This is a genomic window from Methylococcus mesophilus (genome assembly GCF_026247885.1).
Taxonomy (GTDB): Bacteria; Pseudomonadota; Gammaproteobacteria; order Methylococcales; family Methylococcaceae; genus Methylococcus; species Methylococcus mesophilus.
On record NZ_CP110921.1, the window covers coordinates 4,016,064 to 4,246,749 of the forward strand.

The following is a 230,686-nucleotide window of genomic DNA, read 5'->3' on the forward strand; positions in this document are numbered from 1 at the left end:
CGGCTTTTCCGGCCACGAGGGGACGGGCCTGTTCGCGGTGGGACTGGCTGCGGTCGCGATGGCTTCGCTGGGCGGCGTCATGGTCGCCATCGACGGTTACGGCATCGCCGCGGAGGCCGCGCACGGGATTGCCGAAACCGCCGGTTTGCCGGATGAGGTGCGCCAGGCCACCGCCTCCCTGGACGCAGCCGGCCAGGCCACTCGTCCTGTGGTACAGGGGTATGCCGTGGGGGCAGGCGGCTTGGCGATGCTCGCCCTGTTCGCCGAGTATTCGAAGTGCTTCAGCGTACCCCTGGCACTCAATCTGTCCGATCCGATCGTGCTGACCGGACTGTTCGCCGGCGGCCTGATGCCGTATCTCCTGGGTTCGGTGTCGCTCGGGGCAGTCGGGAGCGTTGCCGGTGAAACGGGCCGGCAGGGAAATGCCGCCGTGCGCGCGACGTTCAAGCGGGCGCTGATCCTGGTGCTGGTGCCTTTGGCGGTTCCGCTGCTGGTCGGGCTCGGCGGCGGCCGGGAGGCGCTAGGAGGCATGCTGGTCGGCGCCATCGTCACCGGTCTGTTCCAGGCATTCGCCATGAGCAGCGGCGGCGGCGCCTGGGACAGCGCGAAGCGTTACATCGAGGACGGCATGTACGGCGGCGCCGATTCGGATGCGCACCGCGCGGCCTTGACCGGCGACCGGGTCGGTACCGCCTGCAAGGAAGCCGCGGGATCGGCGCTCAATCCGCTGATCAAGCTGATGGGCCTGGTGTCCGTGCTGATCGCGCCGCTCCTGGCCTGAGCGGGTTTGGCGTTCATCGAGGGAGATGCGCATGCTTTCGACACGCAGCATTTTTCTAGAGATACGGCGCGATCCCCGGGCTTTCCAACTCTTGATGAGCATCGCCGCCAAGGGCGAGACACAGGGAGGCTGGGAGAACGAGCGGATTGCGGCCCTGACGCCGGACCCGGCGCTGGCGCGCAAGGTTCTGCGGCACGGGGCCGACGAAACCAAGCATGGCCTGATGTTTTCCAAGCTGCTGCGTAAGGCCGGGCTGGACGAAGTGCCCGTGCCGGCGGATGCCGACTACTGCATGATGCTGGAGAGCCGCGGCATCGGCCTGCCGCATGGCCGGCTCGGCCGCGACGAGCCGCTCGGGCTGGAGGAAATCCTGCAGTACCTGGTGCACAGCAAGGTGACCGAGGAACGCGCGTTCGACGAGGTCAACCGTCTGCTCCGGGTATTCGGGTGCGATGCGGAACTGGCGCCGAGTTTGCGGGTCATCGCAGAGGATGAAATCAACCATCTCTCCTACGCCCACGAGGAGCTGCTTCGGCTCAGCGGCCAGGGCCACGGAGACCGCATCGCAGGAATGCTGAAGGCTTATGCGCTGGCCGAGATCCGTGTTTACCGGGACGTCGGTCTTGCGTTCGTCCGCCACATGGCGGCGCTCCTGGGCTGGAACAGGCCCAAGCAATGGCTGCTGAAGCTGGGCGTTTCGGCAGCCTACATCCTGGAACGGACGCTCGCCTGGCGACGCCTCGCGGCGCTCCGGCCACCCCTGCGCAGCAACGCCATGGGGAGCTGAGACGATGGCGGGAGGGAAACTTAAGGCGGGTTCGGAGGAGCACCGGCAACTGTTCTGCCGGAGCTTCATCGACAGCCATCTGCGGTTCGAGCCGGAACGGCTCGCGTGGCCGGAGTTGGAGCCGGCCATGCTGCAGCGGCTCAGGGAAGTGCCGTTCTGGCAGGAAGTCCTGTATACCGAGATGCGGGCGATCCGCATCATCGAGGCGTTCGCGCCGGCCCTGCCGGACGCTTTGGTGCGCGAGGCCATGGAGTTGATGGCCGAGGAGGAACGGCGCCACGAGCGTCTGGTCCGCCACCTGATCGCCCGCTATGGGATCGCGATCGAAGCCAGGGAGATTCCGCCGTTGCCGTCGGACATCGAACGGACGTTCATCGATTTCGGCTACGGCGAATGCGTGGATTCCTTCCTGGGGTTCGGCTTCTTCCGGCTGGCGCGGGAGAGTGGGTTTCTGCCGCAGGAGATGTTCGCCATCCTGGAAATCCTCATGGGAGAGGAAGTCCGCCACGTGCTGTTCTTCGTCAACTGGATGGCTTGGCACCAAGCGCGGCACGGCCGCCGCGCGGCTCCCTTGCGCAGCCTGACCTCGGCATGGTATTACGCCCGCGCGATCGCAGCGTTGGCGGGAGTCGCCTTGCGCAACGCCCGCCATCAGGGCAACGGCCGGGAATTTTCGGCGACCCAGGCCGCCGAGCTGATGCAGGGCTTCACGGTGGTCAGGCTCCTCGAGGCTTGTCTGGAGGAAAACCGGCGGCGGCTGGACGCATACGATCGGGGATTGATGCGTCCGCGGCTTTTACAGGCGCTGGCGCGCATCGCACTGGGGTTTACCGGCAGAGGCGGGCGGCAAGCACGTGAGGAAAACAGGCGGGCATTTGGAAGAGACGGGTAGGGAGGCCGGCCGAAGCCGCCCGACGAGATCGAAGGGAATCCCCATCCGCAACGGCGTCATCCGGATCGCCGCGATCGCAATGATTGCGGCGGTGGCCCTGCCCCTGGGCATCCTGGCATGGCGGGAACAGGCGGAACGCTCCCGAACGCTGGTATCCGGCACGCTGCTGCCCCAGCCGCGGCCTGTCGCCGAGTTCGCGCTGACCGGCGACGACGGCAAGCCATTCACGCGGGCGGGCCTGCTCGGCCGCTGGACGGTCGTCTTCGTCGGCTACACCCATTGCCCCGATGTCTGTCCAACCACGCTGTCGCAGCTCAAGGCCGCCAAGGCCGGGCTCGGCCCCGATGCGGCGCGGCTGGCCGTGCTCTTCATGTCGGTCGATCCCGAACGCGACGCGCCGGACCATCTGGGGCGCTACGTGCGTTATTTCGACAAGGACTTCCGGGCGGTCACCGGCCCGGCCGATGCGCTGACGGCGCTGGGGCGCCAGCTCGGCTTCGTGTTCGTCAAGAATCCCGCCGCGGAAGGCGAAGGTTACGGTATCGATCATTCCGCCGAGCTGATATTGGTCGATCCGAAGGCGCGCCTGGCCGGCTATCTGACTCCGCCGTTCCGGGCCGAGGCGCTGGCTGCCGATTTCGAGACGATACTCAGGAAACAGGTTGCTCCATGAAGTGTATTCGTATCCTCGGCGGGGCCTTGGCTTTGGCCTCCATGCCGGGCCACGCCTGCGAAGGGCTGGAGGTTTCAGATGCCCGAGTGATGGAATCCCCGCCCGGTGCGAGCGTTCTCGCAGGGTTTGCGACGCTGCACAATTCCGGGAATGTACCGCTCATTATCCGCCGCGCCGACAGCCCGGATTTCTCGGCGGTGGAATTCCATTCGCTGGTGCGGCGGGACGGCCTGATCCGGATGACGGTGGACAGTTCGCTGACCGTGCCGCCGCACGGAACGCTCGCCATCAAATCGGGTGAGCGCCATCTGATGCTGTTCAAGCCCGCGAAGGACTTTCGGGAAGGGGACCGGGTGAGGATCCGCCTCTTCTGCTCTCCCGGTACGCTGGAGCTGACGATGCCGGTCGAGAAGAGCGGCTAAGGACGGGGCTGCGCCGCCGCGCGTGAGCGGAAGGCCTGGATACGCGCGTCGAGGCCGTCCATCAATGCCAGCTGTGCTTCGAGCCGCTGAAGCTGCGGGTCCGCCTCGCCCGAGGCCCGCGAGCGTTCCGACGCGGCCCGCGCCAACGCCTGCTCCAGGCCGTCCGCCACGCCTTCCAAGCGCCGGCGCAAGGAGGCCGAGAGTTCGTCCCTGGTTGCTTCCAGCCGCCGCCGGAAGCCGCTGCGGGTGCGTCCGGCCAGCATTTCCACCGCTTCGGCCAACTGGCGCCTGCGCCGCCGGACGATGCCGTGCCTGGCCCAGCGTTCGGCCAGGCCCTTGAACTTCCGGAAGCGCGGCGCCACCAGACCCGGCGCCCGTTTCAGCGCCTGTTCGGCGAGCAGCTCCAGCCCCACGGGTTCGTCGGCAGTACGGAGGCCGGTGGGCGATCTCTCCGGCCAGATTGGCTCCGGGTCGGCGGTCGGCGCGGAAAGCAGGAAAAGACCGCTGGCGAAGCCCTGCAGGTCGGCAATCGTTTCGTCGATGCCCCGATTGAATTCTTCGGCGATGTCCGCGACCGCGGCGCCGCCTTTCCGTTCCACGGCATCCCGCCAGCCGGAGAACGCCTCCGCAACTTCCTCCCGGATGAAGGCTTCCAGGCGCTCGTCGAAATCCTTCGGGGTCTGATGGTCCTGGCCGAGGACCAGTCCGTCGAATCTTCTGCCCAGGCTTGAGTTCAGATCTTCGAGCCGGTGTTCGAGATCGCCCGTGAAAAGCCCGTCGGACAGCAGGCGGAATTCCTGCCGCAGACGCCCCTCGAGCCGCTGTAGTTCACGCTCCGCCTGCGTCCGGCGGGCCGCGAACCGGGCGATCTTTTGGTCCAACTCCGCTATCGGCAGGGTCAAGGCATTCCGTTCCAGCTCGGTTTGCAGGCGCGTCCGGGCGATCACACGTGCGAGCCCGGAAGCCGCGGCATCGAGCAGCAGGGCGCCTTTTTCCTCCATCAGAAAACGCTCGAGCGCCTCGGCGAACACCGGGAGCCGACTCGCCTCCAGGCGCGCGGGATCATCGGCGGCTTTACCCGCCAGCGCCTGTGCCGCGGAGACGGGAAAGAGGCGGACGTCCGCGCCTACCGCCTCGGCCAGCGCGCGGCGGGAGAAGCGTTCGATCTCGGCGGTGTCGGTTTCCCGCAGGATGTCGATCTTGTTCAGCAGGAAAAAGATGCGGCCGGCGTACTTCCGGACCTCGTGCAGGAATTCCAGTTCGGCTTCGCTCGCCGGCTGGTCGGCGGATAGGACGAACAGAGCCGCATCGCACTGCGGCAGCCGCGCATAGGCGGTGTCGGTGTTGTGGCGGAAAACCGAGCCGACCCCTGGGGTGTCCACGATGCGCACGCCGTTCCTCAGGAGGGGCGAGGGCGTCTGGATCAGCACCTCCCTCACGCCTTTCGCGTTGCCGGGATTGCCCGGTTCGGTGACGTAGTCCGCAAGCGCTTCCGGAGGAATGTCGAAGCGGCCGCCGTCCAGCGGATGGACGGTGATCCGGTGGGTCTCCCCGTACGCGAGGATGGTTACCACCGAGGTCAGCGGCACCGCCGCCGCGGGTAGCAGGCTTTCGCCCAGCAACGCGTTGATCAGGCTGGTCTTGCCTCGCTTGAACTGCCCGACCGTCAGGACGTCGAAATGGCCGGCCTGCAGCTTGTCACGCAGGGCGAGGGCAGGGCGCAGAGCACTGGGGAGGCTCTCCGCCAACTCGTCGATCAGGCTCAGCAGTTCCGCTTTGAGTTCCGCATAGCCGGGCGCCGGCGGGGTGTCGCCAGTCAGGCCGGAACAGGGAATTGCGTTCATTCCGCCGTGGTGGGATCGATGACGGTGCGGACTTCGTTGATCGCATCGGCGGGAAAGCCGCCTTCCAGCGCGTGCTGTACCAGCGTGGCCGCATCCGGGGCGATGTAGATGCAGTACACCTTGTCGTCGGTGACGTAGCTGTGAAGCCATTGAACCAGCGGTCCCATGGCGTTGAGTATGGAACAGGACTTTCGGGAAATCTGCTGCAACTCTTCGCGCGACAGATTTCCGGCGCCGGGAATCGTACGCTCTATGACGTATTTTGGCATGGTTATTCGTCTGGTGACTATCTTATATGAAATATCGGCTCGGATCGTGCTTGTCTATCAGCAAATATCCTGTTGGCCCATTTTTTCATAGATAGTAATTTTGTTGAATGCGGCGAAATGTCTCATGGGCGAGTAGGGATGGATGCCGTCTTTGCTGGTGTCGGTCGAATAATTATGTCCGATAACTGTCCGGAGATCGGACAGGTGTCGCATTATCGGACAGTTCATCGATTCAACGCAGCTGCTGTGGGATATTCCACTGGTGGCTTCAAGATATTGATATCACTGTATCTCTAGCCAAAATTAAAAGTTGGCACGATCTCTGTAATTAGTTTGTCACGACCTCGCCGGAGGTCGTATGTCCGAGGGCTCGTAACCGCCGCCGGACATTCATCATTCATAGAATGTGTTACGGAGGAAACAACTAATGGCACTTAGCACCGCAACCAAGGCCGCGACAGACGCACTGGCTGCCAATCGGGCACCCACCAGCGTCAATGCACAGGAAGTGCACCGTTGGCTCCAGAGTTTCAACTGGGACTTCAAGAACAACCGGACCAAGTACGCCACCAAGTACAAGATGGCGAACGAGACCAAGGAACAGTTCAAGCTCATCGCCAAGGAATATGCGCGCATGGAGTCCGTCAAGGACGAGCGCCAGTTCGGCAGCCTGCAGGATGCGCTGACCCGGTTGAACGCAGGCCACCGCGTACACCCGAAATGGAACGAGACCATGAAAGTGGTCTCGAACTTCCTGGAAGTGGGCGAATACAACGCCATCGCCGCCACCGGAATGCTGTGGGATTCCGCCCAGGCCGCGGAACAGAAGAACGGCTATCTGGCCCAGGTGCTGGACGAAATCCGCCACACCCACCAGTGCGCCTACGTGAACTACTACTTCGCCAAGAACGGCCAGGACCCGGCCGGCCATAACGACGCCCGCCGCACCCGCACGATCGGGCCGCTGTGGAAGGGCATGAAGCGCGTGTTCTCCGACGGCTTCATCTCCGGCGACGCGGTGGAGTGCTCCGTCAACCTGCAGCTGGTGGGCGAAGCCTGCTTCACCAACCCGCTGATCGTCGCAGTGACCGAATGGGCCGCCGCCAACGGTGACGAAATCACCCCGACGGTGTTCCTGTCGATCGAAACCGACGAGCTGCGCCACATGGCCAACGGCTACCAGACCGTGGTGTCCATCGCCAACGATCCGGCTTCCGCCAAATACCTCAACACGGACCTGAACAACGCCTTCTGGACCCAGCAGAAGTACTTCACGCCGGCGCTGGGCATGCTGTTCGAGTACGGCTCCAAGTTCAAGGTCGAGCCCTGGGTGAAGACCTGGAACCGCTGGGTGTACGAGGACTGGGGCGGCATCTGGATCGGCCGTCTGGGCAAATACGGCGTGGAGTCGCCGCGCAGCCTGAAGGACGCCAAGCAGGACGCTTACTGGGCGCACCACGACCTGTTCCTGCTGGCCTACGCGCTGTGGCCGACCGGCTTCTTCCGCCTGGCCCTGCCGGATCAGGAGGAAATGGCCTGGTTCGAGGCGAACTACCCGGGCTGGTACGACCACTACGGCAAGATCTACGAGGAATGGCGCGCCCGCGGCTGCGAGGATCCGTCTTCGGGCTTCATTCCGCTGATGTGGTTCATCGAAAACAACCATCCGATCTACATCGACCGCGTGTCGCAGGTGCCGTTCTGCCCGAGCCTGTGCAAAGGCGCCAGCACCCTGCGCGTCCACGAGTACAACGGCCAGATGCACACCTTCAGTGACCAGTGGGGTGAACGCATGTGGCTGGCCGAACCGGAACGCTACGAATGCCAGAACATCTTCGAGCAGTACGAAGGCATGGAGCTGTCCGAGGTGATTGCCCAGCTGCACGGCCTGCGCAGCGACGGCAAGACCCTGATCGCACAGCCCCACGTTCGCGGCGACAAGCTGTGGACGCTCGACGACATCAAGCGGCTGAACTGTGTGTTCAAGAACCCGGTGAAGGCATTCCAGTGATCGCACATCGGGCTCCGTCACGTTACGGAGTCCGGTCCCGCATCACTTGAACAACATCTGACTAAAGGAACATTGATATGAGTATGTTAGGAGAAAGACGCCGCGGATTGACCGATCCGGAAATGGCAGCCGTCATCCTGAAGGCGCTTCCGGAAGCTCCGCTGGATAGCAACAACAAGATGGGCTATTTCGTCACCCCGCGCTGGAAGCGCCTGACGGAATACGAAGCCCTGACCGTGTACGCGCAGCCCAACGCCGACTGGATCTCCGGCGGCCTGGACTGGGGCGACTGGACCCAGAAGTTCCACGGTGGCCGCCCGTCCTGGGGCAACGAGACCACCGAACTGCGCACCACGGACTGGTTCAAGCACCGCGATCCGCTGCGCCGCTGGCACGCGCCCTACGTCAAGGACAAGGCCGAGGAATGGCGCTACACCGACCGCTTCCTGCAGGGCTATTCCGCCGACGGTCAGATCCGGACGATGGACCCGACCTGGCGCGACGAGTTCATCAACAAGTACTGGGGTGCCTTCCTGCACAGCGAATATGGGCTGTTCAACGCTCATTCCCAAGGTGCTCGCGAAGCGCTGTCGGACGTGACCCGAGTCAGCCTGACCTTCTGGGGCTTCGACAAGATCGACCTGGCCCAGATGATCCAGCTGGAGCGGGGTTTCCTCGCCAAGATCGTTCCGGGATTCGACGAATCCACCGCGGTGCCGAAGGCGGAATGGACCACCGGCAGCGTCTACAAGGGCGCTCGCCTGGCCGTGGAGGCCTTGTGGCAGGACGTGTTCGACTGGAACGAGAGTGCGTTCTCGGTCCACACCGTCTATGACGCCCTGTTCGGCCAGTTCGTCCGCCGCGAGTTCTTCCAGCGGCTGGCGCCGAAGTTCGGCGACAACCTGACGCCGTTCTTCATCAACCAGGCCCAGACCTATTTCCAGATCGCCAAGCAAGGCGTGCAGGACCAATACCACACCACGCTGGGTAACGATCCGGAGTTCGGGGACTACAACCGTACGGTAATGCGCAACTGGACCAACAAGTGGCTGGAGCCCACCGTCGCCGCATTGCGCGATTTCATGGGCTTGTTCGCGAAGCTGCCTGCCGGCGCCACCGACAAGGAGGAAATCACCGCATCGCTGTACCGGGTCGTCGACGACTGGATCGAAGATTACGCCAGCAAGATCGACTTCAAGGCGGACCGGGACCAGATCGTCAACGCCGTTTTGGCAGGACTGAAATAGGAAATATCACGATGAGCGTAAACAGCAACGCATATGACGCCGGCATCATGGCGCTGAGCGGCAAGGATTTTGCCGATCAATTCTTCGCCGAAGAAAACCAGGTGGTCCACGAGAGCGACACGGTCGTTCTGGTGCTCAAGAAGTCGGATGAGATCAACACCTTCATCGATGAAATTCTTCTTACGGATTACAAGAAGAACGTCAATCCGACGGTGAACGTGGAAGACCGGGCCGGCTATTGGTGGATCAAGGCCAACGGCAAGATCGAGGTCGATTGCGACGAGATTTCCGAGCTGCTGGGCCGGAACTTCAACGTCTACGACTTCCTGGTCGACGTTTCCTCCACCATCGGCCGGGCTTACACCCTGGGCAACAAGTTCACCATCACCAGTGAACTGATGGGCCTGGACCGGAAGCTCGAAGACTACCACGCATAAGGAGATCATCATGGCCAAACTCGGCATACACAGCAACGACACCCGCGATGCGTGGGTGAGTAAGATCGCTCAGCTCAACAGTCTCGACAAAGCGGCCGAGATGCTGAAGCAGTTCCGTTTGGATCACACCACGCCGTTCCGCACCACCTACGAGCTGGACAACGATTACCTCTGGATCGAAGCCAAGCTCGAGGAGAAGGTCGCCGTGCTCAAGGCCCGCGCCTTCAGCGAAGCGGATTTCCGCCACAAGACGGCTTTCGGTGAGGACGCCAAGGCCGTGTTGGACGGCACCGTCGCCAAGATGCAGGGGGCGAAGGACAAGTGGGAAGCGGAAAAGATCCACATCGGCTTCCGCCAGGCCTACAAGCCGCCGATCATGCCGGTGAACTACTTCCTGGATGGCGAGCGCCTGCTGGGAACCCGGCTGATGGAACTGCGCAATCTGAACTACTACGACACGTCGCTGGAAGAGCTGCGCAAGCAGCGCGGCGTGCGGGTGGTGCATCTGCAGGCGCCGCACTGACGGGAGGAAGTCTCCGGCCGGCCTTTACGGCAGTGACGTAAAGGCCGGCCGGGCAGGGATGCCGCTTCGGGCCGGCCCCTCCGGCCCGGAGCTTCTGGTTTTCAAGGAACGCGCCGGTTCGCCGCGCGCTTCTCCATCTTTCGTAAGGAAATCACCATGGTCGAATCGGCATTTCAGCCATTTTCGGGCGAAGCAGACGAATGGTTCGAGGAACCAAGGCCCCCGGCCGGTTTCTTCCCTTCCCCGGATTGGCATCTGCTCAAGCGGGACGAGACCTATGCGGCCTATGCCAAGGATCTCGATTTCATGTGGCGGTGGATCATCGTCCGGGAGGAAAGGATCGTTCAGGAAGGCTGCTCGATCAGCCTGGAATCGTCGATCCGCGCCGTGACGCACGTACTGAATTATTTTGGCATGACCGAACAACGCACTCCGGAAGAGGGCCGGACCGGCGGGGTTCAACATTGAACAGGTAAGTTTATGCAGAGAGTTCACACTATCACGGCGGTCACGGAGGATGGCGAATCGCTCCGCTTCGAATGCCGTTCGGATGAGGACGTCATCACCGCTGCCCTGCGCCAGGACATCTTCCTGATGTCTTCCTGCCGGGAAGGCGGCTGCGCGACCTGCAAGGCCTTCTGCGCGGAAGGCGATTACGATCTCAGGGGGTGCAGTGTTCAGGCCCTGCCCCCCGAAGAGGAGGAGGATGGGCTGGTCCTGCTGTGCCGGACCTACCCGAAGACGGATCTGGAAGTCGAACTGCCCTATACCCATTGCCGCATCAGCTACGGCGAGGTCGGCAGCTTCGAAGCGGAAGTGGTTGCGGTCAATTGGGTTTCTTCCAACACCGTCCAGTTCCTGCTGCAGAGGCGGCCGGATGAATGCGGCAACCGAGGCGTGAAATTCGAACCCGGCCAGTTCATGGATCTGACCATTCCCGGTACCGACGTTTCCCGCTCCTATTCGCCGGCGAACATTCCTAACCCGGAAGGCCTCCTGGAGTTCCTGATCCGCGTGCTGCCGGAGGGGCGGTTTTCGGACTACCTGCGCAACGAGGCGCGCGTCGGCCAGGTGCTTGGCGTCAAGGGGCCGCTGGGGGTGTTCGGGCTCAAGGAGCGGGGCATGGCGCCGCGCTATTTCGTGGCCGGCGGAACGGGACTTGCGCCGGTGGTGTCGATGGTCCGGCAGATGCGGGAGTGGACCGCGCCGAACGAAACCCGCATCTATTTCGGCGTGAACACCGAGCCGGAATTGTTCTACATCGACGAACTGAAATCCCTGGAACAATCGATGCGCAACCTCACCGTCAAGGCTTGTGTCTGGAAGCCTGGCGTGGACTGGGACGGTGTGCAGGGCTCGCCCATCGACATGCTGCGGGAGGACCTGGATGCAAGCGCCGCCCGGCCGGACATCTACCTGTGCGGCCCACCGGGCATGATCGACGCCGCCTGCGAGGTGGCGCGCAGCCACGGCATTCCAGGCGATCAGGTTTTCTTCGAAAAGTTTCTGCCGTCCGGCGCGGCCTGAACCCGGGAAGCGCCGTGAGCACCGAGCAGTTCCCGCCCCAATTCCTGCGTGAAATGATCGAGCAGCTGGATGCCAGCATCCAGGAACTCGCGCGCAAGGAAAAGGGGCTCGCGGCATCCCTGGGCACGTGCCGGGTTGCCGAGCTCAAGGAGTACTGGGACCACGTCCTCACTCCCGAGGAAGAATGGGAGCTCAAGCGGACCATGGACTTCCGCGACCGCGAACTGGTGTGGATCTGGTCCCGCCTCAAGCGTGCCCGTACCAGCCGCGCCAACGCCGGAGAGGCCTACATGCGCCATCTCTCCCCCGCGGCGCGGACAAACAATCAATCCTGACTGGAGTCGACTCAACATGGCAAAGGAAGTGGTTTACAAAGGGAACGCGCGGCAGCGCATGATGCAGGGGATCGAGATTCTCTCCCGTGCGGCGCTGCCGACGCTGGGCGCAACCGGCCCCAGCGTCATGATCCAGCACCGGGCCGACGGGCTGCCCCCGGTTTCGACCCGGGACGGCGTCACGGTGGCGAATTCGATCGTGCTCAAGGACCGCGTCGCCAATCTCGGGGCCCGGCTGCTGCGGGACGTCGCCGGCACCATGTCCCGCGAAGCGGGGGACGGCACTACCACCGCCATCGTGCTGGCCCGCCATATCGCCAGGGAGATGTTCAAGAGCCTTGCCGCCGGGGCCGATCCCATTGCGCTCAAGCGCGGCATCGACCGGGCCGTCGCCTGCGTGACCGAGGACATCCGTGCCCGCGCCTGGCGCGGCGAACAGGAGTCGCTCATTCTGGGCGTGGCCGCGGTGGCGACCAAGAGCGAGCCCGGCGTCGGCCGGCTGCTGCTGGAAGCGCTGGGCGCGGTCGGCATCCACGGCGCCGTGTCGGTCGAACTGGGGCAGCGGCGCGAGGACGTGCTCGACGTCGTCGACGGGTATCGCTGGGAGAAAGGCTACCTGTCGCCCTATTTCGTGACCGACCGGACCCGCGAGCTGGCCGAACTCGACGACGTCTACGTGCTCATGACCGACCTGGAAGTGACCGACTTCATCGATCTGGTACCGCTGCTGGAGGAGGTCACCGAGGCCCGCGGCAGTCTCTTGATCGCCGCCGACCGCGTGCACGAGAACGCCCTGGCCGGCATACTGCTCAATCATGTGCGCGGGGTGTTCAAGGCGGTCGCCGTCACCGCTCCGGGGTTCGGCGACAAGCGGCCGAATCGCTTGCTGGATCTGGCCGCGTTGACCGGCGGAAGGGCGATCCTGGAGGCCAAGGGCGACCGGCTGGATCGGGTCACGCTGGCAGACCTCGGGCGCGTGCGCCGGGCGGTGGTCAGCGCCGACGAAACGGCGCTGCTCGGTACGCCGGGCACGGAAGCCTCCCGGGCCCGCCTGGAAGGCCTGCGCCTGGAGGCAGAGCAGTACCGTGCCCTCAAGCCCGGCCAGGGATCGGCGACCGGACGCCTGCATGAACTCGAGGAAGTCGAGGCCCGCATCATCGGCCTGAGCGGCAAGTCCGCGGTTTACCGCGTGGGCGGCGTGACCGACGTGGAGATGAAGGAGCGGATGGTGCGGATCGAAAACGCCTACCGCTCGGTGGTTTCCGCCCTCGAGGAGGGCGTGCTGCCGGGCGGCGGCGTCGGGTTCCTCGGCAGCCTTCCCGCATTGGCCGAACTCGGGGCGCGCAGCGCGGACGAAGCGCGCGGCATCGGCATCGTCCGCTCCGCGCTGGCGGAGCCGCTGCGGGTCATCGGGGAAAACTCGGGGCTGTCGGGGGAGGCCGTCGTCGCCAAGGTCATGGACCACCCGAATCCCGGCTGGGGCTACGACCAGGAAAGCGGAAGTTTCGGCGACCTGCACGCCAAGGGCATCTGGGATGCCGCCAAGGTGCTCAGGCTGGCCCTGGAGAAAGCCGCATCGGTCGCCGGCACCTTCCTCACCACCGAAGCGGTGGTGCTGGAAGTCCCCGACGCGGATGCGTTCGCCGGCTTCAGTGCGGAATGGGCCGCCGCGACCCGGGAAGATCCGAGGGTCTGAATCCGCTTACCGGACCGGTGCCGGCGGCCTGCAGGCCTTTCGAGCTGGCACCGCGTCGCCGATCCGGCGAGCGGTGCGAGGCGACGGCCTCCACCCTTGTCATCAAGGCACGATCTCGCGGGAAAGCCTGGAAGACCACGGACACCAAAAGCCTCCGGGCAGTAGGCTGCCGCCGACCTCGCTGAGATGCTCTTCCACGTAGACGGCATTGGCGTCACAGACTTCCGCCTGCATCTGGAAAAAGCTCACCGAGTCCGGGGCGAGGTGGTACGACCATCCGGGGTTGTACCCTGCCGGCTTCGGGACGATCTTGCCGGACACGCGATTCCCGCGCGAAGCCGGGTCGGCCAAAAGGGCTCGGGCCTGGGCGATCCGGATTTCGTCGTAAAGCCCGAAGACGATTTCGAGCGGCCGTCCGCTCGGACTCGTCTGCTCGAAGGCGAAGTACGCGGCCATCGGCTCGTTTTTGGGAATCTGCATCCGGGCACGCTTCCAGTATCCGATGAGGCTGAAGGGCAACGGCGAGGTGTCTTGCGGGAGCTGCATCCCCAGGGTCCAGTGATGAGGTTTTGTCGCCAGGGCTGACAGCGTCGGCCGTACGGCATCCACAGCCACGTTTCCATTCACCCAGGCTTTGACGTAGCCTCGTCCGCCTTCGGCTTGTGGACGTTCGTCCAGGAAGGCGTCGATGACCACCTTGATGTCTTTGTTCGGCGTGAGCCCCGGTGCGATGCCGAGGCTGGCGGCGGTAGCGCCGGGGCCCGTATTCGCATCGAAATGGAGAGCCAACTTGTGCGGGCGGTCAGGATCCGTGTCGACCACCATGGCGAGGGCAGGGGGCATGCCGTCCGCCCGAAGTTCCCACACTAACCCCGGATGGGTTCCGCGCGGTGTGAATGGCCAGGCGCTATTGAAATTTTCTCCACCGAAGCGGACTACGAAGTCCCACACGAAGCGGCGCCGGGAGGGCACCGGATAGGTGTCGAGCCGTGTGCCTAGTGTCCCGTCTACGGCGCCGTCGTCCGCCGTATAGCCGATGGCCGTATAAGACCGGGATCCCTTTTTCACCTTGAAGATACGGCCAGGTATGCCGTCGGGCGCTTCCTTCGCCGCTGCCCGGTTGTCGAGCGTCACGGCCTCGCCGCGATGGGCGTCCCAAAAGCGAAGAGCGCCGAAGTTGCCCACGGCGGTAGCGGGGTCGATAAAGGGCGCCGGTCCGCCGAAATCGAAGGTGATCGGGACGCCGCCGATAGCCACGGCTTGCGGTTCGCCGTTGACCAGGACCGAGTAAGGATCGCGGGCGACGAATACGCTGCCCTTTGCCGCTTGAGATGGCGTGGAGCAAGCGCAGACGCAGGAACCTATCAGGATGACTGTCCGCCATATCGGCGGCACTGGTTGTAGTCTTCGCATCGGAAACCTCCTGAAGCAGGCGGCCACAATGGGCGGGCCGTAGCGAGGGTGCGGTATGAAAAGCTGCCGATAGGATGAGAATTATTTGCCATCGGCCGTGCTGAAAAGCTTCGGATTGGAAGATTAAGGCATCTCAAGCCCATTTTGCCAGGATCGCCCGGGCGATCCGGGAATCTTTCCGTACTGACGAAGTGAGCCTGAGGCCGGGAGGGTCACGACATCAGGCTCATCTTCTCCAATATTCCCATGACCCCGCCGTTTTAGTGCTTCCAGGCCTGCTAGCCGCACCTTGGGCATGCCCCTCGATTGCCGTTCCGCCGGAAGTGCGACGTCCTAAAAATGATCCTCGACAATCCCCCCTGGGCAGGGGGAGAGCGTGAACGGAGATGGACCTATCATCCCTTTTCAATCCGCGCCGAACGGCGGGTTAGTGGGAATGTACTATGGCTATTTGTGGCGCCGCCTGGTGGCGTAAAGATAAAACAGGAGGATATGTGAAAATAATATGTTACATCTCCGCAGCCGCATTGCTGTTCAGCGGCTGCGCTACCCAGACATTCAATCTCACCGGCGGTGGCTCCGCGATGCCAACGCAGGATGTGAGGCAGCCATTTTTCTTGAGTGGTATCGGCCAGACAAGGACGTTGGATGCGGCTGGAGTATGCGGCGATGCTGGAAAAGTTGCGAAAGTGGAAACCATAACCACGGGCATGGACGGACTGTTGGGTGCTGTTACCTTTGGTATCTATACCCCAAGACACGCGCGCGTCTACTGCAAATAGGCAAACGGGATTGCTGTCGGGCCGGTTACATTTTTGCCGGCCGTCAGCGCGAAATTCGCGGTGGTTGTATAGGTCTTTATTACTTGTTTAACGGTGGCTTTCTGGTTATGGGTATGTTGTTCATAGTCGCATTGATCGCAATGATGAGCGCAGCTGTGATAGGGCTGATGGCGATCGGTTGATCGCCGGATTTTGTCATAAAATTGTCCTGCTGCCTGAGTCCATGCAAGCAAGCAGTTCTGCACGGCTATGAACGTTAAGCTTGGCATATATTTCGCGAACGTAATCTATCGCAGTGCTGAGCCTCACACTCATCCGTTCCGCGATCTGGGGTTGCGTCGCTCCCTCCGCTAGTAATAGTGCAGCCTCTTTTTGTTTGGCGGAAAGAGGGAGCGCTGAAATTTGATTCCACCTTTTCAATTTGACTGGAATCTGGTGCTCCACGGTCACGCCGATCAGAGCGCGGCCGGCGTTGTCCGGGGCGCCATCGAGGAAATAGGCGCGGAAGACGAATTGTCCTCTGAGGGTGCGCACGTGAAAAACCGGAGGGCGCATGTCCTGATTGCTGAAGATGCCGCGTAGCCGACGGCGTAGCCCCACGAGTTCGGGAGGTACCGTGTGGCTGCGCAGGCGGGAGGTCAGACTGCCGCTGGTGCGCCCCTCGCCTGCCAGAAACAACAAATGACGAGCCTGGCTGGAGGAGTGCAACAGCCTGCCGTGTTCATCAAGGATGAGAAGCCCGCTGGCGCCCGCAGGGGTGAATTCTTGCTCGTCGTTCATGGCGGGCTGGTGCATGGCATGGGCGAGGAACGGGAGGATCCGTGTGAGGCGCTCGTGGTCACGGACGGAAAATCCAGGCTCCCGCTCGCTTCGGAACAGATACAGCATTCCGTAAGTCTCATCCCGCTGATAGACGGGCGCACGAATGCCGTGGTAGGCGTCCATGGGGCGAAATACTTCCTCGTCCATCCCGGTGCGCTGGCGCGCTTTGATGTCGTGACGAGCCATGTCGTCGACCACGCGGGAACGGAGGACTTCGGAAAACGACAATGCGCTCTCGCGTTCGAGAGCCGTGTCGCAGTACTTTCCCAGATATTGGGGAGCCACGATTTCCCAGCAGACGGGCAGATCGGTGTAAAGGCCGCTCGGCTTGAATTTGCCCTGTGGTGTCCGGGGCGGCTCGACCCACAGGAAGCTGCTGCTATTGGACCCGACCAGAGAGCGCAATCGGTTCAGGAAGGCGGGCATTATGACCGCGCCGCCCAGACCGAGGCAGCAAAGCTGGCGCACATCCGCATAGACATCCTGCGCTTTCATGCGAGACCAACGCGCCCAGCGGTCGGAATATCGCCAAGGAGACGGTCGACAAGGGTGCCTCGGTCCGCTTCGATCCCCAGTCTTCGGTAGAGGGTTTCGATGTGGTCGACCGCGGTGTGGCGGCTGATTCCCATCTTTCCGGCGACTTCCGACAGCGACAGCCCATCCGTGAACAGCAACGCGGCTTCCGTCTGGCGGGGCGGAAGTCCCAGATCGGCCAGCGACCGCCAGAGCTTGAGGCGCCGCGGCAGGTGATGCGATATGACGCAGGCGATACGTCCGCCGTCGCCGCAGCTTTCCAGCCAGCTGCCGCGGAAGGTGAAGTAGCCCCACGGCGTCCAGTGCCCGAATTCCGGCAGGCTGGCCCGGCGGCCGGAAAAAATGGCTCCCAAATTCCGGCAAAGTGCAGCAAGCCGTTCCGGAAGTCCGAGACCTTCGATGTAGCGCACGGTTCCCGCGCGTACGCTGGGATGGCTGGCCAGGAACAGCAGGCGCCGCGCTTCCTCATCCAGATGCTGGATTTCGCCGCGGCCGTTCAGTATCGCTACGCCCTGCGCGTCCAGGCGATGCGGCAGATTCTGGTAACCGTCGGTGTCGTCCGCCGCCAGGGCGAACGCGAGATAACGCGAGGCTTCGGCGAGCCGGGCGAGTTCGTTCCCGCCGTAAGCCGGGCCGCGCTCGCCGCGCAGGGTGCTCAGGATACCGAAGCTGCGGTGGCGGTGCCGGATCACGCGGGCCGCTATGTATCTGCCGCCGACATGCCGCATCAGCTCATTGTAATAGGCCGAGCTTAGATAAGTTTCGGCATCGACGTCTCCCAAATAGTAGAGATCTCCCCCCGCCAACGACATGGCCTGCTTGAAGCTTGGCAATGAACTGTGCCCGGAGTTCCGGGCGAATTCCTGCATGTAAAGCTGAAGATAATTCTCGAGCCCCGGTGTTTCTCCATAGTAATTGCAAGGTTCGCCGGCATCGTCCGACCAGAAAAAATGATTGGTGTCAGTCGGCAACCAGTCGTGCAGGGCTTCGAGAAATTTGGGGACTATGATCGGGCCGGGCAGTCCCAGGCAACAGAGTTGGCGAATCCCGGCAAGGGCGCGGTTGGGCGGAGTTTTTGCGGCGCTCGACATCGTGCTCGGGTATTCAACAAAGGGGATGGGGCTCGTCGGGCGCCTGCTGCGAAGCGCGCAATATTGGCAGCGAAACCGGCGCGGGTCAATCCTTTTGGTAGTTTCCCCCTACTTATAGGGGGTGTTCGAATATAGGCTGCAGGTGCCGAACCGTTCATTCTTCCGTCGCTTTCATTCCCCCCCCCAGTAAGGGGGGGTGTATCACGCATCACCCGCCTACCATTCGGATGGAGACGAAATTTATGGGGTGGATGCGGGAAGACATGGCCTCATGATCAGCCGTGTCTTACTGCCACTTTGGGGAAGATAGATAGCCAAGTTTCGTCTCGGCAAATATCGATTAAACCATTATCAAAAGGTTGCGCCGTGGTTGGGCGCGAGGAAATAACGCATTATCTTACAGGTGAGACACATGACGACACGAAATAGGGTAGCTCGTGTTTCGAAGAGCGGGCAGTGGAGGTTGCTGCCCGCGATATCGCTGAGTGCGATGATATCGGGGCCGGCGCTGGCCGCTTGTCCGGACGGGCAGTGGGTGGCCGAGTACTTCGCCAATACCAGCCTGGCGGGCGCGCCAGTTCTGGTTCGGTGCGAAGACGGTCCGCCGAACTACTTCTGGGATCAGGAGGCGCCGGTGCCGGGCTTGTCGCCCGATGCGTTCTCCGTTCGCTGGACCGGCTCGCCGGCCTTTTCGGAAGGAACCGCTACGTTCACGACCTACTCCGATGACGGCGTCAGGGTCACGGTGGATGGTGCACGGGTCATCGACAACTGGACTTATCATGCCTTCACGCAGAATACCGGCACGGCGCAGCTGACGGCCGGCAATCATTCGGTGGCCATGGAATTCTTCGAAGGCGGCGGCGGGGCGGTGGCCCAGTTGGTCTGGCAGGAGGGAGGCGAGCCGTCTCCCACGCCGCCGCCTCCGCCGCCATCCTGCTCCGATGGGGAATGGCGGGCGGAATATTTCAACAGCACGGACTTGTCCGGAACTCCCGTGCTGGTGCAGTGCGAGAACGGACCCCCGAATCATAGTTGGGATGGAGCGCCCGCGCCGGGCTTGTCTCCGGACGCATTTTCGGTGCGCTGGACCGGAACTCCGAGTTTCGCCGGCGGAGACGTCAAGTTCGATACCTATTCCGACGACGGCATTCGCGTTCTGGTGGATGGCGCGCCGGTCATCGACAACTGGACCTATCATGCTCCGGCCGCCGATACCGCGGTGGTGCCGCTTACGGCGGGCACGCATTCGGTGGTCTTGGAGTTTTTCGAAGGCGGTGGCGGGGCGTTGGCCCAGTTGGTCTGGCAGGATGGCGGCAGTCCTCCTCCTCCTCCCGCCCCGCAGATCGTTTCGTTCACGGCCACCCCGTCGAGCATCGCGGCAGGCGCTTCGTCCACGCTGGCTTGGCAAGCGGAGAACGCCGACGCCTGCTCGGCCTCGGGCGGCTGGACCGGCTACCGGGCGACTGCCGGTACGGAGAGCGTGCAGCCCGCGGTCACGACGATCTACACCTTGACCTGCACCAACGCCGGCGCCCGCAGCGCGACGGCTTCGATCAGCGTGACGGTGACGGGCCCGGCCCCCTTGCCGGCGGTGACCGGCCTGTCCGCGACGGTGGCGGGTTCGACCCTGGCCAACCTCTCCTGGAATCCGGCCACCCCCAACGGCTCCGGCAAATGGGTGACGGGATATTACGCCGGCTATTTTTGGGACTGGAACGGAGGCGATCCTGCGGCGGCCGTCGCGGCTGTGGATATGTCGACCATGACGCATTTCGTCTTCGGACGCTATGCGCCGGGCGGAGGAGTCATGGCGGGAAGTCCCGGGCAAGTGGTTCCGGCCGCCGGGACCGGCAATGATCCGGCCGTCGAGGATGCGTTGATCGCCAAGGCGCATGCCAACGGCGTCAAGGCTCTCATGATGCTGGGCGGGGCAACCGATGGTGACGGATTTATCGCATCGACCCAAACGTCCTCGGTGCGAGCGGTCTTCATCCGGAACATACTCGATCAACTGGCCGCCAAGCATTACGACGGGGTCGACATCGACTGGGAAGAGTATCTGGGTCCAGAAGTGCCAAACCAGCCCAACGGGAGAGCGCCGTTGCTGGCACTGCTGAGCGAACTGCGCGCTGCCGCCGCCGCTCACCCGTATTTTCAGGCGCCGCATAACCCTCTCGTCATTACCTTCCCTGGCTTCTGGGTCAACAACAACTTCGCCGATGCGGTCGAGCCCTGGCATGTACAGGTCGCGGCGCTGGTGGACCAGTACAACCTGATGACCTACGGCATGGCAGGCCCCTGGGGCTGGGATTCCTGGCATTTCTCGCCCCTGGCCGGCGCGGCGCCCTACCATCCGACGTCGATCGAGTCCAGTGTCCAGAAATACGTCGCGGCGGGCGTGCCCAGAACCAAGCTGGGCATCGGCATCGGCCTGTACGGCCTGTACTACGACTCGCCGGTGAGCGGCCCTCGCCAGCCCCATCCCGAAGACAGGGACTGGAGCATGAACTTCGCCGACACGGAGAACCACTATGCCCGGCTGGTCGAGGAGGGGGCGTTCAACCAGCCCGGCGGCGTCTACCACTGGGATGAGGAGGCAAAGCAGAGCTACTACACCTACGAACCGGCCTGGGACCGTGGCAGGGATCGGGTCGGTTTCCTGAGCTATGAGGATGAACGGTCCATCGCGGCGAAAGGGCGGTGGGTCAGGGATAACGGCGTGGGTGGCACCATCGTCTGGACGATCAACTACGGCTATCTGCCGTCCACCGGCAATAATCCGATGATGGATGCGATCAAGGCTGCGTTCCTCGGCGGGGCTCCGTCCGACGTGGTGGGCTATCACGTGTATCGGGACGGCGTCCTGGTGGCGTCGGTCACGGGAACGGACTTCCAGGACAGTGGTCTGACGCCGGGGACTCAGTACAGCTACGCCGTGGCTGCTTATGACAGCACCGGACGAGAAGGGCCTCCTTCCGCTCCCGTCATCGTAACCACGCCCTCGGCTCAATAGGGAAGATCAGAGCTCTCTGGCGCCGTTTGGCACACGGATGTGCCGGGCGGCGTGAGTGTCCTTTCCTCTCTGAAATAACATCTGAGTCACTTCACCCCCCTGTAGTCCCGGTGGACGCGTTCGTTCCCATAAATTCAGGGGCCCGGCCTCCTTAGAGCTCCTGCGGGTCAGGCGGAAGCGTGTCGTACGCCGTTACGTCCGCCCTGCTTGATCTGGTAGAGGGCATTGTCGGCCTTCAGCAGCAGGTCTTTCAGACTGGCGGCGGATGCGGAGTCGGCCACGCCGATGCTGGCCGTCAGTGGGCGGGACAACTCGAGTTCCGCGGGCTGCTGCCGCTCGATCGCGCTGCGGATGCGCTCGGCGGTCTGGGCGGCGGCGGCTCCGCCCGTGTCCGGGGTTATGACCAGGAATTCCTCGCCCCCCATCCGGCATACGATATCGCTGGTGCGCACGGTTTCCCGCATGACGCGGGCGGCATGAACGAGTGCCTGGTCGCCGGCGTCGTGGCCCAGGGTGTCGTTGATGGATTTGAACCAGTCGAGGTCGAGCATCATGATGCTCAGCGGCCGGCCGAACATCCGCGCCTCCGCCCATTCCTGTTCCAGTCTGTCCATCGCGTAGCGGCGGTTGGGCAGGCCGGTGAGTTGGTCGGTATGGGCCATGAGTTCCAGGCGGCGGTTCGCGGCGGCCAGTTCCGAGGAGTAGCGTTCGATTTCCTTGCGTTCCCGCGCGAGCTTCTTGTGCAGGGTGATGATGCGCTGGCCGGCGCGTATGCGGGCCTTTAGGACCCTGACGCTGGGCGGTTTGATGACATAATCGTCGATGCCCGCGCCGAAGGCTTCGACCAGCGCATCCTCGCTCTCGCTCGCCGTGAGCATGACGATGTAGACGTTGCCGCCCAGCGCGGACGCCCGCAGCGCCTTGCACAGCTCCAGGCCGTTCACGGGCTTCATGTGCCAGTCCGTGATCACCATTTCCGGTTCGTGCTCGAGCGCGTATTCGAGCGCCGCTTCGCCGTCCCGCCGTGACGCGACGTGGTGCCCGTCCGCTTCGAGCTGGCGGGAGAGCCGCGTCAGCATGATGGGGTCGTCGTCCGCGAGCAGCACGTGCAGCTTTTCGTCCGCTTGCGGCATCTGGCCGGAAGGCTCTGCGCCACCGGCTTGATCGTCGTCGGCGATGCCGATCATCCGGGTCCAGTCGAGCCATTCCGTCTGCGGGCCGCCGAGCAGGTGCGCCAGATCCTCGTCGTCCAGCGCGCATTTCTTCGCCTCTGCCTGCAGCATCGGCGACAACGTGATGCGCCGGGATTCGTCGGCGAGACGGTAGTCAGCGATCCGCCGCGCCAAGACCAGCTGCCGGGCGAAACGGCCGATGCGGCTGTCGTCCTGGATTTCGTCCTGTTGGCTCAGTTCCAGCGCGTCGATAAAAACCTGCGGAAATCCCCAGTCCGTCAGCAGCATCCGGGTCAGGTCGTCATGATCGGTGGCAAAGCGCTCACGTTCCAGGGCGATCAGCCTTTCGCCGTCCGCCTGCCGCAGGCATTCACTGTATTCCTGCGGCCAGGCGGTGGCCAGGGCGAGGCGGCCCACGTCGGCCAGGAGGCCCAGCGTGAAAGCTTCTTTCGGAGCTACGGTGGGGACCTGGGCCGTGATCGATTGGAGCGCGACGGCGCAGGCCAGGGACTTCTGCCAGTAGGCCGGGTAGTCGAATGCCTCGCATTGGCCTTCGCGATGGGCGTCGATGAGCGAGAGGCTCAGTGCGAACTGGCGGATAGCCTGGAGGCCGAGGAGGCTCATGGCGTCGATGACGCTGGCGATCGGCCGGCGCGTGCCCTGTGCGGGGGCGTTGGCGAAGCGCAGGATCCGCCCGGTGAGCGCCGGGTCGGTCTGGATCAGCTGGGCCAGCGCTTCCGCCGTGACGTCTTCGCGCTGGGCCAGACTCAGGATCGCTGCGGCCGTACGCGACGGCGTGGGCAGCGAGTCGCACAGCTTTTGCTTATGCATCTTCCATAGATCCGGGCCGAGACACAACGCGGGTTTCCGACGCTCCGGCGCCGGGGCTGGGGAGCTTACCGCGGCTCATGGTCGTCACCCTTTTCCAGACAGCCCCGTGAGGAGTCGCTCCGCATATCCTCCAGCAACCTGGCGGCGGAGGTTTCCAGCGCACGGATCAGCGCCGGATCTACGGCCGATCCTGCAGTACGGGCCCGGTCCTCCAGCCTTGCGGCCAGTTCCCGGACCGCTCCGGCGCAGAAATGGCCCGCCATGCCCTTGATGGCATGCGCCGCATCGGCCAGCGCGGCCAAGTCCGCACTCGCTCCCGCTTCACGCACGGCCGCGAGGTGCTTGGGGATCTCCTCGATACAGAGACCGATCATTTCGGCCAGGAGTTCCTCGTCGTGGTCCAGGCGCGCCAACGCTTGTTCCCTGCTCCAGGAAGGACCGCCGGACCCGCCACCGTCGCCGGCAGGACCGGGCACGGCTTCCCGGGAGTCCATGGATGCGGAGGTGCCCAGCCAGCGTTCGAGCGCCTCGGCCAAGCGGTCCCTGGAAACCGGTTTGCTGAGATAGTCGTCCATGCCGGCCGCCAGGCATTTTTCCCGCTCGCCCGTCGCGGCATGGGCGGTCAGCGCGATGACCGGCGTGCGTCCCGACTCCGCGGAGAATTCCCTTGCGCGCAGTTCCTCCGTGGCTTCGTAGCCCCCCAGTACCGGCATCTGGCAATCCATGAGAATCAGGTCGTAAGGCGCGCGGGCCAGCAGATCCAGGGCGGCCTGGCCGTTGTCTGCGACGTCGGGAGCGATTCCAAACTTGCCGAGCATGGCGACGATCACTTTCTGGTTGACCCGGTTGTCCTCCACCACCAGGACCCTGCGGCCTTCGTAAGTCGGCAGTACGGCCTCCGACTTGTCGGGCATCCGGGGCTTGTCCTTGGCCTTGGTGGCGAGGACTTCCGCGATGGCGTTGAACAGCAGCGACTGCCGCACCGGTTTCAGCAGACTGCGCGCGATTCCGAGGGCCCGAAGCTCGGCTTCGCCGGCCAGGCCTCCGGAGGAAAGCAGCAGGCGCGGAGTGTCCCTGAGACGCGGGCTGGCATTCATGGCCCGGGCGAGCCCATAGCCGTCCATATGCGGCATGTGGAGATCGAGCAAGACGAGGTCGTAGGGTCTCGATTCGCGCTGGGCGGCCTCCAGTTCGGCCAGCGCCGTGTCGCCGCGGTCGGCTTCGCCGACCTCCAGGCCCCAATGGGTCAGATAGTGGGTAAGGATGACGCGGTTGGTGGCGTTGTCGTCCACTACCAGGACCCGCCGATGGGAGAAGTCCGGCAGGGCGGGTGCAGCCGCACCTGCGACGTGTTCCAGGGGAAGCGTGAACCAGAAACGGCTGCCTTGGCCGGGCACGCTTTCCAGGCCGATGCTTCCACCCATGAGCTCGACCAGGTCCCGGCAGATGGACAGGCCGAGGCCGGTGCCGCCGAAGCGCCGGGAGGTGGAATCGTCGGCCTGGGTGAACGGCTGGAACAGCCGCGCCTGGACCTCCGGCGCGATGCCGATGCCGGTGTCACGAATCTCGAAGCTCAGGTTCGTCCGGCCGTCGCCCGCGTCCTCCTGCATCACCTTGACCGAAACCTCGCCATTTTCGGTGAACTTGACGGAGTTGCCCAACAGATTGGTGAGCACTTGGCGGATCCGTGTCGGATCGCCGGTCCACATCCTGGGTATGTCCGCGGGCAGGAAGCAGTTCAGCTCCAGGCCCTTGTCGTGGGCGCGGCCGGCCAGCAGGGCGCAGACTTCCTCGACCAGGTCGGGCAGGTTGAATTCGGTCCGCTCGATCTCGACCTTCCCCGCTTCGAGCTTGGAGAAGTCGAGAATCGAGTTGATGATTTCGAGCAGGGATTCGGCGGAATTCGATGCGGTTTCCACCAGATCCCATTGCTCGCGGGACATGTCGGTATCCTTCAGCAGTTCCAGCATGCCGAGCACGCCGTTCATCGGGGTGCGTATCTCGTGGCTCATGTTGGCCAGGAACGCGCTCTTGGCCTGGGTGGCCTCCACGGCGGCGTCGTGGGCGGCTTTCAGGGAGGCCTTGGCGCGGTCCTCGAGTATCGCCAGCGCCAGCATTTCGCCGACCTGCCGGAGCATCGCCATCCGCGCCTCGTTGCGTGCGGGGTTGGGGTCGGTGTAGAGAAACATCACGCCCAGGACTTCGCCGCCGGATGCGATCGGCACGATGTAATGGCCGTGGGTTTCCATGCCCTCGAAGCGGTGTTCGTGCAGGGCGTCCTTGAAGCAGTCGTCGGATACGAGGATTTCGCCTGAAACAGCGGTTCGGCCGCATAGGCAGGCGCCCATCGGAATGGTCTGTTCGCGCCGGATGAATTCGTCGCAGAATTTTCCTTCCAGGACGAACAAATTCAGGTGGTCCTCGTTCTCCGCCTTCAGGAATATCCCGCCCTTGCGTTGCAGGTTGAAAGTACTGAGCCCGAACAGAATGCCAAGCACCTGCCGGCAGCGTTCTCTCAGCGGGCCGTTTTGCTGGAGGGTTTCGGTGATGCGCAGGCGGGCGGCGGTATCCTCCTGCTCCATCGCGAGTGCACGTTCGCTTTCGACCTTGACGCTCACGTCATGCTGGATCTGGACATAGCCCACCAGGCCGTTTCCTTCGGTATGGATCGGGGTGGTGCTGATCTCCGCCCAGTAATCCTGTTCGGCCCGTGTGTCCGGTCCAGTCCGGCGCCGGTTCAGGAGCCGACCGGACCAGGGCTGACCGGTCCGCAGTGCCGTCTGCATGGCGGCCAGGGTCTGTGGATCGGCGAGCGGGCTGTCCAGGACACTGGGGCTCTGGCCGAGCAGTTCCGGTTCGGCTATTCCGCTGAAACGGCACAGCGCTGGGTTCGCATAGATGATGCGCCCGGCACGGTCGGTGATCAGGATCATCTCGCTGTTCGCGTCCATTGCCTGCTTGAGGCGGGCGAGCTGGGCCTCGGCCTCCTTTTGCGCCGTGACGTCGCGGCGGATGGATATGTACTGCCGCGGCTTGCCCACATCGTCCATCAGCGGAACGATGGTGCTGTCGACCCAGTAGCGGGTTCCGTCCTTACGGCGGTTGCAGAATTCGCCCTGCCAGATCTTTCCCCGGGCGATGGTGCGCCACATGTCGCGGATGTAGGCCTTGCCGTGGTAGCCGGAATTGACGATGCGGTGGTCCTGGCCGATGAGTTCGTCGCGGCCATAACGCGAAACCGCGCAGAAATTGTCGTTCACGTACAGTATCTTGCCCTGCAGATCCGTGATGCTGACCAGTGCATGCGCGTCCAGCGCTTCCAGAAGCTCCTTGTTGCGCTGGCTTTCCTGCGCGATCTGCCGCGACAGGGGCCGCAGCGCCATCATCCACAGTAAGGGGGCGCTGAAAAGGGCAAGCAGGACCCCATCCAGTGCGCTTTCCTGCCACGGCAGCAGTTCCAGCCCGGTGCGCCGGATCGCCTCCAAGAGCGCCATGACGACCCCTTCGGTCAGGATGACGATGAGGCAGATGCTGCCCAGTGAGCGCAGGAAGCGCTGCCGCATGGCAGGGGGGGAAGTGAGGTCTTCGGACATGGTTTCCATACTCGTTATGGGCAGGGATGGGGTCCGCGGCGCGAACGATAGATGAGGCGGCGGCCACCCTTGCTCGGACTGCGGCGCAGTCTAATGTGAAATCGTTTACGGCTTCAACAGGGTTCCGCAGTCGAAAAAGTCAGGCCAGGGGCGCATCCCGCCGGCGTCGGGCTGGGTCATACCGTTGATTCTCTGCGACAATCAGCCGCATTGAAGGCTCGTGACCGAGTTGCTACCGTGTCACCCATACGCCCCGTTGCCGATGAAAAGAAATCGGTCCCGCGCAGGGGCGGCATTCGGACCCAGCAACGTCTGCCTTTGGAAGGTCCGGCAAAATTAGAAATCAAGAACGTGGTTATGCATGGCCGGCCGCGCCTGGACAAGGTGGCCGCCTTACGAATGGTCGATCGTAGCTTCATGCCAAGGAGATAGCCACAGATGTTGAGCGAACAGTACCTCTCTTCCGTTTCCAGACCCGTCGAATTTCCCGATTGGAACCGTTTCAGCAGTTTGTACGTGGACCGGCCCGATCAGGCGTGGGAATGGATGCGCCAGACGGGGGTTCTGCCGGCCGCCCTGGATTGGGTCCGCCCGGAAGTCGCGGACGCTTGGTGCCGTTGCTTCGAGGATTACCGGCTTCCGCCTGGCACCGATGACTGGCCGCGCAAGCTTGATGGCCCCGCCGATCTTGGCCCCTCCGCTTCTTTGGAACTTGCATCCGTCTGGGAAAGGGTACGCTGTGTTTTCGAATTTCTGAAGGGGGCCCAGGCCGCTTTGATCGTCGCGGACGCTCATTGCCGGATTTTTCGGGTGCTGGATGACGGACTGCGGATGGCGCCCGTCGCCCGGGAAGTGCTCAAAGTCGGTGCCGACTGGCGGGAAGAGGTGCTCGGCAACAATGGCATCGGCAGCGCGGCGGCACTGGGGACGGCCATCGCCTTCGAAGGCAAGGAGCACTATGGCGCGAGATTGCACGCCCTGGTTACCGCCGGCTGTCCGCTCCAGAACGCGGCTGGAGAAACGACCGCCCTGGTCGGCCTGGTAAGCGACCGGCGCGGCTCCGCGGGCGCGCTGCTCGCCTTCCTGCGCATGGTTTGCGACGGGCTGGCCGCGCCGCGATCGGGCCGGGAGGGTCAGGCGGCTGGGCCTTGTCTTGAGCTAAGCCGAAGGGCTGATTACACGCCCGAAGTGCCGCCGGCTTCCCCGCCCGGCGAACAGCGCTTGATCAGTGATGCGGCGGTCGAGGGCCTGCTCGACAAAGCTTTGCGGCTGCAGGAGCGCGGCATTCCCCTTCTCGTCAGCGGAGAATCCGGGACAGGAAAGGAATACCTGGTGCGCTTCGCCCATCGCCTCGGGCCGCGGCGGAAGGGACCGTTGGTAGCCGTCAACTGTGCTTCGATTCCCAAGGATCTCATCGAAAGTGAGCTGTTCGGCTATGAAGCCGGCAGTTTCACCGGAGCCCGCAGCCGCGGGAAGCCGGGAAAATTTCTCCTGGCCGATGGCGGCGTGCTGTTTCTCGATGAAATCGGCGACATGAGCTTCGATCTCCAGGCGACGCTGCTGCGCGTCCTGGAGACCGGCGAGTTCGTGCCGGTCGGCGGCGCCAAGCCCTTGCGTGTCGACGTCCAGGTCGTGGCGGCAACCAATGTCGACTTGCAGGAAGCGATCCGCCAGGGGCGTTTCCGGCGCGATCTGTATTACCGGCTCAATGGGGCGCGCCTGCATCTGCCGCCGCTGCGGCAGCGGCCCGACCGATCCCGGATCGTGCAGGCGGTTTTCGAGCAGGAAGCTGCGGCGGCGGGAGTCCGGCACATCCGTTTGGGCGGAGAGGTCGCGGCTTTGTTCGAGCGCCACCCCTGGCCGGGAAACTTGCGGGAACTGCGCAACGTAATCAGGAATGCCCTGTTCGCTTGCTCCGGCGGCGTGCTGGCGGTGGACGATCTGCCGGCGGATTTTCTCGAAGAGGCGGGGCAGGGCGGCGCTTCATCCGGCCTGGAGGGCCGGGAAATTTCCCAATTCGGTGACGGGCTCAGTCTGTCGAAAGTCGAATCGGAAAGCATCGCCGCGGCCATCTGCAGGTGCCGCGGCAACATGAGCCAAGCCGCCCGCGTGCTCGGGATCGCGCGCTCGACGCTGTACAAGAAGGTGTCCCGTTACGGCTTGAGCTGACAGGAGTCGGAACGGCATAGGATGTGAGGGAAATGCCGCAGATTCATCGCGATATCACGCAGTTCCGCTGTCGGCAAAGCTGCCGCACCCGGTTCAGCCCGTCTTCCCGTCGTGGCCCAAGATTTGCAATATTGAAAGGCAGTGGTCGTCCGGGGTGCATGCGTAGAAGGCCCTCTCCATTCCCCGGTCGGCCGCGTCTCTCTTTAGTCTTCGCACTCCTCGCAGCTGCCGGCGACATCGTGTTGCTGGGAGCCCAGCACGAACTCCCGCCCTTTTTCCGTAAATCCGGTGGTGGTCGCGAGGATTTCCCTCCGGTACTTGTGCACCAGGTAGCCGGCGGCGATGCCCAGACCGAATACCACCAAGGGATGCCTGAACAGGTATTTCATCGATTCGTTCCTCAAATCAGGTTGCTTGACGTCCGTTGCGCGCTCCGCAGGGAGTGCCGCATACGGTTCCGCCGTGATGATATCACCGGTGCCGGAGCGGGATGATGCCTCGGGGAATCACGGCGCATAGACCGCGGCGCCGACCCGGAACAGGTAGAAGAGCAATTCGAGCGCGGCAATGCCGAGGGCGATCTCGATCAGCTTGCGCAGATAAGGGGCGTTCTGTTTCATCCCGCCCTTCACGTTCCCCTTGTGCTGCCGAAGCTTCATCCGAAGTGGCACACGTAATGGAGCGTATCGCTCACCTCGATCCGGAAGCTGCTGTTCCCCGGAACGCTGAACGAATCGCCGGCCTGATAGCTTTGCCACTCGGGTTGGCCGGCGAGCTGCACGCGGCATCCGCCGGCGATGATCTCCATGATCTCCGGGGCGCCGGTTTCGAAATGCAGAGCGGAGGGCAGGATCACCCCCAAGGTCTTGCGGCTGCCGTCCGGGAACAGTACGGTGTGGCTGACGCATTTGCCGTCGAAATAGACATTGGCTTTCTTGACGACGCTGACGTTGTCGAACTGGCTCATGAGTGAATTCCTGGTCTGCAAAAAGGCCGGGCATTATAGACCGGGCGGCGGCGTACGCCAGCGCCTACTCCCCGCCGATCACCCGCCGGTACCAGCCCGGATGATGCTTGCGCGCCCAGGCCCGGCTCACGGTGCCGCGGACCATCGCGCCGAGGGTGCCCTTGATCCACAGGGCGGCGTAGATGTGGACGATGATGCCCGCGATCATGACGAAGGCGCAGACCGCGTGGAGCAGCAGCGCTAGGCGGACTACGTCGATGCCGAAATAGGGCGCGAACCAGGGCCGCCAGATCGCGATGCCGGTGAGGAGCAGGGTCGGAATGGTGGCGATCATGGTCCAGAACAGCATCTTCTGGCCGGCGTTGTAGCGGTCCACCTCCGGCAGCCGGTCTTCGCGGTTCCTCACCACGTCGGCGATCCGGCGGAGCCAGACGATGTCGTTCCGGGTCAGCAGGTTGTGATGCCAGAATTTGAGCGCCAGGCCGGAGAACGAGAGGAACAGCAAGACGCCGATGTATGGATGCAGGATGCGGGTCCAGGTGGGCCCGCCGAAGAACTGGGTGAACCAGAACATGGAGGGGTGGAACAGCGCCAGGCCGGAGAAGCTCAGCAGCAGGAAGGTGAGGGCGGTGACCCAGTGGTTGAAGCGTTCCGCCGGGCTGTAGCGCTCGACGGGCGGCGGATTGCGGTCGGTGCTCATGCCTTTTCCTCCTCTTCGTCTTCCTCGGTCTCATTGGGGCCGACCGTGACATAGTGGAAAAACCCGGCCAGCGCCGTGAACGCCAGGGCGGCCGTGGCCAGGGGTTTGAAAATCCCTTTCCACAGACCGACCGTGGGGGAGATGGCCGGGTCTTTCGGCAGGTCGTTGTAGAGCTGCGGCTTGTCGGCATGATGCAGCACGTACATGACATGGGTGCCGCCCACGCCGGCCGGGTCGTAGAGCCCGGCGTTCCCGAAGCCACGCTCCTTGAGGTCGGCGATGCGGTCATTGGCGTGCTCGATCATGTCCTCCTTGCTGCCGAACACCAGCGCCTGAGTCGGGCAGGCCTTGATGCAGGCCGGTTCCAGCCCCACCGACACGCGGTCCGAGCACAGGGTGCACTTGTAGACCTTGCTGTCCTTGTTGGACAGGCGGGGGATGTCGAACGGGCAGCCGGCGATGCAGTAGCCGCAGCCGATGCAGTTCTCCTCGTGGAAATCGACGATGCCGTTGCTGTACTGGATGATCGCGCCCGGCGAGGGGCAGGCCTTGAGGCAGCCGGGGTCGGCGCAGTGCATGCAGCCGTCCTTGCGGATCAGCCACTCGAGGGTGCCGTTTTCCTCGGTCTCGGCGAACCGCATCAAGGTCCAGCTGTTGGCGGTCAGGTCGTGCGGATTCTGGTAGGAACCCTCGTTGATGCCGACCTCTTCGCGCAGATCGTTCCATTCCTGGCAGGCCGACTGGCAGGCCTTGCAGCCGATGCACTTGGTGACGTCGATGAGCTTGGCCACCTCCGTCGTCTGCCGCTGCTGCGGGCTGGGCGTGGTGGTAGCGGAACGTTGGACGATGTCCAGGGATTGCAGTGCCATGGTTAAACCTCCGTCCGGCCTTTGAGGACGCGCGCCAGCCAGGATGACTTCTCTGTCGCACCCGCAGTTCCGTTTCCGCCAGGCCGCCTGCGTTCCTCATGCCCCTCGCCCGGCTTGTGGGTGTGCGGCATGAGTTCGGACAGGTCCTTCTCCACATTGACCAGGAAGGCCTTGAATTCGGGCGTCTGGGTATTGGCATCGCCTAGGAACGGCGTCAGGGTGTTGGCGATATAGCCCTTCCTGGTCGCGCCGGTGAAGCCCCAGTGGATCGGGATGCCGATCTGGTGCACGGTCTGGCCCGCGACCTTCAGCGCCTTGATGCGTTTGGTCACCAACGCCACCGCCTTGATGCGGCCGCGCCTGGAGCGCACGACCACCTTCTCGCCGTTGGCGATGCCGAGTTCCGCCGCCAGCGCCTCGCCGATTTCGACGAACTGCTCCGGCTGGAGCGAGGCGTTGATCCGGGCATGCTTGGTCCAGAAGTGGAAGTGCTCGGTGAGGCGGTAGGTGGTCGCGACGTAAGGGAATTCCTCACGTCTGCCGAGCATGGCCTTGTCGCCCGCGAACACGCGCGCCGCCGGGTTGCTGATCACCTTGCTGTGCAGCGGGTTGGCCGCCAGCGGCGTTTCGAACGGCTCGTAATGCTCCGGGAAGGGGCCTTCGGCCATCAGGTGCCGCGCGAACAGCCGGCCCACCCCTTCGTCGGTCATGATGAAGGGCGACACGCCGCTGTCGGGGCCGGCGTCAGCCTTGAAGTCCGGCACGTCCAGCCCGCTCCACTTGCTGCCGTCCCATTCGATCAGCTTGCGCTTTCCGTCCCAGGGCTTGCCGGCGGGATCGCAGGAGGCGCGGTTGTACAGGATCCGCCGGTTCAGCGGCCAGGCCCAGGCCCAGTTGGGCGCGATGCCGAGCCCGGTGGGGTCCGAGGTGTCGCGCCGGGCCATTTGGTTGCCGGCCTCGGTCCAGGCGCCGCAGAAGATCCAGGTACCGCTGGCGGTGCTGCCGTCGTCGCGGAGCTGGGCGAAACTGGACAACTGTTGCCCGGCCTTGACCAGCACTTTCGTCGGGTCTTTGGGATCGGTGAGGTCGGCCAGGGCTTGGCCGTTGAACTCCTTCGCCAGTTCGTCCGGTGCCGGCGCTGCCGGAATCCGGTAAGGCCAGTGCAGACCGAGGATCGGATCGGGGAAGGCACCACCTTCCTGCCGGTACAGTTCACGGATTTGGATGAACAGCTCGGCCATGATGTCGATGTCGGTGCGGCATTCGCCCGGCGGCTCGGCGCCTTTCCAGTGCCACTGCAGCCAGCGAGAACTGTTGACCAACGAGCCGTCCTCCTCGGCGAAGCAGGTGGTGGGCAGGCGGAACACCTCGGTCTGGATGGCTTCCGGCTTCACCTCGTGGTATTCGCCGTGGTCCTGCCAGAACTCCGAAGTCTCCGTCGCCAGCGGGTCCATCACCACCAGGAACTTCAGCTTGGACAGCGCGGAGGTGATCTTGGCCTTGTTGGGGAAGGAAGCCAGCGGATTGAAGCCCTGGCAGAAATGGCCGGTCAGCTTCCCCTGTTCCATCTGGTCGAACACCCGCAGGCCGTCGTAGACCTGGTCGAGCTTGGGCAGCCAGTCATAGCAGAAGTCGTTGTCCGCGGTCGCCGCCTTGCCGTACCAAGCCTTCATCAGGCTGGTATGGAACTTGGGATAGTTCGACCAGTAGTTGACCTGCCCCGGCCTCAGGGGCTTAGGTGTCCGCTTGTCCAGGTAGGCGGCGCGGGTCGTCTCCTCGTCGCGGCCAAGGTTCATGTAGCCCGGCAGCTGGTCGGACAGCAGTCCCAGGTCGGTCAGGCCCTGGATGTTGGAATGGCCGCGCAGGGCATTGACGCCTCCCCCCGGCATCCCGATGTTGCCCAGCAGCAGCTGCAGGATCGCCAGCGTCCGGATGTTCTGGGCGCCGATGCTGTGCTGGGTCCAGCCGAGGGCGTACAGGCTGGTCAGGGTGCGGGTCGGGACCGCAGTGGAGGCGATCGTCTCGCAGACCTTCAGGTACAGCTCCCTGGGCGTGCCGGAAATGTCGCAGACCGTGTCCACGGTGTAGCGGGAGACATGCTGCTTCAACAGGTTCAGCACGCAGCGGGGATGCTGCAGGGTCTCGTCGACCTGGGCATAGCCCTGGCCATCCAGCTCGTACTGCCAGCTCGCCTTGTCGTATTTGCGGGCGCTCTCGTCGTAGCCGGAGAACAGCCCGTCGTCGAAGCCGAAATCCTCGCGCACGATGAAGCTGGCGTTGGTGTACGCCTTCACGTACTCGTGCTGGATCGCATCGTGCTCGAACAGGTAGCGGATCACGCCGCTCAGGAAGGCGATGTCGGTGCCCACCCGGATCGGCGCGTACAAATCCGCCACCGAAGCCGTGCGATTGAAGCGCGGATCGACCACGATCAGCCTGGCCTTGTTGTGCGCCTTGGCTTCCACTACCCATTTGAAGCCGACCGGATGCGCTTCGGCGGCATTGCCGCCCATCACCAGAATGACGTTCGCATTCTTGATGTCCATCCAGGTATTGGTCATGGCGCCGCGACCGAATGTCGGAGCAAGACTTGCCACCGTCGGTGCGTGTCAGACCCGTGCCTGGTTGTCGAGTGCGACCACTCCTAAGCTGCGGAGAACCTTGTGGGTGAGGTAACCGGCCTCGTTGGACGAAGCGGAAGCGGCCAGGAAGCCGACCGTGGGCCAGCGGTTGACCGTCTGGCCCTGGCCATTGCGGGCGACGAAATTCCGGTCGCGGTCTGCCTTGACCAGTTTCGCGATGCGCTCCAGCGCGAAGTCCCAGCCGACGCGGGTCCACGTCTTGGCGCCCGGCGCCCGGTATTCCGGAAACTTGGTGCGGGTCGGGCTGTGGACGAAGTCGAGCAGGCCGGCGCCCTTGGGGCAGAGGCTGCCGCGGCTGACCGGATGGTCCGGGTCGCCCTCGATGTGGATGATCTCGGCCTTGGCGTTCTTGGCGCCGTCACCGAGGCTGTACAGGATGAGGCCGCAAGCTACCGAGCAATACGGGCAGGTATTGCGGGTTTCCGTCGTGCGCGCCAGCTTGAACTGTCGCACTTCCGCCAGCGCCTCGCGGGGCGAAAACCCCATGACGGCCAGCGAGGAACCCCCGAGCGATGCGGCACTCAGTCTGAAAAACTGGCGCCGGGTGACTTGCATGACGTCCTCCTGCGGGAAAAGTCTGACAACGGAGCAAGGTAATCGTACGGCGATTGTAAGCCTTCGGCGACCCTTCAGCCATCGTACCCCAAAGCTATGAGCTCGACACCGGCATAGCCGGATGGGTTGACTGCCGCCGTTTGTCCGACGGAATTCAGGCGTTCCGAGTTTATTCGCCGTTCGGCGCGTCATCCCGTCAGGCTCCTACTGTCACATTTTCCGTCTATAAGTTGATACGTGCAGGACGAATGCTGATGCGACGTCGGTGTCCTGCCCGTGCGCTAGTGGGGCTGGCGGAGGATATTTCAGAGCAAATTGTTAATGGTGTGCGCTGTTTCATTTCAAGGAGGTAACGCGTTTGCCGAAGGCTAATGGCCTTCCAGGAAGCTTGCGGCGGAGCGGCGCGGATCTGGATGCTTTTACGATGGCATGAAATTCGGGAGCACAAGCATGGCAAAGCAATGGTTTCCTTCAGATTTTGCGCAGGATATGAGCCGGAAAAGAATATTTCTTTTGTTGGTTGTGGCGCTCGGGCTATCTGGTTGTTCACCGGGCGGCGGTGGAAATGGCGCGCCATCGGCAAGCGTAGTGGTCAATTTGCTGCCGGCCGATAGCGGAAGAGTCACCGAGAACAGCGGGGCCTCCGGCATGGCGTGCGCAGCCAATAGCTGTTCTGGCAAATATAAATTGGGGAACGACATCCGATTGTCCGGAATTGCCAACGAGGGGTATGAGTTTTCGCAATGGAGCGGTTGCGACCGGATTGCAACAGAAACCAATGAGTGCCTCGTAACGATGACCGGCGACAGAACCATTGATCTCTATTTCTCGCCGATGGAGACTCCCGTTCCGAGCCCGAGCCCGAGCCCGAGCCCGAGCCCGAGCCCTTTCGAACATCCAGGCGTGACGAGTGACTGCAAAAGTTGCCACGACGGCATTTCGGCGGCAGGCAAGCCGGTTTCACATGTCCCTACAGCAGAACAGTGCAACGTCTGCCATTCCATAACCGCGTGGCTACCCGCAACCTTCAGCCATACGGGTATCACCAGCGGTTGTACCACTTGCCACAACGGAACACAGGCGACCGGCAAGCCCGCCACGACGCACACTCCGTTTACCGCGGGGTGCGAGGTTTGTCATACGACAACCGCATGGGTACCCGCCGATTTTGCCCACACGGGTGACGTCGATGACTGCAAGAGCTGCCACGATGGCATTTCGGCGGCCGGCAAGCCGGTTTCACATGTCCCTACAACAGAACAGTGCAAGGTCTGCCATACCACGACTGCATGGTTACCCGTAGGCACCTATACCTTGAGCATGTCTGACAATACTCAACTTTTGAGTGGGCATTTCCGCATCGTCGCTCCTTCCGGACTGGAACCTACCTGCACGGAATTCAGTTGCACAATTCTGGTAAAGGGGGGCACGGCCATTACCGTTCGATATGAACCGGCCGAGGGCTTCGCTCTGGAGAATTGGGAGGGCTGCGACCACGTCGATCAGACACCTGACGGTCTAACTTGCTCCGTAGTTATGACCACGGACAGGACCATCAAGGCCTACGCTTATGGCCAGTACCCAAGCTAATAACTCACATTATTGATCGAGTGGGTGGGTTTTCCTGATTCAGGCATTTCTCATGATTAACGATAGGGGGTTAGCCGTGAACCGGATATTTTCGTGTCTGATGTGGCGCGTTCCATTGATCGTGTTAATTGGTGCTGGGTTATGGGTATATGGGAGTGCCGTACGGGCTGATATCCCAGCGAATATTCCGCAAGAGCTGAAAGCTGCGGTTGGCCAGTCCATGCGCAGCGTCGAGGCGACAGGTCTCCACCGTTACGTGTCGCAGAATCCCTCGAACGGATTGGCTTTGGGCTTTGATCCCGAGGGGATGCGGCTGGCACCGGCAGAGGGGGCGCCGGGCTGGCAGTTGGGGCTCAAGCTGAAGGCCTATGGCCTGCCCGGAGCGACGCGCCCGGTGCAGGAGGCCGAACTGGCCGCCATAGGACAAAGGATCGAATACCGCCGCGGGCCGATCACCGAATGGTATGAAAACAGGCCGGAAGGCCTGGAACAGGGCTTTACCCTGGCTCAGCCCCCCGTTGGCGGTGCCGGCACTATTGAACTGGTGCTCGGAATGAGCGGCGAGTTGCGGGCCGAGTTGGATGGTGATGCGCATGGCGTCCGGCTCAGCGATAAGGACGGCCACGCCGTGCTCGCCTACCGGAATCTTGACGTAGTCGATGCGCAAGGCCGGCACCTGCCGGCATGGCTGGCACTGGCCGGGGAAAGCCTGGCAATCCGTGTGGACACCCGAGGTGCGGTCTGGCCGGTCGTAGTGGATCCCGAGATCTACAGCCTTGGGGCGAAGCTGACGGCGCAGAATCCGGATGGAAGCAGTGATTCCCAGGCCAGCGGCCACTCCGGCTGGGCGATCGCTTTGTCCCAGGACGGCAACACTGCCCTGGTGGGAGCGAACGGAGCCTCGATGGCCGGTCTGGAAAAGGCCGGCGCGGTGTATGTGTACAAGCGCAACGGTCAGACCTGGGCGATCCAGCAGAAGTTGACGGCTAAAAACCCTGACGGAAGCGACGATGGGACCGGCGGGGGCTTTTTCGGCTATTCGGTTGCTCTTTCCGCGGACGGCAATACGGCCCTCGTGGGCGCCTATGGCGGTCGGGTGTCCGGCAACGCCCAGGCCGGCGCGGTATATGTCTACGCTTACGACAGCGGTGCCTGGGCGGTTCAGCAGAAGCTTACGGCCCAAACGAACGCGGGCGACGATGTTCAAGCCGCTGCCTCTTTCGGCTACTCGGTCGCGCTGTCCGCGGACGGCAAGACCGCCCTGGTGGGTGCCACCGGGTACAAGGAGGCCGGTCTGGCTCTCGCAGGCTCGGCCTACCTTTACGGGCGTACCGGCGCTCACTGGAGCTTCCGGCAAAAGCTGACGGCGACAAACAAAGACGGCAGCGAGGACGCCCAGCTGTTCGCCGCCTTTGGCGCATCGACCGCGTTATCCGAAGATGGCGGCACCGCTCTGGTCGGCGCGCCGGGCTATACCGTCGCCGGCGGGCAATATGCGGGCGCGGCGTATTTGTTCGGTCGGACAGGTTCCAGCTGGACGTTGCAGGACAAGCTGATCGCACAAACGAGCGATGGAGAGGATACCGAGGCGAACTCCGGCTTTGGTGCCAAGGTCGTTCTCTCGTCGGATGGTATGACGGCCTTGGTGGGCGCCCCTGGGCGCAACGTGGGCACGGACATGTACGCGGGAGCGGCCTATGTTTATGGTCGCACGGGCGGGAGTTGGAGCGTTCGCCAAAAGTTGACGGCACAGGCCGACGGTAACGTCGATGATTCGCAGGCCGGTGCCCTGTTCGGCAGTTCCATCGCGCTGTCGCCCCACGGCGATGCCGCCGTCATCGGCGGGCCGGGTGCCGCAGTGAGTGGTCAGGAGTCGGCAGGAGCCCTGTACTCCTATCGCCTCTCGGAAGAGGGGTGGTCGATCCGGCAGAAGCTGACGGCTCGGACCAGCGCGGGGAGCGATATCACGGCAAACGCCTATTTCGGTTATCCGGTTGCCTTGTCGTCGGACGGTGCGATCCTCATGGTCGGGGCCAATCGGACGGCGGTCTCGGGTTTGGCTGAAGCGGGCGCAGTGTATGCGACGGCCAAGGCGGCCACCACTGTGGCGCTGACGGCATCGAATGTCCGTCCACGCTACGGCGACGTCGTCAGCTTGACCTCAGAAGTATCCGGCAGTTCGCCCACGGGTCCGGTCAGCTTCCACGACAGCGGCAAGGAGCTTGGCAGCGCCAATTTGAGCAACGGTCGAGCGGTATTGGCGATAAATACGCTCGGTCTCGGCAGCCACAGCATCACCGCTCATTACGGTGGCGATGCGGGCAACGTGGCCAATGACAGCAGCCCGGTCAGCGTGGAGGTCGTTGACGACACCCCACCCCTTATTACGCTGAACAGCCCGGCTGACGGCCAGAGCTATCTGCAGAACAGCAGCGTCATCGCCGACTATGTGTGCGCCGACGCTGTTTCCGGAGTTGCCGGCTGCGCCGGTCCCGTGGCCTCGGGGGCGCCGGTCGATACCTCCAAGCGCGGTGCTGCCTCCTTCACCGTCGTCGCAAAGGATGGTGCCGGCAACACCGCCTCCGTGACCCACAGCTATAAGGTCACTCCTCTCTTTTCCATTTTGACCGTCGTGCGATCCGGTTCGGGAGCCGTGACCAGTTCTCCTCCGGGTATTGCTTGCGGCAAGCAATGCGGTGCCGTATTTGCAAAGGGTGCCTACGTCACGCTGACCGCGACGCCGGCCGGCGGTTTTCAATTCGGTGGTTGGAAGGGACCCTGCGTAGGAACAGGACCTTGCATAGTGACCGTGAATGGTCTCAAGCAGGTCAAGGCATACTTCAAGCCGATTCCACGCCCGCCCAAAACGGCTGGGACAGACGCTGGGGAGAGCGAGCCCGACGATTAGACCAGCGCCTGCCGGATCGGAACGCATCGCCAACGGACCTATGCAACCGGCCCTATTTTTCCGTACGCATGAGCAACGTCATGCATTGATGTTTAATTGCACGCGCGTTCGAAATTGCATGGCCGGGTTGATGAGTTGCGACGGTTGTTCGGGTTCCATAGCTGTGGGGTCAGCCTCCGATCCGCGGATTTTCGGATAGGGATAGACTCGCTTGCGTTTTCGATCCGGTTTGACGCCTCGGGCGCCGGCTGATGATGGCTCAAGGCGGCCCCGTCGTTGGCCGGGGTTTCAAACAGGCCTCCGACCGCCCAGTCAGAGCGAAAAGGGTATATTGTCCAGACTTGTTCCCGCCTGATGCGAGGTATGGGCGATGAGTCTGTCCCAGATGATGCGAGACCTCGAGGCAGAGGTCTCGCTGACGCGCCATCTCACCGGCCGCAGCGTGCTGTCGCCCGGCGTGATGAAAGCCATGCGCAAGGTTCCGCGGAATCGCTTCGTGCCTGCCGACCGGGTGCCGTTCGCTTTCGACAACGGTCCGGTTCCCATCGGCTGCGGCCAGACCATCTCCCAGCCCTTCATCGTCGCGCTGATGACCGATTTGCTGAATCCGAGGGAAGACTCGGTCATCCTCGAAATCGGCGCCGGTTCCGGTTATCAGGCGGCGGTCCTGTCGCGGCTGGTGAAGCGGGTCTATACGGTCGAGATCATTCCGGAACTGGGCGAACTGGCGGCTGACAGGCTGAAAAAGCTCGGCTACCGCAATGTGGAAGTCCGCATCGGCGACGGGTATTTCGGCTGGTCCGAGCACGCGCCCTACGACGGCATCATCGTCACCGCGGCGGCGCCGTACTTTCCCGAGCTTTTGATCGAACAGCTCAAACCGGGGGGGCGCATGGTGATTCCGGTCGGCCTGCCTTACCACCACCAGGAGTTGATGACGGTCGACAAGAACGTCCAGGGCGAAATCGAGACCTGCAGCGTGCTGCCCGTGGCTTTCGTGCCGCTGACCGGCGAAGGCGAGTACCGGCCGGGGCCGGAACGGGAATGACGTGGCATTGCTCCGCATCGACGGTTCTCACGGCGAAGGCGGCGGGCAGATTCTTCGCAGCGCCTTGAGCCTGGCGGCATTGACCGGCAGGGCGGTGCGCCTGGAGAAGATCCGTGCCCGCCGCCGGAAGCCAGGGCTGGCGGCGCAGCATCTCACCGCCGTGAGGGCGGCGGCCATGCTCTGCGACGCCCGGATCGAGGGCGCCGAGCTCGGCTCGCAGACACTGGAGTTCGTCCCGTGCAGGCCCGTCCGGGCGGGGGATTATGCGCTGGACGTAGGTGAGGCCCGCGAGGGCGGCAGCGCGGGCGCAGTGATGCTGGTGCTGCAGACGGTTCTGCCGCCGCTGGCCCTGGCCGAGGGCATCTCGACGGTCAGCCTGAGCGGCGGCACCCACGTGCCGATGAGCCCGCCTTTCGACTACGTCCGCGACGTCTGGCTGCCGACTCTGGCCCGCATGGGCCTGCAGGCCGCGCTGTCGCTGATCCGGTCCGGCTGGTATCCCGTCGGCAAGGGGGAGGTAGCGCTGACGGTGAAAGGTGCCCTGCGAACTCTGGGAGCCTTGCGCGTGGAGGACCGCGGCGTCCTGCAATCGGTCACGGGGCGCGCCCTGGCGGCGAACCTGCCGGCCCACATTCCGGAACGCATGGCCGCCCGAGCCCAGGCGTTCCTGGCCGAAGCGGGCATTGCCGCCGCCATTGAACCGGCCGTGCTGCCAGCGGCCTGTGCCGGTGCAGGCCTGTTCCTGACCGCCCGCTACGATCATTGCCTGGCCGGCTTCACTGCGCTGGGACAAAGAGGCAAGCCTGCCGAACGGGTCGCCGAGGAAGCCTGTGTAGCGCTGCTGGCCCACTATCGTTCCGGCGCGGCCCTGGAGCAGCATCTGGCCGACCAGATCGTCCTGCCCGCCGCCTTGTGCCCGGAGGAGTCTTTGTTCAGCGTCGAGCGCATCAGTCCGCACCTGACCACCCATGCCTGGGTCGTGGAGCGCTTCGGGCTGGCGCGGGTGGATGTCCGGTCGGCGGAGAACGGGACCGGCCTCGTCAGAATCCGTGGAATGCCAGCGGGAGCGTGCCATGCCCATCCATAATGCCGATATTGCCGCGATCTTCGAAGAAATCGCCGACCTGCTGGAGATCGAGGGCGCCAACGTGTTCCGGGTGCGGGCCTACCGCAACGCCGCGCGCACCCTGCAGGAGCTGGGTCGGGACGTGCGGACCATGCTGCACAAGGGCGAGGATCTGACCGAGCTGCCCGGCATCGGCGACGACCTCGCCGGCAAAATACGGGAGATCGCCGAGACCGGCCGGTGCGCGGCGCTGGACAAGCTCCACAGGAAGCTGCCGCCGGCCATCACCGAACTGCTCAAGATCCCCGGATTGGGGCCGAAACGGGTGAAGGCGCTTTACCATGAACTCGACATCCATACCGTCGAGCAGCTGCAGCGCGCGGTCCGCGATCACCGCGTCCGGTCCCTGGCCGGCTTCGGCGACAAGACGGAAAGCCGCATCGCCGAAGCCCTGGCCGCTCGGGCCGGCGGGCCGGGACGTTTCAAGCTGGCCACCGCCGCCCAGTACGCCGAGCCGCTGGCCGCCTGGCTGCGCGCCGTGCCCGGCGTGCACCGGGCGGTGGTGGCGGGCAGCTACCGCCGGGCGCGGGAGACCGTGGGCGATATCGACATCCTGGTCACCGCCGGGCCGGACAGCCCGGTGATGGAGCGCTTCACCGCCTACGACGAGGTGGCGGAGGTGCTCTCGCACGGCCCGACCCGGGGCAGCGTCGTGCTCGGCTGCAAGCTGCAGGTCGATCTCCGGGTGGTCGCGCCGGAAAGTTACGGCGCGGCGCTGCACTACTTCACCGGCAGCAAGGCGCACAACATCGCCATCCGCCGGCTGGGGCAGGAGCGGGGGCTGAAGATCAACGAATATGGGGTGTTCGAGGGGAAGAAGCGCATCGGCGGCGAGACCGAGGAATCGGTGTTCCGGGCGGTGGGGCTGCCCTTCATCCCGGCGGAGCTGAGGGAGGACCGGGGCGAGATCGAGGCGGCCAGGGCAGGGCGCTTGCCGCAACTGGTGGAATTGGGCGACCTGAGAGGCGATCTCCACGTCCACACACGGGCCACGGATGGCCACAACAGCTCGCGGGAAATGGCCGAAGCCGCCCGGCAGCGGGGCTTCGAATACCTGGCCATCACCGAGCATTCGCGCCGGCTGACCGTTGCCCACGGTCTCGACCCGCTGCGACTGACACAGCAGATCGACGAGATCGACCGGCTCAACGGCGAGCTGCGGGGCATCACCCTGCTCAAGGGCATCGAAGTCGACATACTGGAAGACGGCCGGCTGGACCTGCCCGACGAGTTGCTGGGGCGGCTGGATCTGGTGGTCGGGGCGGTCCACAGCCGCTTCGAGCTGTCGCGCGCCAGGCAGACCGAGCGCATCCTGAAGGCCATGGATCACCCGCATTTCACCCTGCTGGCCCATCCCAGCGGCAGGCTCATCGAGCGGCGCGAGCCTTACGACGTGGACATGCCGCGCATCATCCGCAAGGCGAAGGAACGGGGCTGCTACCTGGAGCTGAACGCTCACCCCGAGCGGCTCGATCTGCTCGACACCTATTGCCAGGCGGCCAAGGCCGAAGGGGTGCTGGTCAGCATCAACTCCGATGCCCACAGCGTGCTGGATTTCGACCACCTCCGCTTCGGTGTCGGCCAGGCGCGGCGCGGCTGGCTGGAGCAGGGCGACGTGCTGAATACCCGTTCGCTCGACGCGCTGAGGCCGCTGCTGAAAAAGACGATGTAGGCCGCGGCTCCTGCTCGTCGCCGCTCGGGTCCGGGGGAACCGGTCGAGCCGGCGGTGGTCCGATGCACTAGCTGTCCCCAAGCGCACCGTTGCAGCCGGAAATGATGGGATCGCCGTTCATCCCCGGCTCTTGGGGGCGGGATTCTCCAGTGCCCGGCGCGCCAGCTTGCGGACGTCGGCATCCGGGTCGTCCAGCGCCTGCCGCAGGAAAACCGAGGCAGTGTCCGGGGCGAGTGTCCCCAGCGCCGCCGCGGCTTCCTTGCGCACGTTGCTTTCCGGGTGTTCGAGCAGCAGTCTACCTAAAGCCGGAACGGCGCGAACGTCTCCGATCCGGCCGAGGCTCCGGACGGCTTCTTGGACGACCTGCCAGTAGCCGTCGTCCAAGGCGGCCAACAGGGCTTTGGCGTTGTCGAAGTCCTTGGTTCGTCCGACGGCTTCGGCGGCGTCCCGCCTGACCTGCCATTCGGGATCGGCGAGCGCGTCCGGGATCGCAATCCCTCGGATCGCCAGGGCATCGACTGCGGCCCGCCGCACTTCGTGGCTTTCGTCGCGAGTCGCCGTCATCAATGGGGGCACTGCGGAATCGCCGGGCAATTGGCCGAGTACGCCGATGGCCGCAAGCCGCACCATAGCGTCTCCATCGCCCAATGCCGCGAGCGCCGGAGTTAGCGCCGTCGTCGAGCACAATGGCGTGACCGCCCGGAGGATGGCGCTGCGAACGAAGGCATCGGAGGTCTCCAGCCCCTCCAAGAAGCGGGGCAGCGACGCTGCGTCAGCTTTCCCCTCCAGCGCTCCGGCCGCTTCGGCTTTGACCGACGGATCGGCATCGGCCAGGGCCGCGAGCAAGGCATCGACGACCTCGGCGCCCTCGAATTCTTCCAGGGCCCTTGCGGTTTCCAGCCGCACCTCCGGGTCCGGGTCGCGCAGCATCTCCGCCAGCCTGGGCACGAGGGTAACTTCCCCCGATTCCGCCAGGGCCAGGATGGCCAGACGCCGTACTGCGGCGTCGGGGTGGCTCAGCCGGTTGAAGTATTCGTCGAATGTGCTCATCCCGGATATTCCGCCAGATTCGGGCGATGATGGCGCCAAGGCCGTGCGGCTTCGAAGGCGGCCGAGGCGCGCAGAACCGTAGCGTCGTCGAAGCGCTGCCCGACGATTTGCAGCCCTACCGGCAGGCCGTCGGAGGTGAAGCCGCAGGGTACGGAGGCGGCGGGCTGGCCGGTCAGGTTGAAGGGCAGGGTGAACGGAGAGAAGCCGCCGGGGCCGAGCGGGCGCCCGCCGATTTCGGTGGGCGCCTCGCTGTCTGCGGGAAAGGCGGCCAGAGGCAGGGTGGGAGTGAGCAGCAGGTCGTAGCGGGCGAAGAAGGCGTGCGCCCGCTCGGCGACTTCGGTTTTACGCTTCAGCGCCCGAGCGTATTCGATGCCGGTAATGGTTCCACGGTGTTCGATACGGCGTGCCAGATCCGGGTCGAGCAGGTCTTCCTGCTCAGGCAAGGCGTTTTCCAGGTAGGCGCCGATGCCGCAGAGCCAAAAGATGCGGCTCAAGTCGGGAGAAATGCCCAACTCCAATTCGACCGGTTCGACCCGGGCACCGAGTTCGTCGGCGAAGACCCGCGCCGCGGCTTCGGCCAGGCGCGCCACTTCGGGGTCTACCGGTGCGCCGTCGATGGTCCGGCTCCAGGCGACGCGCAGCCCTCTGGCGCCGCCGGCGCAGGCATCGAGGAAATCGGTCCAGGAGGCGGGCAGGGTGTTGAGGTCGCGGTGATCGGGACCTGCGATGACGTTCAGCATCAGGGCGGCGTCCCGGACGCTGCGGCTCATTGGTCCGACGTGCAGCAGGGACGGAACCGGCGCCGGCGGCCAGGAGGGCACCCGCCCAAACGAAGGTTTCAGTCCGAATATTCCGCAGAACGCGGCCGGGGCCCGGATCGAGCCGCCGCCGTCGGTGCCCAGGGCCAGGGGGCCGAGGCCCGCTGCCACTGCGGCCGCGGCGCCGCCGGAGGAACCTCCGGGCGTCCGTTCGACATTCCAGGGGTTGCGGCTAATGCCGCTCACCGGCGATTCGGTCACGCCCTTGAATCCCAGTTCCGGCGTCGCGGTCTTGCCCAGCAGGATGGCGCCGGCGCGTTTCAGGCGCTCCACCGCGGGGGCATCGCAGTCGGGCACGAAGCCCTCGAACAGCCGAGAGCCGCGCATCGTCCGCACGCCGCGGGTGAGGACCAAATCCTTGACGGAAAACGGCACGCCGTGCAGCGGTCCCAGGGCCGCGTCGTTCCGGACCAAAACGCGCTCGGCTTCCTTCGCCTGGGCCAGCGCCTGTTCCTCGTCGAGGGTGCAATAGGCATTGATCGCCGGATTGACGGCATGGATGCGGGCGAAAACGGCGGAGACGACCTCCACCGGCGAGATGACTTTGCGGCGGATTCTGTCCGACAGTTCGGTCGCCGACAGGTAAGTGAGGTCTGTCCAGTTCATTCAGAGACCCGATGACAGGTGCGCCGTCAGCCGATCAATTCCAGCGCGTTCCCGTCCGGGTCGCGGCAAAACAGGGCCTTCCGGCCGGAACGGCTTCGGGTATAGGGGATGCGCGCGTGTTCCAGCCGTCTTTGCAGCACGTCCCATTCGGCCACCGCCAGCGCCAGGTGGCGGTCCAGTCCGCCGTGCGGGGGGCGTTCCGCGTCGAGATCGGGATTCGGCAGCACCATCAAATGGATTTGCTGCCGGCCGACGTCGTACCAGATGCCGTCGTAGTCGAACTCGGGACGGTCGTTCTTGGGCGTCAATTCCAGTACGCCTTCATAGAAACGGCGGCTTGCCTCCAGGTCGGAAACCAGGAGCGAGATGTGATGCAGATGGCTGATGATGGACATGTTTCCGTAGGCGTTCCGAGGTGTGCGCAGTAAAACGGCGTAAATCGACGAGGAGGCGTTATCTCAGCAGATAGGGAATGGCCACCCGGACCGCGCCCGTTGGGCAGTCCGTCTCGCAGGGCAGGCAATACCAGCATTCGTCGTATTGCATGTGCGCCTTGCCGGTGGCCGGATCGAGCCGCAGTACGTCGAGCGGACACACGTCGATGCAGACGGTGCAGCCCTTGTCGGCGATGCAGCGGGCGGGGTCGATGGAAACGGGGAGCTGGACGGGGGTCGCGGCGGTCGGCATGGTTTCAGGCTGTGGGTTCGGTTTCGATGCGCAGGCCGTCGAAGGCGTGCCGCGTCCGGGAATCCTGCTCGAACAGATAGGGTTCGACCGGCCGTTTGAAGCAGGTCATCTCGCCATTTGCGTCCTTGTGCAGCTGGACGTGGACGAACCAGTCGTCGTTGTCGGTCTGGGGATGATCCACCCGCCAGTGGTACAGTCCCCAACGGCTTTCGGCCCGGTACAGCGAGGCGCGCGCCGCCATCTCCGCGCAGTCCAGGATGAAGTGGACCTCCAGCGCGCGCATCAGTTCATGGGGATCACGGGCGTACAGAAGTTCCAGGTCTTCGCGGATTTCGCCGAAGCGCTGCAGGCCGATTTCCATTTTCCGGGTGACCTTGGGCGGCTGCAGGTAGTCGTTCACCATCCGCCTCAGCTTGTATTCCATCTGGTTCGGCGGAATGCCGTCGCCGCGAGACAAAGGCGCCAAGGCGCGAGTTCGTTCCGCATCGACCTGGGCCTGGTCAGGCTCGGCCAGCGTCACCGAGCCGCAGTATTCGGCGGCGTTTTCCCCTGCGATGGCGCCGTAGACGAAGGCACCCAGCATGTAGTTGTGTGGGACGCAGGCCAGGTCGCCGGCGGCGTAGAGTCCGGGAACGGTGGTTCGGGCGCGTTCGTCCACCCAAACCCCGGAGGCGCTGTGGCCGCTGCACAAGCCGATCTCGGAGATATGCATCTCCACCATGCGCTCCCGGTAGTCGTTGCCGCGCCGCACGTGGAAACGCCCGCGGCTGGGGCGTTCGTTGCCGTGCAGGACCCGTTCGATTTCCTGGACGGTTTCCTCCGCCAAGTGGTTCAGCTTGAGGAAAACCGGGCCGTTGCCGCTCTGCAATTCCTGGTAGAACTCCAGCATCATCTGGCCGCTCCAGTAGTCGCTGTTGATGAAGCGGTGTCCCAGTGCATTCGCTGTATAGCCGCCCAGCGGACCCGTCACGTAGGCGCAGGCCGGGCCGTTATAGTCCTTGATCAGCGGATTGATCTGGAAACACTCGATCCCGCTCAGCTCCGCTCCGGCGTGGTAGGCCATGCTGTAGCCGTCGCCGGCGTTGGTGGGATTCTCGTAGGTGCCGAACAGGTAGCCCGATGCCGGCAGGCCCAAGCGTCCCGCTGCGCCGGTGCAGAGGATCACCGCCTTGGCGCGGATGACCGTGAATTCACCGCTGCGGGTATTCAATGCGGCGGCTCCGGCGATGCGGCCGTCCTCGGTGAGCAGTCGCGTCGCCATGTAGCGATTCGTGGTGTCCACGCCGTGCCGTTTGAGCTGCCGATACAAGATCTTCTTGACGTTGTGCCCCTCCGGCATGGGCAGCACGTAGGTTCCCACGGGATGGACCTTCTTCACGTCATAGCCGCCGGCCGCGGTCTTCTTGAATTTGACGCCCCAGCGGTCCAGTTCCTCGATCATGCCGAAGCTGCGTTCGGCATAAGCCAGCAGGGTCTTCTGGTTGACGATGCCGTCATTGGCAATGGTGATTTCCCGGACATACTGCTCCGGCGTCGCGAAGCCGGGGACTACCGCATTGTTGAGCCCGTCCATGCCCATGCTGATCGCGCCGCTACGCTTGACGTGCGCCTTTTCCAGCAACAGGACCCTTAGCGCAGGATTGGCCTGCCTGGCCTTGATCGCGGCCAGAGGGCCGGCAGTGCCGCCGCCGATGACGAGGAGGTCGGTCTCAACCGTGGTGGCGTTCGTCATTCCCGTAGCCTTTCAATGGGGTCTTGCCCCATGGCCGTCAGGCTCGGTTTTAGCGCATTCACCGCCATGGCTCCCTCTTGTGTGCATGCGAAGGTACACAGCAGGGATCATGCCATTGGGGGCGTTAGAGCAACCCGAGATAAACTGTCGCGGAGGCTGACCTCCCTGGTGTTCCGGCAACAGCTCAAAAGCACCTTTGCTGCTGGCGCGGCAGCTCTGGGAGGTGAGCGCGGGCCGAGACGCATTGAACCCTTACCTGCCGAATGGGACACTAATTCCCTGCCCTCAATCCGAGAGCCCCACCGTTTTTCGCCTTGCAGAATTCCCATGCCGAAATCCCGAGCCAAATCGCAGGCCCCGACTCCCTCGGATGCCCTCATTCAGGAGGACGCGTTGCGCGTCGCTCGCAGTATCCAGAGACCCGGCCAGACCAAGGAGCAGACCAAGCTTATAGCTCAGGGAGTCGCCCAGGGCATTGCGCTCTACAAGAAACAGCAGAGTGAGAAGGCCCGTGCGCTCGACAAGGCCCGTAAACGGGCGTCGAAGCGTTCCACGGCCGAGGCGGGTGCTGGTGGGCCGCAGGACTTGGAAGCAACAGTGGGAGACCGCTCCGAGGGAGAGCGGGGTAGAGCGCCCTTGATCACGGGGGCCGTCCTGTTTGCACTTGTGTCCGGGCTGCACCTGTTTCGCGCGCTCGCCGGCTGGGAACTGGTGATTGGTGCCTGGTCCGTGCCCGTCTGGTGCTCTTGGGTGGCGGTTCCGATATCGGCCGGTCTTTCAGGCTGGTTTTTCCTCTCGGCTCGCAGGTAACGCCCGGCACGAAATTCCGGTTGCTCGGCGGCCCCCGGTCGTGAAGCCGCCGGGGGATGGCCCAAATTCTGCGGGAGCTCAATCCAACCCGCTTCAGCCGTTCCCGAATACCTTTTCTCGAGAAAACTCCTTTGCTACGCGTCTTCGAAAAGTTGCTCCGCCCCTTTCCCGATGCCGTCCCGCCGCATCCGCCCCAAGGTCTGTTTGCCTTCATCTGGGCTTGTACGGCGGGGCTGCGCGGGTTCATCGCTGGCATGATGCTGCTGACGGCCGGCATCGGCGTGTTCGAAGCGATGTTGTTCAGCATGCTGGGGAACATCGTCGACTGGCTCAGCCAAATTCCGCCGGACCGGTTCTGGACCGACGAAAGGGACCGCTTGGCTCTGCTGGCGGGCGTGCTGTTGGCCAGTCCCCTGGTCATCGCGCTGCAGACGATGATCAAGCACCAGACGCTGGCCGGGAACTTCCCGATGCGGCTGCGCTGGAATTTCCACCGGCTGATGCTGGGCCAGAGCATGAGCTTCTACCAGGACGAGTTTGCCGGCCGGGTGGCCGCCAAGGTGATGCAGACTGCGCTCGCCGTACGCGACACCGTGCTCATCGTCACCGACATGCTGGTCTTCGTCGTCATCTATTTCACGACCATGAGCCTGGTGGCCGCCGGGTTCGACCGTCTGCTGCTCCTCCCGTTCCTGGGCTGGGTGCTGCTGTATCTCGCGATGCTCCGGTTCTTCGTGCCTCGGCTGGGGCGGGTGGCGGCCCGGCAGGCGGATGCGCGCTCGCTGATGACAGGGCGCATCACCGACGCCTATACCAACATCGCCACGGTCAAGCTGTTCTCTCATGCACGGCGCGAGGCCGAGTATGCCCGCGGCGCGATGAACGAGTTCCTCGCCACGGTGTATCGGCAGAGCCGCCTGATCAGCGCTTTCGAGATCGTCAACCATGCCCTCAGCATGCTGCTGATCGCCAGCACGGCTGGCGCGGCGCTGTGGCTGTGGACTCAGGGCATGGTGGGAATCGGGGCGGTCGCTGCGGCCACGGCGATGGCCTTGCGCCTCAATGGCATTTCCCATTGGGTGATGTGGGAGATGGCCGCCCTGTTCGAGCACGTCGGCACCGTGCAGGATGGCATGAACACCTTGTCGAAAGGCCACACGGTGACCGACCGCCCCGGTGCGGGGCCGCTCCGGGTGAGCCGGGGCGATATCCGCTTCGAATCCGCCGATTTCGCTTATGGCGGCGGCGCGCCGGTGTTCCGGGACTTCTCGCTGCACATACGCCCCGGCGAAAAGATCGGCCTGGTCGGCCGCTCCGGAGCGGGGAAGTCCACCCTGGTCAACCTGTTGCTGCGGTTCTACGATGCCGAGGGTGGCCGCATCCTGATCGACGGGCAGGACATCGCGCAGGTCACGCAGGACAGCCTGCGGGCGCAGATTGGCATGGTGACCCAGGACACCTCGCTGCTGCACCGGTCGGTGCGAGACAACCTCGCCTACGGCAGGCCGGACGCCGACGATGCCGCCATGGTTGCCGCCGCGGAAAAGGCCGAAGCCCACGGCTTCATCCTCGGCCTTGCCGATCCCCAAGGGCGCAGGGGCTATGACGCCCACGTCGGCGAACGCGGGGTCAAGCTCTCCGGCGGCCAACGCCAGCGTATCGCCATCGCCCGGGTGATGCTCAAGGACGCGCCGATCCTGATCCTGGACGAAGCCACCAGTGCGCTCGATTCGGAAGTGGAGGTCGCCATCCAATCGAGCCTGTACCGCCTGATGCAAGGCAAGACCGTCGTGGCGATCGCGCACCGCCTCTCCACGCTTGCCGCCATGGACCGGATCGTCGTCCTGGATCAGGGAAGGATCGTGGAAGAGGGCAGTCACCGGCATCTGCTGGCCGAGGGCGGTCTGTACGCCCGCCTTTGGGCACACCAGAGCGGCGGATTTCTGGGGGAGGACGTTTGACGGGGGACCCGCCGGCGTGAATTCAAACCCGGGTCAGCAGGCTCGATTTGTAACGAAGCTGCCTTTTGGCCTGGACTTCCCGATCGAGTTCCTCGAGCCGCCGATCGATGGTCCCGATGACATAGCGCGAATAGGGGCCGAGGTGGAGGTACATTGCCATGAGCATGACGACGTAGCGTAACGCCGACGGGTTCGCTTTTGCGCAGTTCAGGAATGTCGGCCAGAACACATCGCGCAGTTCCGGTACTTCCCCGAACGTCTTCCGCACGGTTTCTACACTGGCCGCTTTTCGCCGGCTGTCGCCTTCGGGCAAATCCGGCGGACGGCCGGACCTGTCCAGCATGGCGACCAGCCGGTTGATCCTGTTGGCATAGGCTGCGGGATCGTAAATCCTGAGCAGAATGCGCCGGTAATCGCCCAGGACGTCACGCAAAGGCCGCAGGGTGTCGAAGTTCAACCCCCCGCTGCACTGATCGCCGGTCGACATGATGTCATGGCCCGGATGAAGGCGCCCTTCGCGTTCCAGCCGGCGGGTGAGTTGGGTGTTCGGCAGGGCGTACAAGAGGCCGACCATGCATACGGGAATCGCGGCGGCTTCTATGAAATCCGCCATGGCATCGGCGACCGAACTCTTTTCGCTGTCGAATCCGACGATGAAACCGGCGGTAACCGCCATGCCATAGGAATAGATCGTCCGGATGCTGTCGACCATGTTCCGGCGGGTGTTCTGCCTTTTCTTGGTCGCAATGAGGGTGTCCGGGTCCGGGCTCTCGATGCCGATGAAAATAAGGAAAAAATTCGCCTGCTTCAGCAAGGCGAGAAGCTCGGTATCTTCGGCGAGGTTGATCGAGGCTTCCGTCGAAAACTCAAAGGGAAAGCCATGGGACTCCTGCCAGCCCCTGAGTTCCGCGAGGAAGGCTTTCACCAGTTTCTTGTTGCCGATGAGGTTGTCGTCGACGAAATCCACGTGACCGCGGTAGCCGAGCGCATAGAGCGCTTCGAGTTCCGCCAGTACCTGGGCGGTTGTTTTGGCACGCGGTACTCGGCCGTACAGCTCGATGATGTCGCAGAACTCGCAGGTGAAAGGGCAGCCACGGGAAAACTGCAGGCCCACGTACAGATAATTCTCGCGCTTAAGCAAATCGAAGCGAGGGACCGGCGTCTTGGTCACGTCGATCTGGAACTTGGGAGCAGTGAACACGCCCGAACGCCGCCCACTGGTCCAGGCCTCGACGAACTCCCCCATGACCCCCTCGGCTTCCCCGAGCACCTTGAAATCCGCCGAGTCGTAAACGTGCGGACTTGAAGTCGGATCGGGGCCGCCGACGGCTACCGGTTTGTCCATGCCATGAGCGCGCCGAATCAGATCGAGGGTGTCGGGCTGCTGGGTGATCATGCCTCCGGTCATGACGAGGTCCGCCCAGGCAAAGTCCTCGTCCTGCAACTCCTCGGTGTTGCGGTCGACCAGACGGATCGCCCACTCCGCAGGCAGCAGAGCGGCGACGGTGATCAGCCCGAGCGGGGCGGCCGGATAGCGCGCACCCACGAGTTCGCAGGCTTCCGGGTAATTCCAGAACGATTCCGCATTGAACCGCGGATAGATCATCAGGATATTATAGGGAGCCGATCCATTACTCACGGCATTCTCCCAGGATATACGGATTGGCGATCGGGTGAGGATGCACAGTGCGCTGCCTCCGAGTTATTGTCAAGCTCGGCTTTGTGGAGTGGGGTATGTCCTGCCTTGACTTCCTGGCCAACAAAGTCAATAACCATACCGATCAATGATATGGCCCCACTGCTGCCTGATTTTATCGCGCGAGGCCGGCGCAATTTCATAACTGTTCGTCTTGTAGTCCGCCGATTCCGACAGATATCGTTCTAAATTGGGGACGACGCGTTCCATATCGCCCAACTGCAGTTGCCCATAGAGCGCCCGCATTTGCGCTACGGGATCGCGCACCAGATCCTCATAACGCAGCTCATGGAACTGGGAGGCGCCGAGCAGGGGGCGGGCTTCGTCGAGCCGTTCATGCATTTGAATGAAATTCCGGAATACGTAAGGCTCAAGATCGTCCGTATCCCCCGCTTTTTGCAGTCCGGTGGTCTCGTACAAGGATGTCCACATGCGCAAGGTGGAATAAAAGGTGACATAAGGGTCACGCACGATATGGACAAACTTTGCGCCTGGAAACAGATTGAGCAACGTTTTGATCCGGAAGGTATGAGTGGGCGATTTCAGGACGATGCGTCTGGGATCTCGAAGCGTAAGCTGCCTGAGGAACCGGACGAAAGCGTCTTCCCATTTCCGGAGTTGCTCGGGCTCGAGCCGGCTCAGGTCGAAATACTCGGGGTAGGGGTCCCGTCTCGGGAAAGCGATTTTTTGATAAGGGGAGGGTATTCCCAGGTTGCACAATGCAAACTCGTCCTCCTGGGGCCGTGTCCATCCGACTTCGACATTGTCGAAAGGCCGCTTTTTCGGCAGCATGGCGTCGAAGATAGATCTGAGGCTATGGGTATGGAAATGCTCGGAAAGAAGAAAGCGGCTAGGCAGAAAACATTGGTAGGTATTCGGATAGGTATGGAAGTCATCGAGCGTGAGGAGTTCATGCAGCCATGTCGTCCCCGACCGCCAATGTCCGATGACGAACAAGGGCGAATGTTCGATTTCGGTGCGGCGTATTCGCCCCCCCCAGCGTAAGTCGTGCAGGATGTTGATCGGAACGCCCAAGAGTGCGGTCAGCGTAACCAATACCGCCCATGGAATATGGCGAGAGTCTACCGAGAAGCGATTATAGGCCAGCATTCGGGCCCAACCCGAGAGGGTCATACCCAGCCATATGGGGGGCGTATACCAGGCTACCGTATTTTTCGGGCTCTCAGGGGGTTCCGACTTGGATCTCATAAGTGCGGTGCCTGAAGATGAGATGTCCCGGTCATATCTTTCTCAACCTGGACAGGCCGGGGATTCGTATAGTCGGAGCCGTTCGCGGCTCATAGTTCACTAGGATCTGGCTTGATGGCGGTGGAATGAAGCCCTCGTCGATGGCGTAATCCAGGTAGGTCTTGATTAATTCAAAATTCGCTTGTGGACATTGAATTCCTTTCCGACTAAGGACCGACCGCGTATAAGTGGTATCGAAGGTTCCGCAAAGCGACTTTCCGTCGAAAAGACTGGAAAAATATTCGGTGAGAGATGTGAACTTCGACGTGTATTTCTTGCCGTTGTTCGTGAAGATGCCTTTCTTGATTAGCCCCAGATATTCTGAAAAATGGACGAACCGGATTCTATAGCCGTATTCTACGAGATAATTTATTATCTGGTAATATTTCTTGCGGTCTGGGTTGGTGAGGTGGAATGTTTTTCCATAGCATTCTGGATCTAGCATCAATGCAACGATGGCCTGTGCGACATAGTTGACAGGCGTGAGATCGAAGTGGTCATCGTTAAAAGGTGCAACGCCTAGATCTATTGCTGTCTTGAATATGTCGTAGAAGACATCCGCATCCCGCCTAGCCCGCAATGGATAAGCACCGGATTGGCTGTCGCCAAAAATATCTCCGGGGCGAACGATGATCGTTGGCAGCCCCGCGTCAGCATAGCTTTTTACGATTTTCTCGGCGTCGAATTTGGACTTCGCATAATAGAAAAACCGGAATTCCTGGCCGATGTCGAGGTCGGTTTCCTTGAATACGGCATCGCGCTCAAACGCTTTCGTTCCAAAGATCCCATGGGTAGAGACATGAATGACCGGGGCCTGTAGCTGCGCGCTGAACTTCGCTACATTCTCGGTTGCCACTACGTTTGGCTTTCGAAGGGAGTGGTATAGCGCAATCAGGTTGACCGAGGCCGCGGAGTGTATGACACGGTCCACCGACAGCATGCGGGACGGGGCGGGATCTATGCCTAATCCAGGCTGCTGCACGTCGCCAGGAACCGCGGTAACGCGGCCCTGCATGCGCTCATCTAAACACTCTTCTCCATATATACCGATTGCGGTGCGTATCCTTGCCATGCCTTCATGTTCCGAGGCGGCGCGGACCAGGCAATATATCTTGCAGTTGGTCTTGTCCAGCAGTTCTTTTACGATTCTGGCACCAAGGATTCCAGTTGCTCCTGTGACCAATATTGAATTGGCGGTCTTCAATTGGTGGCACTCCACTAGGTGTAGACAGTGAACCGGCCTTTTGCGTGCATGTATGTCACGGAAAAGCGGTATTGTCGCAAGTCAGGTTAACTATGGCGGTTTTGGCGTAGGGATCGCTGCTGGTGTCTTACATATTCAGTGGTTGCCGGGATCATCAAGTTTCAATTAGTAGTTATTGGACGCGATTGCATGTGTTCGGTCAAAAGCCGCCGTGCTCACCGTGGTCGGTGAGCACGGCATCCCAATGAGACGAATCGACCTCAGGGCTTTGTCAGCTCGATGAGCTCCCATCCGCCGGGCGGGTTCGTCGATAGGTTGGAGTTGTTGGCAGTTCCGACGATGGGGCCGGTATTGCCGGGCTGCATGTTTCTGAAGAGATTGTTCCGATTGCCCAGGCCGGTTCGGCTTTCGGCCTTGGCTGCGCTGGTATCGTTGTCGAAACGCATGAGGTCGCCACCGTCAGGGCAGTTGGCGTAGTTGAAGTTGGCCCAGGCGTTGCCTTGGCCGGGGAGGCTGTCGGTGAACAGAAAGGCCGAACTGAGCCCCGCAGTGCCAAAAAACAGGGTATTCCCCATCGTAAGGGCGCTCCACATATAGAAAGTGCCCAGGCAATCGAAACCGGCCTTGCCCCACTTCGACGCGGCGCGCATCTTGTTGCTGTGCGCGGTGTCGCCGTTTGCCGGCGGCGCGGTGTAGGTGCGCGAGTCCCGGTTGTAAACGGGGAGGTAACGGTTGCCGTAAAGAACTTCTACTTTCTGCGATCTGGCACCGAGGTTCTGGGCCCGGAACAGCGCTGGCGGCCGGGAGGCGCCACGGCGCAGGGCCGTCATGTCGTCTTCGTCAAGCGTGCCGTCATTGTCGGCATCGAGGTTGAGGTATCCGCGGGAATGCAGTATCTGGCCCACTTGGTCAACCGTGCCGGGCTGCATCATCAGGCCAAAATATAGCCAGCCCTTATAGACGGCCATCGCGCCGATCAGATCTGCCATGCCTGCGATGGTATCGGGCTCCCAGTTCGTCGAGATATTCCACACCTTCTTCCAGCCACTCTGATTGATCGCGGTTAAACCGTTCATAGGAATGATCGGACTCACATACAGTCCGGTGGTCGGTGGTAACTGGAAAGTCGGAATGCTGCTCGTCGTATTGGGAGCAAAATTGATCCAGGTGCCGACGACGAGCTGGTTTCCGAGCTGGAGGATTTCCGAGCCCATGTTGTCCAGGTTGCCCACTTGCGAAAACTGGCAGAGATTCGACTGGGAAGGGTTCCACCTCACCACCGCTCCCTTGCCGCCGCCGCTGCCGTTGGCCGCCGGTGCGGTCCGCACGGTGAAATAGAATTGGTTGTCGGCGCCGTTTTTCTGGACGGCGACGCCTCGCCGGATGTCGTTGTATTGTGGCAGATTGCAGGATCCCAGGAACGAGCGGCTGGTGGCGTCGAATATGAACAGGTTGATTCCCTGCTTGCCCACCGAGCCCGCTATGGTCGGGCCACCCAAGGCCACGCGATTGCCAAATTTTCCGGCAAAGCGTATTCCCAAGGTATTCTCCAGACGGTCCGCGTGCACGCCGGCCGGAATCACAGGCTCGATCAGCGCGCCGTTCGCATTGTCCCATACCCGTATATGCGGCATCCGCCAGTCCGCCATGTGCTCGTATCCCGGCGGCATGTTGCCCGCATTCCAACTCTGGTTGTATTCGCAAACCTGGTTGATAAGCAGATAGGACAGGCCGGGGGGAGTCGGATCGGGAGATGTGGGGACGAGAACTTTCGTTCCGCCTTGAATGACGCATCCTGTGTTCGACATGGTGCCGAACCAGACGTCGTTTCCGGCTCTGACCTCTCCCCAGGCATAGGCTTCGTTGAACTTTGGTTTTCCCTGGCTGCAGGTTTCGGCGTAGGTATGTCCGTTCAAGGGAATACCCGTGTCGGCATCGAGGGGATTCAGGTTCAGCGCGAGGGGATGGGTGGCAGGGATATAAGGATTTGCATTCGGATTGCCGTCGTAGCACTCGTCCGGCTTTGAGCGAGTTCTCAGGTGTGCCGTCCATAATGGCGCCTCAGGGGCCGGTGTGGTGTTCAGGTATTCGTTTTCCCACCAGTTCTTCAGCGCAGCGGCGGCAGCCTGGGCCTGCGGACCCGCGGCCGCGGGTCCGGTGCCCAGCATGCTCAGACTGCCAGCGAGCAGGGCTGCCCGCGATATGTCGTTTGCCCATTTCATATACTTACTCCTCACGTCGAGCTTCGCCAAATAAGCCGGAGTCGTTCTCCGGTGGTCACTTCAGGTGGGTGGCTCGCCATGGGCGAGGTCATCCGACCGTGTGTCTATCGTTGTCTATCCGGTTGGCCCGGCGTTACAGGAATCGACATTCAGTCTTGACGGTCATGCGACCCTTTTGCGCGGTGAAGTCCGCAATTGCTGAGCGCAAGGGCGGCGGTTCCAGTGCCGGGATACCGGCATGCCTGGATTCCGGTCGATCAAGGCTGATCATTCCGGGAGGAGGATGCCGGGCCACGGCTCAGAAACGTGGCCCGGCATCTACCCCAGCCGCCGGGTTAGGGCTTCGTGAGCTCGATGAGCTCCCAGCCACCGGGCGGATCAGCCGGATCGAAGAGAACATTCGACGCATTGGCCGTTCCGACGATCGGACCGCTGGTTCCGGGTTGCATGTTGCGGAAGTTGTTATTGGGGTTGCCCAGTCCTGTCCGGCTTTCTGCTTTGGCTGCGCTTGAGGCGTTGTCGAAGCGCATCAGGTCTCCCCCCTCTTGGCAGTTGGCCTCGTTGAAATCGGCCCACGCGCTATCACCGGGATTGCTGTTGGTGAATTGGAAGGCATTAGCAGAGGAGGCGGTGCCGAAAAACAGGGTATTTGCCGACACCGTTGCGCTCCATATGTAGAAGGTGCCCAGACAGTCGAAGCCAGCTTTGCCCCATTTAGACGCGGCGTTTATCTTGTTGCTATGCGCGGTATCTCCGCCCGTTGGAGGGGCGGTGTAAGTGCGCGACTGCCGATTGTAAACGGGCAGGTACCGGTTGCCGTACAGGACTTCGACCTTTTGGGTCCTGAGGCCGAGACCTTGGGCGCGGAACAGCGCCGCCGGCCGTGAAGCTCCCCGGCGCACAGCCAGCATGTCGCTTTGATCGTAAGCACCGTCGTTGTCGGCATCGAAGTTGTAGAGACCGGTCGAATGAAGCTGTCCGGCGACGATTTCCACGATGTTCGGCTGCATCATGAGGCCGAAATAGAGCCAGTTCTGGTATACCGCCATGGCGCCCAGCGTTTCCGAGAGTCCGGCAACGTAATCGGGTTCCCAGTTGGTGGTTATCGTCCAGGCTTTTTTCCATCCGTTCTGATTGAAGGAAGAGAGTCCGCCGGTAGGAAGCGTGGGGCTTACATACAGCCCTGCCGCCACAGGGAGCTGGAATGACTGGCTCCCTGGGCCGCGCGAAAAATTGATCCAGGTGCCGACGACCAGCTGGTTGCCGAACTGGAGGATTTCTCCCCCCATGTTGTCGAGATTGCCCACCTGACTGAACTGGCAGAGATTGGATGCAGTCGGGTTCCAGCGTACCACCGCACCTTTCCCGCCCCCGCTTCCGTTGACCGGGGCGGTGCGGACGGTGAAGTAGAACTGATTGTCCGTCCCGTTCCTCGGTACGGTCACTCCTCGACGGACGTCGTTGTATTGCGGCAGATTGCAGGACTTGAGGAATTGCCGATTCGTGCTGTCGAAGATGAACAGGTTGATTCCGGCCTGTCCGACAGAGCCCGCGATGGTCGGTCCTCCAAGGATGACGCGGTTGCCGAACTTCCCGGCAAAACGGATTCCCAACGTATCCTCCAGGCGGTCCATGTCCGCACCGGCAGGAATCGCCGGTTCGATCAGTTCGCCGGTGCCGTTTCTCCAAACCCGGATGTGCGGGACGCGCCAGTCCGCGATGTATTGGAAACCGGGCCCCATGTTTGCGGCGTTCCAGCTCTGGTCGAATTCGCACAGAGGATTCAGGCGCCCCGGGGGAACCGGCGCGGGTGAAGTCGGAACGATGATCTTTGTCCCGCCGGTAATGACGCACTGGGTATTGGCCATGGTGCCGAACCAGACGTCATTGCCGGTCCTGACCTCACCCCAAACGTAGTTTTCGTTGAATTTTGGCTTGCTGCTGTTGCAGGTGTCCTCAAATCCGAAGCCCCCGCCCGGAAGGCCGGTGTCGGCGTCGAGAACGCTCAAATCCGGCGAGATGCCGTTGCTCGAGGCTGTGAAAGGGCTGGGCGTTCCGTCGTAGCATTCGTCCGGCTTGGCCCGCGTGCGCAGATTGACGGTCCACAATGGTGTTTCCGCGGCGGGCGTCGTGTTCAAATATTCGTTTTCCCACCACGCCTTGAGTGAATTCGCCGCTGCCTGGGCAAGCGGTCCGGCCATTGCCGTTCCGGAGCCGAACATACCGAGGCTGCTAACGAGCAGGGTCGCCCGCACTTTATTGCTTATTTTGATCATAAACTTACACCCCACATCGAACTGACTTGAATAACCGGGCTTTTTGCTTGCCCCGGCGCCCCTCCCGGCTGGCGGCTGTTCGCTGCAGGCGCAGCCTGCCTGGCCATGGTGTTCGAGAGGCAGTCATCAGTGCGAATAGCATCACCCTGGGACGGGGATTGCACTGGCTGCTTGTGTCGTTCTAATGCGACATGAGTACCATAAGTTATTTACTTAGGCAAACTATTCATAGAAATTTTGCCGAGCACTTGTAAAATCCTATATATATAGGATTGTTAAGGCTATGCTTCCTATGCTGGTCGGTCCCGGATAAGGTTTTTGCGCGTATTTGATTGTATATTTATATATATTACAATCCTTGCGATGATGGTAAAAGTGATCTCCTCGGCCGGCAGGTGGCGGCTCTCAGTATCTGTCCGTCATGGGGTCGACAGGCCGAATCCGGCACCTAGAACGTGTATCCGGCACCGACGAACAGGGAGTAGTTGAGCAGGCTTCCGAACTCGCTTTTCGAGCCGCCCGTATAGCCGTTTGCTATTACGTATAGCAGCGTGTTTCTGTTTGCCTCATATTCGAATATTCCAATAATCTGATTTGACTGGTCGTTGATGTCGTGGATCCAACGGAGATTCAGGTTCAAGTCGCCGATTATCTTGTTGTCCGTGAATTGTCCCATCATGTAATCCTGTCTGTAATAAACGTCTCGATAGGTGATCTGGCGCGTAGTGAAGCAGTCACGGATGTTATCGAGCAGACAGCCATTTTCGTTATGATAATATTCTATATTTATAGTCTCGCCCTCCTCGAAGGTATACGAGGTGCCGGCTTGTACCTCGAAATCCCTTTGCTCGCCTGCTGAACCTTCGGAATAAAGAAGGAGCGCGTCCGACACATTCCAGCCCCCGAAGAATCCGACTTGATACCCGTTTTGGTTCCGGTAGGTCGGAATTATCGAAAAATATTTTCCATCTCCCGTAAAGTCCGCCTTGAGGGCATAGCTCTGTTCGAAGCGCCTGCCTTCGACGTTGGTTGCAGGGCCGATGAACGAGGTCTGATCGAGACCGAAGACGTTTGCGCTGAAGAGCCGTCCCGGACTGGTGTTGGCGATAAACGAGACCGACCAGTTCGAGTCCGGTACCCACACCGTGCGGGCATAGTCGAGGCCGGGGACTTCCACGCGCGGATTGTTTCGCCCGTTCTGGGGGTTGAATGGATTGGACGAGGAGAGGAGCACCGAAGGTCCCCACTGGAGGTTTTCCCGGCCGAAGGAAACGAACAGGTCATCGAGTAGCCGATAACGCGCAAACCCTTCGTTGAGGTAGAACTGCGCCGTACTGTCTTCCCGGCCCGAAGGAAGGCCATCTTCCCAGCGCTGCCAAACATAAAGGAACCGCTCCTTTACGGATACCTCCAACCGCCGGAAATCGAGATTGAGGTCGATGCGCGGGTTGAGCACCGCCTGATAACGGGAAATGCCGAGGACGTTGTCCGGATTCAGGGCGGAAGGGTTGGCGGGCTGCTGCGTGATGCCGAAGGCCAGCACGTTAATCCGGGAGTAGAATCCGCGCTCGATTTCTTCGTAAAAAGACTCCCGTTCGGGAAGGCTGGAAGCCGAAACCGGCTCGTCACTCGCATTGGCCGCGCCGAGCGAAATTGCGGCAGCGCACGAAAAGACAGTCCAGCAATGGTGTTTCATTTCATGAAAAGGTTAAGGTTGAATATGTAATCCGGTAGCGCTTCCAGCTGCGGTTTGTTCATGCTCATATAGGTTACGTTTTCATTTATGAGCGTGTCGTGCATGGTGATTTTTGAAATGAACGGCCGTGTCGCCGCGTCGACTTTAACCGTATTTTTGAATTCCATGTCGGCGGTTTTGAACTTCTTGCCGGAAACCGTGTAATAGTCTGCCTTGATGCCGACGAGGCGTTTCTTGGACACCCAGTACATGATTCTGTCATAGGTGGTTTTATCGTTCTTGCTCTTGAGGTCGAAGACGTGGCAGTCCTCACCCTCGATGGTTTCGTCGGGCAAGACGGTGGGTTCGTAGTCCTCGGCATAATTGGTGGAGGCGATGTCGCCGTACGCTGCGTTACCGAGAAGCTTTTGTCTTTGGGCAATGGGTATGGGCTTGCTCAACCCCGGCTTATAGAACCACATGTTGTTGTTTGTCATGAGGACTTTGTTGCCTTTATATTTTGGCGGCTCCAGGCTCAGGCCGGATATATCGAATCCGCGGGCCTTGATGTTATACACCATCGTGTCCGTAGTGCGCTGGGCTTCCACCGATTCAATGACCACTTCCCAGGAAATGCCCACGACGTTGCCCCGTGATTCATCGGCCCTCTTGAGAATGTCGTGGACGCTCTGGGCCGCATAGACGTCCGTGGCGAATAATAGAGAGGCGATACTCAGAATGGATATGTAGAGGTTATGCATTTTGTTGGCCTTTCAGGTATGCCCGAGCGCGCTGACAATTTCCATCCGCGCCGCTTTCCTGGCCGGAAGCGTCGCTGCCATGAGAGACAGGACACCGAGCAGGACGATGCTGAGCGCCATGTATTCAGGCACCAGGTAGATTTCGAGAGGTACCCGCCCGGTAATCATGGGAGGGACCCAGGTCGGTTTGAACAGGGCAATGCCCGACCAGGTCAACAGGGTGAGGACCGTGCCCAGGGCGGAGCCGAAAAGGCCGAGCATCAGGCTCTCTGCGGCAAATAATATGACGATGCCGCCGCGCCTGAGCCCCAGCGCGCGCAGTGTGCCGATTTCCCGGGTCCGTTCCATGATCGCCATGCTCACGGTATTGATGACGCTCATCACCACGATCGTGAATACGATCAAAAATGTGAACAGGAATATGATGTCGAACATTTGCTTCACCTTCACGTAAAAGGTGGAAAGCTCGTTCCATGTCTTGATTTCCAGATTCAGGCCGCGAGCCTCGAAGTCTCTTACCAGCCGTTTTCTCACGGGTTCCGTCTGTGCGGTGTTTTGCAGCAGCACGATGAGACGGTCGACGCTGTCCGTGTCGTAAAGACTTTGGGCGAACTTGAGCGGGACCAGCATGAGCTTGTCGTCCAGCGCTTCGATTGGCGCCGAGAACAGCTGGAATACCTGGGCATCGAGTGCGTTGACCTGTCCCGATACCGTCGGTGCCATGGCTACGGCGGTGACGTCCAGGTCCAGGTTGAGCTGTTCCGCCAGGCCTCGACTCAATCCGACGCCGTAGATCACGTCGTCTTCGAGGGGTTTGCCGGTGAATTGTCTGAATTTGCTCGCCAGCCCGCGGCTGTGGCTGTTGATGACGCGGATATCGGAAGGAACGCGCCCCGACGCCAGGAATATGGTGGAAACCTTGCCGTTGCTGAGCAGGCCGGAAATATGCAGTTGGGGGGTCACTACCAGAACCTCGGGGTAATCACGCAGGATTGCCTGGACGCTCCGGGTGGACTCTTCGTCCAACAAGTAACGGGTCGGGTCGAGTTTTCCTTCTTTCAGGAATCCGGGCTTGAATATCGTGAGGTGGCCATTGGCCTGAACGTGGATGTACGAATTTTCGAGATTACTGAAGATGTAGTCGGTGAACCCTCCCAGCACGTTGACCGCGGCAAAGCCGAGGGCGATGGCGAGGATGGTGAAGAGCGACCTGCGCTGGTTGCGGAAAAGATTCCTGATCGCTAGCTTGAGCCATGTCATCACGGCGCCACCTGGATTCGTTGGAGGAATTCCGCCTGTCCCGAGAGCCGGTCGTCGATGATTTTTCCGTCGCACATCTGCAGTTGGCGTTCCACGCGTTCGAGCAGGCGGTGGTCGTGGGTGGAAAAGACGAAAGTGGTGCCGTTCCGGCGGCTGAGTTCCCGCATCGTTTCGATGATCTTGATGGCGTTTTCGGAGTCCAGATTGGCGGTGGGCTCGTCCGCGATCACCAGGGACGGGTTTGCGACTAGCGCCCGTGCGATGGCGACCCGCTGCTGCTGTCCACCGGACAGCTTGGCCGGCCGCTGCGACTCGTGGTCGGACAAACCCACTTCGGCGAGACGTTCCCTGGCGAGCCTTTTCGCTTGGGCCGCGGGGACTTTGGCGATCTGCAACGGCAGCATGACGTTCTCCAGGGCCGACAGGACCGGAATCAGGTTGAAGCTCTGGAATACGAATCCCATGGTCTTGTTACGGATGTCGCTGCGTTTTCCGTCGGGAAGCGTGGTCACGTCCTGCCCCAGAATCTGCACCGTGCCGGAGGAGGGGACGTCGAGCATCCCGATGAGGTTGCACAGTGTCGATTTGCCCGACCCGGACGGTCCCCAGACGGCGACGAATTCGCCGGGATAGATGTGGAGGCTGACGGCTTGAAGCGCGGTGATAGTCCTTTCGCCGAGGCTGTAGATCTTCCCGACCTCGTCGAGCTCTACCAAGGGCACGGTGTGCTGCTGCTTCATTGGAAGGGCTTCCTATGGGGGGATGCGTGCCGGCTGGGCGAGGAGGCATGTTGGGACTCGGCGGTCGAGTAGGCGACGACGCAGTTCTCGAGTCTGAGGGTGCGCACCCCGATGAGCTGGCCGCTTTCACCATGCAGGATATGCATCTCCCCTCCGGGGCTGACGCCTTTCAGTTGGTAGTTCCGGGGCGAACCGTTCAGTCCCTGGCCGAGCAGCTTTCCCGCTGCCTCTTTGGCGCACCACAGGCGCGTCGTCCACTCGTCGGGCCTATTGGCGAATTCGCCCTCCAAGGCTTCCAGCAATGCGGTTTCAGCGCTGACTGCGATGGTTCGGAGAAAATCCGGATCGCGAACCCCGATCGTTTCCATGTCCACGCCTACCGGCTCGTCCAGCGCCATGGCGATCGCACCGGCCTCGCAATGCGAAATACTGATGCCGGGAACGGCGCCAGGAACGGTGGGCCAATACATCACTTCCGGCCGGCCTTCCTCGGTGTTCCGCAGGGCGAACGCTGCGGGATGCAGCATGTCGGACGCCCCTTGCTTCCGCGCCCACCAGGAACGCACGGCGTCCTTTGCGGCGATGCGCCCTAGCAGCCAGTGCAACTGGCGGCGGGCTTGCCCCTTCTTTTCGGAGAATGCCGGCATCTCTTGCATGTGCAGGTAAAAGCAGGCCAGCAAGCGAGGATCGAAATCCGATATCTCGGCGGGCGATATCGTGCAGCAGACCGCGTCCGGGCCAAGCTCCGGCAGCGCCAGCGGCCGGCTCAGGAGATAGCGGGTCGGCATCCGGCGGAAGTCGACCAGCCGCCGGTCCCAGCGGAATTTCCAGTCTTTCCAGTCCTTGATTCGCATCCAGACCGCGCCGGCGCCGTCCTGAATCTCGACGTCGCAATCCAGCGTCTTGCCTTCGTTCCGGGTGATTTCGACTCGCACTGGGACGTTGGTGCCGGCAGGCGGCGGCGGGCGGTAGAACTCCATTTTGCCGATGCCGATGGGGAAAACGTAACGCTCCTGGTCCATCGCCCAAATGCCGATCAACTGGCCTACGGCATCCAGCAATGCGGGGTCGGTCAGGAATTGGGGGCGGTCGGTGGACCGGAAAAAATGCGCCGGCGCCCTGACCGCCAGTTCGCCTAAGGCCCCGCGGTCGCCCAGGACGATCTTCCCCGTCAGACGTTGATAGACGGGGCCGTGGAAAAGATAGCGATCGGCGTAGATTTCCTGCGCATCGCGAGGGTGGACGCGCGGATTCACGAGCTCCGTGAAGTCCGGAGACAGCTCGAGACGGTAATGGGCGGCGAACAAGACCTTGGCCTGGATGGCCGGGCCACGCTGGCCTTCGGCCTGGATGGCGGCCCCGATCCGGCAGTATCGATCCTGCGGGTCCGATTCCAGCATCCTGGCCGAGATCGACAGGCGCAGCGCGTCCGTGTCGGCCAGTTCGATCCAGCTCGTGGCTTTTACGTCTTCGAAGCCGATGAGGCCCAAGTCGGGCGCCAGGCAGGCCGCCGCTTCCGCCAGCATCTCCAGGCTGAGGGTCATGGGCACCACCGGCAGGCACGCGGAAACCGGTTTGACTCCGGCGGCGCTGACGAAGGCATGATCGGCCAGATGCAGGTCCTCCTCCAGCGTCAGCCAGCGTTCGGCGAGAATCGATTCATTGGGAGTGAATTCGAGTATTTCCCCGATGAACGGAAGCACCCTGTTTTCTTCCCAAGCCGCGCCGTCGCCGGTTGGCTTCATTTCGTCGTTTCTATCGTGCCTCGCCATCACGCCGGAATCTCCGTATTCGTTTCGTGTGCCACCGCGCCCAGAGCGGCGAGCCAGCCGCTTTTCTCATACGATCTCTGTCTGCGGCTGTGCACGAGGCGTTTCAGCGTTGCCGCGTTGGGAGACGCTGGCCGATTCGGTCCGGCGGAGCGATGCGATCCTTTCCAGGCTGGCCGTCACGACCAGCTCGGGCTCGAGCCCCGGGCGTTTACGCAAGGCTTCCAGACAGTAGCGGACGCCAGTGTCGAGAGGGATCAGGCTGACGTTGCGCGAGGCGTAGAGCCGCCGCAACTCGGCGTTCACCATGCCGGAATCCCAAGGTCCCCAGTTGATGGAGACCGTATGGACGTTCGGCCATTCCTTGCTGAGACGGTCCGCCAGCTTGTTCAGCATCTCATTGGCGGCGGCGTAGTCGCACTGGCCGATGTTGCCGAATCGTCCCGCCACCGACGAGAAAAAGACCATGAATTTCAAGCTTTCCGGTTTCAGCTTTTCGGCCAGGGTCAGGGCGGGGACGACTTTGGTGGAGTAGACCGAGTCGAATGAATCTTCCGATTTGTCCCGGATCAGCTTGTCGTCGATGATGCCGGCACCATGGATGACGCCGTCGATGCGGCCGAACTGGACGTACAGTTCGTCGATCAGCTCCGCAAAAGCGTCGGTATCCCGGATGTCCAGGGTCTGATAATAGATCTCGGCCCCGTTGGCCTTCATCGCTTCCAGGTTCCCTCTGAGAGCGCGGTCCCTGAGAATTTGCTTCAGCGTCCGTTCGACCTCCGCCGGACTCACCCTGTCTCCCTTGGCTTTCGATTCGGCGATGAGGAACTGCCGCAGCTCGGCCGCCCCGGCGATGTGCCGGGTAGCCTCGGGTTCGTCATCCGGCAGAGGGCTGCGTCCCACCAGGACGAGCTTCACTCCGGCTTGTTCCGCCAGCGATTTCGCGACGGAGTTCGTGATCCCCTGGCCGCCGCCGGTCACCAGAACGACGGCGCCCGGCTCGAGGCCGGTCTCCACCGAGGCGGCCCGATCCTGGACGGACACCAGCTCCAGCCGCCAACGGCCGGAGTCCGTAAAGCCTATCTCCGGCGAGGGATCGGCGGATTGCATCTCCATCAAGACGTGTTCCGCCCATTGGGCGCAGGTCTGGGCGGGCTGCAGGTCGATGCATTTCAGCCGCAGCTGCGGCCATTCCCGCGCGGCGGATTTGGCGACGCCGAGTGTGCCGGCGCCCGCCACCGAGGAAACCCCGGCATCGCCCAAACCGAACTGCCCGTTCAGCGCCGTCAAATTGACCAGCCATCCTCCGCCGGCGCCCGCGCCTTCGGCCAAGCGGCTTCCCAATGCCTTCAGGGTGAGGAACAGGATCCGGGCCGGATCGGCGGCGCTGCCCGGCGTTTCGCCGGAGGCGGTCGCGCCGAGAAGATTGATCAGCCCACCCGGGGGCGATCCCGCGGATTCCAGCAAGGTTTTCAACCGGCCGGCGGTGTCCGTTGCGGAGAAATCCACCTCGAATGTCCCGCTGTCCCGGCGTGCCGTATCGTTTCCGGGCACGATCAGCCAAGGCGTATAGCCGCCCTGGGTCAGCGTCGCCCGGAAGGTTTCGCTGATTTCGGATGCCGGCCCGAGCAGGAGAATAGGCAGTTCGCACGGGCCGGCCACCGTTCCGTTCCATGCCGCCGGGACCGGCTTCAGGGTGTAGCATTCCACGGGATCGGCCGGCTGGTAGATCGTCGGACCGGGCTCCGCTGCTTCAGCCGGCGAGGACGGCAGCGGAGCCTGGGATTTTTTTGGCGAAACGGACTCTCGTTCCGCTTCCTGCGGTCCGGATTCCCGCAGCCGGTCGTACCAGGTGATGATTTCATTCAGGGTTTTCTGGCCCGAAAGCTCTTCGATGACGGTCTCCTCGTCCCGGCCTTCCAGGAGATTGTGCTGGTCCTTCAGCACGCTGAAGACTTCGATGCGCTTGATGGAGTCGATGCCGAGGTCGGCCTCCATCTGGGCGTCCAGATCGAGCATGTCCTCCGGGTAGCCAGTCCTGTCCGAAATCGCACGCAGCAAATCGGCTTTGAACTCGTCGGTCGGAGCAAGGCCGCCGGATTTGGCGATCGCGGCGGCGGCAGTGGGGATGGGAGCCGGGCTGGCGGGCGGCGGCGCCGGCATGTCCGGCGCGGCCTCTGCAGGCTGTGTGGTACGGGCCATCACTCCGCTCGACGCGGCGATCCGGCTCGGCAGAACGGGAGCGGGGGGAACGGCGGCGAGAACCGTGCTGCGCGGCTGGGCTCCCTGAGCCTGCAGGCCCGGTGGCGCGAGGGGGCGGGACTCCGTGCCCCATCCCGGCAACGCGGCATCGGCGCCGGCGACGCTGGCGTGAAGGAAATTGAGCAGGTGGGTGAACGTCCGCTGTTGTTCCTTTTGCAGCTCGATGAATTGGGTGAGGCTTTGCTGAACGAAAGCGAGACGAGGGTCGCCCGGTATCGGCGCGGTGCCCGTTTCTCCGCCCAGCCCCCCGACGTGGGGTAGTTCCGGGTTGTTCATTGGGTTGCTCCTTGTTGTGGTTGCGATGCTTTCGAACGCGGGCGAGTCCCTGCGGGCAGCCGGGGATGAATCTGGCATGCGGGCGGCTTCAGGCTCGGGAGATGGCGCGGCGGGAGGTATCGCTCCCGGTTTGGATTCCCACGGTTCCGCCCTGCCGCCGTTGATTCGCCAGACCAGCGGCCCGCCCTGGGATTTCCGTTCGGCCTCTGCAAACCAGTCGGCCGGAGCGCCTTGCCGGAAGCCGCGCCCCTTGAACCATGCCTGGAGGTCGACCGGTAGGCCCAGCGCGAACCCATGGGCCAATACATGGGCCAGGTTCAGCCAGCCGGGACGTCCGGGCATGTCGATCGCCAGCGTGGTATGCGGAACTTCCGCCAGAATCCGGTCTACGAGCCCGCTCAGTACCGTGCCGGGCCCGACTTCGATGAAGATGCGCGCTCCGGCGTCGTACAGGCCGTTCACTTCCTCCACGAAACGTACCGGTTCGACCAGATGCCGGGCCAGAAGCGCCTGGATCTCGGCCGGCTTGCCGGGATAGCCGCCGGCGGTAGTGTTGCTGTAGACGGGGAGGGCCGGTACCGCGAACTTTATCCTGGAAAGCTCCTCTGCCAATGCCTCCCGCGCCTTGGCCATGACGGGGCAATGGAAAGCGCCGCTGACTTGCAGCTTGGTCACCCGCAGCGACTCGCCGCCCAGTACGGCTACCGCCTCGTCGATCCCAGCGCCGGGGCCGGCGATGATGGTTTGATCGGGTGTGTTGAAGTTCGCCACATAGACGGGCAGCCGGTGCTTGGCGATGAGCGCTTCGACCGCCGGTCCCCCGGCGCTTACCGCCACCATCGCGCCACCGGAGTCGCGGCCCGCGGCAGCGGCGATGCGGCCGCGGACCTCCGACAGCCGGATCAGATCGTCGGCTGCGAGCGCGCCGGCTGCGCACAGCGCCACGTATTCGCCGTAGCTGTGGCCGGCAAGGAAGTCGGGTTTGATGCCGAACGACTCCAGAAGCCGCGCTGCGGCCAGTTCCACCGCGCCCAGCGCCGGTTGTGCGACCTGGGTGGCGTTCAGCGCCGCCTGCTGGCGTTTCCGGTCTTCCTCACCGAACACCGGAACCGGGTAGATGAAGCCGGAAAGCGGCCGCGGCAGGCGATCCTCGAGCAGGCGGTCCGCCCGCTCGAAGATGTCATGCAACGACGGCACGGTCGCCGTCAGGTCGCGAAGCATGTTGATCTTCTGCGAACCCTGGCCCGGAAACAGGAAACAGACCTGGCCGGGGGCGGCGGACTGGCGGAAATGGATCCCCTGCGGATGCTTGAAGTCGGCCTTCTTCGAGTCCGCCAGTTCGTGCAGGGCCAGTTCGAGCTTATGTTTCAGATCGGCTGCCGAGGTTGCCACCAGCGCCAGCCGGCAAATGCGCTGGGGCGGGGCGATGCGCTGCTGTTCCGCCTGGACCGCATGCGCGAGCTGGCCCAGGTCCAACTGCTCCGGATGGCTGATGCCCTGCGCCAGGGTTTGCAGAGCCTCGACGATGTGTCCGCGGTCGGGGCCCCAAAATGCGAAAGGTTCGGCGTCGCGGGGAGCCAAATCGACCGTGTCGCCTTCCCGGTACGCGCCGGTGTATTCCTCGAGCACCGCGTGAAAATTGGTGCCGCCGAATCCGAAGGCGCTCACGCCGCAGCGGCGCGGGGCGTCTTTCCTGGGCCTGAGCCAGGGACGGACCTCGGTGTTGATGTAGAACGGGCTGCGGCCGAAATCCACGCCGGAATTCGGCTTTTCGACCCCTAGGGTGGGCGGCAGCACCCGGTGCTCGAGGGCGAGCGTCGCCTTGGCGATTGCCGCCAAGCCGGCCGCGACTTTGGTGTGGCCGATCATCGATTTCACCGAGCCGACTCCGCAGGACTGCGGTTCGGCTCCGGAACCACCGAAGACGCTGTTCAGCGTTTCGATCTCGGATTTGTCTCCCACTGCCGTGCCGGTGCCGTGAGCCTCGATCAGGCTCACCGTCGAGGGTTCGACCCGTGCGTCCGCGTAGGCGCGGCGTACGGCCCGGGCCTGGCCTTGCGGATGGGGGGCGGTGAGGCTGCGGTTGCGTCCGTCGCTGGAGCTTCCGATGCCCTTGATGACGGCCCGGATGCGGTCCCCATCGCGTTCGGCGTCGGCCAGGCGCTTGAGCACCAGGGCGACCACCCCTTCGCCGATCGCGATGCCGTCCGCGCTGTCGTCGAACGGCCGGCAACGGCCTCGCGGCGAGAGTGCGTGGGTCTGCGCGAACGCCATGAAGGACACGACGTTATTGGTGCCGTCGATGGCTCCGACCAGCGCCACGTCGGCGTCACCGCTGCGAAGCTGCCGGATGCCGGTGTCCAGTGCGGCGAGGGAGGAGGCGCAGGCCGCGTCGACCGTGAAATTGGTTCCGCCGAGATCGAGCCGGTTGGCGACCCGGCCCGCCACCACGTTGCCGAGAAAGCCGGGGAAGGAATCTTCGGTCCACGGCGGAAGCTCGCGGTCGTAGAGCGAGGCCATGATCTGCTGCCGGGCGGGTTCCGAGATTCCGGGGACCTTGGGCAGATAATGGGCGAGCAGGGTCCGGAAGACGTAGATGGTGCCGAGGTCATGCATCCCCCCGGCACCGAAAATCGAGGCCGTCCGCTCACGGGGAAACGGACGGCGGTCCAGGCCGGCGTCGTCGAGCGCCTGCTTGGCGACGACCAATGCCAGGAGCTGCATCGGTTCGATGGATTTGACGGCGGCGGGCGGAATGCCCCACTCGGTCGGATCGAACCTGACGTCGTCGAGGAATCCGCCCCATTTGGAGTAAATTTTGTCCTTGACGCCGCGCTTGGGGTCATAGAAATCCGTGGGCCGCCAGCGGTCGTCGGTCACTTCCCGAACGGCATTCACCCGGTTGACGATGTTCTGCCAATAGGCACGCAAGTCAGGCGCCTTGGGCAAGAGGCATGCCATTCCAATGATGGCGATGTCGGATTTCGGCACTTCCCGGCCCAGTCGCCGCTTCGGCGTACGCTCGCCGTGGCGGAGGAGGACTTGCTGGCTTTCCTCAGAGACCGACCGGTGAAGCTCGGCCACGGTCAGCGTATCGTGGCGGAGCCTTGCGGCTTCGCCGAGCATGTACATGCCATCCCGCCGCTGAGCCTCCACGTTGACTTTCACGTAGGGCCCGGCGTCGTTTTCCTTGGCCGGCTCGTTCCGCGTGATGCCCTTCGAAGCGATCCTCAGGCGGCCGATGTTGAGCATTTCCAGGGATTTCAGGATCTCGTCGTCGCTCTTTCCGGCCAGGACCAGTTCGCGCCGCTTGCGATTGAATTCGCCGCAGAATTCGGTCTTCGCACAGCGGGTGTAGACGCCGACGCCCGACTGGAGAAGGTCGGTGTCCTTGCAGGAGACGGCCTGCGCCTGGAACTCCTTCACGATCGCGCCGGTGCCGACGATTTCCTGGGTGAAGAGATATGCCGTGCCCATCAGTACGCCGATTCTCATGCCACGGGCGACGGCCGGCGCGGCGAGTACCGACAGCATGGCCGCCGAAAGATCGTCGTGAATGCCGCCGGCGAACAGGATGTGCACCGACTCGGGATCGGGTATTCCGGTCGCCAGCAGGACTTCGATCGCGGATTCCCAGAGGATGAAACTGCTGCGGGGACCGGTATGCCCTCCGCACTCGTTTCCTTCGAAGATGAACTTGCGGGCTCCCTCCTTGAGGAATCCGTGCAACAGCCCCGGCGACGGCACATGCAGATACGTGGTGATCGACAGTTCCTCCAGTTCCCGTGCCTGGCTGGGACGGCCGCCGGCGATGATCGCGAACGGCGGCTTGATTTCTTCGATGACCTCCATCTGCTCCTGCCGCAGTTCGAGCGGCATGAAACCCAACAGGCCGACTCCCCAGCCCCGGCTGCCCAGCAAGGATCGGGTCGCAGCCAGCAACTCCCGGGCCTGGGGCTTGCGCATTACGGAGAGTGCGAGAAACGGGAGCGCCCCGCCTCCCGCGACGGCCTTCGCGAATTCCGGCGTGTCGCTGACCCGCGTCATCGGACCCTGGACGATCGGGTATCGCGTGCCGTGGCAGGACGCCAGTGGTGCTTCCGGGGCGAGGGCCCGCTGTGTTCGGGCAAGCGCGGGAAGGGTTTCCATGCCCTCGCGGATCGCCGTCATGATGCGGCCGACGGTGCCGAAGCGTTTGGCGAGCGGTGCGGCGAAGGCGATGTCCTGCCCCAGGGGGACCAGAGGGTCGTTCTGATCCTGCAGATACTGACGCAGGGGCTCAGTCCAGGGTTGGTTCTGCAGAATCCGTCGTTCCAGTTCGCGGATGCTGTTCCGGCCGCTCCGCGAAAAGACCCGAAATGGGGTCTGCCCCGGTGCCAGCACGGCGGTTTCGCTGCCGTCAAGCGTCCCCCACACCCGATGCATCTCGGGTCCGGCGAATGGGCTTTCATCGCTCAGCCAGAGTTGTTCGCACAAGACCACGCCCCGCGCTCCGGCCACGATGGCGGCTCCGGCGCTGCGCGGGCCGATCCCCCCTTGCGCCCAGTACGGAATGCCGAGTTTGCCGTGCAGTTCCTGCAGCAGGATGAACGTGGAGTGCGAACTGACCGAGCCGCCGGCCTCGTGACCCTTGACGATCAGCCCGTCGTAGCCGGCAGCCGCAGCCTGCTGGGCGGATTCCAAATCGTGGACTTCGAGCAGGACCTTCCGGGCGATTTTTCGGCTCGCATCCCGGTACCGCTTCAACTCGGCGGGACGTTGTCCGGCCAGAACGAGAACCGGGACCGGGCGGGACAGAATATCGGCCAAATGTTGGGGATTCCGCTCGGGCGAGCCGAGGGTGTCCCAGCGCAGGCCCCAGCGGCTGTCGCGGTCCACCTGGGCCGCCAGACGCTTTACGAGGGGCGCCAATCGGTTGAGGGGATCGCCGTAACCCAAATCGAGAATCCCGATCCCTTCGGCTCGGCAGGCCGCGATGGCGATGGTGGGGTCGACTCGGTTGGGCGGGGTAACGGCTATGATGTTTTCCATGACGACCTCCCTCGGAGCTTCGCAGTGACCCCCTGGCATGCGGAACCATCACCGAGAGATAAACCCTGTCGGGGTTTTATCGTGGCGAGGGCAGGTTCCGGGCAGGATTCAAGTTTAACGATAACGAACTCCTTAGTCGGGAACAAGGAAAATGTGAGGCCATATCCCGTCTCCGAAGGAATATCATGTGTTTCTGATATTTGGCATCCATGTCCAAATTATTAATCAATAATAAATTCATTGGGCTGGTAACGAGAATCCGTGGCCTTTCAGTGAAGTAATCCAACATGCTGAATTGTTACGTTAATTTTGGTTGTGTCGCGCCCGCCCTACATGAGGACGGCCGTCGCCCCTTGTCTTCACCGAGGTGCGCCCGCAATCCGGCTCCGTGAATTAGAAAACTGGCCATATTCTTTTGCGATGGATAATCCTCTGTTGAAGATAGGCCATGCCGGACGTCGTCACGGACTACTTTCAGGGTAACTCGGGGCTTTTGAGATGTATTGTAATTTTGATTTTGTTATGGCGGCTTCTGTCGGCGTTTTGACTGGGATGGGTTTTCCACAGTCGTCCGTTGCTAAGCAGATCGCGACAAATCTCTGAGCGATAGACTGAAGGCCGACCGGACACAGCAACCGAAGCGGCGATGCCACGAGTAGGAGGGGCCGCGTTGCAATCGAGCGGGCGGGCGAGTTTGGACGCAAACAGGACCTGCACGGTGTTGATGGACAAGGCGAGGAGCGTCAATGCCACTTTTCAATAGGTGGGATTTGCGGGAAGGCGGTTTGTGAGGGGCGGACTGTATGACGGCCGCCTGGGGCCGGTACAACCGTGCGTTTGAGGAGGGCGTAGGTATGTCAAAGTTCCCTAACCCAATTGCTGTATCCTGGAAGGGGAAGTTCTGCTTCGCGTCCCGCGGAGCCGCTTCAAAGACTTGTCTGGATTCCAAGCGTTAACCATACGGAGAGATTCGCAGTGAGAAGGTCCTTAGATTTCGGATGCGGGGTCGTGCTGGCACTCGCAGCGGGCGCGGTCTATGCGGGCGATGTCGCAGCCGGCAAGGCGAAATATGAGAGTTGTGTCGAGTGCCACGGACGAGGGGAGGAGGACGCTGCCCCCAATGTTCCCAGCTTGGCCGGAAAAGATGCAACTTACGTCAGGAAAGTGCTGAATACCTACAAGCGGTGCCGCCCGGACGACTGGCTCCCTCCTTGCGGCGGTTCTGAGGAGCGGATCCAGCCGTTCGGTTGGGAGCACCGGTCCAAGGACAGCGATTCGATGCGGGAGATTGCGTCGGAACTGAGTGACGCGGACATCGACAACATCGCGGCCTACATCGCGACACTCCGGAAACCTTGAAAATGCTTCGCCGCGTCGGTGCCGGCATCTTCCGTCGCCGACCGGCGTTTCGAGCCGCCTATGCCGCTGCGATGGTCATCGCGTGGTGCAAGCGGCCGTAATGGAATCGCAATGCGGATCCCACGGGCGGGAGTGTGCATAAAGGGCCATTGCGGTGCCTTGCTTTATATCTGCAGAGATATTTTTTAAACGCCCCCATCGTCCGCCCTTCGTCTATCCGAGCGCCGGTCAGTTGTTCCTTTAGGAGCCTGCTCACGAGCCTCCATCTATCCGAAAGCACTAGATTGTCGTCAGGTGGTGGGCTATGTCGGCCTGGGTGGCGGCGGATCTGGCCAGGGATGTTTTGCTGATGGCGCCGCGGCGCATACCGATCGCGGCGCCAGCGCAAGTATGCTTCGGGCCCCTCCCAGGCCTTGCTGAAGGACCAGGGCTCTGTCTGCAGGCTGAGCCGAAAACGAACTGTCGGGATACTGCGCCGGCAGAGATCTTCTTCCCTACCGTCGAAACGGGGCTGATTCATCCTCGCCGTCTCGAGACCCGGGAGCAGGCCAAGCAGGCGATATTCGAGTACTTCGAAGTGTTCCATCACCGGCAGCGTAACCATTCGGCGCCCGGGTATCGAACTCTCGCCGTATGCGAGCAGCTACATCGTAGGGCCGCCTGACTTCGTGTCCGGAAAACTCTTGCCAGATCGGTGTGGCCGATTGTGGAACAACTGCGGACGCAAGTTTGCGGTACATCCACTTGGCGCTTCTCGTCCTGCGCGGCAGAAGACCGTGAATGGGCTCCAAGAAGCAGCGACCGAAGACAGAATCGGAAGAACAGCGCCAGGCAAACTAAGAGAAATATATTTATTTACTTTTATTCTTTCTCGTCATTGTTTGGCACGCTTACACTTGTTCCAACTGAGCAACAAACGTTTGCGCCTAGACTTGCAGAGCGTCAAGACCCAGTACGACAGCGAAGAATGCGGCATCGACGGTGGAGAAATGTGAAAGGTCGCAAACGCCACATCGTCGTCGATGGGCTGAGGTTAACCCTGCGCATTTCCGAGAAGATCGCCGATGGTTTTGCCGTTTTGCCCAAGCGTTGGGTCGTCGAGCGCAGGTTCGGGTGGCTCGGCTCTTTCCGAACACGGGCTAAGGATGCCAGAATCTTAACTGCGACCGCGGAAAACATGATCCGTGTAGCCATGCTCAAATTCACGCCTGCAAAATGTGCATGAACGTTTACCAGACCGGTTCATAACCCGCGAACCCTCTCGGGAGGTCCACCGCCAGCAAGCTTGAGCTTGACGTCGTTATGTTAGCATTAGCATATCGACGTGCCAGCGCAAGCAGGTTCGTTCCGTTCCAGCGTCAGGATCGCTGACAGACCCGACCGTCCTTTTGCGGATTCGGGCGTTTTGTCGTGTTCGTAACGTATTCGTAACACCCGTGTAATACGATGAAAGCAATCCCATTCAACACTACGCGTTTCACGGCGCGGCGAGAGATATGAAAACTTCGAGGCTGATCGTACTGGCATGCCTGGCCATGGTGCCGGCCATCGCGCTGTCCTGGTGGAACGACGAGTGGCGCTCCAGAAAGCAGATTTCCGTGGATGCCAGCGTCACTGGTGCGGATACCCGCGACCTGGTGGCTGACTTCCCGCTCCTGATTCGCCTGCACACGGGCAATTTCAGCTATTTTGGCGAACTGGCCGAGGGCGGGAAAGACCTTCGCTTCATGGCGGATGACAAGACGCCGCTCAAGTTCCATCTCGAGAAACTCGATCCGATCAACGAAATGGCGCTGGTCTGGGTCAAGGTGCCGCGGATTCCGGGCCAGTCGGCCGACGAGTCGTTCTGGATGTATTACGGAAACGAGGAAGCGCCGGACGGCAGCGAGGCGAAAGGCACCTACGACGTCAGCCAGGGCCTGGTCTTCCACTTCGACGAAAAGGACCCGGTGCCCAAGGACGCCACGGCTTACGGCAACAACGCGGCCAAGTCCGCGGCCTTGCCGGAACCGGCGGGCTGGATAGGGGCTGCTGCCCGGTTTGCCGGCACGGGCGGCATTGAAATCAATCCGTCGCCGTCGCTGCAACTGGACCCGGCGAAGGGCTGGACCTTTTCGAGCTGGATCAAGCTCGAGCCCGGCGTTTCCGAAGGCTATGTATTCCGTGCTGCGGAGGGCGAGTCCCACGCCATGGAATTGCTGGTGCGGGGTGGGGCGCTGGTGGCACGGTATCTCGCCGCCGGCAAGGCGGTCGAAACGGCGCCGGTGGCGATAGCCGCGCCGGACCGCTGGCAGCACGTGGCCTTCGTGTTGCGGCCGGACAAGCTGGAGCTCTATTTGAACGGCGAACCCGCGGCCCAGGCTGCCGCCGTTCCATCGGCCATGAATCCCTCGATCGTTTTGGGCAGCGCAGCAACGGGCGGTTTCCTGGCAGGCCTGCTCGATGAGGTCCAGGTTTCGAACGCGGCCCGCAGTGCCGAATGGATCAAGCTGTCGGCGCGCAGCCAGAGCCAGGATTTCAGCGTCGTCAGTTTCGGCCAGGACGAAGGCAAGAGCAGCGCGGGCGAGGTCAGCTCCTTCGTGGTGATCATCCAGAACGTGACCTTGGACGGCTGGGTGGTGATCGGCCTGACCGGCGTCATGTTCGTGGTTTCGGTGCTGGTCATGATCATCAAGGCCGTGGTGATCTCCAAGGTCAGGAAGGACAACAAGGCATTCCTGGCCCAGTACGAAGCCATGAGTCCCGATGCCGATCCCGGTCAACTGGATCGCGAGGAAACCGACGACGAAAAGGAGTTGGCCGATTCCGAATTCCTGTCGGCCCTGGTCGGCAAGCACGACCATTACCAGAGTTCCCCGCTCTATCACATCTATCACGCCGGCATCCGCGAGGTGAAAAAACGGGTGGGGTCCTCCTCCAGGCCGCTGACCCCGGAAGCCCTGAATGTCGTGCGGGTCAAGCTGGATTCCATCGTGGTCCGCGAGAGCCAGCGCCTCAACGGCAAGATGGTGCTCCTCACGATCGCCATCGCCGGCGGGCCGTTCCTCGGGCTGCTGGGCACCGTGGTGGGCGTGATGATCACCTTCGCGGTTATCGCCGCTACCGGGGACGTCAACATCAACTCCATCGCCCCCGGTATCGCGGCAGCCCTGCTTGCGACGGTGGCAGGGCTCGCGGTCGCGATTCCCTCCCTGTTCGCCTACAACTACCTGCTGACCCAGATCAAGGACGTCATCGCCGACATGCGGGTGTTCTCGGACGAGTTCCTCGCCATGCTGTCCGAGCGCGTGGCGGACCGCCATAGGGGGGCGTCGTCATGAAGGTCGAATCCGAGGAGAAGGTCTATGACGACATCAACATCACGCCCATGCTGGACGTGGCGTATGTGCTGCTGCTGATCTTCATCATCATGACTACGGCGACGGTGCAGGGCATCACGGTGAACCTGCCCAAGGCCAGCAGCACGCCCAGCCTGTCCAAGCCCAAGACCAAGGCGATTTCCATCACCCAGGACGGCACGATCTACCTGGACACCTATCCGGTGTCGCTCGAGGAGCTGGAAACCCGCCTGGCCCAGTACAAGGCGGCCACGCCGGACCTGCCCGTGGTACTCAAGGCGGACGCCTCGATCCAGTACCAGAAGGTCGTCGAAGTGTTGGACATCGTCACCCGGCTCGAAATCGGCCAGCTGGGTCTGGTTACGCAGAAGCTGGTGAAGTAGCGGGCGCGTTCCATGAATATCAAGCTGATGCGCCGATATCTGCCCGTCGCCGTCGGCGTGGTTCTGGTCCTGCTGGTGGCTGTCGGCGTCTATCTGGCCAGGGATCTGTTCGACAAGCCGGCGCAGACCAAGAAGCAGGTCCAGCAGATCACCGTGGTTCAGCCGCCGCCTCCACCGCCGCCCCCGCCTCCGCAGGAAAAGCCGCCGGAGCCCGAGGTCAAGGAGGAAAAGATGGAGGAGCCGGAACCCGAGCCGGAGCCGGAACCCGAGCAGGCCGAGGAGCCGCCGCCGGGTGAGGACCTCGGCGTGGATGCCGAAGGCGGCGCGGGAAGCGACGGTTTCGGCCTGGTCGGCAAGAAAGGCGGGCACGGCCTGATCGGGGGAGGCGGCGGCAACGCCATCATCTGGTACGGACAGCAGCTGCAACGGACCGTCTCCGGCGAGTTGCAGCGAAAGCTCAGGGATCGGGCCCGCAACAGCCGGTACCAGGCCGTGCTCCACATCTGGATCAGCCCCCAGGGCAGCATCAGCCGGATCGAGCTGGGAAAGTCCAGCGGCATCGAAGAGATCGACGAGGCGCTCAAGGCCGCGCTGGCAACGATTCACGGACAGCTCGAACCGCCCCCGGAGCGCATGCCGCAGCCGGTCAAGATCAGGGTCCAGTCCGAAGGTTAACAAGCCACCCACCGAAAACAACCGCACCTAGGATGCGGCGAGGCAAACAAACGGGACATTATGAAAAGCGAACACAAATCCCTTGCGCTGCTCGTCTCCTGCGCACTGGCGGGCTCGCCCGCCGCCTACGGCAGCGAGAAGAACGAGAAGGAGGAACTGCTCAAGCTGCGCAACACCACGCTGAACCTGATCGAGCTGCTGGTCCAGCAGGGTATTCTGGACAAGGGCAAGGCGGAACAGATGATTCACCAGGCCGAACAGAAGGCAGCCGCCGAGGCCAAGGCCGAAGCGCGGCAGGAAGCCGAGCAGTCGGCATCGGCAGGCGGGAGTGCGAAACCGGAAGGGAAGGATGCCGCTTCGGGCAAGGGTGAAAAGGGCGCCGTTCGGGTCACTTACGTACCGGACTTCGTGAAGGACGAAATCCGCGCCGAGGTGCGCAAGGAACTCAAGGATGAGGTGGTCAAGGAGGTCAAGGCGGACGCCAAACACGAGAAATGGGGCGTTCCGGCGGCCTTGCCCGACTGGGTCACCCGTTTCAAGTTGTTTGGGGATTTTATGGTTCGCTCCGAAAACCAGTTCTTCGGCAGCAACAACCGGCCAAACACCTATTTCAACTGGCCCGCGATCAATGCGGCTGGCGGTATCACTCAACTCGGTGATCCCTACCGAAACACCACAAACGACTTCAACCTTTGGAAGCTACGGATGCGGCTCGGTTTAGAAGCAAAAATTACCGACGAATTGCAGGCTCAGATCAGGTTGACCACGAGTAACCAATACAGTCCGATTTCAACGAACCAGGTTATGGGACAGTATGGTACAGGATATCAAGTGCAGCTCGATCGCGCATTCCTCCAGTACGATTACCTGGACGACAAAGGCCAGGACTGGGTTACGTTGTGGGCTGGCCGGATGGCGAATCCGTGGTTCAGTACGGATAATACCTTCGATCCTGATCTGAATTTTGAGGGATTCTCAGGTACCTTCCGCTTTCCGTTCGGGCATGATTACAATCCTGAAGTCATCGCCTACCATGTGGTCAGTACGGCGGGGCGTCAGCAGTTCAACTGGGGTTATACAAAGCCGAACGAGGCCTATCTGACCTTGGGAGCCTTCCCCTTGGAACAGGATACTTTGTTTGGTGCCAGTAAATACCTATGGGCGGCACAGGGCGGTATGGACTATCTGTTCAACCGCAACAACCGTTTCAAGATCGGTGTGGCCTATTACGACTACAACAATACTCAGGCAAGGCGTGATCCCCTTGGCAGCACCAAGTATGACTGGACGGCTCCCCAGTTCTTTACACAGGGCAACAGCTTGGCACGGATCAGCAACGATCTGAATTCTTCGACCGAGCCGCGCCTGGTCGGCCTTGCTTCGAAATTCGAAATTTTCGATGTCACAGCGACTTACGATTATACGGGTTTTTATCCGCATCACGTGATGTTGATTGGAAGCTATTCGCATAACTTCGGTTTCGATCAGCAACAGATCTACAACACGCTGGGAGAGGATTTGCAGCCGCGAACCAACGCCTTCGAAGCCCGTTTCGAGGTCGGCGAACCGAACATCCAGCGATTCGGGGACTGGAATTTCTGGATGGCCTACAAGTACCTGGAAGCGGATTCGGTCATGGACGCCTTTACGGACTCGAACTTCCACGCTTATGGCGGTACTAACGCGAAAGGCTGGGTGCTGTCCGGAAACTATGCCATTGCCAACAATACCTGGCTCGGCCTGCAATGGCTGTCCAGTTCGGCCATCACAGGTTATCCGTATGACGTGAATTCCCTGCTGGTCGACCTGAATGCTCGTTTCTAGTCCCGACGTGTGAGGAAAGTAGTTATGCCGTCCGCCAAGGACATCGAGAATAGAAGCAGGAATGTGAGCTTGCCGCCCCCTCCGTCCCGCCTGGGGCCGGCCATAGCGCTCGGCTTGTGCTCGCTGGTTTGGAGTGGTTCGGTTTTCGCCGAGAAGCCGAAGGGCGACGAGGGTGTCGTCCAGACCTTGCGCAAGGCCCAGGGCATGCTGCGGCAGCTCAGCCAGGAGAAAATCGAGCTGGAAACGAAGAATGCCGCGCTCGAAAAGCAGCTCGCCGATCAGGCCGCCGCACTCAAGGGCCTCGAGGCCAAGGCGGCGAAACTGGAACCCTTGCAGGGGGAACTGAAGCAGATCACCGCCGCCCGGCAGAACCTGGAGCAGCAGCTCGGCGGCCAGACTTCGCGGCTGCACGCGTTATCCGACCAGCAGAAAAAGGCTTTGGCCGAGCTTCAGCGCTACCGCAGGGACAACCAGCTTCTGGTCGACGCGGTCAAGGAGCGGACGCGCTGGATAGAAAGCTGCACCGCCAAGAACCGCGATCTGGTGCGGGCGAACCAGGAGGTCCTGGAGAAATTCGGCAACAGCAGTTTGCTGGATAAACTCGCGGAATCCGAGCCTTTCACCGGCATCGCCGCGGTCGACAAGGAAAACGCCGTGCAGGAATTCCGCTACAAGATCGAAGACCTGGAAGTCACGCCTTGGAAGGACACATCGCCCCAGGTTTCGGCCGCTCCTGCGCCCGGTGTGTCCGATGCGTCGCCGGCCAAGGAAGAAGACGAAGACGGCGAATAGACGCCCGTTTCGCGCCTCCGCTCTCGGCGGGAACGGGCGCATGCCGGCTTCCGCAACGCCAATCCCGAATCCCCAATCCCCGATAAATCCCGCAAAGCCATTGCCGGTCCTGCATCAGCATGGACTGGGGCCGTCAACTGCGGCCGTCGGCTGGCTAAATTTCGCTGTCTGCGCACTTCGGCCGTCGCTCCAAATCCCGATGGCCCGTTCCCGTCCTGCCGAATCGCGTAATGCGCCTTTCCTTTGATGGGCGAGCCGCTGGGAGCGGCCCGCCCCGCGTCCGGTCAGGTGCAACCGGGCGAGCCGTTCTTGATGTCGCTCGTGGAGCATTCGCCGAACCCTAAGAGTTCGACCTTGAGCGGGTTGAGGCTGCTGGAGTCCGCTACCTTCGGGTCCGATTTCTCCTCGCTGTCGGACACAGTGGACTGCATGGCCGCCTGGGTAGCCGCGCCCGCGGCGGCGGCCGCGCCCGCCGGAACCACGGGAACGCTGACGTTGCCGCTGGGAACGCCGGTTGCGGTGCCGCCGACCTGAATGTTGCTGGCGCCGAGTACGGCCGTCGCTGCGATAGCGACGTTGGTGCCGCCGATGCCCGCTTCGCCGGCATCGACCACGCCGCGCGGCGCGGCGAGGTAAACGTCGCCAGGCAGGGACGCCGTGCTGGCGGCGGTACGGATGCCGCTGCCCGATACGACCGGCGGGAATTCGACCTGCAGATTGCCGCGCTCGTCGAAGGTGATCCGCGGCGGCGGGGCGGCGATGGCCGACTTGGCGCCGCGTCCGGCGTCGATGTTGCCGTTGGACGACCAGATGGTGATGTCGCCTCCATCCATGGCGAACACGCGCGACTGGTTGACCATGAAGTTGCCGTTCACCAGGGCGTTCACGGCGCCTTCCCGCTGGGCGACGATGCCGAGATCGCTGGCAGCCTTCGATCCGGCGAAGGCCACCGCGAGGCCCGCATTCACGCCGCCGCCGGGGACGAGGAGATTGATGTCTCCGCCGTCGACCGTATGGATCTTGCTGAAGAACAGGCTGAGGCTGCCCTTGTACTTGGCGTCGCCGTCGTTCGGGAACAGCGTATCGATGGCCGCGAAGCCGCGGTCGTAGTCGGACCGCCGCCCGGTTTTGGCTGCCTGGGCTGCGGAGGCCCGGATCTCATCGTACAGGATCGCCAGCAGGAGTTCGTGCTGCTGGTCACCGGGCAAGGCCTGGTAGGCCGCGGCTGCGTCGGCGTACTTGAGCCCGTCGTTGCCGGTCCGCTTGCGCATGTAGTCAAGCAGGAGTTTCCGGTACCGGTTCGAGGTGGGATCGTATTTTTCCGCAAACTTGTCGAAGTGGGCCTGGTTGCCATTCAGGCCGGCCATGACCGAAATCGAGGCGCCATTGTCGGCCAAGGCGTTGTTTTCTGTGTTGCCGATGGTGTAGATGCCTTCCGACGCACCCAGGTCGATGTTCCTTCCCGCGCTGACCCAGAGCTGACCGGGGCCCGACAGCCGAACTTCGCGGGTCAGGTTAACCAAGTTGCCTTGGGCGTTGCGCGGCGAGGTGAAACGGATGTCCCGGCCGGCGGTGACGCTCGACATGGCGTAGTCGGGATGCTGCACGTGTAGGCTGACGTCGAACAGATCGCGCCCCGCCATCACGTCCACCGCCTTGGGCAGGACGAGGAGGAGGGGATCGACCGAGGCGATGTTACTTTTCGCGTAGATCCTCGCCGCCTCCGAGTCGCCCCGATGGACTGGAACCTGCGCGTGGATCAGGTTCGAGGCGCCGAAAGGCTGCAGCCGTTGTGAGGCGTCTTCCCAGCTCTTGGCGGGATTGGCGATCCCCGGCAACAGGGACGGGTCGGCGTCCGACTGCGTGACGTTGACGTTGTCGCCCACCGAGCCTGTGGTGATGTTTCCGCCCGCCAGCAGGCTGAAGCCGGCCTTGGCGGCGGGATAGGTCGTGAAGCTGCGTTCGAGGACGACGTCGCCCTGCAGCGCGGCCACGTCCAATGATGCAGGGTAGACGCTGAGCGCACTCAACGAAGCGCCGGGGAAGCTGAGCTGATTCTTGGCGGTGCGGAGCTTGTTGACGGCGCTCACTATTCCCGGGATGTCGTTCTGTATCCGGACGTCCCCGGCCAGCGATTCCAGCGCGATGCCGCTCCGGTCGGTGTAGGTGAAGAAGAAGTTGCGCGCGCTGGCGCTGTTGATCACGGTGGGATTGATGGCCGCGCCCAGCTCGATGTCCTGCCCGGCGCTCAGGCTGAACCTGGAGTCTCCCAGTGCCAGGATCGGCCCGAGCCCGTTCGTCGATGACTTGATCGCTCCCCTCGCGCTGATTTCCCCGATGCCCTTGCCGGTGTAGAAAGTACCACCCAGGACGTCGCCGCCGGCGCTCACGGTCAGGTTTCCGCCGCCGGAAATCTCCACTTCGTTGGTGTTGAATCCGGTATCGGACGGATCGTTCGGCTTGGACGGGCTGCCGACCTGCTTGCCGGTGGTGGCGATGACCGCCGACAGGTCGGACACGTCCCGGCCGGCCTCGACGGTGATGTTGCCGCCGCCGAGTGCGCCGACGTTCTGCTGGAAACTTCCCTGCTGCGCCGAGGTGCCGACCGGTCCGCCGATCGCCACGGCCCAGGCCGTCGGCGTTTCGCCCTGGTGGCTGGCGCCCTCGGTCCAGTTGCCGGTGCGCACCAGCCAGCCGTCGAAGAACTGGCCGGTGCGGGCGCCGATCACGTCGCGGCCGGCGCTGATGCTGATGTCTCCGCCGTCGACGGGATATTCGCCGTAGAACTGGAAGGCCACGAAGCCGTTTTTGAAATTGCCGTAGCGCTGGGTGTCGGTCGGACGGCCCGCCGTGTAGATGGCAGAGCCGGCGTTGGTCAGGACCACATCCCGCCCGGCTTCGACGTCGATGTCGCCGGTGCCGGTCCGCACCGCGACGTCTTTGCCGACCACCACGTCGGTGCCGGCCTGCAGCCGGTAGCTCCAGGACGAGCCGGTCTGCAGCATGTCCTTCACCGCGACGGTGGCGCCGGGGCCGAGGAGGCCCGAAACGTCGATGCCCTTCGGATCGTCGCGGAAGCCGTCGCTGAGTTTTCCGTCGATCGAGAGCTTGCCGCCGGCTTTCAGCGTCAAGACGCCCGGACGGCCGTCATAGCGCCAGTCGACCAGGTCCCAGCCGGCCGATCCCAGCGTCAGGTCGCCGCTGCTGCGTATTTCCAGACCTGCCCGGAGGCCGCCCGGCAGTCCCAGGCGGGTTTCGATGGCGCCGGCGTTGGCCATGTAGGCGTCGGTGTCCGCTTTCCAGGCCGCGATGTCGTTGCTGCCGATTGTGCTGCCATGATCGTAGATGCGGACCGCTTCCACGGTGGTCTCGGCGGCGCCGCTCACGGACGATCCGAGATCCGCGGCGACCGCGACGTCCTGATCGGTGCGCAGCGCGCGCAGGTTCAGGGTGCCGTTGGCGGAGCCGTCGGTGGCGCTCACGTCGATGTGGGCGCCCGATGCCACGGTAATCCCGCCCTTCGGGCCCTGGCCGAGGGACTCCAGTGCGATCCGACCGCCCTGTTCGGCGCTGCCGTGCGCTTGCAGATCGGCACCCGCCGCCAGGGTCAGGCCGCTGCCGGCCTTGAGGTCCAGCGTGGCGTTGTCGCCTTGGGCCTTCAGGCTGCCGTCTATCCGGACGGAACCCAGGTCTGCCGCGAGTTCGACCGTGCGCGCCGCCACGGTGTCGCCCGCATTCAGGTGCAGGTCTCCGGTGCGCGCCCTCAGGCTGATGCCGTCGCTGAATCCGGCCGATGCCAGCGTGCCGGCCAACCCGCCCACGTCGCCATTGTTCTGCAGGGCACGGACGTCGAGGGCGAAACGGCCGCCGCGTTCCGCGCCCTGGGCGTCGACGCTGCCTTCGAAACGGAATCCGCCCGCTGCCGCTGACACCACCAGCTCGCCGCCCTTGCTTCCGTTGAGTGCGAGCTTGGCGCCGGATTCCAGCGCGACGTTGCCGGTCCGGCTGGAGAGTTCCACCGCGCCGCCGTCGGTCTTGATGGTGGCGTTGCCGATCCTCACTTCCCGGCCGGAAACGTCGATGTTCGAGCCGGCGGCGAGGACCACGTCGCCCTTCAGCGCATCGAGCTTGACGACGCCGGACTTGAGCGCAATCGTCCCGGCGTTCCGGATGCTGTCCGCGGTGATGGACAACTGGGCGCCGAGTGCGTCGGCGGCGGCCTGAGCGGTGCCGGACGACCGGATGCCCACCGCATGGCCGGTGGCGTCGATCCGGGTGTCCGCCCCGCGGTCGCCGGTGACGACGGGGGCGCTGAAGTCGAGGTCGGCCGATGCGGTCAGCGTGCCCGTACCCGAGCCGATGATCGCCTTGCCGGCTTCGAAACTCACGTTGGAATAGCCCTTGAGCGCGTAGGCGCCTTCGCCCAGTTCGATGGTGTCGGCGACCAGCGAAAGGGCGCCGGTGCCGTTGCCGGTACGGCTGGTGCTCACATCGAGCGGATTTTCCAGGCGGATGTCGCCGGCCTTGATGCTTGCGGTCTGGCCGGCGTTGTCGAACCCCAGGAGTCCGCCCGAGCGCAGGACGAGTTGCTGCGAGGCCAGTTCGACGGCGCCGAACAGGCTGATGTCGCTGCCGCTGTTCAGGCGCAGTTCGTTCGCCTGGAGGGCGTTCAGCGCGGCCTGACTCAGCGCCAGGCCGTTCTGGAAGCTGGCGTCTGCGCCCAGGCCGATGCGGCTGGCGCCCAGCGAAACCGAGCCGCCCTGGGCCAGGAGCTTGCCGGAAAGGTCCATGTCGGCGGTGGCGTCGACGATCATGGAATTCGACGTGGCCAGCGTCGCGCCCGAACCGATGACGATCGAGCCGGTACGTCCCGAGACCCCGCTGCGCTGGAGGTCGGCCTGATCCGAAGTCGATACCCGCAGGAAGGCGGCGTCGCCGTCGAGTTCGTAGACCTTCGGCGTGCCGGTGTCCTTGGTCGAGCCTTCGGCGGTGATGCCGGAACCCTTCGCGAGGGTAATGTTTTCCTTGGCGGTGAGGATGAACTCGGCGCCCCTGAGCTTGGCATTTTGCTCCAGGGAAATGTTCGAGGCGTGGGTATCGATCGTGACGGCGCCATCGGCGGTGTCGCGTACGCCGCCGATGGCGATGCTGGCGACGCCCAGGCCGTTGAGTTTCTCCGCGACCAGCTTGATGGCGTTGCCCGTCGCCTGCCCGGCCGCGCCTTCCGATACGATGGCGATGTTGGCGGCGTCGATGTCGAGGCGGCCGCCGCGGCCATTGGCGGCGGCCTTGGCCGACACCCGTCCGTCCAGGCCCAGCGCCGTTTCCGCCGAGATGAGCAGGGAGCCGGCGTCGCGCGGAAGATAGGGTACGGCGGCCTCGTTCTTGGCCGCCTTGGCGGAGAAGAAGTCGTTGGCGCCGGAGGTCGAGTATTCGGCACGGGTGCGGGCGGCGCTTCCGAGTTCCACCGCGAAGCCGCTCCAGAGCGCATCGCGTATGCCCGTGCCGGAAACGGTCCGGTAGCCGGCGACGATGGGGGCGCCGTCGGCGCGCTGGAGATTGAGGCCCGGCACGATGTCGGCGGCGCCTTTGTCGGGCGTCACCAGGTAGGCGCCGGGGAGGAGCGCGTAATGGGCCGGCAGGAGGACGTAGTAGCCGGCCTTGAGTCCGCCGCCGCCGGAGAGGTAGACGCTGTCGCCGACCTTCAGGCCGGAGTTCGCGGATTCCAGCGGATCGTAGGGGGCCGTCGTGCCCTTGAAGGCGGGCAGGATGGCGTAGGCTCCCTGGTAGCCCTTGCTCGTGGGGTCGAGCAGGTCGTACGAACCGCCCGGTCCCGGCACGAATTCGAAGGCGAACAAGTCGCCGCCGCCCCGGGTGTCGACCACCGAGCCGTCGGCGATGTCGACCTTCTGACCGTCGAGCACCAGTTTCTTTTCCGGCGGCGCGGTGAAGACCAGGTTCTGGTCGCCCAGCGGGTAGATCCAGTCCAGTCCGCCCTGGGTGCGGCCGAAAGGAATGATTGCACCCTTGGCCGAATTGGAGGTGATGCTGCCCGCGGCCAGCTCGAGGTGCTTGGAGGCCTGGAAATTCAGCTGGCCGAGCGGCGCTTTCACGGTGCCGCCCTGGACGATGTTCGGAGCCTCCAGCGTCAGCTTGCCGCCGCCGGAGAGCACCGTTGCCCCCTTGGAATCGCCCGGCTTGATCGTGAGCGTGCCGTCGGTCGTGCCTCTCACGGCGATCCGGAAATCGCTCAGGGTCGAGGGATAGACCTGGTCCGCGGTCAGGGTGAGGTCGCCGGCCGCCAGGAATTCGCCCAGGAAGTCCCGCTGTTGCTGGGTGGTGCGCACGCCGATCAGGCGCAGGTCGCCGGCGCTTTTCAGGTCGGCGCCGTCGAAGCCTTGCAGGGCGGTGGTGCCGACCAGGTCGATCAGGCCAGCATTGACTTGCAGGCTGCCGTTGCCGGCGGTCGGAGCGGCGTTGCCCGGCCGGGTCTGGGTCGACCCGAGCGCGACATAGGCGGAGTCGAGCGACACCTTGCCGGCGGTGGCGCCGGTGGCGGGTGCGAAGGCCAGCACCGGCGCGTCGAGCACGATGCTGCGTTCGGTGTGCAGGTTGACGCCGCTGGTCAGTTCGATGCGGCCCGGTGTGCGGAGCGTCAACTCGCCGAAGCCGCCGCGTTCGACCTGGCCGACGCTCAGCACCGCCTGGCCGTAGCGGTTGGAGGCCACGGCCTCGCCCTGGACCGTGGCCGTCCCGGCGGGTCCGGACTGGTTCAGCGATATCACGCTGGGGACCTTGGGGAAGGGCGTCTGGCCCACCCCGATTTCGTCGGGTTCGGCCCGGGTGTTCGGATTGAGTTCCAGCGACAGTCCGCCGCCCGCGGCGCCGGTTCCGTCACCGGCCCGTCCGTCCAGTTTCCCGTAGAGCTGGATGCCCTCGGCGGCGCGGATCTCGATGTTGCCGCCGGAGGAGGCGATCTGGCGGCGTTCCTGGGAGATGGCGCCGTTCGGTCCCCTGACCGGGACGTCCAGGCGTCCCTGGGTCCCGGAAACGTCGAGTTCCGAGCCCTCGTCCGCCACGACGAAGCCCCGGTCGGCGTGCAGGGTGATGGTTCCGCCGTCGAGTACCTTGCCGGTCACGTGGTCCGGCCGGTCGCTGTAGAGCAGTGTCGTGCCGGACACGTCCACCTTCGCGCCGGAACCGATCCAGATGCCCTGGTCCGCCTTGAAGCCGGGGTCGGTGCCGGCGGGCGGCGTGACGGTCATCGCCACGTCGCCGCCGGCGGCTTCGAGCGTCCCGTTCATGAAGATGCTGGAATCCGATTTCAGCGAAATCTTGCCGCCCGCATCGGTATGGATCACCGCGCCGTCGCCGATCCGTACCGCCGCGTCCTTTCCGCCCTGGCCGACTTCCTGGGCCAGCACCAGATCGAGTTCGCCGGCCTGGCGCGAAAGCTCCGACAGCAGCTTGACCTGCGCGAAGTCGCGGAAGTTCGAGCCGCTGACGCGGTGGACGGCTTCCGGATCGAGGACGCGGTTCTTGACGCTGAGGCGGATGTCGGTGCCGTCGGTGACGGTGACCCCGCTCTTGTTGGAACCCACGGAATAATGCGCGAACCCGCCCTGGCCGAAGAAATCCGGGTTGAGGACCAGCGGGTCGGCGCCATTGGCGATCTCGGCGTCCGCCGCGCTGCCCAGGATCACCTGGTCGGAGACGAGGCTCAGCGAACCGCCTTTGCCGCCGGCGAAGGCATAGCCTTCGAGCGTGCCGTTCAGCTTGAGGTCCGAGCCGCCGACCGCTGCGGCTTCCAGGCTGATACCGCCGGCGTCCCCGGCCTTGAAGTCGTTGTCGCCGGTGCGCCGTGCGCCGCCGCTGACGTCGATGCGGCTGCCGGAGGCGAGACTGACGTCGCCTTCGGCCTTCACGGAAACGGTTCCGCCGTTCACGAGGACGCGGCTGCGGTCCTGCCCGCTGTTGCCGGTGGCGTCGGCCGGACGGTCGTTGATCCACTGGCCGCTGACGTCGATGGCGGCGCCGGAGCCCAGCTCGATGGCACCGGACAGCTTGCCCAGGGTGGCGCTGGTGAGCCGGGTCGAGAGATCGACTGTGCCGGCATGAGCCGTGATCGTTCCGTCGACCTTGATTTCGCCGCCGGTGAGCACGAGGCTGCCCCCGTCGGCCATCGCGAGGTTCTCACCGGAGCGGATGGCGACCTTGCCGTTGGTCTTGATGTCGGCGTACATGATGCCGGAATCGCGCAGCTTGTCGCCGGAAAGGACCAGGGCGGCCGGTTGGCCGGATTTTCCCGGGTCCTGCGGAAACGGCTCGTCCTTGCCGACGCCGAGCGATGCCGAGGCTCCGCCGAAAATGACGGACTGGGTGCTGTCGGGGCTGCGCGCCAGGTCGATCTTCAGGGTTCCGCCGGCGGGCTGGGTTCCCGTTTCGCGCTGATGGAGGCCGGCTGTCGAGGCGCCGCGCATCTCGGCTTCCAGCGCCAGCGCCGCCGCCTTGATGTCGAGCTTGCCAGCGGCCTTGCCCTCCACGTAGCCTTGTTCGTAGCGTCCCAAGTTCCTGGGGCCGATGATGTCCCAGGTCTTGGCGATGTTCCAGGCTTTGAATTTCTGGCTGACCTGGCCGAAGATGGAGGCATAGGTCTGGTTCGGATCGGCGCTGCCGATGTCCACCGTCTTGCCGTCCGGCGTCAGCAACTGGGTGGTGTCGACGTAACCCGAGCGGTAGGCCACCGATCCGCCGGAGAAGTCTAGCAGCGCGCCGCGCTGCAGGATGGCGTCGCCTTCCGATGCCAGCTTGAGCGTACCGCCGCCTGTGCTGCGTTCGGCGACGGTACGGGCGATACGTTCGAGTTCGCCGGAGATGTCGGCGAGCGGCGTACCCTTGCGGATGTCGACCCGTATCTTCTGGCCGTACAGCACGCCGTCGCGCTGCAGGGGCGAATCGCGCAGCTCGTTGCTGCGCAGCTCGACCGTCACCACGTTGCGTTCCATCGCCACGCCCACGTCCTGGATACCTGAAACGTCGATCCTCGCCCCCTTGTCGACATGGATGCGGGCGTCGTTCTTGACGTTGTCGAGAACGGGGTTGGCGGGGTTTTCGGTTGCCGTCACCGTTATCTTGCCGGAGCGGGAGACCAGTTGCGCACCGTTCTCGATCCGGACCTGGTGCCCCATGACCTCCACCCAGGAAGCGTCCTGCGATTGGCCGTCCACGGCGGTGGCCTGGTCGTTCAGGTCCGGATTCGCCGAGGTCTTGCTGCCGCCTTTCAGGTTCACCGTGGCCTTGGTGCCCAAACCGTCGTCCAGTTCGGCATTGCGCTTGGTGCGGTTCGCTTGCAGCAGCCAGGCATCGCCCTCGCGGCGCACACTGGCGCCCTCCCGCGCCAGGAGGCGCACCGAGCCGTTGACCCGCACCGAGGTGGTCGCCGACACCCGGCCCTGCTGGTTCACCGCGAAGCCCATCAGCGTCACGTTGCCTCGCTCCGCCAGCGCCTTGCCGATGTTGGCGACTTCGCCGCCGGTTCCGACTTCGACGAGGAGCCCGCGCAGATTGGAATCCTTGCCGGCTTCCTGCAGATAGACCTTGTCGGTGGCGGCGACGAGGAGAATCTGGCCGTCCGGCGCGGACAGATCGCCCTTGTTCACCACGGAGGGGGCGGCGGCGATGATGCGGCCGGAATTGGCGGTCTTGACGGAGGAGCCTTCGGCGAACTCGATGCCGATCTTGGTGCGGTTTCCCTTCTCGTCGAGAATGAAATTGCCCTGTTCGTCGAGTCGGTAAACCTTGCCGTCGCCCACCAGCGCCGCGCGTCCGTCCTGATCGACGACTTTGGTGATGCCGCGCTGGAAAGTGTCGTCGGTGATATTCAGCGTGCTGACCAGCAGGGTGTTGACGTCGACCTGCGAGCCCTTGCCGAACAGAAATCCGTTCTGGTTGAGCAGATAAACCTGCCCGTTGGCGGACAGCTTGCCGAAGATGCGGCTGGGATCGTTCTGGAAGATGCGGTTGAGGGCGATGGACGAGGCCGAGGGCTGCTTGAACTGCACGGTGTTTTCCGCGCCGATGTTGAAGCTCTTCCAGTTCAGAATGGCGCGGTCGGAGTGCTGGTTGATCGTCATCATGTTGCCGGCGATCGACTGTTCGGCGCTGCCGCTCGACACGAAGACACCGGCGGGTACCGGCAGGCTTCCGGCCTGCGCGGCACCGCCCGCCAGGAAGGCGCCGGCCAGAACGGTGCGAACGGAGGCGGCCAGCGGCTTCAGGCTGATGTCGGTGGGTGGAAGATTGGCTTTGCGGCTTGCAGGTTCGCGGGTCGTCATGCTCGTTCCCCGATCAGTAATCGTAAGCGATGCGGAAATCGACGCGGGTCTCACCAACCGCGACGCTTTCCGTCCTGGTGAATGGATAGGACCAGAACAGGGTGCCGTTGAGCTTCCGCCACAGCTCGATGTTGAATCCGGCGCCGGTGCTGGCCAGGCTGAAGTGCTGGGGCTGGTCGGGCAATGCGTCCTTGACCCACAGGTAGGCGAGGTCGCCGAAGACCAGGAACCGCAGCAGCCCCATGCCTTCGTAAAGATGTTTGCCGAGGTCCGGGCTGTAGAACTCCAGCGAGCCGTTGACGCCGTTGTCGCCCAGCCGCTCGACCTCGTGGTAGCCGCGCACGCTGAACATGCCGCCGGCTCCCATCTGCTCGTTGCTGATCAGGGGCACATTGGTGACCTGGCCGGTCATCCGAACCTGCATGGACAAGTCCTCCGGCAGCATCTGCCGGTGTCTCACGTCGCCTTTCAGGTAGACGTAGTTGGGGGTTGCTCCGTAGCGGCGGTTTTCGAATTCCTGATAATCCCCCCAGAACAGGACATGGGTTTCCAGGTTGAGCTGGCTGAACGATCCGTCCTCGTAGCCGAGGCTGGCGTCGTAGCCGGCCATGAAGGGCGAATAGCTGATCGGCGTCATCAGGGTGCCGGTATCGGACAGGATGGCCTGGCCGAAGTTTTTGTAATCCCAGCCGACGGTCGCGTAATGGCCGAGATCCTTGGTCAGGCGGGGGAGTGGCTTGATCCAGCGCAGCCCGAAGATCTCGCCATCGCCCACCACGTTGAGGGCGCCGACCGTCGACACGCCGCTTTTCGAACTGAGGCCGATACCGTAGAAGACCATGCGGGCGTCGGAATTGAAGATGTCCATCGGCATCACGTAGGTGCCCGACCAGACCTGGACGTTGTCGGTGTTTTCGGGCGAAATCTGGAACTGCAGCGAGGCGCTGTGATTCAACTGCCAGAGGTTGTCGTAGCGCGCCGAGGCGATCAGGCGGGTGCGGCTGGTGTCGACGCTGTTGCGGCCGTTGAATTCAATCCCCGCGTGCAGGGGAAGCTGATCGTCCACCGCCAGTTCGACTTCGACCGTGCCGGGCGTGTTGCCGGCACGCATGACGGGGGTCACCGTGCGGTCGGGATTCTCCGCCGAGAGCTTGCTGAGCTGTTCCTGTGCGGCGGGCATGTTGAGCGGCTGGCCTTCGGCCAGGGCCGGCACTTTCTCTTTGATATGGCCCAGGGAGAAGTATCGCGATCCGGTGACTTTCAGCCGGTCGACCTTGCCCTCGCTGACCTTGAGGATCACCACGCCCTCATTGACGTCCTGTTCGGGGATGTCCACCAGCGCCGCCGAATAGCCGGCGTCGTGGTAGGCTTTTTCCAGGGCTGCGCGCGCGCTTTCGACGTCGCCGATCGACTTGCCCGGCCCGAGAAAACCGTAGACGGTCTTTTCGACCACTCTCTGATCGAGCATGGAATTGCCTTCGACCCGGTACTCCCAGATATCGAAGGCCGGGGCCTGTTCGGCGGCCGCGTCAGGCGAGGCGCCCTTTTCGGCTGGGTTGCCGGTCGGATCGGCATTGGCCGGCGATGCAGCCAAGGCAAGACAGAAGGGGATGCCGGCAAGGATACCGGTGCGGCTCCGCGGCATTGTTTCTTGCATGTGTTCCATTCGATACCAGAGAGACAGACTTTGCCATTATACGGCGATATGTATTAACGAATATAAATAACAAAAATCAATAACGATAAAACCGGCGTCCCTTTCGGAACGCCGGTCCATGCTCCCGTTGCCGGGATGCGGGGTCGCTCACGCGGCCCCGTCACCGATCCGCTCGATCAGAGTTGGTTCGGCTGATTGGCATCGATTACCGGCACGCGGCAGTTGTCCAGGGACAGGCCCGGCGCATGGGTATAGGGGTTGACCGGATTGTTGGCGTCGAACTTTCCGTCCGCAGGCGCCGAGTTGCCCGAGGTGGTCGCTGCGAGATAGCCACCTGCACCGAAGGGATGCACGTACTTGGCATTGTTCTTCGCGATGATGCTGGGGCTGCCGGCGTCGGAGGCGATCTTCTGGATGAGTTTCAGCTTGTCGCCGGTCGGGCCGTTGTACGCCGTCTTGCGCCACTGATAGGTGACTTCCGCCCAGTCCAGGTAATGGCCGTTTGCCGCGTTGGCGAGCGTCGGAGCGGCACCGTCGATGGCGATGAAACGATAGTTGTATTTGAGGCTGTTGTTGCGCTCCGTACTCTGAACGCCGATGGCCCAGGCTTTGGCGCTGGAGGCATTCGCTTTGCTGTTGTTGGTGCCCTGGTTGAAGTCGTCGAGACAGGTGTCGACGTTACCCGAGCCCGAGTTCAGCACCACGACCGGTCCGGCCAGCGGGTTGGAAGTCGAAGCGGGGCTCACCGCGCTGTCGGTGCAAGGTGCATTGAGGAGCTTTGCGTTGGTGGTGGCCTGCGTGCCCGATCCGTTGACGCGGCGGCAGATATAGACCTTGTCGTCTGTGATCGAGCCGTTAGCGTATTGGGTCAAGTCACCTTTGGGCTGGCCGCCCTTGTCGACGACCTTGATTGCGCTCCATTTGCCGATGTTGCCGGTGAGGAGACTAGCGATCTGCTGCTTGCTCAGGCTGGGCATGCAGCGCTCGGTATCCTGGCCTTCACAGTCCTGGTCCAGCGTACCCTTGTCGATCTGGGCGCGTTGCAGTGCGTCGCGCAGGGACTTGGTCACGGGGGTGTTGAACACCAGGCCGCCACCCGAGACGACGTCCAGGCGCTGAGCAATTTTGGCAGGATCTACCGGAGCTACGCCGTCCGGCGTGTTGATACCCCGGAACAGCTCGGGATTGACGTCCGAAACACCGGCATCGGATACCTTCTTGATGAGGTCGCCGGACTGCGAAATTCCGCACAGCCAGTTTCCGCTCGCCGCGTCCTTTGCACAGTTGCCATTGTTGATCGCCATGGCATCGATCGCCTGCTCGTCGAGCACCGGGCCTACGCCCTGAGCGGAACCGCCGGCGGAACGCTTATGGAACAGCACCTTCGGATTGTTGACGGAAAGGCCCGTCACCTTGGTGGAATCGATCTGGCAAAAGATGGCCGTGTGCGCGGCCCCTGGGCTGGAGGGGTTCGAGTTGTCGAGGTAAACGTCGAGCGTCCCGGCGACACAAAGCTCCGAAAACAACTGCTTGACATTGCCGTCCTGCGCGGAGGCGCCGGACATGAAGATTTCGATATCGGGCGATGCGCTGGGTTCCAATGCCCAGGACTGGCCGCAGAATCCCAGAGAGCCGGCCGCAACCGCTGCAGCGATTCTTTTGAGTTGCATGAGTTTTCTCCTATCTGTTTGAGAGATGTTGGCTTGTGATGTCAGGCGGCCCGGCAACGGGTGGGCGGGCCGCCTTTCTTGTGCCCTGCTGGGTTAGGGCTCTACCGTGACGTCGATCTGATCACAGACGAACGAGGACTTCTTGCTCGGCTTGACGCAAACCCGGAGCACACCCTGCCCGGTGACGTGCTTCTTGCCAGGCTTCCACACGGTCTGTCCCTTCTTGTTGGCGACGCTCTTCAATTTCTTGAATTTGGAACCGCCGTTTGTGGAGAAGTCGATGTTGACCAGCTTGCTGGCCGGTACTTCGGCGCTGGTCCAGGCGATCGTCTGGCCCTGCTTCACCTTCCAGCCGCTGGGTGCATTGATGTGAATCGAAGGCCCGGTGGAGCCTCCTTCAACCGTGATGGTCGCCTGGGCGGTATTAGTGGCGGCGCCGTCGCTGACGGTAAGTTGGAAGGTATAGCTGCCGACCTCGGCAGGGGTGAAGCTTGCCTTCGCCTGGTTGGCACTGTTCAAGGTGGTCGTCGGACCGGAGGTCTGTTTCCAGACATAGGACAAGGCCTGCGGACCGTTGTCGGCGTCGGTGCTGGCGCTGCCGTCCAGCGTCACGGCGGTGTTCACCGCCACTGTCTGAGCCGGATTGGTAATGACCGCGGTCGGGGCTTTATTGCCCGACCCTGAGCAGAGGGTGGAGGTGCCGGTGCCGCTGTAGCTCAGCGCGCCGGCGCTCGAAAGGCTCCAGGCACCCAGCTTCGTGACATTTTCTCCCTTGGAATCACCGGTGGAGTTGTTGACGAAAAAGAACTCCAGCTCTGCGCCCGGCTTGCCTTCGGTGTTGCCCTTGACTGCCTGGCCCATGGTGGGACCCCAGGTACTCTTGCCGTGATAGGCGAGGGCATCGGGACCGAATACACCCGATATGTTTTCTGCCGCCTGGCCGGCCGTGTTATCGAACGGCGCGACGTTGAGGGCGGCGATGTAGCCCTGGATCTTCTGGATCGCGTTGTCGATCAGGTTCCATTTGGCGCTGAAACTGTCCTTGCCCTGACTCGAGGTGGCCAGATAGCCCCATTGGCTCATGTTGCTGGCGTCCTTCAGCAAAGGATTGACCGCCGCGACGTTGAAGACCAGATTTTCTTTGCCGGCGATGGCTGCGAAGTTGGGGTCCTGCGCCAGGTTGGCGTCGAGGCAGCCTTGGCCGTTCATGAACTGGACCATATCGACGCCGAGGTCCTTGTAGTAGGACTTCTTTCCGTCCGCATCCAGGATCGAGATGAACAACTCGCCCGGCGCACTGAACTTTCCGTCGTTGATGGCCGCATGGGCCTGATGCCCCGCGGCTACCAGCGTGCCAAGAAAAACCGCTCGCAATTTCTTCATGGTTTTCGCACTCTCCGTAAATGGGAAAAAATCTTGTTCGCCACGCAAACCCGACGGTTCAAAGCCGGCCGGATCCTTAAGTGAACGATGCATTGACGCTCCGATGGCCGGTTCCCCCCGCCCAAAAATCCCATCGAGACACCTGGGCACATGCCACCGAGTGTCCCGTCAGAAGATGAGTGCGCAAAAGTAGCCGTGTTTTGTTACGACGGTATTACTTGAAAATGACAATTGAGTTGCGGATCTGTGACATGAGCCGGTCGCTGCCCGTTTTGGCGCGCCGGCCTTGGAGGGGGGATTTGCTCCGAGGGGTGAGAGAATGGGCTCGGCGCTTTGACTCGGCGATCGAATGGGTTTGCGGGAGCGGGCTTCAGCCCGCGACCAACGGCGATCGCAGGCTGAAGGTCGGGTGATAGCCTTCGGCTCAACGTGGAGCGTCGTAGCGCTCGGGAAATCCCTTGGGCGAAAGCACGATCTGCCAGAGCTGGATGTAGCGAGCCCGGAATGCCCCGGCGAAGCTCAGCAGGTAAAAACGCCACATCAGGTAGAACCGGTCGCCGTAATGGGGGCGTAAAGACGGCCAGTGCCGTTCGAAGTTCGCGTACCAGCTCAGCAGCGTCCGGTCGTAGTCCGGACCGAAATTCTGCCAGTCCTCCATCACCAGGCGGTTTTCGGTGGCCGCGCCGATCTGGGCGATGGAAGGAAGCATGGAATTGGGGAAGATGTAGCGCTCCGCCCACGGATTGCCGTGGTTGTCCGAGGTGTTGATGCCGATGGTGTGCAGCAGGAACAGACCGTCGTCGGTAAGACGGTCAGCTACGACTTTCATATAAGTCGCATAGTTCTTGCAGCCGACATGCTCGAACATCCCGAGGGAATAGGCGCGGTCGAAGCGTCCGCCGATGTTCCGGTAATCCTTCAACTCGATCGTGACCGGCAGGCCCTGGCAGATTTCCCGGGCATATCGAGCCTGCTCCGCGGAAACGGTGACACCGTGAACTTCCACCCCGTACCTTTCCGCGGCGAACTTCGCCGCTCCGCCCCAGCCGCAGCCGATGTCCAGCACACGCATGCCGGGCTTCAGCCCGATCTTGCGGAACACCAGGTCCAGCTTGGCCTCCTGGGCCTCATCGAGCGTCGCGGCGTCCTTCCAGTAGCCGCAACTGTAGATCATGCGCCGGTCCAGCATCCGCCCGTAGAGATCGTTGCCGATGTCGTAGTGGCGCTGGCCGACGTGGAACGCCCGCGCCGCGTGCTGGAGGTTGAACAGGTTGGCCTGCAGGGCGGCGGCGACGTCCCGCCAGGAGCGGAAGCGGTCGGCCAGGCCGGCGCGGACGATGCGGCAGATGAATTCGTCGAGCCGGTCGCAGTCCCACCAGCCGTCCACATAGGACTCGCCGAGCCCCAGCGAGGCATCGGCAAACATGCGCCGGAAGAAGGTCGGGTCGTGGACCCGGATGTCCCACGGCCGGTCTCCGTCGACCCGGATGTCGGCCTGTTCCAGAAGCGATTCGAGCCGTTCGCGGCAAAAATCGTGATGGCTTCCCCGCCAGGGCAATGATTCCAAGGTATTGATCGGCATGGTCCGTCCTCCACCTTCATCATTCGGGCCCCGATATTCAACAACGGGAGGAGGACAGGAGCAATACGGGGAAATCCTGGGCCGACCGCCGAACCCGAACTCACCTTTCATGCAGGCTCTCGCTGGCGTGCTGAATCAGCGGGCTGAGGAAATATTCGATCACCCGGCGCGTGCCGGTCTTGATTTCCACGGATACCGACATGCCCGGAGACAGGTTGACGGTTTTCCCGTCCACCTGCATGGTGGAGCGCTCCGGCTTGACGCGGCACGAATAGATCAGCCCACGCTTCTCATCGTTGATCGCGTCGTCGGACACCTGGTCGATGCGACCGTGGACGGAGCCGTACTTGGTGAACGGAAACGTTTCCACCTTGATCTCCGCCTCCTGGCCGGCCCTGACGAAGCCGATATCCTTGTTTTCGACGAAGGCCTCGGCCTCCATCGGGTTGTCGTTGGGTACCACCATCATCAAGGGTTGGGCCGGGGTCACCACGCCGCCGACGGTATGCACGGCCAGCTGCTGGACCGAGCCGTCCACGGGCGCCGTCAGGACCATCAGTTTTTCCCGGACTTCGGCCTTGTCCAGCTCGTGCCGCAAGGCCACGGTCTTCTGGTCCGCTTCGTTCAGCGCGTCCAGCGTGGCCCGGCGCGTTTCCGCGGCCAGCGTGCCTTTTTGATGTTTCGCCTCCTGCAGCGCCGCCGAAAGCTCCTGAATCCGGCTCTGCTGAGCCGCCAGGTCGGCCTGCAGCTCGATGCGCGCCTGTTCCCGTTCGAGATAGTCGTGCTGGGACACGAATTTCCTGTCGACCAGGCGGCCGAAATCTTCCGCCCGCTTCACGGCGATGGGGAGCGTCTGCTCCAGCTTTCTGACGATTTCCCGCGTGGAGCGCAGCTCCGCTTCGCGCCGCTTGATGTCCGCATCGAGCTGGGTGAGTTTGGCATTCAGCTCGGCCCACTGCCCCTCCAGGACACGGGCCTCCTGCGCCATAAGGGACGCCGATACGCCGTCGACCGTTTCCAGTTTCGGCGGCACGTTGCGGACGATGGCTTCGAGAAAAGCCTTGGCCCGCGCCGCCTTCAGCCGGGAAAATTGGATGTCGTGCGCCAGCCGCTGGCTGTCCGCCCTGGCCATGGCGTCGTCGAGCTCGATCAGCACGTCTCCCGCCTTGACCTGCTGGCCGTCGGCCACGTGGATCGCCCGCACCACCGAAGTTTCCATGGGCTGGATGACTTTGGTCCGTGCGTTGGGAATCAGTTTCCCGGTGGCCGTGGCGACGATGTCGATGCGGCCGAAAACCGACCACAGCAAGGCGCACAGCGCAAACGCAATCAACAGCCACATCGCCACCCGCGGCGCCGGCGAGACCGGCGTATCCTGCAGAGCCAAGGCGGCCGGCAGGAATTCCATTTCGTGGCGCAGGCGCTCGGGCGTATCCAACTGCCTGCGCATGCGCCAAGCGTGGCGAAAGGCCTTGGCGTACCTTCGCACGAAATCGGCCCACGCCCGCCCCCGCAGCAGCCATGACCCGCCCACGCTCAAGTCCCCTGCTGCTGCAGACGGTAAAGATGGGCGAAATGGCCGCCCGGTCTCGCCAGGAGTTCGGCGGGTGTGCCCGATTCGACGATCTGTCCCTTGTCCATGACGACGATCCGGTCCGCGGCCCGCACGGCGGACAGCCGATGGGCGATGACCAGCACCGTCCGGCCCTGGCAGATCGCCTTCATGTTGGCCTGGATGATGTGTTCGGACTCGTAATCCAGCGCGCTGGTCGCCTCGTCGAAAATGAGAATGCGGGGATGGGTCATCAAGGCCCGCGCAATGGCTATCCGCTGGCGTTGTCCGCCGGACAGGGTGGCGCCGTGTTCGCTCACCATCGTGTCGTAGGCTTCGGGCAGTTCGAGGATGAATTCGTGGGCGCCCGCCAGCCTGGCAGCGCGGATCACCGCCTCCATCGGGGCGCCGGGATCGGCGAGCGCGATGTTTTCCCGGACGCTGCGGTTGAACAGAACGTTGTCCTGCAGCACCACCCCGATCTGGCGCCGCAGCGAGGATGCATCCACCTGCGCCAGATCGATCCCGTCGACGAGCACCCTTCCGCGTTCCGGCAGGTACAAGCGCTGCGCCAGCTTGGTGAGCGTGCTCTTGCCCGAACCGGAACGCCCGACGATGCCGATTACCTCGCCCGGCGCGATGCGCAGGCTGACCCCCCGGAGCACCTCGGCGCCGTCGGGGCGGTAGCGGAAGGTCACGTGGTCGAACTCGATCTGCCCCTTGATTGGCGGCAAGGTGCTCTTGTTCCCCGCGATTTCGGTGCGGGTATTGAGAATGTCGCCCAGGCGCTCCACCGAGATGCCGGTCTGCTGGAAATCGGTCCACAGTTGTGCCAGCCGCATCACCGGCGCGGCCACGTGGTTGGCCAGCATGTTGAAGGCGACCAGTTGGCCCACCGTCATCTCGCCGTCGATGACCAGCCGGGCACCCAGCCACATCGTCGCCACCGTGACCAGCTTGCCGATCAGGGAAACGCCGCCGTGCGCCACGGTCGCCAGCGTCGAGGTGCGGAAGCTCGCGGCGATGTAGGCCGACAATTGGTTGTCCCAGTGGCGGGTCAGTTGTGGCTCCACCGCCATGGCTTTGACGGTATCCATGCCGCTGATCGTTTCCACCAGAAAGGCCTGGTTCTCCGCGCCCCGGTTGAACTTCTCGTGCAGCCGTCCGCGCAGCAAGGGCGTGATGGAAAACGAAAGCGCCATGTAGCAGGGGAGGGACACCACCACGATCAAGGTCAGCCAGCGGCTGTAATACAGCATCACGGCGATGAACACGATCGAGAAGAACAGATCCAACACGAGGGTGACGGCGTTCCCGGTCAGGAAGCCGCGGATGTTTTCCAGCTCCCGCACCCGGGCCACCGAATCCCCCACCCGCCGGGCCTGGAAATACGCCAGCGGCAAACCCAGCAGGTGCCGGAACAGCTTCGCGCCCAGCTCGGCGTCGATGCGGCTGGTGGTGTGGGCGAACACATAGCTGCGCAGACCCGTGAGCACCACTTCGAAAACGATCACGATCAGAAGACCGGCGGCGATCACGTTCAGCGTCGTGAAGCCGTGATGAACCAGCACCTTGTCCATCACCACCTGGAAAAACAACGGCGTCACCAGGGCGAACAACTGCAGGACGAAGGACACCAGCAGAACTTCGGCCAGGAGCTTGCGGTACTTGACCACCGCCGGGATAAACCAGGTGAAGTCGAACTTCGCCAATTCCCCGGCCAGGGAAGCGCGGGAGGCGAACAGGACCAGCTCCCCCGTCCAGCGTTCCGCCAAGGCATCGACCGACAGGATTTCCGGCCGGCCCGTCGCCGGGTCGTGGATCAGCACCCTCGACTCGTCGGCGCGCGCGATGACGAAATAGTGCCCGTCGGAGCCCGGAGCGATGGCCGGCAACGGTGTCTGGCTCAGGCGCGACGGCTTGACGCGCACCCGCCGCGCCTGCAGGCCGAGCTTCCTGGCGGCGAGCAGCATTTCGACGATGCCGAAGGGCTGTCCGCCAGCCTTGAAATCGTGAGCCAGCTGCTCCGGTTCGGCCGCCAGGCCGTGAAAGCGGGCCACCAGGACCAGGCAGGCCAGTCCGGTGTCGCCGGCGTCCGTCTCCGGCGAAGGTTTCGCCGGGGCATGCCCCGGCGCGGAATCGCAAGCGTCGTCAAATTGATTCATAAAAACGAAAAGAGAGTAAGCGTTCCTCGTTGCCCCTTGCCGCTTCTCCCAGCGGGAGAAGGCTTGCTTTTTGAATACCTTTCTTCCGGGGCAATGCCGTTACTTGTAAAACGTTCTATAAAACGTATACAAATCTGTGAATCTCGATGTTGAATTAGAGCCTCGTCATTCCGCCATGGATTGATGCCGGGCTATCCTGCCCGGCACGCTGCGCGCGTGTGCAAATCCGCTCCCGGCGGATTTGTGGCGGAATCCAGGCACAGGGATGTGAACCGACGTCACCCTCCTTGGCCCTGGATTCATGCCGGGCTGTCCTGCCCGGCACCCTTCGGATCAGTGCCAATCGGCTCCCGGCGGATTGGTCCGGCATTCTCTACTGGAATGACGCTCGGCCTTTTTGTAACCCTCTTTATGGAACGATCTACTAGAAGTTAAGAAAGTAATGCCATATTGCGAGCTTCCCTGGCCCCGGCACTCTTCCGGAGGGAAAGGGAGCGTAACGACATCACTTTCTGTAACCGTTCATACCCCCCGCTCTTTTTTGCTGGGATCGCGGCCATCCTGGCCGCTTTTTCAGCGGGCGGGACTCCCGCGCTCCAAGGGGACTGAACGGTTACTACTTTCTTCATCCTCAGTAAGTAGAGCCGTTCGCCGAGCGGCTTGCCCTCAGCGCAGCCGAGAGAAGGGCTGGCCTTTGCCCCCTTCTCCCTCTGGGAGAGGGGCTGGGGATGAGGGGAAGAAGCGCTCACAAATAGAAAAAAGCCCACCGCGAACCCCGCGCTCGCGGGCAGCACTCCGTTATGCTCACTGCCAGTTCGCAGCCAAGGTCGGTGCCAGCGCATCCTGATAGTTCTGCGGCAAGGTGGTCTGGCCCGCGCCGGGCGGGGCAAAGCCCGCCATAGCGTTCACCAGGTTGTCCACCTGGCTGTCCAGCAGCGTCTTGCCATCGGCGGTGTGGAATTGCTCGATGTGGTAGGCCGTACCGGAATACCAGTTGCTGATGACCGTCTTGTCGCCCGACCCGATGATGCTGACTTCCAGGTCCGACCCCACCCGGCGGAACCAGAGCTGGTCGGCCGCCACGTTGTCGCCGAATGACAGAATGTCGATGTTGCCCGCGGTGGTATCGTAATCGCTGATCACGTCGGCCTCGGAACCCCGGCCAAACCGGTAGGTATCGTTACCTGATCCGCCGTCGAGCGTATCGTTGCCGGTTCCGCCGTCGAGGATGTCATTGCCGTTGTCGCCGTAGAGGGCGTCGGCGCCGTCGCCGCCGGAGAGGACATCGTCGCCGTTGCGGCCGTAGAGAGCGTCGTTGCCGGCGCCGCCGGTCAGGGTGTCGCTGCTGGCCAGTCCCTCGATCGTGTCGTTGCCGGCGGTGCCGGCGAACAGCCTGGCGACCACCGCCGCCGGGTCCCAGACGGTGCCGTCGGCGAAGACGATCCGCTGCAGCGGATTGTAGGGGTTGGCCGTGTCGGCGTTGTAGAAGAAGTTCTCCACCGTGACGAGGTCGGTGGTGCCGGCGAGGGTCAGGAACAGGGTATTGCCGTTGCGGACGATGCCGACGTCGGCCGCCGTGATGCCGTCCTTGAACTGCAGGGTGTTGAGCTTGCCGCTGGCGTTGTCGTAGTAGGAGCGGATCGTGTCCTGGCCATCGCCGCGGCCGAAGCGGTAGGTGTTGTTGCCCAAACCGCCGTCGAGGGTATCGTTGCCGGTCCCGCCGTCGAGGATGTCATTGCCGTTGTCGCCGTAGAGGGCGTCGGCGCCGTCGCCGCCGGAGAGGACATCGTCGCCGTTGCGGCCGTAGAGAGCGTCGTTGCCGGCGCCGCCGGTCAGGGTGTCGCTGCTGGCCAGTCCCTCGATCGTGTCGTTGCCGGCGGTGCCGGCGAACAGCCTGGCGACCACCGTTGCCGGGTCCCAGACGGTGCCGTCGGCGAAGACGATCCGCTGCAGTGGATTGTAAGGGTTGGCCGTGTCGGCGTTGTAGAAGAAGTTCTCCACGCCGACCCGGTCGGTGGTGCCGGTGATCGTCAGGAACAGGTGGTCGCCGGAGCGGACGATGTCGATGTCGTCCGCCGTGATGCCGTCCTTGAACTGCAGGGTGTTGAGCTTGCCGCTGGCGTTGTCGTAGTAGGAGCGGATCGTGTCCTGGCCATCGCCGCGGCCGAAGCGGTAGGTGTTGTTGCCCAAACCGCCGTCGAGGGTATCGTTGCCGGTCCCGCCGTCGAGGATGTCATTGCCGTTGTCGCCGTAGAGGGCGTCGGCGCCGTCGCCGCCGGAGAGGACATCGTCGCCGTTGCGGCCGTAGAGAGCATCGTTGCCGGCGCCGCCGGTCAGGGTGTCGCTGCTGGCCAGTCCCTCGATCGTGTCGTTGCCGGCGGTGCCGGCGAACAGCCTGGCGACCACCGCCGCCGGGTCCCAGACGGTGCCGTCGGCGAAGACGATCCGCTGCAGCGGATTGTAGGGGTTGGCCGTGTCGGCGTTGTAGAAGAAGTTCTCCACCGTGACGAGGTCGGTGGTGCCGGCGAGGGTCAGGAACAGGGTATTGCCGTTGCGGACGATGCCGACGTCGGCCGCCGTGATGCCGTCCTTGAACTGCAGGGTGTTGAGCTTGCCGCTGGCGTTGTCGTAGTAGGAGCGGATCGTGTCCTGGCCATCGCCGCGGCCGAAGCGGTAGGTGTTGTTGCCCAAACCGCCGTCGAGGGTATCGTTGCCGGTCCCGCCGTCGAGGATGTCATTGCCGTTGTCGCCGTAGAGGGCGTCGGCGCCGTCGCCGCCGGAGAGGACATCGTCGCCGTTGCGGCCGTAGAGAGCGTCGTTGCCGGCGCCGCCGGTCAGGGTGTCGCTGCTGGCCAGTCCCTCGATCGTGTCGTTGCCGGCGGTGCCGGCGAACAGCCTGGCGACCACCGTTGCCGGGTCCCAGACGGTGCCGTCGGCGAAGACGATCCGCTGCAGTGGATTGTAAGGGTTGGCCGTGTCGGCGTTGTAGAAGAAGTTCTCCACCGTGACGAGGTCGGTGGTGCCGGCGAGGGTCAGGAACAGGGTATTGCCGTTGCGGACGATGCCGACGTCGGCCGCCGTGATGCCGTCCTTGAACTGCAGGGTGTTGAGCTTGCCGCTGGCGTTGTCGTAGTAGGAGCGGATCGTGTCCTGGCCATCGCCGCGGCCGAAGCGGTAGGTGTTGTTGCCCAAACCGCCGTCGAGGGTATCGTTGCCGGTCCCGCCGTCGAGGATGTCATTGCCGTTGTCGCCGTAGAGGGCGTCGGCGCCGTCGCCGCCGGAGAGGACATCGTCGCCGTTGCGGCCGTAGAGAGCGTCGTTGCCGGCGCCGCCGGTCAGGGTGTCGCTGCTGGCCAGTCCCTCGATCGTGTCGTTGCCGGCGGTGCCGGCGAACAGCCTGGCGACCACCGCCGCCGGGTCCCAGACGGTGCCGTCGGCGAAGACGATCCGCTGCAGCGGATTGTAGGGGTTGGCCGTGTCGGCGTTGTAGAAGAAGTTCTCCACCGTGACGAGGTCGGTGGTGCCGGCGAGGGTCAGGAACAGGGTATTGCCGTTGCGGACGATGCCGACGTCGGCCGCCGTGATGCCGTCCTTGAACTGCAGGGTGTTGAGCTTGCCGCTGGCGTTGTCGTAGTAGGAGCGGATCGTGTCCTGGCCATCGCCGCGGCCGAAGCGGTAGGTGTTGTTGCCCAAACCGCCGTCGAGGGTATCGTTGCCGGTCCCGCCGTCGAGGATGTCATTGCCGTTGTCGCCGTAGAGGGCGTCGGCGCCGTCGCCGCCGGAGAGGACATCGTCGCCGTTGCGGCCGTAGAGAGCGTCGTTGCCGGCGCCGCCGGTCAGGGTGTCGCTGCTGGCCAGTCCCTCGATCGTGTCGTTGCCGGCGGTGCCGGCGAACAGCCTGGCGACCACCGTTGCCGGGTCCCAGACGGTGCCGTCGGCGAAGACGATCCGCTGCAGTGGATTGTAAGGGTTGGCCGTGTCGGCGTTGTAGAAGAAGTTCTCCACGCCGACCCGGTCGGTGGTGCCGGTGATCGTCAGGAACAGGTGGTCGCCGGAGCGGACGATGTCGATGTCGTCCGCCGTGATGCCGTCCTTGAACTGCAGGGTGTTGAGCTTGCCGCTGGCGTTGTCGTAGTAGGAGCGGATCGTGTCCTGGCCATCGCCGCGGCCGAAGCGGTAGGTGTTGTTGCCCAAACCGCCGTCGAGGGTATCGTTGCCGGTCCCGCCGTCGAGGATGTCATTGCCGTTGTCGCCGTAGAGGGCGTCGGCGCCGTCGCCGCCGGAGAGGACATCGTCGCCGTTGCGGCCGTAGAGAGCGTCGTTGCCGGCGCCGCCGGTCAGGGTGTCGCTGCTGGCCAGTCCCTCGATCGTGTCGTTGCCGGCGGTGCCGGCGAACAGCCTGGCGACCACCGCCGCCGGGTCCCAGACGGTGCCGTCGGCGAAGACGATCCGCTGCAGTGGATTGTAAGGGTTGGCCGTGTCGGCGTTGTAGAAGAAGTTCTCCACGCCGACCCGGTCGGTGGTGCCGGTGATCGTCAGGAACAGGTGGTCGCCGGAGCGGACGATGTCGATGTCGTCCGCCGTGATGCCGTCCTTGAACTGCAGGGTGTTGAGCTTGCCGGCGGTGGTGTCGTAGTAGGAGCGGATTGTGTCCTGGCCATCGCCCCGGCCGAAGCGGTAGGTGTTGTTGCCCAAACCGCCGTCGAGGGTGTCATTTCCCGTCCCGCCGTCGAGGATGTCATTGCCGCCGTCCCCGTTCAGGCCGTCATTGCCAGCACCGCCGTACAGCACGTCCGTGCCGTCGCGGCCGTACAAGGCGTCGTCTCCCGCTCCCCCATCCAAGACGTCCTTCCCCGCCCCGCCACTCAAAACATCATTTCCGCCTTGCCCGAACAGAATGTCCTTCTTCCCCGTGCCGCTCAGGTTGCCGCTGCCGACGGTGACGCGGAGGGTGGACAGCACGGCGGCCTGCTGGGGATCGCCGGCGGCGGCTTCGGCCCATTGGCGCAGGGTCTGCAAGCCGTTCCAGCCCAGTTCGGCCAAGGTCGCGCCGTTTTTCCGGTAAAGCTCCGCCAAATCGATCAAGGCGCTGGTGGGGTCGGCCTGCCGGATGGCATTGAGCCGGGCATCGAGAGCGGTGAAGTCGACGTTGACAGTACCATTGGCATCGACGCTGAACGCCAGGTCGTTGAGGTAGGGCTTGAGCCAGGTCTGGGTCGCGAGGGCGTTGTAGGCGGATTCCTGGAGGGCGGCATAGGCCTGCTTGAGCAGGTCGAGCCGCGGCTGTTCCATCATGCCGAGCAACAGCCGGGCGCCGGGGGTGACGGTGCTGCCGTCATAGCCCGCACCGATGTAATGGGTATTGAATCCCAGGGTGGTGCCGGTCGGCTGGCCGTTGACGACCTGCAGGAAGGGGTGGCCTTCGAAGGGTTCGAGCACTTTGACCAGGTGCTCGATCTCGGCGATCTGGGCCAGGATGTACGCCTTGCGTTCTTCGGTGAGGGTGGGGAGCCCCGTGGTCCGGAGGCCCGAGTCGGAATAGAGGAAATTGCCGTAAAGGGCGACATAGACCTCCTCCACGCTGACGCCGGGCGGCACGAAGATGAGGCGTTCGTTCTGCGCCAGGGCCGCCTGGAAGGAAGTCTGCAGGGTCGAGGTCGAGGCCCACTGGTCGAGCAGGGTGTCGAGGCGGCCCTGGAACTGGGCCTGGGTGGCGTCGTGCTGCATCGCGGCCAGGGTGGCGGCGAGGTCGGCCGAGAGGGTGGCGGCCTGGCGCAGGTCGCGCACGGCGCCGGAGCCCTGCATGTCCGGCAGGCCCTGGGTGGCGGCCGTGGTGGGCAGGGTATCGGTGAAGGTACGGTGGAAGGTGTCGCTGACCAGGTTCACGTCGGCCACGCTGCCGAGGGTGCCGGTGCTGCCGTCGGCGCGGATGAAGCTGCCGAGGTCGGCGATCTGGTTGCGGTCGGCCAGCACCTGGTCGTGCTGGGTCTTGCCGACATTGATGCCGGCGATCCCCAACTGGTTCAGGGTGAACAGCTCGCTGCCCTGGCTGGTGCCGTCCTGGTTGAGGTCGCGCCACAGGCGGAGGCCGGCGAAGGCGGCGTCGGCGGCGTTGAGGACGCCGTCGTGGTTGGCGTCCAGGTCGGCCAGGGCATCGAAGCCGTCGCTGGCCAACTGGCCGTTGGACTTCAGGGTGGAATCGCCGAACAGCTCGCGGCCGGAATCGATGAGGCCGTTGCCGTTGCGGTCCAGCACCAGGAAGGCGTCGTCGCCCTGGATCCAGCCCGAGCCGGTCTTCATCCCGTCGGCATCGTGGTCGAACAGGATGGGATGATTCGGATCGGCCCCGACCGTCTCGATGCCGTCGCCGTCGAGGTCCAGGACCAGGGGGTCGCGGCGGGGTGGGGTGTAGTTGGTGGAAGCGCCAAAGAAATCGGCCACCTCCTGCAGGATGGCTTTCGCGCCCTCCTCGCCGTAGATCGCACCGAAAAAGCCGGCTCCCAGCGTCAGGATGCTGGCGAAGATCGCGCCCACCGGGCCGGTGGCGGCAATCGGCAGCGTCGCCATGGCGGCGATTTTCGCAGCGGCCAAGCCCCCTGCGAGCCCCCCCACGAATCCCGCGGCCCAATCGGCCAGAATGGCGTTGGCGCGGGCCGTATCGCCGGCGGCATAGGCGGCGTGGGCATCGCTGGCGGCCAGCAACAAGCCCAAAGCATCCCCGAGGATGCCAAGTTTGTTGATTGAATTCAACGCTCCTGCGGCGTCGACTAGGCGTCCGCCTTCGCGGATGGCGTCCACCCCGCGGAGGAATTCAGCGCGTTGGGCGTCGTTCATCCCCTGGATCAAATTGTCGAAGGCCAGGAGGTTCGGGGTATCCGCGGGCAGATGGGTCGAGAGACCGGCCTGTGAGCCACCAAAAAACTTGCCGGTGTCTACGCCGGTGATGTTCCCCGCGCCATCGGTAGCAATGGCCAACCCCATCGACTGCAAGACGGAATTGGCCGATACCGCGCTGCGAACCGTGCTTAACGCACCGGCAGCATCGCCCGTACGGGTCAGCTCCGAATTGTAAAGCCGCACCAGATCGGCCTTGGGGATACCGTCGATGTGGGTGACATTGGGGTTGTCCAGCAGGGCTTTGAGTTCGGTTTGAGCGAAGACCCGATCAGAGGCGGCAAATGGGGTGAGAGTCCTGACGTCGCCTGTAGCAGCCTCTGCGAAACGGCGGGATGCGTCGTCCCACAAGCCTGGAACAACGCGTATGCCATTGTCATTGACGCCATTGATGATCCGGTTATAAGCCGCATCATCGTTGCCTAAGGCTTGCTTAAGAGCGATGTGGAAATCTTCGTTTTCGGTTCTCAGAAGCTCGAAAATTTCTGTTTGCCCAATGGTGGCGATCTTTCCTTGGTTATTCGCACCTAGATATTCGGCCGTCTTCCAGGCTGGCGTATTAACACCAATATTGCCGCTATAAAATAGGGTTATGGTGTCTGCCGATGCGCCAGGGATATTTACAGACAGTTTTCCAATCCGTTGTCTGAGCTCTTCTGTGAATTTGGCAAGTTGTTCAGAGGTTAGTGGTGTATTGTTTGAGTTTTGAGAAGCAAGCCAATCGATAACCGCCAGAGTATTGGCGCTCATAATTCTATCCCTCGGTTCAGTGGGTAGTTGGGAGTTGGATATTTATGATCACGTTTCTAAGGCAGTCTCTATCATAAAGCCACCCCTTTGCGTCAATGGCTTCTCGTATTAGCTGACAAATATCTTCTTGTTTTGACTGCAGAGGGATGGGAATATCAATGTCAAAAATATCCCAAGAAATTATCCTGCCAGTTTCCGGGCTGCTGCTAACCTTTGAGATTGCGGAAAACTTGATTATGTCCCCCTTCCAGATCAGTGCGTAGAATTCAGGAATCTCCGGTGTCCCTCCTCCTATAATAATAAGAACGGCATTCCGGTCTCGATCGATAGTCCAACGTTTTCGAGGGGCGATTGGGTGACCGCTTATTGGGTCTGTCAACCGGCTGAAGTCGAATTCGCCTTTAGTTTCTTCGGTTATCACTTCATTTATAAATGTCATGATATTCTCCTTCATTGAAAACTATCGGTTGTCATATGTTGCCTCTCATGTTAATCCCTGAATCAGTAGTATCAAATGTGAAGGCGTTTCTTGCGATAGGACTGTTGATATGCCGAGAACGGATATTTTCCATCAGTGCATCGCTGGTTTTGCTGCGGCTTCCGGGCTTGAAGATCATAGAGTCGACTTCCCAAAAGTCGTGCTGTCCTCCCTGTGGCCACGGACGCCCCACGACTTCCTTGTGGAACGGAGCGAAGCAGGGGAACTGCGTCAGAAGAGATCGGAAAGGTAGACTTATCCATGATTAACCTAGATGTTTGCAGTAGGAGTGTGGCAGGTTTTTTTGCCTATGCAAGGCGAAGCGCTGAGTTTTTTCGGTCAGGCCGCCTGCCGGATGGCGTTGGGCCGAGCATCGAAGGTAGTGCCTTGCGGCTGGCCTTTGACGACCGGCCTATCCGTTCAGCCGGCAAGGTAACCGGATTTTGCCGTTGCCCTCGCTCTGGCGTCAGATATCATGAAACCGGATTCATTGCGGCAGACTGGGAAGCGTCGGGTACCGACCATCAGCACGTTCTACGGAATGCTGATCCAAATGTTCTGGAACGATCACGCTCCACCGCACTTCCATGCGTTATACGCGGAATATGAAGTACTGATCGACATCCGGACCCTGGACCTCCGGGAAGGCGAGATCCCCCGGCAAGCCTTCGCCTTGATTCTGGAATGGGCGCAGGAGCATCGCGCCGAACTTATGGAGGACTGGGAGCCACGCGCACGCAATCAGCAGCCCAACAAGATTCGTCCCTTGCATTAAAGCCGCCGATCCAGCCGCGTATGCCGTGGCGCGTTGCGACCGTGGAAGCCCTGCCGGGATTTCGGCTGCACGTCCGATTTATGGACGGCACAGAGGGGACGGTGGACCTGACGGCCCTTATCCAGTCGCCCAGCGCCGGCGTTTTCTCCATCCTTGTCGATCCTGAACTCTTTGCCCAGGTGCACATCGAGTACGGCGCGGTGACGTGGCCGGGTGAGATCGATCTAGCCCCGGACGCGATGTATGCCGAGATTAAGGGCGGGTCATGCCCGGTTCGCCTATGAAGTGAACGGTGTGATCCTGCCGTCAGTAGGGATGCCTGACCGCCGCCGTCCAGGCCAGCGACCACCCCAAATCAAATTCCGGCGTGTCTTGCCCAGAACTCCCCAGGAGTTACGACAGGATAGCGTTCGCGGAGCGCCAGCAAGTCCTTGTTTCCGGTGATGAGATAATCGGCACCGGAGGACTTAAAGCCGGCCAGCAAGGTTCCAAGGACGAGTTGGTCTGCAACGTCGTGCAAATCCGGTTCTGCGCCGGGAAGAGGTTCAATGACTTCGGCTTGTATGGACAGAATATCCACCAAATCGCCCATCTCCACCTCCGATAAGCCATGGCGATGCGCCAAGCGGGGGAGTACTCGGCGCAATTCCTCCAGGATGTAATCAGAAAGCAGTACCTCTATTGAACCATACCGCCACGCGGCCATGATTTTGCCCGGAATACTGGCCGGATAAGCGATGCCCGAAAGCAGCACGTTCGTATCAAGCATCACGCGCAGGGTAGGCACGGTGGTTCAGCGCTGCTTGGCAGATGAACGTGTCTGTGCCCGTTCGATCTCGACGGCAGCCTCAATTTCGACCAGGCCTTCCGTCTCCGGCACATTGTCAAAGCCCTGTTCTATGCGTTTGCATAGTGCATCGAAGCGGTTCTGCATGCGGCGAATACGTTCGAAAAGTTTTGCATCGACCAGCACGGCTACCGGTTTGCCGTCCTTGTTGATAACAACGCTATCGTGCCGGTACTGGACTTGATTGAGCATTTCGCCCAGATTCTGCCGGAAAGTGACTGCGCTGGTTTCGGTAATCATGACACCCTCTTGATATGATCATAATGTTCATATTGATTAATAGGCCAGTAGAGGTCAACATTTTTATCGCGGCATCTTCATCGCCCCTCCTCCCGAAAGCCGCCCGTCGTGCCGCCGCGAGCTTGAAGCGGGCGGCACACACTTCGTTGACGCATCCCGGTAATGGCAAACGGCTTGAGGGACGACAGGACCGCGAGCTATTCGTGCGCTTCGGACAGCGTAGCTATGTCGTGCGCTGTCATCTCGACGGCGACGAGATCGTGATTCAGAAAAGCTGGCACGGCCTCGAAGACAGATGACGGAACCTGATCGACGTTGCCGCGTAAAAAAATCGGGCCTCGCTCAGGCTTATGTCGTGCTTCTTCGACGTGAGCTGAAGCCGTCGGTACGGTGATGGCTGGCAACGCAGGCAAATCCGCGTCTGGATCTTTGCAGTCCGAAAAGAACCGCCGAGCGCGTTGCGGGCTTACACTACCCCAGGGATACGCGACAACGAGCGGGGCCGGGGTCTTGATGAATAGTGTCTGCTATCGTGGGCGGTATGTATTTTGGTCTGTGCTGGTGTATGCCGCCCTGTTCGCCGGCTGCACCCGAAATCAGGCACTTCGGCAATCCGATGTTCCAACCGAGTTCCGCTCGGCGTCGGTTGTGGGTTATCTGCCATTCAAAACCGTCCCCGACAGTCGCACGCTGGTTCCGTCGCCCCCCGCGGAAGGATCGGAAGCGCTTGCATTCGACACGGATTACAGCCGCAGGAGTCTGGCGCTGCGCGATTCCCCGGCGTGGACGCTGGCGATTTCCGACGCTTATCTGATGTTTCCTCATGCGGCGGGCACTTTTTCCTGCGCGCTGGACGCGCCGATCACGGAAGCGGATACGCCGCACCTCTATGTGCTGCTGCGGCGGTCATTGATCGATGCCGGGCTTTCGACCTATGCCGCCAAGAATTACTACCGGCGGCCGAGGCCGTTCATGTCGAACCAGGAGCCGATCTGCACGCCGGCGGAGCAAGGCAGGCTGGAGGAGAACGGCTCGTACCCTTCGGCGCACGGCGCGATCGGCATGACCTGGGCGCTCATTCTCGCCGAGCTTTCCCCGGAGCGTGCCGCTGAAATCCTTGCCCGCGGGCAGGCGTTTGGGCTGAGCCGTGTCGTTTGCAATGCGCACTGGTACAGCGACGTGATTCAGGGACGAAACGTGGCTGCGGCGACGGTGGCCAAGCTGCGCGCCAGCCCGGCGTTTCTCGCTGACTTCAGGGCCGCCAAGGCCGAACTCGCTGCGGTGCGCCGTAAGGACCCGAAACCCCAGCGCGCCTGCAGGAGCGAAGCCGCAGCTATGGGGCTGCAGCGGTCGTTGGGGCAGTGAATGGTGATGCCGGCTTATGGCGTGTTTCCGGAGGCGGCCTTGTCCTGTGTTCACTGCGGAGTCACCCATAATTCCCGGGCGGCTGGAGGATATCGGAAAATGGCTGGATGGGCTCGTGGTAAAGTTGAGGGATTTTCAGTGAGCGGTGCGAATAATATTAGTATGCCGATGGCCTTGTTGTTTGCAAATATTCCATACCCCTGCCTGGGTATATCGACTCCAATAATGAAATGGGTATTTGCAGCAGTGGTTTTGTTTGCGTGCACAGCGCACGCAACCGGTTGGAAAGACAGCCGGGAAGTTGGCGATATTTTCAGGCATGCCGGCGTGCATGGCACTTTCGTACTTTATGACGTCTCCGCCCAGACGTTTACCGGTCACGAGAGAGGACGCGCAGAAACCAGATTCGTTCCTGCGTCGACGTTCAAGATTCCAAATACGCTGATTGGACTTGCCACCGGCGCGGTTAAGAGCGTCGACGAAATCTTGCCCTATGGCGGCGCTCCTCAGCCTTTCAAAACCTGGGAGAAGGATATGGGGCTGCGCGAAGCGATCGTGATTTCGAACGTTCCGATCTATCAGGAATTGGCCCGGCGTATCGGTCTCGAGCGCATGAAGGATTATGTGTCTCGCTTGGATTACGGCAATAGGGAAATTGGCGCTGCCGTGGATACGTTCTGGCTGGCCGGGCCGCTCAAGATCAGCGCGGTCGAGCAAACCCAATTTCTCGCTGGCTTGGCGCAAGACGCCTTGCCGTTGTCAAAAGAGATTCAGGGAGCCGTTCGTGAGATTGTCCTACTGGAACAAGGCACGAATTGGAAACTCTATGGCAAAACGGGCTTGGGAAACGTTGCCGGAGTCAGGATAGGCTGGTGGGTCGGCTGGGCGCAAAGGGACGATCGTATTTATGCGTTTGCGCTGAACATGGATGTCCGGAGCGAATCCGACATAGGTAAACGAGTGGAGTTGGGTAAAGCCAGCCTGAAAGCATTGGGGTTGCTTTGACCGGCACCGCCGCGGGCTCCCAAACGGGGGCCCGCGGTGCCCCGCACGCCGATCAGAACAAGCCGCTGATCCGGCCGTTGTCGTCGACGTCGATGTGCTCGGCCGCCGGAACTTTGGGCAGGCCGGGCATGGTCATCATGTCGCCGGCGATGGCGACGATGAAGCCGGCGCCGTTGGCCAGGCGGACTTCGCGGATGGCGACGGTGTGGCCGCTCGGCGCGCCCTTGGCGTTGGGGTCGGTGGAGAAGGACATCTGGGTCTTGGCCATGCACACCGGGTAATGCCCGTAGTCGGCATTCCAGGCCTCGAGCTGGGCCTTGACCTTGGCGTCGGCGCTGATGCCTGCCGCGCCATAGATCTTGGTGGCGATGGTCTCGATCTTGTTCCACAGCGTCGCTTCGTCGCCGTAGACGAAAGTATGCCGGCCCGGCTGGTGGTCGACGATGCCGGCGACGGTCTTGGCCAGCGCTTCCGCGCCCTTGCCGCCTTCGGCCCAATGCCGGGCGACCACGGCTTTCACATCCAGCGCCTCGCATTTCTCCATCAGCAGGGCGATTTCGGCTTCGGTGTCGAAACTGAAATGGTTGATCGAGACCACGCAGGGCAGGCCATAGTGCTCGCGGATGTTGTGGACGTGCCTTTCCAGGTTGGCGAAACCGGCTTCCAGCGCGGCGAGGTTTTCCTGGTTCAAGTCTTCCTTTTTCACGCCGCCGTGGAATTTCAAGGCGCGCACGGTGGCGACCAGCACCACCGCGGCGGGGTTGAGTCCGGCCATGCGGCATTTGATGTCGATGAACTTCTCGGCGCCCAGGTCGGCGCCGAAGCCGGCTTCGGTCACTACGTAATCGGCCAGCTTCAGCGCGGTCTGGGTGGCGGTCACGGTATTGCAGCCGTGGGCGATGTTGGCGAACGGCCCGCCGTGGATGATGGCGAGGTTGTTCTCCAGGGTCTGCACCAGATTCGGCTTGATGGCGTCCTTCAGCAGGGCGGCCATGGCGCCGTGAGCCTTGAGGTCGCTGGCGTAGACCGGCGTCTTGCCGTCGCTCTTGTAGCCGACGATGATGCGGCCCAGCCGTTCCTTCAGGTCCGCCATGCTGGTGGCCAGGCACAGAATGGCCATCACTTCCGAAGCCACTACGATGTCGAAGCCGTCTTCGCGCAGATAGCCGTTGGCGGTGCCGCCCATGCCCACCACGATCTTGCGCAGGGCGCGGTCGTTCATGTCGACCACGCGTTTCCACTGGATGCGGCGGGGGTCGATATCGAGCGCATTGCCGTGGTTGATGTGGTTGTCGATCAGGGCCGAGAGCAGGTTGTGGGTGACGCCGACGGCGTGGAAGTCGCCGGTGAAATGCAGGTTGATGTCCTCCATCGGCACCACTTGGGCATAGCCGCCGCCGGCTGCGCCGCCTTTGACGCCGAAGCAGGGGCCGAGCGAGGGTTCGCGCAGGCACATCACGGTTTTCTTGCCGATCCGGTTCAGCGCGTCGCCCAGGCCGACCGTGGTCGTGGTCTTGCCTTCGCCGGCCGGGGTCGGGCTGATGGCGGTGACCAGGATGAGCTTGCCGTCGGATCGGTCCTTGAGGCCGTCGATGTAGTCGAGCGCGACCTTGGCTTTGTAATGCCCGTAAGGGTCGAGGCTGGCGGCAGGAATTCCCAGTTTCTCGCGGGCCAGGTCAATGATGGGCAGCATCTTGGCGCGCTGCGCGATTTCGATATCGGACATCAGGGTTCCTCGTGTTCGTGTTCGGGTCAGGCCGCCGGTCGGGGCCTGAATCGGGGCGCCATATTATCAAGTTGGTGGGGGCGTAGCAGCTAAGCGCGGGTCGCAAGTCGGCGCTTCCGTTCCCCAGGTGCCGCTTCTCACAGTCCGGCCGGATCGAGATCCTTCAAGCCCTTGAGAACTGAAGCGTAGGCCGCGGGGGAGACGCCCATTTCTCCCCGGAAAGGATTGTCCAGCGCAGCGATGAGGAATATCACGAATCCCAGAAACAGGGAGAATATCCCCGTGAGAAGCAGATGGGTTTTGAGCGAGGGCAGGTGGAACATGTAGGTCAGCAAGATGGACAGGACCGCGCCGGCCAGGATCACGATCCAGAATACCAAAGGTATGCCGGTATCCACGGCGTCCATGCGCATACGGCGGGCCTCGATGACCTTGTTAAACGCGGTGAACGCTTCTGACAGCATGATCTCCTGGTTGGCCGTGGCAGGCTGATAGGTGGTCAGGATTCCCTGGAAATCGGAAAGGATGCGGGTGCCGCCATTCGGTATTTCTCCTTGGCGGTGCGCGGGAAATGCGACGTCGATTAGGTAATTCAGATATTTTCCCAGACGGTCTTGAAGCTTATGCCGTTCCTCTTCGGGAAATGCGCAGACGTCCCGGTACAGTGCGGCGACCAGTGCAGCCTCCTTGCTGGCGGTCCCGTTGGCGGAGTCGTAGTTCTGCCAGACGGCGACGGCGACCAGGCCCAGCAGCAGGCTGTACATCACCCCCACGCCAGCGAAGAAGCCGTTCACGGCCTCGTTGGTTTCGTCGGACAGGCGAAAGACCCGGCCGGCCCACCGTCTCGACGCGATCAGGCCCAGGAAGGCTACGAGCACGAACGTGGAGATGGTGAGGACGCCTAATAACCAAGTGGGTATGTCGTATATCCAATACATGCGGCGATTTTCCGGCTGGTTTCGACGAATTACAGGCCCTCAGGCGTGAGCCGTCTCACATTCCCGGAGGAGTCTTTTCCCAGTGATACCCCTTTGCAGCCAGGTCGTAACCGGTCTGGAACAGCTTGCGCATGTAGTCCGAATCGAAATCTTCCTTATGGGGGGCGGAGAAGGTTTTCGGGATGTAGGCGAGGTTGTAGTCGATGCCGTCGCGCTGGGCGGTCGCGTAGATTTTGTATAAATCGCCGATTCCTTGGGTCTGTATGAGCGAAGAGATGGCGCGGCCGGCGATGCTCAGGGTCTGCCGTTGGACTTCGGCCCAGTCGGGGTCCAGCCGGGCGTTACGGATGATGTACAGATGACGCTCGCGGCTGATACCTTCTTTCTTCGTCGTCTCCGCCACGCGCAGGGACGGCGGATAGACGAACACCTGGGCCATCGCGCCGCCATCGACGTGCATTTCGTGATAGCGCTTGCCGCCGGCTTCCACGTCGATCATCGCCGGCGGGAAGGCGCCGGGAATGGCCGCCGAAGCGAGCATGATCTTGTGGAACAACTTCAAGGCTTCGGGTTTGCCGCTGGCGGCGATCTTGGTCATGTTCCAGATCACCGCCTGGCGCGAATCCAGGTTGGTGGTGGCCATCAGCAGCATGCGTCCCTTCGCATATTCGGCGGCGATTTCGTTGAGCATGTCCTGGGTGACGTATCTTTCCGCCAGCTTGGCCAGAGGTGCATTGTCGGCCAGGGCGTCATCGAACAGTGCGGCGGTCAGGCTGCGGGCTTCCAGGATGTCCTTAGGTTGAGTCTGGGTGTAGACCGCCTTCAGCGCATCGTCGTACCTGGGACCGAGAAAGGCGAACGGTGCGATCAGGGCGCCGGTGCTGATGCCGGTGACCATCTTGAATTCCGGCCGGTTGCCGGCAGCGGTCCAGCCGCACAGGAGCCCCGCGCCGAAGGCCCCGTCATCCCCGCCGCCGGACAGGGCGAGGAAATTGGCGGGGGGCAGGTGGTTGACGTCGGTCCGCCCCTGCTGTGCGAGGTAAGCCTGCTCCTTCCTGAGGTTGGCCATGCCTTCCTGGAGCGCCTCCGGCATATCGGCCCGGACGATGTAGCGGACGCCGGGCAGGCCGACGACCTCCGCCTTGTCGGAGAGCGCTTGGGGCACTGCCGGTTCCCGGGTCGGGAGGGAGCAGCCCTGAAGAAGCAGGGTAGCGCCGATAAGAATCGTGGCGGGCAGGCTGCGCCGCGAAAAATTTAGGTTCATCGAAGAGTCCTCTCGGGTTTTTGTCGGGTGGTGGAGATGTGGGTTTAGAGGCCGGTTCGACTCGCCTCGGCTGCCGAAGGCTCCGCGGGCACAAGCGGCTTGCCGAAATGCAGGGCCTGTATAGGGAACGCGCGTCTTACGCCTTCGCCCATGAGGGCGATTGCCACGAATACCTCCTCGTCGTCCACCTTGTCGGGCGCATTCAGCGGGAGTTTCAACCCGGCCATCCGGGTATTGTGGTCTGAGGTCGCTCCGCGCCACCAGGCAGCCGACCCGGCATCCCGTGAAGGTCGAAGGCAGGCGGGGGGAAGAGTCGTCAATTGGCATAGGTCAAGGAAAGTTCGCAGTAGCGTGTATCAAGGCACGGGGATGGTCAACATGGATGCTGTCGTCGTTGTTCATTGGGCCCGATGCGCTGCCGCAGCGGTTACTAAGCGTTAAGAAAGAAAAGTCTTTCGTCACCCCGGCATGGATTCACGGCACGCCATCCTGCCTGCCGCCCTTCGGAAAAATGCAAATCCGCTCCCGGCGGATTTGTGCCGAGGTCCAGGCTACATGGATGTATCAGCCTTGCCATCCCCGGCTTCTGGATTCATGCCGGGCTGTCCTGCCCGCCCCCCCTGCGGGGCCAGTGCCCATCCGCTCCCGGCGGATGGGTCCGGCAATCCATGCCGGAATGACGAGCGATGCGGCCATCATTCCTTTACGCTTAGTAAGCGGCCTGATTCACTCGGTCCGGGCATCTTTCGCCAACTGGACCCGCAATTCCTTCAACGAGTAGTCTTCAGGTGCATGCCGCAATCCCTCCTTGACGGCGTTCCTCGCTTCGCGGAGCCGGCCTGCGGATTGTAAGGCCATGGCATAGACCAGACTGAAATGCGGTTCCCGAGGGGCGAGTTCCGCCGCTCGTTTCAGAGAGGTCAGCGCCGCATCCAGGTTCCTGCGGCGGATTTCCAGGAGTCCCAGGGCGTGGTGTAGCGAGGCCGCTCGTGGCCGAAGAGCCAGACCTTGCTTCAACAGTGCCGCGCCTTCGTCATCACGGCCGGTCTGCCGGTAGAGATCGGCGAGATTGGCATAGGCGGGCTCCCAGCCGGGATCGAGGATCAGTGCTTCGCGGTAGGCTTGTTCGGCGGCCGCCGTTTCACCGCGGGCGGTGTGGAAATTGCCCAGGTTGACATGGGCGGCGGGGGTGTCGGCATTGAATCGCTGGCCGGTCAGATATTCGTCGGTGGCTTTCAGGAAATTGGTCCGGTCATCTGGCGGCATCTGCTCCAGGGGAATCCCGGCCAGGGCGCCGGCCGCCAATGCCCGCACTACGCGGGCGGTGTCGCGCAGGGCAGGGCGGAGAAACCGCCAACTCGCATCGGGTGGAAGCTGTGCCAGGGTCTGGACCGCCGAGGCACGGACCAGCGGATCGGCGTCGGTCACCGCCTCGGCGAGCGCGAGAGTCGATTCCTGCCGCAGCCGACGGCCGATTTCCGCCGCCGCCGTGGCTCGTGCGATGGCGGGCTGGCTCTTCTTTCCAAGCAGGGCTATGACCCCAGCTTCGGCATCGCCGGTCCCGGCGCGCGCGGCGGCAAGAATCCCTGCGTAGTCCTGGTAGCCTGCCGGGTCATGCCCATACCATCGCTTCAGGGCGGAGACCGCCCAGCGCGCGGGTTGGCCGGCGTGGCAGGCGGTGCAGGCATTGGGGGTTCCGAGTTTCGCAGAGCGGTCGGGGCGCGGAACGCGGAAGCCGTGGTCGCGCCGGACGTCGATTTCCATGTAGGTCTTGGTCGGCATGTGGCAGTCGATGCAGCGCGATCCTGCCCTTCCCGGTCGGTGGAAGTGGTGGGCCGGGGTGTCGAACTTCGCTGCCGCGTGGCACTGCAGGCAGACGCCATTGCCCGCCGCCCGGAGTTTGAGACTGTGCGGCTCGTGGCAATCGCTGCAGGTCACGCCTTCCCGGTACATCCGGCTCTGCAGGAAAGATCCGTACTCATACACCTCGCCTTCGATCTGGCCGTCGGCATGATAGAGCGGTTCCTCCAGCCAGGCCGGGAGATGGGAGTCGAGCAGGGGGGCGCCGTCGCGGTTATCGCCGAACAGTTGGGCGCGGCGGGCGTGGCAGCGGGCACAGATCTGGATTTCCTTCTCGCCCGTGCGCGGAAGGCTGCGCCGGGCCGAACTGGAACCCGGCGCGAGCGTCCATGCCGCGCCGCGGCGCTCGTTCAGGCTCAGACTCAGGCCCTTGTTGGCGTCGTCGGGATGGCCCCCTGACCGAGCGGTTCGGCCCCAGGCCACGTGGCGGGATCCAGGGCCATGACAGGCCTCGCAGGCCACGTCGATCTCCGACCAGGTCGTGCGGTAGCTCCGCGTCGCCGCGTCGTAATTCTTTTGCAGATGGGTCGAATGGCATTCGGCGCACATGAAGTTCCAGTTCTGCAAGGGCCGGGTCCAGTGCAGTTCGTCGTTGTGGTCGGTTTTTTCGCCAGGATAGAGGTGGAACCAGCGCTGGCCGCCTTGCTTGCGGGGCCGGCTGTCCCAGGCGATGGAGAGGGCTTGCAGCCGCCCCCTGCCCAGTTCCACCAGGTATTGCTGAAGGGGAGAGAAGCCGAAAGTGTATTTGATCTCGAAATCGGCCAGCTTGCCGTCCGGGCCGTCCGTACGCACCCAATAGCGCCCATCCCGCCGGAAGAAGCGCGACACCACCCCGTCCTTGCGAAATTCGGCGCCGTCGAAATCGCCCAGCACCGCGTGCTGGTTGGCTTCCTGCATGGCGAGATCGTGGTGCGAGCCCTGCCACAGGCGGTCCTGTTCGGCGTGGCATTCCGCGCAGACGGCTCGGCCCACGAACGCAGGCTCTGCCGCGGACGGCTCGCTGGCCGCAGCGGCGAGGCTGGCAATCAGTCCGGCAAGGGCAGGCAAGCCGAAGCGCGGGGCGAAGATCCGCACAAGCGTACGGTGACGGCGTTTCCCGATCACTCCCGGCCTCCGGCTTCGGCTGGCTGGCTGCCCCTCGTCGTTCAGGGTTTGGCCGTTTCTATCGTTACCTTGGCGATGTGTCCGGTGAAGCGGTTGTCGTTTTCCTTGTAGTCGTCGGTCACGGGTGTTTCCTCATCCACGCCCACGTTCGCGGTTTCGTCGGCGGAGAAAAGATTGGGAACCGTCTTTTCGATCCGGCCTTCGCCGACTTTCCGTCCACCGACGTAGAGGGTTCCCAGTCCACCTTTGCCCCGGCCGCCGCCATCGTAGGCAAATTCGTAGCGCAGCGTGGCTTTTCCTGCCGGCAGTTTCTCCGGGGCGGAGATCGAATAGCGCTCCATGCCCAGCCAGTTGTAGGTGAAGACGGGGTGGCCGTCCTTGAGATAGAGACTCCAACCGGCGAAGCGCCCGCCCTGGGCCAGAATCACACCGTTGGCGCCGCCTTCGGGGATGTCCAGGTCGGCGTTGATCGTGTGGGAGCGGTTCTTCACATTGATGAAGACATTCTCCGGCATACCGATGCCGCCGGGGTACACGGTGAGCGAGGTGCGTCCGGCCATAAGATCCGGGCGTCCGGCCTGGACAGGATCGAGGCGCTCGATGGTCCGGTCGTCGATGGGCAGCACGTTGTACTTCACTGCTTCCTTCATGAACAGGGCTTGCAGTTCCTTGAGCTTGGCCGGATTGGCCGAGGCCAGATCCTCCGCCTGGCTGAAATCCTGGGGCAGGTGATAGAGCTCCCAGCGATCGTTTTCGAGTGTAGTCCGGGGCTTGGGTTCCCAGGGTGCCCTGTGCACCGTGCCCGCGAACCAGCCGTCGTGATAGATGCCGCGGTTGCCGGTGATCTCGAAATATTGCGTGCGGTGGCGCGACTTCGCTGCGGGATCGGCGAAGGTATAGGCGAGGCTGACGCCCTCCATGGGGCGCTGGGGTGTGCCGTTTACGGCCTTCGGCTGAGGCAGGCCCGCCACTTCCAGCACCGTCGGTGCGATGTCAATCACATGATGGAACTGGGTGCGGAACTCGCCCTTGGCCTTGATGCCCTTCGGCCAGTGAATGACCATCGGGTTCTGATTGCCGCCGGATTTCGAAGCGACCTGTTTGCCGTAATTGAAGGGAGTGTTCCCGGCATTGGCCCAACCCACCGCGTAATGGGGGAATGTGTCCGGACCTCCCCAGTCGTCGAGGTGTTTGAGCCGCTGGTCGAGGGGTTCCGGAACGCCGTTGAATAGCGAGTTCATCTCGTTGACGGCCCCGGCCATGCTGCCTTCGGGGCTGGCGCCGTTGTCGCCGACGACGTAGATGAACAAGGTGTTCTCCATGCTGCCCAGTTCCTCGAGCGTCCGCACGAACCGCCCGATCTCGCGGTCCGTGTGCTCGCCGAAGCCAGCGTAAACCTCCATTTGCCGTGAGTAGACCTTTTTCTCGTCGGCCGTAAGCGCGTCCCAGGCCGGGATCGCTTCCGGTTTGGGCGCAAGCAGGGTGGTTTCCGGAACCACACCCAGCCGCTTCTGCCGTGCGAGCGTCTCTTCCTGATAGCGGTCCCAACCGCCATCGAAGCGGCCTTTATATTTGTCGGCCCATTCCCTGGGGACATGATGCGGGGCGTGGGTGGCGCCGGGCGCGAAATAGACGAAAAACGGCCGGTCGGGCGTCAGGCTCTGCTGCTGGCGGACCCAGGCAACGGCCTGGTCGGTCATGTCGGTGGTGAAATGGTAATTGGGATCGCGGGGCGGCTCGATCCGGGTGACGCCATCGTAAAGGGTCGGCGCCCACTGGTTGGTCTCGCCACCGAGGAAGCCGTAGAACTTTTCAAAGCCGGAGTAGGTGGGCCAGCGGTCGAAAGGTCCGGAAACGCTGGTTTCCCACAGAGGCATCAGGTGCCATTTGCCGAAGGCGGCGGTGCTGTAGCCGTTCAGGCGCAGAATCTCCGCCAGGGGGGCGATGGCGCTCGGTCGTACACCGGTGTTGCCGGGAAAGGCGGTGGCGATGTCCTGCACCGAGCCGGTGTTGTTGCTGTGATGGTTGCGCCCGGTGAGCAGCGCCGCGCGGGTGGGCGAGCACAATGCCGCGACGTGGAACTGGTTGTAGCGCAGTCCATTCTGGGCCAATCGGTCCAGGGTCGGCATCTCGATGGCGCCGCCGAAAGGGCTCGCCTGGCCGAAGCCGAAGTCATCCAGCAGGACGATCACCACGTTGGGCGCTCCGGCCGGCGCCTTGGTCTCGAAGCGCGGCGGGGCCTTGGCCCGGCGGGCGTCGAGTTCCTTGATCGGGGGATGCTTGGGTTCGGCGATCGGCAATGCCGACCGGTCGATCCTTTCCGCCGCGTAGACGGGCAGAGCCATCGAGCACGACAGGGCCGCCGCCCATAGCTTGAATCGGGTCATGGTTTTTGATTCCTTGAGAGCAGGGTCAGGTTTCCGTCTCACCGCGTAGCGCGGGGGAGGACGGCGCATTGCAAAGCGCCTTTTCACCAAAAATGGCTCATTCCGAGGAAGGGTCCGCTCATGGTCGCATTGGTTTCAAACCCGGGTTTGCTGACGTCCACCCGCAGTGCCTTGAATCCGGCTTCGATCGAGGCCGGTTGGTCGAACAGCGTGGTCCGGTAACCGACCAAGCCCATCAGGGCGCCGGTGAAACTCACATCGTCCGCGCCGAAACCGCCGGCGTTGCCATCCATGAGCACGAACCATTCGGGACTGAGTTCCACGATGATCCTTCCGCCCAGCACCGGTGCGGTCAGGGTCTGGCTCATCGCGGGGCTGGGCAGACCTCTCAACTGTATTTGGTTGCTCAGCCAGAGGGTGCGCCCTCCCAAATAGACGTCGAGGATGTTGGATTTCGACTTTTCCGTCCATCGCTGCATGCGTTCGGAACGGGTGGGACCGAACAGGCGGTACATGGCCCCGTAGTCCATGATGCCCAGCTCGGTGGACAGGCCTTTGCTGATTCCGCCATCGAAACGCGGCCTGAAGTCCATCTGCATGTAGTTGCCGTCCAGATAGAATCCCAGGCGTTCGTAATTGGCTTCCAGCCGTCCCATGAAGGCTGCCGGGAAATTGCGCAGTTTCCCCGCGATGTCGAGGAAACTGTAGTCGACGGAGGCGCTGTGCCGGCCGTTGGCGAAGCTGCCGTTCATGCCGGGAAACCACATGTAGAGCGACAGGTTGATGGCCCAGGGCTTGGGCGTGTTCTCCGGCTCGCCGGTTGTCTCCTCGAGCTCGGCGCCGAAGGCGGCGGATAGGAACATACTCAAAACCCACCCGCAAACGGACCACAAACGGCAGCTTCCCCGTGTATTCATAACCGTCTCCCCGCGCCGCTGTTTTCCTTCGAGGCCGAAGCTTGCCGGGAAGTCACAACGGCCTCTCCGCGCCGCTGGTCCAAGCGCTCAAGCGTTCCGCCGCATTCTCGGCCCAGTGGTTCATCGCGTTTTGGGCGTCGCCCAGCGTCCACTGGAAGGCCGTGGTAAAGCTGCCTCCACCCAGGCGCTTGTCCGCCACCGCGGCCAACAATTCACCGGAGGCCGCATCGGTCACCTTGGCTTCGACCTGGGCACTCCCGACGAAGGGGAACTTGCCCGTAGCGACGTAGCCGAGATTGCTGAGCATGTGTGCCTGCGGCACCGCCATGGAAATCGTGCGCAAACCCGGCGTTGCGGTTTCGGCATGAACGAGCGCCACCTGGAGCTTCATGACGCCGGGTCCCGGTTGCGCGACCACGGTGAATTTCTTGCCCAGTTCCTCATTCAGTTTCTGGTTGAAATAATCGACCACGGCCTGCTGGTCGCCGGACGAGAGCTCGTCCTTGTCGCCGCCCCAGTAGCTCACGGGCTCGATCATCACTTTGTTGTACTGAGCCCACTTGGCCGTGGGATTCACATAACGAAACGCCATCTGGTCGTCCGTGCCGGGCTTGAGCAGCCTGCAGGTCCTGCCCAGCATCCCGCAATTCAGCTCGGAGCGGCTGAGGTCGGCTTTCTGGGTGGTTGTACAGCCCGACAGCAGCAGCAAGCCCAAGCCGGCTGCAGTCCAGCCAGCGATTGTTCCCGAGAGTGTGGTCTTCATGTTTCGCACGGAATGTCTCCAAGGTTGTGTCATGAGAGATGACCGGTTTCGTGCCGCCGGTTGCGCAGCCACCGCCTGCGCCCACGTTGGTGCGGCGCTGGGTCGGAAACCGGAGCCGGGCCAGTTGCGAGGCGTAACGGAACCCCGCCTTCTGAGAGCGAATTTAAACGGTGATGGTGGGCGGCGAAATTGGACTTTGGTCCAATGTGGAGAGGCCCGCGGCGGGGATACGGCGATTGCGCCGCTCAGTACTCGGGCGGCGCGGTCAGGCCGGCCTTGTCGGCCAGCCGAATGAGTTCGGCGAGGGAGCGCACCTGGAGTTTCCGCATGATATGGGCGCGATGAACCTTGACGGTCTTTTCGACTGTACCGAGGTCGGCGGCGATCTGCTTGTTCAGCCGGCCGGCCACCACATGGCTCAAGACCTCGCGTTCGCGGGGCGTGAGCGTCGCCAGGCGCAGGCGTACCTCCGCCTTGTCGGCGTCTTGCGCTCGGGCAGCCCGGTCGCGGGCGAGGGCTTGGCGGATCGCGTTCAACAGATCGCCGTCGTTCACCGGTTTGGTGAGAAAATCCACTGCCCCCTGCTTCATGGCACGGACGCTGGCCGGGATGTCGCCCTGGCCGCTGAGAAAGACCGTAGGGCGCGCCTGTTCCCGTTCGGCCAGGGTGCGCTGCAAATCCAGGCCGTTCAGTTCCGGCATGGAAAGGTCCAGCACCACGCAGCCGGGAGCATCGGGGTCGTGGTGTTCCAGGAATTCCTGGGGCGAACCGAATGCCGCCACGTGCAGTCCTTCGGACCGTAGCAGCCGCTCGATGGCCTTGAGTACGGCCGGATCGTCATCCACCAGGAATACGGTGTCCTCAGGCCGGCACATCGGCGCGTTCCGGCAAAGGCGGGAGAATCAGGCTCAAACGGGCGCCGCGTCCGGGGTTGTTGGCGGCGCGGATCGTGCCGCCGTGGGCCGAGACGATCGTGCGGCATACCGAGAGCCCCAAACCCAGCCCTTGGCTTTTGGTCGTGACGAAGGGTTCGAATACCCGCTCCAAATCCTCCGCCGGAATTCCCCGGCCCCGGTCGGCTACCGTAAGCCGTATGCCGTTGGCCGCCGCGGTCTCGGTCCCGATCCGGATTTCGCGCTCGGTCCGGTCCAGGCACGCCATGGCGTCGCAGGCATTCACCACCAGATTGAGCAGGACTTGCTGCAGTTGGACCCTGTCACCGGAAACCATCGGCAACGCCGGCGCGAGCGTCGTGACGACGGCGATGCCCTGGTTCACCAGGTCGCTGCGGACCAGCTTCAGCACGTCCTCCACGAGCGCATTGACATTCACAGGGCCGTACTGAAGTTCGCCTTTTCGGAACAGGAGGTGGAGGCGGCGGATGACTTCGCCAGCGCGTTTATCTTCTTCCACGATGTCGCCGAGGATCTCTCTGACTTCGCCGATGTCGACGGGCTCATGATCGAGAAAGCGCCGGGCGGCCTGGGCGTTGGCGAGAATGGCGGTCAAGGGCTGATTCAACTCATGGGCCAGCGAGCCGGACAATTCGCCCAGCATTGTCACGCGGGACAGATGCGCCAGCTCGTGGCGCTGCTTCTGCACTTCCTGTTCCGCCAGTTTGCGCCGGGTGATGTCGATCGAGACGCCCCGCATCCGGAGCGGTTTGCCGCTGCCGTCGAATTCCACCCTTCCCCGGGCCGCAAGCCAACGCGTGCCCACACCGGGCAAACAAATACGGTATTCGCCTTCGTAATCGCCGCTGTTTTGCAAGGCTTTGGCAATCGATTCGCTGACCGCTTCGCGGTCGTCCGCATGCAGGGTTTTCATGAAACGGGCGAAATCGATCCGTTCGTCCTTCGGTATGCCGTAGAGGGCACGGCCTTGCTCCATGGTCCATATCTCATCCTTGGCGATGTCCCACAACCATAGGCCGAGGTCGGCGGCGCCGGCCGCCAAGCGCATCCGTTCCTGGCTTTCCCGCAGTTCGGCTTCGCTGACTTCCAGTTGCCGGGCGAGCCTGGCGGCTTGCAGCACGTCCGAACTCAGCTCGTAACTCATGGCGAGAAGGACGAGCAGGAACGGCAGGCTGATCAGGTAAGGTATGTGGAGGATGCCGGCGTGAATCAGGATCGCGCTCCCGGCCGCGATCAGGATGAAGCACAGGATGCCGCTGCCCACCAGGGCGGCGCGGCGCCGGTTGTCATATCCGCCGCGGCGCCAGAGCGAGACCACGGCATCGGCGAGGTAGGCGACCGTCAGCAGCAAGGCCAAATCGTCGATTGCGACCCAGGGTCCGCGGACGCCCTCCGCCGCGGCGATCGTTTCGCCGCCCGGCAGGACGATGTGCCGCAGCGCGGTGATTTCCGCGTAATTCAGGTTGGGCGAGGACAGAAAGTTCAGCGCGTCGGCGAGTCCACGCACGCCACAGGCAGCGTAAGCCAGCCAAGCGCGCCCGGTCCGGAAGTGCGCCTGTATGAAGCCGATCACCGCCAAGGTTCCGGTGAACACCGGGATATGGATCCAATAGAGCAGTTCCTCGAAGACCCGAGTGGAGTCCGCGCGCATCATGGCGTATTCGAAGCCGGCGAAGGCCGCCATGGTCAAGGCGAGGAGGGAAAACAAGAAATAAGCCGGGCGCTCCCTTTGCTTGAGTCCGATGATGAAATACACGCCCGCGAGCGTCAGGCAGGCCGATGCGGTCATGGACCAGATCACGGTGATCCAGCTTATGGGATGCGTATCTGCCATGAGTCAGGAATCGGTCGATCTGTCCGGCGAGGGTCAGTGGAGGGAGCAGTGAAGTTTATCCAAAAAGGGGTGCCGATGCCGTGTTCGGACAACAGTGAGGCCGTTGCCGCGGTAGATGACGCACCCATCACCTCCGGCTGCGAAGGCCCCTTGGGCATTCCGCGGGCCGGTGCCCGGCTTCGGGGCGTATCGATCAGAACGGTCTGAGGGTAAACGCCGTGGGATCCGTCACCACTTCGCCGGGCTTGCGGTTGGCAATCTGTACGAATTGCTTGGCCCAGCGGTCCATGATGCCCTTGGCGGGGCCATACCAGGTGAGGCGGGTCAGGTCGAGGGGGCCGACGTCGGCCATGTCGCGGTCGGCGAAAGTCGCCACAATTTCGCCCGTCTGGAGATCGCGTATACGGCCTTCGAATGCGGCGCGGCGCTGATTGACGGCACCGACCGCGGAACCCGTGCCCGGCGGGCCGGCCCAGCTCAAGGCATGGAGCACCGGCGTGGATGGGTCGATCTCTATCAGGGCGAGTTCCAGCCGCAGGGCGTTCTCCTTATGTTGCCCCGCGCTTTCAACGACGCGGAAACGGTGTTTCGGGTCTTCCTTGAAAGCCTTCACCACCTGGTCGTGGAAATAGCCCGCAAGTTCGGCGATGTCGGACTCGACATCTCTGATCCAGGTGGCGGAGCTCAGGTTATGCAGCCAGTCCATCTCCAGCATGTACTGGGTGTTGACCGGCGCGACGACGAGCTCCTTGTAAGGCGCCTTGTCGAAACCCGGTTTGATCCAGGCTTTCTGGAACGGCAGGTCGGCACGCCGGGTCTGGCGTTTCGGGTCGGCGATGAAACCGGTGTCCGGGGCAGGGGCCACCGCGATCGCCTTGGCATCGTTGCTGCCGGATTTCACCGCCGAACAGCCGGAAACCGCCAGGGCCAGCAGAAGGCAAAGGCCGTCAGGTTTGTTGTGTCGCATCTTGCTGATCACTCGTTAATGTCAGGGGGTAAAAGGTGCGGACACGATCCTTGCAGCGAGGCTATGGTGTCCAGCAGAGCCCGATCGTCCACCGGCTTGCGCAAGTAGGCGGCGCCGGTCGCCAAGACCCGGGATTGGGCCTCTTCGGTATCGTGTCCCGTCACGACGATCGTCGGAATACGCATGCCCTTGGCCTTCAGCCGATCTAGCACGTCGAAACCGGTGAGGCCCGGCATGTGAAGGTCCAGGATGACGCAGAGCGGTACCTGTTTCCCCAGCGATTCGAGGAACGCTGCAGCGGAACCAAAGGTTTCCACCGCAAAGCCGGCGGACCGCATCAGTCGCCGCAATGCCTTGCACACGGCCTCCTCGTCATCGACGATCGCAATGAGGTCAGGGTTGGCTTTCTTCATGGTGTGGAACAGTAGCGAAAACTTCACGGAGGCGATATTGGACTTTGGTCTAACGCTTCTGCCGCTGGAAGGATTCCTGCTTCTGTGAACCCATGGCCGCGACTGCCGGCTTGCGAACCTGCTCGCATCGGCTCTTTATGTCCCCTTTACGCTTCGCCCCACTATCTTTAGGGCATCTTTATCCTGAAATCGCTAGGCTTTCTCGTCTGAAATTCAACGTACAGGGGATCAGGGCTATGGACGTTTTCTATCTCGCCGTCTTGGCCGGCGTGTTCATTGTGACGACCGGTTTGGTTTATGGCCTGGAAAATCTGAGGGCGAAAGAATGAGCTGGATTCATCTGCTGGGCGCGGCGCTCGCGCTGGGAATCTTCGTGTATCTCGTGTTCGCCCTCCTTTATCCGGAGAAATTCTGATGACGGCTAACGGTTTGCTGCAAATCTGCGTGTACCTCGGCGTGCTGCTGGCCCTGGCCAAGCCGCTCGGCAGTTACATGGCGGCGGTGTACGAGGGGAGGTCAGCGGCGGTGAGCTTGCTGGCGCCGGTCGAGCGCTTCATCTACCGCATCACCGGGGTCGATCCGGAGGCGGAAATGCGCTGGACCGGCTACGTCTTCGCCTTCCTGCTGTTCAATCTTTTGGGGGCATTGGCGGTTTATCTGCTGCAGCGGTCGCAGGGATTCCTGCCTTTGAATCCCCAGGGATTGCCGGGCGTCAGCCCGGACTCGTCGCTCAACACGGCGATCAGTTTCGCCACCAACACCAACTGGCAGGGCTACGGCGGCGAGACGACCATGAGCTATCTCACCCAGATGCTGGGGCTGACGGTGCAGAACTTCGTGTCGGCCGCCAGTGGCATGGCGGTGCTGGTGGCGCTGATCCGAGGCTTCGTCCGCAAGAACGCCGACACCATCGGCAATTTCTGGGTCGACATGAGCCGCAGCACACTGTACATCCTGCTGCCCTTGTCCTTCATCCTGGCCTTGCTGCTGATCGGGCAGGGCGTGGTTCAAACCTTCGGTCCTTACCAGGGCGTTCCGCTGGTCGAAGCCACCGGTTACGACCAGCCGAAGCTGGACGACAGCGGCCAGCCCGTGGTCGATGCGAATGGCAGCCCGGTGACCGAGCACGTCACGGTCAGCGAGCAGACGCTGGCTTTGGGTCCGGCGGCATCGCAGGTCGCCATCAAGCAACTCGGCACCAACGGCGGCGGCTTCTTCAACGTGAATTCCTCCCATCCGTTCGAGAATCCGACGCCCTTCTCCAATTTCCTGGAGATGCTGGCGATCCTCGTGGTTTCCGGGGCGCTTTGCTACACCTTCGGGGTGATGGTCGGCGATACCCGGCAGGGCTGGGTGATCCTGGCGGCGATGACGCTGATCTTCGTCCCGCTGCTTTTCGCCACCGTCCTCTGCGAGCAGAGCGGCAATCCGGCCTTCGGCGTTCTGGGGCTCGATCCGGCCGGCGGCAACATGGAGGGCAAGGAAACCCGCTTCGGCATCGTCAACTCCGCGCTGTGGGCGACGGCGACGACGGCGGCGTCCAACGGATCGGTCAACGCCATGCACGATTCCTTCACGCCGCTGGGCGGCCTGGTGCCGATGTGGCTGATGCAGCTGGGCGAGGTCGTCTTCGGCGGCGTGGGTTCCGGGCTGTACGGGATGCTCGTGTTCGCCATCGTCGCGGTGTTCGTCGCCGGCCTCATGATCGGCCGCACTCCCGAATACCTGGGCAAGAAGATCGAGGCCTACGAGATGAAGATGGCCGCCATCGTGATCCTGGTACCGCCCTTGGTCGTTCTGGGCGGGACGGCCATCGCCGTCATGGTCGACGCCGGCAAGGCCTCGGTCTTCAATCCGGGCGCCCACGGTTTCAGCGAGATCCTTTACGCCTTCTCGTCCGCCGGCAACAACAACGGCAGCGCCTTCGGCGGGCTGTCGGCCAACACGCCTTTCTACAACCTCATGCTGGGGCTGGCGATGTGGCTTTCGCGCTACTGGCTGGCGGTGCCGGTGCTGGCGATCGCCGGCGCCTTGGCCGCCAAGAAGTACGTGCCGCCGAGCGCAGGCACCTTGCCGACCCATACGCCGATGTTCGTGTGCCTGCTGATCAGCGTGGTCATGATCGTCGGCGCCTTGACCTTCATTCCGGCGCTGGCTCTTGGCCCCATCGTCGAACACCTCGCGATGACCGGCGCGTATTAAGAGGAATCGTTCATGACCCATCAAACCGCGAAACAAGGCCTGTTCGACCGCGAGATCCTGGCGGAGGCTTTGCTGGACTCGTTCCGCAAGCTGGCGCCGCAGACACAGTTGAAGAACCCGGTGATGTTCGTCGTCTACGTCGGCAGCCTGCTGACGACGGTGTTGTATGTTCAGTCCCTGGTCGGTCAGGGTGAGGCGCCTTCGGGGTTCATTCTGGCGATCACGCTCTGGCTCTGGTTCACCGTGTTGTTCGCCAATTTCGCCGAGGCGGTGGCGGAAGGGCGGGCTAAGGCCCAGGCCGCATCCCTGCGCAGCGCCAAGCGCGACGTCATGGCGAAAAAGCTGGACGAACCGCGCTACGGCGCCAACTACAGCAAGGTCGCGGGGTCGAGCCTGCGCCGCGGCGATGTGGTGCTGATCGAAGCCGGCGATTTCATCCCCGGCGACGGCGAAGTGATCGAAGGCGTGGCCTCGGTCAACGAAAGCGCCATCACCGGAGAAAGCGCGCCGGTGATCCGCGAGTCAGGCGGCGACTTCAGCTCGGTCACCGGGGGCACGCGGGTGCTGTCGGACTGGCTGGTGGTGCGGATCACGGTCAATCCGGGCGAGGCCTTCCTCGACCGCATGATCGCCATGGTCGAAGGCGCCAAGCGCCAGAAGACCCCGAACGAGATCGCCCTGACCATCCTGCTGGTGGCGCTGACCCTGATCTTCCTGATGGCAACCGTGACCCTGCTGCCGTTTTCGATCTACGGCGTGGAGACCTCCGGTTCCGGCCAGCCGATCACCATTACCGTGCTGGTGGCGCTCCTGGTGTGCCTGATTCCCACCACGATCGGCGGCCTGCTTTCGGCCATCGGCGTGGCCGGCATCGGCCGGATGATGCGCAAGAACGTGATCGCCACCTCGGGCCGGGCCGTGGAGGCGGCGGGTGACGTGGACGTGCTGCTGCTCGATAAGACCGGCACCATCACGCTGGGCAACCGCCAGGCCTCGGCCTTCCTGCCGCTGCAAGGGATCGGCCAGCAGGAACTGGCGGATGCCGCGCAATTGGCGTCGCTGGCGGACGAAACGCCGGAAGGCCGCAGCGTGGTCGTGCTGGCCAAGCAAAAGTACGGGCTCAGGGAGCGGGACGTGCAATCCTTGGGCGCCACCTTCGTGCACTTCAGCGCCCAGACCCGGATGAGCGGTGTCAACCTGGAAGGGCGGCAGATCCGCAAGGGCGCGGCCGACGCCATCCGCGCCTATGTGGAAGAGCAGGGCGGCGCGTTCCCCGAGGAGGCGCAGAAGCTGGTCCACGACGTGGCGCGGCGCGGCAGCACCCCGCTGGTGGTGGCCGAGAGCGACCGTGCGCTGGGCGTGATCGAGCTGAAGGACATCGTCAAGGGCGGTATCAAGGAGCGTTTCGTCGAGCTGCGCCGGATGGGCATCAAGACTGTCATGATCACCGGCGACAACCCGCTGACCGCGGCCGCCATCGCCGCTGAAGCGGGCGTGGACGATTTCCTGGCGGAAGCGACGCCCGAGGCCAAGCTCAAGCTGATCCGCGGCTACCAGGCCGAAGGCCGGCTGGTGGCGATGACCGGCGATGGCACCAACGACGCCCCGGCGCTGGCCCAGGCGGACGTCGCGGTGGCCATGAACAGCGGCACCCAGGCAGCGAAGGAAGCCGGCAACATGGTGGACCTGGATTCCAATCCCACCAAGCTGATCGAGATCGTCGAGACCGGCAAGCAAATGCTGATGACCCGCGGCGCGCTCACCACTTTCAGCATTGCCAACGACGTGGCGAAATATTTCGCCATCATTCCCGCGGCGTTCGCGACCACTTATCCCGCGCTCAATGCCCTCAACATCATGGGGCTTGCCACGCATGCCAGCGCCATTCTGTCCGCGGTGATCTTCAACGCCCTCATCATCGTCGTGCTCATCCCGCTGGCGCTGACCGGCGTGGCGTACCGGCCGGTCGGCGCTTCGGTGCTGTTGCGCAACAACCTGCTGATCTATGGCGTGGGCGGACTGATCGTGCCCTTCATCGGCATCAAGCTGATCGACCTGCTGCTCGTCGCCCTGGATCTCGTTTAGAGGATGTCCCCATGACTACGCACTTCAAACCCGCTCTGCTCATGCTTCTGGTATGGACCGCGATTACCGGCATCGCCTACCCCGTGCTGGTGACCCATCTGGGGCAACTGCTGTTTCCCCGCCAGGCCAACGGCAGTCTGATCGAAAAGGACGGAAAACCGCTGGGCTCGGCACTTGTCGGCCAGCTCTTCGGCGACCCGAAATATTTCTGGAGCCGCCCGTCCGCGACCGCACCGCACGCCTATAACGCCGGGGCCTCCAGCGGTTCCAATCAGGGGCCCACCAACCCGGCGCTGGCCGAAGCCATCAAGGGACGCGTCCGGGCCCTGAGGGACGCCGATCCCGGCAACCCGGCGCCGGTGCCCGCCGATCTGGTCACGGCCTCAGGCAGCGGCCTGGACCCGCATATCAGCCCGGCAGCCGCCGCTTACCAGGTGGCGCGCGTCGCCAGGGTCCGAAATTTGGCGGAAACGAAGCTCAGGGAACTGGTTGCGCAGCACACCGAAGGCCGCCAGTTCGGGTTTCTGGGCGAGCCGCGGGTGAACGTCCTGATGCTCAACCTGGCGCTGGATGCGGCGGAGTGATGAGCGTCGAAAGGCTGGTCCTGGATACGTGCTGGTCTCCTGCTTGATGATCTGGTGACGCCTTTGCGGTCAGGATCATCCGGCAGCGCCGGCTTCGAGCGAGACGATGTACCGCAGCACGTCCTCCGTTCGTCCTTCCGACACCAGTTGCTCGGCGGTCTTGTAGCCGAAAGTCGAGAGCGGCTCGTTGCGATACCAGAACAAGGTGCGATTCACGTCTCCGGAAATGTCGGTACTGGCCTTGATGACTCTCAAAGCTTCGCGCAGAAACCGCTGCACCCCCTGCGACGTGGGTGCGCGGCTGATGGTGTTGCGGTGGACATGCGCTTGATCCGCCAGCGTTTGAAGGTCTATGTTCAGGGCTTGACTGAAGCGTTTCGGCGACAGAGCCGGACCGGGCATGTCCTGGTCGCGCAGCGATTCGACAAAGTGGTCGTAATTTTTTCCGGGGGCTTGCGGAGCCTCGGCGGCAGGGGAAGCGGTCATGAGTGGACCTCAGGCGTGGAATGCACGAATTTTACACTAAATATGCACTTTATTTGCCTGCTGCCTTTACCCGAATAGGATAGAGGCTTGGGACGGGGCTTGCTCGACGGGTAGGCGTGGCAGGAGAATCGGCATTTGAGGTTGTGGCGGCCCAGCCGTGCCGACGACAACGGTTCCAATCCAGATTAGGCAGAATCTATATTAGTGCTCTAATTAGCGATTCTATTTAGTAACAAGTTAGGCAGCGAAGTAGTCGAGAGTATATGTATACCGAGAGGAACACAGATGACAGCATTCAAAGCAAACCAATTGCACCGCGAGGAAGCACCGCAACACATCCAATGGCGCACTACGCTGGAAAGAGAAACTTTCTCGTTGATGTTGCGGCATTTCAAGGCTCAAGCGGCTCACCTGTGTTCAGCTACGAAGCCCCTATGTTCAGGCAGCCTGATGGTTCATTCACGCCCGGAACCAAGGTAAATTTCATTGGGGTTGTGTGGGGCGTCATTGAGCGCACCGTGGCAGGCAAGCTTCAAGCAGTTGAAATTCCTTCCGCTTTAGAGCATGTGCCTGTTCTCCAAACTTCGCTAAACCTGGCTATCGCTCTGCACTCGGATGCCGTGAAATATCTCGATGAAAACATTTTCCCAGGCATCAACGCAACGCGTGGAAATGCAGCCGCGCAAAGGGCCAAGGGCCAATCCGCTGCCTAACTGGGCGTTCAGCGCGGGTGCCACTACAGGCCATGCCTTCGGCATTTTCATGGCCTGTAGTCGTGGCCTCCGCGCTTTGCGCTCCGGCGCAGGTTAACTAGGGCGCTAGGCGTTTCGAAGGAGATTTGCATAGTGGAATTCGAGTGGGACCAGGACAAGGCGACGAAAAATGAAAAGAAACACGGAATTACCTTCGTCGAGGCGACAACTGTGTTCGGCGATCCGCTGGAATTGACTATCTCAGACCCAGATCATTCTGCGGGAGAATATCGTTTCCTCAGCATTGGTCGATCTAACCTCGGGAATTTGTTGGTGGTCTCCTACACTGAGAGGCTTCAGAGCCACATCCGCATTATCAGCGCCCGTAAAGCAACAAAGCAGGAACAGAAATATTATGAGCAAAACCACTGAATCCGATGAAATGAAGCCTGAATATGACTTTTCAGGCGGTGTCCGTGGAAAACATTATCGCGCCTATCAGCAAGGCACAAATATCGTCCTTCTTGACCCCGATATTGCCGAGGTATTCAGGGATTCGGAAGCGGTAAATCATGCACTACGAATGCTTATAGAGTTGGCAGGAAATGAACTGAGGAGAAGCCTAACAAAGGGCTCAAGCGGACGCTCGTAACCTCGCGCCGCGTAGCCCAACCGTTGGGCATCACAAAAAAGATGTCCACACACTTAATCTGAAACTTCTTCAAAATCCGGGGATCCAATCAGCGCAAAATTTACAGATTTTTTACCCTGGTTTCGGCTATTTTTATGCCGGTCTTAGGAGCGATGGGCTAAGGTGTCGCTCTTTCCAACTACCGTAAAGCTCATGTCAGATCGAAGTTATCTCGGGATCGTTGCTACCGAAAACAACGAATGGATCGTCGTCAACCAGGTGCAGGGGGAGATGCGTTGGTCCGCGAAGTTCGACAACACCTCCGAAGGCCTGGAATCTCTGGCAAAATTCATCAGCGATCGCTGTCAGAGGCCGAAAATATGCGTGAAATCGACGAACTCTCTGGGGCTGCACCTGATTCTGCATATCAGTTCCGTCACGGACATCGAGGTGTTGCTGATGTCGGAGGCGGGTTTGCGGGTCCATCAGGGGTGGCTGCCGGACCTGCCGGCGCGGACGGCTACGCCGCAGGCCGAGATCCTGGCGCGCTGCGCGGAGCGTTTGATCTGAGTTCGGCGGGCGATTCGGCGGCGATGGTGGTGAATTGCATCGCCTACAAGCAGGGGCGGCGGGTCGGTGAGATCGCCATCGACGACATCAGCGAGATACTGAAACAGGACGGCACCTTCGTCTGGCTGGGCCTGCGTGAGCCGGAGACGGGCATGCTGGGAAAAATCCAGCAGGAATTCGGTCTGCACGAGCTGGCAATTGAGGACGCCTGTTCGGCGCATCAGCGCCCGAAACTGGAAGAGTACGGTGAATCGCTGTTCCTGGTGCTGCAGACCGCTCAACTGGTGGACGACGCCGTCCAGTTCGGCGAGACCCATTTGTTCATCGGCCCGCGTTTCCTGGTTTCGATCCGGCATGGGTCGCCGTTCAGTTATCAGAAGGTGCGGGAGCGCTGCGAAAATCTGCCCCGCTCGCTTGCCGTGGGTCCGGGCTTTGCGGTGTACGCCATCATGGATTTCATCGTCGACGGCTACGGCCCCGTCGTGGACGGACTGCAGGAACGGTTCGAACGTCTGGAGGGAGACGTCTTCAACCACCAGTTCAGCCGCCGGACTCAGGAGCAGCTTTATACGCTGAAACGCGAACTACTGATGGTGCGAGGTGCGGCGGAACCGCTGCTCGACATCTGCAGCCAGTTGACGCGTTTCCATGCGGACCTGTTTCCCAAGGAGATGCGGTTCTATTTCCGGGACATTTCCGACCACGTCAAACGCATCGACCAGGCCGTCGACCGGATGCGGGAGATGCTGACATCGGCCATGCAGGTGCACCTGACGCTGGTCACGGTGCGCCAGAACGAAGTGGTAAAGCGTTTGGCCGGCTGGGGCGCCATTCTCGCGGTTCCCACCATGGTGTTCAGCCTTTACGGGGTCAATTTCAAATATATGCCCGAGCTGGAGTGGGAATACAGCTATCCCACCATGCTGGCCGTCGTCACCCTGGGTTGCGCGATTCTGTACCGGAGGCTGAAAAATGCGCGCTGGTTGTGACGTTGCAGGGCGGAATTGCGGCGGGCCTATGAGGGCGGCGTCGGGTATGCCCGGAATGCGGGCCGCCAACCGGTGCCGGGGATAGCGCCGCCGATGGCCGCGGAACGCCCGGATCCCGATGCCCTGCTCGCCAGGGTCGAGCGCGAACAGGCCAGGGCCCACCGGGGCCGGCTCAAGATTTTCTTCGGCGCAGCGGCGGGGGTCGGCAAGACCTATTCGATGCTGCAGGCGGCTCGGGAGCGGCGCGCCGACGGCGTCGACGTCGTGGTCGGACTGGTGGAAACCCACGGCCGCAAGGAGACTGCAGCGCTCCTCGAAGGGCTGGAGGTGCTGCCGGTACGGACAGTCGAATACCGCGGCACGGTGGTCGGCGAGTTCGATCTCGACGGTGCGCTCAAACGCCGGCCTTCGGTGATTCTGGTCGATGAACTGGCGCACACCAATGCCACCGGTTCGCGCCATCCCAAGCGCTGGCAGGATGTGGAGGAGCTGCTGCGCGCCGGGATCGACGTCTACACCACGCTCAACGTCCAGCATCTGGAAAGCCTCAACGACGACGTCGGCCAGATTTCCGGCATCCGGGTGTGGGAGACCGTGCCGGATACGGTGTTCGAGGCCGCAGACGAAGTCGAGCTGGTCGATCTGCCGCCGGATGAGCTGCTCAACCGGCTCCGCGAAGGCAAGGTCTATATTCCGCAGCAGGCGGAGCTGGCGGCGGAGAATTTCTTCCGCAAGGGCAACCTCATCGCGCTGCGCGAACTGGCTTTGCGCCAGACCGCCGACCGGGTCGACGCCCAGATGCAGGTCTACCGTGAGGACCACACCATCCGGGAAATCTGGCAGGTCGGCGAGCGCATCCTGGTTTGCGTCGGCCCCAACAGGATGGCGGAACGGCTGATCCGCGCCGGCAAGCGGCTGGCGGCCAGCCTCAAGGCGGAATGGCTCGTCGCCTACGTGGAGACTCCTCCCCTGCAGCGCCTCCCGGCGGAACGGCGCGACGCGGTGCTGCGCATGCTGCGTCTGGCGGAGCAACTCGGCGCCGAGACCGTCACCCTGAGCGCGCCGGACATGAGCGAGGCCGTCATCAATCTCGCCAAGGAACGCAACGTCACGAAGATCGTCATGGGCAAGCCGCAGCGGCGCGGTTGGCGGCGCTGGCTGCTGGGCTCGGTGGTGGACACCATCATCGCCGAGGCGCACAACATCAACGTCTATCTGCTGGGCAGCCCCCAGGAGGAGGCGGAACGGGGACGGCGGGGTGCTCCGGCCCCGCTGCCGGGGCTCAGCGCCAGGCCCGACCGGAGCTGGCTGGCAGCCTACCGCGGCTACCTGGGCGCGGCGGCGGCGGCCTCGCTCTGCACCCTGGCCGCAAAAGCGATGTTCGGACGGTTCGAGCTGACCAATTTGGTCATGGCGTACCTGCTCGGCGTCATTTTCGTAGCGACCCGCTACGGGCGTGGTCCGTCGATTCTGGCTTCGGTGCTGGGTGTCCTCGCCTTCGATTTCTTTTTCGTGATGCCTTACCGGAGCTTTTCAGTCTCCGATACCCAGTATCTGTTTACCTTCGCCGTGATGCTCAGCGTCGCCCTGGTGATCGCCAACCTGATGGCGAACGTCCGCTCCCAGGCCAAGGTGGCTGCTCACCGGGAGCGCCGGGCGACCGTCCTGTACGCCATGAGCAAGGAGCTGGCAGCGAGCCGGAGCGAGGCCGAGATCGTCCAGATCGCGATACGCCAGATCGGGATCGAATTCGGCGGACGCAGCGTGCTGCTGCTCCCTGACGAAAACGGACGGATCAACTACCCGGTCTCCCCGCTCGCCGAGGAATCCGTACCGGGCATCGACATGAGCGTGGCCCAATGGGTGTTCGACCACAACGAAATGGCCGGGCAGGGCACCAACACGCTGCCGGGCACCAGCGGCGTCTACATCCCTTTGACCGGCGTCGACAAGACCATCGGCGTGCTGGTCATGGCGCCGGCCAACCTGCGCCGGGTTTTCCTGCCGGAGCAGCAAAAGCTCCTGCAGACCTTCGTCAACCTGATCGTGCAGGCGATCGAGCGGGTCCGGCTCGCCGAGCAGGCACGGGTCAACCAGGTGCAGATGGAGTCCGAACGCCTGCGCAATTCCCTGCTCAGCTCGATCTCCCACGATCTGCGCACCCCGCTCGCGACGATCGTGGGCTCGGCGAGCACCCTGGTCGAAGGCGACTACGCCCTGGAACCGGAGGACCGGCGGGAGCTTAGCCGGGCGATCTACGACGAGGCGCGGCGCATGGCCAGCCTGGTGAACAATATCCTGGACATGGCCTGGTTCGACGCCGGAGTGGTCAAGCTCCATCTGCAGTGGCACATCCTGGAGGAAATCGTCGGCACCGTGATGACGCGCCTGCAGAAGCAGCTCGAACAGCGCGCGGTGACGGTGCGCTTGCCGCCGGGGACGCCGTTCGTCTACGTGGATTCGGTGATGCTGGAACAGGTCCTGGCCAACCTGCTGGAAAACGCCATCCGCTACACGCCGGAAAACAGCCCGATCGAGATTGGTGCGGAAGCCACGCCGTTCACCATGACGATCACGGTTGCCGACCGCGGGCCGGGGATTCCCAAGGGGCAGGAGGAGCTGATCTTCGAAAAATTCTACCGGGTTCGTCATGAAGGCCCGCAAAGCGGGGTCGGGCTGGGGCTCGCCATCTGCCGGGCGATCGTGGAGGCGCATGGCGGCTACATCCGCGCCAGGAACCGGGCCGGGGGCGGGGCGGTATTCACGATCGTCCTGCCGCTGCGGGAGTCGCCACCGCGGATCGAGCCGGAAGCCGAGCCGGTGGAGTAGCCCGTGTCCGGACCCAATCCCGTCATCGTGGTCATCGAGGACGATCCGCAGATGCGGCGTTTCCTGCGCACCAGTCTGCGCAGCCACGGTTTCCAGGTGTTCGAGGCCGATACGGGCGGCCGTGGCATCATCGAGGCCGGGTTGCGCAAACCGGAAGTGGTCATTCTCGACCTCGGGTTGCCGGACATGGATGGCGTCGAGGTCGTCAAGGCGCTGCGCGAGTGGACGGCGCTGCCGATCATCGTCCTTTCGGCGCGCAGTACGGAGGAGCATAAGATCGAAGCCTTGGATGCCGGTGCGGACGACTACCTGACCAAGCCGTTCGGCATCGGCGAACTCATCGCCAGAATCCGCGTGGCGCTCCGGCATTCGGCAACCGGTGCCGTGAATTCGCCGGGCGAGGGGTACGCCAACGGCGGATTGCGTATCGACCTGCTTCGGCGCACCGTGACTGTCGGCGAGCGGGAGATCCGCCTGACCCCCACCGAATACCGTCTGCTCGCCGCGCTGGCACGCCACGCGGGCAAGGTGCTGACCCACCGCCAACTGCTGGTGGAGGTCTGGGGGCCCACCCATGTAGAGGATTCCCATTACCTCAGGATCTACATGAGCCAGCTTCGGCAGAAACTCGAAACCGATCCGGCCAAGCCCGAATATCTGATCACGGAGTCCGGCGTAGGCTATCGGCTGCGGGTTTGAGGCAGGTGACCCGCCCGGCGCGACGGTTTCTGCGGGGCGACCGCCTTGGGGCTTGGCAAGAGCTATCCCGCCACGATGTGTGATATCCCTGGCTGTGGTGAGTGATATCACCTGTTCGTTGGGTTTGTCCCGCCTTATTTTCCCGGCGTGAGCCGATCGAAGACTCGTGTCCCCCTGGATTCACTGAGTTTTGCTGGAGCCGCTTTCCACGGCAGCTGGGAGGCACAATCATTGCCTTGCTTCTGCACCATCCCGGCCGTCGGGATGTCCACGGTCGCCGGGTTAGTCCCGTGATCGTGGCGCTGTTCGGATCGCCCAAAGCGCCTGCGCGTCCAGAAGTCCCTGGACGACCGAACATATCAAGTTGATGGCGAATTCGCCTAACTAAGTTCTTGGATAACTCTATGAATAATTTTATAAAAATCTTGGCGTTGACCTTGTTTCCGGCTATCTCCTGGGCGTTGACCCACGAAGAGCTGATGACTCTCAAACCAAACCCCAACGTCAATGCCAATGGCATCGGCATTTACGTATACGATGGCATGAATGCCTTGGACGCCATCGGCCCCTACCAGGTATTCAAGTCGGCCGGGCTCAAGACCTTCCTGATTGCAAAGAACAAGGATCAGCCTATCGTTTCCAGTGACAATCCGTCGACAGGTCTGAAAATTGTCGCGGACAAGTCCTGGTCCGAAGTTCAACAGCTGGATGTCCTGGTGGTGCCGGGCGGGTTCGGCGGAACGGTGATGCAGACAATGGACCCGGAGGTATTGAACTGGATCAAGGCGATGGACCAGAAGACGATCTATACCACCAGCGTCTGTACCGGCGCATGGATACTCGGTGCCGCCGGCGTCCTGGAAGGCAAGAAGGCGACCACGAACTGGTATCGGGCTAAGGATTTCCTTGCCAAATACGGTGCCAAATTCGTGTCGCAGCGCTACGTTCAGGACGGCAAATACATCACCTCCGCCGGTGTCACCGCCGGGGCCGACATGGCGCTGTATCTCGTCAACAAGCTGTTCGGGGTCAAGGACTATACCCAAGCCGTCATGCTGGATCTCGAATACGACCCCAAGCCGCCCGTCAAGGGTGGGTCCATCAAGAAATCCAAGCCCGATGTGGTCGACGCAATGCGGGAAATGTACGACTGGGCGTTCGACATGATGTACCCGGGCTACCGGCCGCAATAACGCGTCCGTCGCTCCGGTGGTCTGCACCCGGAAGCCCTGGGATCAATGCGGTAAAGTTAAACCGTCATTCCGGCATGGATTGCCGGAATCCAGGGCACAGGGATGTGTCGGGCCTTGACCTTCCATGGTTCCTGGACCCGCGGCATTCCGTGCCGGGGTGACGAGGCGGCCCGTAACTTAACGGCATTGGCCCTGGGATGGCGGCGGCAGCGGGTTATCGGAACAGGTCGAGCTGCTTGCCCTCGGGCGCTCTGAAGGCGCCGGCGTCGAGTGCGGGCAGTTCGGCAGCCAGACCGTGGCGTTTGAGTGCATGCAGGAAGCGGCGGGCGAGGAGACCCGCATATTCGCCGCTGCCGACCTGGCGCCGGCCGAAGCCGGAGTCGTAGATTTTGCCGCCGTGGGCGAGTGCGACCAGGCTGAGAGTGTGAGCGCCTTTCAGCGGGTAGTGCGCGTCCAGCCATTCCGCGAACAGGGATTCGACCTCCCGCGGCAGCCGCAACAGGATGTATCCCGCCGATGCGGCGGCGTGCTCGGCCGCCTTTTCCACGATGCGTTCCATCTCGCTGTCCGTGAGCCAGGGAATGACCGGTGCGATCATCACCTTCACCGGCACCCCGGCTGCAGCGAGGCGCGCGACTGCCAGCAGCCGCCGGTGTGGGGCCGAGGCGCGGGGTTCGAGCTTCAGGGCCAGGGCCTTGTCCAGCGTGGTGATGGAAACCTGCACGTTGGCCAGGCCCGCCGCTGCCATCTCGCTGAGGATGTCCAGATCCCGCTCGATCAGGGCGGATTTGGTGGTGATCGTCACCGGGTGGCGGGCCCGCTGCAGGACTTCCAGCACTTGGCGGGTGATCCGCCACTCGCGCTCGATGGGCTGGTAGGGATCGGTGTTGGCGCCCAGGGCGATGGGCGAGCACCGGTACTTGGGATGGGCCAGCTCCTTTTCGAGCAGTTGGGGAGCATCGGGTTTGGCGAACAGCCGGGTTTCGAAGTCCAGCCCCGGCGACAGTCCCAGGTAGGCATGGCTGGGCCGGGCGTAGCAATAGATGCAGCCGTGCTCGCAGCCACGGTAGGGATTCAGAGACTGGTCGAATGGAATGTCGGGGGACTGGTTGCGGGCGATGACGGAGCGGGAGGTTTCGACGCTGACCTGAGTCGCCAGCGTCGAGGGTTCTTCCGGAAACCAGCCGTCGTCTACAGCTTCCTGGGTCGTTGCAGAAAAGCGCGAGGCCTCGTTGCTGACCGCGCCGCGGCCGTGGCGCGGACCGCCGGGTTTCACGGGCCGGGCGCTCCCGTACGGATCAGCGCTGGCCGCAGGTCGGGCAGGCAGGATTCCGCCCCAGCCTGACTTCGTGCCATTCCAGCCGCAGTGCGTCGAACACGACGAGGCGGTTGCTACGGACGGTATCGAGATCCAGCAGCAGTTTGATGGCTTCCAGGGCCTGCATGCTGCCGATGATGCCGGGCAGCGCCGCGACTACGCCGTTGCGGGCGCAGCTTCCGTCCAGCTCGCCGCCCTGGGGATAGAGGCAGTTGTAGCACGGGCTTTCCCCATCGCCCGGCGTGAATACGGCGAGTTGTCCCTCGAAGCGGATCGCGGCGCCCGACACCAGCGGGGTGCGGGTGGCCACGCAGGCCGCGTTGACGGCAAACCGGGTCGCGAAGTTGTCCGAGCAGTCCAGAACCACGTCGACCGCGCTGGCCCATTCCTCGAGGGCCGATTCGGAGAGACGTTCGGAAATCGGCTCGATCCGCACGTCCGGGTTCATCCGCCGGAGCCGCCCGGTACAGGCCTCGGCTTTGCTCCGGCCGATGTCCGCCGTATCGAAAGCGATCTGGCGCTGGAGGTTGGAGAGATCGACCGTATCGAAATCGCTCACGACCAGTCGGCCTACGCCGGCTGCGGCCAGATACATGGCGGCCGGCGAGCCGAGCCCGCCCAGCCCGACGATGAGCACGCTGGCGCTTAGCAGCCGGTCCTGGCCTTCGGTGTCGACCTCGGGAAGCATGATCTGGCGGCTGTAGCGGAGGAGTTGAGGGTCGTCCATCGGGAGGGTTCGGGCTGTCGCGGATTCGTGATTATAGCGGTTGGGACGCCTCGCGATGTCGTCAGGTCGATTCCGGCCCGGCAGCCCCGGTGGGGTAAACTGGCCGGCCCCAACCGCAGAAGCCTCTAAAGCGTCAGACCTATGATCGTACTCGCCATCGAAACCGCGACCGAAGCCTGTTCGGCTGCGCTTTACCAGGACGGCGCCATCCTGGAGCGCTACCAGGTGGCGCCCAGGGAGCACAACCGGCTGATTCTGCCCATGCTGGAATCGCTGCTGGCGGAAGCCGGCATCGCACTGGGGCGGGTGGATGCCGTGGCTTTCGGGCGCGGGCCGGGTTCGTTCACGGGGGTCCGCATCGCCGCCGGGGTGGCCCAGGGCACTGCTTTCGCCCTGGATCTTCCGGTCGCACCGGTTTCGACCCTGGCCGCCCTGGCGGACGAGGCGATCGCCGAAACCGGCCGCGAATATGCCTTTCCCTGCATCGACGCGCGGATGGCGGAGGTCTATTTCGCCGTTTATTCTCGGGATGGGGATGGCTATCCGGCGCTGGCGGGAGAGGAGCGCGTCCTGTCGCCCGGGCAGGCGGATTTTTCGCCGGCGGAAGGCGTCGGCATCGGAATCGGCAGCGGCTGGGTCACCTACCAGGCTTGTCTGAGCGGCCTGGCAGGCGGGCGCCTGGCCTCGGTCTTGAGCGGGCGCTTTCCCCGCGCCGGCGCGGTCGCGCGGCTCGGTGCCAGGATTCACGCCCTGGGCACGAGCGTCCCGGCAGAACAGGCCCTGCCGGTGTACCTGCGGGACGACGTCGCCAGGAAGCCGAAGCCGTGAGTCGGGGCTGGGCGCAACGCCCGACGGCCGCATATCGGCCGCCGCGGCTCCTGTAGTACACTAGCGGCATGGCGCAATATTTCGAGGTGCATCCCCAGACGCCGCAGCAGCGGTTGATCCGCCGGGCCGCGGAGATCGTCAGCCAGGGGGGGCTGATCGTCTATCCGACCGATTCGTCCTATGCCTTCGGCTGCCAACTGGACTGCAAGGATGCCTTGGAGCGCATCCGCAGGATCCGCCAATTGGGTGAAGACCATAATTTCACCCTGATCTGCCGCGACCTTTCCCAGGTTTCCGCTTTCGCCAAGATCAACAACGAAGCTTTCCGCCTGATCAAGACCTTGACGCCGGGGCCTTACACCTTCCTGCTGCAGGCTACGCGCGAAGTGCCGCGACGGCTGCAGCATCCCAAGCGCAAGACCATCGGGATCCGCCTGCCGGACAATGCGGTTTCGCAGTTGCTGGCGGCGGAACTGGACGAACCTTTGTTCAGTTCGACCCTGATTCTGCCCGGCGAGACAGAAGGCCTCAGCGACCCCGAGGACATCCGGGACTTGGTAGGCTCGCGGGTAGAACTGATCCTCGCCGCGGGAGTCATACCGTTCGCGGAAACCACGATCGTCGATCTGACCGGCGAGTTCCCGGTCGTCGTTCGCCAGGGCAAGGGCAGCGCCGGTTTCCTGCGCGCCTAGTCTTCTCGTCCCTTTTCACTTTCGGGCTTAACACACGATGGATGACCTTACTTTGGTTCAGCGTTTCAGCGTCTGGCTGTTGCCGGTGCTGTTCGCGATCACCCTCCACGAGGTGGCGCACGGCTGGGTCGCCAGCAGACTGGGCGACAACACCGCCAAGAGCCTCGGGCGCCTTTCCCTGAACCCCCTGCGTCACATCGATCCGGTCGGGACCATCCTGGTGCCGGGACTCCTGCTGGCTTTCGGCGGCTTCATCTTCGGCTGGGCCAAGCCGGTGCCGGTGGACTGGGGGCGGCTGCGCCATCCGCGGCGGGACATGGCGCTGGTGGCGGTGGCCGGTCCCGGGGCCAATCTGATCATGGCCCTGGGATGGGCGATCCTGTTGCGGCTGGCCGCGGAGTTGCCGGAAAGCCTGGATTATGTGGCTCTGCCCCTCGGGCTGATGGGGAAGGCCGGGGTCGCCATCAACAGCGTGCTGATGGTGCTGAACCTGCTGCCGATTCCGCCGCTGGACGGCAGCCGGGTCGTCTCTACCCTCCTGCCGCTGCGGGCGGCGATCCAGTACAGCCGGATCGAGCCCTACGGCTTCTGGATACTGCTGATCCTGATCTATACGGACATTTTGGGGCGCATCATGGTCGGGCCGCTGCTGCTGGTCCAGCATCTGATCTACACCGTCGTCGGCCTGGCCGGAGGCGCATGACCGAAACGGCGCCCGTACCGGAAGCCTTGGAACCGGTCGCGCTGGTCAAGGGCGCGCCGGTGAGCCAGTTGCCGGAGGATCTGTACATTCCGCCGGACGCGCTGGAGATCTTTCTGGAAACCTTCGAAGGTCCGCTCGACCTGCTGCTGTATCTGATCCGCAAGCAGAATTTCGACATCCTCGACATCCCGATCGCCGAGATCACTCGCCAGTACATCGGCTACATCGAAATGATGGACATCATGCGGATGGAACTGGCCGCGGAATACCTGCTGATGGCGGCGATCCTGGCCGAGATCAAGTCCCGGGTGCTGCTGCCCCGGCCGAAGGAGGCCGAAGCCGAGGAAGAGGATCCGCGCGCCGAACTTGCGCGGCGCCTGCAGGAATACGAGCGGTTCAAGGCCGCCGCGGAACGGCTGGACCGGTTTCCCCGCCTCGAGCGCGACCTGTTCGAAACCGGGGCGGGGAGCGACGACATTCCGGTGCCGAAGGTCTATCCGAGCATCGCCATGAACGATCTGCTGTCGGCGTTCCAGGACGTACTGAAACGCCTGAACCATACCAGCCATCACCATATCCGTCGGGAAGCGCTGTCGGTGCGCGAGCGCATGAGCCTGATCCTCGAACGCCTGAACGGCGATGCGACACTGGCTTTCGAAGCCCTGTTCCCGCGCCGCGAAGGGCGCCCGGGAGCGGTGGTGTCGCTGCTGGCCGTTCTGGAGCTGAGCAAGGAGCGGCTGATCGAAATCATCCAGGACGAGCCCCTCGGCGCCGTGCAGGTACGCTCTCTGGTCGTCGCCGGCGGTGACTGACATGGATCTCAAGCCCATCGTCGAAGCCGCGTTGTTCGCGGCGCAAAGGCCGCTTGCCGTCGCCGAGCTGGAAGCCTTGTTCGGCGAGGACGAGCGTCCTGACGCTGAAGAAATTCGGCAGGTGCTGGAGACCCTGGCGGAGGAATACTCGGAGAGGCCGCTGGAGCTTCGCAAGGTGGCCAGCGGCTACCGGTTCCAAGTTCGCGCCGCCTATGCGCCGTGGATTTCCAGGCTGTTCGAGGAGCGGCCCGGCCGCTATTCGCGCGCCCTGCTGGAGACCCTGGCGATCATCGCCTACCGGCAGCCGGTGACGCGCGGCCAGATCGAAGAGATTCGCGGCGTCGCGGTCAGTTCGGGGATCATCCGCACGCTCACCGAGCGGGAATGGGTGACCGTGGTCGGCCATCGCGACGTTCCCGGCCGCCCGGCGCTGTTTGCCACCACGCCCCAGTTTCTCGATTATTTCAATCTCGAATCCCTGGCGGATTTGCCGGCCCTGCCGGAATTCGCCGTATCACCGGAGTTAGAAGATGTCCTTGCCGCCGCGCAAACCGACCAAACCCATCCGCTCGAGGAACCGTCCGCTCCAGCCGACGCCGGGGTCTGAGCCTGCCGAAGCCGGCGAGGGCGAACGTATCCAGAAGGCGCTGGCGCACGCCGGTTTCGGGTCCCGGCGAGAGATAGAGGGCTGGATCCGCGAGGGTAAGGTCTTCATCAATCGCCGTCCCGCGCATCTGGGCGACCGCTACCGCAAAGGCGATCAGGTGATGCTGAACGGCCATCTGATCAATCTCGAAAAGCGCCTGCAGGCGGCCACCCGGGTCCTGCTGTACCACAAGCCGGTCGGCGAACTGGTCAGCCGGCGCGATCCGGAAGGCCGTCCGGTGATCTTCTCGCAATTGCCGCGGCTGGAACTGGGTCGCTGGGTCGCGGTGGGGCGGCTGGACGTCAACACCCAGGGACTGATCCTCGCGACCAACAACGGCGAACTGGCGCATCGTTTGATGCACCCTTCGCGCGAAGTCGAGCGCGAGTACGCCGTCCGCATCCTGGGGACGGTGAGCGAGGCCGTCATCGAGAGGCTGATCAACGGGGTTCAGCTCGAAGACGGTCCGGCGCGCTTCGAATCGGTGGTAGATGCCGGGGGGGAGGGCGCGAACCGCTGGTTTCATGTGGTGGTCCGGGAGGGACGCAACCGGCTGGTGCGGCGTCTGTGGGAGTCGCAGAACCTGGTCGTGAGCCGCCTCATCCGGGTGCGCTACGGCGACATCGTTCTGCCGCCGCGACTGCGCGCTGGGGCCTGCGTCGAGCTGGAAAGGGAGGCTCTGAACGGTTTGCTGCGTTCCGTGGGCCTTCCGCCGGTGACGCCGGAGGCACCGCCGAAGCGGCGCTTCGGTGGTGAAGCCCGGGGCCGGGAGCGCGGATTCCGTAAGCGGCGGAGCTAGCTTTCTGCAAGGCGGCGAAGCAGGTATGATGCGGCCCCAGCGCTGCCGAGCCGGCGAGGAGACAGCTCTGGATCCGGGAGAAGGACGTATTCAATGAACACCCATATCGTTTGGCATCAATCCACCGTAGTCCGCGATCAGCGCGAACGGCAGAACGGCCATAAGAGCTTCATCCTTTGGTTCACCGGCCTCTCCGGCGCCGGCAAGTCGACCCTGGCGCACCGGGTCGAGCAGCTTCTGTTCGAACAGGGCTGCAAGACCTATGTCTTCGACGGCGACAACGTCCGTCACGGCTTATGCTCGGATCTGGGGTTCAGTGCCGAGGACAGGTGCGAGAACATCCGCCGCATCGGCGAGATGAGCAAGCTGTTCGTCGACGCCGGCGTCATCGCGCTGACCGCATTCATTTCTCCCTTCCGCCGCGACCGGGATCTGGTCAGGGCGCTGGTCGAACCCGGCGACTTCGTCGAAATCTTCTGCGATACACCGCTCGAAGTCTGCGAGCAGCGCGATGTGAAGGGGCTGTACCGCAAGGCGAGGGCCGGCGAGATACCGGAGTTCACCGGGATTTCCTCGCCTTACGAAGCGCCGCTCAAGCCGGAGATTACGGTGCGGACGGGCGAGCACGGCCTGGACGACTGCGCCGGGCAAATCCTCGAATATCTCGAGAAGAACGGAAAGATCAACCTGAAAACGACAAGGTAGGACATCATGGCAAAAGTCATCAGAAAAGCCGTTTTCCCGGTCGCGGGGCTGGGGACCCGCTTCCTGCCCGCCACCAAGGCCAGCCCGAAGGAAATGCTGCCGGTAGTGGACAAGCCGTTGATCCAATATGCGGTCGAAGAAGCCGTGGCGGCCGGCATCGACGAGATGGTCTTCATCACCGGTCGCAGCAAGAACGCGATCATGGACCATTTCGACAAGGCCTACGAACTCGAGACGGAACTGGCGGCGCGAGGCAAGGACGACATCCTGAACATCGTCCGGAACATCATTCCGCCGCATGTCACCTGCATCTACATCCGTCAGGCCGAGGCCTTAGGCTTGGGCCACGCCGTCAACTGCGCCAAGGCGGTCATCGGCAATGAACCGTTCGCGGTGCTGCTGGCGGACGATCTGATCGACGGCAACAACCACGGCGGCTGTCTGTCGCAGATGGTCCGCATATTCGACAAATGGCAGTGTTCGGTGCTGGGCATCGAGCGCATCGATCCCAGCGAAACCCACAGCTACGGCATCGTGAAGACCAGTCCGATCGAGGCCGGGCTGGACAAGGTCGAAGCGATCGTGGAAAAGCCGCGGCCCGAGAATGCGCCGTCGAATCAGGCGGTGGTGGGGCGCTACATCCTCACGCCGGCGATCTTCGACAAGTTGGCCAATGTCTCGCGCGGCGCGGGCGGGGAAATCCAGCTCACCGACGCCATCGCGATGCTGCTGAACGAACAGACGGTGCTGGCTTACGAATTCAACGGCAAGCGCTACGACTGCGGATCGAAGCTGGGCTATCTCATCGCCACGGTGGAGCAGGGCCTGCAGCACGCCGAGCTGCGGGCAGGCTTCGAGGCCTATCTGAGGAGCCTGCAGCTCTAAGAGGCGAACCAGGGCGTTGCCGGGGAAGGCAGCCCGTGCAACGCCCTGCGTTCATTTGGACAGGGCGGCCGCCAGCCGTTCCAACGCCTTTTCCAGATTGGCCATGCTGGTGGCGATGGACAGGCGGATGTGGCCAGGCGCACCGAAGGCCGAGCCCGGTACCACGGCCACGCCGCCCTGTTCGATCAGGTATTCGGACAACGCCAGGTCGTCCGCCAGGTTCAGGCTTGCCATCGCCGCTTCGACATTCGGCAAGACATAGAACGTGCCGTGGGTCTCCAGGCAGTTGACGCCGGGAATGGCGTTCAGCTTGGCGACCACGAAGTCGTGCCGCTCCTTGAAAGCCTTCACCATGGCGGCGATGAAGCCCTGCTCGCCGTTGAGCGCGGTTTCGGCGGCGACCTGCGAGATCGAGGTGGGATTGGACGTGCTCTGCGACTGGATGTTGGTCATGGCTTCGATCAGGCGCTCGGGTCCCGCCGCGTAGCCGATGCGCCAGCCGGTCATCGAATAGGCCTTGGAAACGCCGTTCAGCACCACGGTCCGGTCGTACAGGTCCGGGCAGACGTTCAGGATGTTGCTGAATGTGCCTTCCCAGAGGATATGCTCGTACATGTCGTCGGTGGCGATGAGGACCTCGGGAAACTGCCGCAGCACCTCGCCGAGGCCGGCCAGCTCGTCCGCGGTGTAGGCCATGCCGGTGGGGTTGGACGGACTGTTGATCACGAACAGCCGGGTCCTGGCCGTCAGCGCGGTTGCCAGTTGCGCCGGGGTGATCTTGAACGCCTGATCCTGCCCGGCTTCGACGATGACCGGCAAGGCGCCGGCCAGCAGCACCATGTCCGGATAGGACACCCAGTACGGCGCCGGGATGACGACCTCGTCGCCGGGATTGAGCAGGGCCTGCGCCAGATTGTAGAAACTCTGCTTGCCGCCGCAGGACACCAGGATCTGCTTGAGCGTGTAATCCAGCCGGTTTTCGCGCTTGAATTTTGCCTGGATCGCCTGCTTGAGGCCGGGCGTTCCGTCGACCGCGGTGTATTTGGTGAAGCCCTTTTCGATGGCCTGGATGGCCGCCTGCTTGATATGGTCGGGCGTATCGAAGTCGGGTTCGCCGGCACCCAGTCCGACGATGTCCTTGCCGGCGGCGCGCATCGCCGCGGCGCGGGCGGTGACGGCAAGGGTCGGGGACGGCTTGATGGACTGGACGCGGTCGGAAAGTTGTATGCTCATCAGTTTCGCGAATTGGCTGGAAAAATCGAGGCGTTATGTTACCGGTTAGCCGGCTTTCCTTGAACTCCATGGGCGGAAAATTTGTCATTACCGATATCGCGCCCGCTCCGCCTGGGCGGGTTCGGATATCTTTGGAAACATCCGGTTCAGCGATTTTCGCCTAGAGGTTTGAATACGCCATGTTGCCTGGAAGCGGCCATTGCCTGGCCCAGCCGGTCGAGGAAAGCTTGAAACTGCCGCGCGGGCAGAAATCCAAGCCGTTCGCGCTGCGGAGCGGATATGCGCCATCGGGCGATCAGCCGGAGGCCATCCGGCGCCTGGTCGAGGGGTTGAACGACGGCGAGCTGCACCAGACCCTGCTCGGCGTGACCGGCTCGGGCAAAACTTTCACCATCGCCAACGTGATTTCCCAGGTTCAGCGCCCGACTCTGATCCTGGCGCCCAACAAGACGCTGGCGGCGCAGCTTTACGGCGAGATGAAGGAATTCTTTCCCGAGAATTCGGTGGAATACTTCGTTTCCTATTACGACTACTACCAGCCCGAGGCCTATGTGCCGGCCTCCGACACCTACATCGAAAAGGATTCCTCGCTGAACGAGCACATCGAGCAGATGCGGCTGTCGGCGACCAAGGCGCTGATCGAGCGGCACGACACCATCATCGTCGCCACGGTGTCCTCGATCTACGGCCTGGGCGAGCCGGCTTCGTATTTCGAGATGGTGCTGCACCTGGTGCGTGGCGACATGATCGACCACCGCAGCCTGATCCGGCGGCTGGCCGAGCTCCAGTACACCCGCAACGAAGCCGAGCTGAGGCGCGGCACCTACCGGGTCCGGGGCGACGTGATCGACATCTACCCGGCCGAGTCGGAGAAGGAGGCGCTGCGGGTCGAGCTGTTCGACGACGAGATCGAGCGGCTGTCGCTGTTCGACCCGTTGACCGGCGAGATTCTTTCCCGCATCGCCCGCTACACGGTCTATCCCAAGACCCATTACGTCACCCCGCGGGAAAAGCTGCTGCAGGCGGTGGAAGAGATCAAGGTCGAACTCAAGGACCGGTTGGCGCATCTCCGCAGCCAGCACAAGCTGGTGGAAGCCCAGCGGCTGGAGCAGCGGACCCTGTTCGACATCGAGATCATCCTGGAAGTCGGCTATTGCTCGGGCATCGAGAACTACTCGCGCTATTTGTCCGGACGCTCTGCCGGCGAGTCGCCGCCGACGCTGTTCGATTACTTGCCGGACGATGCGCTGGTCGTGATCGACGAGAGCCATGTCACTATCCCGCAACTGGGCGCGATGTACCGCGGCGACCGTTCCCGCAAGGAAACGCTGGTCGAGTTCGGCTTCCGGCTGCCGTCGGCGCTCGACAACCGGCCGTTGAAATTCGACGAGTTCGAGCTACGCGCGCCGCAGCGCATTTACGTCTCGGCAACGCCGGGGCCTTATGAGAGAACGCACTCGGGCGCCGTGGTGGAGCAGGTCGTGCGTCCCACCGGCCTAGTCGATCCGGATGTCGAGGTCCGGCCGGCGTCGACCCAGGTCGACGACCTGCTGTCGGAGATCCGGCTGCGGGTTCAGAAGGGCGAGCGGGTATTGGTGACCACGCTGACCAAGCGCATGGCCGAGGACCTCACCGAATACCTCATGGAGCACGACGTCGCGGTGCGCTACCTGCATTCCGACGTGGACACCGTGGAGCGCGTGGAGATCATCCGCGATCTCCGGCTCGGCAAGTTCGACGTGCTGGTGGGCATCAACCTGCTGCGCGAAGGGCTCGATATCCCGGAAGTGTCACTGGTGGCCATCCTCGATGCGGACAAGGAAGGGTTCCTGCGCTCGGTAGTGTCGCTGATCCAGACCATCGGCCGGGCCGCCCGCAACCTGCATGGCAAGGCGATCCTGTATGCCGACAAGGTGACCAATTCCATGCAGCAGGCCATTGGCGAGACCGAGCGTCGCCGTGCCAAACAGATTGCCTACAATGAAACGCATGGCCTGACTCCCAGGGGCATCACCAAATCCGTGATGGACATCCTGGAAGTGCCCATTCCGGGCGGCGGCGCCGTGGGATCGCGAAAGCAGGCGGCCCGTGCCGCCGAACCACGCTCCGAATACAAGGTGACCAAGCCGGCAGAGGCGGCCAGGCTCATCAAGCAGATGGAAGAGAAGATGTACGCGCATGCCCGCGACCTGGAGTTCGAGGAAGCGGCCAGGTTGCGCGATGAGATTCAGCGGATCCGTGAGAGTGCGTTGATGGCGTGATGTTTGCTACGCCTCCGTTCATCCGGGACGCGGAATCGCCGACCGGAAAAAAGCCAGGATCGAAACCGAACGGGAAGGGGGTAAACATGGCGCAACGCATCATCGTCTGGGATCTTGCCACGCGGATATTCCACTGGTCGCTGGTGACCAGCTTTTTCGGCGCCTACCTGTCGGCTGACAGCGACTACCGGGTGCTGCACGTAATGTTCGGTTACACCATCCTCGGGCTGATCGGTTTCCGCCTGCTGTGGGGATTCTTCGGGCCGCGCTATTCCCGGTTCAAGGACTTCGTGCGCGGCCCGCTCGCGATCTTCCGCTACATGAAAAGCCTGCTGTCCAAGCACCCCGAGCACTACGTCGGCCACAATCCGGCGGGTGCCATCGCCATCGTACTGCTGCTGTTTCTCGGCATTCTGGTCTGCGCTTCAGGGCTGCTTTCCTATGACGAACGCTGGGAGGATTCGCTGAAGAGCTTCCACGCCCTGCTTTCCAATTTCATGCTGGCGATCGTGTTCGTTCACATCGTGGCGGCGATCGCTTCGGGCTTCCTGCATCACGAAAACCTCGTGCTTTCCATGATCACGGGCTACAAGGAAGGGGCGGCTGGCCAGTCGATCGCCGGCAAGTGGCCGTGGGCCGGGCTGGCGCTCGCCGCGGCTATCGCCTCGTTCTGGATGCTGGCGCTGCCGGCAAATCCCTTCCAGGAGGGGGCTGGCGCCGGACGCGATCAGGTGGCGGAAGAGGCGGCTCTCCCCGGAAAGGCGGTGAAGCCGGTCACCATGTCTTCGAAGTCTGAACGGCTCTGATGCTCACCGGAACAGCGGCGATGTCTAACCCGATCGGACACCTGGTTTTTTGCCTGTCCCTCGCCGGTTTTTGCGGCCCAGCGGACGTCTCGGCCGAGGAGGTGCTGGAGCAGGGGCTCAAGGCCGCGCGTTTGCGCCAGTACGATCAGGCAAGCGCTCAATGGCAGGTTCTGGCCGAACGGGGCGACGCCGAAGCGCAATACCGCCTGGGGGCGATGTTCCAGAGCGGCCGCGGCGTGCCGAAAGACTATGCGCAGGCGCTGAGATGGTTCCGTGCTGCGGCGGGACAGGGGCAGGTCCGCGCACAGTTCGAACTGGGTCTGATGTACGAGAAGGGTCTGGGCGTCCGTCCCGATCCGGTTCAGGCCCGGCACTGGTATGAAAAAGCCGCGGCGCAGAATTACGTCATGGCTCGCAGGCGGCTGGAGGCCATGCCAACCCCGGCGACAGGTGCAGGCTCCGCCGCCGCAGGCAAGCCTGCAGAGACGGACACGGCTCTTCACCGCGCCGCCCGGCGTGGCGACGCCGATGCCGTGCGGGATTTGCTGGCGCGAGGCGCCGAAATCGATGCCGTGGACGACAAAGGGCGCACGCCGTACCGACTTTCATTGGAGGCCGGGCATCCGGAGACCGCCGGCTTGCTGGCTGCCGCCGGCGCCGATCGGGGCCGGAGCCCTGCGGAAATCAAAGGGGAGCGCGAGAAGCGGCCCAAGCATCCGCCGTCCCGTTTGAACTCGAAAGACGACATCGGCGGCTATCCTGGCTGGCCGGCGCTGGCGGTAGCCGCCTGGCGAGGGCAGGCTTCAACGGTCGAAATGCTGCTCGCGAAAGGTGCCAACGTCGCCGCCAGAGCTCCGGACGGCCATACCCCGCTGACCCGCGCAGCCTGGAACGGCCATGTCGAAATCGTGAAAACCCTGTTGTTTCATGGAGCGGCAGCCGACGCTGCGACGCCGGACGGCCGGACCGCCATGATGTGGGCAGCCTGGGAGGGGCATGGCGAAGTGGTCGCGGCACTGGCGGCCGCGGGGGCGAAGCTGGACGCAAGCGATGGGGACGGAAACACCGCTCTCGCATGGGCGGCGCAGCGCGGCACCGCGACGGCCGTGCGAACGCTGTGCCGCCTCGGTGCGGCCACCGGCCCGGCGCGGAAGGACGGCAGGACCGCGGTCCTGCTGGCGGCCATCGGCGGGCACCCGGAAACCGTTGAGGCCCTGGCGGCGGCTTCGGCCGATCCGAACGCCGTCGACGCAGACGGACATACGGCATTGTGGCATGCCGTCGACGGGGGGCATGCCGGGGTCGTCGAGACCTTGCTGACGCACGGAGCCGCCTTCGATCGCGACTGGGCTCCCGGTCATAACGCACTGGCGCGCGCAGCATGGAAGGGCGACGAAGTTATAGCCGGAATGCTGCTGGCACACGGTGCCCCCGTGGACGCGCCGAGCGGGGACGGCAACACCGCCCTGGCCGTGGCCGCAGGCGGCGGACACACCGGCGTGGTCCGCATGCTCCTGGGGAAAGGCGCAAATCCCGATCTTCGGAACAGGCAGAACATGACTGCGCTGATGCTGGCGGCACAAACCGGCCACCGCGAAATCGTGGCGGCTCTGCTGGAGGCGGGCGCTGATCCGGCCCTCCGGAACAAGCACAGGCACAGCGCCTTGTCGCTGGCTAAAGTCGGGGGACATGCGGATTGCGTCAAGGTCCTCGAAAAATACTCGTCCGGACGCAAGGCGATTTTCGGCTCTCTTCTATAACCACCGTCTACTTTGATGGTTTCTCCGGGGCTGCCCTACCTCGCACTCCCAGGCTAAACCCTGCGACTCCCAAATTCCCGGTTCGACGCCCCTCTTCCTCACCAGCCGGGATCACTTCATTGAAAAGATTTCTGACTACACTTTGTAGCGCCTGGAATGGCTGTGCGGTTCATCCTCGCGGCATTCAGTCCTGGCCTCGTATTTCGTCGGTGAAGCGGCTGTAGCCGGGTGGCATAACGGGTATGACGCCTTCAGGAGACAGCATGAAATCTCCGCCGGGATTTCTGCGGCCATCCGTGTGCCAGCACCTATATGCGAATCCTTCCGATGATGGTCCGGGAATTTGATCCGCATCAAGATTAAGGGGCGCCGTGGTGTTTCCTCTGGGCGACGGAAATCCACGAAAAGATCGTGGGCTCAGAGTAGTTAATTGTTCTATATAAATAAAATATATTGGCACGGTTATTGTTTAAGTTCCGACATCCAGGCAATGGAGATGCCGGACTGGCGTCGGTCAGCTCTTCGCTGATGAAAGCGATTCCGGGCCGGTTGGGAGTAATGGACTGATTCCTCGCTCGTGGTATTGATCAATAAGCAAGAGGTTAGGGCTATGACGAAAAAACTTGGGAATTCTCGATCTGAAAAAATTGCGACTGAGGGGACTCTGTCCAAACGCGCTCTGTCCCTGGCAGTGGTGATGGTTGCGACCGGGAGCGTCCCGGGAGAGTCCTTGGCGGCGCTGACCTACGCCGCCAACTGCCAGATGTGCCACGGCGCGTACGACAGCGGGTCAGGAGCCACTGCAGGCGGGATGGCTCCGGCGTTGTCCGGGGCGAAGAAGAACGCCTCGGCAACCAGGGCGGCTGTCAATGCCGGCGGTACGATGGGGCCGATGGGAGCCTCCTGGTCCGACGCCGACCTGAACGCCGTGGCCCTGGAAATAGGAGGGGCGGCGGATCTGGGGACCGCAACTCCCACTCCCGCCCCGACGGCTACGCCGACGCCTGCGCCAACCGCAACGCCCGCCCCGACGGCAACCCCGACACCTGCGCCAAGTGCGACTCCCGCACCCACCGCAACACCCGCACCGACGGCGACGCCAGCTCCGACAAGTACCCCGGCGCCTACTGCCACGCCCAAGCCGTCTCCGACGCCATCGCCCACGGCCAGCCCTAATCCGTCTCCGACGCCGGCGCCCTGCGCGGATGAAGCCAGACCGGAGATCGACACCATCCCTTCGCCGTGGGATGCCAACGAAGGCAAGGAACTCCAGTTTACGGTCAGTGCCCTCGACTGCGACGACGATACCCTGACCATCAAGGCCAAAGGCCTGCCTTCGGGAGCCACCATGACCCAGGAATTCGATCCGGATGTCCGCAAGCAGGTCGCCACGGTTCGCTGGACACCCGGGCCCGAGGTGGTCGGCACGGTTCACCCCCTTGTGTTCGTGGCTATCGACAAGGACGCTGACGGACACAAGAAGGAGGTATCGATACCTCGCTGGACCACCATCCGCGTGTGGCCGGCCAATACGACGCCCGAAGCGGGAGCGGTCGAGGTCGTGGCGATTCAACGCGCTCAATGGTCGGCCGTTCAGAACCAGCTGGTTCTGGCGGGACGCCTCAAGTTCAGCCGGATTCTGACCAAGTCCGAGCGCCAGTCGCTGGTTGCCGACCCTGTCGTCATCACCGACGCCACCACGCATGAAGTCATCGGTCGCGCCAACGCCAGCGCATCCGGCAAGTGGTCGGCACGAATTCCTCTGGAAAGCGGGAAGGTGCCGTGTTCCGTGGAAGTCGATTTTCACGGAGAAATGGGATCGCGCCCCGTCAAGCGCGCACCCTCGCAGTGCAATTGATCGAAAAAAGTGAAGGAACCTACTTTCGCTGCTTCATTTGTTGACTACATTTGTTCTAACGTTCCAGACTCATGGTTAGCCTGGAATGTTAGAGTTTGCTGATTTGTTGCTCAAGAAGGGTCAAGGCTCCGAAATGAAACAGGTTCGGAGCCTTGATGAGCAACTTGACAGGGGGCCGGCCTGGAGCCGGACGACTTTCCATGACATGTAACTTGGGGTTTACATTATGAAAATGATATTGGTTCGTTCCGGCGGGAAACCGGCCGGGGTTCGCAACAAGGTGTTGTCGCTGGCGGTGGTGATGGCCGCGGCCGGAAGCGTTTCCACCGATGCATTTGCCGCAGCGACGTATGGCGGCAGCTGCCAGGGGTGTCACGGTGCATACAACGCTGGTACCGGGAGTACTGCCGGCGGTTACGGGCCGGCCCTTTCCGGAGCAAAGAAGAATGCTTCGGCCACCAAGGCGGCTATCGCCCAATTTGCTGCAATGAACAGCTTGAGTAATCTCAGCAATGCTGATCTGAATGCCATCGCGTTGGACATCGGCGGTGCTGCGGATCTGCCGGTAGCGACGCCCACACCTACACCCACGCCGGTTCCGACGCCTACACCCACACCGGTTCCGACTCCGACGGCGACTCCGACTCCGACGGCGACTCCGGCTCCGACGGCGACTCCGGCTCCGACGGCAACTCCGGCTCCGACGGCGACTCCGGCTCCGACGGCGACTCCGGCTCCGACGGCAACTCCGGCCCCGACGGCAACTCCGGCCCCGACGGCAACTCCGGCTCCGACGGCAACTCCGGCTCCGACGGCAACTCCGGCTCCGACCGCAACTCCGGCCCCGACGCCCACGCCATGTGGGGATGAGTCGGAGCCTGAGCTCGACACTATCCCGTCGCCTTGGGACGCCAACGTCGGCAATGAGCTCAAGTTCACGGTGAGCGCTCTCGATTGCGACGACGACTCTCTGGTGATCAGGGCCAAGGGCCTTCCGAAGGGGGCTAGCATGACCCAAGGGTTCGATGTGAACACCCGGAAGCAGGTGGCCACCATCACCTGGACGCCGGGACCGGAAGCCGAAGGCAAGATCTACCATGTGACGTTCACTGCGGTGGAGTCGGAAGTCAGCGCACAGAAATGGCGGGAAGAGGAGAAGGAGCAAGAGGACGAGGGGCATTCGTCAGAATCCCGTTCTACCGACATTCGCGTTTGGCCGGCGAATACCACTCCGGAAGCGGGTGCCGTCGAAGCCGTCGTGATCCAGCAGGCGCAATGGCAGTCTTCGAAGAAGACCGGCAAGCTCGCCGTGAACGGTTCCATCAAGTTCAGCAAGCTGCTGAGCAAGGCCGAACGTACCGCCTTGCTGGCCAATCCCGTCATCATCCGGGCCGACAGTACTCAGGAGATCATCGGACAGGTGACCGCTAGCTCCTCCGGCAAGTGGTCGGCCAATCTTCCGTTGGCCAATGCTGCCGTCCCCTGCGCGGTCGATGTCGAGTTCCTGAGCGACACCGCTTCCCGCCCGGTGAAACGCGCGCCATCGCAATGCAAATAAGGAGCGACATCCGAATAAACGGGTTTGAATGGATTTGAAGGGACAAACCCGTTGGCGCTCCTCTCCCTGAGGGGAGGAGCGTTTTCGATAACTTCTCGTTGAACTATCTTTGTTGGAAACGCTTGTCCGGCATTGCCCCAGTTATATGGTGGGGAAACCTGGATAAATAGCGTTTAATCCGTTGTCGCTCTGAAGAGGCCGCAGGGAGTAGCGGTATTCAAGGATTTCCGAGGATCGGGTGGCGTAGAAGGGCGTCACCAGGAAAGGAGCGACATTTTCTGTGACATGAAACTTGGGAGTTTCGATATGAACGTCAAATTAGCGAAATCTGAAGCCAAGGTAGCCGGACATCAATTCCGGACCTTGTCCATAGCAGTCGTTATTGCTGCAAGCGGCGGTTTCACCTCCGCCGCCTCCGCAGCGACTTATTCCGACAGCTGTCAGGGATGTCACGGCGCTTACGACAGCGCCAAGGGCACCACGGCCGGCGGTTATGGTCCGGCTCTGTCCGGGTCTAAGAAGAGTGCGTCGGCAACCAAAGCGGCTATTGCCAGCGTCGGCGCGATGAACAGCTTGAGCAATCTCAGCAACGCGGAACTGAATTCGATCGCGTCCGAAATTGGCGGGGCCGCCGACCTGCCGGTCGCGACGCCCACGCCGACTCCCACCCCCGTACCTACACCAACGCCGGCCCCGACCGCAACTCCGGCTCCGACAGCCACGCCGGCTCCGACCTCGACTCCGGCGCCGACGTCCAGCCCCGCTCCTACCTCCAGCCCGGCTCCGACGGCCTCCCCGGCCCCCACCTCGACGCCGGCACCGACCTCCAGCCCGGCGCCGACGTCCACGCCTGCTCCGACGACCCGGCCCGTGCCGTTCCCCATCGGGTGTCTGCTGCAGTCCAGGCCGGAACTCGATACCATCCCGACCGGCTGGAACATTCAGGTTGGAAAAATCCTGAAGATCATCTTGAGCGCTCTCGATTGCGACGACGATGCCGCCAGCATCAAAGGGGTGAAACTGCCGAAAGGGGCGAAACTGACCCAGGCGTTCGATGCCGAGAGCCGCAAGCAGGTCGCTACACTCACCTGGACGCCCAAGGCCGAAGACGCGGGCAAGACCTATGACCTCGGCTTCCAGGCGGTCACCCTGGATCATGCGGGCCACGAGAGCGATGTGTCCGATCCGCGGTGGACCAATGTGACCGTTCAGGCCACCCCCATCGACGTGCCCGATGTCGATTCGATCCAGGCGCTGATCATCCAGAAGGCGCAATGGCTGGCCGATCAGGGTCAACTGGTTCTGTCGGGACGCATCAAGTTCGACAGGCAACTGAGCAAATCCGAACGCGAAGCGCTGGTCGTCAACCCCGTTACGCTGGTGGACGGTGCGACGGACGCCGTGATCGCCGAGGTGTTCGCCGACGTGCGTGGCAGATGGCTGGCGAAGGTCCCGCTGGCCGACGGGGCCGTTCCCTGCACGGTGGGAGTCCAGTTCCAGGGCGAGACGGCGGTCCGTTCGGTGAAGCGCGTTCCGCAGTGCAAATAGCGGTCGCTGGCGACAATCAGGGTTGATTCGCCTCTTTGGGTCCATTCCGGTGCAGGACGGCGCCGGGATGGACCCTTCCAGTTTCGTCCTGTCAACCTTCCGAGAGGCCGTGGGTGTTGCCGCGACGCCTCCTTGCGGACTTCCCGAACCAAGGTTTCTGTGCGACCTTAACGGGTATGCCCAAAGCAAGCTTGCTGAAAAAATTCTTCCGTTTCGTGTTCGTTGGCGGTCTGGCCACGGCTTTGCAGTATGCGACGCTCGTCGCACTGGTCAGCCTCTGGCAGTGGCAGGTGACGCTCGCTTCCTCGCTGGGTTTCACCGCGAGTGCCGTTGTAAACTACTGGCTGAATTACAAATTGACGTTCAGGGCCAAGAACAGCCACCGGGTCGCGGCGTTCCGGTTTTCCGTTACGGCCGGCATGGGGCTGCTGCTGAACGGAGCCATCGTTCACCTCGGAATCACTTATACGCCTTTCCCTTACCTCTGGTCCCAGATTGCGGCGACCCTCGCCGTACTATTCTGGAATTTCGTCGGCAGCCTCAAGTGGACGTATGCGCCGCCGGTTCGAAAATCCGCCTGATATGACAAAAAAGGATTCGTTATGCGCACACTCGGTATCGTCGTGCCCTGCTTCAATGAAGAAGAAGCCCTGCCTGAAACCGCAAGACGGCTGGCCGTCCTGCTGGAGGATCTCCAGGACAAAGGAAAAACCGGCCCGGATTCGCGGGTGTATTTCGTCGATGACGGCAGCAGGGACGCAACTTGGCAGACCATTCGCGGCCTGGCGGAGACTTATGGTTTCGTGCGAGGGATGAAGCTGTCCAGAAACCAGGGGCATCAAAGCGCGCTGCTCGCCGGCTTGATGCATGCGAGAGGGGATTGCCTCATCAGCATCGACGCCGATCTGCAGGACGATCTGGCCGCCATCGAGTCCATGCTCGACGCCCACGCCGCCGGCGCCGACATCGTCTACGGGGTTCGCAAGAACCGGAAGTCGGATTCGTTTTTCAAGCGCTGGACCGCCGAATGGTATTACCGCGTCCTGGCGCTGATGGGCGTGGAGGTGGTGTTCAATCACGCCGACTATCGCTTGATGAGCCGGCGCGCCATCGATGCCCTCAGGGAGTTCGGCGAGGTCAACCTGTTCCTGCGCGGGATCATACCGAAGCTCGGGTTCAACACCGCGACCGTCTATTACGACCGGGCGGAGCGTATCGCCGGGGAGTCCAAATATCCTTTGCGGAAAATGCTGGGTCTCGCCCTTCAGGGCGTCACTTCGTTTTCGGTATTTCCGCTGCGCGTCATTACCTTCCTGGGCTTTCTCATTTCCGCCGTCAGCTTCCTGGTTGTGTGCTGGGTGCTGTGGGTCCGGTTCGTCGCCGGCGAGGCCGTGCCAGGCTGGTCGTCGATCCTGCTGCCGATGAGCCTCCTCGGCGGCATTCAGCTGCTGAGCCTCGGCGTCATCGGCGAGTATCTCGGCAAGATTTACATGGAAACCAAGCGCAGGCCACGATATTTCATCCAGGAAGTCGTCGCGCGCGATAATCAGGAATCGGGTACCTGACCGGATGCTTCAATTTTTCCATCCCGGAACCGAAAAATATACGGCGTCGGCGAAACCCTGCGGAACGTGTACGGCGGTGTTGTCGGGATAGAACACGATGAACCAGAGAACAGCCGCCGCAATGATGAATTTTGCGGTCATCCGATCGGCGTTTTCGCGGCTCACCAGATTGCCGCCGAGCCAGCGGGCGAGAATGATGCACAGTATCGGCACCGCCGGCGCATAGTGGTAGAAGAACATGATCCTGGGTGAAATGGTCCACGGCAGCCACAGCATGAAATAGACCAGAATCATGAACGCCACGGGCCAGCTCCGGTACCATTCCATCTTGAGGATTGTGGTGGTAACCGCATAAAGCCCGCCATAAAAAATCACCGAGTTTCCCAGGTTGTAAATATTGGCGATTTTCCCAGGCACCGAATAATCGACGTACATCCATACCGGGCGGAGGTTGAGTATCCACTGCCAGGGTTGCGAATGGGCCGCATGGGTGGCTTTCAGTCCGGTATGGTAGAACCACATCTGGCGGAACAGTTCGATAAATTCCGGCCAGCGGTAGCCCAGAGCGAAGTACTGCAGGTAGGACGACAGATAGATCGCAATGGGCAGGAGGCCCAGCGCCACGGGCATATTGAGGCAGGCCGCAAGGGGAGGCAGGCGCCGGTTACGGACCGCCGTTACGCCGAGATCGACGGCCAGGACCAGAAACACGTAGAGTGTGGTCCATTTGGTCGCGAGCGCAAGGCCAAGTGCCGTTCCGGTGAAATACAGCCAGCGCATCGAGGTCTCGTCTCTTTTCCAGCGGACGTAGCCGATCAAGGCCGTCAACATGAAAAAGATGAAGTAGATATCGTTCATCGCGATGCGGGACTGGCTGAGGAGGAGGCCGTCCAGGCTCATCAGCGCAGCGGTCAGGACAGCGACGGGGAGGGACCCAAACAGCTCGAAAGCCAGCGCAGCAGCGGCAATGGTGGCGAGGGTCCCGAAAATGACGGAGCCGATGCGCCAGCCAAACGCGTTCTCCCCGAAAACCGACATCATTCCGGCCATGATCAGCTTGGACAAGGGCGGGTGCGTCCACTCATACGCCTTCCCCGGCGGCGACTTCGCCCAGGGGTCGTAGGCGTTCCGGTCGCCGTGCAGGACGACGGTCGCCGTGAAGCCGTGATAGACCTCGTCGAAATAGAAGTCCTGCGGGTATTCGAGGCGGGGGATTTTCGTGAAAAAGCCGAACAGGACGATGGCGGCGAACAATGTGAGAATCTTCTTGTCCGCCAGGAGGCTGCCGAAAAAACCGGTGTCCTTGTTTACTCCAGCCGTTGGAGCGGAATTCCCTGCGAATACGGTCGTCATTGTACTGCTGTTCATCGATGGAAGTCGTCTGGGTGGATAGGAGCGGTGGGATCAGAAATCCCAGCGGTATCCCACGTTGACATAATAGCCTTTGGTATCGCGTTCGTTGAGCACCAGGGGCTTGGTCATGTATTCGAACCCTCCCTCGAGTTCGAAATAAAGGCCGTCGACCACGCGGTAGTTGAAGCGCGTGCCGGGGCGAACCCGCCATACGTCGGGGCCGTCGAAGCCGGTGAAATAGTCGACTCTCAGCCTGGGATCGATGCGGATATCCGGGGTGACGGGATAATGCGCGTCCACGAACCCGGACAGGATATCGTCGATCTGTTGCGTCATGTAGCGCAGGCCGAAATTCCATACGTCGTTGTCCGTGACCAGGCGATGGGTGATGACCTGGCCGAAATACGAGACCTGAGTGCCCGACCCCTGGTAGGCGGAGACCCAGGGCGAGCCTTTGGTCGCCGACAGGTTGGAGACGGTGATGTCGGCATTGATCTGGGTGTCGTGGGTAATAGGGGTAATGCCGCTGATGCTGAGATACTTGAACGTCGGCGTATTGTCCTCCGCCAGCGTCTTGAGGTCGATGGTGTCCTGATAGCGCAGGATGTCGCTGACCGAATCCGCGCCGTAGCCGGTGCCGGGACCGTAGCCCGATCCCCAGCCGATCAGCGCGTTGCTGGTGCTCAGGTAGGGGGTTTTGCGGTAGTCGGCGGTCAGGGTGAGGATGGCGCCGGTGTCGAAGTTCCAGTTCGTGACCACTTGAGCCGTATTCAGGGCGTTGAAGTGGACATCGTAGTCGAACAGGGTGAACACCGGGTGCACCGGATGCTGGTAGCGGCCTTCGCCGCCCACGGCCCGCCTGCCCAACAGGCCGTCGACCGTCTGGTTGATGAAGAACACGTTGCCGGCCCAGTAGTCCGCGAACGGCCCGAATTCCAGGGACGCGCCTTCGAATGAGGTGTTGGTATTGGGCGCGGTGGAGCGATAGGGCAGCACGGGGAATCCGCCGATGACCGTGGCCTGCCACTGCGGCGCGAAACGATAGCTGAGCACCCCGCCGTCGAAACGGCCCATGGCGCCGCCGCTGCTGCGCGACTGGCGTCCGATGCGGCCGGAAATCCGGGTTTCCTTGTCCACGAAGTCGACGAAGGCGTTGGCGACCCGGAACTGGTTGTTCTCGTCGTAGACCACTTTCAGGAAGTTCTGGCGGTAGCGGGCGTCGAACTGGGTCCGGATGTCGAAGCGCTCGGTGCGCAGACGGCTGGTGAAATCCAGTACCGTAAGGAACAGCGACTGGTCGACGTATTCGCCCTGGTTTTCAGTGAGCAGGGCGTCGCGGAAATAGTACTGGCCGAAGCTGCCGTAGGTTTCCCAGCCGCGCTCGGCGACCGGGGGAGACGACAGCGGCGCCAGCTTTTCCTTGGGGGGCTGGTCGGCACTGTCCAGCGCGTCCAGGCGCTTCTTGACGCGCTCGGCCCCTTCTCCTTCGGGATAGCGCTGCAGGTATTTTTCGTATTCGGACTTGGCACGGAAGGCCTGGCCGTTGCGCTCGCGCGCCACGCCCACCATCTCCTGGGCCTCCCGGTGATAGCTCGCATCGGTTTGCTGCAGCAGCTTGGTGTAGAGGGCCACGGCGGCGGGCCAGTCTTCCTTGATCATGCACTGGCGCGCGGCCTCCTGGAGTTCGGCGGGCAGTGACTTGGCACGGAGGCCGGAGGTGCAGGCTTCGCTGGCCGACGAAACAGAGGCTGAGTTGCCGCCCGCAGCGGGGCGCTCTCCGTCGCCAGAGCCGGCGAGCGCTACGTCGATTCCCTGGGCGTCTTTGCCCGGCCTGACATCGAACCGGACGGCGCGGCTGAACCGCAGCGTCAGGAAGTCCCCGCCGGGCTTGGTTTCATATTCGACTTCGGTCAGCGGCACCTCCGCGGTTGCCGCCCAAGGCAGTGCGCTCCGCTGCGGCAAGGGGCTCTGCGACATGGCGGGTGACGCGCGGTTGACCCGGATGCGCAGGGTGTCGCCGGATTCCGTGGGCGAGTGCCGCACGTAGTTGACCGGTTCCGCCATGCGGATGTGGATGACCGGCTGCGATGACGAATGGTCGACGTCCAATCCTTCAAGGAAGCCCTGGGCCGCCGTGGCGGAAAACACTGCCGTTGCCAGCGCCCCGAATATTGCGCCCAGGGCGGTCCGGGCGCGCGCCGTCGTGCGCGATATCGTTCTCGACATGAACGGCTACCGCGTGAACACCGGAAGGAACGAATGCGTATTCAGATGGCACTGGCTGCAATCCGGCGCTACGTTCGGCTGCGGGTGGGGAGGGGCTGGCCTGGAGGTGATGCCGTAGATGTTCCCCGCTTCGTGGCAGCGCTGGCAGCCATGGCTGATGTTGGCGCCGGTGTGGTCCATCCGCGCGCCGGCGAAGGTATGGAATTGTGCGGGGTTGTGGCAGGTTTCGCAGGGTGTCGCGGGTACCGGGATGTGGTTGCGGGGCTGGCCGATGGCGAGCACGTTGTTGTGGCAGCGGGCGCAGCCGGACGCGACGCCTTCATGATTCATCCTGACCGCCGCCCAGGCGGTGGTGGAAATATGGCAGGTCTCACAGGCCTGGCCGGTCGGAATATGGTTGGCCGGCTTGCCGGCAACCGTGACGTTGTTATGGCACTGGCCGCATCCCGCGGAAACGCCCACATGGTCGAAGCGCGCGCCGGCCCAGGCGATCGTGGAGCGGTGGCAGGTCTCGCAAGGGGCGTTGGTGGGGATGTGGTTGGGCGGCTTGCCGGGTGCGAAGACGTTGTTGTGGCAGCTTGCGCAATTGTTGACGATACCGGCGTGGTTCATGTTGACGAGCTGCCAGCTCACGTTCGGGAGGAAGTCGTTGTGGCAGACGTCGCAATCCTCCGTGGTCGGGATGTGGTTGGGTGATTTCTTGGACGCCTCGATATCGGTCGCCAGTTGATGGCAGCCGATGCAACGGCGCGGTGTGCCCTTGAAGATGCCGCGGACGTGGCATTGTTCGCAGGTCAGATGTTCATGCGCGCCACGCAGAGGGAAGCCGGTATCCAGGTGCTCGAAATCCTTCGGCGTGGCCGGCCGGTCGGCAGCGGCTGCCGGTACGGATAGCATTCCCGCCAGAACCAGAAGGATCAGGGCGAGCGATCTGAACGGCGAAGTCGTGTGGGAGGCTGAAGGTTTCACTGGCTTCTCCTTGCATCATCGGCGGGACGCCGAGGGGGCGCGATGGAATGCGGCGTCATCTGAGGCGCTGCTTCAGTTGGTTGAACCCTTGCGGCGTATGGCAGCGGCCGCATTCCCTGCCGTAGGCGCCGCGGTGCGGTTCGTCCTTTTCGTGGCAACTAAAGCAATCGCTGGACAGCGCGAACCGGCCGTCGGCGGACGCCGGACCTTTGTGGCAACCCGTGCAGACCCGCTTTTCGTGTTTGCCTTCGAGCGGAAAGCCGGTTTCCTTGCCGTGGTCGAAATTCCAGAGACGCCATCCGTTCGGCGTGTGGCAGCGCTCGCAGTTGCGGCCCAAGGCCTCGCCATGCGGATCGTCCTTTCGGTGGCACGACACGCACTGGGTTTCGGCGTCCCGGAAGCTCGCGGTCAGATGGCACTCGGCGCAAGGCGTGATGGCGTGCAGGCCGGTGAGCGGGAATCGGGTCAGATCGTGGCTGAAGGCGACGCCGACGCGCCAGCCCCGGTCGGAGTGGCATTTTTCGCAGGCATCCCCCTCCTCGTTCTTGTGGGGATCGTTTTTCTTGTGGCACGAGACGCAGTTGAGGCTGAGCTTGTCCTCGTACATCGCGCCTTTGTGACAGCTACCGCAGGCGACGGTGCTGTGGCTGTTGCGCAGCGGGAACCGCGTCGCGGCATGATCGAACGTGGTTTTCGCCCAGCTCTGCGGGGTGTGGCAGGCTTCGCAGCGGTTGCCGCGGCGGCCCTTGTGCTCGTCGTCTTTTTCGTGGCAGGACACGCATGCCATTGCCTGCTTGTCCTCGAAAGGATCAGCCTTGTGGCAGCTTTCGCAGGAAGCCTTGTCGTGTTTTCCCGTCAGCGGAAATCGGGTGTCGCGCCGATGATCGAATTTCGGCCGGGTCCATTTCGTTGTTTCATGGCACTTGTCGCATTGTTGACCCATGTGGCCGGCATGGATGTCGTTGATTTCGTGGCAGGCGTAACAGTTTCTGGCCGTCTCCTTGAAGCGACGGTCGGCGTGGCAGTTGCCGCAAGCGACGTCCTTGTGGCTGGCCGTCAGGGGGAACCGTGTCTTCGCATGGTCGAACTTTGGCTCTCTCCAGCCGGCTTCGCTATGGCAGTCGGTGCACTTGTCGCCCAGGCGGCCTTCATGGGGCTCGTCGTCCTTGTGGCAGACCGCGCATTGGTGCGAGGCCTCGCGGTATTTTTTCTTGTCCAGGTGGCAGCGGGAGCATTCGACCTTCAAGTGCTCGCCTTTCAGCAGGAAGTCGGTATTCCGGTGGTCGAAGGTTTCCTTGTCCAGCCCCATGATGTCGAAGCGCCGTCCTTTGTGCTCGCTGTGGCAGCCTTTGCATTTCCGGTCTTCCATGTTTTTCAGGTGGCCGTGGAATCCCTTGCCGGTTTCGACGTCCTCGGCCTGCTCCTTGTGGCAGGCCAGACATAGGGCGTTGGATACGGTTTGCGCAGGCTGATCGTGGCACTTCTGGCACTGCTGTTCGTACTTGGCGTGCCCCGAGACCAGCTCGCCGGGCATGACCAGCGACTTGAGGGCGTTTGCAGTCGCCGGCGCGGGCAACAGGGCCAATGCCGTCCATATCAGGAACGGGAGAAAAAGAGTCGGGAGGCGGGCTGTCGTGACCATGAAGCCGAGAAAGCAGGATGTGTTCCAGGTGGGAAAAATTGCGTGATTTCCGGGGCAAAGGCGGGAGGTCGACACCGGCCGGCGCTGGTATGGCGCTTTTTTGCCGAGCGCGGTTCGGGGATCGCCGCCGTCGCCCGACGCGGTGGAGTCGCTCCTGTGCCCGCGTCAAGTGTAGTCGAGGAAGCGCTTCTTATTAGACGGGGCCTGGCGCGCGTCCTAGGAGGACGCCGCCGGCTTGATCCGCTTGGCATCGGGAAGGCCGCTACCGGCGCCTTTTTTTTGGAGATTCGCCACCGAACCGTCACGGGAACGTCATAACCAGATAACTTTCATTCCCTAGGCTCCCGCCACTGGAAGGATGCCCGATGCATTGCGCGTGTCGGCGTCCGTGTCTGAATTTCCCGACTCGGTGGAGCATGCAGAATTTCGAGGACCGGCCCGCGCCGGGGCAATGCGGCGGTTTGCTGCTCCTGGCCCTGACGGCCGGCTGTGCGAACCAGCCCGCGGACGACCCATCGCGCGCCGCAGCGTCCGATCCGCAAGCCGTTCCGGCTGCCGAGTTGCGGCTGTCCGAGTTCTTCAAGCTGCCCGTAGGGCCGCGGGGGCTCGAGCCTACGGAAAAGCTCCGCGGGCTTGTGGGCAGGCGGGTTCGCGTCGAGGGCTATCTGGTCAAGGAGGAGGAACCTTTTCCGGGACTCGTCATGCTGACGCCTGTCCCCGTCACCCTGGCCGAGCTGGCTGACGGCCCGGCCGATTATCTGCCGCCGGCGACGCTGTTCGCGCACGCCACCGGCGAAAACGCTAACAGGATTCTGGCTTACCGCCCCGGCCCCTGGACACTGACGGGAACGTTGGAACTGGGCAGCCGAGAGGAGCCGAACGGACGCATTTCCTACGCGCGCCTGAATCTTGACGGTGCCGGCTCAATCAAGGCACCGGACGGTCAAGCGCCGGTTCTCCTGGAACAAGGGGTGGCGAGCCATGCCCACCACCACTAAGAGCCAGTGCATCTGGCTAAAAATAACGGCTGAGCTCGAACGGAAACCAGGCCCGGCGCGTCGTGAACGAACCAATTCGAAACGCTTTCCGCCACCTTTACCGGAGTGTCCCCAATGAGACATGGCAAGTTCCCGAACCGTATTTCGCTGACCGCTCTCGCCGTAGCTTCGGCGATTTCCGCGAATGCCTACGCTGCGCCCGCGATATCCCGTCTTACGCCGCCCAGTGAGTTGTTCAGGACGGGCAGCGCCAACCCGATCGTTTCCCGCTTCATGGTCGGGCAGAAGTTCGACCTGCAGGCCACCGTCCGCCCAGACGCCGGCCAGACCATCACCTCGGTCGTATTCAAGGTGGACGGCAAGACCGTGGCCACGGTGACGCCCTCCACCGGCGGCAAGACCAGCATGGTTCCGGCCACCGCCATTGCGGAAGCGAGCCCGAACGCCGTGGCTGCGTCGGTACGCGGCTACTCGAATTCCAAAGCCGGCATCCGCACGCTGACCGTGACCGCTACCCAGAGCGACAAACAGACGGTGACCGCCACCGGGAACTTCGAAATCGTGCCCATCACTTGGGGCGGTGTGAAGGTCAAGAACGTCATCATCATGCTCGGCGACGGCATGGGCTCGGGCCACCGCACCGCGGCCCGCGTCATGCAATACGGCGTGGCGCAGGGGAAGGTCAAGGGCAGGCTGGCGATGGACACTTTTCCGGTTACCGCCAGCATCATGACCGCCTCGCTCAATTCCATCGTGACCGATTCGGCCCCCGGCATGCAGAACTACGTGACCGGCAACAAGGCCAACAACAATCAGGAAGGCGTATTCCCGGACGACACCACGGCGAATTTCGACAACCCGCGGGTCGAATACCTGTCCGAGTTCCTGGCCCGGGGCCAGGGCAAGAAACTGGGCGTCGTCACCACGGCGGACGTATTCGACGCCACGCCGGCGTCCATGGCGATCCATACACAGAACCGCGGGGCCGGTACCGGCATCGTCGATCAGTTCTTCGACGACAGGGCGAACACCGGCTTGACCGTGCTGCTGGGGGGCGGCCGCAAATGGTTCCTGCCCAATCCGACCACCTGCAACGGCGGCGAAGCCGGCTGCGGCGATGCGGGAAGCGTGGCGAGCTTTAACGGCTCCGCCCGCAGCAACGGCAGCGATTACGTGCTGCCCGCCGACATCGTCGCCGGTTGGGGCGCGGCGCCCGGAGCCTTGGATGCAGGCCGGGATCTGATTGGCGACTTTCAGGCCGCCGGCTGGAACTATGCTTACGACATGGCGAGCCTAAGCGCAGCTGGCGCAAACCAACCGCTGCTGGGCCTGTTCTCGCTCTCCAACATGAACGTGGCTCTGGACAAACTCGGCAAGCGCCGCGGCACTTCCACCGTGGTGGACGACTACGGCTTCCCGGATCAGCCGATGCTGGAAGAAATGACCGAAAAGGCGCTGGAAGTGCTCGACGCCAACAGCCCGAAAGGCTTCGTGCTGATGGTGGAGGGTGCCTCCATCGACAAGCAGGCCCATAACATGGATACCGAGCGCTTCATCCTCGATACGATCGAGTTCGACAAAGCTATCGGCGTGGCTAAGGAATACGCCCGGACCCATCCCGGCACCCTGGTTCTGGTCACCGCCGACCACGAGTGCGCCGGGGTTGCGGTCATCGGTGGCTCCACGGTCACCGACGACGAACTGCAGACGCGAATCGCGACGGGCGGGGGCGCCGGTCAGCTCCGAAAAGGTGTCGTAGGTACCTATGATGCGGCGGGTTTCCCGCACTATCCCATTTCCGGAACCGACGGTTATCCCAGCGACACCGATCCGGATAAGAAGATGCTGGTCGGCTATGCGGCCAATGCCGACCGCTACGAGGACTGGCGTACGAATGCGCAGCCGTTGCGCGACAGCCAGCAGCCGGGTAACGGCGTGGCCCCCTTGAGCGCCTATCCGGGAAGCCCGATGGAGCGCGATACCGCCGGCAATTTCCTGGTCACAGGCCAGATTCCGGACGCCGTTGCGGCTCACACCGGCAACGACATTCCGCTTTCGGCCTGCGGTCGCGGCGCATCGCTGATGGGTGGCACCATGGACAATACCGACGTGTTCTTCCACGTGGTGCAGGCTACGGTCGGCGGCGTCGGTCCTGGTTCCACGGCGGTGACCAACTGCAAATAGCCCGGAGTCCCGGCTTAAGCCCGCGGATGCCGGTGGACGGGCTCCCCCGGCACCCGCGCGGCATTTCCAATGAGCCGGTCGTGCCATACTGGCGTTATAATGTTTATGGAGTTGGCTAGACAGCCGCTGTCCTCTAAGGGGATGGAGGAAAGTCCGGGCTCCATAGGGCAGGGTGCCAGGTAACGCCTGGGGGGCGCGAGCCTACGGAAAGTGCCACAGAAAATATACCGCCCCGGTTCGTCCGGGGTAAGGGTGAAATGGTGCGGTAAGAGCGCACCGCGCTTGCGGTAACGCCAAGCGGCAGGGTAAACCCCATCCGGAGCAAGACCAAATAGGGGGGCATTGGGTTCGCCCAGACGTGCGGCCCGCACGGCTCCCGGGTAGGTCGCTCGAGGCGTGCGGTGACGTACGTCCCAGATGAATGGCTGTCCACGACAGAACCCGGCTTATCGGCCGACTCCTTTTTTCTCCTAGTCGATCCGTCGGAGGATCGCATCCAAGGCGCGTGTGGAAAGCACGCGTTTCAATGCCGCGAACAGATAGGTCGGGAAGGTCACGCAATAACGGGCTTTCGGCCTTCTGCTTTCGAGCGCGTGGATCACGCGCTTGAGCACCGCTTCCGGTCCTTCGGTGAACGGGGCCGCTGCGCCCTTCTTTTCCAGCCTCGCTTCCATGGCCCGGTAGCGTTCCCGGTGCACGCTGGCGTCCGCATCGATGTTGCGCTTGTACAGATCGTACGCGTTGGCCCGGAACTCGCTGAGGATCGGGCCGGGTTCGATCAGGCAGACATGGATGCCGCTGCCCGCCAGTTCCATCCGCAGCGTGTCGGTGAGTCCTTCCAGTGCGAATTTGCTGGCGTTGTAGGCCCCGCGCCAGGACATGGCGGCGAAGCCCAGCACCGAGCTGTTCTGGAGGATCCGCCCCTCGCCCTGGCGGCGCATGACCGGGATGACGAGGCGGGTCAGTTCGTGGGTGCCGAACAGATTGGTTTCGAACTGGGCGCGCAGCACTTCCCGGCTGAGGTCCTCGACCGCGCCGGGCTGGCCGAAGGCGCCGTTGTTGAACAGGCCGTACAGCTTGCCCCCCGTCGCTCCCAGGACTTCCTCGAGCGCTGTGCGGATGGACGCGGAACACGCCAGGTCGAGTTGCACGGCTTCCAGCCCTTTCGACTGCAGTAGGGCCACATCGGCGGCCTTGCGGGCGCTGGCGAACACTTGGTAGCCGCGCGCCTTGAGGCCGAGAGCGGTACACAGGCCGATGCCGGACGAGCAGCCGGTGATGAGGATGGCGCGGGAAGATCGGAAGCTGTTTTGCATGGCGGGGGATTCTATCGCGTAATGCTGGGCGGAATGATGACGTTCCAGTGTCTTGTAGGCTTGGGAGGCGTGGGCTAGACTCGGCTTGGATGGAACCTTTACCCAGGAAACCCATGAAGACCGCCGCCTCCGTGTTTTCGCCGATCGTCCTGCCGATTCTCCTCGCAGGCTGCGCCAAGGATGCCGCTCCGCCGGAAGCGCCGCCGCTGGCGAACTACAAGCCCGACTATCGCCAGGGCATGTACACCTACAGCATGTACTGCTCGCGCTGCCATGATACGGGCGCGGGAGGGGCGCCGATGCTGGATGATGTGGACGAGTGGGAGTCCCGCGGCATCCTCTGGCCCGCCCTCATGCAGGACCATGTGCGGGACGGTTTTCTTCACATGCCATCCATGGGGCAGACCGGTTTATCGGAGCAGAATATCGCGGATGCGATCTATTTCATGACGGTCAAGATCGAAGCCGGCAAGTAGGCGGCAGCGGGCCGCCCGAAACCTGTTCGGCAGGCCAGGGGGCCGAGAATGATGAAGAAAGTCGAATGTCGTTCGGCGTTCCGCTCCGGAGCGAGTCTGGGGCTGATCCTCGTGATCGCCCATGTCTCGGGATGCGCCTCCAGTCCGGTTCCTGAATTGCTGCGCAGGCAGGCCGCCCTGCAGCCGAGCAGTTTCGTCGAGCTCAAGTCGCACGCCGAATCGTACCGCGACCGCATGGTGATCCTGGGCGGTGACATCGTGCAGAGCCGCCATCTCGGCAAGACCTCCGAGATCGAGGTCGTCCAGAAGTCACTCGACAGCGCCGACCGGCCGGAGCAGAGCGACAGCTCCGGCGGCCGGTTCCTGGCCGAATGCCCCTATTTCGTCGATCCGACGATTTACGAAAAAGACCGTGAACTGACGGTGGCCGGGAAGGTGCTCGGGAAACGCGCCCAAAAGCTCGACGAGGCCGAATACGACTACCTGGTGGTCGGCTGCGATTACCTGCATCTGTGGCCCGAGCGGCAGCCGGCCGGCTATTACTCTTACCCCTACGCCTGGTATGGCTGGGGATGGCCTTATTACTACTACCCCTACTCGTTCTACTACCCGTACTATCCGGGGCCGATGCGCGCTCCCGTCAAGCGCCGGTGAGGATCACTCGCCGATGATCTTGACCAGGGCGCGTTTTTTGCGCCGGCCGTCGAACTCGCCGTAGAAAATCTGCTCCCAGGGGCCGAAATCGAGTCTGCCCTCGGTGACGGCGACCACCACTTCGCGTCCCATGACTTGCCGTTTCATGTGGGCGTCGGCGTTGTCCTCGCCGGTATCGTTGTGGCGGTATTGGCGGATCGGCTCGTGCGGCGCGAGCTTTTCCAGCCACTGGGTGTAGTCGTGATGCAGGCCCGATTCGTCGTCGTTGATAAACACGCTGGCGGTGATGTGCATGGCGTTGACCAGCACCAGGCCTTCGTGCACACCGCTTTCGCGCAGACATTCTTCGACCTGCCGGGTGATGTTCACGAAGCCGACGCGGTTAGGTACGTTGAACCAGAGTTCCTTGCGGAAGCTTTTCATGCGGTCTCCTCGAGGTTTCGTAAAGGGCAGAATCTTAACCGTTTCCCCGCCGTTCAGGCGATATCATGCGGGTTTGGCCACCTCAAGGGGGATGACCCGTGGAACTGAAAAGCGTCTGCGTCTATTGCGGATCGAGCGCCGGCGAGCGGCCGGAATACCTTGGCGAAGCCCGCCGATTCGGGCGGCTGCTGGCGGAGCGAGGCATCCGTGTGGTCTACGGCGGCGCCAGCGTGGGTTTGATGGGGGCGGTCGCCGACGCGGCGCTCGCCGCCGGTGGGGAGGTGATCGGCGTGATTCCGCATGCGCTGGTCGCGAAGGAAATCGCCCATTCCGGACTGACGGAACGGGTGGAGACCGCCTCCATGCATGAGCGCAAGGCCCGGATGGCCGAGCTGTCGGATGGCTTTGTCGCCTTGCCCGGCGGCATCGGCACCTTCGAGGAGCTGTTCGAGGCCTGGACCTGGGCTCAACTCGGCATACACCACAAGCCGTGCGCCTTGCTGAACGTCGCCGGCTACTACGACCGGCTGGTCGCATTCCTGGAGCACGCGGCGGGCGAGGGCTTCATGCGGCGGCTGCACCGGTCCATGCTGCTGGTGGCGCGGCAGCCGGAAGAGCTGCTCGAAGCCTTCGCGGCCTATCGCCCGCCCGAGGTGGAAACCTGGGTGCGTGCCGACGAGACCTGAAGGTTTCGCCCCATTGGATCGGCCTATCGAATCATCAAGAATTTACCTTTTCCCAACCGAGGAGCTGCCCGCATGAACATCCGAATTGCCCTGGCCGCCAGCGCACTGCTGACGGCGTCCGCCGTATTCGCCGGAGAAAACCCCGCCCCGGTTGCGGGCAACAAGCTCGATGCCGGACACGGCGCGAAGGTTTACCGCTCGGCCTGTGCCGGCTGCCATGACAAGGGAAAGGAGGGGGCGCCGAGGCTGGACCGGCCGGAGAGCTGGAAAACCCGTTCGTTCGCGTCCTTCTCCGTCATGGAAAACCACGCCCGCGGCGGATTCCTCAAGATGCCGCCGAAGGGACGCAGGCCGTTGCTGTCCGACCGCGATGTCGCCGACGCGGTGTTCTACATGACCCAACGGCTCGAAGGCGGGAAAACCGCCGTACCGGCGTCTGCGGAGCAGGCGAGCGCGCAGCGGCTGGATGAGGTGGCGAAGCGCGGGACACGGGTCATGCCCTTCGATCTGGACAAGACCACCCACGTCTTCAGCAAGACGGCGCAAGGCGGCATCCAGCAAGTCGTGGCGAAACAAGGGACGGACGCCGAGCAGATCCGCCTGATCCGCCAGCATCTCGCCGAGATCGCCGGCAAGTTTGCCCACGGTGATTTTTCCGCACCGGCACGCATACACGGCGAAGACATGCCGGGCCTCGCCGAGCTGAAGCGTGCCGCTCCCGGTAGCCTCAAGGTCAAGTACAGCGTGCTGGAGCGCGGGGCGCAGATCGAATATTCGGCGGACGATCCCGCCCTGGTCGATGCGATCCACCGCTGGTTCGACGCCCAGTTGAGCGATCACGCCAGGCATGCTACCGAGGGGCATTGCGAGCACCACTCCCACTGAGGCGGCCATCGACCCCCAAAAAAAGTCCGCCGGCCAAAGGACCGGCGGCGTGAAACAGCTCTAAAAGCTGATGGTGATGCTCCCGCGCAGCATCCGGGGTTCGACCGGGTGGATGGTCTTGCCTTCCACGCCTTCCAGCGGCTGGTTCTGCAGGCGGTACTGGTAGTAGTAGGCGATGTCGTTGGCCCTGGAATCGAAGATGTTGAACAGGTCCAGCTGCAATTTGATGTTCTCCTCCTGCCAGCCCAGGCCGAAGTTGACCAGCGTGGTGTCGCCCAGGTAGACCGTGCTGGCTTCGTTCAGCGGTACATTGTTGAAATGACGCAGCCGCAGGGTGGACCAGAAACCGTAAGGCATTTGCACGGTGGCGCCGCTGGTGATCACTTGGCCTACCGAATTGGGAATGGCATTGTCGCCGCTGGGCAAATCCGTGTAGTAGGACTTGGTGAAGGCAAGGTCGGCGTCCAGGGTCAGCCAATCGGTCGCCTGGTAATAGTTGGCCCATTCCACGCCGTAGCGGTTGCCGGGGCCGGTCGGTTCGGTGGTGCCGGCATCGCCCGTGAACACGAGTTCGGAAGCGGTGTGCAGGAACCAGAATGCCAGGGTACTGTTGAGCCCTGGGATGTACTGGGTGCGGGCACCGATTTCCGCGCCTTTCGAGCGCACCATCGGGGTCACGGCATGGGCCGGATCGCCGTTGGTCGGATTGACGCTCTCCACCGTCCCGCGGGCATCGTTGGAGTGGAAACCGTAGCCCATGTTGACGAAGAACTCGGTATCCGCCCAGGGTCCGAACACCATGCTGAGCTTGGGGCTGACCATGCTGGCGTTGCGATTGCCCGAGTTCAGGGGCGTCAACTGGCTGTCCACATTGAAGACGAAGATGTCGTTGCGCAGGCCGGCGATGGTTTTGAACTTCTCCATCCAGAAGGTTTCATTCTTGAAATACATGCCGATGCTGGTTTCGGACACGTTGTTGCGGCTGACGATGTTGAACACTTCGCGCCACTGGGTATTGGCCAGTTCCAGCCCGCCGATCTGATCGCTTCGGATCTGCAGGCCGACGCTGTTTTCCATGTTGGTGTCGAACAGGCTGCCAAACCAGCTATGCGACGCGGTACCGCCGTAATACACCCGATGTTCGCCCTGGAGTATCTGGTCGCCTTGCTGGGGATGCTCCAGAAAATAGGTGAAGTCCGAATACAGATCCAGGTCGTAGTAGACGGCGTAAAGATTGAGCTCGCTCTTGGAGGATTCGCCCCGGCTCCAGAGGTTGGTGGACAGGCTGTAGCGGTTGGTGTTGCCGCCGTCGCTGCGGTTCATGGTGCCGTAGAGATCGAGCTGGTTTTCCAGCACCAGCGCTTCCGGAATCTGGTTGGTGGCATACCAGCGCGAGTTGTAGCCCTTGGCGATCACGGACAGGCCCCAGTCCTCCTTGTCGATGGTGTAGCGCAGCATGCCGTTGAACTGGTTCAGGTCCATCGGGCGCTGCCAGGGACCGTCGTAGAAGTTGACCGAAGCGGCGTAGAGCAGATCGCCCGGCCCCAGTTCGTTGGAATTGGCCGCCACCGTCCGGTAATAGTTGTATTCGCCGCCGGTGAAATTGACGAAGCCCTGCGGCAGCCGGTGCTTGGTATGCATATAGGCATAGCCGGCCGCCGAGAAGTCGCCCATTTCCGCGTAATACGGCCCCTTGCCGTACTCCACCCGGTCCACCAGTTCGGGGATGATGCTGTTGAGGTCCATGTAGCCCTGGCCGTGCGCGTTGGTCGGCAGGTTCATCGGCACGCCGTCGACCCAGGTGGCGAAGTCGGTGCCGTGGTCCAGGTTGAAGCCGCGCAGGAAATACTGGTTGGCCTTGCCGGTGCCGCTGTGCTGAGTGGCCAGCATGCCGGGCACGACCTCGACCAGTTCGCCCACCCGCAGCAGAGGTCGGTACTTGAACTGGTTCTGGCCCACCACCCCTTGAGAGGCCGATTGCGTCAAACCGATCAGGTCGGTTTCGCGCCCCTTGACCTCAACGGTCTCCAGACTGACCGGTTCCTCGATGAGCTGCGGGTCGTTCTCGTCGTCGCCCTTTTTCGATCCCGGTCTTGGCTTCGGTTTGGTTTTTTTTGTCGACGCGGCCGGGGTCGCCGTTTGTGCCTGGGTTTCAGCTTCGCTGCTCTTCGAGTCAGCTTCGCTGCTCTTCGAGTCGGCCGGTGTTTCCGATTCGGGCTGCGGCTGCGCTTCGGCGGGAGGTTGCGGCTGCGGATGAGCGAAACCGGGGCCGGGGCAAGTGGCGCCCAGGGTGCAGAGTATTGCCCAGACCTTGCGGCTGCCCTGTAATGCGCCCCGGAAATAACGGACATTCCCGGTTGCAGCGGATTCCGACACGCGGTGCGGCGTGATGATTTTTCTTGCTTGCATGGTGCCTTGTCGTATCTGTCGACTTGTTCTTATTGCAGACGCATCCCGCGCGGAACGCGGGAAGGTCCGGTATCTCCCGACCCGGCGCGAAGAGCATGACGCGGCAGGCCGCCCCTTGGGGAGTCAGGGGGCGGAACTTTGGAATTACTGCTGCGGGGCGGTGCCGGGTTGTGCCGGTGTCTCTTCCTTCGACTTCATCCATTCCGGCTTCTTGGGCCCGGGGGTATTCCCAAACGGGCCTTCCTTGCCGCAACCGGACAACAAGGCGGTTCCAAGGAGGATGATCGCGAATTTCCTGTAGAGTGTCATGGGTGACTCGAATAGGCAGGGGATGTGGCGAGGCATATGCCGCTTCTCTCCCTAGGGGCGAAGCGGCGCATACCATCAGTTGTTGGGACTTTTAGAGTTTCCCTTCTTTTTTGTAGTATTCGACTTCGTCGCCGACTTCCTTCACCACTTCTTCCAGCGGCGTCACCGTTTCCGCGACTTGGCCGGCTTCGAGGGAACCAATCACCGATTTCAATCGGCTGCTGGACATCTGCATGGGCATGGTGCTCTTTTCCTTATAGGAATCGATCGCCAGTTTTCTCGCTTTTTTGGCGTTCTCCAGGCACAAATCCTTATTGGATTGTTTCGCAGCCTCCAGTGCCGCCTTGCTGGCGTTGAGAACTTCGACGAGATTCGGCGGCGGGTCCGCATAGCGCCCACCGGCGAAACTCACGCCGGCAGCCAGTCCCAGGAATGAAGCGAGCAGGACGCGGCGAAGGCCATAATTGTTCATTCAAGACTCCTTGGTATTTATTTTGTAATAGGGATTACGGATGCTGCCCGGTTTTCTGATGTTGGCCGGGCGCATGCTATTGGTGGAGTGAACCTTCATGGGCGCGCAAAAAGGCCCGCCGCGAGCGGCGGGTATCGGAATGCGTCCATGTTCTGGGTTTCTCTGCGTCAATCCGCCGGGCATGAGTCAAGAACCCATCCCCGGCGGCTGTGCATAGAATCCCGAACTGAGCGCCCTAGGAGATTCAGCATATACATAAGAGCAAGACCTGTGCCCATCCGGATGCAGCTTGGCCGGAATCTCGGGGAGTGAGTTTTCAGCCGTGGCATGGACCACGCCGCAGCGATTTTTGGGATCAAAAACTCCCTATAAAATCAGTGTTGTATGTCGGTGCTGCCGGGCCTGCGTTCTCCTCCGTCGATAGGATAGTGAAAAACTGGAGGGAACTTTATCATGAGTATCTGAGGCGAATCCTGTGTCCGGTTCGCCAGTCACCGGCGTCCATGTGCCGCTGACTGTGTTAAATCCCGCGATGGGTATATCAAATCACATAGGCATTCCGGGTCTGGAACCGTATCGTCCAGGACGTTTGTCAGCCTTTGCGACGCGGACGAACGCCACGGCGAAACGGCTGGCTGCAGCCGCCTTCCGCATACGGACCGTAATCAGGGAATCAATCGGCTTAGAGCCGGACGCCGGAAAAACGTAAAAGCATCATCAGGCCGAGATAGGCCAGCGCTGTTATCGCCGAGGAAATAAGCAGGCTGGCCCAAAAGCCCAGGCCGCGTTTCAGCAGCAAAGGCAGAAGAAGGAACAGGAGCAGCGACGGCAGCACCAGCCAGAAAATGCGGGAGGAAAGTTCCGCGATCTGGCCCGGAGGCGTGCCGTCGCAATGCAGCCAGATGAAGGCAAGCAGGGAGGTGAGGGGAAGGGATGCGACCAGGGCCGCGAAAACGGTGCTGCGTTTTGCGATTTCGGTAATCGCCATCAGGGCCAGGAGCGATACCGCTAGCTTCACCGCGTAATACAGCATCGAATCCTCATCAGCGCTGGAAGGACGCCTTCAGATTCTCGATGTTCCGCTTCATTATGACAAGAAAATCCCCGGATTCCGGCCGGTTGGCGCAAGGATCGAAAACTACGCTCGCGATACCTTTGGTGCTCAGCTTGTCCGCGACCGCGGCGGCCGGCGGGCCCTCCCACAGCATGGTCTTCGCCGGGTGTTGGGCCAGTGTTTTGTCCAGTCCGGTCCATTCGTTTGCCGGCGGCATTTCTCCTGGCTCCCAGTGGACGCTTTTCAGGTTCAGGCCGTAGCGGCGGGCGAGGTACTGGTAAACCGGATGGGATGCCATCAGGGGCAGGCCGGGTCTGGCGGCGGTGATTCGCTTGAGTTCGCCGTCCAGCCCAGCCAGGTCCGCCTGCAGCGTCTTTAGCGCGTCGAGGACAGTCGTCTTGAGTTCCGGCCGCTTGGCGATCAGTGCCTTCGCCACCGCTTCCGCCTGTTGCGCTGCCTGGTCGAAATCCAGCCAGGTGGTGAAGGCGATGCCTTCGTGCGAATGCTGGCCGGCCGGCCCGTGGCTGTGCACCACCGCGTTTTCGATGCGGATGAAGCGGTCGCGGAAGCCGGCCGAAGTGTCCACCCGCTTCAGGCGGGGCAGGGTGACGTGCGCCAGCCATTTTTCGTAGTCCGCGCCGTTGAGCAGTATCAGGTCGGCCTTCTGCATGGCGCCGACCGCTTTGGCGTCCGGCCGCCAGTAGGCCGGATCGGCATCCGCCGGCGCCGGCGAGGTGACCGTGGCCGAGGAGCCCGCCAGCCGTTCGGCGAAGTAGGCCAGGGGATAGTTCGACGCGACGATTTTGAGCTGGTGCTCGCTGACGGCGCTCGCGCCCCAGGCGGAAGCGGTGGCGAGCAGGGCGATGACGAAGGAGAGGAGGCGGAATGTCGGCATGGCGGGTTTCAACTCAGGATGAAATGGCGTGCAAGATTAGAAGCATGGGGTGCGGCGGCGGCCAGCACGGCGGTGCAGACCGCGCCAGCGAACAGCGCAATGAGCAGAATCTCCGCGAGCAGCAGCCGCAGCACAGCGAGCCGGGCGCAGCCGAGCAGATAGATCGTCTCGATTTCCCGCTGCCGCAGGCGCAGCGACAGCGCGAACACCAGGGCGACGAGCAGGAAGGCGATACCGCCGACCAGCAGCAGGATGCCGTCGAACAGCGCGCCGACCCGGAAGATGTTCTGCAGCAGGCCGCGGGTCACATCGAGCGGGCGGACGATTTCTGTCGCCGATTTGTCGTCCAGGTAGCGCCCGCGCAGCAGGGTCGCGGAGCGGGCGTCGTGGGGCAGTGCGATCACGGCGCTGATGGGGTAGGTGGCCGGATCGCCGTGGAAATGGAACGAGCCCAGGTTCTCGGGGGTGATCTCGGTGTAGGTGAGGAGCTCCGCATCGGCGCGGCCGACGGTCGCGGCGCCGAAGGGCGAATCGGGCTGGGTGGGGGCCGCTTGGGTTTCCGCATGGCCGTGGCCCAGGCCTTCGATGACCCAAGCGGTCTGGAGATCGACGAAGACGGCGTGGTCGTCCGGGGAATGCGCCTTGGCCAGCACGCCGCTGACATGAAGCTTGAGCGGGTAGGTGCCGGCGAGATCGAACGCGTTTCCCGAGGAAGACGCCAGGGTATCGCCCGGTCCGAGCCCGAGGCGCTCGGCGGCGTCGGCGCCGAGGATGCAGTCCCCGAGAATCGCTGGCAGTTCGCCCTGCGCCGGAACGAGTCCCCGGAAGTCGAAGTAGTCCAGGGTGACGCCGATCAACGGCCGGCCCTGTACGCGATAGCGGGCGTAGATGGGCAGCGGGTCGGCCCAGCCGGTGGCGGCGATGCGGTCGGCCTCTTGCATGCGGATGGCCGGCACACCGGCCTCGCTGAAATACAGTGCGCCGAGCGTGAGGTCCACCGAGCTGCCGCGGGCGCCGACCAAGAGCGGCGTGGCCTCGGCCCGGCGGGTCATCCAATATTCGCCCGCGTCCAGGACCCGGTGCAGGCCCATCGGAAGTGCGGCGATCAGGCTCAGGCACAGCACCAGGATCAGCGTCCGCATCCGGTGGTGGCGCAGGTAGCGCCAGGCCAGGTAGAAATCGTGCCTCATTCTTCTGCTTGTTAGACCTGGGGTTGGCGGATGTCGATGACGCGGTCGAACAGCGGCAGCAGTTCGTGGTCGTGGGTAACGGCCAGCAGGGTGGCCCGCTTGCGCTCGGCGGCCCGGATCAGCAGTTCGATGATCCTGAGCTTGTTGGCCGGATCGAGGTTGCCGGTCGCCTCGTCGGCCAGCACCAGGCCCGGCTCGGTCAGCAGCGCGCGGCAGACCGCCGCTCTTTGCCGCTCGCCCTGGGACAGCTCCCGCGGCAGCGCGGCGAGCTTGTCCGCCAGGCCGGTTTGTTCCGCCAGCTCGCGGGCTCTGTCCCGCACCCCCTGGTCCAGCTTCAGTACCCGGTTGATCCGGTAGGGATGCACGATGTTGTCGAACACGCTGAGGTAGTCGAGCAACTCGAGTTCCTGAAATACGAAACCGACGCGGGAAATCCGGAAATTCCGCCGCGCGCCGTCGTCCAGTGCGCTGACGGTGACGCCGTCGACGCGGATGGTGCCCTCACAGGGAGCCAGAATGCCGGCGATGAGTTTCAGCAGGGTGGTTTTCCCCATCCCGCTGGGGCCGATGATGGCGACCCTGGCGCCGCGTTCGATGCGGAAGGCGGGCAAGGCTACTTCAAAGCTGCTGCCGGGATAGCGGAAGCTCAGGTTTTCGACTTCGATCATGAACGGGCGGGGGAGGGCGAGGGGCGGCCTTCAAGAAGGTCCATCGCGGTGATTTTCCAGGTGCCGTCTCCGGCGATGCTCAGCACCATGCGGGCGGCATACAGATTGTGGCGGTCGTGGGAATGGCCCCAGTGGGAGACCGTGCCGTGGGCAACCCATTGGCCCGTGACCTCGAAGCTGGAAGGCCCGAGTTTTCGGGTGGCGAGCCTGTCTCCCAGCACTTCGATGCGGCTGACCCGCCCTTCGCCTCCCAGCCCCTGATTGCGGGCCAGGACCGCCCGCCGCTGGCGGAGATAGACTTCTTCCAGCAGCCGCCCTTCCAGGCTCATCGCCAGGCGGTCGTAGCCGGCTTCTTCTCCATGCAGGGCGTAGGCGCGGTAGACGTTGTGCAGCAGGGCTTCCAGGCGGGTCTGCACCTGCGGACGCGGGAAAGCCTCGGTGCGGGCTTCCGGCTGTCCGATCAAACCGAGCGCTTGCGGAAACAGCATCGCGGCGACGGCCGCGGCCAGCCCGGTGCCGGCCAGGACAGGATGCTTGCGCCGGGCGAACCAGGCCGAGGCCAGAAAGGCCACGGCTGCGGCCGCGGTTTGGAAGCGGATGGCTGGTAAGTTGTGCTCGTCATCGGCGGCCAGTGCCGGTGCCGCTGGTTCGACGTCGGGCGCCAACCCCAAGGCTTCTTCCGCCGACCAGCGGAATACCGGGTCGCGCCGGGTGGCGTCGAATTCGAAGGATTCCTTACCGAAGTACAGCGTGACGGGCCGCCGCTCGAGGCCGGGGCCAAACAGCTCCCATTGCAGGTCCACCGTTTCGGCGGGCGCTTCCGTGAGGTAGACCAGGATTGCGCCGACCAGCGCCGAGGCCGGGTAGAGAGGCTCGGAGTCGCCGGCTTTCTGCAGGCCCTGGCGGCCGAAATGCAGGAATTCGACCCGGTCGAGCTGGGCTTCCACCACGGTGCCGTTGACGCGCACCGGATTGCGCGTCCGCAGGAAATCGCCCACCGCCTGTTTCAGGAATTCGCGTTCGCTGGCGCTGAGATCCTGCGGATTCTTCGGTTTGAAGCGCAGATACGGTGCCAGGTCTTCCGACCGCAGCAGCACCTCGTGCCGGACCTCGTAGGGTTCGACGTAGAGAAAGGAGCGGGGTGCGCTGTGGCGCCTGATGCGGCCGGGATCGTCGAAGCGCGAGCGCCAGGGGTCGTTCCAGTCCAGCATCAGCCGGGCGGGCGCCTCGAGCGCGCCGAGGTCGGCCAGCGGCACCCCCCGGTGGCTGACCACGACAGCGAGCTTCTGGCCTGGCTGTGCCGTGGGGACCAGGGTCAGGGTATCGGGTTTTCCGCTGACGTCGAAATGCACCCTGGCTTCGTAATAGGGACCGTCCGTCTTGCCCGAGGCGGCGTCGGCTTTGGCGACGGATTCCAGCCGGCCTTCGACGAAGTTCCCGTTCTTGTCCTGCAACCGGAGTAGTTCGGGGACGAGCGGCTTGCCATCGGCTCCGGCCGGATTCGTGAACATGCTTTCCTTGATGCGGATGTCCATGTCGACCGCGCCCGGTTCGATCGAGATTTCCGCCACCGCGCCATATTGGGCGAAGCCGGCCCAATCCGCGAACGCGGTCGTTCCGGCCGCCACAGCAAGCAACAGGCACAGCGCAAGGCCGTGACGGCCGCGGCGATGATCCATCATCGAAGGGACAGGGCTCAGACCGGGAAGCGGCGCGGCGATTTTTCCGTTCCGCCGCCAACGGCGCTGCCGGCGCGGCGCAGGCCGAGATTGCGGTAGGCCACATAGCAGAGCGTCGCGAGCACGAGGGCGCCGGTCAATGCAGCCAAGGCGCCGGGCCAGCGGTTGGGCTGGGCGGGAGAAGGGACGCCGACGCTGAACGGAATCCGCAGGCGGTCGTCCTCGGTCAGGGCCTCGTCGCCGATGAGGGCGACCAGCGCATAGTGTCCCGGCTGGGTGATGTTGGCATAGGTTTCCACCGTGCCGTTCTTGTAGATCTTGGCCGGCACCTCCGCCAGCGTGCTTTTCTCCTTCGGCAGTTGGCCGCCCTCGCCCAGGTCTTCCTCGATCACTCGCAGAGCGACCGGGGTGTTGCGGACGTCGCGGTCCAGCAGGTCGATGCTCAGATAGGTCTTACCGGTGCCCGGAATCTCCTGGCAGTATTTCGTGAATTCGTGCCTTTCGTTCTCGTAGCGTCCTTCCTGCATGGCGGTGAAATGCACGGCGTAGAAGTCGTTGGCCACCAGGCAGTTCATCGAAGCGCCCTGGTACATCTGCCGGCCGTTGCCGGTGTCGCGGGGGGCCCCTGCGCCGAAGGCCGCTCCGGCGGTCAGGGACAGGCCGAAGAGGGCAGCGGCGGTGCGGCAGAAAAATGCGGAACGATGCGTCATGGGAGTGGTCCTCCTTCAGGGGGTCTGGACTTGAAAGAAATATTTGCCGCTGACCACGTGGCCGTCGGCGGAGAGCACCCGGTAGCGAACCATGTAGCGGCCGGGGGTGAGCTTGGAAACCGAGGTTCGCAGCTTGGAACGGTCGGTGAAATCGAGCTTGGCGTCGTGGTTGTCGACGCGCTTGCCTTCGCCGTCGACCACGGCCAGGGCCAGGAAGTCGTTGCCCACGCCTTCGTTGAAGGTCAAAAGGACTTCCTCCGGCACGTCGGTGATGGTGGCGTCCCGGTCCGGTATCGCCTTGACCAGGATGGCGTGGGCCAGGTGGACGGGCGTGTCCACCGTCCGGGCAAGGAAAGGATTGGCGGCGGCCAACGAGCCGTCTTCCGCGGCTCCCGCCGCGCCGGCCAAGACCAGGCCGGCGAGGGTCGCGGCCAGGGATGGGATGGGTTTTCTCATGAATCTCGTCGTGCTTTGGTTTCGGTTCTCGGGGCCGCGATGGCCCAGGTTTTCTGCCCATCAGGGCGGGTTTCGGTCCAGAACACCCGGAATCCGAAAGGCGTGGCCAGGACTCGCGGATGCTGGGCTTTGGCGGCCTCCCCGGTGAGCGGTGCCGGGTCGGTCCAATGCACCCCCTCGTCGCCGGACTGCACGAGCTGGACGGCGGTGCCGGCCGGGGTGTTGCGGGTGAAGGCGATGGCCAGCGTCCCCTGGTCGAGTGCCGCGATGTCGCCGTCACGGCTGTGGCCGTCGCCGACTTTCTGTGGCGCGGACCAGTTCCTGCCTGCGTCCGCCGACTTCAGATAGAACAGGCCGGCCGAGTCTTCCTTGCCCGTCCAGACCACGCTGTGCAGCGTTGACTGGCCGTTCCCGGCCTTGCTGCCCGCCAGTCCGCCGCCGCAGTGGGGGCAGCCGGTGAAATGCCAGCCGAAGGCGCCGACCGGCCCGGCGGGCCGCCAGCCGCCGGCTTGGCCGGGGCGCAGGAAAAGCTTCATGTCGCGCGGGTCGGCGTCGCGGTACAGTACGGACAGCGTGCCGTCCGGCAGGACCTCGAGCCGGCTCCAGCAGCAGGTGCAGACCGCCGGGTCCAGGGTGGTTTCGGGGCTCCAGTGCAACCCACCGTCCTTTGAGCTGGCATAGCGCAATCCCTGGGTGTCCCCGGTTTCCTCACGGTCGTCCAGCCAGGCCAGATGGAATTCCCCTTGCGGGTCGGCGACCAAGGACAGGTAGGCCTGGTTTTTCAGGGTGTCTCCGGTCGCGGGATTGCCGCCCTGCGTCCAGGTCTTGCCGCCGTCGCGCGAGCCGATGATGTACATCGGGCCGGTGCCCGGCAGTTCCCCTTGCGTCTGCCAGGCGGCCACGATGTCTTTCCCCTTGACGGCAAGCCGCGCATCGTTGCCCCGCCGGGCGATGACCGGCGGGTCGTCCGGGCGGTTCAGGAAATTCGGCGGGGTCCAGGTCCGTCCGCCGTCCTCCGAATGCACGTGGACCACGCGGGAGTGTCCGCCGTCCGCCGGTTTTCCCACCAGCAGGGCGTGGATGGAACGGCCGTCGATCGCAACATCCAGGCCTTGAATCTCGTTCAGTCCGTCGATGATGGGGTAGGTCACGGCATACGACGCTTCCGGCTGCTGCGCGGAACAGGGCGGCCCGAAAAGGAACCCGGCCCACACCGCTGCAAGGGCGATGAAGTGCCGGGCTGGAGAGGACGTGCGCATGTCGAAACTTGGGATGAAACTCGCCGGTTTGAAAAATCTGTATCGCCAGCCGGTGCCCCGCGACTGCTTAGGCGGTCTTCATGTCCGCGGAAAGGAGGGCACCGCTACGGTTGTTGACCTTTTAAGCACCTGGCGTGCCAATTAATTTTATATGTATTAACAGATGGTTACGCCGTGATAAGGACTGTGGCAGTAAGTGAAATCACCAAAAGGCTGAGGTAAATGCCTTGTTGGCTGGAGAGCGAAAGGGGGCGGAAAGAGAAGGCAACCGGTACCCGTGGGGTGCCGGTTGCCGAGCGTCGATGAGGGAGATTGCGGTTTTCAGGAACGCAAGGCGCGTTCTGCGAGGGGAGCTTAGATCAGGGTTGCGCTCGGATTGAACGCAAAGAAACCCAGAGCCAGATAGCAGGTGACCGCCAGGCCTACGTGGGCCACCAGTATGGCGCGCGGTACCCGCTTGCCCTTCTTGGCGGTCAGCCCCATCAAGAGGCCCAGGCCGATGATCACGACGGCCATGCCGATGTTGAGATAAAGGCGGGTGTCGCCTTCCAGGGCGGCCACGATGACGAGGGCGGAACCGACCAGCGAGGCCACGCCGTGCAGGATGGGATAGGCGGGCTCCACGGGGCGGCCGGCCCAAACGTCGCAGATCATGGCAAGGCCCATGAGAGCGACGAGTGTGAATACAGCAAGAGCACCTACGAGCATGATGAATACCTCCGATTTTGTGTGTGATTTAGGGAAAATGCTCCTGAGAGCATGAAAACATTATGCCAACATCATTGCCGGGGTATGAAAGCCCGGCGGTAGCCGGAGAGTAAATGCTGAATCAACGCGATGGCCGCATGACTTTCCTGCCGGCTGCGGCGTATGCCGCAGTGGGCGGGGCAATAGCCTGAGTGCCGGGGCGGATGCCGGCCGGTTGACGGGACTGGGGTCGATCGAATACTGTTCATAAAAACAGTATTCGTATGCCGAGCATGAAACCCTTGACTGTCCGTCAGCGCGAAATCCTGGACTGTATCCGCCGCAGCGTGGAAGACGAAGGTTTTCCCCCCACCATCGCCGAGATCGCCCGCGCCATCGGGGTCAGTTCGCCCCACGGGGTGCGCGAGCAGTTGCGCGCGCTGGAGCGCAAGGGCGCGATCGAACTGATCCCCTCCGCCTCGCGCGGCATCCGCCTGCTCGCCAAGGCCGAGGAGCCCGGCCTGCCCCTGATCGGCAAGGTCGCGGCGGGGCGGCCGCTGATGACCGAGGCCCAGGTCGAGCGCCACTGCCGGCTGGGGCCGGAGCTGTTCGAGCACAAGGGCGATTATCTGCTGCGGGTCCAGGGGATGAGCATGCGCGACGCCGGGATCATCGACGGCGATCTGCTGGTGGTGCAGCAGGCGCAGGAAGCCCGCTCCGGCCAGATCGTGGTGGCGCGCCTCCACGACGAGGTGACCGTGAAGCGCCTGCGGCTGGAAGGCGCCGTGGCCTACCTGGAGCCCGCCAATCCGGAATTTTCCGTCATCGCCGTCGATCTGGAACGCCAGCCGCTTTGCATCGAGGGCATCGTGGTCGGCGTGATCCGCACCCGGGTGGGCTGATGGCCGGGAAAACGGAGACGCTGGCCGACCTGCTGGACCGCGACCCGCGGATCTGGCGCGGGCGCCGGCCGGAATCCTGGCGGGCGCCGGTCATCACTAGCGGCCATGCGGCGCTGGATGCGGTGCTGCCGGGCGGCGGCTGGCCGGTGGGCGCCCTGACCGAGATCGTCGCGCCGGCCCAGGGCATCGGCGAACTGCGGTTGCTGCTGCCGCTGATGCGGCGCGTCGCCGGGGACGGCCGCAGGCTGGTCTGGGTCGCGCCGCCGTTCGAGCCCTATGTTCCGGCGCTGGTCCAGGCCGGGGTCGAGATCGGGCGGATGTTGGTGGTGGCGGTCGCGGACCGGCGGCGGGATCTGGGCTGGACGCTGGAACTGTTACTGCGCCATCCCGAGACCGGCCTGGTGCTGGCCTGGCCCCGGACGCTGCCGCTCTCCGCCTGGCGCCGCCTGCAATTGGCGGCGGCGGAAAGCGGCACGCTCGGCATGCTGTTCTCCGACGGAGCTGCCGGCGACACGACGGCGGCACTGCGCCTGAGCCTCGGAGTCTGCGAAGGCGGGCTGGAACTGCGGATACTCAAGGCCCGCGGCGGATTCGGCGGGGCGCGCGTCCGCTTGATGTTGTGAGGGCACCATGGCCCTGGCGCGCGCTTACCATTTCCCCTCTCTCCCGGCGGAGCCGCCGTGCGAGACCCCCGCGGCCGGTGCCGCGCCGCTCTGGCTGGCGCTGCATTTCCCCGCGCTTGCGCTGGAAGCCTTGGGACTGTCGTCGCAGGAGCCGCTCGCCGTCACCGAAGCCGGTGGCGGCCGGCTGCTGGTTCACAGTGCTTCGGTGGCAGCCGGAGCGCAAGGTGTCGCCCCCGGCATGGCTTTGTCCGAAGCCCAGGCGCTCTGTCCCAAGCTGACGGCGGTGAGCCGCGATCCGGAGGCGGAGCGGCGGGCTCTGGTAAGGCTGGCGGAACGCTGCCTGCGATTCACCCCCTGGATCAGCCTGGACTTCCCGGCCACCCTGCAACTGGAGGTCCGCGGCAGCCTGCGGCTGTTCGGCGGGCCGGAACTGCTGGCCGAAGAGGCGCGGCAAGCCGTTCGGCTCCGCTCACGACAAGCCTGTGCGGAGGATGGCCACGCGGTGCAATGCGGTCTGGCGCCGACGCCCGCGGCGGCCTGGCTGCTGGCGCGCGCAGGGTTCCCGGTGCCGGTGCTCGAGGCCGAGGCGTTGCGTTCCGCGCTGGGCGATCTGCCCATCACCGCGCTGGGCATCGACGATAAGCTCGCCGGCCGTCTGGCCCGCGCCGGACTGCAAGTGCTGCGCGATCTCTGGCGCATGCCGCGGGATGGCCTGGTGCGCCGCTATGGCCGCGATCTGCTGCGGCGGCTGGACGAGGCCGCGGGCAGCCGGCCCCAGCCGCTGCGGCAGTTCCATGCCCCGCCGCGGTTCCGCGCCGAGCGAGAGCTGGCGATGGAAACCGAGGATCTGACCCAGGTCTTCCCGCTGGTCGAAGCCCTGCTGGCGGAATTCGAGGCTTTCCTGCGGAGCCGCGATGCCGTCGCCACCGGGCTGGAGCTCGAACTGCGGCATGCCCGCGCCGCGCCGACGCGGGTTTGCTTAAGGCCACGCAGGACGGGCCGGGAGGCCCGGCAATTCGCAGTTCTGCTGCGCGAGCGGCTGGATCGGGCAGCGCTGCCCGGCCCGGTCCGGGGCTTGCTGCTGCAAAGTGCCAACATCCAGCCGTTCACGCTGCCGATGGCGGACCTGTTCACGCCCGAGGCGGCCAGCGGGGAGGGGTGGGACGAACTGCTCGACCGCCTCCAGGCCCGGCTGGGACCGCAGGCCCTGCGCCAGCCCGCCCTCCGCGCCGATCACCGGCCGGAGCGGACGGAATCCGGCCACGCTCCCCGAAGCGGCGAGGCGGCGCGGTCGCCCCGGCCTCTCTGGCTGCTTCCCCGGCCCCAGCGTTTGAGCGGCCGGGGCATCCGCATCCTGCCCGAGTGCGAGCGGATCGAAACCGGCTGGTGGGACGACGGGCCGGTGCGGCGCGATTATCACCTGGCGGTCGACGGCGCCGGGGCGCGGCTGTGGGTCTACCGCGATTCCGGCACGGCGGGCCCTTGGCATCTGCACGGCCTGTTCGGCTGAACGATGTTCGCCGAGCTGCATGCCGTGAGCAATTTCAGCTTCCTGCGAGCGGCCTCGCATCCCTGGGGACCGGTCGCCGAAGCGGTCCGGCAGGGTTATGCGGCCCTGGCGGTCACGGATACCGGCACCGACATGCCGCCCGCCGAGCGCAGCCGGGTGTTCGACCGCTTCTACCGGGTAGAGGCGAACTCGGTACCGGAAACCGGTCTGGGGCTCGCCATCGTCGATCGGTGCGGAGGTCATTCTGGCCGGCGGGGCGGAAAATGGGCTTCGGGTGTGTTGCATTTCCCAAACCTACAGGACCGCGCTCGCGCGCATGAAGGCGCGGCGGATTCGCGGGCAAGCCCGCCCCGATCAGCGCGGGCGGCTTCCCTTGAGCGACCCGAGCACGCCGCGGATGAGCTGCCGGCCGAGTTCCGAGCCCAGGGTCCGTGCCGCGCTCTTGGCGGCCGATTCGAGAACGCCTTCGCGATGCCCGCCGCGCGGGCCGGTGGTGCCGCCGAGCAAGCCGCCCCAGTCGAAGCCGCGGTCTTCCTGCGGCCCCCGCTCCGCCGGCCGCGAGGCTCGGCTCTTGAGAATTTCGTAGGCGGATTCGCGATCGATTTGTTTTTCGTAATGGCCGTAGAGCACGGACCCGCGCAGGGTTTCCTGGCGCTCGACGTCGTCGACCGGGCCGATGCGCGAGCGCGGCGGGCAAATCAACGCGCGCTGCACCGGCATGGGCGTGCCTTTTTCCTCCAGAAACGAGACCAGCGCCTCGCCAACGCCCAGTTCGGTGATCGCGGATTCCACATCCAGCTTGGGGTTGGGGCGGAAGGTTTCCGCCGCGGCCTTGACCGCTTTCTGGTCGCGCGGCGTGAAGGCGCGCAGGGCGTGCTGCACGCGGTTACCGAGCTGGCCCAGCACTTCGTCGGGAATATCCAGCGGATTTTGGCTGACGAAATATACGCCTACGCCCTTGGAGCGGATCAGGCGCACGACATGCTCGATCTTGGTGAGCAATGCAGGCGGGGCGTCGTCGAACAGCAGATGCGCCTCGTCGAAAAAGAACACCAGCTTAGGTTTATCGAGATCACCCGCTTCCGGCAGGTTCTCGAACAGTTCCGACAGCAGCCACAGCAGCAGCGTGGCGTAGACGCGAGGCGAGTTGTACAGCGTCTCCGCCGCGAGGATGTTGATGACGCCGCGCCCGCCTTCGGTCTGCATGAGATCGGCAAAGTCCAGTGTCGGCTCGCCGAACAGGTTTTCGCCGCCCTCCTGTTCCAGTTGCAGCAAGCCGCGCTGGATTGCCCCCACGCTGGCGGCGGAGATGTTGCCGTATTCGCCCGCCAGCGCTTTCGCGTTTTCGCCCGCGTATTGCAGTATGGCGCGCAAGTCCTTCAAATCCAGCAGCAGCCAGCCGTTGTCGTCCGCGATCTTGAATGCCGCCGTGAGTACCCCGGCCTGCACCTCATTGAGTTCCAGCAGGCGCGAAAACAGCAAAGGCCCCATGTCCGACACCGTGGCGCGCAGCGGGTGGCCTTTTTTCCCGAATACGTCCCAGAACATCACCGGGGAGGCGGCCGGGGCGAATTCCTCGATTCCCAATTCCTCGACCCGCGCATCGACCTTGGCATTGCCGCCTCCCGCGCGGCTCAGGCCGGCGAGGTCGCCCTTGACGTCGGCCATGAACACCGGCACGCCGATGCGGGAAAAATGCTCCGCCAGCGTTTGCAGCGTGACGGTCTTGCCGGTGCCGGTGGCTCCGGCGATCAGGCCGTGACGATTGGCCATGCGCGGAAGCAGGCAGAGTTCGGTTTTCCCTGCTTTGGCGATGAAGAGCGGTTCGGTCATGGAGTTTCCTTATACACAAGTGTCGGCGACCCATATCATATCGTCGGCGGTGCGGGCGGTGGGGTTGATATGATGGCTTGGGTACCGACAGAAGCGGGCAGAGGCCTCCCTGCTCAGTGCCTTGATCCATCCAGGAACCATCGAATAGCTATCTCCGACGATGACTCCTAGCTCGACGAACGTGTCCGAACCCGCATTCGCCGAGCTGCATGCCGTGAGCAACCTCAGCTTCCTGCGCGGCGCCTCGCATCCGCAGGAACTGGTCGCCGAAGCGGCCCGGTTGGGCTATGCGGCCCTGGCGCTCACCGACGAATGCTCGCTGGCCGGCGTGGTGCGCGCCCATGCCGAGGCCAAGACGCTCGGCTTCAAGCTCATCATCGGCAGCGAATTCCGCCTGGAGGACGGTCCCAAGCTGGTACTGCTGGCGACGGACCGCCGCGGCTACGGCCAGCTCGCGGCTTTCATCACCCTGGGCCGGCGGGCGGCGGAGAAGGGCGAATATCGCTTGCTCCGCCATCAGCTCGAAACCCACGGGTTCGACCATTGCCTCGCGGTCTGGCTGCCGGAAGACGCGCCCGATGACGAAACCGGAGCCTGGCTGGCACGGCTGTTTCCGGCCCGCTGCTGGATCGGCGTCGAGCTGTTCCTGAACGGCGGGGACGGCCGCCGCCTCTCCGTCCTGCAGGCGCTGGGCGAACGGCTAGGGCTGCCGCTGGTCGCCTGCAACGACGTCCATATGCATGCCCGCGAGCGCCAGCCGCTGCAGGACACCCTGACCGCCATCCGCCTCGGCCGGCCGCTGGCGGAACTCGGCTACGCGCTGTTTCCGAACGGCGAGCGGCATCTGCGTCCCGTCGAATCCCTGGCGCGGATTTATCCACGGGCGCTGCTCGAAGAATCGCTGCGCATCGCCGAACGCTGCCGGTTTTCGCTGGACGAACTGCGCTACGAATACCCGGCCGAACTGGTGCCGGACGGCTACACGGCCATCGCCTGGCTGCGCGAGCTGACCCGGCAGGGCATGGCGCGGCGCTGGCCGGAAGGCGCGCCGGACAAGGTGCGGCGGCAGGTCCGGCACGAACTGGAACTGATCGGCGCCATGGCCTACGAGCCGTTCTTCCTGACCGTGCACGACGTGGTCCAGTTCGCCCGCAGCCGCGACATCCTGTGCCAGGGCAGGGGATCGGCGGCCAATTCGGCGGTGTGCTATTGCCTCGGCATCACCGAGGTCGACCCGGCGCGGCTCGACCTGTTGTTCGAGCGCTTCATCTCCAAGGAGCGCAACGAGCCGCCCGACATCGACGTGGATTTCGAGCACGAGCGGCGCGAGGAGGTCATCCAGTACATCTACCGCAAGTACGGCCGCCACCGGGCGGCGCTGGCGGCCAGCCTCATCACCTACCGCGTCAGGAGCGCGGTGCGCGACGTCGCCCGGGCCCTGGGCTTTTCACCGTCGCGGATCGACACCCTGGCGCGGGTGCTCGACCGCCACGGCGTCGCGGAGACGTTGCCGGAGCGCCTGGCCGAAGCCGGCCTCGCGCCCGAAAGCCCGGCGGTGCGGCGTCTGCTGGCCCTGGTGCAGATGCTGGTGGGTTTTCCCCGCCACCTGTCCCAGCACGTGGGCGGCTTCGTCATCGCCGCCGAGGATTTGTCGCACTGGGTGCCGGTGGAAAACGCCGCCATGCCCGAGCGCACCGTGATCCAGTGGGACAAGGACGATCTGGAATCCTTAGGCCTCCTCAAGGTCGATGTCCTGTCTTTGGGCATGCTGACCGCGATCCGCAAGGCGCTGGCCTATGTCGGCGAAGGGCGGGGCCGGCCGTTCGCGCTGGCCGACGTTCCCCCGGAAGACCCGGCGGTGTACGAGATGCTGCAGCGGGCCGACAGCATCGGCGTGTTCCAGGTGGAATCGCGGGCGCAGATGAGCATGCTGCCGAGGCTGCGTCCCAAGAGCTACTACGACCTGGTGATCCAGATCGCCATCGTCCGGCCCGGACCGATCCAGGGCGACATGGTGCATCCCTATCTGACCCGGCGGGCCGGGCTGGAGCCGGTGTCCTACCCCAGCCCCGATGTGGAGAAGGTGCTGAAGCGGACCCTGGGCGTGCCGATCTTCCAGGAGCAGGTGATGCAACTGGCCATGGTCGCCGCCGGATTCACGCCGGGCGAGGCCGACCAGCTGCGCCGCGCCATGGCCGCCTGGCACCGCAAGGGCGGGCTGGAGCCGTTCGAAAAGAAGCTGATGGACGGGATGCGCGAACGCGGCTACGAAGAGCGCTTCGCCCGCCAGATCTACCGCCAGATCCAGGGCTTCGGCGAATACGGCTTCCCCGAGTCGCATTCCGCCAGCTTCGCCCTCCTGGCCTACGTCTCGGCCTGGCTCAAATGCCACCATCCCACCGCCTTCGCCTGCGCCCTCCTCAACAGCCAGCCGATGGGCTTTTACGGCCCCTCCCAGCTCATCCAGGATGCCCGCCGCCACGGCGTCGAAGTGCGCCCGATCGACGTCAACCACAGCGGCTGGGAATGCACGCTGGAGCCGGGCGACTCGCCCGTTCCGGCCCTTCGGCTGGGTATGCGCCTGGTCAACGGATTCTCGTCCGCTGCGGCGCAACGCCTGAGCGACGCCCGCCGGCAGGGACCGTTCCAAAGCGTTCAGGACCTCGCCACCCGAGCCCGCCTCGAGCGCCGCGAGTTGGAGGCGCTGGCCGCCGCCGACGCCCTGCACGGACTCGGCGGCCACCGCCATCGCGCCTTCTGGGAAGCCGCCGGCGTGGAAGCACCGACCCCGCTCTATGCCGAACCGCAATTCGCCGAAGCCGAGCCTTTGCTGAGGAAACCGGGCGAAGCCGAGGACGTCATCGCCGACTATGCTGCCGCCGGCGCCAGCCTGCGCCGCCATCCCTTGAGCCTCCTGCGGGAGCGGCTGGACCGCCGCGGCTTCCGCACCGCCGAAGCCTTGTGGCAGGTGAGGAACGGCGCTATCGCCCGCGTCGCCGGTCTCGTGGTCTGCCGGCAGCGCCCCATGACCGCCAACGGCACCACCTTCGTCACGATCGAAGACGAAACCGGCCAGATCAACCTCATCGTCTGGCCCGCCACCGCCCAGGTCCAACGCCGTGCGCTGCTGTATGCCCACCTCCTCGCGGTATCCGGCACCGTGCAGCAGGAAGAGGGTGTATTGCACCTCGTCGCCGGACGGCTGGAAGATATCGGAAAATGGCTGGACGGGTTGGTGGTAAAGTCCAGGGATTTTCAGTGAGCGTCAAAAAGTCAGATAACATGTTCGAGGGCTTGATCAATGAATATTGTTGAAATAATTCCGAGAGACAATTACCTGCTGTATATCAAGAGCGAAGACGGCAAGGCTGGTTTATTCGATGTAAAGCCATATCTCGAGTCCGAAGCTTTCACTCCGCTGAAGGACAGGGCTGAGTTCGAACGAATTCACAACGGCAAGTATTTTATTGAGTGGGACTGCGGAGCGGACCTTTCTGCGGATACGATTCAGGCGAGATGGGAAAATGCCTAAGTTAGGGAATCTTAATAAAACACCTCACCAGATATTGCAGGCGCTCTGCGTTTAGCCAAGTTATGATAATTCATCGTTTGTGAATGTAGAACATAAGGAGGTTGTATGCAATGGGTAAAAATTAAGCGAACAAATATATCTGCGGATGAACCATGTGTTTCTATAAAGAACGAACGATTTTATTTTAATGTGGCCTTTTCAAGGCTGGCGCAGATCGAACAGCATTCATTTGTCAGTATTTATACCGACGACCAAGATCGCTGCATAGGATTTGAATTCAAGAGAGAAAGAACGTCGGATGATGAATATAGAATATGTGGAGACATCAAGAAAGGCTTTTATTGTCAATGTAAGGAGGCGGCTCATAAGGTCTGGGTGGCATCGGTTCGTGCAAATAACAAAAGAAATAAGTTTCTTGTTTCTCGCGATAAAACAAAATGGTTTATCAGGCTTATGCCGGCATTTGAAGTGAAAGTCGCAAGAGATGAGTATAAAAAAATCAATACATCGGCAAGTGGAATATATAGATATATAGACGATTCCAGTCAAGTGGTCTATATCGGGAAGGGAAACATTCGCAGTAGGTTATTGGAGAGCGAAAGGGCGGCTTGGAATTTTTGTTCGGTTGAATATTCAGTGGTGGCAGATGATAGTAGTGCTTGCGAATGGGAGTCCTTTTGGATTCAAAAGCACATAAATGAAAATTATCAATTGCCTATTTACAATCAAATCGGTGGTCGTTCAATTGGGGGTTGAAGTATTGTGAAGCTGTTGGTTGTTGGGACGTACGAAAAGTCAAACCTCCGGATGCCTACAGGATATGCACAGAAATTGAGGGCGGTCGAAAGGCATCCTTGAGCGGATATAACAAGCGAATGTTGGAATAATGATGGTAGAAAGGAAGTTATTAAAGTGACATGGCCTTCTTGGTTCTTATACCCAACAAAGCGCCAAATCTAAGGTGCTATGATTTATCCAGAGTGATATATTTAAAATATATGAGGTAATTCTTATGGGTAGTAAAGAAATTCTTAGTGAGGCTTTGCAATTAAAGCCGGAAGAAAGATTTGCGATTGTTGAGGGTTTGCTGAAGAGCCTGGACGAGCCGGATAAAAAGCTCGATGATGTATGGGCTGAAGAGGCGGCCAAGAGGCTCAAGGCGTATCGAGAAGGAAGATTGGAAGGAATACCAATGGAGGAAATTTTCAAGGATGCCGGCTAGTGTAACGTCCCTGACAAAGCTTTAGTAATCGACGTTCGGGTGCCGGAGAGTCCCGTATGCCGCGCCCGAGTGCCAAGGCTTTTGCCGGGAATAGCCCGAAGGGGAGCCGCAGGGATGCGGCTCGGCGATCGAGGGGAAGGAAGCCCCTTCGATCGCCCCCCGGCAAGAGCGTTGGCGCTCGGGGGCTCTCGCGGCAGTCGGGCGGCCTTTTCTTTGGTTACTTTCTTTTGGCCGGGCAAAAGAAAGCAACCCGCCTTCGGGTGCGGAAACCCGATTCAAATCACCGTCGCGGTAGCGACTCTTTGCTGATCATCTTCCCCCTACAAATCGCCACCGCTCAGAAAGTAAAGAAATGTTGGGGCGGAACCCGATTTCGTAAATGTTCTGTGATTGACGTCAAAACGTGGCTCCACCGATTCAGCAATTTCTGTCAGGCATTATTGAATTCAGAGCGCTAAGCTAGCGGTCGCCAAGGAGATATTTCGTTGAGTGCAACAAGCTTGGACAGACACCGCGCCAGATTCCGCAAGGTGCTCGAGTATGTCGATGCGAACCTGGACGGCGATCTCACGCTGGACAGGCTCTGCGGCGTCGCCGCATTCTCGAAATATCATTTCCACCGTCAGTTCGCCGCTCTTTTCGGCATCGGGGTATACCAATACGTCCAGCTCCGCCGCTTGAAGCGCGCCGCCTATCAGCTCGCGTTCCGCAGCCGCCGCCAGATCATCGATATTGCGATGGGCAGCGGCTACGAAAGGCCGGAATCGTTCGCTCGGGCGTTCAAGAAGAGTATCGGGCAATCGCCGTCCGAATTCAGGAGGCAGCCGCAGTGGGTTCCTTGGCATGCGACCTACCAACCTTTGAGCCAATTGAGGAGCCTTCACATGCCGTCTGCAAAGCATGCCGAACAGATCAGGATCATCGACGTCGATGACACGAAAGTCGCCGTTCTCGAGCATCGCGGCGATCCGCGGCTGATCGGCGATTCCATACGGAGTTTCATCGCCTGGCGGAGGCAGAACGGTCTGCCGCCTCGAATCAGCGCCACGTTCAACATTCTTTATGACGACCCGGCGGTCGTGGCGCCAGCCGACTTCCGGTTGGACCTGTGCGCCGCGACCGAGCGGGAGGTGGCGGAGAACGAATTCGGCGTCGTTGAGAAGACGATTCCGGGCGGCCGCTGTGCCGTGCTGCGGCATGTCGGTTCCGACGATGCCCTGCCGGAAACGGTACGGTATCTCTATTCGGAATGGCTTCCGCAAAGCGGCGAGGCGTTGCGGGATTTCCCGGTGTATCTGCAGCGGATCGAATTCTTTCCGGACGTCGCGGAGAGCGAAGCGGTCACCGACGTATTCCTGCCGCTCAGATAGCCGGGAAAAGCGGAGACGGGACGTGCTATCCGCTCATCCGAACGATGTCCCGCAAGCTGCGGTTTCCCAGAGTCGTTTCCGGGCTGCGGTCGATGGCCACCAGGATTTCCCGGACGGCGTCGGGTTCGTCTTGAAGAGTCAGGACCGGCTGATCGCCCGCGGTTCGAACCGCCTCCACCACTTCGCTCAGCAGGATCGCGTCGGTATCCCGCGCGAGAACGTAAGCTTTCTGCTCGCCGTTCAGGCTTAACAGCAGGCCGTGCCGTTTCAGGCATTCCAGCGGGTCCGCCACGGCTTCCCAAGGCAGGTTCATTTGATCCGCCAGGCCGGGCAGCGTGCAGGCGGCTTCGCCGCGCGCATGGCTCCGTCCGATCAGGATCATGAGCAGCAGGGCGAGGCGCTCCTGGGATTGCGGGCTCAAGTGGGGCCGCCGTCCGCCGTAGCCGAGATAGCGCGGAAACTGGATATGGAAGGAGACGACGCTCCCCAGGAGCAGGATGAGCCAACTGAGGTACAGCCAGATCATGGACAGGAGGATGACGGCGAAGCCGGAATAGATGGCGCTGTAATGAGCGGAATTGACCGTGAATGCGGTGAACAGAAAGCCCGTTGCTTTCCAGCTCAGGCCGGCGAACAGCCCGCCCGCCAGCGCGGGCCGCCACTTCACCGCGGTGTTGGGTATGAACGAATAGGCGAAGGTGAAGGCGGCGAAGATCAGCACATAGGGCAGGGCGATGCCGGCCAGATAGTAGGCCGTGCCGAAGGGTTCCAGAGCGATCAGCCGTTGTACGATTTCCGTGCTGTTCATCGAGGCCGCGATGCCGACAGCGGAAAACAGCAGTACCGGACCGATCAGGACGATGCTGAGGTAGTCGCTGAACTGGCGGTACAGCGAGCGCGTCCTGGATACCCGCCAGATGTGATTGAAGCTGTCCTCGATCTGCTCCAGCAGCGACACCACGGTGTAGAACAACATCACAAAGCCGACGAAGCCCAGAACGCCTACCTGGATGTTCCCGACGAAGCCGATGATGTTATCGGTGATCTCCTTCGTCTTTTCGCCCAGGGGAGCCAGCATTTCGAGCAGAAACGGCTGTATCTCGTTGTGCACGCCGAACGCCTTGAGCACCGAGAAGCTCACCGCCAGCAGCGGTGCCAAGGAGAGCAGGCTGGTATAGACCAGGCTCATCGCCCGATGCCTGATCCCGCCTTCGCGGTACTCGCGCAGCAGCACCAGGGCCAGCAGTTTCAGGACCTTGAAGGCGTCCGCGACTTGCGGCCTGACAGCGGGAAACAAGCGCTCGGTGGATTTCATGGGCTTGACTCTCGGCGGTAAGCGGTGGTCCCGAGCGCCTTACGGACTCCTCGACCGGCAAGCCGGACTCGGCCCCTGCCCGGGAGTTCAGTCTAAGCCAATGCGATTGTCCGCGTCGATTTGCATTGGGGGGCTGGGGGCAGGTCCGACGATGAGGCCGGATGCCTGGTTTTTCGCTTATTTTTCCCCCAGCCGCGGTATCAGTTCGGCGAGGTTGCAGGGGCGGGTGCGGAAGTCGAGCTGCTGGCGGATGAGTTTGTCCCAGGCGGTGCGGCAGGCGCCGGAGGAGCCGGGGAGGGCGAAGACGTAGGTGCCGTTGGCGACGCCGGCAATGGCCCGTGACTGGATGGTGGAGGTGCCGATTTCCTGGTAGGAGACGGCGCGGAATACCTCGCCGAAGCCGTCGAGTGTCTTGTCGAACAGCACCGAGATAGCTTCGGGGGTGCCGTCGCGGCCGGTGACGCCGGTGCCGCCGGTGCTGATGACGGCCTGGATGCCGGGATCGGCGATCCACCGGGAGACTACCGCCCGGATGCGGTAGACGTCGTCCGGCACGATGCATTTCTCGGCCAGGCGGTGGCCGGCTTCGGTGAGGCGTTCGACGAGAACTTTGCCGGAGGTATCGTCTTCTTCGGTGCGGGTGTCGGAAACCGTGAGTACGGCGATGTCGAGCGGAAGGAAGTCGCGGTCGGAAGTCATGGGGCCAGGGTCCGGGCTGGGGCGCCCGCCTGGATGCGCGGGCGCTGGACCGAATAGCTTAGTTCTTCAGCCGGACGATGCCCAGGGCCTTGAGTCCCAAGCGTTCGTAGATCGGCTCGCTGATGCCTTTCCTCACCTTGCGGATGAAGTACTTTTCGAAGGCGATCTTGGCCAGATGTACCCAGCGTCCCTTCTTGGCCCAGGTGACGTTGCGCGGCGGGATCTGCGGCTGGGCGATGAAGGCGGCGCCGGTGTCGCCCATGTCGGCCAGGCACAGCGCGGCCCAGGTGCCCTTGAAGCTGGGCTCCTTGCCGTCGAGCTGCTCGCGGATGTTGTGTGCGGTGGCGGTGACCATGGACTCGATCATGTAGCCGGTCTTGGGCACGCCCGTGGGCACCGGGGTCTGTTCCAGCGGCGGAATGGCGATGCAGACGCCGACCGAATAGACGTTCTTGAAGGTTGGGTTGCGCTGGTGTTCGTCGACCAGGACGAAGCCGCGCGGGTTGACCAGCCCCTCGATGCCGCGCACCGCGTCGACGCCGGTGAAGGCCGGAATCATCATGCTGTGCTTGAACGGCAGTTCGTGCTTTTTCTTTTCCTTGCCGTCGTCGTCGACTTCGGTGACGAACATCTTGCCGTCCTCGATCTTGTCGACCTTGGCGTTGGTGATCCACTTGATGTGGCGGTCGCGCATCTCGCTTTCGAGAAGGCCCTTGGAGTCGCCCACCCCGCCCAGGCCGAGATGGCCGATGTAGGGTTCGGAGGTGACGAAGGTCATCGGCACCTTGTCGCGGATCTTGCGGCGGCGCAGGTCGGTATCGGCGATGAAGGCGTATTCGTAGGCCGGGCCGAAGCAGGAGGCGCCCTGCACCGAGCCGACCACGATCGGGCCGGGGTCCTTGACGAAGCCGTCCCAGAACTCCAGGGCCTCGGCGGCGTGGTCGACGTGGCAGATCGACTGGGTGTGGCCGTGCGGGCCGAAGCCGGGCACTTCGTCGAAAGCCAGGCGGGGGCCGGTCGCGATGACCAGGAAATCGTAGCTCACTGAACTGCCGTCCGCGAGTTCGATGCGGTTGTTGGCCGGATCGACCTTGGCCGCCTTCTGCTGGATGAACTCGATCTTGCGCTTCTTCAGCATGGGGGCGAGTTCCACCTTGATGTCTTCCGGCTTGCGCCAGCCCACTGCGACCCAGGGGTTGGAAGGGACGAAGTGGAACGTGGGGCTGTCGGAGATGAGCACGACCTCGTCCTGCTTTTTCCGGGCGAGGTGCTTCATTTCCAGGGCCATGGGGATGCCGCCGATGCCGGCGCCGAGTATGACGATTCGAGCCATTGCGTTTTTCCTCCCGCGCAGTCCGTCTGCGTGTTTGATGGTGTTGTTGGGCAACGCTGTTGACGATCGGATTGGGGATTCTGCTCGTGTGCCGATCGCTTGTCGAGAATATTAGCAAATGCTAAAATTCATCACAAGCCCGGGTTATGTCACGGGGTTCGGTGGTTCCACACGGTGGAACTGGCTATCATTCGAAAGGAGTTTCCCGTAGGGAACCGTCCACATCGACACGCAGCGTCGCGCCCATGAATTCGATAGAAATCAGGTCTGCCCGTTTCCGGATGCGGTTCTCTCCGGCCTTTTTGGCACTGGCACTCGGGAGTCAGCAGGCTTTATCCGCCGAATCCGGCGGTGCGCGCCTGACCTTGCAGCAGGCCATCGAACTGGCCTGGGAAAGGAACCCCGACATCCATGCCGCCGAGGCCCGGCTGGGTCAGGCCCAAGCCAGTGTCGAAGAAGCCGCCGCGGCCTTCTATCCCCGCCTCACCGCCCGCGTCGGCTACGACTATTCAGACAACCCCTCCCTGGCGTTCTCCTATGTCGTAGCCCAGCGCCGCTTCAATTTCGACATGAATATCAACCATCCGGGCTATGTCGAGAACTTCCGCCCGGAGGTGTTCACGACCTGGTCGATCTTCCGCGGCGGCCAGGACTATTACCGCAAGAAGGCGGCGGAGCTGGGCGCCGAAGTCGCCGAGCTGGAGCATTCCGCCCTGCGCAATCAATTGGCGGCGGCGGTGACCGCGGCTTATTACGCCTTGCTCGAAGCGCCGCGCCAGGTCGACGTCTCGAAGAAATCGGTGGAAGCGGTCACCAGCGAGCTCGAACACACGCGTCACCGGCATCAGGCCGGTTCCAGCCTAAAATCCGACGTGCTCTCGCTCGAGGTCCGGCTGGCGCAGTCCCGCGAAAACGAAACCCATGCGCTGAATTCGGTGCAACTCGCCCGCGCCGCCATCAAGACCCTGCTCGGCGGCGAATCGGCCCACAATCTGGAAGCGGTGGAGCCGGCTGCCGGGGGCGTCGCAACCCGGGATGGCATGGAAAAAGCGTTGGCCCAGGCCCTGTCCCAGCGGCCGGAAATGCAGGCGGCCGCGAACCAGGTCGCCATGCGCCAGCACGAGCTCGACATGGAACAGGGCGCGCGCCTGCCCCGCGTCAACGCCTTTGCGGCCTATGGTCAGAACAGCCGGACGCCGGGTTTTTCCACCGAGCAGGGCAACGTCACCCTGGGTGTCAACGCCGAACTCGATCTGTATGCAGGCGGGGCGGTCACGGCCCGGATTTCCGGCGCCGAAAAGCGCCTGACCGAAGCCCAGGCGCTGGAAACGCGCACCCGGCTGGAAATCGAGGAGGAAGTACGCAAGGCCTACCTCCAACTCGACGAAGCCCTCTCCCGCAAGGATGCGGCGGAAGCTGGCGCTAAGTCGGCGGACGAAGCGTTGCGGCTGGTGCACGAACAATACCGGGAAGGCGCGGCGACGGTGACGCGCTACCTCGAAGCCGAAGCCGACCGGGCCCAGGCCCAGACCCGCGCCATCGCCGCCCGCTATACGGTTGAAGTGGCGGAGGCGAATTTGAAGAAGGCTTCTGGTTTTTGGCGTTAGCGTACCGTACCCAACCTCAGGATGTGATTTGTAGGGGGCAAGAGGATCGGAGAAGAGTCGCTAGCGCGACGCTGATTTGAATCGGGTTTCCGCACCCGAAGGCGGGTTACTTTCTTTTGCCCGGCCAAAGACCAGTTTGCCGGGAGCAAACTGGGTCGCACGGAGTGCGCCCGAAGGGTTTGCGGCAGGAAAGCCGCAAAACAGCGTAACCAAAGAAAAGGCCGCCCGACTGCCGCGAGAGCCCCCGAGCGCCAACGCTCTTGCCGGGGGGCGATCGAAGGGGCTTCCTTCCCCTCGATCGCGAAAGCCGCGTCCCTGCGGCTCCCCTTCGGGCTATTCCCGGCAAGAGCGTCGTCGCTCGGGCGCGGCAGACGGGATTCTCCGCTCCCCAGCGTTGATAAATAAAAATTTCCCTGGAACGACACCCTGAACAAGACCCATAGGAACGACGCAATGCACGCTGAAGCGCACGGTTCGAATCCCAACAGAACGCTGCTGTATGCGGTAGCCGCCGTATCGGCCCTGGTCCTGATGCTGGTCTGGATGGAGGGCGGCTTCGTCGGCAAGGCGGAGCCCGGCTTGCTTGCCGCGGAACAGACCGCGCCGGTGACGGGACAGACACTCACACTGGCGCCGCGGACGATCGCGGAAACCGCAGCCTGGCCGGCCACCGTGTCCGCCCGGGTCGTCGCCCGCATCTCGCCCAAGGTTGCCGGGCGCATCGTCGAGATCACCCGCAAGGTCGGCGATCCCGTGCAGCGCGGTGAGGTAGTGGCGCGGCTGGAAGCGAAGGAGCTGGGCGCCCGGCTCGGCCAGACCAGGGCGCAACTGGCCGCCGCCGAAGCCGAGGCGGTGCGGGCCCGCGCGGAGCTGATCCGCAGCGAAAGCCTCTATGCCAAGGAGGCGGCCACCCGACAGACCCTGGAAACCGCCCAGGCCGCCGCCCGTGCCGCGAACGCCCAGGTGAAGGCGGCACAGGACACGATCGCCGAGGCCGGTTCGCTGTTCGGCGAGACCGAACTGAAGTCCCCGGTCGACGGCACGGTGGTGTCGCGCGAACTCGACCGGGGCGACACCGCCATGCCCGGCGTGCCGGTGCTGACCGTGCAGGAGAGCGGCAGGCTGCGGATCGAAGGGGCGGTCGCCGAGCGCTGCGCTGGCGCCCTGCGGGCCGGAGCGTCGCTGATGGCCAGGGGCGGCGCGCCGGAACAGGTCTACCCGGTCGAGGTGGACGAAGTCGCCCCCGCCGCCGATCCGGCCACGCGCACGGTCTGGTTCAAGGCGCGCCTGCCGGATACTGCGGCGTGGCAGCCGGGCGCCTACGCCAGCGTGGAACTGCCTTGCGGTCAGCGCGAGGTGCTGCTGATTCCCGCGGCCGCCATGACGCGCATCGGCCAGATCGAGAGCGTGCGCGTCGTCGAACAGGGCCGCTCCGTGCTGCGCCACATCCGCACCGGCAGGCCGCTCGACGGCCAGCTCGAAGTCCTGTCCGGGCTCGAGCCGGGCGAGACCATCCAGATTCCGAGCCGCTGACCGTTCCGGAGAACCGCATGGCCAAACCAAACGACGAGCGGGGCCTGACGGCGGCGATTGTCCGGGTCTTCATCACCTCCAAGCTGTCCCTGGTCTTCCTTATCGCCTCCTTCCTGCTCGGCGCGGCGGCCTTGCTGCTGACGCCGCGGGAAGAGGAACCCCAGATCGTGGTGCCGGTGGCGGACGTGTTCGTCAGCGCGCCGGGCGCCTCGGCCGAGGAGGTCGAGAAACTGGTGGCGACGCCGCTGGAGATCCGGCTGCGGGAGATCGACGGCGTGGAGTACGTCTATTCCGCCTCTCGCGCCGGCGAGGCCGTCGTGACCGTGCGTTTCTACGTCGGCGAGGACCGCGAGGACAGCTTGCTTAAAGTCTGGAGCAAGCTGATGTCGAACAAGGACGCCATTCCGCCCATCGTCGAGTCCTGGCTGGTCAAGCCTGTCGAGATCGACGACGTGCCCATCCTCACTTTCACCCTGTCCTCGCCCAATCCCTTGTACGATGCGGCGACGCTGCGGCGTCTGGCCGACGAGATGAAGGACAAGCTGTCTTCCCGGGAGGACACCGGCCGCATCTACGTGGTCGGCGGCCAGCGCCGGACCGTGCGGATTCATCCGGACCCGGCGCGGCTGGCGGCGCACGGGCTGGATATCGCCGATCTGATCGGATCTCTGCGGGCCGCCAACTTCAAGCTCGAAGCCGGAAGTTTCGACCGCGCCAATCGCGGGGTCGATATCGAAGCCGGAGCGATTTTCACCTCTCTTGAAACCGTCGCCGGCACCACAGTCGGTCACCGCGACGGCCGGGTGGTGCGCCTGAGCGAGGTGGCCGAGGTGATCGACGGGCCGGCCGAGGTCGAAAGCTATACCCGCGTCGGTTTCGGCGCCGCGGCGGCGGAAAGCAGGTCGGTCGGCCAGACCGCCGCTGGTTCGGCGCCGCTCACCACAAGCGCCAGGCCCGGCGAAGAGCGCCAGGCGGTGACCCTCGCGGTCGCGAAGCGCCGGGGCGCGAACGCGGTCAGCGTGAGCGAGCGGGTCATCGAGGAAGTCGAAGGCCTTTACGGCACGCTCATCCCGGAAGACGTTACCGTCACGATCTCGCGCGACTACGGCGAGACCGCGAACCACAAGGTCAACGAGCTGGTGAAGCATCTCTTCATCGCCATCGTCACCATCATCGTGCTGCTGGCTTTCGCCTTGGGGCCGAAGGAGGCCTTCATCGTGGCGCTGGCGGTGCCGATGACGCTGGGCATCACCCTGCTGTTCGACCTCGTCTTCGGCTACACCATCAACCGCGTCACGCTATTCGCCCTGATCCTCTCGCTGGGCCTGCTGGTGGACGATCCCATCGTCGACGTCGAGAACATCTACCGCCACTTCAAGCTGCGGCGTGAGCCGCCCCTTGAGGCCGCGATCACCGCTGTCGACGAAGTCCGGCCGCCGACCATCTTCGCGACCTTCACCGTCATCGTCTCCTTCCTGCCGATGTTCTTCATCACCGGCATGATGGGCCCCTACATGGCGCCGATGGCGTTCAACGTGCCGATCGCCATGCTGATGTCGCTGCTGGTCGCCTTCACCGTCACCCCCTGGGCCAGCTATTACCTGCTGAAGAGCGAATACGGCACGGGCGAGGCTGCGTATTCCCTACAGGACAGCCCGATCTACAGGTTCTATCGCCGTACCCTGGGTGCGCTGGTGTTGCAGCCCGGACGGGCCAAGCTGTTCATCTGGCTGATGGTCGGCGCCCTGGTGGCGTCGAGCCTGCTCGCCGTGACGCGGGTGGTGCCGCTGAAGCTGCTGCCGTTCGACAACAAGAACGAACTGCAGCTGGTGATCGACATGCCGCGCGATGCCAGCCTCGAACGCACCGACGCGGTGGCGCGGGCGTTGGGCGACTACCTGGCGCGGGTCAACGAAGTCACCGATTTCGAGACCTACGTCGGTCTGGCCTCGCCCATGGATTTCAACGGCATGGTGCGGCATTACTACCTGCGCCGCGGCGGCTACGTCGGCGAAATCCGCATCAGCCTGCTGCCGAAGGAGCGGCGCGAGCAGCAGTCGCACGAGATCGCGCTGCGGATACGCCCGGACGTGGAGCGCATCGCCGCGCGCTTCGGGGCCAAGGCCAAGATCGTGGAAACCCCGCCCGGTCCGCCGGTGCTTTCCACCTTCGTCGCCGAAGTCTACGGCCCGCTGGATGCCGAGCCCGCCGAACTGGACCGGGTGACCGAACGGGTCAGGGACGACATCGCCGGTATCGCCGGCATGGTCGACGTCGACGACCTGGTAGACGAGCCCAAGACGCTCATTCGCTACTTGGTGGACCGCGACAAGGCGGCGCTCAACGGACTCGGCGCAACGGCGCTGACCGAAGCCTTGCAGGCCGCGATGGCCGGGCGGTTCATCGGCACCGTTCATATGCGGGGAGAGCGCGAGCCGCTCGAGATCGTGCTCCGGCTGCCGCGTGCCGAGCGGTCGTCCATGGCCGAACTGATGACGCTCAAGGTGAGAGGGGCGGGCGGCCAGCTGGTGCCGCTCGGCGAGGTGGGCACCCTGGTCGAGGACCAGGCAGACCGCACCATCTACCACAAGAATCTGCTCCGGCTGAATTACGTCACCGCCGAAATGGCGGGCCGCACCCCGGTCGAAGCGGTGCTGGACTGGGGCGACATCGAGGAGGCCAAGCCGCTGCCCGCGGGCTACAAGGTCGACCTGGCCGGGGAAGGGGAATGGAAGATCACCGTCGATGTGTTCCGCGACCTTGGGCTGGCGTTCGGCGCCGCGCTGGTCATGATCTACGTGCTGCTGGTGGCTCAGACCGGCTCGCTCGGCATGCCCCTGGTCATCATGGTGGCGATTCCGCTGACCATCATCGGCATCATGCCCGGATTCTGGCTGCTGAACCTGCTGTTCACCTCGCCGGTGGCCGGCTACGACAATCCCATCCTGTTCACCGCCACCGGCATGATCGGCATGATCGCCCTGGCCGGCATCGTGGTGCGCAATTCCATCATCCTCATCGACTTCATCGAGCGCCTGAGGGAACAGGGCAGGCCGCTGTTCGACGCGCTCGTGGAAGCCGGCGCCACTCGCCTGCGGCCCATCTTCCTCACCGCCGGAGCCGCCATGTTCGGCTCCTTCGTCATCACCCTGGATCCGATCTTCTCCGGCCTGGCCTGGAGTTTCATCTTCGGCATCTTCGCCTCCACCCTGTTCACCCTGTGGGTCGTGCCCGTCGTCTACTGGATGATCAACCGGGAGGCCGCCCGCTGATTTTTCCCGTTCCCGACCGATTAGAATAAGCGTCCGGCCCGCGGGGAGGGCCGGACAACGAAAACAATCGGGCAGGGTGCGTACATGGGAAAGCTATCGCCATTCCAGGTCGGTGAGCTGGTGGTCTGGCAGGATGAAAAGGGGTTCGGGTTCATCCGCCCGTTCGCGGGAGCGCACGATCTCTTCATCCACATCAGCGCCTTCAAGAAGGGCATGAGCCGGCGGCCTCAGATCGGCGATATCGTGCACTACCGCATCGAGACCGAGGCCGACGGGCGGGAGCGGCTGCGGCATGCGGCGATCGAGGGGATCAAGTACGCCGCGCCGCGGTTCGGGCCCGCCCAGGTCAAGCCCTTGGAGCGCTCGCCCTACGTCAACGGCATCATCGGCTTGCCCTTTCTGCTGTCGACCTGGCTGCTGTGGAGCGTCGGCAACCCCATTCCTCTCCTGATGTACGTGTTCATCAGCGCCATCACGCTTTTCCTCTATGGCCTGGACAAGCGTTCCTCGATCACCGGGCACTGGCGCGTGCCTGAAACCTACCTGCATCTCTTCGCCCTGTTCGGCGGCTGGCCGGGCGCCCTGATCGCCCAGCGGGAATACCGGCACAAGCTCAGGAAATCGCGGTTCCAGACCATGTTCAGGGCAATCGTTGCTTTGCATGCTGTTATTTGGATCATCGTGATAGGATTTGAGTTTTCCACGCACCGAGCCATGGCAATGTTCGCGATGTAAATGAAACCTTAACGGAATCGGTGCAACTTTCAGGAATAAAATCTGTCAATACCGCCCCTCAATCAAGGCGAAGAGGGGGCGATATGCATGCCTTGGGCTGCGGATCATGCTATGCAGGTCGCAATTTCGCCCTTGGCGATATTAGTAAATAATCATGCGCTAATCATTCTTACGGAGAGATGAAATGGCAAAGAGCGTACGTTATCGGGGTTGTTATTCCTGGCTGATTCTCGGGGTAGGACTGGTATCGGCGCAGGCCGCGCAGTCAGCCGCGCCGTGTATCGTTCCGCTGAAGCTCGTCAACGTCAATGCAGGTTCCGGGAAGTCGCCTGAATACAAGCTCGGCATCCATGTCGGGCTCGGCGGCGGGGCGCCTCAGCTGTACGAATTCGATACCGGCGGTCCGGGATTCTGGGCGGCGTATACGCCTACGCCACCGAAGAAGAAAGGGCAGTGGTGGGGGAATTACGAGACAGTCCAGACCGATGCGCTTTCTATAGCCTATACATCCGGCAATGAATACACGGCCAATCTGGTGGATACGGTGGTGGCGCTGTATAAACCTGAGGGATCCGGATTCGCCAAACAGTGCGAGTCCGCGGCTCCGGTCGGCGTCGCTCAGATTACAGCCTTCGCGGACAAGAAAAAGCCGAAGAAGGTCAAGGCCTGGTATAAGGCCTTGGCGACAGGTAAGCCGCCCTTGTTCGGGCATTTCTATGGTGACTTCGGTGCGGCGCTTTTTCCTATAATGACGGCCGATAATGCCGCCGGCGTCTATTCGGTTCTCCCTCAGGTACCGGAAGCCGGCCTGACTAACGGTTTTATCGTCCATGTGGGTCCGCTGGGAAAATCCAAGCCGACTTTGCAGATCGGGATTACCGAGGATGATATAAGTGATTTCACCACATGGATCGGCTCTGCGGAGCTGCGGATGAACTTGACCTGCGAGAGTGCCGGCGGGGCGCCGGAGAACCCTTCCGCTACTTGTATGCCATATCCAAACTTTCCCATCAGCAACATGCCCACGTACAGCGAGCAGATTGTGAATGCGGATCTGGCTTGGCTTGTTAGTAATCATGATTATAAAAGCCCGCAGTATCATACTCAGTCATTTCAGAATATAGGGCTGACCCTCGACACTGGGGCGCCCGCGACGACCATTTGGCAAAATGACACTTTGGCTATCGATCCACTCTTTCTCCGCAAGCCTAAGGGTAGCGGACCTTATACCGGAAATTTCAAATCTGGAGTTCAATTTAAAATTAATACGGATAACGACGCAGGTTTCGATTTTACTTTTAAGACTGGTCAGACCATTACCGTTAATGAAGTTGCGGCTAACGTGCGAAAAAGCGATGGCGGTCCCACTTGGTCCGGATACATGAATACTGGCTTGATGTTCTATACCCATTACGACGTCATGTTCGATCTGGAGCATGGCGTGGTGGGCTTCCGGCCAGTAAAAAACTGAGCATGAGGCGAGGCTCGTCATGAACAGAGTTCTCCGCGGTCATGCGGTTCTGTCAGCGGCATTACTGGCTGCCGGTGCCGCAGAGGCCGAATGGTCTCTCTATGACCAATACGCCACGTCATTCCGGGTGCCTTTCGCCAATGCTTCGGCGATGAATTTCGGAAACCCGAATGTTCCCTATCCGGAGATCGCGATTTCCGTCAACGGAGGCGCTCCCATCACCGCAAACATGGACACGGGATCGCGCGGCATCATCGTCAGCAAATATCTGTTGCCCTCCGATTTCCAGGTCTCCGGCCCGGAGGGATACATCTTTTACTGGGAAAGCGGTATCAAGCTCAACGGCCGCTGGACCCATACCCGGGTGACCTTGCCGGAGGCGGTGGACTTGACGGGCAATCCGGTCCAGATCGGCGCCGATCTCCCCATCCTGGTCATCGAAAGTATGACCTGCGTCAAGCCGCCTGCCGGCAAGCCCTGGCCGGATCAGCCGTCAAGCTGCAAATCGATGGAGGGCAAGACGGTGCCGATCGGGCAGGACAACACGACGGCGGTAGTCGGGGTGGGGTTCGACCGGACGGGCAGGGGAACCGCGCCGGAAAACAATGCCTATAACCAGCAGCGCAACCTTTTCCTGAACCTCGATCAGATGAAATCGGGCGGCATGCGCAGCGGCTACCTCATCACCCAGCAGGGCGTCTATCTGGGCTTGACCGCCGGCAATGCCGGCAGCGGTTTCGCCTTCGGCAAGCTGCTGCCGACCGGCCTGGCCCAGGTGCCGGGCAGCCCGCCGGACTGGCAGGCTCCCTTGGGCAGCGTGACGTATGAGGGCAAGGCGTATCCGCCGGGTCAGGTGGTCATCGACATGGGCAGCGGTAACGGCCTTTTGACCTTGCCCGGCCAGCCGACCTCCGGCCTCATCCCCAATGGCTCGTCGCTGTCGGTCTCCCTGTTGGGAACCCAGGGCCAGGTCGCGGTGAACTGGACCGGCGGTAATTCCGCTGACGTGCTCTATCCCAACGGGATCAACTGGGTGGGTTTGCAGCCCGGCCGGTTTTCGGAGAACAAGCACACTCGAACCTTCGTCAATACCGGGCGGGATTTGCTGAACGGATTCGACATTCTGTACGACGCCGAGGCGGGTTTCCTCGGCCTGCGCCAGAGCGCTGTGCCGGCGGGATCCAGCGTCGACTTTTCGGCGGTGGCGACACTGGTCGGAGACGTTTCCTTCGGCGGGAATTTCACCACGGATTATCCGGTGATTCTCAATGCCTTTCCGGCTTTGGGGCAAACCATGACCCGTTTTTCGGGGCCGGACGGCGTCGTGTTCAACGGGCCGGTTTCCGGCGCCGGTGGGCTCGTGGTCGGCAAAGGCGCGACGGTCACGATCACCTGCGATACCGCCTATTCGGGCGTCACCAAGGTTGCAAAAGGCGGTACGCTGAAGCTGGGCGGGACGCTTCAAGGGATGCTGGTGAAACAGTCGGGCGGTACGGTGATACGGGACAGTTCACTGGCCGCGCAGTGCGTGAATCACTGATCCCTGTGGGGTTGAGTGCGCCTGGATTCGACCCCGCGCCTCAGGCTTTAACGCAGTATCTATCTGGTTCGTCAAGGATGAACCAAAGACTCAGGAGGATTGACTTGTGCGACGTTTATCGGCATCTGTTTTCGCTTTCGTTGTTTCGGCGCCTTCCGCCATCGCCCAGGCCGCGCCGCTGACCTGGAATCTTTACGACGCTTACACCCAATCGTTCACCGTCCCCTACGCTGCTCCCGTCCCCTTCGGATCGGCCGGCATGCCGGCGGAGTTGAGAATGAACGCGACGATAGGGGGGAATACCATAAGCTTCCAGCTCGATACCGGCTCGCGCGGCATCGCCGTGAGCCGCGACCTGCTGCCGCCGAATTTCCCGACGAAGGGCAAACCCGGCCATATTTTCTACTGGAGCAGCGGGAATCGGCTCAACGGCCGGTGGATAGAAACCCAGGTCACCTTTCCGGATGCCGTCGATGGCCAGACCGGCGCCGGGGCGCCGGCTCAGGCCACGCTGCCGATCCTGGTGGTGGAGACCGAAACCTGTGTGGCGGCCCCGGCCGGCGAGATTTTCCCCAATCATTGTGCCAATCCCGGGGTTACCAAACCGGCGACCGGGGTCACCATGATGGGCATCGGCTTCGACCGGACCGGGCACGGCGACACGCCCAACAATGACCGTTGGAACCAGCAGTTCAATCCCTTCCTGAATCTGGACGCCATGCGCAGCGGTTCGATGCGCGCCGGCTATATCCTGACGCCGCAGGGGGTGCAACTGGGGCTGACGGCCGCGAATACCGCGAACGCCGGCAAGGCGGGTGTGTCGGTGTCGGATTTCGCTTTTCAGAAGCTGATTCCCACCGGGCTCAAGCAGGTTCCCGGCAGTCCGCCGGACTGGCAGGCGCCGACCGGGTCCGTTACTTTGAACGGAGCGGCATACCCGGTGGGGCAGGCCGTGCTGGACACCGGCATCGACGACATGTTGCTGTCTTTGCCGGCACACCCTGCGTCCGGGAATCTGACTGCCGGCACCCTGGCTGTCTCGCTGCTCGATTTGAACGGCGCGGTGGGGTACGGTTTCAGCGTCTCGGATGCTCAGGATCCGTTGACCCCGGCATCGGTCACCTGGTCCCCGCTTCAGCCGGGGCGCTGGTCGGAGAACAGGATGAGCGGGGCGTTCGTCAACACCGGGGTCCGGGTGCTCAATGCCTTCAACTTTCTGTATGACGGTGCCGGGGGTTACGTCGGCTTGCAGCTCAATGGGGTTGCGGCGGGTGTTTCCGCCTACCTGTCGCCGCTGATATCCGCCCAGGGCCGGCTGCAGATTTCGAACGGGTTCAACACCAACCTGCCGGTCGTTTTGCAAGGCAAGACGGAAATTTCAGTTTCAGGAAAGCCTTCAGAGCCCGTTGTCTTTAATGGGCCGGTTTCCGGCACCGGCGGTTTGATTGTGAAAAAAGGCAGGGTGATGCTGGCGTGCGATGCAAGCTACACCGGCGTTACCGTCGTCAATTCCGGCGCCGTTCTGATGTACAGCCGGCTCGCGGGTAAATTGAAAAAAATGCCGGGGGGCGTCGTGATCCGGGAACCGAATCCCAGCGGGACGAACTGCCCCGCTGGCGTCAATTTGGGGGCGGCCCACGGGAGCGATCCTGGGGATTCTCCTGCCAAGGAACGACATGCTATGGATACATCATCCGGGAGCGGCAGCTGATGGCGGACTTCGGGGGGCAGGCGCCGTCCGCAAGGCGCGATGAATCGATCCGCTACGGGTTTGGGCGGAGCCTTCCGGGCTGGCGGCGCGCCGCTGTGGCATTCTCGAGATGCCTGCTGCTCGCGGCTGCCGTTTGCACCGCTCAGGCTTCCGGCGGACCCGGCCATGCCGCCATCGCCAGCGCCCATCCCCTGGCCACGCAGGCGGGGTTCGAAATTCTGGATCAGGGAGGCAACGCCTTCGATGCGGCAGTTGCGGTATCCGCGGTCCTGGCGGTGGTGGAGCCGCAAAGCTCAGGGATAGGCGGCGGCGGATTCTGGCTGCTGCGCCGGGCGGCCGACGGCAAGACCGTGATGCTGGACGGACGGGAAACCGCGCCGGCCGCGGCCCGGCCCGACATGTACCTGGATGCCCGCGGCGAACCTCGCCCACGTGCCTCGCTGGACGGCGCGCTGTCAGCCGGAATTCCGGGGCTGCCCGCGGCGCTGGTGCGGCTGTCCAAGGACTACGGGCGCCTGTCTCTGGCCAAATCCCTGGCGCCCGCCATCCGCCATGCCGAAAACGGTTTCGCCGTGGGCCAGCGCTACGCGAAGGCGGCGAAAGACCGCGAATCCGCCTTGCGGCAATCGCCCGCCGCGAGCGCCGTTTTCCTGGACCAAGGCGTGGCGCCCCAACCCGGATTTCATCTGGTTCAGAAAGATTTGGCCGAAACCCTCCGGCGATTTGCGCGGCTCGGACATGGCGGCTTCTACGGTGGAACGACCGCGCGGCTCCTGGTGCAAGGGGTGAAGGACGGCGGCGGCATCTGGCAGGCCGGCGACCTGGCGGGCTATCGCGCGGTGGAGCGGGCGCCGGTGCAGGGAACGTACCGCGGCATCCGGATCACCAGCGCGGCCCCGCCGTCCAGCGGCGGCACGGTCCTGCTGGAAGCCTTGAACATATTGTCCGCCTACGATCTCGACAGCACGGATGCGTTGACGCGTAAGCACCTGGTGATCGAAGCCGAACGCCGCGCTTATCGCGACCGCGATCTTTACCTGGGCGATCCGGGCTTCGTCCGGATGCCGCTGAGCCGGTTGCTGAGTCCGGATTACGCGGAGGGGCTGCGCGTCGCCATCCGGCCCGACCGGGCCCTGCCCAGCGTGGCCTTGGCTACGGCGCCGGAGCCGGCCCGACAGGGCGACAACACCAGCCATTTCTCCGTCATCGACCGGTACGGCAATCTGGTCGCCGCCACCTTGAGCATCAACAACAGCTTCGGTTCCGGCTTCGTACCGCCGGGCACGGGCGTCCTCCTTAACGACGAAATGGACGACTTCGCGACGGCGCCCGGCAAGCCCAACGCCTACGGGCTGGTCGGCGGCGGCGCGAACGCGATCGCGCCGGGCAAGCGCATGCTCTCGAGCATGTCGCCCACTTTCCTGGAAACGAAGGACCGCACCGCCGTGCTCGGAACGCCCGGCGGCAGCCGGATCATCTCCATGGTGCTGCTGGCCGTGCTCGATTTCGCCCAGGGGCATGGGCCGGAATCCTGGGTGGCGACCGGGCGTTTCCATCATCAATACCTGCCCGATGTCGTAGAGTACGAGCCCGGCGGGCTGTCGGACGAGGACATCCGGGGGCTGGAGGGCCGCGGGCACACCCTGAAGCCGACCGGCTACCGCTACGGCGACATGCACGCGGTGCAATGGGACCGGGTGCGGAACAGGCTGAGCGCCGCCAGCGATCCGCGCGGGGAGGGCGCGGCGGAGGTCAAGTGACGGCAGCCTCGGGCGGCGCGATGTTCCCTCTCGCCTCTGGGAGAGGGGCAGGGTGAGGGTATTGAAAGGATTTCTTCTTTTACCGCGCCGGAAAATCTAATGTTCCGCCTGGAGATAGACTTCCTCCTTGTAACCCCGGCTGTAGGCGAAAAAGCCCAGCGCCGTGGCCAGCATGAGCACGGTAAAGAACCAGAAATAGCCGGCGCCCGCCAGCCATTCCGCCTGTGAGCGCTCGATCCAGAAATTCACCAGGGCGGTGAACAGATTCCCCAGCGCCACGGCGCCGAGATACAGCGCCATGACGAAGGACTTCATGGTCAGCGGCGCCTGGGTGTAGGCGAACTCCAGCGAGGTGATGGACACCATCACCTCGGCCGAGGTCAGCAGCAGGTAAGCCAGCAGTTGCCAGCCGACGGAGGGCTTCAATCCTGCGTCGATTTTCGTCTGTATCCAGGCGGCGAGGGCGAAGGCGACCACGGTGAACAACAGGCCCAGCGCGATCTTGTTCAGGGCGGTCATCGGTGCGATGCGTCCCAGCGCCGGGTACAGCAGGCGGTAGAACAGGGGCGTGAGCAGCACGATCAGCAAAGGATTGGCCGCCTGGATCTGCGAGGGCAGGATCTCGTGGCCGAACAGCACGCGGTCCATGCGCTGGGATTGCAGCACCCAGGACGAGCCGGTCTGGTCGAACAGCGCCCAGAACATGGTGATGAAGAGAAACACGCCGATCAGCCGGCCCAGTCCGCGCAAGCCCTCGCCACTCAATGCCTCCCTGACGAAGCGCATGCCCCCGGGCGGAATGTGCACGAAGCGGTGGCGCCCCGACCAGAAAACGATCGTCGCCGTCAGCATCAGGAGTCCGGGTACGGCAAAGGCCGCCGACGCGCCGTGTTGCTCCAGCAGCCAGGGAATCAACAGCATGGATACGAACGCGCCCAGGTTGATGGACAGGTAGAACCAGCTGTAGACCTGGCTCAGCAAATGCCGGTTGGATTGCCCGAACTGGTCGCCCACGTGCGCCGAAACGCAGGGCTTGATGCCGCCGGCCCCCAGTGCGATCAGCGACTGGCCCAGCAGGAGGCCCATCCGGGTGTCGTCCAGGGCCAGGGCGAAGTGCCCGAGGCAATAGACCAGCGAGAGCGCGATGATGGTGCGGTACTTGCCCAGCACGCCGTCGGCCAGCAGGGCGCCGAGGAACGGCGTGAAATAGGTGAGCGACACGAACAAATGGAAATAGCCCTTCGCCTCGCTTTCCGGCATGGGCGCCGGGTTGCCCGCCGCGTCCACCAGATAGCGGGTCATGAACACCACCAGGATCGCCCGCATTCCGTAGTAGCTGAAGCGCTCGGCCAGCTCGTTACCCACGATGAAGGGAATGCCGGAAGGGAGTTCGGTGGAGGCAAGCGGCGCAGTGCGGTAACGGCTCATGGGTTTTCAGTCGGGATTTGCTGGCAGCAAGACGGCCGGAGGGCGCATGGTAAACGGAACGCGGCGGTCGAATCTAATGCGAAACGGAGGAGCCGGCAAAAAAGCCCGAAGTGTCGCCAAAGCGCTCCGCTTCGACCAAGACCGCCTGTAAAATCCCTCGCAATGCTGATCGAACGTAGCGGCGGACTCATGTGGATTCAAGATCGAGAGAAGAGGGGCGGCTTAATTTCCGCATTGCGCGACGGGCTCATACGCTCGCTGGTTCCGCTGCTCCTGATCGCCGGTTCGCCGAGCCGGGCGGCGGAGTGGCCCAAGAACCTGTCCAATCCGGCCGCGGACAAGGGCGACCTGATTCTTCCCATGCCTTGCGGCGGCGCCATGGCCTTCCGCAAGGTGCTGATTCCCAACCAGGGGCCGCTCAACGATTACGGCATCGTCGTAGGCGGGGACGATGCGGACTACGCCTATGCCGAGCACCCACGTCCGGCCCAGATCGCCGGGAGCTTCGACCAGGATGCCAAGACCCGCTACTACCTCATCGGCAAATACGAGGTGAACCGCGCCCAGTACGCCGCTCTGGGATCGCAATGCCAGGCTCCGGCGGACGATCAGCGGCTGCCGCAGACCGACGTCACCTGGCTGGAGGCCATGGCGTTCGCCGACCGCTACACCCAATGGCTGCTGAAAAACGCTGCGGACAAGCTGCCGAAGGATGGCCAGCAGCCCGGATTCCTGCGCCTGCCGACCGAGGTGGAATGGGAGTTCGCCGCCCGCGGCGGTCTCGCCGTGCCGGTCGCGCAGTTCCGGGAGCGGACGTTTCCGATGGAGGACGAAATGGTGCGCTACGTCTGGTTCGAAGGCACCGAATCGGCCAACGGCAAACCCCAGCCCATCGGCATGCTCAAGCCGAATCCGCTGGGTCTGCATGACGTCCTCGGCAACGCGGACGAAATGGTCTTCGACCCGTATCGCTTGAACCGGCTCGACCGGCTCCACGGCCAGGCCGGCGGCTTCGTGGTGCGCGGCGGCAACTACTTCACCCCGCAGGCCGAGGTGCGTACCGCCCAGCGCATCGAGGTGCCGTTCTACGTCAAAGGCGAGCCGCGGCGGGCCGAGACCACAGGATTCCGGTTGGTCGTGACGGTGCCGGTGGAATCCTCCCGCGAAAAACTCAGGTTGCTGCGCGAGAGCTGGAACAAACTGGGCTCGGCGGCGATTACGCCGGAAGCCTCGCCCGGCCAGCCCAAGTCCATCGACGCCAAGGGGCTGGACGACCCGGTCGCAGAGCTGGGGGTGATCTCCGACGCGGCGCAGGATGCCAACATGAAGAACCGGCTCAGGAATGTCCAGAACCGGCTCAAAGTCACCATCCAGGAACGCGACGACCAGCGCAAGCTGGCGGCCAAGGCGGCATTGCGCCTGGGCGCCTTCCTCTGCCAGAAGATGGGGGCGGACGGGAAATGGGTCGATGCCGCGGAAACCCTGCTCAAGCAGCGGGAGGCGGCGTTCGGTGCGGACGACCCGGGCGTCAAATCCCGCCGCGAGCAGTTGAAGGGTGATCGTGCTGCCCTGACGGAGAATCTCTTGTACTATTCCGAAACGATTCTGGGCTCGGCGGCGATCTATGACGGACCCGTACTGGGCGAACAGTTCGAGGTCCTGAAAACCGAGCTGGAATTGAAAAACTACCAAGCCTTGCTCGGCTACGCCGATACCTATTACAGGCAGTTGACGGCGTATCGCGGGAATCCGGCGGTCAGGCAGAATGCCTGGCTTAACGACTGCAAGGCGCTGAACAAGAAATAGGCGGGTGTGGATTGAACGTTTTGAACCATTCGAACAGGGTCGATGCGCCTCCCCGGCCTCCGGGACGGCGGCGTCTCATCGCCGGCGCGCTGATCCCGGCGCTGCTCGTCTCCGGCTGCGCCAGCACCGGCGGCTACCGTCAGCCCTATACGAGCTCCAGCCAGGCGCGCCTGGCGCAGCTTTCCGAGTCTTACAACCAGACCCTGGCGGAGGGCTGCGTCGCCGGCGCCGCGGTCGGCGGCCTGGCCGGCGGTCTGATCGGCAGAGACTGGAAAGGCGCGGTGGCCGGTCTGCTCGCGGGCGCCGCCTTGGGCTGTGCCGCGGGGAGTTACATGGGCAACCTGCAGAACGGCTATGCCCGCGAAGAAGACCGGCTGAATGCGGTAATCATCGACATTCGCCGCGACAACCAGTCGCTCGCCGAACTGATTCCTGTCGCCCAGCGGGTCGTCGAGGACAACAAGGCGCGGGTCGCGGAGCTGAACAAAGCCATCGCTTCCGGGCGGATCAGCCGCGCCCAGGCCGCCAGCCAACTGGCCGATCTCGATGCGAGCCGGTCCCAATTGCAGGCGACGCTGGGCAGCGCCAAGAAGCGCCTGGCCGAGCAGCATGCGGCGATCGCCATGAACACGCGCAACGCCAATCCGCAGTTGGCGAACATCGCGCACGAAGAGCTGGCGCGAAAGGAACAGCAGGTCCAGGCGCTCGAATCGGAACTGAATACGCTCACCCAACTGCGGAGTGTGGACCGTGTCGGCTAAGCCTTTCTTCGATTTCCGGCCAGGCATCTTATTGCCGGCGGCGCTCGCTGTCTGGGTTTCGGGCTGCGCCACCACCGACTGCGATCCCGGCCGGGGCGGCTTCATTCGCGGCATCGGCTGTTCGGCGAGCGGCAGCTACGGTCAGCGGCAGCAGCAGATGCAGTCCACCATCAGCCGGGAGCAGCAGACCCAGGCCGGCCTGCAGAGCGCGTACGCGCAGGCGAACCAGGCCGCCATCGAGACGGACGCCCAGCGGCAGGCCGCCGAAAAACAATATGCGGGTCTGCAGGGCGACATCGATGCCCTGAACGCCCGATTGGCTCAGTCCAAATCGAAGAAGAAGGATCTGAGCCGCGAGATCAAGGGCGTTCAGAACCAGCTCGATCTGCTCAAGGCGGATACGATGTCGCCCCGGGCCGAACTCGACAAGAGGCGCGCCGAGCTGGACCGGCGATTGAAGGAACTGGAGCGGGAAGTCGATCTGGCGCGCGGCAAATGAACGAAAAAACTGGAACTCGAAGTGGAATGAAGAAAAGCATTGGATATCCGGCCGTGCTGGCAATGGCCTTGTTGGCAGGTGCGGGCGTAGCGGCACAGGACGGGCCGAGCCTGCAGGAGCAGATCGAAAAGCAAAAGGCGGAGAACGAGGCGCTCAAGGCGAAAATCGCCAGGATCGAGCAGGTCCTGAAAACCGATGTCTGTTCGAATCCCGAAGCGGCCAAACTTCTGGAATCGGGAGAAGCGGCCGATTCGTCTCCGCAAAAGGGACCGGAAGCGCCGAAGTAGCGCAGGGGCGAAGGGATGAGCCGGTTCAGGATGAAAGCGCGGTCAGCGGGCAGGGCGGGAAACCCCATCGGCAAAGCGGTGGGCTTGGGCGCAGGTCTGCTGCTGATAGCCGGCTGCCAACCCATGGTGCTGCATGGGGCCTGCCTTTCCTGCCAGAGCGGCGCCAGCATGGCCGCCAACCAGGCAGCATCCGAGTGCATGGGCCGCATCGCGACCAACCCCGCCTATCTAGCCGTCGCCGCGCATCAGCCGCTCGACGGAAGTGATCCGACGGCTGCGCAGCTCGCCGATCCCGCCGTGCCGACGCTGGAAGAGGCGCAGACCCTGGCGGCCGTTCACAAGGACATCGTCGCCTGCCGCGGTCCGACCCTCAAGAACTTCTCGCAGATCGCTCCGGCCGTGATTCCCGCGGCGCTCGAGGCTTATCGCGATTCCGACCGGGTCACCGACGAACTGGTCAACCGGAAAATCACCTGGGGCGAAGCAAACAAGAGAAAGCGGGCCATCCGGGCAGACCTGACCGCCAAGGCGGCCAGGATTCAAGCCGAAAGCGGAGCCGTACCGACGGAAAGCCGGTAGTTTTCGCCCTAGGATTTGGCGAAGAATAACTTCCCGAAATTACTAAGCCTAAAGAAATGAATGCCGCATCGCTCGTCATTCCGGCATGGATTGCCGGAATCCAGAAGCCAGGGATGGCAAGGCTGATACATCCATGTAACCTGGACCTCGGCAATCCATGCCGAGGTGACGAATGACTTTTCTTTCTTAACGCTTAGTATTTTCGGCCATATCCCTAATCCAGCTCCGCGAACTGGCTGCGTGCCTGGCCGGCCAGCTTGTCCGCCGGGGTGATCGTGCCTTTCTTCGGATCGTGGACGATGGCGCCGAATTTCTCGGCCAAGGCGGCCGCGAGCATCAAGACGCAAACATCCTCGCGGGGATCGCCTCCCGAACGCAAGCTGATCAGCGTGTCGCGCTGGCCGGTTTGATCCTTGAGGTCGGGAAATTGGCTGAGGTACGGCTCCAACGCGTCGAACCTGATAGTCAATCCGCCGTCCTCGCCATTGAGGGTGCAGGGCAGGTAACCCGCGCTCTCGAACGGCGCGTATGACTCATCGACGGATAGCTTGAACTTGAGCGCCTTGATGGCTTCGTGCAGCGCCTCGCGAGTGGGAACGTCGGAGCGGGTGAGGATGGCGGACTGTAACTGCGACACGTCGGAACTCCATGGTTTTCGATGAACAGAAGGGGTGCGCCTAATCCGGACCGGGCGTGACCAGGGCTTGATGCAGGTAGTCGGCAACCATGCCCACGCCTTCATCGTCGAGGCCATAGTAGTCTCCCGGATGGACAAGCTTTTTTACCTGAATCTTACAGTCGCGCAACTGGCGCTCGGCCTCCGCAAGGCCTGCAGCGCCGGGGCCGATATCCGCTTCAACCAATAGCACCGGCGGGGTCGAGCGAAGATCGCCGCCCGCTCCGGGATATTCTTCAATACCACGACCAGCCGCAACGATCGCAGCAACAGGCTGAGACCGGGCCAGCCCCGCACGGACGGCGACAGCGGCACCCTGAGCGAAGCCGACCAGCGCAAGTTGGCTATCCTTTAGCCGCCGTTCGGCAAGGACGTCATCGAGAAACGCCTGTAGGCGTTCGACCGCCTCCTCGACGCCATCGCCCGGAGGCGGACCCGCCCATTGGCGTCCATTCCCGGCGATGTCAACCCGCCAGGGTGCGTTGGGGGCCAGGAATTCGGCCTTGTTCAAGGTAGGTGCCCAATCGAGCGACAGATCGATGATCTCGTCGCCATTGGACCCTGCGCCATGAAGCAAGACCACAAGATACTTGGGTTTTCCGCAGGACAGGGGCGGCCGGCTCGGCCCGTTCAGAGTCGTATCCATAGGATGAGTCGGAGTGGCCTGTAATAGTCCGCAGGCTTTGGGGGTTCAACCTGCGGGTGGGGTGGCGATACGCCCGAGCCGGGGGCTACGCCGCTTTTGGCTTGGTCATCGGGACAACCTGCGTGATCGTCTGCAATACGGCGAAAGCGTGGGAGGCGATGTCGATAGCCAGTAGAAACACATCCGAACTCTGCGTGGTTCCCGCCAATGCATCCGCACGTTCGGCCGCGTCTTCCGAAACTGTCCCGGCAGCGAGGATCTCCTTGAACAATTGTACTTCTGCGTGGTCATCGCCCAGAGTCTTGATGACAGTCTCCGCCCGTTCCTTGAACCACTCGGGAACGCTGACTTCGACCCACTCGGGACCGGAAATAAAAGCCTTGAGGTTCATAGCCATTCTATTTTCTCCAAATCTGGACACATGAGCTGTGATTCCCGGCGCCTGACCTTCGACCCCGGCAGTCCGTCAGCCATCGGATCAAGAGTCTGATAAACGCGTCCTTACCCGCTGCGTCCGGGGAGTTTCAAATGGCACTGGCGGTGCTATTTTCGCCGCCATCGTGTTCGATTCCCCGGCCAAGGCTGCCCAAACGAATGAAACCGCACGAGCAGGCCGTTGCGGCCTTGGGTCACATCGGCGGTTCCATGTCGTCGGAAATAGCAGCCGGCTTCTTTTTCTTGTCTTTTCCGCCCGAAGAAGCGTACGCGCCCTGATTCTTCAATGTAACCTCAGGAGGTCCTTCGAGCCGATGAGTAAGGTGGATCAAAGTCATTGTCCAAGCCTTACCGGAGGACGCAGCATCGTAGGTATCGCGTTCATCGCAGGCGAAATGATGACCCGCAGGATATTCGTAGACCCGGAGGTCCGGCCGGTTGGCACGGAAGATAATCTGCTGGCTGAGGGGGATGTAGGGATCAGCGGTCCCGAAATGCAGCAATGTCGGAACCTTTCTGCGCTGGGAAAAGTCATTGACGATCCCGCAGCCATAATACGCCACGGCCGTCGACAGACCTTTCACCCGATTCGCCGCATTGTAGGCCAGGTATCCCCCCCAATCGTATCCGACCAGGGCAACCTTACCCTCGCCGCTGAAAGCGTCCACCGTCGCTTGAATATCGGCCATCGCATGCTCGAATCCCACCTGCTTGACGAGGTCCAACCCTTGGGTGACGGATGCTTCGTCGTAGCCCAGTTCGACCCCTGTCTGAATGCGATCGAAAAGACAAGGGGCAACCGCGATAAAACCTTGTGCGGCAAAGGTGTCTGCCATCTTTCGAATATGGGAATTGACGCCGAATACTTCCTGTAGAACCACGACCACACCTTTCGCACTTCCGGTCGGATCAGACCGATAAGCTGAAAACACATGGCCATCGGCTGCTGTAATCTCGATCATTGTGTACTCCGCAAGCGTTCTATGGGCTGAGTTGCAAGCCTGATATGGCTGTTACTGGTATTCAGCACATTTAGTGCCAGCCACCGGAACGTTCGAGGCGGACCCGTTCTCGAGCAAAACGTCCAAGGAATAAAAAGAGATACAGCTGGCTCGCCTTGCGAAGGCCGAACCTTCCCGGCGAAATCCCGCACCAACAACCATGTAATTTAGTCAACAATTCTGGCATTAGTCGACGAGTTTGTTTGTGGCGGTACAAATGTCCGTCAGGAGCTTTGGAAAGCAGAACAGGAATGAAATCACGAACGGCGTAGCCAGCCGGGAAGAGGTATCGGCCCGGTTGATTCGAGCCATGGAAACCGGCCAGCCCCAGGGGGTGCCTATGTGCTTCGAGAGCGAAGAACAACTCTCGAAGACCTTAACCCCCAAGCGCTGGGAAATCCTCAAAAAATGACGGGAACGGGACCGATGACCCTACGCGAAGTCGCGCGGCAGGCAGGACGTGACGTAAAGGCCGTGCACGGCGATGTCAAAACCCTCCTCAATGCCGGCCTGCTCGACAAGACCGAAGCCGGCAAGGTCGTTTGCCCTTACGATTCCGTGCACGTGGACTTCGTCATGAAGGCCGCCTGAATTTCGGCGGTGCCCTTCATTCCTCAGCGTACCCCCTACCGCGGCCACCTCAGATCGCCCGAGAGTTCAATAGGCTTTCCCTGCACAGTGGATGCGGGCGGAACGCCCAGAATGCCGAGGATGGTCGGGGCCACATCGATGTTGCGCACCTTGTCCGGGCGGCCCTTGCCGATGTGAGGTCCCGCCGCCAGAAAGGACGCACTCATGGCTTTATATTCCGGGGCATAACCGTGAGCGCCATAGAAGTTGGGCACCGAGAATACGGGTAATTGCGGAGCGACAGCCGCCATGTCGCCCTTGCGGACGATCACGGGATTTTGCGTGCCGTCGAAGTTGTAGCCGACCCGAAGCAGGGCGTAGACGTCGCCCGAATCCTGGCCGATGAAGGCATCCGTCGTCCGGCCCAGCGCGGGATCGTTGATATCTCCCGGCACGGGGCGCTTGTAAACCCGGTCGAACACCGGTGTGCCGGCGTGCCCTCGGGTGTAGGTCGCATTGTCGTCAGTCAATTTCCATAGCGCGGTTTCGATCTTGTCCAAAAGCTCCACATACTCGGCCTTGGCGACCGTGCCGCCACTTTCGCGCCCGGCCAAATTGATATAGACGTTGACCGCCGGGCCAGAGGTGTAGACCCGCACCTTGCTGGTGTCCATGCCCAGGTTGGCAAAATGGTTAGGCAGGTTCACGGCGGTGTGAAAGGGTGCGAAGCCATGATCCGAGACCACGAAGATGTCGCTGTTAGGCTTGCCGGTCCTGCGGTTCACACCCACCTTTTGGATTATCCGGTGCACCGCCTCGTTCGCAGCCTGATACGCTTTTTCCAGATATCTGGCATAACGGAATTTCTTGGCACGGTCCTGGCCGCTGCCGATGCTGTTGGGATCGGTGGGGTCCGTCGCTTGAAGGTCATCGGTCAGCATGAACTGATGGCCTGAACCGTCCGGCTGCTCGATATAGGTCATCACCAGATCGGCGTCGGGGTTTCCTTCGATGGCGTGTAGCGCTACGCGGGTTTGGTAATCGACAAAAAGCCTGACTTGGTCCTCGTAGATGTCTTCAACTTCGCGATCGGGAAAGCTGCTGAATCCCGGACTGAGGCGCTCGGGGATGCGATAGTCCGCCTGCGGCGCCCAATAGCCCACGTTGTTGTTGATATCATCGACATCGGCAAGTATGGGCGCGTTGCGCGGGATGAAGTTGCCGCTATATCGGGCGACATGGACCTCGCTCAGATCGGAATCCAGCCGGCTGACAAAAAACGCCGCCCCTACCTTGTTCGGCGTACCTTCGAAGAAGAACGGCGCCGATTTCTTTTCGCTTGCCTTGACGTAGGCGGGGCCGGTCGAGGGCAGCGCAAACGGGCCGGCTTTGATCCCATTGGCGGTATCGAAAAACACCAAGGTATCGTAATTGACGGTGTTATCGTTGCTGGTATCCAGGGCGGCAACTTGAATCTTGAAGCTCACACCGTTGCTGGTGAAAGTTTCCAGGGCGCCGGTCTTTTGCTTGACCTCCCCATAAAAGGTTCGGCCGGCCGAGGTCAGTTGATCCACTGTGGATTGCGGGGCCGGAGAAAAATCCCCGGCGGTCAAAACGAAACCCGTAGCGCCGGGGCCGGCGAACGAGCCGTACGGAACGGTGTAGTCCACCGTGCGGGTGTCGGACTTCTGCAATATCGCGGTTGGCGTAATTCCTGGCGCGGTAACCGTGGCGCCATCGGCGCCGGGCCAAGTGGCCGCGACGACTGTCCTGCCGGCCGCGCGCAAGGCGAGCCACATCGGCTCGGCCGTGGGGTCGGCGCTTTCCATGGGGCCATCGATGGAGTAGCCCCCTATGGGCGCCCCGAACCCGCTGATGCTGCGATTGATCGGGCTGGCGAGCGGATGAAACGTATTCGCCACAATATCGTTTCTGGCCGCGCTGGAGCCGGTGGCAATGGCGATATGGCCAACCGCCGTCAGCGAAGGTGAAGCCGTAACGTTCTGCTTCGCCATCAGGCCCTTGCTGGCCAGCAGTCCCAGGCCTTTATCGCGGGGCAGAACACCCAGGGTCAAGTATTGCTGGATGCGCGAAGGTTCGGCCCCATCCAGCGAAATCAAGATCACCTTGGGCGTTGCCTGAACCGGGGAAGCCGCAAGTAGAGAAATCGCGGCCACCGTGCTCAGGGATCCGAAAAATCGCGTGCTACGCATGATGTGACTCCAATCGATCGGGGAATGGGTTGAAACCTGGGCGGCCGGAGCAGGTCCCGGCTGGGGCATTTCTAACAAGGATTCATGTCAATATGATGTCGCCAGGAACATCTGGAAGAAGCCGGGAAGCTCGGTCCTTTGATTCAACTGACACGAGAAAGAAAAAGGCCTGGGTTTGACCTGCTCCCCGATTTAGTCCGAAACGGACATAGAGTCTGCGGTTAAAAATGTGTCTGCAAACTGATCTGGCGTCAGGTAAGCCAACGAACTGTGGGGGCGTTGCTCATTGTATTCCCGACGCCACTCCTCAATGACTTGGCGAGCATGGCACATCGAGACGAACCAATGCTCGTTCAGGCATTCATCCCGGAATTTGCCGTTGAAGCTTTCGATGTAGGCGTTCTGCTGTGGCTTACCTGGCTGGATGAAGCTCAAGCACAGTCCTTGGCTATCGGCCCATTCATCCAAAGCCTTGCCGGCAAACTCGGGGCCGTTGTCGACGGTGACTGATTTGGGCAATCCGCGGATCTCTGCCAGCCGTTGCAGCACACCGACTACACGTCTGCCAGGCAGCGAAGTATCGACTTCGATGGCCAAGCACTGCTTCGTGAAGTCATCGACGATATTCAGGCACCGCAGCCGCCGACCATCGGCCAAACCGTCCGAAACATAGTCCATAGACCAACTCTCGTTAGGCGCCGATGGCGCGACCTTGATTTGGCGCTCCACGCCGGCAATGCGCTTCCGCTTTCGTTTGCGGACCATCAGGCCGGCCTCGTGATACACGCGATAGGTGCGCTTTCGGTTGATTTCCCAACCCTCTCGGCAAAGTAGCACGTGCAGCCGGCGATACCCATAGCGCCGCTTCTGCGCTGCCAATTCGCACAGTCGTTCCTTGAGCTCCTGGTCTACTGGCCGCTTAGCTTCGTAGCGATACAGCGACCGAGAAATACCGATCAGCCCACAAGCCCGCGTGACGCCCATCTGGTGCTTTGTCATCAGATGGGAGACCGCCACCCTCTTGGCTTGTGGGCTTACCACTTTCGGCCTACAACCTCTTTCAACGCAGCATTGTCCAGCATCGCCTCCGCCAGCAGGCGCTTGAGCCGGGCATTCTCGGTCTCCAGTGCCTTGAGCCGCTGCGCATCCGACACTGTCAGGCCGCCGTATTTCGCTTTCCAGTTGTAGTACGTCGCCTCGCTGAGCCCGTGCTTGCGGCACAGCTCCGCTACTTTTAGGCCGGCTTCGGCTTCCTTCAGGATGCCAATGATCTGTTCTTCGGTGAAACGCTTCTTCATGCTGCCTCCTATCGAGGCAGACTCTACATCACGACCGGACTAATCTCGGGGAGCAGGTCAGAATGACACGAGCGTCGAGAAGCTGGGCGAACTGCTGCAGGAGAACCCGGCTGGGCTCCTAGTGTTGCGCGACGAGCTGGTCGGTTTGCTCGCTTCGTGGGAGCGAGAAGGCCGCGAAGGCGAACGGGCGTTCTATCTAGAGGCGTGGAACGGGAATACCAGTTTCGATACCGACCGCATCGGGCGCGGCTCGATTTGCATACCCAACCTGTGCGTCTCGATCTTTGGCGGCATCCAGCCGGACAAGCTGACCGGGTATCTGGAGCAGGCTGCCCATGCGTTGGCGAACGATGGCATGCTGCAACGGCTTCAGGTGCTCGTGTTCCCCGATCACCGGAGCTGGGAGTGGCGTGATCGCCTTCCGGCCCAAAAGGCGCGCGACCGGGCATTTTCGGTCTTCGACGAACTGGCGAAATTCTGCCCAGAAGCGTGGGGTGCAACCCCTGCCGACGATTTCGCCAAGTTCCCGTATTTCCGGTTCGACGAGGCTGCGCAGGAAATCTTCATCGAGTGGTCAGGCGAGCTGCACCGCTCAAAGCTTACCGCAGAAGACCATCCTATTATCGCGCAACACCTGGCCAAATTCGACAAGCTGTTTCCCGCGCTAGCGCTGATCCTGCACTTGGTCGATTGCGCGGATGGGGGACAACGCGGCCGCGTGACGAAGGAATCCGCCTTGCGAGCTGCGGCCTGGTGCGAGTACCTGGAAGCCCACGCACGGCGCTGCTATGGGCTGCTGACCGACGATGGCCTGCGTGCGGCACAAGCCTTGGCGGACAAGGTGCGGCAAGGCAAGTTGAAGGACGGCTTCACGGCGCGCGATGTGCGACGTAACCAGTGGCGTAGCCTCACGGCGGACGAGGCGGTGCAGGCGGCGCTTGACTGGCTAGAAGACGAACATTGGCTGCGCGCCGAGGAGGTCGGCGGCGCCGGGCCAGGGACCGGGCGTCGCACCTACCGCTACGCCATCAACCCCAAGATTACGTAGGCAGGCAACCCAGGAGGATCATAATGGCGAACTGGCTTGTTCGAGCGAGGCGCGAAATTTAATCAAGAGCCAAACGGGGTACTGCCAAAACTGTCGAAAGAAATCCAACGGCAGTAACGGCAGTGCCAAACCCAGGAGAGTTTGAGGATTGGCAGTAACGACAATGTGCAGTGTGCTGAGCGCGGTGACAGTGCACCAGGTGCTCCGCTCCGAGTGCACCGGCCGGCGGTGACGTTACAAAAGGAGTAGGGAGTATTTCGCTGGTTTCGTCGAAGCGGATCAGCCGCGAGCGCTTGTCACGATACTCATTTCGCCCAGTACCCATGCACAGGCGCTGGCCGTCGTTACGACTTCACGCCGTGCGGATCGCGGCATCGACGGCTTCCAGCAGTTCACCGGTCAGGTGGCAAATGCCCGGATGCTTGCTTTCGCGCGGTCCAGCGACGTTCAGTGTCTTGATGGTGTGCTTGCGCAGCCACACAACAACGGCGGCTATTGTTTCCACTGAGACGCCAGAGTCGAGCTGCACGACGAGATGCGGTTTGCCTATCTGCTGGGCGAAGACTTGGGTCGCCAGCGACCCACCATCCAGCTCGCCCAAGTTGACGATCAAGGTGCCGTCGCTATCCTCCACATTGCGGCAGGTGCGCTGGCGATAACCGCCGTCGGCCAGTTCGGTGAGCTGGTATTTCAGCGGAATGCGGCCATCCTCGGCCTCGCGTCCACGTGGTGCCCATCCGCCATGCGTATAGCCGTGCTTGATGGCAAAGTCCAGCGCACCGCGATCAGTGCCGGTTTGTCCGCCAGAGACGATGTGCTGGCAAAATCGAATCGGCTCGGGAAATGAGGCGCAAAACGGTGGCAATGGCATCAGCCTGCCATCGGCGACGATTTCGGTGCGTTCGTCGATGCGATGGTTGGGGTCTTCGTAGGGTTTGTCGTAAACGACGCGGTATGCATCGCCGACCTCTTTTTTGAGCCAACGCGACAGTTTCAGGCCGCGCGCGTGGAAGGTGATCCAGTC

At 63.0% G+C, this 230,686-nt stretch carries 177 protein-coding genes, 1 other RNA gene and 2 pseudogenes (2 of these 180 only partly in view); 94 read left to right on the top strand and 86 right to left on the bottom strand.

Translation table 11 applies throughout. The features are described 5' to 3' along the window. The 5 genes in view from OOT43_RS19060 to OOT43_RS19080 are tightly spaced (at most 31 nt apart) and all read left to right on the top strand, a layout consistent with a single transcriptional unit that may run on beyond the window. Window positions 1-781, top strand: partial view of a sodium/proton-translocating pyrophosphatase gene (locus OOT43_RS19060; RefSeq protein ID WP_266022263.1) — the 3' portion only. It extends 1,163 nt beyond the left edge of the window; the window shows 781 of its 1,944 coding nt (coding positions 1,164-1,944); its start codon lies beyond the left edge, outside the window; the stop codon is at window positions 779-781. Window positions 782-812: 31 nt separating this feature from the next. Further along, window positions 813-1,568, top strand: coding sequence for a ferritin-like domain-containing protein (locus OOT43_RS19065; RefSeq protein WP_266022264.1), 756 nt, complete (start codon window positions 813-815; stop codon window positions 1,566-1,568). A 4-nt stretch (window positions 1,569-1,572) separates the two neighbouring features. After that, window positions 1,573-2,460, top strand: a complete 888-nt coding sequence (locus tag OOT43_RS19070) for a hypothetical protein (RefSeq protein WP_266022265.1) — start codon at window positions 1,573-1,575, stop codon at window positions 2,458-2,460. Then, window positions 2,444-3,133 carry an SCO family protein gene (locus OOT43_RS19075; RefSeq protein ID WP_266022266.1) on the top strand — a complete coding sequence of 230 codons (690 nt, stop codon included), beginning with the start codon at window positions 2,444-2,446 and terminating at the stop codon, window positions 3,131-3,133. Before OOT43_RS19070 ends, OOT43_RS19075 begins: the two co-directional genes overlap by 17 nt. Then, window positions 3,130-3,555, top strand: a complete 426-nt coding sequence (locus tag OOT43_RS19080) for a copper chaperone PCu(A)C (RefSeq protein WP_266022267.1) — start codon at window positions 3,130-3,132, stop codon at window positions 3,553-3,555. Before OOT43_RS19075 ends, OOT43_RS19080 begins: the two co-directional genes overlap by 4 nt. Here the strand turns inward: OOT43_RS19080 and OOT43_RS19085 are convergent. Both OOT43_RS19085 and OOT43_RS19090 read right to left on the bottom strand, forming a co-directional pair. After that, window positions 3,552-5,399: a dynamin family protein gene (locus OOT43_RS19085; RefSeq protein ID WP_266022268.1), complete on the bottom strand. Its 1,848-nt coding sequence runs from the start codon at window positions 5,397-5,399 to the stop codon at window positions 3,552-3,554. The genes OOT43_RS19080 and OOT43_RS19085 overlap by 4 nt on opposite strands. Then, window positions 5,396-5,668 carry a DUF4242 domain-containing protein gene (locus OOT43_RS19090; RefSeq protein ID WP_266022269.1) on the bottom strand — a complete coding sequence of 91 codons (273 nt, stop codon included), beginning with the start codon at window positions 5,666-5,668 and terminating at the stop codon, window positions 5,396-5,398. Before OOT43_RS19090 ends, OOT43_RS19085 begins: the two co-directional genes overlap by 4 nt. A 427-nt stretch (window positions 5,669-6,095) precedes the next feature. On the opposite strand from OOT43_RS19090, the gene mmoX reads away from it, so the two are divergent. The 8 genes from mmoX (at window position 6,096) to OOT43_RS19130 (ending at window position 13,444) form a co-directional block, all read left to right on the top strand. Beyond that, the gene (gene mmoX / locus OOT43_RS19095; RefSeq protein WP_266022270.1) at window positions 6,096-7,679 is read left to right on the top strand and encodes an aromatic/alkene monooxygenase hydroxylase subunit alpha; all 1,584 of its coding nucleotides are present in this window, start codon (window positions 6,096-6,098) and stop codon (window positions 7,677-7,679) included. A gap of 77 nt (window positions 7,680-7,756) precedes the next feature. Then, window positions 7,757-8,926: an aromatic/alkene monooxygenase hydroxylase subunit beta gene (gene mmoY, locus OOT43_RS19100; protein WP_266022271.1), complete on the top strand. Its 1,170-nt coding sequence runs from the start codon at window positions 7,757-7,759 to the stop codon at window positions 8,924-8,926. An 11-nt stretch (window positions 8,927-8,937) separates the two neighbouring features. Then, window positions 8,938-9,363, top strand: coding sequence for a methane monooxygenase regulator MmoB (gene mmoB / locus OOT43_RS19105; protein ID WP_266022272.1), 426 nt, complete (start codon window positions 8,938-8,940; stop codon window positions 9,361-9,363). Window positions 9,364-9,373: 10 nt separating this feature from the next. Further along, window positions 9,374-9,886 (top strand): aromatic/alkene monooxygenase hydroxylase subunit gamma, encoded by a 513-nt coding sequence (gene mmoZ / locus OOT43_RS19110; RefSeq protein WP_266022273.1) that lies wholly within the window; start codon window positions 9,374-9,376, stop codon window positions 9,884-9,886. A gap of 156 nt (window positions 9,887-10,042) precedes the next feature. After that, complete coding sequence (gene mmoD / locus OOT43_RS19115) at window positions 10,043-10,354, top strand: soluble methane monooxygenase-binding protein MmoD (RefSeq protein WP_266022274.1); 312 nt, start codon at window positions 10,043-10,045, stop codon at window positions 10,352-10,354. Between the two features lie 12 nt (window positions 10,355-10,366). After that, window positions 10,367-11,413, top strand: a complete 1,047-nt coding sequence (gene mmoC / locus OOT43_RS19120) for an aromatic/alkene monooxygenase hydroxylase FAD-binding subunit MmoC (RefSeq protein WP_266022275.1) — start codon at window positions 10,367-10,369, stop codon at window positions 11,411-11,413. A gap of 14 nt (window positions 11,414-11,427) precedes the next feature. After that, complete coding sequence (locus OOT43_RS19125) at window positions 11,428-11,748, top strand: hypothetical protein (RefSeq protein WP_266022276.1); 321 nt, start codon at window positions 11,428-11,430, stop codon at window positions 11,746-11,748. Between the two features lie 16 nt (window positions 11,749-11,764). Beyond that, window positions 11,765-13,444, top strand: a complete 1,680-nt coding sequence (locus tag OOT43_RS19130) for an Hsp60 family chaperonin (RefSeq protein WP_266022277.1) — start codon at window positions 11,765-11,767, stop codon at window positions 13,442-13,444. A gap of 102 nt (window positions 13,445-13,546) precedes the next feature. Here the strand turns inward: OOT43_RS19130 and OOT43_RS19135 are convergent, their stop codons facing one another. After that, window positions 13,547-14,857 (bottom strand): BP74-related protein, encoded by a 1,311-nt coding sequence (locus OOT43_RS19135; RefSeq protein ID WP_266022278.1) that lies wholly within the window; start codon window positions 14,855-14,857, stop codon window positions 13,547-13,549. A gap of 443 nt (window positions 14,858-15,300) precedes the next feature. Here OOT43_RS19135 and OOT43_RS19140 point away from each other — a divergent pair, with 443 nt between their 5' ends. After that, window positions 15,301-15,639 (top strand): Bor family protein, encoded by a 339-nt coding sequence (locus tag OOT43_RS19140; RefSeq protein WP_317134022.1) that lies wholly within the window; start codon window positions 15,301-15,303, stop codon window positions 15,637-15,639. A 195-nt stretch (window positions 15,640-15,834) separates the two neighbouring features. Here OOT43_RS19140 and OOT43_RS19145 read toward each other — a convergent pair whose 3' ends face one another. Further along, window positions 15,835-16,956, bottom strand: a complete 1,122-nt coding sequence (locus OOT43_RS19145) for a helix-turn-helix transcriptional regulator (protein WP_266022279.1) — start codon at window positions 16,954-16,956, stop codon at window positions 15,835-15,837. After that, the gene (locus OOT43_RS19150) at window positions 16,953-18,086 is read right to left on the bottom strand and encodes a helix-turn-helix transcriptional regulator (protein ID WP_266022280.1); all 1,134 of its coding nucleotides are present in this window, start codon (window positions 18,084-18,086) and stop codon (window positions 16,953-16,955) included. The genes OOT43_RS19145 and OOT43_RS19150 overlap by 4 nt, the downstream gene beginning before the upstream one ends. 412 nt (window positions 18,087-18,498) lie before the next feature. Between OOT43_RS19150 and OOT43_RS19155 the strand changes: the two genes are divergently transcribed. Continuing rightward, window positions 18,499-21,102, top strand: a complete 2,604-nt coding sequence (locus tag OOT43_RS19155; RefSeq protein WP_266022281.1) for a glycosyl hydrolase family 18 protein — start codon at window positions 18,499-18,501, stop codon at window positions 21,100-21,102. 167 nt (window positions 21,103-21,269) lie between these two features. Here OOT43_RS19155 and OOT43_RS19160 read toward each other — a convergent pair whose 3' ends face one another. Together OOT43_RS19160 and OOT43_RS19165 are read right to left on the bottom strand one after the other, a co-directional pair. Continuing rightward, a complete protein-coding gene (locus tag OOT43_RS19160; protein ID WP_266022282.1) occupies window positions 21,270-23,105 on the bottom strand; it encodes a GGDEF domain-containing response regulator in 1,836 nt (611 codons plus the stop codon). A 65-nt stretch (window positions 23,106-23,170) separates the two neighbouring features. Then, complete coding sequence (locus OOT43_RS19165; RefSeq protein ID WP_266022283.1) at window positions 23,171-26,698, bottom strand: response regulator; 3,528 nt, start codon at window positions 26,696-26,698, stop codon at window positions 23,171-23,173. A 438-nt stretch (window positions 26,699-27,136) separates the two neighbouring features. On the opposite strand from OOT43_RS19165, the gene OOT43_RS19170 reads away from it, so the two are divergent. Further along, window positions 27,137-28,867, top strand: a complete 1,731-nt coding sequence (locus OOT43_RS19170) for a sigma-54-dependent Fis family transcriptional regulator (protein WP_266022284.1) — start codon at window positions 27,137-27,139, stop codon at window positions 28,865-28,867. Window positions 28,868-29,070: 203 nt separating this feature from the next. On the opposite strand, the gene OOT43_RS19175 is transcribed toward OOT43_RS19170, so the two are convergent. The 5 genes and pseudogenes from OOT43_RS19175 to fdnG form a co-directional block, all read right to left on the bottom strand. Next, on the bottom strand, window positions 29,071-29,256 hold the full coding sequence (locus OOT43_RS19175) for a hypothetical protein (protein ID WP_266022285.1): 186 nt from the start codon (window positions 29,254-29,256) through the stop codon (window positions 29,071-29,073). Between the two features lie 266 nt (window positions 29,257-29,522). Continuing rightward, a complete protein-coding gene (gene ppnP / locus OOT43_RS19180; RefSeq protein ID WP_266022286.1) occupies window positions 29,523-29,834 on the bottom strand; it encodes a pyrimidine/purine nucleoside phosphorylase in 312 nt (103 codons plus the stop codon). A gap of 64 nt (window positions 29,835-29,898) precedes the next feature. Next, window positions 29,899-30,534, bottom strand: a complete 636-nt coding sequence (locus tag OOT43_RS19185; RefSeq protein ID WP_266022287.1) for a formate dehydrogenase subunit gamma — start codon at window positions 30,532-30,534, stop codon at window positions 29,899-29,901. Then, window positions 30,531-31,403 (bottom strand): formate dehydrogenase subunit beta, encoded by an 873-nt coding sequence (gene fdxH / locus OOT43_RS19190; protein WP_266022288.1) that lies wholly within the window; start codon window positions 31,401-31,403, stop codon window positions 30,531-30,533. The genes OOT43_RS19185 and fdxH overlap by 4 nt, the downstream gene beginning before the upstream one ends. 146 nt (window positions 31,404-31,549) lie before the next feature. Next, window positions 31,550-34,600: pseudogene (gene fdnG / locus OOT43_RS19195) on the bottom strand (formate dehydrogenase-N subunit alpha); the annotation flags it as partial. 450 nt (window positions 34,601-35,050) lie between these two features. On the opposite strand from fdnG, the gene OOT43_RS19200 reads away from it, so the two are divergent. From OOT43_RS19200 to polX, 5 genes are all read left to right on the top strand, one after another. Then, window positions 35,051-36,190 (top strand): InlB B-repeat-containing protein, encoded by a 1,140-nt coding sequence (locus OOT43_RS19200; protein ID WP_266022290.1) that lies wholly within the window; start codon window positions 35,051-35,053, stop codon window positions 36,188-36,190. Between the two features lie 220 nt (window positions 36,191-36,410). Further along, window positions 36,411-39,098, top strand: coding sequence for an Ig-like domain repeat protein (locus tag OOT43_RS19205; protein ID WP_266022291.1), 2,688 nt, complete (start codon window positions 36,411-36,413; stop codon window positions 39,096-39,098). Between the two features lie 370 nt (window positions 39,099-39,468). Continuing rightward, window positions 39,469-40,146, top strand: coding sequence for a protein-L-isoaspartate(D-aspartate) O-methyltransferase (locus OOT43_RS19210; protein ID WP_266022292.1), 678 nt, complete (start codon window positions 39,469-39,471; stop codon window positions 40,144-40,146). A gap of 1 nt (window position 40,147) precedes the next feature. Beyond that, window positions 40,148-41,233 (top strand): RNA 3'-terminal phosphate cyclase, encoded by a 1,086-nt coding sequence (gene rtcA, locus OOT43_RS19215; RefSeq protein ID WP_266022293.1) that lies wholly within the window; start codon window positions 40,148-40,150, stop codon window positions 41,231-41,233. Continuing rightward, window positions 41,220-42,944 (top strand): DNA polymerase/3'-5' exonuclease PolX, encoded by a 1,725-nt coding sequence (gene polX / locus OOT43_RS19220; protein WP_266022294.1) that lies wholly within the window; start codon window positions 41,220-41,222, stop codon window positions 42,942-42,944. The genes rtcA and polX overlap by 14 nt, the downstream gene beginning before the upstream one ends. 117 nt (window positions 42,945-43,061) lie before the next feature. On the opposite strand, the gene OOT43_RS19225 is transcribed toward polX, so the two are convergent. Genes OOT43_RS19225 through OOT43_RS19245 form a run of 5 tightly spaced genes read right to left on the bottom strand, consistent with a single transcriptional unit; the run spans window position 43,062 to window position 47,837 of the window. Beyond that, complete coding sequence (locus tag OOT43_RS19225) at window positions 43,062-43,994, bottom strand: HEAT repeat domain-containing protein (protein WP_266022295.1); 933 nt, start codon at window positions 43,992-43,994, stop codon at window positions 43,062-43,064. Further along, entirely contained in the window at window positions 43,991-45,418 is a 1,428-nt protein-coding gene (locus tag OOT43_RS19230; protein WP_266022296.1) for an amidase, read from the bottom strand. The genes OOT43_RS19225 and OOT43_RS19230 overlap by 4 nt, the downstream gene beginning before the upstream one ends. Before the next feature lie 26 nt (window positions 45,419-45,444). Beyond that, the gene (locus OOT43_RS19235) at window positions 45,445-45,813 is read right to left on the bottom strand and encodes a VOC family protein (protein WP_266022297.1); all 369 of its coding nucleotides are present in this window, start codon (window positions 45,811-45,813) and stop codon (window positions 45,445-45,447) included. Between the two features lie 58 nt (window positions 45,814-45,871). Further along, window positions 45,872-46,105 (bottom strand): 4Fe-4S dicluster domain-containing protein, encoded by a 234-nt coding sequence (locus OOT43_RS19240; RefSeq protein WP_266022298.1) that lies wholly within the window; start codon window positions 46,103-46,105, stop codon window positions 45,872-45,874. Window positions 46,106-46,109: 4 nt separating this feature from the next. Further along, window positions 46,110-47,837 (bottom strand): fumarate reductase/succinate dehydrogenase flavoprotein subunit, encoded by a 1,728-nt coding sequence (locus tag OOT43_RS19245; protein WP_266022300.1) that lies wholly within the window; start codon window positions 47,835-47,837, stop codon window positions 46,110-46,112. Window positions 47,838-48,164: 327 nt separating this feature from the next. Between OOT43_RS19245 and OOT43_RS19250 the strand changes: the two genes are divergently transcribed. Together OOT43_RS19250 and OOT43_RS19255 are read left to right on the top strand one after the other, a co-directional pair. Then, window positions 48,165-48,647 (top strand): DUF2956 domain-containing protein, encoded by a 483-nt coding sequence (locus OOT43_RS19250; protein WP_266022301.1) that lies wholly within the window; start codon window positions 48,165-48,167, stop codon window positions 48,645-48,647. 131 nt (window positions 48,648-48,778) lie between these two features. Then, on the top strand, window positions 48,779-50,608 hold the full coding sequence (locus OOT43_RS19255) for an ABC transporter ATP-binding protein (protein ID WP_266022302.1): 1,830 nt from the start codon (window positions 48,779-48,781) through the stop codon (window positions 50,606-50,608). Window positions 50,609-50,630: 22 nt separating this feature from the next. Here the strand turns inward: OOT43_RS19255 and OOT43_RS19260 are convergent, their stop codons facing one another. From OOT43_RS19260 to OOT43_RS19310, 11 genes are all read right to left on the bottom strand, one after another. Then, window positions 50,631-52,247, bottom strand: a complete 1,617-nt coding sequence (locus tag OOT43_RS19260; protein WP_266022303.1) for a B12-binding domain-containing radical SAM protein — start codon at window positions 52,245-52,247, stop codon at window positions 50,631-50,633. A gap of 126 nt (window positions 52,248-52,373) precedes the next feature. Continuing rightward, a complete protein-coding gene (locus tag OOT43_RS19265) occupies window positions 52,374-53,414 on the bottom strand; it encodes a sulfotransferase family protein (protein WP_266022304.1) in 1,041 nt (346 codons plus the stop codon). 130 nt (window positions 53,415-53,544) lie between these two features. Beyond that, window positions 53,545-54,756: a thioester reductase domain-containing protein gene (locus OOT43_RS19270; protein WP_266022305.1), complete on the bottom strand. Its 1,212-nt coding sequence runs from the start codon at window positions 54,754-54,756 to the stop codon at window positions 53,545-53,547. 260 nt (window positions 54,757-55,016) lie between these two features. Next, entirely contained in the window at window positions 55,017-56,978 is a 1,962-nt protein-coding gene (locus OOT43_RS19275) for a hypothetical protein (RefSeq protein ID WP_266022306.1), read from the bottom strand. A 335-nt stretch (window positions 56,979-57,313) separates the two neighbouring features. Then, window positions 57,314-59,233: a hypothetical protein gene (locus OOT43_RS19280; RefSeq protein WP_266022307.1), complete on the bottom strand. Its 1,920-nt coding sequence runs from the start codon at window positions 59,231-59,233 to the stop codon at window positions 57,314-57,316. Window positions 59,234-59,702: 469 nt separating this feature from the next. Then, on the bottom strand, window positions 59,703-60,950 hold the full coding sequence (locus tag OOT43_RS19285; RefSeq protein WP_266022308.1) for a hypothetical protein: 1,248 nt from the start codon (window positions 60,948-60,950) through the stop codon (window positions 59,703-59,705). Next, window positions 60,947-61,690: an outer membrane lipoprotein-sorting protein gene (locus OOT43_RS19290; RefSeq protein ID WP_266022309.1), complete on the bottom strand. Its 744-nt coding sequence runs from the start codon at window positions 61,688-61,690 to the stop codon at window positions 60,947-60,949. Before OOT43_RS19290 ends, OOT43_RS19285 begins: the two co-directional genes overlap by 4 nt. A gap of 12 nt (window positions 61,691-61,702) precedes the next feature. After that, entirely contained in the window at window positions 61,703-62,950 is a 1,248-nt protein-coding gene (locus OOT43_RS19295; protein WP_266022310.1) for an ABC transporter permease, read from the bottom strand. Next, window positions 62,950-63,690: an ABC transporter ATP-binding protein gene (locus tag OOT43_RS19300; protein WP_266022311.1), complete on the bottom strand. Its 741-nt coding sequence runs from the start codon at window positions 63,688-63,690 to the stop codon at window positions 62,950-62,952. Before OOT43_RS19300 ends, OOT43_RS19295 begins: the two co-directional genes overlap by 1 nt. Continuing rightward, window positions 63,687-65,435 carry a polyketide synthase dehydratase domain-containing protein gene (locus OOT43_RS19305; RefSeq protein WP_266022312.1) on the bottom strand — a complete coding sequence of 583 codons (1,749 nt, stop codon included), beginning with the start codon at window positions 65,433-65,435 and terminating at the stop codon, window positions 63,687-63,689. The genes OOT43_RS19300 and OOT43_RS19305 overlap by 4 nt, the downstream gene beginning before the upstream one ends. 93 nt (window positions 65,436-65,528) lie before the next feature. Continuing rightward, window positions 65,529-73,028, bottom strand: coding sequence for a type I polyketide synthase (locus OOT43_RS19310; protein ID WP_266022314.1), 7,500 nt, complete (start codon window positions 73,026-73,028; stop codon window positions 65,529-65,531). A 1,008-nt stretch (window positions 73,029-74,036) separates the two neighbouring features. On the opposite strand from OOT43_RS19310, the gene OOT43_RS19315 reads away from it, so the two are divergent. The 7 genes from OOT43_RS19315 (at window position 74,037) to OOT43_RS19345 (ending at window position 81,399) form a co-directional block, all read left to right on the top strand. Then, window positions 74,037-74,387, top strand: coding sequence for a c-type cytochrome (locus tag OOT43_RS19315; RefSeq protein ID WP_266022316.1), 351 nt, complete (start codon window positions 74,037-74,039; stop codon window positions 74,385-74,387). A gap of 991 nt (window positions 74,388-75,378) precedes the next feature. After that, complete coding sequence (locus tag OOT43_RS19320; protein WP_266022317.1) at window positions 75,379-75,612, top strand: transposase; 234 nt, start codon at window positions 75,379-75,381, stop codon at window positions 75,610-75,612. Between the two features lie 271 nt (window positions 75,613-75,883). After that, complete coding sequence (locus OOT43_RS19325) at window positions 75,884-77,707, top strand: DUF2341 domain-containing protein (protein WP_266022318.1); 1,824 nt, start codon at window positions 75,884-75,886, stop codon at window positions 77,705-77,707. Next, window positions 77,704-78,108 (top strand): ExbD/TolR family protein, encoded by a 405-nt coding sequence (locus OOT43_RS19330; RefSeq protein WP_266022319.1) that lies wholly within the window; start codon window positions 77,704-77,706, stop codon window positions 78,106-78,108. The genes OOT43_RS19325 and OOT43_RS19330 overlap by 4 nt, the downstream gene beginning before the upstream one ends. A 12-nt stretch (window positions 78,109-78,120) precedes the next feature. Beyond that, window positions 78,121-78,783, top strand: a complete 663-nt coding sequence (locus OOT43_RS19335) for a TonB family protein (protein WP_266022320.1) — start codon at window positions 78,121-78,123, stop codon at window positions 78,781-78,783. A 60-nt stretch (window positions 78,784-78,843) separates the two neighbouring features. Beyond that, on the top strand, window positions 78,844-80,607 hold the full coding sequence (locus OOT43_RS19340; protein ID WP_266022321.1) for a putative porin: 1,764 nt from the start codon (window positions 78,844-78,846) through the stop codon (window positions 80,605-80,607). Window positions 80,608-80,670: 63 nt separating this feature from the next. Continuing rightward, window positions 80,671-81,399 carry a hypothetical protein gene (locus tag OOT43_RS19345; RefSeq protein ID WP_266022323.1) on the top strand — a complete coding sequence of 243 codons (729 nt, stop codon included), beginning with the start codon at window positions 80,671-80,673 and terminating at the stop codon, window positions 81,397-81,399. 284 nt (window positions 81,400-81,683) lie between these two features. Here the strand turns inward: OOT43_RS19345 and OOT43_RS19350 are convergent, their stop codons facing one another. The 9 genes from OOT43_RS19350 to OOT43_RS19390 form a co-directional block, all read right to left on the bottom strand. After that, window positions 81,684-91,733 carry a filamentous haemagglutinin family protein gene (locus tag OOT43_RS19350; protein ID WP_266022325.1) on the bottom strand — a complete coding sequence of 3,350 codons (10,050 nt, stop codon included), beginning with the start codon at window positions 91,731-91,733 and terminating at the stop codon, window positions 81,684-81,686. Between the two features lie 13 nt (window positions 91,734-91,746). After that, window positions 91,747-93,390: a ShlB/FhaC/HecB family hemolysin secretion/activation protein gene (locus OOT43_RS19355; RefSeq protein ID WP_266022326.1), complete on the bottom strand. Its 1,644-nt coding sequence runs from the start codon at window positions 93,388-93,390 to the stop codon at window positions 91,747-91,749. Window positions 93,391-93,566: 176 nt separating this feature from the next. Then, complete coding sequence (locus OOT43_RS19360) at window positions 93,567-95,060, bottom strand: hypothetical protein (RefSeq protein WP_266022327.1); 1,494 nt, start codon at window positions 95,058-95,060, stop codon at window positions 93,567-93,569. Window positions 95,061-95,153: 93 nt separating this feature from the next. Further along, the gene (locus OOT43_RS19365) at window positions 95,154-96,443 is read right to left on the bottom strand and encodes a PKD domain-containing protein (protein WP_266022329.1); all 1,290 of its coding nucleotides are present in this window, start codon (window positions 96,441-96,443) and stop codon (window positions 95,154-95,156) included. A 424-nt stretch (window positions 96,444-96,867) separates the two neighbouring features. Continuing rightward, on the bottom strand, window positions 96,868-98,025 hold the full coding sequence (gene cfa / locus OOT43_RS19370) for a cyclopropane fatty acyl phospholipid synthase (protein ID WP_266022331.1): 1,158 nt from the start codon (window positions 98,023-98,025) through the stop codon (window positions 96,868-96,870). A gap of 100 nt (window positions 98,026-98,125) precedes the next feature. Next, a complete protein-coding gene (locus OOT43_RS19375; protein ID WP_266022332.1) occupies window positions 98,126-99,559 on the bottom strand; it encodes an HlyD family type I secretion periplasmic adaptor subunit in 1,434 nt (477 codons plus the stop codon). Between the two features lie 2 nt (window positions 99,560-99,561). Beyond that, the gene (locus OOT43_RS19380) at window positions 99,562-101,742 is read right to left on the bottom strand and encodes a type I secretion system permease/ATPase (protein ID WP_266022333.1); all 2,181 of its coding nucleotides are present in this window, start codon (window positions 101,740-101,742) and stop codon (window positions 99,562-99,564) included. An 804-nt stretch (window positions 101,743-102,546) separates the two neighbouring features. Next, window positions 102,547-108,987: a calcium-binding protein gene (locus tag OOT43_RS19385; RefSeq protein ID WP_266022334.1), complete on the bottom strand. Its 6,441-nt coding sequence runs from the start codon at window positions 108,985-108,987 to the stop codon at window positions 102,547-102,549. Window positions 108,988-109,402: 415 nt separating this feature from the next. Further along, on the bottom strand, window positions 109,403-109,825 hold the full coding sequence (locus OOT43_RS19390; RefSeq protein ID WP_266022335.1) for a hypothetical protein: 423 nt from the start codon (window positions 109,823-109,825) through the stop codon (window positions 109,403-109,405). Window positions 109,826-110,339: 514 nt separating this feature from the next. On the opposite strand from OOT43_RS19390, the gene OOT43_RS19395 reads away from it, so the two are divergent. Further along, window positions 110,340-110,639 (top strand): DUF4160 domain-containing protein, encoded by a 300-nt coding sequence (locus tag OOT43_RS19395; RefSeq protein ID WP_266022336.1) that lies wholly within the window; start codon window positions 110,340-110,342, stop codon window positions 110,637-110,639. A gap of 20 nt (window positions 110,640-110,659) precedes the next feature. Then, window positions 110,660-110,923 carry a DUF2442 domain-containing protein gene (locus OOT43_RS19400; RefSeq protein WP_266022337.1) on the top strand — a complete coding sequence of 88 codons (264 nt, stop codon included), beginning with the start codon at window positions 110,660-110,662 and terminating at the stop codon, window positions 110,921-110,923. A gap of 71 nt (window positions 110,924-110,994) precedes the next feature. Here OOT43_RS19400 and OOT43_RS19405 read toward each other — a convergent pair whose 3' ends face one another. Beyond that, complete coding sequence (locus tag OOT43_RS19405) at window positions 110,995-111,426, bottom strand: putative toxin-antitoxin system toxin component, PIN family (protein ID WP_266022338.1); 432 nt, start codon at window positions 111,424-111,426, stop codon at window positions 110,995-110,997. Between the two features lie 6 nt (window positions 111,427-111,432). Continuing rightward, on the bottom strand, window positions 111,433-111,726 hold the full coding sequence (locus tag OOT43_RS19410) for a type II toxin-antitoxin system Phd/YefM family antitoxin (RefSeq protein ID WP_266022339.1): 294 nt from the start codon (window positions 111,724-111,726) through the stop codon (window positions 111,433-111,435). Between the two features lie 23 nt (window positions 111,727-111,749). Here OOT43_RS19410 and OOT43_RS19415 point away from each other — a divergent pair, with 23 nt between their 5' ends. The 3 genes from OOT43_RS19415 to blaOXA all read left to right on the top strand — a co-directional run bounded on the left by OOT43_RS19415 (window position 111,750) and on the right by blaOXA (window position 114,096). Beyond that, window positions 111,750-112,025 carry a hypothetical protein gene (locus OOT43_RS19415; RefSeq protein WP_266022340.1) on the top strand — a complete coding sequence of 92 codons (276 nt, stop codon included), beginning with the start codon at window positions 111,750-111,752 and terminating at the stop codon, window positions 112,023-112,025. Between the two features lie 214 nt (window positions 112,026-112,239). After that, entirely contained in the window at window positions 112,240-113,091 is an 852-nt protein-coding gene (locus OOT43_RS19420; RefSeq protein WP_266022341.1) for an acid phosphatase, read from the top strand. 222 nt (window positions 113,092-113,313) lie between these two features. Next, window positions 113,314-114,096 carry a class D beta-lactamase gene (gene blaOXA / locus OOT43_RS19425; RefSeq protein ID WP_394358066.1) on the top strand — a complete coding sequence of 261 codons (783 nt, stop codon included), beginning with the start codon at window positions 113,314-113,316 and terminating at the stop codon, window positions 114,094-114,096. A gap of 52 nt (window positions 114,097-114,148) precedes the next feature. Here blaOXA and OOT43_RS19430 read toward each other — a convergent pair whose 3' ends face one another. From OOT43_RS19430 to OOT43_RS19485, 12 genes are all read right to left on the bottom strand, one after another. Further along, window positions 114,149-115,822 carry a formate--tetrahydrofolate ligase gene (locus OOT43_RS19430; protein WP_266022343.1) on the bottom strand — a complete coding sequence of 558 codons (1,674 nt, stop codon included), beginning with the start codon at window positions 115,820-115,822 and terminating at the stop codon, window positions 114,149-114,151. A 137-nt stretch (window positions 115,823-115,959) separates the two neighbouring features. Then, window positions 115,960-116,760: a bestrophin-like domain gene (locus tag OOT43_RS19435; protein ID WP_266022344.1), complete on the bottom strand. Its 801-nt coding sequence runs from the start codon at window positions 116,758-116,760 to the stop codon at window positions 115,960-115,962. A gap of 55 nt (window positions 116,761-116,815) precedes the next feature. Next, entirely contained in the window at window positions 116,816-118,024 is a 1,209-nt protein-coding gene (locus OOT43_RS19440) for a patatin-like phospholipase family protein (protein ID WP_266022345.1), read from the bottom strand. A 44-nt stretch (window positions 118,025-118,068) separates the two neighbouring features. Next, window positions 118,069-118,242 (bottom strand): hypothetical protein, encoded by a 174-nt coding sequence (locus OOT43_RS19445; protein ID WP_266022346.1) that lies wholly within the window; start codon window positions 118,240-118,242, stop codon window positions 118,069-118,071. A 508-nt stretch (window positions 118,243-118,750) separates the two neighbouring features. After that, window positions 118,751-120,988 (bottom strand): cytochrome c3 family protein, encoded by a 2,238-nt coding sequence (locus OOT43_RS19450; RefSeq protein ID WP_266022347.1) that lies wholly within the window; start codon window positions 120,986-120,988, stop codon window positions 118,751-118,753. 41 nt (window positions 120,989-121,029) lie between these two features. Then, a complete protein-coding gene (locus OOT43_RS19455; protein ID WP_266022348.1) occupies window positions 121,030-123,375 on the bottom strand; it encodes an arylsulfatase in 2,346 nt (781 codons plus the stop codon). A gap of 83 nt (window positions 123,376-123,458) precedes the next feature. After that, window positions 123,459-124,238 carry a hypothetical protein gene (locus OOT43_RS19460; RefSeq protein ID WP_266022349.1) on the bottom strand — a complete coding sequence of 260 codons (780 nt, stop codon included), beginning with the start codon at window positions 124,236-124,238 and terminating at the stop codon, window positions 123,459-123,461. A 106-nt stretch (window positions 124,239-124,344) separates the two neighbouring features. Further along, window positions 124,345-125,055 (bottom strand): DUF3313 domain-containing protein, encoded by a 711-nt coding sequence (locus OOT43_RS19465; protein ID WP_266022350.1) that lies wholly within the window; start codon window positions 125,053-125,055, stop codon window positions 124,345-124,347. 245 nt (window positions 125,056-125,300) lie between these two features. Next, the gene (locus tag OOT43_RS19470) at window positions 125,301-125,930 is read right to left on the bottom strand and encodes a response regulator transcription factor (protein WP_266022351.1); all 630 of its coding nucleotides are present in this window, start codon (window positions 125,928-125,930) and stop codon (window positions 125,301-125,303) included. Then, a complete protein-coding gene (locus tag OOT43_RS19475; RefSeq protein WP_266022352.1) occupies window positions 125,917-127,803 on the bottom strand; it encodes a sensor histidine kinase in 1,887 nt (628 codons plus the stop codon). The genes OOT43_RS19470 and OOT43_RS19475 overlap by 14 nt, the downstream gene beginning before the upstream one ends. Before the next feature lie 193 nt (window positions 127,804-127,996). Continuing rightward, the gene (locus tag OOT43_RS19480; protein WP_266022353.1) at window positions 127,997-128,770 is read right to left on the bottom strand and encodes a DUF3313 family protein; all 774 of its coding nucleotides are present in this window, start codon (window positions 128,768-128,770) and stop codon (window positions 127,997-127,999) included. Window positions 128,771-128,778: 8 nt separating this feature from the next. Then, window positions 128,779-129,210: a response regulator transcription factor gene (locus OOT43_RS19485; protein WP_266022354.1), complete on the bottom strand. Its 432-nt coding sequence runs from the start codon at window positions 129,208-129,210 to the stop codon at window positions 128,779-128,781. Window positions 129,211-129,508: 298 nt separating this feature from the next. Between OOT43_RS19485 and kdpF the strand changes: the two genes are divergently transcribed. Genes kdpF through kdpC form a run of 4 tightly spaced genes read left to right on the top strand, consistent with a single transcriptional unit; the run spans window position 129,509 to window position 134,054 of the window. Further along, window positions 129,509-129,598, top strand: coding sequence for a K(+)-transporting ATPase subunit F (gene kdpF / locus OOT43_RS19490; RefSeq protein WP_266022355.1), 90 nt, complete (start codon window positions 129,509-129,511; stop codon window positions 129,596-129,598). After that, window positions 129,598-131,385: a potassium-transporting ATPase subunit KdpA gene (gene kdpA, locus OOT43_RS19495; protein WP_266022356.1), complete on the top strand. Its 1,788-nt coding sequence runs from the start codon at window positions 129,598-129,600 to the stop codon at window positions 131,383-131,385. Before kdpF ends, kdpA begins: the two co-directional genes overlap by 1 nt. 12 nt (window positions 131,386-131,397) lie before the next feature. Next, entirely contained in the window at window positions 131,398-133,470 is a 2,073-nt protein-coding gene (gene kdpB, locus OOT43_RS19500) for a potassium-transporting ATPase subunit KdpB (RefSeq protein ID WP_266022357.1), read from the top strand. Between the two features lie 11 nt (window positions 133,471-133,481). Beyond that, window positions 133,482-134,054, top strand: a complete 573-nt coding sequence (gene kdpC / locus OOT43_RS19505; RefSeq protein WP_266022358.1) for a potassium-transporting ATPase subunit KdpC — start codon at window positions 133,482-133,484, stop codon at window positions 134,052-134,054. Window positions 134,055-134,129: 75 nt separating this feature from the next. Here kdpC and OOT43_RS19510 read toward each other — a convergent pair whose 3' ends face one another. After that, entirely contained in the window at window positions 134,130-134,540 is a 411-nt protein-coding gene (locus OOT43_RS19510) for a hypothetical protein (protein WP_266022359.1), read from the bottom strand. 263 nt (window positions 134,541-134,803) lie between these two features. On the opposite strand from OOT43_RS19510, the gene OOT43_RS19515 reads away from it, so the two are divergent. From OOT43_RS19515 to OOT43_RS19550, 8 genes are all read left to right on the top strand, one after another. Beyond that, complete coding sequence (locus OOT43_RS19515; RefSeq protein ID WP_266022360.1) at window positions 134,804-135,253, top strand: hypothetical protein; 450 nt, start codon at window positions 134,804-134,806, stop codon at window positions 135,251-135,253. A gap of 132 nt (window positions 135,254-135,385) precedes the next feature. Next, entirely contained in the window at window positions 135,386-135,664 is a 279-nt protein-coding gene (locus OOT43_RS19520; RefSeq protein WP_266022361.1) for a BrnT family toxin, read from the top strand. Further along, a complete protein-coding gene (locus OOT43_RS19525) occupies window positions 135,648-135,884 on the top strand; it encodes a hypothetical protein (RefSeq protein ID WP_266022362.1) in 237 nt (78 codons plus the stop codon). Before OOT43_RS19520 ends, OOT43_RS19525 begins: the two co-directional genes overlap by 17 nt. 192 nt (window positions 135,885-136,076) lie before the next feature. Continuing rightward, window positions 136,077-136,433, top strand: coding sequence for a hypothetical protein (locus OOT43_RS19530; RefSeq protein ID WP_266022363.1), 357 nt, complete (start codon window positions 136,077-136,079; stop codon window positions 136,431-136,433). A 23-nt stretch (window positions 136,434-136,456) separates the two neighbouring features. Further along, window positions 136,457-137,422 (top strand): magnesium and cobalt transport protein CorA, encoded by a 966-nt coding sequence (locus OOT43_RS19535; RefSeq protein ID WP_266024960.1) that lies wholly within the window; start codon window positions 136,457-136,459, stop codon window positions 137,420-137,422. A gap of 93 nt (window positions 137,423-137,515) precedes the next feature. Next, on the top strand, window positions 137,516-140,251 hold the full coding sequence (locus tag OOT43_RS19540) for a sensor histidine kinase (RefSeq protein WP_266022365.1): 2,736 nt from the start codon (window positions 137,516-137,518) through the stop codon (window positions 140,249-140,251). A 3-nt stretch (window positions 140,252-140,254) separates the two neighbouring features. Further along, window positions 140,255-140,950, top strand: coding sequence for a response regulator (locus tag OOT43_RS19545; protein WP_266022366.1), 696 nt, complete (start codon window positions 140,255-140,257; stop codon window positions 140,948-140,950). A gap of 404 nt (window positions 140,951-141,354) precedes the next feature. Continuing rightward, window positions 141,355-142,143: a DJ-1/PfpI family protein gene (locus OOT43_RS19550; RefSeq protein ID WP_266022368.1), complete on the top strand. Its 789-nt coding sequence runs from the start codon at window positions 141,355-141,357 to the stop codon at window positions 142,141-142,143. Window positions 142,144-142,357: 214 nt separating this feature from the next. On the opposite strand, the gene OOT43_RS19555 is transcribed toward OOT43_RS19550, so the two are convergent. Both OOT43_RS19555 and OOT43_RS19560 read right to left on the bottom strand, forming a co-directional pair. Further along, entirely contained in the window at window positions 142,358-143,419 is a 1,062-nt protein-coding gene (locus OOT43_RS19555; RefSeq protein ID WP_266022369.1) for a PA0069 family radical SAM protein, read from the bottom strand. 22 nt (window positions 143,420-143,441) lie between these two features. After that, window positions 143,442-144,188, bottom strand: coding sequence for a HesA/MoeB/ThiF family protein (locus OOT43_RS19560; RefSeq protein WP_266022370.1), 747 nt, complete (start codon window positions 144,186-144,188; stop codon window positions 143,442-143,444). A gap of 141 nt (window positions 144,189-144,329) precedes the next feature. Between OOT43_RS19560 and tsaB the strand changes: the two genes are divergently transcribed. From tsaB to galU, 8 genes are all read left to right on the top strand, one after another. Next, window positions 144,330-145,016, top strand: coding sequence for a tRNA (adenosine(37)-N6)-threonylcarbamoyltransferase complex dimerization subunit type 1 TsaB (gene tsaB, locus OOT43_RS19565; protein WP_266022372.1), 687 nt, complete (start codon window positions 144,330-144,332; stop codon window positions 145,014-145,016). Between the two features lie 68 nt (window positions 145,017-145,084). Then, window positions 145,085-145,708 carry an L-threonylcarbamoyladenylate synthase gene (locus tag OOT43_RS19570; RefSeq protein ID WP_266022373.1) on the top strand — a complete coding sequence of 208 codons (624 nt, stop codon included), beginning with the start codon at window positions 145,085-145,087 and terminating at the stop codon, window positions 145,706-145,708. Between the two features lie 37 nt (window positions 145,709-145,745). Then, a complete protein-coding gene (locus OOT43_RS19575; protein WP_266022374.1) occupies window positions 145,746-146,411 on the top strand; it encodes a site-2 protease family protein in 666 nt (221 codons plus the stop codon). Next, a complete protein-coding gene (locus OOT43_RS19580; protein ID WP_266022375.1) occupies window positions 146,408-147,223 on the top strand; it encodes a segregation and condensation protein A in 816 nt (271 codons plus the stop codon). The genes OOT43_RS19575 and OOT43_RS19580 overlap by 4 nt, the downstream gene beginning before the upstream one ends. 1 nt (window position 147,224) lies before the next feature. Further along, window positions 147,225-147,830: an SMC-Scp complex subunit ScpB gene (gene scpB, locus OOT43_RS19585; RefSeq protein ID WP_266022376.1), complete on the top strand. Its 606-nt coding sequence runs from the start codon at window positions 147,225-147,227 to the stop codon at window positions 147,828-147,830. Next, the gene (gene rluB, locus OOT43_RS19590; RefSeq protein WP_266022377.1) at window positions 147,754-148,668 is read left to right on the top strand and encodes a 23S rRNA pseudouridine(2605) synthase RluB; all 915 of its coding nucleotides are present in this window, start codon (window positions 147,754-147,756) and stop codon (window positions 148,666-148,668) included. The genes scpB and rluB overlap by 77 nt, the downstream gene beginning before the upstream one ends. A 93-nt stretch (window positions 148,669-148,761) precedes the next feature. Continuing rightward, a complete protein-coding gene (gene cysC / locus OOT43_RS19595; protein WP_266022378.1) occupies window positions 148,762-149,373 on the top strand; it encodes an adenylyl-sulfate kinase in 612 nt (203 codons plus the stop codon). A gap of 6 nt (window positions 149,374-149,379) precedes the next feature. After that, window positions 149,380-150,258, top strand: coding sequence for a UTP--glucose-1-phosphate uridylyltransferase GalU (gene galU / locus OOT43_RS19600; RefSeq protein ID WP_266022379.1), 879 nt, complete (start codon window positions 149,380-149,382; stop codon window positions 150,256-150,258). A 51-nt stretch (window positions 150,259-150,309) separates the two neighbouring features. Here galU and OOT43_RS19605 read toward each other — a convergent pair whose 3' ends face one another. Further along, window positions 150,310-151,491: a pyridoxal phosphate-dependent aminotransferase gene (locus OOT43_RS19605; RefSeq protein WP_266022380.1), complete on the bottom strand. Its 1,182-nt coding sequence runs from the start codon at window positions 151,489-151,491 to the stop codon at window positions 150,310-150,312. A gap of 179 nt (window positions 151,492-151,670) precedes the next feature. Here OOT43_RS19605 and uvrB point away from each other — a divergent pair, with 179 nt between their 5' ends. From uvrB to OOT43_RS19630, 5 genes are all read left to right on the top strand, one after another. Continuing rightward, complete coding sequence (gene uvrB, locus OOT43_RS19610; protein ID WP_266022381.1) at window positions 151,671-153,752, top strand: excinuclease ABC subunit UvrB; 2,082 nt, start codon at window positions 151,671-151,673, stop codon at window positions 153,750-153,752. Between the two features lie 86 nt (window positions 153,753-153,838). Beyond that, window positions 153,839-154,558, top strand: coding sequence for a cytochrome b/b6 domain-containing protein (locus OOT43_RS19615; RefSeq protein WP_266022382.1), 720 nt, complete (start codon window positions 153,839-153,841; stop codon window positions 154,556-154,558). Window positions 154,559-154,578: 20 nt separating this feature from the next. Beyond that, window positions 154,579-156,318 carry an ankyrin repeat domain-containing protein gene (locus tag OOT43_RS19620; protein WP_266022383.1) on the top strand — a complete coding sequence of 580 codons (1,740 nt, stop codon included), beginning with the start codon at window positions 154,579-154,581 and terminating at the stop codon, window positions 156,316-156,318. Window positions 156,319-157,048: 730 nt separating this feature from the next. Next, window positions 157,049-158,176: a c-type cytochrome gene (locus OOT43_RS19625; RefSeq protein WP_266022384.1), complete on the top strand. Its 1,128-nt coding sequence runs from the start codon at window positions 157,049-157,051 to the stop codon at window positions 158,174-158,176. A 1,009-nt stretch (window positions 158,177-159,185) separates the two neighbouring features. Beyond that, complete coding sequence (locus OOT43_RS19630; protein ID WP_266022385.1) at window positions 159,186-159,734, top strand: hypothetical protein; 549 nt, start codon at window positions 159,186-159,188, stop codon at window positions 159,732-159,734. A gap of 491 nt (window positions 159,735-160,225) precedes the next feature. On the opposite strand, the gene OOT43_RS19635 is transcribed toward OOT43_RS19630, so the two are convergent. Continuing rightward, the gene (locus OOT43_RS19635) at window positions 160,226-160,618 is read right to left on the bottom strand and encodes a hypothetical protein (RefSeq protein ID WP_266022386.1); all 393 of its coding nucleotides are present in this window, start codon (window positions 160,616-160,618) and stop codon (window positions 160,226-160,228) included. Here OOT43_RS19635 and OOT43_RS19640 point away from each other — a divergent pair. From OOT43_RS19640 to OOT43_RS19650, 3 genes are all read left to right on the top strand, one after another. Then, window positions 160,605-161,282 (top strand): hypothetical protein, encoded by a 678-nt coding sequence (locus OOT43_RS19640; protein ID WP_266022387.1) that lies wholly within the window; start codon window positions 160,605-160,607, stop codon window positions 161,280-161,282. The genes OOT43_RS19635 and OOT43_RS19640 overlap by 14 nt on opposite strands. Before the next feature lie 176 nt (window positions 161,283-161,458). Continuing rightward, on the top strand, window positions 161,459-161,863 hold the full coding sequence (locus OOT43_RS19645; protein WP_266022388.1) for a GtrA family protein: 405 nt from the start codon (window positions 161,459-161,461) through the stop codon (window positions 161,861-161,863). A gap of 21 nt (window positions 161,864-161,884) precedes the next feature. Then, window positions 161,885-162,847, top strand: a complete 963-nt coding sequence (locus tag OOT43_RS19650; RefSeq protein ID WP_266022389.1) for a glycosyltransferase family 2 protein — start codon at window positions 161,885-161,887, stop codon at window positions 162,845-162,847. Window positions 162,848-162,856: 9 nt separating this feature from the next. On the opposite strand, the gene OOT43_RS19655 is transcribed toward OOT43_RS19650, so the two are convergent. From OOT43_RS19655 to OOT43_RS19670, 4 genes are read right to left on the bottom strand one after another with little or no spacing between them, the layout of a single operon-like run. Then, window positions 162,857-164,215 (bottom strand): phospholipid carrier-dependent glycosyltransferase, encoded by a 1,359-nt coding sequence (locus tag OOT43_RS19655; RefSeq protein ID WP_266022390.1) that lies wholly within the window; start codon window positions 164,213-164,215, stop codon window positions 162,857-162,859. 36 nt (window positions 164,216-164,251) lie between these two features. Then, window positions 164,252-166,426, bottom strand: coding sequence for a porin family protein (locus OOT43_RS19660; RefSeq protein ID WP_266022391.1), 2,175 nt, complete (start codon window positions 166,424-166,426; stop codon window positions 164,252-164,254). 6 nt (window positions 166,427-166,432) lie between these two features. Beyond that, window positions 166,433-167,395, bottom strand: coding sequence for a cytochrome c3 family protein (locus OOT43_RS19665; RefSeq protein ID WP_266022392.1), 963 nt, complete (start codon window positions 167,393-167,395; stop codon window positions 166,433-166,435). A gap of 55 nt (window positions 167,396-167,450) precedes the next feature. Beyond that, on the bottom strand, window positions 167,451-169,037 hold the full coding sequence (locus OOT43_RS19670; RefSeq protein ID WP_266022393.1) for a cytochrome c3 family protein: 1,587 nt from the start codon (window positions 169,035-169,037) through the stop codon (window positions 167,451-167,453). Between the two features lie 416 nt (window positions 169,038-169,453). On the opposite strand from OOT43_RS19670, the gene OOT43_RS19675 reads away from it, so the two are divergent. From OOT43_RS19675 to rnpB, 3 genes are all read left to right on the top strand, one after another. Continuing rightward, window positions 169,454-170,035 (top strand): hypothetical protein, encoded by a 582-nt coding sequence (locus OOT43_RS19675; protein ID WP_266022395.1) that lies wholly within the window; start codon window positions 169,454-169,456, stop codon window positions 170,033-170,035. Between the two features lie 114 nt (window positions 170,036-170,149). Then, window positions 170,150-172,219, top strand: coding sequence for an alkaline phosphatase (locus OOT43_RS19680; RefSeq protein ID WP_266022396.1), 2,070 nt, complete (start codon window positions 170,150-170,152; stop codon window positions 172,217-172,219). A gap of 107 nt (window positions 172,220-172,326) precedes the next feature. Beyond that, window positions 172,327-172,684: RNase P RNA component class A (rnpB, locus tag OOT43_RS19685), an RNA gene on the top strand. Window positions 172,685-172,689: 5 nt separating this feature from the next. Here the strand turns inward: rnpB and OOT43_RS19690 are convergent. Further along, complete coding sequence (locus OOT43_RS19690) at window positions 172,690-173,535, bottom strand: SDR family oxidoreductase (protein WP_266022398.1); 846 nt, start codon at window positions 173,533-173,535, stop codon at window positions 172,690-172,692. 113 nt (window positions 173,536-173,648) lie between these two features. Here OOT43_RS19690 and OOT43_RS19695 point away from each other — a divergent pair, with 113 nt between their 5' ends. Together OOT43_RS19695 and OOT43_RS19700 are read left to right on the top strand one after the other, a co-directional pair. Continuing rightward, window positions 173,649-174,011 carry a c-type cytochrome gene (locus tag OOT43_RS19695; RefSeq protein WP_266022399.1) on the top strand — a complete coding sequence of 121 codons (363 nt, stop codon included), beginning with the start codon at window positions 173,649-173,651 and terminating at the stop codon, window positions 174,009-174,011. Window positions 174,012-174,059: 48 nt separating this feature from the next. Then, entirely contained in the window at window positions 174,060-174,665 is a 606-nt protein-coding gene (locus tag OOT43_RS19700; protein ID WP_266022400.1) for a Slp family lipoprotein, read from the top strand. 3 nt (window positions 174,666-174,668) lie between these two features. Here the strand turns inward: OOT43_RS19700 and OOT43_RS19705 are convergent, their stop codons facing one another. Continuing rightward, complete coding sequence (locus tag OOT43_RS19705; RefSeq protein ID WP_266022401.1) at window positions 174,669-175,088, bottom strand: secondary thiamine-phosphate synthase enzyme YjbQ; 420 nt, start codon at window positions 175,086-175,088, stop codon at window positions 174,669-174,671. 98 nt (window positions 175,089-175,186) lie between these two features. Here OOT43_RS19705 and OOT43_RS19710 point away from each other — a divergent pair, with 98 nt between their 5' ends. Together OOT43_RS19710 and OOT43_RS19715 are read left to right on the top strand one after the other, a co-directional pair. Further along, window positions 175,187-175,774: an LOG family protein gene (locus OOT43_RS19710; protein WP_266022402.1), complete on the top strand. Its 588-nt coding sequence runs from the start codon at window positions 175,187-175,189 to the stop codon at window positions 175,772-175,774. Between the two features lie 72 nt (window positions 175,775-175,846). Continuing rightward, on the top strand, window positions 175,847-176,659 hold the full coding sequence (locus tag OOT43_RS19715) for a c-type cytochrome (RefSeq protein ID WP_266022403.1): 813 nt from the start codon (window positions 175,847-175,849) through the stop codon (window positions 176,657-176,659). Between the two features lie 60 nt (window positions 176,660-176,719). On the opposite strand, the gene OOT43_RS19720 is transcribed toward OOT43_RS19715, so the two are convergent. The 12 genes from OOT43_RS19720 to OOT43_RS19775 form a co-directional block, all read right to left on the bottom strand. After that, window positions 176,720-179,068 (bottom strand): TonB-dependent receptor, encoded by a 2,349-nt coding sequence (locus OOT43_RS19720; RefSeq protein ID WP_266022405.1) that lies wholly within the window; start codon window positions 179,066-179,068, stop codon window positions 176,720-176,722. Window positions 179,069-179,212: 144 nt separating this feature from the next. Next, window positions 179,213-179,377: a hypothetical protein gene (locus OOT43_RS19725; RefSeq protein ID WP_266022406.1), complete on the bottom strand. Its 165-nt coding sequence runs from the start codon at window positions 179,375-179,377 to the stop codon at window positions 179,213-179,215. Window positions 179,378-179,468: 91 nt separating this feature from the next. After that, a complete protein-coding gene (locus tag OOT43_RS19730) occupies window positions 179,469-179,849 on the bottom strand; it encodes a hypothetical protein (RefSeq protein ID WP_266022407.1) in 381 nt (126 codons plus the stop codon). Window positions 179,850-180,531: 682 nt separating this feature from the next. Next, a complete protein-coding gene (locus OOT43_RS19735; RefSeq protein WP_266022409.1) occupies window positions 180,532-180,882 on the bottom strand; it encodes a DUF3147 family protein in 351 nt (116 codons plus the stop codon). Between the two features lie 10 nt (window positions 180,883-180,892). Then, a complete protein-coding gene (locus OOT43_RS19740; protein ID WP_266022410.1) occupies window positions 180,893-181,798 on the bottom strand; it encodes a metal ABC transporter substrate-binding protein in 906 nt (301 codons plus the stop codon). Window positions 181,799-181,806: 8 nt separating this feature from the next. Continuing rightward, window positions 181,807-182,988: an ABC transporter permease gene (locus OOT43_RS19745; RefSeq protein WP_266022411.1), complete on the bottom strand. Its 1,182-nt coding sequence runs from the start codon at window positions 182,986-182,988 to the stop codon at window positions 181,807-181,809. A gap of 11 nt (window positions 182,989-182,999) precedes the next feature. Continuing rightward, on the bottom strand, window positions 183,000-183,656 hold the full coding sequence (locus OOT43_RS19750; RefSeq protein ID WP_266022412.1) for an ABC transporter ATP-binding protein: 657 nt from the start codon (window positions 183,654-183,656) through the stop codon (window positions 183,000-183,002). Further along, window positions 183,653-185,338, bottom strand: coding sequence for a hypothetical protein (locus tag OOT43_RS19755; protein ID WP_266022413.1), 1,686 nt, complete (start codon window positions 185,336-185,338; stop codon window positions 183,653-183,655). The genes OOT43_RS19750 and OOT43_RS19755 overlap by 4 nt, the downstream gene beginning before the upstream one ends. Before the next feature lie 14 nt (window positions 185,339-185,352). Next, the gene (locus OOT43_RS19760; RefSeq protein WP_266022414.1) at window positions 185,353-186,045 is read right to left on the bottom strand and encodes a hypothetical protein; all 693 of its coding nucleotides are present in this window, start codon (window positions 186,043-186,045) and stop codon (window positions 185,353-185,355) included. A gap of 15 nt (window positions 186,046-186,060) precedes the next feature. Beyond that, entirely contained in the window at window positions 186,061-186,501 is a 441-nt protein-coding gene (locus tag OOT43_RS19765) for a copper resistance CopC family protein (RefSeq protein ID WP_266022416.1), read from the bottom strand. Then, entirely contained in the window at window positions 186,498-187,760 is a 1,263-nt protein-coding gene (locus OOT43_RS19770) for a sialidase family protein (protein WP_266022418.1), read from the bottom strand. Before OOT43_RS19770 ends, OOT43_RS19765 begins: the two co-directional genes overlap by 4 nt. Window positions 187,761-188,114: 354 nt before the next feature. After that, window positions 188,115-188,468: a hypothetical protein gene (locus OOT43_RS19775; RefSeq protein ID WP_266022420.1), complete on the bottom strand. Its 354-nt coding sequence runs from the start codon at window positions 188,466-188,468 to the stop codon at window positions 188,115-188,117. Between the two features lie 272 nt (window positions 188,469-188,740). On the opposite strand from OOT43_RS19775, the gene lexA reads away from it, so the two are divergent. From lexA to OOT43_RS19790, 3 genes are read left to right on the top strand one after another with little or no spacing between them, the layout of a single operon-like run. Continuing rightward, window positions 188,741-189,349, top strand: coding sequence for a transcriptional repressor LexA (gene lexA, locus OOT43_RS19780; protein WP_266022421.1), 609 nt, complete (start codon window positions 188,741-188,743; stop codon window positions 189,347-189,349). Next, the gene (gene imuA / locus OOT43_RS19785; RefSeq protein ID WP_266022422.1) at window positions 189,349-189,972 is read left to right on the top strand and encodes a translesion DNA synthesis-associated protein ImuA; all 624 of its coding nucleotides are present in this window, start codon (window positions 189,349-189,351) and stop codon (window positions 189,970-189,972) included. Before lexA ends, imuA begins: the two co-directional genes overlap by 1 nt. A gap of 7 nt (window positions 189,973-189,979) precedes the next feature. Beyond that, on the top strand, window positions 189,980-191,482 hold the full coding sequence (locus OOT43_RS19790) for a Y-family DNA polymerase (protein ID WP_266022423.1): 1,503 nt from the start codon (window positions 189,980-189,982) through the stop codon (window positions 191,480-191,482). A 354-nt stretch (window positions 191,483-191,836) separates the two neighbouring features. On the opposite strand, the gene OOT43_RS19795 is transcribed toward OOT43_RS19790, so the two are convergent. Then, window positions 191,837-193,315, bottom strand: coding sequence for a helicase HerA-like domain-containing protein (locus OOT43_RS19795; protein ID WP_266022424.1), 1,479 nt, complete (start codon window positions 193,313-193,315; stop codon window positions 191,837-191,839). A 181-nt stretch (window positions 193,316-193,496) separates the two neighbouring features. On the opposite strand from OOT43_RS19795, the gene OOT43_RS19800 reads away from it, so the two are divergent. The 5 genes from OOT43_RS19800 (at window position 193,497) to OOT43_RS19820 (ending at window position 199,439) form a co-directional block, all read left to right on the top strand. Continuing rightward, on the top strand, window positions 193,497-196,577 hold the full coding sequence (locus tag OOT43_RS19800) for an error-prone DNA polymerase (RefSeq protein WP_266022425.1): 3,081 nt from the start codon (window positions 193,497-193,499) through the stop codon (window positions 196,575-196,577). A 39-nt stretch (window positions 196,578-196,616) separates the two neighbouring features. Beyond that, a complete protein-coding gene (locus OOT43_RS19805) occupies window positions 196,617-196,847 on the top strand; it encodes a DUF2442 domain-containing protein (RefSeq protein ID WP_266022427.1) in 231 nt (76 codons plus the stop codon). Between the two features lie 105 nt (window positions 196,848-196,952). Continuing rightward, window positions 196,953-197,603, top strand: coding sequence for a GIY-YIG nuclease family protein (locus tag OOT43_RS19810; RefSeq protein ID WP_266022429.1), 651 nt, complete (start codon window positions 196,953-196,955; stop codon window positions 197,601-197,603). A 256-nt stretch (window positions 197,604-197,859) separates the two neighbouring features. Continuing rightward, the gene (locus OOT43_RS19815) at window positions 197,860-198,069 is read left to right on the top strand and encodes an addiction module protein (protein WP_266022431.1); all 210 of its coding nucleotides are present in this window, start codon (window positions 197,860-197,862) and stop codon (window positions 198,067-198,069) included. A gap of 485 nt (window positions 198,070-198,554) precedes the next feature. After that, window positions 198,555-199,439 (top strand): AraC family transcriptional regulator, encoded by an 885-nt coding sequence (locus OOT43_RS19820; RefSeq protein WP_266022433.1) that lies wholly within the window; start codon window positions 198,555-198,557, stop codon window positions 199,437-199,439. 25 nt (window positions 199,440-199,464) lie between these two features. On the opposite strand, the gene OOT43_RS19825 is transcribed toward OOT43_RS19820, so the two are convergent. From OOT43_RS19825 to OOT43_RS19835, 3 genes are all read right to left on the bottom strand, one after another. Beyond that, window positions 199,465-200,754: a YhjD/YihY/BrkB family envelope integrity protein gene (locus OOT43_RS19825; protein ID WP_266022435.1), complete on the bottom strand. Its 1,290-nt coding sequence runs from the start codon at window positions 200,752-200,754 to the stop codon at window positions 199,465-199,467. Between the two features lie 177 nt (window positions 200,755-200,931). After that, the gene (moaB, locus tag OOT43_RS19830) at window positions 200,932-201,453 is read right to left on the bottom strand and encodes a molybdenum cofactor biosynthesis protein B (RefSeq protein ID WP_266022436.1); all 522 of its coding nucleotides are present in this window, start codon (window positions 201,451-201,453) and stop codon (window positions 200,932-200,934) included. A gap of 58 nt (window positions 201,454-201,511) precedes the next feature. Next, window positions 201,512-202,786 (bottom strand): NAD(P)/FAD-dependent oxidoreductase, encoded by a 1,275-nt coding sequence (locus OOT43_RS19835; RefSeq protein WP_266022437.1) that lies wholly within the window; start codon window positions 202,784-202,786, stop codon window positions 201,512-201,514. 245 nt (window positions 202,787-203,031) lie between these two features. Here OOT43_RS19835 and OOT43_RS19840 point away from each other — a divergent pair, with 245 nt between their 5' ends. From OOT43_RS19840 to ggt, 8 genes are all read left to right on the top strand, one after another. Continuing rightward, the gene (locus tag OOT43_RS19840) at window positions 203,032-204,393 is read left to right on the top strand and encodes a TolC family protein (RefSeq protein ID WP_266022438.1); all 1,362 of its coding nucleotides are present in this window, start codon (window positions 203,032-203,034) and stop codon (window positions 204,391-204,393) included. Window positions 204,394-204,846: 453 nt separating this feature from the next. After that, the gene (locus OOT43_RS19845; protein WP_266022439.1) at window positions 204,847-205,926 is read left to right on the top strand and encodes an efflux RND transporter periplasmic adaptor subunit; all 1,080 of its coding nucleotides are present in this window, start codon (window positions 204,847-204,849) and stop codon (window positions 205,924-205,926) included. A 17-nt stretch (window positions 205,927-205,943) separates the two neighbouring features. Further along, the gene (locus OOT43_RS19850) at window positions 205,944-209,198 is read left to right on the top strand and encodes an efflux RND transporter permease subunit (protein ID WP_266022441.1); all 3,255 of its coding nucleotides are present in this window, start codon (window positions 205,944-205,946) and stop codon (window positions 209,196-209,198) included. A gap of 84 nt (window positions 209,199-209,282) precedes the next feature. Then, window positions 209,283-209,933 carry a cold shock and DUF1294 domain-containing protein gene (locus tag OOT43_RS19855; protein WP_266022443.1) on the top strand — a complete coding sequence of 217 codons (651 nt, stop codon included), beginning with the start codon at window positions 209,283-209,285 and terminating at the stop codon, window positions 209,931-209,933. 184 nt (window positions 209,934-210,117) lie between these two features. Further along, on the top strand, window positions 210,118-211,404 hold the full coding sequence (locus OOT43_RS19860) for a hypothetical protein (protein ID WP_266022444.1): 1,287 nt from the start codon (window positions 210,118-210,120) through the stop codon (window positions 211,402-211,404). A 19-nt stretch (window positions 211,405-211,423) separates the two neighbouring features. Continuing rightward, window positions 211,424-212,944 (top strand): hypothetical protein, encoded by a 1,521-nt coding sequence (locus OOT43_RS19865; RefSeq protein WP_266022445.1) that lies wholly within the window; start codon window positions 211,424-211,426, stop codon window positions 212,942-212,944. 106 nt (window positions 212,945-213,050) lie between these two features. Beyond that, window positions 213,051-214,655 (top strand): hypothetical protein, encoded by a 1,605-nt coding sequence (locus OOT43_RS19870; protein ID WP_266022446.1) that lies wholly within the window; start codon window positions 213,051-213,053, stop codon window positions 214,653-214,655. A 95-nt stretch (window positions 214,656-214,750) separates the two neighbouring features. Continuing rightward, window positions 214,751-216,415, top strand: coding sequence for a gamma-glutamyltransferase (gene ggt / locus OOT43_RS19875; protein ID WP_266022447.1), 1,665 nt, complete (start codon window positions 214,751-214,753; stop codon window positions 216,413-216,415). Window positions 216,416-216,511: 96 nt separating this feature from the next. Here ggt and OOT43_RS19880 read toward each other — a convergent pair whose 3' ends face one another. After that, entirely contained in the window at window positions 216,512-217,843 is a 1,332-nt protein-coding gene (locus tag OOT43_RS19880) for a POT family MFS transporter (protein WP_266022448.1), read from the bottom strand. A gap of 189 nt (window positions 217,844-218,032) precedes the next feature. Between OOT43_RS19880 and OOT43_RS19885 the strand changes: the two genes are divergently transcribed. Genes OOT43_RS19885 through OOT43_RS19905 form a run of 5 tightly spaced genes read left to right on the top strand, consistent with a single transcriptional unit; the run spans window position 218,033 to window position 221,775 of the window. Continuing rightward, window positions 218,033-219,649: a formylglycine-generating enzyme family protein gene (locus OOT43_RS19885; protein ID WP_266022449.1), complete on the top strand. Its 1,617-nt coding sequence runs from the start codon at window positions 218,033-218,035 to the stop codon at window positions 219,647-219,649. 20 nt (window positions 219,650-219,669) lie between these two features. Continuing rightward, window positions 219,670-220,410 (top strand): glycine zipper 2TM domain-containing protein, encoded by a 741-nt coding sequence (locus tag OOT43_RS19890; protein WP_266022450.1) that lies wholly within the window; start codon window positions 219,670-219,672, stop codon window positions 220,408-220,410. Continuing rightward, a complete protein-coding gene (locus OOT43_RS19895) occupies window positions 220,400-220,909 on the top strand; it encodes a hypothetical protein (RefSeq protein ID WP_266022451.1) in 510 nt (169 codons plus the stop codon). Before OOT43_RS19890 ends, OOT43_RS19895 begins: the two co-directional genes overlap by 11 nt. 26 nt (window positions 220,910-220,935) lie before the next feature. After that, entirely contained in the window at window positions 220,936-221,196 is a 261-nt protein-coding gene (locus OOT43_RS19900) for a hypothetical protein (protein WP_266022453.1), read from the top strand. 30 nt (window positions 221,197-221,226) lie between these two features. After that, the gene (locus tag OOT43_RS19905; RefSeq protein WP_266022454.1) at window positions 221,227-221,775 is read left to right on the top strand and encodes a hypothetical protein; all 549 of its coding nucleotides are present in this window, start codon (window positions 221,227-221,229) and stop codon (window positions 221,773-221,775) included. Between the two features lie 214 nt (window positions 221,776-221,989). Here OOT43_RS19905 and OOT43_RS19910 read toward each other — a convergent pair whose 3' ends face one another. From OOT43_RS19910 to OOT43_RS19925, 4 genes are all read right to left on the bottom strand, one after another. Further along, the gene (locus OOT43_RS19910; RefSeq protein WP_266022455.1) at window positions 221,990-222,412 is read right to left on the bottom strand and encodes a hypothetical protein; all 423 of its coding nucleotides are present in this window, start codon (window positions 222,410-222,412) and stop codon (window positions 221,990-221,992) included. Between the two features lie 40 nt (window positions 222,413-222,452). Next, the gene (locus tag OOT43_RS19915; RefSeq protein ID WP_266022456.1) at window positions 222,453-223,097 is read right to left on the bottom strand and encodes an alpha/beta hydrolase; all 645 of its coding nucleotides are present in this window, start codon (window positions 223,095-223,097) and stop codon (window positions 222,453-222,455) included. An 85-nt stretch (window positions 223,098-223,182) separates the two neighbouring features. Further along, window positions 223,183-223,494, bottom strand: a complete 312-nt coding sequence (locus OOT43_RS19920; RefSeq protein WP_266022458.1) for a hypothetical protein — start codon at window positions 223,492-223,494, stop codon at window positions 223,183-223,185. Window positions 223,495-223,726: 232 nt separating this feature from the next. Further along, entirely contained in the window at window positions 223,727-224,494 is a 768-nt protein-coding gene (locus OOT43_RS19925) for a dienelactone hydrolase family protein (RefSeq protein ID WP_266022459.1), read from the bottom strand. Between the two features lie 244 nt (window positions 224,495-224,738). Between OOT43_RS19925 and OOT43_RS19930 the strand changes: the two genes are divergently transcribed. Both OOT43_RS19930 and OOT43_RS19935 read left to right on the top strand, forming a co-directional pair. Then, window positions 224,739-224,945: a hypothetical protein gene (locus OOT43_RS19930; RefSeq protein WP_266022460.1), complete on the top strand. Its 207-nt coding sequence runs from the start codon at window positions 224,739-224,741 to the stop codon at window positions 224,943-224,945. Window positions 224,946-224,959: 14 nt separating this feature from the next. Beyond that, window positions 224,960-225,124 carry an HVO_A0114 family putative DNA-binding protein gene (locus tag OOT43_RS19935; protein ID WP_266022462.1) on the top strand — a complete coding sequence of 55 codons (165 nt, stop codon included), beginning with the start codon at window positions 224,960-224,962 and terminating at the stop codon, window positions 225,122-225,124. 35 nt (window positions 225,125-225,159) lie between these two features. On the opposite strand, the gene OOT43_RS19940 is transcribed toward OOT43_RS19935, so the two are convergent. Both OOT43_RS19940 and OOT43_RS19945 read right to left on the bottom strand, forming a co-directional pair. Beyond that, window positions 225,160-227,316 (bottom strand): alkaline phosphatase family protein, encoded by a 2,157-nt coding sequence (locus tag OOT43_RS19940; protein WP_266022463.1) that lies wholly within the window; start codon window positions 227,314-227,316, stop codon window positions 225,160-225,162. A gap of 192 nt (window positions 227,317-227,508) precedes the next feature. After that, window positions 227,509-228,614, bottom strand: a protein-coding gene (locus OOT43_RS19945) for an IS3 family transposase (RefSeq protein ID WP_394358011.1) whose coding sequence is annotated in 2 segments (ribosomal slippage) — window positions 227,509-228,356 and window positions 228,356-228,614 — 1,107 coding nt in all. Because the reading frame shifts where the segments join, the coding sequence is not laid out codon by codon here. Window positions 228,615-228,687: 73 nt separating this feature from the next. Between OOT43_RS19945 and OOT43_RS19950 the strand changes: the two are divergent. Further along, window positions 228,688-229,662, top strand: a pseudogene (locus OOT43_RS19950) (DUF3987 domain-containing protein); the annotation flags it as partial. A 352-nt stretch (window positions 229,663-230,014) separates the two neighbouring features. Here the strand turns inward: OOT43_RS19950 and OOT43_RS19955 are convergent. Further along, window positions 230,015-230,686 carry the 3' portion of a putative molybdenum carrier protein gene (locus tag OOT43_RS19955; RefSeq protein ID WP_266022464.1) on the bottom strand. Its footprint extends 246 nt past the window's final position, so only the last 672 of its 918 coding nucleotides appear in the window; its start codon lies beyond the right edge, outside the window; its stop codon occupies window positions 230,015-230,017.

What these genes read in the sequence shown, in the direction of transcription:
- OOT43_RS19085 (WP_266022268.1), bottom strand. Translation starts at nt 5,399, where the DNA reads ATGAACGCAATTCCCTGTTCCGGCCTGACTGGCGACACCCCGCCGGCG.
- OOT43_RS19460 (WP_266022349.1), bottom strand. Translation starts at nt 124,238, where the DNA reads ATGTTCCTATCCGCCGCCTTCGGCGCCGAGCTCGAGGAGACAACCGGC.
- OOT43_RS19420 (WP_266022341.1), top strand. Translation starts at nt 112,240, where the DNA reads ATGAATAGTGTCTGCTATCGTGGGCGGTATGTATTTTGGTCTGTGCTG.
- OOT43_RS19760 (WP_266022414.1), bottom strand. Translation starts at nt 186,045, where the DNA reads ATGACGCATCGTTCCGCATTTTTCTGCCGCACCGCCGCTGCCCTCTTC.
- OOT43_RS19810 (WP_266022429.1), top strand. Translation starts at nt 196,953, where the DNA reads ATGCAATGGGTAAAAATTAAGCGAACAAATATATCTGCGGATGAACCA.
- OOT43_RS19725 (WP_266022406.1), bottom strand. Translation starts at nt 179,377, where the DNA reads ATGACACTCTACAGGAAATTCGCGATCATCCTCCTTGGAACCGCCTTG.
- OOT43_RS19885 (WP_266022449.1), top strand. Translation starts at nt 218,033, where the DNA reads ATGTGGATTCAAGATCGAGAGAAGAGGGGCGGCTTAATTTCCGCATTG.
- OOT43_RS19940 (WP_266022463.1), bottom strand. Translation starts at nt 227,316, where the DNA reads ATGCGTAGCACGCGATTTTTCGGATCCCTGAGCACGGTGGCCGCGATT.
- OOT43_RS19175 (WP_266022285.1), bottom strand. Translation starts at nt 29,256, where the DNA reads ATGAAATACCTGTTCAGGCATCCCTTGGTGGTATTCGGTCTGGGCATC.
- tsaB (WP_266022372.1), top strand. Translation starts at nt 144,330, where the DNA reads ATGATCGTACTCGCCATCGAAACCGCGACCGAAGCCTGTTCGGCTGCG.
- OOT43_RS19300 (WP_266022311.1), bottom strand. Translation starts at nt 63,690, where the DNA reads ATGAAGCAGCAGCACACCGTGCCCTTGGTAGAGCTCGACGAGGTCGGG.
- mmoC (WP_266022275.1), top strand. Translation starts at nt 10,367, where the DNA reads ATGCAGAGAGTTCACACTATCACGGCGGTCACGGAGGATGGCGAATCG.
- OOT43_RS19465 (WP_266022350.1), bottom strand. Translation starts at nt 125,055, where the DNA reads ATGAAGACCACACTCTCGGGAACAATCGCTGGCTGGACTGCAGCCGGC.
- OOT43_RS19745 (WP_266022411.1), bottom strand. Translation starts at nt 182,988, where the DNA reads ATGAGGCACGATTTCTACCTGGCCTGGCGCTACCTGCGCCACCACCGG.
- OOT43_RS19130 (WP_266022277.1), top strand. Translation starts at nt 11,765, where the DNA reads ATGGCAAAGGAAGTGGTTTACAAAGGGAACGCGCGGCAGCGCATGATG.
- imuA (WP_266022422.1), top strand. Translation starts at nt 189,349, where the DNA reads ATGGCCGGGAAAACGGAGACGCTGGCCGACCTGCTGGACCGCGACCCG.
- OOT43_RS19795 (WP_266022424.1), bottom strand. Translation starts at nt 193,315, where the DNA reads ATGACCGAACCGCTCTTCATCGCCAAAGCAGGGAAAACCGAACTCTGC.
- OOT43_RS19325 (WP_266022318.1), top strand. Translation starts at nt 75,884, where the DNA reads ATGAAAACTTCGAGGCTGATCGTACTGGCATGCCTGGCCATGGTGCCG.
- OOT43_RS19525 (WP_266022362.1), top strand. Translation starts at nt 135,648, where the DNA reads ATGAGCAAAACCACTGAATCCGATGAAATGAAGCCTGAATATGACTTT.
- OOT43_RS19530 (WP_266022363.1), top strand. Translation starts at nt 136,077, where the DNA reads ATGTCAGATCGAAGTTATCTCGGGATCGTTGCTACCGAAAACAACGAA.
- OOT43_RS19210 (WP_266022292.1), top strand. Translation starts at nt 39,469, where the DNA reads ATGAGTCTGTCCCAGATGATGCGAGACCTCGAGGCAGAGGTCTCGCTG.
- OOT43_RS19570 (WP_266022373.1), top strand. Translation starts at nt 145,085, where the DNA reads ATGGCGCAATATTTCGAGGTGCATCCCCAGACGCCGCAGCAGCGGTTG.
- mmoB (WP_266022272.1), top strand. Translation starts at nt 8,938, where the DNA reads ATGAGCGTAAACAGCAACGCATATGACGCCGGCATCATGGCGCTGAGC.
- OOT43_RS19330 (WP_266022319.1), top strand. Translation starts at nt 77,704, where the DNA reads ATGAAGGTCGAATCCGAGGAGAAGGTCTATGACGACATCAACATCACG.
- OOT43_RS19200 (WP_266022290.1), top strand. Translation starts at nt 35,051, where the DNA reads ATGGCAAAGCAATGGTTTCCTTCAGATTTTGCGCAGGATATGAGCCGG.
- OOT43_RS19350 (WP_266022325.1), bottom strand. Translation starts at nt 91,733, where the DNA reads ATGACGACCCGCGAACCTGCAAGCCGCAAAGCCAATCTTCCACCCACC.
- OOT43_RS19675 (WP_266022395.1), top strand. Translation starts at nt 169,454, where the DNA reads ATGCAGAATTTCGAGGACCGGCCCGCGCCGGGGCAATGCGGCGGTTTG.
- OOT43_RS19695 (WP_266022399.1), top strand. Translation starts at nt 173,649, where the DNA reads ATGAAGACCGCCGCCTCCGTGTTTTCGCCGATCGTCCTGCCGATTCTC.
- OOT43_RS19655 (WP_266022390.1), bottom strand. Translation starts at nt 164,215, where the DNA reads ATGAACAGCAGTACAATGACGACCGTATTCGCAGGGAATTCCGCTCCA.
- OOT43_RS19835 (WP_266022437.1), bottom strand. Translation starts at nt 202,786, where the DNA reads ATGGCTCGAATCGTCATACTCGGCGCCGGCATCGGCGGCATCCCCATG.
- OOT43_RS19065 (WP_266022264.1), top strand. Translation starts at nt 813, where the DNA reads ATGCTTTCGACACGCAGCATTTTTCTAGAGATACGGCGCGATCCCCGG.
- OOT43_RS19205 (WP_266022291.1), top strand. Translation starts at nt 36,411, where the DNA reads ATGCGCAGCGTCGAGGCGACAGGTCTCCACCGTTACGTGTCGCAGAAT.
- OOT43_RS19225 (WP_266022295.1), bottom strand. Translation starts at nt 43,994, where the DNA reads ATGAGCACATTCGACGAATACTTCAACCGGCTGAGCCACCCCGACGCC.
- OOT43_RS19440 (WP_266022345.1), bottom strand. Translation starts at nt 118,024, where the DNA reads ATGAACCTAAATTTTTCGCGGCGCAGCCTGCCCGCCACGATTCTTATC.
- OOT43_RS19920 (WP_266022458.1), bottom strand. Translation starts at nt 223,494, where the DNA reads ATGGCTATGAACCTCAAGGCTTTTATTTCCGGTCCCGAGTGGGTCGAA.
- OOT43_RS19290 (WP_266022309.1), bottom strand. Translation starts at nt 61,690, where the DNA reads ATGCATAACCTCTACATATCCATTCTGAGTATCGCCTCTCTATTATTC.
- OOT43_RS19155 (WP_266022281.1), top strand. Translation starts at nt 18,499, where the DNA reads ATGACGACACGAAATAGGGTAGCTCGTGTTTCGAAGAGCGGGCAGTGG.
- OOT43_RS19455 (WP_266022348.1), bottom strand. Translation starts at nt 123,375, where the DNA reads ATGACCCGATTCAAGCTATGGGCGGCGGCCCTGTCGTGCTCGATGGCT.
- OOT43_RS19185 (WP_266022287.1), bottom strand. Translation starts at nt 30,534, where the DNA reads ATGAGCACCGACCGCAATCCGCCGCCCGTCGAGCGCTACAGCCCGGCG.
- OOT43_RS19435 (WP_266022344.1), bottom strand. Translation starts at nt 116,760, where the DNA reads ATGTATTGGATATACGACATACCCACTTGGTTATTAGGCGTCCTCACC.
- uvrB (WP_266022381.1), top strand. Translation starts at nt 151,671, where the DNA reads ATGTTGCCTGGAAGCGGCCATTGCCTGGCCCAGCCGGTCGAGGAAAGC.
- OOT43_RS19305 (WP_266022312.1), bottom strand. Translation starts at nt 65,435, where the DNA reads ATGAAGCCAACCGGCGACGGCGCGGCTTGGGAAGAAAACAGGGTGCTT.
- OOT43_RS19705 (WP_266022401.1), bottom strand. Translation starts at nt 175,088, where the DNA reads ATGAAAAGCTTCCGCAAGGAACTCTGGTTCAACGTACCTAACCGCGTC.
- OOT43_RS19135 (WP_266022278.1), bottom strand. Translation starts at nt 14,857, where the DNA reads ATGCGAAGACTACAACCAGTGCCGCCGATATGGCGGACAGTCATCCTG.
- cysC (WP_266022378.1), top strand. Translation starts at nt 148,762, where the DNA reads ATGAACACCCATATCGTTTGGCATCAATCCACCGTAGTCCGCGATCAG.
- OOT43_RS19415 (WP_266022340.1), top strand. Translation starts at nt 111,750, where the DNA reads ATGTTCATATTGATTAATAGGCCAGTAGAGGTCAACATTTTTATCGCG.
- OOT43_RS19815 (WP_266022431.1), top strand. Translation starts at nt 197,860, where the DNA reads ATGGGTAGTAAAGAAATTCTTAGTGAGGCTTTGCAATTAAAGCCGGAA.
- OOT43_RS19755 (WP_266022413.1), bottom strand. Translation starts at nt 185,338, where the DNA reads ATGATGGATCATCGCCGCGGCCGTCACGGCCTTGCGCTGTGCCTGTTG.
- OOT43_RS19840 (WP_266022438.1), top strand. Translation starts at nt 203,032, where the DNA reads ATGAATTCGATAGAAATCAGGTCTGCCCGTTTCCGGATGCGGTTCTCT.
- OOT43_RS19865 (WP_266022445.1), top strand. Translation starts at nt 211,424, where the DNA reads ATGAACAGAGTTCTCCGCGGTCATGCGGTTCTGTCAGCGGCATTACTG.
- OOT43_RS19145 (WP_266022279.1), bottom strand. Translation starts at nt 16,956, where the DNA reads ATGAAAGCGCAGGATGTCTATGCGGATGTGCGCCAGCTTTGCTGCCTC.
- OOT43_RS19580 (WP_266022375.1), top strand. Translation starts at nt 146,408, where the DNA reads ATGACCGAAACGGCGCCCGTACCGGAAGCCTTGGAACCGGTCGCGCTG.
- OOT43_RS19750 (WP_266022412.1), bottom strand. Translation starts at nt 183,656, where the DNA reads ATGATCGAAGTCGAAAACCTGAGCTTCCGCTATCCCGGCAGCAGCTTT.
- OOT43_RS19880 (WP_266022448.1), bottom strand. Translation starts at nt 217,843, where the DNA reads ATGAGCCGTTACCGCACTGCGCCGCTTGCCTCCACCGAACTCCCTTCC.
- OOT43_RS19790 (WP_266022423.1), top strand. Translation starts at nt 189,980, where the DNA reads ATGGCCCTGGCGCGCGCTTACCATTTCCCCTCTCTCCCGGCGGAGCCG.
- OOT43_RS19070 (WP_266022265.1), top strand. Translation starts at nt 1,573, where the DNA reads ATGGCGGGAGGGAAACTTAAGGCGGGTTCGGAGGAGCACCGGCAACTG.
- OOT43_RS19805 (WP_266022427.1), top strand. Translation starts at nt 196,617, where the DNA reads ATGAATATTGTTGAAATAATTCCGAGAGACAATTACCTGCTGTATATC.
- mmoZ (WP_266022273.1), top strand. Translation starts at nt 9,374, where the DNA reads ATGGCCAAACTCGGCATACACAGCAACGACACCCGCGATGCGTGGGTG.
- OOT43_RS19615 (WP_266022382.1), top strand. Translation starts at nt 153,839, where the DNA reads ATGGCGCAACGCATCATCGTCTGGGATCTTGCCACGCGGATATTCCAC.
- OOT43_RS19860 (WP_266022444.1), top strand. Translation starts at nt 210,118, where the DNA reads ATGGCAAAGAGCGTACGTTATCGGGGTTGTTATTCCTGGCTGATTCTC.
- OOT43_RS19235 (WP_266022297.1), bottom strand. Translation starts at nt 45,813, where the DNA reads ATGTCCATCATCAGCCATCTGCATCACATCTCGCTCCTGGTTTCCGAC.
- lexA (WP_266022421.1), top strand. Translation starts at nt 188,741, where the DNA reads ATGAAACCCTTGACTGTCCGTCAGCGCGAAATCCTGGACTGTATCCGC.
- OOT43_RS19080 (WP_266022267.1), top strand. Translation starts at nt 3,130, where the DNA reads ATGAAGTGTATTCGTATCCTCGGCGGGGCCTTGGCTTTGGCCTCCATG.
- OOT43_RS19310 (WP_266022314.1), bottom strand. Translation starts at nt 73,028, where the DNA reads ATGGAAAACATCATAGCCGTTACCCCGCCCAACCGAGTCGACCCCACC.
- galU (WP_266022379.1), top strand. Translation starts at nt 149,380, where the DNA reads ATGGCAAAAGTCATCAGAAAAGCCGTTTTCCCGGTCGCGGGGCTGGGG.
- OOT43_RS19295 (WP_266022310.1), bottom strand. Translation starts at nt 62,950, where the DNA reads ATGACATGGCTCAAGCTAGCGATCAGGAATCTTTTCCGCAACCAGCGC.
- OOT43_RS19515 (WP_266022360.1), top strand. Translation starts at nt 134,804, where the DNA reads ATGTATACCGAGAGGAACACAGATGACAGCATTCAAAGCAAACCAATT.
- OOT43_RS19365 (WP_266022329.1), bottom strand. Translation starts at nt 96,443, where the DNA reads ATGAAGAAATTGCGAGCGGTTTTTCTTGGCACGCTGGTAGCCGCGGGG.
- OOT43_RS19550 (WP_266022368.1), top strand. Translation starts at nt 141,355, where the DNA reads ATGAATAATTTTATAAAAATCTTGGCGTTGACCTTGTTTCCGGCTATC.
- ppnP (WP_266022286.1), bottom strand. Translation starts at nt 29,834, where the DNA reads ATGAGCCAGTTCGACAACGTCAGCGTCGTCAAGAAAGCCAATGTCTAT.
- OOT43_RS19160 (WP_266022282.1), bottom strand. Translation starts at nt 23,105, where the DNA reads ATGCATAAGCAAAAGCTGTGCGACTCGCTGCCCACGCCGTCGCGTACG.
- OOT43_RS19395 (WP_266022336.1), top strand. Translation starts at nt 110,340, where the DNA reads ATGAAACCGGATTCATTGCGGCAGACTGGGAAGCGTCGGGTACCGACC.
- OOT43_RS19360 (WP_266022327.1), bottom strand. Translation starts at nt 95,060, where the DNA reads ATGCAACTCAAAAGAATCGCTGCAGCGGTTGCGGCCGGCTCTCTGGGA.
- OOT43_RS19670 (WP_266022393.1), bottom strand. Translation starts at nt 169,037, where the DNA reads ATGGTCACGACAGCCCGCCTCCCGACTCTTTTTCTCCCGTTCCTGATA.
- OOT43_RS19475 (WP_266022352.1), bottom strand. Translation starts at nt 127,803, where the DNA reads ATGGCAGATACGCATCCCATAAGCTGGATCACCGTGATCTGGTCCATG.
- OOT43_RS19410 (WP_266022339.1), bottom strand. Translation starts at nt 111,726, where the DNA reads ATGATTACCGAAACCAGCGCAGTCACTTTCCGGCAGAATCTGGGCGAA.
- OOT43_RS19715 (WP_266022403.1), top strand. Translation starts at nt 175,847, where the DNA reads ATGAACATCCGAATTGCCCTGGCCGCCAGCGCACTGCTGACGGCGTCC.
- kdpB (WP_266022357.1), top strand. Translation starts at nt 131,398, where the DNA reads ATGACCCATCAAACCGCGAAACAAGGCCTGTTCGACCGCGAGATCCTG.
- OOT43_RS19340 (WP_266022321.1), top strand. Translation starts at nt 78,844, where the DNA reads ATGAAAAGCGAACACAAATCCCTTGCGCTGCTCGTCTCCTGCGCACTG.
- OOT43_RS19240 (WP_266022298.1), bottom strand. Translation starts at nt 46,105, where the DNA reads ATGCCGACCGCCGCGACCCCCGTCCAGCTCCCCGTTTCCATCGACCCC.
- OOT43_RS19900 (WP_266022453.1), top strand. Translation starts at nt 220,936, where the DNA reads ATGAAGAAAAGCATTGGATATCCGGCCGTGCTGGCAATGGCCTTGTTG.
- OOT43_RS19265 (WP_266022304.1), bottom strand. Translation starts at nt 53,414, where the DNA reads ATGCTGGCCTATAATCGCTTCTCGGTAGACTCTCGCCATATTCCATGG.
- OOT43_RS19480 (WP_266022353.1), bottom strand. Translation starts at nt 128,770, where the DNA reads ATGCGACACAACAAACCTGACGGCCTTTGCCTTCTGCTGGCCCTGGCG.
- OOT43_RS19915 (WP_266022456.1), bottom strand. Translation starts at nt 223,097, where the DNA reads ATGGATACGACTCTGAACGGGCCGAGCCGGCCGCCCCTGTCCTGCGGA.
- OOT43_RS19825 (WP_266022435.1), bottom strand. Translation starts at nt 200,754, where the DNA reads ATGAAATCCACCGAGCGCTTGTTTCCCGCTGTCAGGCCGCAAGTCGCG.
- OOT43_RS19470 (WP_266022351.1), bottom strand. Translation starts at nt 125,930, where the DNA reads ATGTGCCGGCCTGAGGACACCGTATTCCTGGTGGATGACGATCCGGCC.
- polX (WP_266022294.1), top strand. Translation starts at nt 41,220, where the DNA reads ATGCCCATCCATAATGCCGATATTGCCGCGATCTTCGAAGAAATCGCC.
- OOT43_RS19275 (WP_266022306.1), bottom strand. Translation starts at nt 56,978, where the DNA reads ATGAAATGGGCAAACGACATATCGCGGGCAGCCCTGCTCGCTGGCAGT.
- scpB (WP_266022376.1), top strand. Translation starts at nt 147,225, where the DNA reads ATGGATCTCAAGCCCATCGTCGAAGCCGCGTTGTTCGCGGCGCAAAGG.
- OOT43_RS19735 (WP_266022409.1), bottom strand. Translation starts at nt 180,882, where the DNA reads ATGCTGTATTACGCGGTGAAGCTAGCGGTATCGCTCCTGGCCCTGATG.
- OOT43_RS19680 (WP_266022396.1), top strand. Translation starts at nt 170,150, where the DNA reads ATGAGACATGGCAAGTTCCCGAACCGTATTTCGCTGACCGCTCTCGCC.
- OOT43_RS19925 (WP_266022459.1), bottom strand. Translation starts at nt 224,494, where the DNA reads ATGATCGAGATTACAGCAGCCGATGGCCATGTGTTTTCAGCTTATCGG.
- cfa (WP_266022331.1), bottom strand. Translation starts at nt 98,025, where the DNA reads ATGCCGATCAATACCTTGGAATCATTGCCCTGGCGGGGAAGCCATCAC.
- OOT43_RS19285 (WP_266022308.1), bottom strand. Translation starts at nt 60,950, where the DNA reads ATGAAACACCATTGCTGGACTGTCTTTTCGTGCGCTGCCGCAATTTCG.
- OOT43_RS19630 (WP_266022385.1), top strand. Translation starts at nt 159,186, where the DNA reads ATGACCCAAGGGTTCGATGTGAACACCCGGAAGCAGGTGGCCACCATC.
- OOT43_RS19245 (WP_266022300.1), bottom strand. Translation starts at nt 47,837, where the DNA reads ATGACGAACGCCACCACGGTTGAGACCGACCTCCTCGTCATCGGCGGC.
- OOT43_RS19540 (WP_266022365.1), top strand. Translation starts at nt 137,516, where the DNA reads ATGGCCGCGGAACGCCCGGATCCCGATGCCCTGCTCGCCAGGGTCGAG.
- OOT43_RS19575 (WP_266022374.1), top strand. Translation starts at nt 145,746, where the DNA reads ATGGATGACCTTACTTTGGTTCAGCGTTTCAGCGTCTGGCTGTTGCCG.
- OOT43_RS19380 (WP_266022333.1), bottom strand. Translation starts at nt 101,742, where the DNA reads ATGAATCAATTTGACGACGCTTGCGATTCCGCGCCGGGGCATGCCCCG.
- moaB (WP_266022436.1), bottom strand. Translation starts at nt 201,453, where the DNA reads ATGACTTCCGACCGCGACTTCCTTCCGCTCGACATCGCCGTACTCACG.
- OOT43_RS19650 (WP_266022389.1), top strand. Translation starts at nt 161,885, where the DNA reads ATGCGCACACTCGGTATCGTCGTGCCCTGCTTCAATGAAGAAGAAGCC.
- OOT43_RS19400 (WP_266022337.1), top strand. Translation starts at nt 110,660, where the DNA reads ATGCCGTGGCGCGTTGCGACCGTGGAAGCCCTGCCGGGATTTCGGCTG.
- mmoY (WP_266022271.1), top strand. Translation starts at nt 7,757, where the DNA reads ATGAGTATGTTAGGAGAAAGACGCCGCGGATTGACCGATCCGGAAATG.
- rluB (WP_266022377.1), top strand. Translation starts at nt 147,754, where the DNA reads ATGTCCTTGCCGCCGCGCAAACCGACCAAACCCATCCGCTCGAGGAAC.
- OOT43_RS19905 (WP_266022454.1), top strand. Translation starts at nt 221,227, where the DNA reads ATGAAAGCGCGGTCAGCGGGCAGGGCGGGAAACCCCATCGGCAAAGCG.
- OOT43_RS19535 (WP_266024960.1), top strand. Translation starts at nt 136,457, where the DNA reads ATGGTGGTGAATTGCATCGCCTACAAGCAGGGGCGGCGGGTCGGTGAG.
- kdpF (WP_266022355.1), top strand. Translation starts at nt 129,509, where the DNA reads ATGAGCTGGATTCATCTGCTGGGCGCGGCGCTCGCGCTGGGAATCTTC.
- OOT43_RS19775 (WP_266022420.1), bottom strand. Translation starts at nt 188,468, where the DNA reads ATGCTCGTAGGTGCTCTTGCTGTATTCACACTCGTCGCTCTCATGGGC.
- OOT43_RS19740 (WP_266022410.1), bottom strand. Translation starts at nt 181,798, where the DNA reads ATGCCGACATTCCGCCTCCTCTCCTTCGTCATCGCCCTGCTCGCCACC.
- OOT43_RS19140 (WP_317134022.1), top strand. Translation starts at nt 15,301, where the DNA reads ATGGCTATTTGTGGCGCCGCCTGGTGGCGTAAAGATAAAACAGGAGGA.
- OOT43_RS19170 (WP_266022284.1), top strand. Translation starts at nt 27,137, where the DNA reads ATGTTGAGCGAACAGTACCTCTCTTCCGTTTCCAGACCCGTCGAATTT.
- OOT43_RS19855 (WP_266022443.1), top strand. Translation starts at nt 209,283, where the DNA reads ATGGGAAAGCTATCGCCATTCCAGGTCGGTGAGCTGGTGGTCTGGCAG.
- OOT43_RS19510 (WP_266022359.1), bottom strand. Translation starts at nt 134,540, where the DNA reads ATGACCGCTTCCCCTGCCGCCGAGGCTCCGCAAGCCCCCGGAAAAAAT.
- OOT43_RS19150 (WP_266022280.1), bottom strand. Translation starts at nt 18,086, where the DNA reads ATGTCGAGCGCCGCAAAAACTCCGCCCAACCGCGCCCTTGCCGGGATT.
- mmoD (WP_266022274.1), top strand. Translation starts at nt 10,043, where the DNA reads ATGGTCGAATCGGCATTTCAGCCATTTTCGGGCGAAGCAGACGAATGG.
- OOT43_RS19430 (WP_266022343.1), bottom strand. Translation starts at nt 115,822, where the DNA reads ATGTCCGATATCGAAATCGCGCAGCGCGCCAAGATGCTGCCCATCATT.
- OOT43_RS19690 (WP_266022398.1), bottom strand. Translation starts at nt 173,535, where the DNA reads ATGCAAAACAGCTTCCGATCTTCCCGCGCCATCCTCATCACCGGCTGC.
- kdpC (WP_266022358.1), top strand. Translation starts at nt 133,482, where the DNA reads ATGACTACGCACTTCAAACCCGCTCTGCTCATGCTTCTGGTATGGACC.
- fdxH (WP_266022288.1), bottom strand. Translation starts at nt 31,403, where the DNA reads ATGGCACTGCAATCCCTGGACATCGTCCAACGTTCCGCTACCACCACG.
- OOT43_RS19935 (WP_266022462.1), top strand. Translation starts at nt 224,960, where the DNA reads ATGACCCTACGCGAAGTCGCGCGGCAGGCAGGACGTGACGTAAAGGCC.
- OOT43_RS19770 (WP_266022418.1), bottom strand. Translation starts at nt 187,760, where the DNA reads ATGCGCACGTCCTCTCCAGCCCGGCACTTCATCGCCCTTGCAGCGGTG.
- OOT43_RS19720 (WP_266022405.1), bottom strand. Translation starts at nt 179,068, where the DNA reads ATGCAAGCAAGAAAAATCATCACGCCGCACCGCGTGTCGGAATCCGCT.
- OOT43_RS19660 (WP_266022391.1), bottom strand. Translation starts at nt 166,426, where the DNA reads ATGTCGAGAACGATATCGCGCACGACGGCGCGCGCCCGGACCGCCCTG.
- OOT43_RS19635 (WP_266022386.1), bottom strand. Translation starts at nt 160,618, where the DNA reads ATGGGGAACGGCACGGGCCGGGTCGTCGGAGCAGGCGTGGACGTCGGC.
- mmoX (WP_266022270.1), top strand. Translation starts at nt 6,096, where the DNA reads ATGGCACTTAGCACCGCAACCAAGGCCGCGACAGACGCACTGGCTGCC.
- OOT43_RS19845 (WP_266022439.1), top strand. Translation starts at nt 204,847, where the DNA reads ATGCACGCTGAAGCGCACGGTTCGAATCCCAACAGAACGCTGCTGTAT.
- OOT43_RS19230 (WP_266022296.1), bottom strand. Translation starts at nt 45,418, where the DNA reads ATGAACTGGACAGACCTCACTTACCTGTCGGCGACCGAACTGTCGGAC.
- OOT43_RS19700 (WP_266022400.1), top strand. Translation starts at nt 174,060, where the DNA reads ATGATGAAGAAAGTCGAATGTCGTTCGGCGTTCCGCTCCGGAGCGAGT.
- OOT43_RS19355 (WP_266022326.1), bottom strand. Translation starts at nt 93,390, where the DNA reads ATGCAAGAAACAATGCCGCGGAGCCGCACCGGTATCCTTGCCGGCATC.
- OOT43_RS19620 (WP_266022383.1), top strand. Translation starts at nt 154,579, where the DNA reads ATGTCTAACCCGATCGGACACCTGGTTTTTTGCCTGTCCCTCGCCGGT.
- OOT43_RS19605 (WP_266022380.1), bottom strand. Translation starts at nt 151,491, where the DNA reads ATGAGCATACAACTTTCCGACCGCGTCCAGTCCATCAAGCCGTCCCCG.
- OOT43_RS19765 (WP_266022416.1), bottom strand. Translation starts at nt 186,501, where the DNA reads ATGAGAAAACCCATCCCATCCCTGGCCGCGACCCTCGCCGGCCTGGTC.
- kdpA (WP_266022356.1), top strand. Translation starts at nt 129,598, where the DNA reads ATGACGGCTAACGGTTTGCTGCAAATCTGCGTGTACCTCGGCGTGCTG.
- OOT43_RS19730 (WP_266022407.1), bottom strand. Translation starts at nt 179,849, where the DNA reads ATGAACAATTATGGCCTTCGCCGCGTCCTGCTCGCTTCATTCCTGGGA.
- OOT43_RS19390 (WP_266022335.1), bottom strand. Translation starts at nt 109,825, where the DNA reads ATGACATTTATAAATGAAGTGATAACCGAAGAAACTAAAGGCGAATTC.
- OOT43_RS19250 (WP_266022301.1), top strand. Translation starts at nt 48,165, where the DNA reads ATGCCGAAATCCCGAGCCAAATCGCAGGCCCCGACTCCCTCGGATGCC.
- OOT43_RS19645 (WP_266022388.1), top strand. Translation starts at nt 161,459, where the DNA reads ATGCCCAAAGCAAGCTTGCTGAAAAAATTCTTCCGTTTCGTGTTCGTT.
- OOT43_RS19560 (WP_266022370.1), bottom strand. Translation starts at nt 144,188, where the DNA reads ATGGACGACCCTCAACTCCTCCGCTACAGCCGCCAGATCATGCTTCCC.
- OOT43_RS19850 (WP_266022441.1), top strand. Translation starts at nt 205,944, where the DNA reads ATGGCCAAACCAAACGACGAGCGGGGCCTGACGGCGGCGATTGTCCGG.
- OOT43_RS19090 (WP_266022269.1), bottom strand. Translation starts at nt 5,668, where the DNA reads ATGCCAAAATACGTCATAGAGCGTACGATTCCCGGCGCCGGAAATCTG.
- OOT43_RS19335 (WP_266022320.1), top strand. Translation starts at nt 78,121, where the DNA reads ATGAATATCAAGCTGATGCGCCGATATCTGCCCGTCGCCGTCGGCGTG.
- OOT43_RS19165 (WP_266022283.1), bottom strand. Translation starts at nt 26,698, where the DNA reads ATGTCCGAAGACCTCACTTCCCCCCCTGCCATGCGGCAGCGCTTCCTG.